We start from the raw sequence: 230,686 nt of genomic DNA on the forward strand, positions 1-230,686 counted from the left end.
GTTGCCCGCGCCGATCGTGCGAACGAACCGGACCGCGTCCGTGATGCGGAACTTCAGGAAGAACTCGATCGACCGCAGCGGGACGTTCTCCTGCGTCGGGCAGGCCATCACCGGGGCGGAGTACGGGATCTCGGTGGCGGTGTCGACCACGAAGTCCACCCTCGACCAGGGATGCCAGAGGTAGTGGCGGCCGGCGTCCAGGGTGCGGGTGACCGCGCCGTAGCGGGTCAGGACACCGTTGGTGCCCTGCTCGATCTCGACGATCGAGGAGCGCCACCACCACAGCGCGCCGATGATCAGGAGCAGGCCGCCGGCCGCGTAGGCGAGCCCGGCGAGTGTGCCGTAGGCGAGGTCCGCCGCGCCGTCGGAGTCCGCCTCGCGCAGCGACAGCATCACGCCCATGAGCAGCGCGAACAGGCCGAGCCACAGGGGCAGCATCCACCACAGCCTGCGCCGGTTGCGGGGGATGATGACCGGGATCAGCGTGCCGGCCTCGCCGCCGCGCAGCAGCTGGGCGATGTCGCTCCAGGGCGCGACCGCCTCGGAGATGACAGACCTGCGGTTCATACGTGCGGTACTCACTGACCGGCCTCCTCGGAGAAGTCGGGAACCTCGGACGCCTTCGCCTGCTCGGCGGTCTCTTGGCCGGTCGAAGAGCCCGTCGGCGCTCCACCCTCGGCCGACGGCACGGTGGGCCGCTCGGCCTGGAGCAGCACCACGATCTCGTCCTCGCGTCCGGCGATACGGTCGCCGATCGCGGCGAGCTGCCCGCGCATGGCAGCCATGTCCGCCTCGCTGAACAGCTCCTCGCCGCGCTCGCCGACCATCTCCCGGGCCAGCTGCAGGAAGTCGACCCCGGCGGCGCCGCTGCCGTCCGCCGAGCCGCCGATGCGGACCAGGCGCGGCAGATGGTCGGCGACCTGCTCAAGGGTGTCGAGGATCTGCTGCTGGTAGCGGTACTCGAGGATCTCGGGAGCCTCGGCCGCGGTGACCGCGCGGATGTCGAGGGCCTGTGCCTCCAGCAGCGCCGCGTTGGCCTTCGCCTCGGACTCGGCCTGTACGTAGCGCTGGCGGGCAAGGGCCTGGGCGCGGTTGGTCTCGCGCTCCACGGCGGTGTCCATCTGGGCCTGGTACTGGGCGATGTCGGCGTGGATCGCGGAGAGCGTCTCGTGGCTGGTCGCCAACTCCTTGCTCAGGTCGCCCTCGTCCTGCTCCTTGCGGAGCATCAGCGCGTACTCGTGCGTGTACGCCTCCTTCGCCATCCGCACCATCTCCGGGGCGGCCAGGTCCATCCGGTAGTTGCGGTCGGACGGCTCCGCATGCGTGATGTTGGCGTTGGTCAGCTCGACCGCGGGCCGGAACTGCTGGTTCAGCTGCTCAAGGAGCCGGCCGGTGTCCTCGCCGACCATGTCGTAGATCCCGGCGGCCTCCTGCTCGTAGATGAGACTGCGGATCGTCTCGCTCACCGCGTTGCTCAGCTTCTCCTCGAAGCCGCGTACCGCACCCAGTGTGTAGACGAACTCGGTCGCGTCGCTGATCCGGAACTGGATGAACAGGTCGATCGAGGCCTTCACGCCGCCCTTGGTCGGCGCCTCGCGCACCGGCGCGTTGAACGGGTACTCGCGGGTGGTGTTGAGGATGTACGAGACCCGCTTCCACGGGCTGATCAGGATCACCCGGCCGGGGCCGACGACCTTCTCCAGCTTCCCGAAGCGCGTGATCAGCGCCTGGCAGCCGTCCGGGACCATCACCATGCCCTGCCGCCACCACACGAAGGCGACCGCGACCACGGAGATGACCCAGTAGTGCAGCCCGAAGAGCGGGTTGGTCAGCGGGGAGTCGTCCACCGTCGACACGACCGCGGTGCCCACCGCGCCCAGGACGAGCAGCGACAACACCGGGAGCATGCTCAGGAACGAGCGGCCCTTCGGGAGCACCATCGGGCAGATCGCATGGACCTGGTCGCCGCCCTCACGCTGCTGCTCGCTCTGGTTGAGCGCCTCGCCGGCCTCGTCGAGAGAGACGGTCTTCTGCGCCATGACCGTGGCGATGGAGCCGCCCTGTTCCCTCGCGGCCGGAAAGTCGGCGGGGTCCATGCCCTCTTCCTCCGGCGCGTACGACTCCTCGTCGGCGTCGTCCCGCCCCTGGCCGGCCTGTCCCCGGCTCTGCGGTCGGCCGGCCGACCGCCCCGTGCGCCGCCGGACTTCCTCCTCGGCCGCCTGCCGGGGACCGGCACCGGAGGCCACCGCTGAGGCCACCCTCCGTAGGCTCTGCGCATTCGCTCGTGCCATCGTTCCCCCTTTTTCCTTACTCTTCTCGTGCTCGTATTACCGGCCTGGCCCGTATTACTGGCTGGGTGCCCTGTACGCCTTGTGCGCTCTCTTGATCGTGTTCCTGGTTCCAGTCATCCCACACCACAGGCGGCGGGAACAGGACGGCTCCGTCGATCGTGACCATACTGATGAGTATCGTGATGGCGCTGATGGAGAAGGGGCTCTGAAACCGACCCCTGACCGCTCCCGGGCCGACCCTGAAACCGTGGTGAAGCCGGTCGGCCACCTAGCGTGCTCCTCCGCCGACCAAAAACCTCGGTCACAACAGGTGTGACTGAGCGGCTCAGTCGGCCCGTTTCGCCAAGTGGAACGCTCAATCGCCGAGAAGGTCGGAAGCGCCGTTTCGGAGCCTCCCCTATCTGGGCGTGACGATGGTCAATGGTCATGTCCCGTGTAGTGGTGTAGCCGGGTCGAGTTGGTCGATGTCCTGGGGGTAGATCTTGTCCATGCTGCCTTCGGGGAGGTAGCGGCGGGGGCCGCTGCGGGTGGGCGAAACCGTCCGGCACCTCCGCCCGAACGGCTGCCCGGCCCCGCTCAGCTCTTCCGCTCACCCAGGACACAGAATTCGTTGCCCTCCGGGTCGAGGAGGGTCACCCAGTGCTGCTCGTCCTGCACGGTGTCGGCGCGCCGGGCACCGAGGGAGAGCAGCCGGGCGACCTCGGCCTCCTGGTCGTCGGGGCGGAAGTCGGGGTGGAGCCGGTTCTTCGACGTCTTGCCCTCGGGGACAGGCACGAAGAGCAGCCCCGGCATCTGGTCCGGCTCAGGCCGGATCTCGATGATCTCCTCGGATTCGTCGACCACTACCCAGCCGAGAGCCTCGGCCCACCAGCGCCCGAGGGCGATGGGGTCGGAGGAGTCGACGATGATCTGTTCCCATTCGAGTGCCATGGGCGTGAGCATAAACAGGGGACCTTTCCGGCTTTGGTCTCCCGCAGATCGGCCTCGGCCATCTCGGTCATGAAGCGGGTGGAGCCGCAGATCACGACGATACACGGGAGGCTCAGCTGCTTCTTCACCACCAGGAGGAACCAGTGTCATACCCGCCACCGCTCACCCCCGAGGAGAGGCTCGCCGACGCGTGGGTGGTGTCCCCTGGAGTGGTGTAGCAGCGATCACTTCTCGCGACTTGCTGCTTCGGCTGGCTGCCAGGGCTGGGGGTGACTGCCGTCTTCGGCGATTCTCGGCGTCAACGATCAAGATCAAGTACCGCCCACTCGGAGGGTCGCACACACAGCGTCACCGAGATCAAGATCCGCCAACTAGCGTGCTCATCCGCCAGCTAAAAGTCTCGGTCGCATCAGTCTCAACAGGACAGGGCCGCGCACGGAGCGCAGGATTGCATAAACGTGCAGCGAAACGTATAGTCATGCCATCCAAGAGGAGGGTTCCATGGCGGTACGCGTGGCGGTGGCGGGAGCGAGTGGTTACGCGGGTGGCGAAGTGCTGCGCCTGCTGCTCGCGCACCCCGAGGTCGAGATCGGTGCACTGACCGGCAACTCCAACGCGGGCCAGCGCCTCGGCGGGCTGCAGCCGCATCTGCTGCCGTTGGCCGGCCGGGTGCTCCAGGAGACGACCGCGGAGGTTCTCGCCGGGCATGATGTCGTGTTCCTCGCGCTGCCGCACGGGCAGTCCGCCGCCGTGGCCGAGCAGCTCGGGCCGGACGTGCTCGTGGTCGATATGGGCGCCGACTTCCGGCTCAAGAACCCGGCGGACTGGGAGCGGTTCTACGGCTCGCCCCACGCCGGGGCCTGGCCCTACGGCCTCCCCGAACTGCCGGGTGCCCGCGCCGCGCTGGAGGGGTCCAAGCGCATCGCGGTACCCGGTTGCTACCCCACGGCCGTGACACTCGCCCTCTTCCCGGCGTACGCGGCGGGCCTCGCCGAGAACGAGGCCGTGATCGTCGCCGCCTCCGGCACGTCCGGCGCGGGCAAGGCGCCCAAGCCGCACCTGCTGGGCAGCGAGGTGATGGGGTCGATGACCCCGTACGGCGTCGGCGGCGGCCACCGGCACACGCCCGAGATGATGCAGAACCTCGGCGGCGTCGCCGGCGAGCCCGTCTCCGTGTCCTTCACCCCGACTCTCGCGCCGATGCCCCGCGGCATCCTCGCCACGTGCAGCGCCAAGGCCGGGCCCGGCGTCACCGCCGACTCCGTGCGTGCCGCGTACGACAAGGCCTTCGCCGACGAGCCGTTCGTCCATCTGCTCCCCGAGGGGCAGTGGCCGACGACGGCCTCCGTCCACGGTTCCAACGCCGTGCACGTGCAGGTCGCCCACGACGAGGCCGCAGGCCGGATCATCGCGATCAGCGCCATCGACAACCTCACCAAGGGCACCGCGGGCGGCGCCCTCCAGAGCATGAACATCGCCCTCGGACTCGACGAGACTACGGGGCTTTCCACGATCGGAGTCGCACCGTGAGCGTCACGGCAGCCAAGGGGTTCACCGCGGCGGGCATCGCCGCGGGAATCAAGGAGAACGGCAACCCGGACCTGGCCCTCGTGGTCAACAACGGGCCCAGCCTCGCCGCCGCGGGCGTCTTCACCTCCAACCGTGTGAAGGCCGCGCCGGTGCTCTGGTCCGAGCAGGTCCTCAAGGGCGGCCTCGTCTCGGCCGTCGTCCTCAACTCCGGTGGCGCCAACGCCTGTACGGGCCCGAAGGGCTTCCAGGACACCCACGCCACCGCCGAGAAGGCCGCCGGCACCCTGGGGCTCGACGCCGGCGAGGTCGCCGTCGCCTCCACCGGCCTCATCGGCGTACTGCTCCCCATGGACAAGCTGCTGCCGGGCATCGAGACGGTCGCCGCGCAGCTCTCCGAGCACGGCGGCGAGAAGGCCGCCATCGCCATCAAGACCACCGACACCGTGCACAAGACCTCCGTGGCCGAGGGCGACGGCTGGACCGTCGGCGGGATGGCCAAGGGCGCGGGCATGCTCGCCCCCGGCCTCGCCACCATGCTCGTCGTGCTCACCACCGACGCCGACCTCGACAGTGAGACGCTCGACAAGGCCCTCCGGGCGGCCACCAGGGTCACCTTCGACCGGGTCGACTCCGACGGCTGCATGTCCACCAACGACACCGTGCTGCTGCTCTCCTCCGGAGCCTCCGGCATCACCCCGGGTTACGAGGAGTTCGCCGAGGCCGTACGCAAGGTGTGCGACGACCTCGGACAGCAGCTCGTCCGGGACGCCGAGGGCGCCGGCAAGGACATCAGGATCGAGGTCGTGGGCGCCGCGACCGAGGCCGACGCCGTCGAGGTGGGCCGCTCCATCGCCCGCAACAACCTCCTCAAGTGCGCCATCCACGGCGAGGACCCCAACTGGGGGCGGGTGCTGTCCGCCATCGGCACCACGAAGGCCGCCTTCGAGGCGGACCGGCTCAACGTCGCCATCAACGGCGTCTGGGTCTGCAGGAACGGCGGTGTCGGCGAGGACCGCGACAACGTCGACATGCGCTACCGCGAGGTGCACATCGTCGCCGACCTCGCCGCCGGGTCCGAGACCGCCACCATCTGGACCAACGACCTCACCGCCGAGTACGTCCACGAGAACAGCGCCTACTCCTCATGAGCACCACGCGGAAGCACACGGCCCTCCCGAAGGCCAGGATCCTCATCGAAGCGCTCCCCTGGCTGACCCGCCACCACGGCAAGACGGTCGTCATCAAGTTCGGTGGCAACGCCATGATCGACGAGGAACTGAAGTCCGCCTTCGCCCAGGACGTCGTCTTCCTGCGGCAGGCCGGCCTCAACGTCGTCGTCGTGCACGGCGGGGGCCCGCAGATCAGCGCGGCCCTCGACAGGCACGGCATCGTCAGCGAGTTCAAGGCCGGCCTGCGCGTCACCACCGAGGACGCCATGGACGTCGTGCGCATGGTGCTCGCCGGACAGGTACAGCGCGAGCTGGTCGGGCTGCTCAACCAGCACGGACCGCTCGCCGTCGGCCTCACCGGCGAGGACGCGCACACCATCACCGCCACCAAGCACCAGCCCGAGATCGACGGCGAACCGGTCGACATCGGACGGGTGGGCGAGATCACCGCGATCGACACGGGTGCGATCGAGGCCCTGCTCGCCGACGGCCGCATCCCGGTCGTCTCGTCGATCGCCCGTAGCCAGGACGACGGACATGTCTACAACGTCAATGCTGATACGGCGGCTGCGGCACTCGCTGCTGCTCTGGGCGCCGAAACCCTCATGGTTCTCACGGACGTCGAGGGCCTCTACGAGGACTGGCCCCACAGCGACGAGGTGATCAGCCGCCTCACCGCTTCCCAACTGGAGAAGCTGTTGCCGGAGTTGTCCTCGGGCATGGTGCCGAAGATGCGGGGCTGTCTGCACGCAGTCCGGGGCGGCGTCCAGACCGCCCGCGTCATCGACGGCCGGGTCCAGCACTCGATCCTGCTGGAGATCTTCACCGACGAGGGCATCGGCACGATGGTCGTGCCGGACGCCGAGCAACAGGGGGATGCCGAATGACCACCAACACCGAGCTCACCGAGCGGTGGCAGGGCTCGCTCATGAACAACTACGGCACCCCGCTGCTGCCCCTCGTCCGCGGCGAGGGCAGCCGGGTCTGGGACGCCGACGGCAACGCCTACCTCGACCTCGTGGGCGGCATCGCGACCAACGCCCTCGGCCACGCCCACCCGGCGGTCGTCGAGGCCGTGACCCGCCAGATCGGCTCCCTCGGCCACGTCTCCAACTTCTTCATGGCCGAGCCGACCGTGGCCCTCGCCGAGCGCCTGCTCCAGCTCTTCGACCGGGAGGGCCGGGTCTTCTTCTGCAACTCCGGCGCCGAGGCCAACGAGGCGGCCTTCAAGATCGGCCGCCTCACCGGGCGGACCCACGTGGTGGCCACCGAGGGCGCCTTCCACGGGCGGACCATGGGTGCTCTCGCCCTCACCGGACAGCCCGGCAAGCGGGAGCCGTTCCTGCCGCTGCCCGGCGATGTCACGCACGTGCCGTTCGGCGACGCGCGGGCGCTGGCCGCCGCGGTCACCGAGGAGACGGCGCTCGTCGTCATCGAGCCCATCCAGGGCGAGCTCGGAGTCGTCGTCCCGCCCGCCGGCTACCTCAAGGCCGCCCGCGCCATCACCGCCGCGACCGGGGCGCTCCTCGTCCTCGACGAGGTGCAGACCGGCATCGGCAGGACCGGGAACTGGTTCGAGTACCAGGCCCACGAGGGCGTCCTGCCGGACATCGTCACCCTCGCCAAACAACTCGGCGGCGGGCTGCCGCTCGGCGCGACCGTCGCCTTCGGGCGGGCCGCCGAACTGCTCCAGCCGGGCCATCACGGGACGACGTTCGGCGGCAACCCCGTCGCCTGCGCGGCCGGACTCGCCGTCCTCGACACCCTCGCGAACGAGGGGCTGCTGGAGAACGTCAAGCGGCAGAGCGAGAAGCTGCGGAACGGAATCGAGGCTCTGGGCCACTCATTGATCGATTCCGTCCGAGGCGCGGGTCTCCTCCTGGGTATCGTGCTCACGGAGCCGCTCGCGCCCGAGGTGCGCGCGGCGGCTCAGGAGGCCGGTTTCCTGGTGAACGCGCCCGCCCCCGACGTCGTCCGGCTGATGCCGCCGCTGAATCTCGGCGACGAGGAGGTTGCCGTGTTCCTGGAGGCGCTGCCCGGCATCCTCGACGCAGCGAACGGGGACGGACGATCCGGAGAATGAGACGACGATGAGCCAGGCGCAGGAGCACGACCAGGCGGGGCCTGCCGTGCCGCAGACCCGCACCGCACGCCACCGCCGGATCGTGGACATCCTCAACCGGCAACCCGTACGGTCGCAGAGCCAGTTGGCGAAGCTGCTGTCCGACGACGGGCTGAGCGTCACGCAGGCGACGCTCAGCCGGGACCTGGACGAGCTGAACGCGGTGAAGATCCGCAACACCGACGGCGACCTGATCTACGCGGTGCCGAGTGAGGGGGGTTTCCGTACCCCTCGGGCTCCGCTGGGCGAGTCGGCGAAGGAGGAGCGGATGCGGCGGCTCTCCGCCGAGCTGCTGATCTCCGCGGAGGCCTCGGCGAATCTGGTGGTGCTGCGTACGCCGCCGGGGGCGGCCCAGTTCCTGGCCTCGGCCATCGACCAGGCGGAACTGCACGACATCCTGGGGACCATCGCGGGTGACGACACGCTGCTGTTGATCAGCCGGGATCCCGTGGGCGGGCAGGCGTTGGCGGATCATCTGCTGCGGTTGGCTCAGAACGGCCACTGATCGGCTCAGAACGGTCACTGAAGGTGGTGCTGCGCGGGGGACGCCGACAGCGGATGGTACGTGCCCGGTCGCGCGCTTCCCCGCGCCCCTGACGGATCCCGGCTCAGCCGAGTCTGGCGGCGAGCCCTCCGGTGCATCGCACCTCGTCGCCCGCCGTGATCAGCAGGGCCTCGGTGTCCTCCAGGGATTCCAGCCACGCCAGGCCCTCCCTCGAACCCATCGCGAAGGCCGCAGTCGCCCAGCAGTCGGCCCAGGTCAGGCGGGGGGCCACCACCGTCACGGCGACCAGGTCCGTCACGGCGGACTTGCCGGTGCGGGGGTCGACGATGTGGGCGCCGCGTTCGGCGGTACCGGACGTGGCCACGGCGAGGCGGTCGGCGCCGGCGGCGGTGACGACGGCGGCGAGGCCGCCGGGCCGGAGGGGGTCGGCCACGCCGACGCGCCACGGCCGGTCCGGCCCCGGGACGCCACAGAGCTGGACGTCGCCGCCGCCGTTGACGCTCACCCCGGCCGCCCCGGCCTCGACCAGCCGCAGGGCGGCCCGTTCGGTGGCCCAGCCCTTCACCAGGCCGGTCGGGTCGAAGAGACCCTCGTAGGTGGCGCTGAACCAGCCGTCGCTGAGCCGCTCCGCCTCGGCGCACAGTGCGAGCACTTCGGCGACCTCGGGATCGCACTCCTCGATGGTCAGCTCGGCGCGGGCGAGCCGGGAGATCTGGCTGTCCTCGCGGTAGGTGCTGAACACCTCGTCGACGGCGTGGAGTCCGGCCACCGCCTCGTCGAGAGCGGCCCTGACCGCCGTGGGCTCGCCTCCCCGGATGTCGAAGGAGAAGACGGTGCCCATGGTCTCTTCGGCGTGCCGCAGCTGGGAGGGCGCGACGGACCCGGTGGGTTCGGCCACCGGGTCAGCCTGCCTGGTCCAGCGCGGACTGGAGGGACTGCCGGTAGCCGCCGCTGGTGTACGTGGCGCCCGAGACAGCATCGATGTCGGCGCTCCCTGCCGCGACGGCGTTCTTGTTGAGCTGGGGGATGGCGTTGCCGCTGATCTGGGTGCTGCGTCCGCCACTGGGGGACTGCAGTGCCTCGGCGTCGGTGATCCGGCCGCCGTTGACGGTGATGCGGACCTGGACCGGGCCGTAGTCCGTCTGCACCGCGGTGCCCGTGAGCACCTGGGTGCCCGTCGCCTGCCCGGCCCCGGCGTCGCCGCCCGTGTCCTGGGCGTTGCCGCCGCCCGCCTCGACCTCGGTGCCCGAGCCCTGCGCACTGCCGACCTGGTCGAGGGCGGACTGCAGGGACTGCTTGTACCCGGTGCTGGTGTAGGTGGCGCCCGAGACCGCGTCGATCTCGGCGCTGCCGGTGGCCATGGCCGCCTGGTTGAGCTTGGGCACCGAGTCGCCGGTGATCTGGGTGCTGCGTCCGCCGCTCGGCGCCTGCACGGCCTCGGCGTTGGTGATTTTGCCGCCGCTGACCGTGATCCGGACCTGGACCGGGCCGTAGTCGGTCTGCACGGCGGTGCCCGTGAGGCTCTGCGCGCCGGCCGCCGCGCCCTGACCGCCCTGTGCCGAAGGAGCGCCCGCCGTCTGCTGCGGCGCCGCTCCGGCCTGTACCGATCCGGCCGGGTCCGAGGCGGGCTTCAGCGACAGCAGCAGCACGATGCCGGACACGGTGGCGGCGGTGGCGAGCAGGGTCCGCCGTATGGGATGGCTCTTCTTCATCGCTCCAACAGCTCCTGTGTGACGTGTGAAGTCTCATGGGCTCGCCGACGCGAGCCTGGTGGTCGAAAGCCCCGTGGGGCGAGCCCATGGGCAGGGGTGCGGTGGGTGGTGCGCGAACGTCGGGCGGGCCACGATGCGGTCGGGCCCGTCCCTCACATCTCGAACGACTCGTGGTGGATACGGCGGGTCGGGACGCCCGCGCCGCGCAGCGCCTCGTACACGCCCTGGGCGAAGCCGGGCGGACCGCACAGGAAGACGTCGTGGCGCTCGATGTCCGGGATCTTGCGGCGCAGGGAGTCCGGTGAGATGTCGGGGCGCTCGCCCTCCGGGCTGTTCACCGCGTACATCAGCCGCGCCCCGCGCTCCTGCGCGATCTGCGCCAGCTCGTCCCACAGGGCCAGGTCCTGGGTGCTGTTGGCCCGGTAGAGCAGAGTCAGGTCACCGGCCGCGCCGGGCAGCGTCTCGAACAGGGCCCGCATCGGTGTGATGCCTACACCGCCGGCCACCAGCAGCACCTTGCCCCGGCTGCGCTTGCCGGCCGTCAGCGCCCCGTACGGGCCCTCCGCCCACACCCTGGTGCCGGGCTCCAGATCGCGCAGCGCCGAGCTGTGGTCGCCGATCGCCTTGACCGTGATACGCAGCATGTTGGGGCGGGGCGCCGCCGACAGCGAGTACGGGTGCGAGCTGAACCGCATGCCCGGCGCGAGGAACCGCCAGCGGAAGAACTGCCCGGCCTCCGCCCCCATCCGGTGCAGTCTGCGCCCGCTCATCAGCACCGAGACGATGCCGGGCGACTCCTCGATGACGGCCTCGACCCGCAGCCGGTGCCGCAGGTTCAGCCGGATCGGCGTGAAGATCCGGTACCACACCACCAGCGCGGTCACCGACCCGTACAGCACGTACCAGCCGGTCTTCGCGGCGGGCGTGACGGCGAACTCGTTGCCGGTGGAGATCTGGTGCCAGAACGTCAGGAACGTCGCCGCGTACGTCAGCAGATGCGTGTGGTACCAGACGTCGTACGGGATCCGCTTGCGCACCGGGCCGATCGAGATGAGCCCGATGAACACCAGCAGACCGGTGCCGATGGCGGCCTTGCCCATGTCCGGCAGCTGATTGATCGAGTCGATCGTCTGCTGGAGGATGGCGGTGTGGGTGAGGCCGGCCTGGAGGGCGTACCCGTACATCGTGAGGACGACGTGCGCGACGACCAGGCAGAGCGTGTAGCGGCCGGTCATCGCGTGCCAGCGGGCCACCCGGTCGGAGCCGACCCGGCGCTCCAGCGCGGGCACGCGGGCCATCTGCAGCACCACCAGCGCCATCAGGTATCCGCCGAGCAGACCCGTGATCCGGCCGGCGTTGACGAGCTTGCTGCCCTGGTCGGCGATGGACGGAGTGTTGTCCCACCACAGCCACACCACCGCCGCCGCGCCCGCCCAGAACGCGATCAGCAACGGGACTGCGGGAGAACGACGAGGGCGGATGCGACGCAACGTCTGGCGGCGCGCGGCGCGACCTCCGGCGATCGTGGACACGGTTCCTCCGTGGTGGGCTGGACCCTTGGCCCACACATACGTGCAGCGAGTGCCGTGTGTTCAGCCGCCCGCACAACTGACGCTTCAGCCGTCGGCGGGCGGCAGTGGCAGCGGTAGCGGCAGCCCGGGGAGGCCGTCCAGGCTGGTTCCGACGTACTCCTTGGAGCTGAAGTACGCGCTGAGCGAGGCGTCGTCCTCGCGCGCGAAACGCCGGCCGTGCAGTTCGCGGTCCTCCTCGTACGCCATGGACGGCACGGCGAAGCCGCAGCTGTCGCGGATGCGTTCGGCTCTGACCACGATGATCGCCCGCAGGCCGTGCGGGGCCGGGTCGATGCCGGGGAAGCGGGCGAGGAGATCCGTGAAGCGCGGGTCGTCACGGAAGACGGCCTCGCCCTTGCCGTGCACGCGCACGATGGTGGGCGGGCCCTGGAAGGCGCACCACATCAGGGTGATCCGGCCGTTCTCACGCAGATGCGCGATCGTCTCCGCGGTGGACCCGGCGAAGTCCAGGTACGCGACGGTCAGTTCGTCGAGGATCGCGAACGAGCCCTTGAGGCCCTTGGGGGAGACGTTGACCGTGCCCTCGGCGGACAGCGGCGCGGACGCGGTGAAGAAGAGGGGCTGGGCCTCGATGAACGTACGCAGGCGGCCGTCGATGCGCTCGTAGGTCTTTCCCATGTCCAGCGATTATCGACGGTAATGCTTCGGCTGTCTAAGGAATTGATCGATTGCCCGAGGTGGTCGGACTCTGCCCGAGGGGCCGACCGCGGAGACGGCTGTTCCGGGTGGATCACCATCGCTGGGATCCACCCGGAACCAGGCTTCCGTGCCGCCCCGGTCGGCCGCGCGGGCCGGCCACGGCCCCTGTCACCCGCAAGGAGCGCAGGTGGTCACTGGCCGGGCGGGCCGGTCCCCGTGACGGCCGAGCGGACTACTGGTTGAGCTGGCAGGGGGCGAGGGCTTCGAGGCCCTCGGGCTTGGCGGCGGCGCGGCCGATGGCGGTCTCGATGCGGTTGAGCGCGGCGACGCGCTTGTCCTCCAGCGGGCCGAGGATGGCGTTCTGGACGAAGTTGGGGCCGCCCTGGCCGACGGTGTCGATCAGGCGCTGGTTGGCCTCCTGGATCTGCGTCTGCAGCTGGGAGAGGTTGCGGTCGACCTCGGCCTGTGCGGAGGCCGGGATCGCCGGGAGGCTGCCCTCGACCGCCGGGCAGGAGATGGCGCCGGGCGAGGCGTTCGCCGCGGCGTCCTGGTTGTTGTTGCCGGCGCCTTCCCCGGCGAGGGCGGAACCGGCGATGACCGCTCCGGACAGCACGACCGCGGCGGCGCCGCCGATGATCCCTACGCGACGCTTGTTGTACTTCGGAAGAGCCCTGGACATGCGGATGCCTCACTCGGGTCGGGGTGGTCGGTGTGAACAAACGCGGCGCCTGCGTTCGGTGAGAGTTACGGGCAAGCGGTTTCGTTTGTTCAAACCTCTCTCGGCCTCTCCCGAACTTCTCCCAGATTGACGATTCATGCATAACTCTGCATACTCATGCATGAATCGGTACGGCGTGAGGAGAACCCGGTGACCGAGTGCGTCGCACCGGCCTACTCGGGCGGTCTTGACACCTCCGTCACCATCGGCCGGATCGCCGAGGAGATTCACGGCCGATGCGACCCGGCCCAAGGCGTATAAAGGTCCGCGTCCACATCCACACCCTCTCTAGGAGCAACGCGAGTGAGCAGCAACAGCGGTGACGTACGGCTCTGGGGCGGCCGTTTCGCCGACGGTCCCGCCGAGGCCCTGGCGAAGCTGTCCGCGTCCGTCCACTTCGACTGGCGGCTCGCGCCGTACGACATCGCGGGCTCCCGCGCCCACGCGCGCGTGCTGCGCAAGGCGGGCCTGCTCACGGACGACGAGCTCACGGACATGCTGGCCGGCCTGGACCGGCTGGAGGCGGACGTCGCGGACGGCTCCTTCGTCGGCACCATCGCCGACGAGGACGTGCACACGGCCCTGGAGCGCGGTCTCCTGGAGCGCCTCGGCCCCGACCTGGGTGGCAAGCTGCGCGCCGGCCGGTCCCGCAACGACCAGGTCGCGACCCTCTTCCGGATGTACCTGCGCGACCACGCCCGCACGATCGGCGGCCTGATCGCAGATCTCCAGGACGCGCTGATCGGTCTCGCGGAGGCCCACCCGGACGTGGCGATGCCCGGCCGCACCCACCTCCAGCACGCCCAGCCGGTCCTCTTCGCCCACCACGTCCTCGCCCACGTGCAGTCCCTCTCCCGGGACGCGGAACGCCTGCGCCAGTGGGACGAGCGCACGGCCGTCTCCCCGTACGGCTCGGGCGCCCTCGCGGGCAGCAGCCTCGGCCTGGACCCGGAGGCGGTGGCCAAGGACCTCGGCTTCGAGCACGGCAGTTCCGCGAACTCCATCGACGGCACGGCGTCCCGCGACTTCGTCGCCGAGTTCGCCTTCATCACCGCGATGATCGGCGTGAACCTCTCCCGGATCGCCGAGGAGGTCATCATCTGGAACACGAAGGAGTTCTCCTTCGTCACCCTCCACGACGCGTTCTCCACAGGCTCGTCGATCATGCCGCAGAAGAAGAACCCGGACATCGCGGAGCTGGCGCGCGGCAAGAGCGGCCGTCTGATCGGCAACCTGACGGGCCTGCTGGCGACGCTGAAGGCCCTCCCGCTGGCCTACAACCGCGACCTCCAGGAGGACAAGGAGCCGGTCTTCGACTCCATCGACCAGCTGGAAGTCCTGCTGCCCGCCTTCACCGGCATGATGGCCACCCTCACCGTCCACCGCGAGCGCATGGAGGAACTGGCCCCCGCCGGCTTCTCCCTGGCCACCGACATCGCCGAGTGGCTCGTCAAGCAGGGTGTCCCCTTCCGCGTCGCCCACGAGGTCGCCGGCGAGTGCGTCAAGGCCGCCGAGGCCGAGAACAAGGAGCTGAACGACCTGACGGACGACCAGTTCGCCAAGATCTCGGCCCACCTGACCCCGGAGGTCCGCTCGGTCTTGAACGTTCCGGGCGCCCTGGCCTCCCGCGACGGTCGCGGAGGAACGGCCCCGAGCGCGGTGGCCACCCAGCTCGCGGAGATCAAGGCGGACGTGGCGGCCCAGCACGAGTGGGCGACGGCCAAGGGCAACAAGTAAGGAAAACCCCCGGTGTCCTCAGGGGCGCGGGGAACCGCCGACAAGCTCCAACGCACCCCCACCCGCCGGAGCACAGCAGGAACCGAGCTCTCAGGCGGGCCAGGGGGTGAAGGGGCCCAGCCCCTGGTGACGGGGAGGGGTGGTCGCGGCGGGGCGAGGAACTCCCGGGTGCCCACCGCGCCGCACAACGAAGGTCATCGCGGGTTACGTTGGTCGCAAGCCCCAAAGGAGCCGACCGAACGGAGCCCGCGATGCCCTTCGCCCGACTGGCCGCAGCGACAACCCCCACCTGCCACATCGGACTCGGCCTCGCCGCAGTCGCCCGCCCCGGTTACATCAACCTCGGCCGTGACGGCGACCTTCCCGACGACCGCACCGTCGACGCCCTCCGCGCCCGCACCCACGAACTCCTCGACGCCGCCTACGCCCAGGGCGTCCGCTACTTCGACGCGGCCCGCTCCTACGGCCTCTCGGAGCAGTTCCTCGCCGACTGGCTGACCGCCCACCCGCACCTCGACGACATCGTCGTCGGCAGCAAATGGGGCTACACCTACACGGCCGGCTGGACCACCGACGCCGAGAAGCACGAGGTCAAGGACCACAGCCTCCCGACGTACGAGCGCCAGCGCGCCGAGAGCGCCGAACTGCTCGGTGACCGGCTCGACCTCTACCAGATCCATTCGGTGACCCCGGACAGTGCGGCCCTCACCGACAAGGAACTCCACGCCAGGCTGGCGGAGGCCGCCGCCCAGGGCGTCACCGTCGGCTTCTCCACCAGCGGCCCCGCGCAGGCCGAGGCCATCCGGACCGCCCTCGCCGTGACGGTCGACGGCGAACCGCTCTTCCGTACCGTCCAGTCGACGTACAACGCCCTGGAGACCTCCGTCGCCCCCGCCCTCGCCGAGGCGTACGACGCGGGGCTCACCGTGATCGTCAAGGAGGGCATGGCCAACGGCCGCCTGGCCGGCGCGCACGCCCCGGACGTCCTGAAGGCGGTGGCCGAGGAGACGGGTCTCGACTGTGACGCGGTCGCCCTGGCGCTGATCCTGCGGCAGCCGTGGGCCGGTGTCGTCCTCTCCGGCGCCGCCACCACCAACCAGCTCGCCTCCAACCTGCACGGGGCGGTCGTCGACCTCGACGACGAGCAGGTGACCCGTCTCGCGGACCTCGTCGAGGACCCGCAGACGTACTGGGCGAAGCGCGGGCAGCTTCCCTGGCACTGACTGGAACCCTGCCGAGGGACCATGCGTGAGACGGCCATGCCGGCGATGAGACGAGAATGTCTCGGCCGGCAGCCTCGGCGACCGGGTCGGTCGCAAGAAGCTGCCTGGGCGGCGCGGTGGAACCGGCGGCAGTCATGCCGGCGGACACGGCAGAGGCCACACGCGCGTCGGCCCGCGCGTCATTCGTCGACGGCCTCACCATCGCCGCGGGCGCGGCAGCCCTGCCGGCCACCGCGGCAGCGGCATGGTTCGTGCTCCGCGGCCGACAGTAGGACAGCCGCCCCCGAGGGGACGCGGGGCGGGATCGACATGGGGCTCCGCCGCGTGGGCGCGACAAGCCGTTCCACGGACCCGCAGCCGACGAACGACCGATGTCCCCGGCGCTCCCGGCGGAACTACGCCGCTTCCTTCGCCTTGGACGCGTACATGTCCACGTACTCCTGCCCGGAAAGCCGCATGACCTCGGTCATCACGGAATCGGTCACCGCCCGCAGCACATACCGGTCCCGGTCCATCCCCTCGTACCGGGAGAACTCCATCGCCTCACCGAACCGCACGGTGACCCGGTGCGGCCGGGGCAGCCCCGCACCTCCCGGCTGGATCTTGTCCGTCCCGATCATCGCGAACGGCACCACCGGCGCCCCCGTCATCAGCGTCAGCCGGGCGATCCCCGTCCGCCCCCGGTACAGCCGGCCGTCGGGCGACCGCGTCCCCTCCGGGTAGATCCCGAAGACCTTGCCCTCGTCCAGGATCCGCCGCCCGGTCATCAGCGCGGCGACCCCGCCCCGGCCGCCGTCGCGGTCGACGGGAATCATGCCGACGCCGGTGAAGAACCAGGCCATCAGGCGGCCTTTGATCCCCTTGCCGGTGACGTACTCGTCCTTGCCGATGAAGAAGACCTGACGGTCGCAGACCAGCGGCAGGATCATCGAGTCGATGAAGGTCAGGTGGTTGCCCGCGAGGATGACCGGACCGCCTCCCGGGATGTGCTCCGCGCCCTCCACCCGTGGGCGGAACATCAGGCGCATGATCGGTCCGAGCACTGCCTTGATGAGCACGAAGCGGGACAACGAGCCCTCCTATGTCAAGGGTTCCGGTACAAGTCTGTGCAGGTGAGGACAATACTCCCGGCCCCCAGGGTGGCGCACATCGGGTTGACCGAGTCGATACCTGCTGTTGACGCGCCTTCACCTGCGGTGACGCACTGATGTCGAGCTGTCACCGCCCGCGACATGTGACGGACATCGCGTCACCGGACCGAAACTCCGTCACCTTCCGCCTCTCGTACGACACGGCGTGTCTTCCGCCTGTTCGGTCCCAGGTCTCCCGACGGTCACCTCAGGACACCTACGATCGTCCCGCTTTGACAGGTGCAGGGCATCGCAGTGGGAGGAGCCTCATGGGTACGCAGGAGTCGCGGCAGTCGCAGGACTGGCAGGAGCAGGCACGGGCAACGGGCCGACGGGCGCTGCTCGGGGCCGCGGTGCTCGGAGCGGGCGGAGCGGTCCTCGGAATGCCGGGCGCGGCGAGAGCGGACGAGGAGAAGGGGGGCGGTGACTCGGGCGGTGGATACCGGAGCCTGCCGGTGCCCACGGTCATCGCGCACCGAGGTGCCAGCGGGTACCGCCCGGAGCACACCCTCGGCTCGTACCAGCTCGCCCTCGACATGGGCGCTCACGTCATCGAACAGGACCTCGTGCCCACCAAGGACGGTCACCTGGTGTGCCGTCACGAGAACGACATCACCGGCACGACCGACGTCGCGGCGCACCCGGAGTTCGCCGCCCGCAGGGCCACGAAGGTCGTCGACGGGGTCTCCTACACCGGTTGGTTCACCGAGGACTTCACCCTCGCCGAGCTGAAGACCCTGCGCGCCAAGGAGCGCATCCCGGGCAACCGGCAGGAGAACACGCTCTACGACGGTCGCTGGCAGATCCCCTCCTTCGAGGAGGTGCTGCGCTGGGCCGACAGGGAGGGCCGGAAGCGCGGTCGGCGCATCTGGCTGCACGTCGAGACCAAGCACCCCACCTACTTCCGCAAGCTGGGCCTGGGGCTGGAGGAGCCGCTCGCAAGGCTGCTCCGCAAGTACAACCGTCACAAGAAGAACTCGCCCACCTTCCTGCAGTCGTTCGAGCCGAGCAGCATGGAACGGATGAGCCGACTGGTCGGCACGCCGCGCGTGGTGCTGCTGTGGACGCCCGACGACCGGCCGTACGACTTCGTCGAGGCGGGGGACCCGCGCACCGTCGCCGATCTGATCACGCCCGAGGGGCTGGCCTGGATCGCCTCCTACGCCCAGGGGATCGGCCCGCTGCTCGACCTCGTCATCCCGAAGGACGCGAGCGGCAACCTCACCACGCCGACCACCCTCGTCGCCGACGCGCACGCCAAGGGCCTGATCCTGCACCCCTACACCCTGCGCAACGAGAACACCTTCCTGCCCGCCGACTTCCGCAAGGGCACGGACCCCAACGCCTACGGCGACGCCTTCGGCGCGTTGGCGGTGTATTTCGCGACCGGCATCGACGGCATCTTCACCGACAACCCGGACACGGGCCTGCTGGCCCACGCGGACTTCGTCAACGACTGAGCTCCGTGCCCCGGTTGGGGTGACTCCCCGCCGCCCCGGCAACCCCCTGCCGGGGCGGCGGCGTCCCGGGGCATATGACACACGACATGCTCGCCACCCTCCGGCCCCTGCTGGTCGCGGAAGTGTCGGCCGAGGCCTCCGCGGCCGGTGCGGAGGCGGGGGACCTGGAGCAGGCGGTCTGGCTGCGCCTGCTGGAACGGCTCGACACCGACGGCCCGCCCGCCGACCCCGAGGGCTGGCTGCGCAGCGCCGTCCGTTTCGAGGCCCGCCTCAGCCGCCGCACGGCCCGACTCGAACGGCCGTACGTCGCCGAGCCCGCCGACGAGCACGCCCCCGGCCCCGAACAGCAGGCACTCACGGCCGCCCGCCGTCGCGCGCTGCACGCGGCGGTACGCCGGCTGCCCGGCCGCTGCCCCCGGTTGCTCGCGGCCCTGCTGTCCCCGCAGGACCTCACGTATCGTGAGATCGCGGGCGAGTTGGGCATCTCACAGGGCAGCCTCGGTCCGGAACGTTCCAGATGCCTGGGATGTCTTCGGCGATTGCTGGCCGCGGAGGTTGCGGCACGCGAACCGAGGGGATAGGAGTCAGGGACATCGGGTGAGCAGGTGAGCGGGAGGCGTGCACACATGGGCATGAGCGTGACCATCTCCGTGGCGACCGGGCAGGACGCCGACCAGATCTTCAGGCTGAGATACCTGTGTTTCCAGAGCGAGGCGGCGCTGTACGGCAACTACCGCATCGATCCGCTCGTCCAGAGCCTCGACTCCGTCCGCGCTGAGGTCGCCTCGGACTGCGTGTTCGTGGCCCGACTGGGTGACGAGGTGGTCGGCTCCGTCCACGGCACCCTCCTCGACGACGGCACCGCCTCCATCGGCAAACTCTGCGTCCACCCCCGCCTCCAGGGCCACGGCATCGGCGCGAGGCTGCTCCGCGCGGCCGAATCCGCCCTGGCCGGGGAGCGCGGCGCCACCAGGTTCCGCCTCAGTGCCGGCCGGCGCAGCGAGGGCAACCTCCGGCTGTACCGCCGAGTCGGCTACGAGACCGTCGGCACCAGCCAGGGCCAGGACGGCGTTCCGATGGTGGTCCTGGAGAAGCCGGCGGGAGCGTACGCGGCGACGGCATAGAAGGCGGCCCGGAAGGGGTGCGGGGCAGAGTCCGATCGCGGCTCCGCCGCATGGGCGCGACCGGCCGTGCGGCGAACGTGCGTGCCAGGGTTCGGGCGCCGGACCGGAGGGCACCCGGCAGGCTCTCAGGCGGCCTGCCCCCGCCGCGCACCCGTCCGCAGCCAGTACATCGCGGTGATCGGAAGAATGACGGGAATGAAGAGGTACCCGATCCCGTAGTCCGACCACACGGTCTTGTCGGGGAACGCCGACGGCTCGACCAGCGTCCAGGTCCCGACGACCAGTACGCCGGCCAGTTCGACCGCACAGCAGATCCGTGCCGCCTTCCGGGCGAACTCCCCGCCACGCACCAACGAGTACGTGATGAAGCCGTACACAACACCCGCCACCGCCGACAGCGCATAGGCGAGCGGCGCGTGTGCGAACTCGGTCGAGATCTGCACGATCGACCGCGACACCGCCCCGACGACCATCACGCCGTACAACCACACGAGCAACATCCCCGGCCCGCTGATGAGCCGTGCCCGCTCGGTCTCCGGTTCCTCCCGCACGGCGGACACGTCAGCCTCCCCAGATGTCGTAGAGCCGCACCTGCAGTACGGCGAGCACCACACCGCCCGCCGCGACGGTCACGCTGCCCCAGCGTGTCCGCTCCGCCAGCGACATGAACCCGGTCGCCGGGACGCAGGCGAACGCCCCGAGGAGGTACGACACGAAGATCGTGGTCCCCTGCTCCGGCTTCGCCCCGCGCGCCAAGTGCACGATCCCGACGACCAGTTGCACGAGGGCCAGCACCGACACCACGGCCATGCCGATGAAGTGCCAGTCCTTGGTCGGCTGATCGCGGTACGCGGCCCAGCAGCACCAGGCGGCGAGCAGAAGCGCGGCGACGGCGGTCGTCACCGTCAGGGGAACAAGCATGCCGCGACCCTATTACGGCCCAAAAGCCCCGCCGCGCCCGGCCCCGCGCGGTGAAACCCGTCGACGGCCCATCGTGGCTTGACGGCCGCGGCAGATGCCCGCCAGGTGGACGCTACCTGTCCTGACCTGGGGGTACGCCGCCGGAAATCGTCCGGCATGCGGACAGTCGTCACTCGCCCGAGTCGGCGACGGAAACATCGAGGACAAGTGGAGCGACGGCTCGGTCGTCCCGTCCTTCTGAGCCGACGGCACGTATACGGCGTATCGCCACGCACGGGGTCCACTCGCTCACCGCGGGTGGGCCTCGTGGTGCGATTCAGTGCTTTCATGCTGCATGCTGGGCAGTTCATCAGACTCTCAAAGGTTTCGAATGTTACGGAGCGGCGCATGACGAGCACCTTCCCCGACATCTCCATCAGCACGGAGCGGTTGGTTCTGCGCCCGTTCGACGAGGGCGACGTCCAGGCGCTCACCGAGATGATGAACGACGAGCAGGTGATGGCCTGGACCGATGTCCCGCAGCCCTTCACCGAACACGGTGCCCGCACCTGGATCACGGAGTACGTGCCCACTGAACGCACCTCCGGGCGCGGCCTCGACCTCGCCGTCACCGAGTTCCTCACCCAGCGTCTGGTCGGCGTCATCCAGTTGACCAAGACCAACTGGCACGTCCGGTCCGCCGAACTGTCGTACGTCGTCGCGCCCTGGGCGCGCGGCGAGGGCTACGCCTCCGAAGCCGCCCTCGCGACCGCCCAATGGCTGTTCCGCGAGCAGAAGTTCGAGCGCATCGAGCTGCGCACCGCCGCCGACAACACCGCCTCGCAGCAGGTCGCGCAGAAGATCGGCTGTATCAGCGAGGGTGTGCTGCGCAACGCCTGCATAGCGCGCAGCCGTACCGCCGAGGACAGCTGGACCGAGGTCCGCACGGACTTCATCGTCTGGAGCCTCCTCCCGGAGGACATCGAGGGCGTCGGCGAGGAACTGGCCGACAGCAGTGGTTTCGGCTCCTACTCGGACTGGAACTGAACAACCCACGGGCACGCGCACGGCCGCCGCCCGGCCGCCGGGTCCCACCGTGCCACCAGGTACTCTCACGGGACCCCCGTGCGGGCACTCCCGACGACCTGCGAAGACCCCCTGGAGACTGACGACGATGGCCGACCGGGTCACGGTGATCGGCTGGGACGGCTCCCCCTGACCGCCGCGGCGCGCTCCGCTCTCGCCGCCGCCACGCTGGTCGCGGGCGCGGCCCACCATCTGGCCCTGCCCGAGGTGCCCCCGGCCGCCGAACGCATCCGGCTCGGCAGCGTCTCCCTCGCCGCCCGCCGCATCGCCGCCCACCGAGGCACGGCCGTCGTGTTCGCCGACGGCGACCCGGGCTTCTTCGGAGTCGTCCGCACCCTGCGCGGCCCCGAGTTCGGCCTGGAGGTCGAGGTCGTCCCCGGTGTCTCCTCCGTGGCCGCCGCCTTCGCCCGCGCCGGAATGCCCTGGGACGACGCCCAGGTGGTCGTCGCCCACCGCCGCACGCTGCGCCGCGCGGTGAACGTCTGCCGCGCCCACACCAAGGTCGCCGTCCTCACCTCGCCCGGCGCCGGACCCGCCGAACTCGGCCTGCTGCTCGACGGAGTTCACCGCACCTTCGTGATCTGCGAGGAGCTCGGCACCGAACGCGAACGCGTCACCGTCGTCACCTCCGACAAGGCCGTCGACCACACCTGGCGCGACCCCAACCTCGTCATCGTCATCGGCGGGCCCGTCACCGCGGCCGAGGGTGGCGGCTGGTTCGCAGGCCGCGCCCCCGGCGCCGGCCCACGCGGCTGGACCCTGCCCGCCGGCGTCTACGGCGGCGCCATGGGCGAGGGTGAGGCCGAAGTGCTGCGCTCCTCCCAACTGGCCCGCCTGGGACCGCGCGTGGGCGATCTGGTCTGGGACATCGGCTCCGGCAGCGGCGCCTTCGCCACCGAGGCCGCCCGCTGCGGCGCCGCCGTCATCGCCGTCGACCGCGACCCCGAGGCCTGCGGCCGTACGACCCTCGCCGCCCGCCGCTTCGGCGTCCAGCTCCAGGTCGTCCACGGCACGGCCCCGCACATCATGGAGAACCTCCCCGAACCCGACGTCGTACGCGTCGGCGGTGGGGGAGCGGCGGTGGTCTCCGCCGTCGCCGACCGCCGCCCCCGGAGCATCGTCACCCACGCCCTGACCCGCCCCGCCGCCGAGCGCGTCGGACGGGACCTGACCGAGCACGGATACGACGTCCGGTGCGAGTTCGTCCAGTCCGTCGAACTCGACACAAGAGCCTGGACGGAACGGCAACGGAGCGTTGCGTTCCTGCTCAGCGGGACATTGCCCGAACGTTCCCCGTGATCCGGTCGTCGTACCGGCGCGGTAGGCTGGCCGATCGTTGTACCGCACTTCGGCACCCGGCACTTCGTCGGTCAATGTCCGGAAACCGTGCCCGTTTTGAGGGCGTGTGTGGTACGGCGGAACCGGGGGACGCGCAACGTGGCGCAGTCCACAGCGGACCGTCGCGGATCAACCTGTCGCGACGGCGGGACGACCGGGACAATGGCCAGTCAATGGCTTTGTCGACATGCAGGCGGTCGTCACGTGCCGCTGGGCACGCACGCTCGTTCTCCACAGTGGGGCGGTAGGTGCGCCGTTCCCGGGCCAGCTGGCATGGAGGCACTAATTGATGGGCGAGGGGTACGCATGACCGACACCGGCCAGGTCCCGGGCGAGGGGCAGCCGGAGAGCGCAGGCATGGTGGAGCAGCCGGGCGTCCCTGCGCCGGGTGCGTACACCTACCTCTCCGAGACCACCACCGAGGACGAAGACCTCCTCCTGCCGGGCGCCCAGGGCGCGTGGGGCAACGAAATGCCGCCGCCCGCCCCCGAGCCCGTCGTCCAGGTCGTCCACGAGCCCGGCCCGCACGAGATGTCGGGCAGGGACAGCGGCTCGCTCGACCTCGGCGCCGTCCGCGCCCCCGTCGCGACGCCCGTCCCGCAGCCTCCGGTGGCGCGCCGACCGCTGCACCTCGGCCCGCCCACCCCCGACGCCTCCGCCAGTCCGGTCCGTTCCCTGGCCGACCGGGGTCCGGCGGGCGCCCCCGTCCCGCCCGGCGCCGTACGCCGGCCCGGCCCGACCGCCACCGGCCCCGAGTACCTCGACGTGCCCCCGCAGGCCGCGACGCCCTGGGCCGACGCATCCGCTCCGGTCGCGCCCGGAGTGGTTGCCGGGGCTGCGACCGCAGAAACGGTCGTTCCGCAGGAGGAGCAGGCTTCCGTGGCCGTGGCGCAGGCGCCGCCCGCCGAGGACGTGGCGCAGGGAGAGCAGGAGGCCCTGGCCGCCGAGGCCCTGTACCAGGCCCAGGACGCCGCCTACGCCCTGGCCCAGGAGGCCGCAGCCGCCCAGTTCCGGACCCCGGACGCCGTCGGGGCACCGGTCGCCGCTCAGCCGCAGACTCCGCAGGCGGTCGAGGTTCCGGCTGCTGCCCGGCCTGAGAACTCGGAGCCTGCTCAGGCTCCGGCTGCTGTTCGGCCGCAGGGTCCGGAGGCCGTCCACGCCTCGGCCGCCGGTCAGCAGCAGGGCCCGGTGACCGCTGAGGCCCCGTCCGTCACTCAGCCCCAGGTCCCGGAGGCGGCCGTGGCGCCATCCGCGCCCGAGGCCGCCGAGGTCCCGCCAGTGGCGGCGGCCCCGCAGGCCGAGGGCCCGCAGACCCCCGAGCCGGTGGGCACGGCCCTCGTGGATGCCGTGCCGGCGGCCCAGGCGCCGGAGGCCACGCCGTTCTCCCCGGCTGCCCAGGACTCCGACCCGGTCCAGCCCCAGGTGGCCGCCGAGGCTCAGGACGTCGCCCAGGTTCCGCAGGAGCCCGAGGAGGGTGCCGAGCCCCTCGACGCGTACGTACCGGCCCGGCCCGCCGACGCGGACGCGCCGCCGGAGGCCGACGCCGCGACGCCGGTGCCCGCGCAGGACGAGCAGGCCCCGGCCGACGCGCCGACGGCTGCGGTGGACGCCCCCCAGGCCGCTGCCCCCGAGGAGGGTGCGCCGACCGCCGTGCCGGAGCGGCAGTCCGCCACCGATGTGCCGGACCCGCAGACCGCGACCGCCGAGCCGGACCAGGAGAACGCCCCCGTGGCCCCGGACGAGCAGGCCGCGAGCGTCGCACCGGACGACGCCGCGCAGGATCCCGGGCTCGCCCAGGACCCGCAGCAGCCGGCGGAGGCGTCGGCCGTCGAGGAACCGCAGCCGACGGCGGCCGAAGTGACAGAGGTCCAGATGTCCGAGGCGGCCCAGCCGGTGGTGGCCCCGGCGCCTCGGCCGGAGGCCGTCGCCGAGGAGGCGCGGCCCCTCGATCCGCCGCAGCCGGAGCCGCAGCCCGCCGTACAGGGCCCGCAGACCACCGAGCCGGTCGCGGAGGACACCCCGGTCGAGGTCGACCAGGCGGACCAGCCGGCGCAGGTCGCCGAGACCGTCCCGCAGTCCGTGCAGCCGCCCGCGCCCGAAGCCGAGGCCCAGGCCACGGAGGTGAACACAGCCGACCGGACGGACGAGGCCCCGGACGCCGAGGAGCCCGCCCCCGCCGAACAGCCGGCCGGGGAAGCTCCCGCCGAGCCCGCTGCCGAGGACCCCGCTGCCATGGACCCCGTAACCGTGGACCCCGCTGTCGCCGAGGCGCCGAACCCCGTGGCCTCCCAGATCGACGCGCCCCAGGGCGCCGTCGTCCAACCCCAGGCCGAGCCCGCCCCCGATGCTCCAGCGCCGGCCGGCTCCCAGGAGCCCGAGCCCCAGGCCGATGCCGAGGCCGCGCAGCCGCTGGGCCAGTTCGTGCCCGTGGAGGTCTCCGTGCCGACCACTCCGCACCTGGCCCCTGCCCCGCCCCAGGGGATGGTGGTCCCGCCGCCCCCCGTCGACGACCGGCCGACGCCCGTCGCCGCCGAGTTCCCGGCGGCCGAGGGGCAGACGGCGGACGCCCCGGAGCCACAGCCGGAGGCGACGGAGCCCGTGGCCACGGTCCCCGCGCCCCGGGACTCCGAGACCGAGACGACCGTCGTACCGCAGCCGCTCGCCGCGGCCGACGCGGAGCCCGACGTCGCCCAGAACGCGGACGACCTGGACACCAGGGCCGCCGACCGGGAGAACCAGGAAGACCAGACGGACAGCGAAGCGGCAGCCGCGGCGGCAGCAGCCGAAGAGAGCGCGGCCCGGGTGGAGGAAACACCCGAAGACGTACAAGAAGAAGCACGTCGGCCCATCGGCCCGGCCGCGCCCGCCTACGACGACGCCGAACGCGAGGCCGTCCTCAAGGTCATGCGCGAGCGCCGCGACATCCGCAACGGCTTCCGCGGCGACCCGATCCCGCACGACGTGCTGCTCCGCGTCCTGGAGGCCGCCCACACGGCACCCTCCGTCGGCCACTCGCAGCCCTGGGACTTCGTCGTCATCCGCTCGGCCGAGACACGACGCACGATGCACGAGCTCGCCCAGCGCCAGCGCGAGGCGTACGCGAAGTCGTTGCCGAAGGGCCGGGCGAAGCAGTTCAAGGAACTGAAGATCGAGGCCATCCTCGGCACCCCGGTGAACATCGTCGTCACCGCCGACCCGACGCGCGGCGGCCGTCACACCCTGGGGCGCCACACGCAGCCGCAGATGGCCCCGTACTCCTCCGCCCTCGCGGTGGAGAACCTGTGGCTCGCGGCCCGCGCCGAGGGCCTCGGTGTCGGCTGGGTCAGCTTCTTCGACGAGCGCGAGATGGTCCGCGCCCTCGGCCTGCCCGGACATCTGGAGGTCGTGGCGTACCTGTGCGTCGGATACGTCGACGAGTTCCCGCAGGAGCCCGAGCTGATGCAGGCGGGCTGGGCCAAGCGCCGCCCGCTGTCCTGGGTCGTCCACGAGGAGACATACGGCCGCCGCGCCCTGCCCGGCGCCGAGCCGCACGACCTGCTCGCCGAGACCGTCGCCGGAATCCGCCCGCTGGACGCCAAGGCGCTCGGCGAGGCATGGGAGCGCCAGAAGCGGATGACGAAGCCGGCGGGCGCGCTCGGCATGCTGGAGATCATCTCCGCCCAGCTGTCCGGTCTCTCCCGCCAGTGCCCGCCGCCGATCCCGGAGCCCGCGGCCGTCGCGATCTTCGCCGGTGACCACGGCGTCCACGCCCAGGGAGTCACCCCCTGGCCGCAGGAGGTGACGGCCCAGATGGTGGCCAACTTCCTCGGCGGGGGAGCGGTCTGCAACGCCTTCGCCACCCAGGTGGGCGCCGAGGTCTGCGTCGTGGACGTCGGTGTGGCGAGCGACCTCCCGGCCACGCCGGGTCTGCTGCCGCGCAAGGTCCGGGCCGGTACGTCCGACATGACCACCGGCCCCGCGATGACCAGTGAGGAAGCCAAGAAGGCCATCGAGGTGGGCATCGAGACGGCCCGTGACCTGGTGGCGGCCGGCAACAAGGCGCTCCTCACGGGCGAGATGGGCATCGCCAACACCACGGCCTCCGCCGCCCTCATCTCCGTCTTCACCGGCGCGGACCCTGCCGAGGTCACCGGCCGGGGCACCGGCATCAACGACGAGACCCTGGCCCGCAAGACCGACGTCGTACGCCGCGCCATCGAGCTCCACCAGCCGGACCCCGCCGACCCCATCGGCGTCCTGGCCGCGATCGGCGGCTTCGAACACGCGGCGATCGTCGGCCTCCTCCTGGGCGGAGCCTCCCTCCGTACACCGGTGATCCTCGACGGCGTCAGCGCCGGCGCCGCCGCCCTGGTGGCCCGCGCCATCGCCCCCGAGGTCCTCGCCGCCTGCATCGCCGGCCACCGCAGTGCCGAACCCGGCCACGTCGCCGCCCTCCAGAAACTCGGTCTCCGCCCCCTCGTCGACCTCGATCTCCGCCTCGGCGAGGGCACGGGCGCCCTGCTCGCCCTCCCGGTGGTCCAGAGCGCGGCAAGGGCGATGCACGAGGTGGCGACGTTCGACTCGGCGGGGGTGACCGAGAAGTAGGGAAGTCGGTGCCGGGTGCCTTCCCGGCTCGGACGAAGCCGGGCTCCGGGCGGTACGCCGCCGGTCTGTGAGCAGTCGTTCCGCAGGGCGGAGCGGGTGGGCACAGACCGGTCACCCGCACCCGGCGACGGCGCTCAGCCCCCACCAACCGCACCGCCCCACCAGCCTGCGCGTAAAATCCGCACGTCAGGGCCGCTCCAAAGCCGCAGCGCGCCCACCGCACCGCCGCCGCAAGAGGAGCCGCCCCCTCATGGCCGAACACCCCGCCTACCCCGTAGGCCTCCGCCTCACCGGCCGCCGAGTGGTCGTCATCGGCGGGGGCCAGGTCGCCCAACGCCGTCTCCCCGCCCTCATCGCGGCCGGTGCCGACATCCTCCTCGTCTCCCCGTCCGCCACCCCCTCCGTGGAGGCGATGGCCGACGCCCGCGAGCTGACCTGGGAGAAGCGCCCCTACACGGAGGGTGACCTGGCCGGGGCCTGGTACGTCCTGATCGCCACCGGCGACCCGGAGGCGAACGCCCGTGCCTCGGCCGAAGCGGAGCGCCACCGCATCTGGTGCGTCCGCTCCGACAACGCCGAGGAAGCCACCGCCTGGACCCCGGCGACCGGCCACAGCGAGGGCGTCACGGTCGCCGTCCTCACCGCCAAGGCCCAGGGCCGCGACCCCCGCCACACCGCCGCCATCCGCGACGCGGTCGTCGAGGGCCTGCGCGACGGCACCCTCGTCGCCCCCCACCACCGCACCCGCACCCCCGGTGTCGCCCTGGTCGGCGGCGGCCCCGGTGACCCGGACCTGATCACCGTCCGAGGCCGCCGCCTCCTCGCCGAGGCCGACGTCGTCATCGCCGACCGTCTCGGCCCACGCGACCTGCTCGCCGAACTCCCCCCGCACGTCGAGGTGATCGACGCGGCGAAGATCCCGTACGGCCGGTTCATGGCGCAGGAAGCGATCAACAACGCACTCATCGAGCACGCCAAGCAGGGCAAGTCGGTCGTCCGGCTCAAGGGCGGCGACCCGTACGTCTTCGGCCGTGGCATGGAGGAACTACACGCGCTCGCCGAGGCCGGCATCCCCTGCACGGTCGTCCCCGGCATCTCCAGCTCGATCTCCGTCCCCGGCGCGGCCGGCATCCCGGTCACCCATCGGGGCGTCGCCCATGAGTTCACTGTGGTCAGCGGCCATGTGGCCCCCGACGACGAGCGTTCGCTGGTCGACTGGCCCTCCCTCGCCCGGCTGACCGGCACGCTCGTGATCCTGATGGGCGTCGACAAGATCGGCCGGATCGCCGAGGCCCTGGTGGCCAACGGCAAATCCCCGGACACCCCGGTCGCCCTGGTCCAGGAGGGCACCACGGCCGCCCAACGCCGGGTCGACGCCACGCTCGCCACCGTCGAGGAGGCCGTGCGTACCCAGGAGGTCAAGCCGCCGGCGGTCATCGTCGTCGGCGCGGTCGTGAGGGTGGGGCCCGCGGCGAGCGCCTGATTCCGGTCGGCGACCCGGCCCACACTCACGTAACCGTGGGTAACCCACCCGCTCCAAGCCGTTGGCACCACACCCAGGACAAGGCAGTATCACCCTGTGGCCGAACTCATCACCGTCGAGGAACCCGCCGACCCGCGCCTGCGCGACTACACCGGCCTGACGGACGTGGAACTGCGCCGCAGGCGCGAACCCGCCGAGGGGCTGTTCATCGCCGAGGGTGAGAAGGTCATCAGACGGGCCAAGGAAGCCGGCTACGAGATGCGCTCGATGCTGCTCTCCGCCAAGTGGGTCGACGTCATGCGCGACGTGATCGACGAAATGCCGGCCCCCGTCTACGCGGTCAGCCCGGAACTCGCCGAGCAGGTCACCGGCTACCACGTCCACCGGGGCGCCCTCGCCTCCATGCAGCGCAAGCCCCTGCCGACGGCGGACCAGCTGCTCGGGGCCGCCCGCCGGGTCGTGATCATGGAGTCGGTCAACGACCACACCAACATCGGCGCGATCTTCCGCTCGGCCGCCGCCCTCGGCATGGACGCCGTCCTGCTCTCCCCGGACTGCGCCGACCCGCTCTACCGGCGCAGCGTCAAGGTCTCCATGGGCGCGGTCTTCTCCGTCCCGTACGCCCGTCTGGACACCTGGCCCAAGGGCCTCGACGCCGTCCGCGACGCCGGCTTCACCCTGCTCGCCCTCACTCCGGACGAGAAGGCGAGGTCTCTCGACGAGGCCGCGCCGCACCGCATGGACCGCGTCGCCCTCATGCTCGGCGCCGAGGGCGACGGTCTCTCCACCAAGGCCCTCATGTCCGCCGACGAATGGGTCCGCATCCCCATGGCCCACGGCGTCGACTCCCTCAACGTGGGCGCGGCGGCGGCCGTCGCCTTCTACGCGGTGGCGACGGGCCGTCCGCAGACCTGAGGGGCGTCGGTGGGAGTGCCGCGCCCCGCCAGAGGCGCGGGCAAACCGCGCGATCGCCCTCCTGCAGCCCGCAGCGCGCAAACGCAGTCCCGAACTCTGTCCTCGGGTCACCCCTCGGTCGCTCTGCTACTCCAGCAACGACCGCTCCTGCCGTACGCCGCCGTTCCGTCCCCCGTCACCGTCGAGCCCACGCGACGGCCCCTGGCACCCCTGCGCCGTAGCGATACCGAGCGCCGCGAGCAGCGTCACCACGACGAACACCACGAGCCGCTGACGCAGCAACCGCGGATTGGCGGGCCGCCGCCCGGCCCCGTTGGTCCGGGACCCCGGACGCCCGGTGCCACTGCGCGGCGCGGGCCGCCTGCCGGAGCCGGTGGTGTTGCGGGACGACGCGGGCCGCGAGCGACCGCCGGTCCGCGCGCCGCCGCCCCCCCGGTCCGGGAGCCACCCCCGGTCCGAGGCGGCGGCGAACCCGGCGCGCCCCGCTGCGATCCGCGCGTGTCCTCCGGCGGCTGTCGCAGGGTGCGCTGCTCGACGTACTGCTCCGCGAGCCGCCCCGAGGGCCGGTCCGGATCCGTGCGCGACGCGGGTTGCCGGACTTCCGCCAGCCCCTGCGCCTCGCGGGCGGCGATCTCCTTGAGCCGCAGCGACAGCTGCAGCGTGCTGGGCCGCTCCTCCGGGTCCTTCGCCAGGCAGGCGCGAACGAGGGGGGCGAGCGCGTCGGGCATCCCGCGCAGCTGCGGCTCCTCGTGCACCACCCGGTAGAGCATGACCTCCGAACTGCCGTGTCCGAAGGGGGAGTCGGAGGTGGCCGCGTAGGCGAGCGTGGCCCCCAGGGAGAAGACGTCCGTGGCCGGCGTCACCGCGGCCCCACGCACCTGTTCGGGCGCGAGGAACCCGGGCGACCCCACGGCCGTACCGACATGGGTCAGCGTCGAGGCCCCCGTCGCCCACGCGATACCGAAGTCGATGATCCGCGGCCCCTTCGGGGACAGCAGGATGTTGGACGGCTTCAGGTCGCGGTGGACGACACCGGCCTCGTGCACGGCCACGAGCCCCTCGGAGAGGGCGGCCCCGACAGCGGCCACATCGGCGGCCGACATGGGCCCTTCCTCGGCGACCTTGTCGTGCAGCGAGGGTCCCGGCACGTACTGCGTGGCGAACCACGGCCGGTCCGTCTCCAGATCGGCGGCGACCAGCCGGGCCGTGCACCCGCCCCTGATCCGCCGCGCGGCCGACACCTCGCGAGCGAAGCGCGATCTGAACTCCTGGTCCTCCGCCAGATCCGGCCGGATCACCTTCAGCGCGACTCGCTGTCCACGCCGGTCGGAGCCCAGATAGACAACGCCCATGCCGCCCGCGCCGAGCCGTCTGTGGATCCTGAACGAGCCGACGACACGCGGGTCCTCGCGCCTCAGGCGCATCATCGCCATGTTCATCCCCGCTGCCCGTTCCGTCCGACGAGCCACAGCTTACGTTTCCACGGCCGGGCGTGCGCAGAGGCCGCGCCCTCGCGACCCGATCGATTGTCGGTGCCGGGTGGGAAACTCGAAGAGCGGTCAGGGAACAGGAGTTCGGGACGGCGTTGGGCTCTCCGCGATCCCAACCATGCGCCACAGAAGGGGGATTGAACCCGTGAAAGGTGACCGTGTGGAGATGGTCGTGGAAGCCGGGGGCACGACGCGCACCTACGAGGTGATCGCGAGCCCGGCCGGCCGTCGGGTGGAGACGGCGGTACGGCGAGGTGCCGTGGAAGTGAGCGAAGTCACCCTCCCCCACGCTCGGCTTCGCTCGCGCGGAGGGACCCCCGTCGGCTAGGTGTGCGGACGGCCAGGTTCGTGGCGAAACCGGCTCCTCGCGCTGGTCGGGCAGCCGGTGCCCCGCGAGGACGGCTCGGAGCGGAGCGCGTAGCAGAAGGGACAGACCGGGCGTCCCCTCCGGGAAGACCCCGAGACCTAGGACCTCGTCTCCACCCTGGGGAGTACGTCCCAGGTGGCCGCTCATCCTCCGGGAGGCCCGCCAATCGGTACGAGGGCATGACGACCCACACCCGCCGCGCGCCTAGATTTGAGTCAAGCGGCGGGTGCGGCACTCGTCCCCCGAGGTCATGCACCCGCCGCTGCCAAAGACAAGCAAGACCGACGAGAACAGCCGGAGGAGGGACCATGGCCTACACGGCACCGCGGACCGGGATCCGCACACGGGAGCGCAGGGCGTTCACCGCCGACCGCCGCGTCGGCCGTCGCCACCCCTTGGTCGCGACCGCGATGGTCCTCCCCCTGGCGGCCCTGCTCGTGTACGCCTTCGGCGGCTGGGAAGCAGTGGTCACACAAGCGTCGTCCGTGGGTGTGATGCTGGGGCGCTGAGAGGCGACCCCAGGCCCGGAAGAGCGGTCCGGGCGGGGACATCCACCCATGAAACCCCGTGGGGACGGGGGTGCGGCGGACGGCAACAAGACGCCCGCGCAGCTGGGGAGCTGCGCGGGCGTTGCGCTTTTGCGCGCCTGAACCGGAATCCCACATGCCCCCAGCCTTGGGCAGTCGTGGCGCCGGGCGGCACGGGTCGGCGCAGCGGTGTCTCGCAACCGCCGTGCAGCGGAACCTCCCACCGGCCCGCACCAGCGGACGGCGCCTGTCTGCGTAGGCTCACGCTCAGCGTCGTACGACTTCCGCAGGGGGACTCATGACCACCACCGCCGACGTACTCCCGGCCCTCAAGGCCAAGGTGCGACGCACGGCCCACCCCGAATCCACCCCCTGCGCCCACCCCGACACGGTCCTCGCGGAACGCGCGGACGGTACGGTCGTCCGCCATGCCGGCACCGTCGCCAAGGCCCACGCCCCCGACACGAACCCCACAGATCTGGCCCTCCGTCTGACCGCCGCCGCCGCCAATCCCGACATTCTTCTGGGCCCGCTCCACCCCGCCCCCACCTCGCTCCACGGCCGCCTTGTCACCTTCTGGCCGTACGGCACCCCGGTCGACCCCGAGACCCCGGAGAAAGCACCGTGGGAGGCGGCGGCCACCCTCCTCGCCCACCTCCACCAGCGGCACCCGCCCCCAGGCTCGCCACCCATGCGGGGCCCCGCCAAGGCGGCCCGGGCGATCGCCCGCCTGAAAGCCGCCGCCCCCGACCACCCCTCCACGGCCCCGGTTCTCCACGCCTGGCACTCCCTCCCCGCCTGGGCCAGGGCCGAGGCCTCCATGCCCGACACGACCACCCTCTGCCACGGCGACCTGCACCTCGGCCAACTGGTCCGCCACCCGACGACCGGCCCCTGGCGGCTGATCGACGTCGACGACCTCGGCGTGGGCGTCCCGGCCTGGGACCTCGCGCGCCCCGCCGCCTGGTACGCCTGCGGCCTCCTGCTGTCCGACGAGTGGACCCGCTTCCTCACCGCGTACCAGCGGGCGGGCGGCCCGGCGGTCCCCGCTCAGGGCGACCCCTGGCCCGTACTGGACGTACCGGCCCGCGCGCTCACGGTGCAGACGGCGGCCCTGGCGATCGCGAAGTCCACGGCGGCCGACCGTCCCCTCGACGAGGTGCAGCAGTCCGTCGTGGACGCGTGTGACCGAATGGGAGGTATCCCGCCGGAGTCGGCGGACGCTTTCCCGACGTAGGGTGCAACCGACCACGGCCGGACGGTGTCTGTCCTGGCGTCGCACGAAGCAGCACCGACCGGCGAGGAGTTGAGCCGAACCATGCACATGCAGTGTCCGAAGTGCCATGCGCCGATGCACACCTACAACCGCAATGGCGTCCAGATCGAGCAGTGCAGCGGCTGTCGCGGGATCTTCCTCGACTACGGCGAGCTGGAGGCCTTGACCCGCATGGAGTCCCAGTGGGGCGGCGGCCCGGCCGTTCCACCGCCGCCGGCCGCCCCGCAGTACCCGTCGGGCGGCGGCCACGCCGCTCCCGCCTGGGGCGCCCCGCACGGCGGCCACCACGGCCACCACGGCCGCCACAACCGAGGCTTCGGACACATGCTGTTCTCCAGCTGAGCCGGCACACGACGAAGCCCCCGGCCGTACGAGACGGCCGGGGGCTCGGTGTGTGTGGACGATACTGGGATTGAACCAGTGACCTCTTCCGTGTCAGGGAAGCGCTCTCCCGCTGAGCTAATCGTCCTCGGGGTCACAGCTCAGGGGCTGTGGATCTTGCGTGCGCGATACTGGGATTGAACCAGTGACCTCTTCCGTGTCAGGGAAGCGCTCTCCCGCTGAGCTAATCGCGCGGGTCGAAGCCTTGGGACTCCAGAAGCCCTGAGGCCTCAGTGGACGATACTGGGATTGAACCAGTGACCTCTTCCGTGTCAGGGAAGCGCTCTCCCGCTGAGCTAATCGTCCTTGGAGGTGGAGACGGGATTTGAACCCGTGTAGACGGCTTTGCAGGCCGTTGCCTCGCCTCTCGGCCACTCCACCAGGAGTGCGGGGGTTCAGGAAGATCCACCGCTTTCCTGCGAGCGGACGACCAGGTTCGAACTGGCGACCTCAACCTTGGCAAGGTTGCGCTCTACCAACTGAGCTACGTCCGCTTGTCGTTTCCGGCCCGCTTCCGCGTGCCGGCGACGAGTTGAACTCTAGCGGATTCCGGGGCCAGCACAAAAACGCGTTTGTGCAGCGTGCTGCGGTGCGTCAAGTCCAGGACCCGGCCGGGCCCGCCCGGTGGGGCACCCGCCCTAGACTCGAGTGCGTGCGCGACCTCCCTCCGCTCGCCCGCTTCGGCGACCTCGTGGCCACCGGCCTCACCGATGTGACCAGCGACGCCGCAGCCCTGGACTCGGCCGGCTTCTGGGTCGTGTGCGCGGACTACGAGGGCGGTCTGGTGTGTGCGCGCTTCCGTGACGTACGCCGCGCGCCGGCGCCCGCTCCGGTGCCGGGAAAGTGGCGCGGGCCGGGCCTCGATGACTGGACGTCGTCCCTCGACCGCGCAACGTACACGGCGGGCGTGCGCCGGATCCGCGAGCACATCGCCGCCGGTGAGGTGTACCAGGCGAACCTCTGCCGGGTGCTGTCCGCGCCCGTCTCGCCGGACGCCGACGTGGACGCACTGACCGCGCTGCTGGCGCGCGGCAATCCGGCACCGTTTGCAGGAACGATTCGCCTCCCGGTGTACGGGGTGGAGATCGCCACCGCGTCCCCCGAGCTCTTCCTGCGCCGCGACGGCCGTGTCGTCGAGTCGGGGCCGATCAAGGGCACCGGACGCACCGAGGCGGACCTCCTGGAGAAGGACCACGCCGAGAACGTGATGATCGTCGACCTGGTCCGCAACGACATCGGGCAGGTCTGCGTCCCCGGCTCCGTGACCGTGCCCGACCTGTGCGTCGTCGAGAAACACCCGGGGCTGGTCCACCTCGTCTCCCTCGTCCACGGCGAACTGCGCGCCGCCGCCGGCTGGCCGGAGCTGCTCGCCGCGGCCTTCCCGCCCGGCTCCGTCACCGGCGCGCCCAAGTCGAGCGCCCTGCGGATCATCGACGCCCTGGAGACCGCGCCGCGCGGCCCGTACTGCGGGGGCATCGGCTGGGTCGACGCCGACCGGGGCACCGCGGAGCTGGCCGTCGGCATCCGTACCTTCTGGATCGACCGGGCGGCGGGCGAGCTCCGCTTCGGCACGGGCGCGGGGATCACCTGGGGGTCGGATCCGGAGGCGGAGTGGCTGGAGACCGAGCTGAAGGCCGCCCGCCTGCTCACGGTAGCGTCGGGAACGTACGAGGCGAGTGGGAGGACCCTTACGTGAAGATCTGGCTCGATGGCGGACTCAAGGACATCGACTCCGCCCGCGTCTCCGTCCTCGACCACGGGCTGACCGTGGGTGACGGCGTCTTCGAGACCGTGAAGGCGGTCGACGGACGGCCGTTCGCGCTCACCCGCCACCTCGACCGGCTGGCCCTCTCGGCACGCGGACTCGGTCTGCCCGTCCCCGACCTCGACGAGGTGCGCCGCGCCTGCTCCGCCGTCCTGGACGCCGACCCGGTGGCCCTCGGCCGACTGCGCGTCACCTACACCGGCGGTGTCTCCCCCCTGGGGTCCGACCGGGGTGACCACGGTCCGACCCTCGTCGTCGCCCTCGGCGAGACCACCCGGCGCGCCGACTCCACCGCCGCGGTCACCGTCCCGTGGACCCGCAACGAGCGCGGTGCCCTCACCGGCCTGAAGACCACCTCGTACGCCGAGAACGTCGTCGCCCTCGCCCGCGCCCGCGAACAGGGCGCGACGGAGGCGCTGTTCGCGAACACGGTCGGACGGCTCTGCGAGGGGACGGGTTCCAACGTCTTCGTCGTCCTCGAGGGTGAGACACACACCCCGCCGGTGGCCTCCGGCTGCCTCGCGGGCATCACCCGCGCGCTCGTCGTCGAGTGGACCGGCGCTCGTGAGACCGACCTGCCCCTGGACGTCCTGGAACGAGCCGACGAGGTCTTCCTGACGTCGAGCCTGCGCGATGTGCAGGCCGTGCACCGTGTCGACGCCCGCGAACTGCCGACCACGCCGGGCCCGGTGACGGCCAAGGCGATGCGGGTCTTCGACGAGCGGTCCGGGAACGATCTGGATCCTTGAAAGTCGCCGATATTGGGCTGACCCGGCGGCCCGGAGCGGGTAGAACACCCGTGATGACCACCACCCTGCGGCCCATCGAGCCGCTTCAGCACGCCGCCGACGGAACGCGTTCGCGCCGCTACCAGGTGTGCGTGAACAGCCGCTCCGTCGGCGAGATACACCTCGGTACGCGCCCCGACCCGGGTTCCTCGGCCGCCCGGATCCTGGATCTGCGGATCGATGAACCGGACCGACGGCGCGGCCGGGCCACGGTGGCCGCACTCGCCGCCGAGGAGGTCGCGCGGGGCTGGGGCTGCCGACGGATCGAGACGTCCGTCCCGGCCGGCGCCGAGCCCGCCCTGCGGCTGACCCAGGCGCTCGGCTACGTCCTGCGCAACCGCAGCATGCGCAAGCCCCTCGACGGCACCCGGCTCGAACTGCCCGCGGGCAGCCGGAGCCGGCCCATGACCGAGGCCGAGTACGGGCCGTGGAAGGAGGCCGGGCTGGAGGGCTACGCACAGGACGTCATCACCTGCGGCGTGCCCGAGGCGGAGGCGTACGCGAAGGCCGCCGACGACTACGAGCGGTGCCTGCCGCAGGGAGTGGCCTCCGAGAACAACCTGTGCAGTGTGCTGGAACATGAGGACACGAGAGTCGGCACCCTGTGGTTGTGGCTGACCGACGACACCGCCTTCGTGTACAACGTGGAGGCGGACGCCGCACACCGGGGCAGGGGGCACGGCCGTACGCTCATGCTCCTGGCGGAGGCCCAGGCGGTGGCGGCCGGGAAGGCCACCATCGCCCTCAACGTCTTCGCGGGAAACTTCCGGGCCGAATGCCTCTACGAGTCGCTCGGCTACCGGACGACCGCCTACCACCTGTCCAAGCCACTGCTCTGACGGCCGCCGGGAGGCGCCCCGGCGGTCAGGTGTCCTGGACCGGCAGCCGGTCGGCGATCTCCTCGATCCGCTCGCGCAGCCCCGCCTGGCTCCTGCCGCCGTCGAGGCGTTCGCCGCCGATGACGTAGGTGGGGGTGCCGCTCACGCCGATCGCCTTGCCCTCGGCCTGGTCGGCGTCGACGATCAGGATGTGCCGGCCGTCGATCAGGGCGGTGTCGAACTCCTCGGCGTCCAGACCCAGTTCACGGGCCACCTCGACCAGGAACGGCTCGCCCGCGCGGCCCAGCTCCTCGACCCGGCCGAGCAGGGCCTCGATGTACGGCCATGCCCGCCCCTGCGCCGCGGCCTCCTCGGCGGCCTGCGCGGCGGCGAAGGCGTGCTTGTTCTTCTCCAGCGGAAAGTGCCGCAGCCGTACGTCGAGCCGGGCGCCGTAGCGGGCCCGCAGCGCCCGGATGTCGTCGAGGGCGCTGCGGCAGTCGGGGCACTGGAGATCGCACCAGACGTCCAGCACGACGGCGGACGGTACGGGGGAGGAGTCGCTCATGGGGGTCAGTCTCCCAGGTCCGCACCGGCCCAGCCGGTGCTCTCCACGGCAGCAGCCGGTCCTCGGAAGCGGGGGCCGACCCCGAGACGACCCGGAGATCTCCCTGAGGTCTCCCCGGACCATGGCATAGCGGACGCGCGGCGGTGCAGGATGGAAGGGACGGACCGAGACCGCCCGACCGAGCACCGCCTGGAGGACCGGATGATTGCCGAGACAGTCTGTGCCGCCGTATCAGCGGCGGGCCTGGGCATCGCCGCGATCACGGCGTACCGGAAGCGCTTCCTCAGGGCGACTCGTATCGCCGCCTATGCGCTCGTGCCGCTCGGCCTGGTGATGACCGGAGTCGTCCAGTGGATGGCCGACACCGCCTTCAGCCCGACCGCGTGGGCCGGCTTCGGTGTGCTCGGCGCCGCCTGGTTGCTGTTCATGACCACCCGTGCCGTGGAGCGGCGCCGCGGAGTCACCGGGAAGGACTCCGCGGCGTCTGGTGCCGGGGCGATAGCCGCGGCGGCCTCGGCGCCCTCGCTCGGCCAGGGCACCCGGCCGGAGGCCCGCCCGGCGACCGCGCCGAAGGCGAGCGCGTCCGGTTCGTCCGGCGCGGACGACTTCAGCGACATCGAGGCGATCCTGAAGAAGCACGGCATCTGATCCGACGGAGTACCGCGTCGGACGCCCGGAGCGCTCACGGAGTGAAACGACACAGAAGGTCGGGCGGCGACGCCGAAGTGATCACGTTCGCTCCGGACGTTGTGGATATTGGCGAACTCTCCGTCATTCCGGGTGGTTTGATCGCGCGGAGGGTGCTCACTGCGTCATCATCGCGGCGAGATGCTGGACACAACACAGAGCGACACCGCCGCCCCGCCACAGGAGCGGCGAGGTTGTCTCTTCGCGCTCTCCCAGCCACCGCTGATGATCTTCCTTGCGGTGATCGGCTGCCTGCTGCTCATGGCGTCACTGCACGACCTGCTGATGCTCTGAGCCGTAAACGGAGCCCCTGACGTCACCCGTCGAGGGCTCCGTCAGTCCCCCGCCTCCGCACTCCGGTCCCAGTCTCCGCCGCACTCGTCGGCGGCGCGTGAGGTCCTCAGCCCGCCGACTCCTTGCGGCGTGCCCGGTAGGCGGCCACGTGCAGGCGGTTTCCGCAGGTGCGGCTGTCGCAGTAGCGGCGCGAGCGGTTGCGGGAGAGGTCGACGAAGGCCCGTCGGCAGTCGGGCGCCTCGCAGCGGCGCAGCCGCTCCTGCTCCCCGGCGACGACGAAGAAGGCGAGCGCCATGCCGCAGTCGGCCGCGAGATGGTCCGCGAGGGACGCGCCGGGCGCGAAGTAGTGCACATGCCAGTCGTAGCCGTCGTGGTCCGTGAGCCGGGGGGTGGTGCCCGCCGCGGCGATCAGATCGTTGATGACCGAGGCGGCCGAGCCCGCGTCGGGGGCCGCGAAGACCTCGGTGAACCGGCCGCGGACCTTGCGCACGGCGGACAGGTCGAACTCCGACAGCACGCCGACATCGCTGACCTCGTGGTTTCGTACGAAGTCGGTGAGCTGCGCGACCGTCGCGAGCCCGTCGGTCGCCGGGTCGCCGTCCGGCGCGGTGTTCACCAGATCCACCACGGTGGCGAAGGCGCACCGGGTGTCGTGGGTGATCAGCACGTTTCGCTCCCTGGCCTGCGAGGGTCGGGCGGGCGCCCGCCGATGCTGGCCGATGGTAATGGCTCGGCGAGGCGGTGGACCGGCACGGACCGGCCTGAAGCACCCCTGACACGACCGGAACGGGCCAGGGCGCCGATTGGTGCCCAGACCTGTTCCGGTCGGTCGCCGTATGGCGACCGACCGGGAACGGCATGGCTGCTGCGGCCCGGACGCGGCATGGCGACGCCGCCGCGCGGAGGTCCGCGGCGACGGCGTCGTCGGGTCGGCCTGAGCCGTATTCGGTTGTCTTGGCCCGCGCCGTCTCCCCGAGTGGACGGCGCCGGGCGGCTCTGTGGGGCCTGGCGCTAGCTTTCCGCCAGGATGTGGGAGAGCTCCTGATCGAGGTCGAAGTGCCGATGTTCCGTGCCGGGCGGCACGGCGGCGTCTGTGCGCTTCAGGAAGGCCTCCAGGGCCCGCGCCGGGGCTTCGAGCAGGGCTTCGCCCTCAGGGGAGCTCAGGGCGATGCACACGACGCCCTGACCGTGGCTGCGGGACGGCCAGACACGGACGTCGCCGGTGCCGGTGGGCCGGTGCAGGCCCTCGGCGAGGAGGTCGCGGGCGAACACCCACTCGACCGTTTCCTCGGCTCCGGTGTGGAAGGTGGCGTGCACGGCATAGGGATCGGCCGTGTCATACCGCAGTCCTGCGGGAACAGGCAGTGAGGACTCGCTCGACACAACGAGGCGCAGGTGCAGCTCGCAGCTGACCGTGGTGTTCATAAGCGCCATGGCCTTTCGCTCAGTGTGCGCTCGGGGATTCGCACGTCGGCGAAATCGACATGCCACCTACGGTGCCGTTGTAAACCCCTCTGGGGGTTTTGCGTCGCTTTTGGTAGCTCATCCGGCGGAGGCCGTCTTCTGTGGGTACGGCCATTCCAGTGACCGGTTTCTCTCCGGTAGGATTTGGCCCTATGGGCACGGGGAGTGACGGAACGGGGAAGGTCGCCGTGGCGACCGACGGAACGAAGAGCGAAGCGAACGTAGCGAACAGTGAGGCCGATGTGGCCGAGCGCGAAGCGGCGCTCGGATCTCGTGCGCCGGAATTCGTCAGGGCGCGGCGGATGCTGCACCTGAGCTGGCAGGTGGCCGTCTTCGTCGTCGGGCTCGCCGTGGTCGTCACCGGCGTGATCATGCTTCCGCTGCCCGGTCCCGGCTGGGTCGTGATCTTCGGCGGCATGGCGATCTGGGCCACCGAATTCGTCTGGGCCCAGCTGGTGCTCCGCTGGACCAAGCGGAAGGTCACCGAGGCCACCCAGCGCGCCCTCGACCCCAAGGTCCGGCGCCGCAACATCATTCTGACGTCGATCGGCCTGGTGATCGTGGCCGTTCTCGGCGGCGTCTACGTGTGGAAGTTCGGCCTGGAGATGCCCTGGAACATCGAGTACCAGTGATCCCGCGAGGGTGGCGCCGTGGATGCCGCATGTGGTCGGAGGCACCCGCTGACATGGGGTAATGTTCACCCTGCGTCCGGGCGATTAGCTCAGTGGGAGAGCGCTTCGTTCACACCGAAGAGGTCACTGGTTCGAACCCAGTATCGCCCACCAGACGATCACGACCCGACCCGCGGAAACGTGGGCCGGGTCGTTTCTGTGTGGGCGCGCGGCATCTTCCAGGCGTCATTCGAGTCCCGCGCCCCCGAAGGCCGGTGGACGACGCGAGGGCCGCCCCGCCGGTCATCGGCACGCCGACGCGGTGCCGTCGACTCCGCATCGCCGTGGTCGGACCCCGACGCTTCCGCGTCTTCGTCTCGGGGGCTCATGCTCCGTCAGCCCGCCATGCCCCGGGGGCGGTTGGGCGAGGGCCGTCGAGCCTCCCCGCCGACCCCCTTCAGTCTCGCCTGTCCGCTGCCCGACGACCCATCTCGCGTTCGACCCGTCGGCCGCAACTCCCGGACCTGGGCTTTCGCTTGATCGGCTGTCAGTCCGCGCTCCCACATGCCCGGCGTGAGAGCGACTCCGCTTCCATCAATTCCTGTCCGAATCATTGACGTCTCCTGAGGGGCTCCGTACCTTGTGGCAGCAAGCGCTTACTTGAAACGATTCATGGCGCGGGACGCAGCGTCGCGGGGAGGCTCAACCATGCAGCAAAACAGGAACGTTGAGAGGCGGACGGTCCTCAAGGCGGCCGGAGCCTCACTGGCCGTCGTGGGTCTGGGGGCGACGGCCACGGCCTGTGGCGGCGACAGCGGTTCGGGGGACGGGACGGTGACGATCCGCTACGCCTGGTGGGGGGCCGAGGACCGGGCGGAGCGCATCAAGAAGACCATCACGCTTTTCGAGAAGAAGTACCCGAAGATCAAGGTCAAGACGGACTTCCAGCCCTACACCGACTTCTGGAAGAAGTTCAACACCCAGGCCTCCGGTGGAAATCCGCCGGACGTGTTCCAGAATGCCATCGGGTTCCTGCGGAAATACGACGCGAAGAACGTGCTGCTCGATCTCAGTGCGCAGGTCGAGGCGGGCAACCTTTCCATGGACGGTTTCCGGGCCGGTCTCGACAAGTTCGGTGAGATCGACGGAAAGCTGCTCGGGGTCCCGGTCGGTTCCAACTCGATGGCTCTGGTGATCGACAAGCCCGTCTACACCAAGTCCGGCGTGCAGCCGGAGCAGGGCTGGACGTGGGACGACTTCGACGCGGCGATGAAGAAGATCCGCGACAAGACGGGGCGCGCCGGTGACACCGGTCCGTACAACGTCATGTACCTCTACGACCTCTATCTGCGTCAGAACGGCAAGGCGTTCTTCACCGAGGACGGGCTCGGCTTCACCGAGTCGGACCTGAAGACCTGGTGGGCGAAGGCCGAGAAGGCGGTCGCGGAGGGGCTCTACGCCGATCCGAAGAAGGTCGCCCAGATCAAGCCCAAGTCGGCGGTCGCCGCGGAACTTTCCGGTGGTGAGTTCACCTGGGACAACTTCACCGTCCGCTACACCTCCGAGGGCAAGAGCGTGTACGGTCTGGCTCCCATTCCGACCACGGACGGCAAGAAGACGGGGCAGTACCTCGGCTCGCTGATGCTCAGCGCGTCCAAGCGCACCCAGCATCCCAAGGAAGTCGCCCAGTTCATCAACTTCATGGTGCACGAGCCCGAGGTCGCCGAGATCATGGGCTACGACCGCGGGGTGCCCGCGACTCAGGCCCAGTACGACGCGTTCAAGCCGAACGACCCGGTCAACAAGGCGATCGCCGAGTACGAGGAGTCCCTCGTCGAGGCCGGAGTCCTGGAGCCCATCACCCCGCACCCGAACGGCGCGGACATCTGCGAGGCCGCATTCCTGCGCATCGGCGAAGAGCTCGGTCTCGGAACGCGCTCGGTGGACGACGCCGTCAAGCAGTTCTTCACCGAGTCGAAGACGGCTCTCGGCAGCTGATGGGAAGCCCCGTGACACACGCCCCTGCGACGGAGGGCCTGCCCAAGGGCGGGCGCTCCGAGCCGCGGCACGGTCCGGCCGGCTCCCCGCGTCCCGCCGCACTCAAGCGGCGGGGCCGCCGGGACAACCTGGCCGGCTATCTCTTCATGTCCCCCTGGATCGCCGGCTTCCTGCTGCTGACAGCGGGCCCGATGGCCGCCTCGCTCTACTTCGCCTTCACCGACTACAACCTGTTCGACGCGCCCCGGTGGATCGGCCTGGACAACTTCTCCGAGATGTTCGCCGATCCACGCTGGCGGCACTCGGTGCGGGTGACGCTGTGGTATGTCGTCGTCGGTACGCCGCTCAAGTTGATCGCGGCTCTCGGTGTGGCGCTGCTGCTGGCTCAGAAGCGGCGCGGGCAGGCCTTCTACCGGGCCGCCTTCTACGCGCCGTCGCTGATCGGGGCCAGTGTCTCCATCGCCATCGTGTGGAAGGCGATCTTCACCGACGACGCGATCGTCGACCGCACGCAGAAGACCTTCGGGATCGACGTCGGCGGCTGGACCGGCGACCCGAACCTGATCATCTACAGCCTGGTGGCGCTCACCGTCTGGCAGTTCGGCGCTCCCATGGTCATCTTCCTCGCCGGCCTCAAGCAGGTCCCGCGCGAGCTGTACGAGGCGGCCGAGGTGGACGGGGCGGGTACGTTCCGGCGGTTCTGGAACATCACCCTGCCGATGATCTCCCCGGTCCTCTTCTTCAACGTCCTGCTGGAGACGATCCACTCCTTCCAGATCTTCAGCTCGGCGTACATCGTGGGCGGCGGCGCCGGAGGCAACGCCTGCGGTCCGGCCGATGGTTCGATGGTCTATACCTGCTATCTGTACGTCCAGGGCTTCGAGAACAGCAGGATGGGTCTGGCCTCCGCGATGGCCTGGCTGCTGCTGGTCGCGGTCGCCCTGGTGACGGCGGTGCTGTTCTGGTCCCAGAAGCGCTGGGTGCACTACGAGGAGGGTGCCCGATGAGCGCACAGGCCACCGAGATCGCCCCGCCCCCGACCGCGAGGTCGGGTGCCCTCCGGCGCAGGCTGCCCGGCTCCCTCGCCTGGCACCTCGGGTCCCTGGTGATCCTCGCGGTGATCCTCTACCCGGTGATCTGGGTCCTCGGCGGCTCGTTCAAGGAGAGCGAGGACATCGTCGGCAGCCTGGACCTCTTCCCGGGCGACCCGATCATCTCGAACTACACGAGCCTCGCCGACGGCATCGCGGGCATCCCGATCTCCACGTTCTTCTTCAACTCGCTCTTCCTGGCCGTCGGTTCGGTGATCGGGATCCTGGTGTCCTGCTCACTGACCGCGTACGCCTTCGCTAAGATCAAGTTCGCCGGCCGGAACCTGCTCTTCACGCTGATGATCGGCACGCTCCTGTTGCCGTACCACGTGCTGCTGATCCCGCAGTACGTGCTGTTCCGCAACATGGAAATGATCAACACGTACACCCCGCTGCTGCTGCCGAAGTACCTGGCCACGGAGGCCTTCTTCGTCTTCCTGATGGTGCAGTTCATGCGGAACCTGCCCAAGGAGCTCGACGAGGCGGCCCGCCTCGACGGCTGTGGGCACTTCCGGATCTACTGGTCGATCGTGCTGCCGCTGTGCCGGCCCGCGCTCATCACCAGCGCCATCTTCACGTTCATCAACGCCTGGAACGACTTCATGGGCCCGCTGATCTATCTGAACGAGCCCGACAAGTACACGGTCTCACTCGGTCTGAAGATGTTCGTGGACCAGGACGCCGTGGCCAACTACGGCGGCATGATCGCGATGTCGCTCGTGGCGCTGCTTCCGGTGCTCGCCTTCTTCCTCGCCTTCCAGCGCTATCTGATCGACGGCATGGCCACCTCCGGTCTGAAGGGCTGAGGTGAACCGACCATGGCCCAGGCCCGTGCCCGTGCGAAGGCCGCCGCAGCACGTGAGGAGTCCCTGCTCGCCGAGCGGTTCGCGCTGTTCGCCGAGTGTCTGCTCACCGGGGTGTGGATCGCGCTCGCCTCGCTGCCGCTGGTGACGTACCCGGCCGCGTTCGCCGCCGGCTCCCGGCATCTGCGCCGCCGTACGGCTCATGAGCGCGGCGGCTGGCGGGAGTTCGTGGCCGACTTCCGGACGGCGGTGCGCGGCGGCTGGCTCGTCGGGCTCGCCGGGTGGGCGGCGTTCGCGGTGGTCTGGGTGGACGTCCAGGCCGTGCGCGCGGGGATTCCGGGCGGGCCGCTGGTCGGCGCCGTCGGGGTCCTCGCACTGATCGGCGCCGTCGTCGCCGGACTGCGCGCGGCGGCGGCCTGGCAGCCCGGCGCCGCCTGGCGGGCCCTGCTCGGCGCGGCCGGACGGCGGACCGTGCTCGACCCCGCCGGATCCTTTCTGCTCGTCGGCGGACTGGCCGTGGTGGCCAGTTCCGCCTGGTTCGTCGCGCCGCTGGCGGTCCCGGTCCTCGGGGCCGTCGCGGCGGCGGCCGTCGCCGTGGAGGAGCGGTACCGGCGCCGCCCCTGACCGAATCCGGCGGTGCTCCCGGCCGTTGGGCGCCGTCGGCCTTGAACGGTGCCCGCCGGCACCGGGTCGGGGTCCGGCGCCGCACTCCCTCTGTCATGCCCCTGACCATCCCGCACGCAAGACTTCCCGTACGGAAAGGAAAGGCCATGTCCCCCATCGACCGCAGGTCCCTTCTCAAGGCGGCCGCCGTCGCCGGAGCCGCCGCGCAGTTCAGTTGGGCGCTAGGCGGTTCGACCGCGCAGGCCGCGCCCAGAGCCGAGACGGACCCGGTGACCCTGGACTGGCTGGAGGACGGCGGACTCGGCGCCGCCCCCGGGTCCACCGTGGGTGTGCCGTGGCCCAAGGGCGCCTACGACAAAGAACAGTCGTTCTCCTTGACCGACGCGGACGGCAAGGACATCCCCGTCCAGTCCTGGCCGATCGGCTACTGGCCGGACGGATCCGTGAAGTGGACCGCGCACGCGGTGGGCGGGGGCGCCGGCGCAGGCAGACTCACCCTCGCCGCCGGCACTCCCGCCGCACCCGCCAAGAAGGTCACCGTCGACGAGCGCGGCGGCACCATCGACGTGTCGACCGGTGTCATCACCGCCAAGATCGGCAAGTCCGGTTCCACGCTCGTGAAGTCCGTGCTGCGCGGCTCCACCGAGATCGCCCACACCGGCCGCCTGGTACTGCTGCGCCAGCCCGAGATCGAGGACGGCGACCAGGGCACGGAGAAGTACGAGCGCTTCGAGAGTGCCATCGGCGACGTCGAGGTCGAGCAGGACGGGCCCGTCCGCGCGGTCGTCCGGATCGACGGCAAACACCGCAAGGGCGGCCGTGGCTGGCTTCCCTTCTCGATCCGCCTCTACTTCTACGCGGGCGCCGAGTCGTTCCGCATGGTGCACACCATCACCTTCGACGGCACCCAGGAGCCCGGAAAGGCAAGCGGCGACTTCATCCGCGGCATCGGCGTCCGCTTCAAGGTGCCGATGCGGGACGCCGCGTACGACCGGCACATCCGCATCGGCGGCGAGGGCACGGGACTGCTGCGCGAGGCGGTCAAGGGCGTCACCGGGCTTCGCCGCGACCCGGGGGCGGCCGTACGGACGGCCCAGTTCGAGGGGAAGAAGCTGCCCGACCCGTCCACCTGGGACCAGCGGGTGACCACCCGGCTCCAGTACATCCCCGAGTGGGGCGACTACACGCTCTCGCAGCTGTCCGCCGACGGGTTCGGTGTCCGCAAGCGGACCAAGAAGGGCCACGGCTGGATCCCGGCCGGCGGTGGCAGGCGGGCGAGCGGCTTCGGGTACGTCGGTGGCGCGTCCGGCGGCTTCGCCTTCGGCCTCAGGGACTTCTGGGAGAAGTTTCCCGCCCAGCTCGACATCCGCGGCGCCCACACCGACACCGCCGAAGTCACCCTCTGGCTCTGGTCGCCCGAGGCGCAGCCCATGGACCTGCGCTTCTACCACGACGGCATGGGCCAGGACACCTACCCCGAGCAGCTCGAAGGCCTCAACATCACCTACGAGGACTACGAGCCCGGCTTCGGTACCCCCTACGGCATCGCCCGCACCAGCGAACTCCTCTTCTGGGCCCACGAGTCCACGCCCAGCGCCGAGGACATGGCCAAGCAGGTCGAGGCCGTCCGCACACCCCCGCAGCTCGTCGCCCCGCCCAAGCAGCTCATCAAGGCAGGTGTCTTCGGGCGGCTCTTCTCCGAGCCGGACCGCTCCACCGCCGCCAAGGCGAAGATCGAGGACCACCTCGACTTCCTCTTCACCTACTACAAGGACCAGGTGGAGATGCGCCGGTGGTACGGCTTCTGGGACTACGGCGACATCATGCACAGCTACGACCCCAGCCGTCACCAGTGGTGCTACGACGTCGGCGGCTACGCCTGGGACAACTCCGAACTCTCGCCGGACCTGTGGCTCTGGTTCGCGTACATGCGCTCCGGGCGCGCCGACATCTTCCGCTTCGCCGAGGCCATGACCCGCCATACCGGCGAGGTCGACGTCTACCACCTCGGCAAATGGGCCGGCCTCGGCACCCGCCACGGCGTCCAGCACTACGCCGACAGTGCCAAGCAACAGCGCATCGCCAACACCACCTACCGCCGCTACTACTACTTCCTCACCGCCGACGAGCGAGTCGGCGACCTCATGCACGCCAACGTCGACTCCGACGAGACGTTCCTCGTCCTCGACCCGATCCGCAAGATCCGCACCGAGCCGTACACGCCTGACCGCAACGCCCTGTCGATCGGCTTCGGCACCGACTGGTCGGGTCTGGTCTCGGCCTGGCTGACCGAGTGGGAGCGGCGCGGGCCCAAGTGGAAGAAGGCGAAGGCGCGCGTCCTGTCCACGATGGAGACGATCGCGGCCCAGCCCAACGGCTTCGTCCAGGGCAACGCGCTCTACGACCTGGACACCGGCAAGTTCGCCGTCCCCACGGAGGCCAAGGTCAGCGTCTCGCACCTGTCGGCGATGTTCGGCCTCGTCGAGCTGAACGCCGAACTCCTCGACCAGATCGAGATGCCCGAGTTCAGGGAGGCGTGGCTCGACTACTGCCGCTACTTCAACGCGACGAAGGCTGAGCAGGCCGCCCGTTACGGCTCCAACTTCGGGAACCTGCTGCTCTTCCAGGGCCACTCGCGGCAGGACGCCTACGCGGCCGTCCAACTGGGAGACGACAAGCTGGCGGCCCGGGCGTGGCGGCAGTTCTACAACAGCGCCGACACCTGGGACTACAAGGAGTCGACCGACTGGTCCACGAAGAAGGTCGAGGGGCCGACGGCGCTGGTGCCGGGCAGCGAGGCGGCGTGGGTGTCGACCAACGCGACGGCACTGTACGGGTTGGCGGCCATTCAGAACCTCGCTCTGGTGGGCGACAAGATGCCGTGACGCTCCGCCGGGGGAGCCGGTGACCTGTCGCCGGAGGGGAACTGCGGCTCCGTCGTGGCCGGTCGGGCCCACGGCGGAGTCGCATGTCGGCACAGCCCCCGCGCCCCTGTCGGGGCGCTCCTCGGGTACCTCAGGAGTGTCACGTCAGTCTTCCGAACGCCTCCCGCACTCGGCGTGCGTCGCGCAGTCGCTGCTCGTAGGTGGCACCCGCCACGAGCAGCGCCAGACCGGCGAGTGCGGGAGGTACCCAGCGAGGCAGGGCGTCCACGACCTGGGCGATGTACGGCGCCAGTTCGTGCACGGCGACCAGGACGAGGGCGGCGCCGCCCAGAATAAGGGGAGCCTGGAGGCGGTGACGAGCGCCCGCGAGGGTGATGACCAGGGCCGCGGCTCCCAGCAGCAGGGGGCGGAGCCAGTGTGCGTCGCCCCAGGCCGCGACGAGGCCCGGGCCGAGTGTGACGGCGAGGCCCGGGCCGTACGCCGTCCATGAGGAGGCCGTCAGGTCCCGGCGCCGGCGTAGGTGGCCGACGATCAGGGCCGGAACGGTCACGGGCAGGGTGTACGCCTCGGGGGAGCCGATCTCCCAGGCCGCCAGCCGTACCCAGGAGGCCAGCACGAAGAGTGCGGCGGCCCCGTAGCCGACGTGGCGCCGGTCAGGTCGTATCGCGACACCCGTGGCGACCACTGCGCAGAGCGCGAGGGTCAGGGCCAGCACGGGCGGATGCGTGGCGGAGAGGGCGATGGCCAGGACGCTTGCCGCGGCGCCGGTCGCCTCGACCGGGATGGTGCTCGGGGAGTCGCCGAGGCGTGCCGCGAGCAGGGCCGCGGTGGCCGGGACGGTGAGGACGAGCAGAGCCGTCTGGTGTGGCTCCCAGCCGGCGGAGGCGCCGATCGCGCAGGTCAGAGCGGTGGCGTACGCGAGGGAGGCGGGCGCGGCGACAGGACCGAGGTCCGTGCGCCACGCCGCCCCGGCGAACAGGACGGTCGAGGCCGCGAGCACGGTGAGGGTCGCCGGCTCGGTGGCGAGGGAGCCGAGGGCGAGGCTCAGGGAGGTGACGAGGGCCAGGAGGGCGCCGGTCAGGGGGAGCGGCGCTTGGAGGCGCTTCGGTGCCGGCGACCGTACGAATCCCGCGAAGCCCAGCGCGGCCACGACCACGAGGCCCCGCACCACCAGCCCGGCCGTGTACGGCAGTTCGAGGACCGCCGGGAGCACCAGGGCCGTCGCCCAGACGAGGACGGAGGCGCCCACCAGGGCCGGGGATCGCCACGAGGCGGCGCGCCCGGTGTACGCCAGCACTCCGGCGACGAGGAAGAGGACCAGGGGCACGGTCTCCGTGTGCGGGGGCCACGGAGCGTCGAGCGTCACCGCCGCGCGGGCGTCCGCCGGCGTACCGGACCAGGCTCGCTCGATCCAGCCGGCCGGGCCCAACAGGGAGATGAGCAGGACAGGCAGGGTGGTGGCCAGGGCGAGGACCTGGACGGCGGCGGAGGCATGGGCGAGGCCTCGGCGTACGGGCTCGGGGGCCCGGGCCCGTACGGCCGCCGACAGGGCGATCCCGCAGAGGAGATAGGCCGGGACCGTCCACACGTCGGGCAGGACCGACCGTGCGATCCCGCCGAGGCCCGCCACCGTGAGGAGCCCTCCGGTCAGCGCGGTGCCGAGGGCCAGGGCCGGCTTCGGAGTGAGCCAGGCGGCCGTCAGGGCGATCGCGGCGGCCAGGGCGAGGAGCGCCGCCGCACGGGCGGCGGCGCTCGGGCCATCGGCGGCCCACGAGAGCCACCCGGCCGCCGACACACCCCAGGCGCCCCAGCCGAACGCGCCGACCACGGCGACGATCCGTACCGGCCTGAGGGAGACCCGGAGCGCGACCGAGGTGTCGGCCGCCGCTGTCACCAGCAGCACGGCCGTGATCGTCTCCACGCTCGCGTCCATCGCGAACGACCAGAGCAGGAGCGGGAGCTGGGCGGCGACCAGGGCGAGGGGGAGGGGCAGGCGGAGCCGAGCACGGGTGATCTCCGGGTCTGTGTCCACCGCCGCCCGGTGCGTCGGCGCACCCAGAACCAGCCCGTACGCCGCCCACACCACCGCCAGCACCGCCGACGCGGTCGCCGCGTACCCCGTGCCGTCCGCCCCGGTGAACACCACCTCGTGCAGGGCGTACGCGTCGAGGACCGTCAGGGCGAGACCGAGGCCGGCCACCGACTCGGCGGTCGAGCGCAGGCCGCGCCGGAGCAGTGGCACAGGGGCGCCGAGCGCGGCCACGGTCACCGCGCCGAGGACCAGGGCCCGGCCGGCGATTCCCAGGTGTCCCCAGCTGACCAGCGTGAACGCGATCGCGGCGACGGCCAGCAGGATACCGCCCAGCACCAGGAGCACGTTCTGGACCCTGGACGCCGTCGCCTCGGGGCGCTGCGGCACGGGCGGCGCGGCGGGCGCGGGGCTCTGCGCGTACAGGGCGTTGACCAGCCAGGCGCGCCGCGCCAGCAGGAAGGCGCGGCGGGCGTCGAGGTGTCGCAACTCGGAGTCGAGGACCCGCAACTCCTCGGCCGGGGACGGAAAGTGCGTCATGCCCCGGAGTGTGGCCGGCGTCACGTCGTACGACATGAGTGCCGGTACTCAGGACGTACTCAGATCGCGCACGGACGGGCTCCGAGTGGGCAGGATCCGACCATGGACTGGTGCCACTACCGCTTCCGCAGCCTCTGGACCCTGGCGGCGTCGCCCGCCGCCGTGTACGACGTGCTCCAGCGCGCCGACGACTACCCGCACTGGTGGCCGCAGGTGCGCGAGGTGATCCGGATCGACGACACCACCGGCACCGTCCGGATCCGCTCTGTTCTGCCGTACGACCTGGGCTTCACCGCCCGCGAGATACGGCGCGACCCGGCGGCCGGAGTCCTGGAGATCGCGATGACCGGTGACATGGACGGCTGGGCCCGCTGGACGCTCACCGCCGACGGGACCGGCACCCTCGCCCGCTACCACCAGGAAGTCGACGTCACCAAGCCCCTGCTGCGCCGGCTCGCCGTACCGGGACGGCCCGTGTTCCGCGCCAACCACGCGCTGATGATGCGGGCGGGCCGGCGCGGACTGCTCACGTACCTCGCGGCCCATGGGCAAGCGGTTTGAACCAGACCCGCCGGGACCTGTATCGTTCACTGCGTTCCCGGGCGATTAGCTCAGTGGGAGAGCGCTTCGTTCACACCGAAGAGGTCACTGGTTCGAACCCAGTATCGCCCACCCGGAAGACACCGGTCCGTCGCTGACGGACCGGTTCTCTTGTGCGCCCACCCGGCCGTCGCCCTCCGCTCACGCAGCCGCCGTCGGCAGCTCCGGACGCAGGGGCCACGCCGGATCCACCTCCTCCTCCGTGCCGCTGCGCGCGAACCACGCCTGGAGGCCCCGCGCCTGCGCCGCGTGCCACACGGCCTGCAGGGTGTGCAGTTCGGCGGGAGACAGGCGCGCGAGCCGGGGCGCGAAACGGCGCCCCACGGCGCGTACGACGTCCATCGCGGCCTGTGCGTCCGCCGCCGCGTCGTGCGCGCCGTCCAGCACGACCTCGTAGCGCGCGCACAGATCGGTGAGTGTGCGACGGCCCTTGCGGTAGCGGTCCAGATGCTTGTCGAGGACCCGTGGATCAAGGACGCGCAACGGCGTCGTCTCGAACCAGTGGTCCAGCGACGAGGCGCGATGCCGCCGCAACTCGCGGTCCAGCAGCGTCAGATCGAACGGCGCGTTCATCACCACCAGCGGACGGCGGCGTACCGCCTGCTCGGCCAGCGCCCTGGCTATCTCCTCCATCACCGGCGCCGGCCAGCGGCCGTCGCGCTGCAACCGCTCCTCCGTCAGCCCGTGCACCGCCGTCGCCGCGGCGGGCACCGGCACACCCGGGTTCACCAGCCACCGGGTCACCCGGGGGCGGGTGCCGGGCGCGTCCTGGACCACGACCGCGGCCGACACGATCCGGTCGGTCTCGACGTCCACACCCGTGGTCTCCGTGTCGAACGCCGCCAAGGGCCCCTCGTACCAACACGTCATGCGTACACAACTCCTCGTTCACCCACGGCAGCTGACGTCCCGTCTTCTGCCCGTTTGGTGATACCCGGGCTGTTTGCTCCGTACGCCGGACGGAGACAACAGAAGTACGGGTCCGTGCAGTTCAGGGGCTCGGCACGGGGAAACACCTGTTGTGGAAGGCTGTTGGTCATGGCCATAGCGCAGCCCGAGCGGGGCGGGCTGCTGCCCGAGCAGACGGCATCGCATCGAGGCTCCCTCGCCACCACCGCCTGCATGGAGACCCTGCAGGTGGGTTACCTGCACGCGGTGGCAGCCGCGGCCGGCTGCTCCCTGTCCCAGCCCTTCCCGGACAACGGCATCGACTGGCACGTCAGCCACGGGTCGCCCGGCCACACCGTCGACGACGAGGTCACCATCAAGGTGCAGCTCAAGGCCACCTACCAGGTCGCGCCGAACCCGCCGGGCCGCTCGTTCTCCTTCACCCTCGACAACGACCACCTGGCGAAGCTGGCCCGCACCCCCGTCTCGGTGCACAAGATCTTGGTCGTGATGATCGTCCCGAGATCGCGGGAGCAGTGGCTGCGGGCCGGCCACGACCGGCTCGACCTGCGCCACTGCTGCTACTGGACCAACCTCGCCGGGCACCCGATCACCGGCCGGCGCCGCACCACCGTCCGCATACCCACCTCGCGCATCTTCGACGACCGAGCGCTCTGCGAGATCATGACGCGGGTCGGAACGGGAGGCAGACCGTGATCCACGGCCCCATCGACGAAGAGGAGTCCGGCCGACGTTCCCACGGTGGGGGCGGGCCGGCCGGGCGTCCCGACGACGAGGACGCGTCCGCTCGGCGCCTCCGCGGTGCGCAGGGGCAGGCTAGTCGTCGCCACGACGAGGACGCGTCCGTTCGGCGCCCCGTGGACGAGCCCGTACGCCCTGTGGGCCGACTCCGGCCCCGCCCCGTCGAGCCCACCTGGACCCAGCCGCCCGACCCCGCCCGCGTCGACCCCGCCGTCCTCGGGGTGTTGCTGCGCCGGCACGGCTGGCAGCGGCGTGGTGGGGCGGCCGGACGGTACGGCCGCTGGACGCCACCGGGGCCGGCGGGGCGGGGCACGAGCCTGCTCGTGCCGGAGAACCGGGCCTTCCCCGACAGCGACGACCTGCTCGGCGAAGCCCTCACCGCCCTGTCCCGGAGCGCCTCGCCCGCCGCGCGTGACGTACTGGTCGCACTCGCCGTGCCCAGCGACGAGATCCGCTGGTGGCGGGACGTGCCGACCGGCCCCGTGGGCACCGCCTCCTGGGCAGTCGAGGACCAACTCCGCTCGGTCGGCCGCCAGATGCTCCTCGCGGCGGCACTGGCCACCCGCGCGCGTGCCGGTTATCACGGTGCCCGCCACCGTCTGCCCGCCGCGGCGTCCCTCGACGGCGTCCTCGTCGGAGCCGCCCCCGGCGGTCGCCGCCTCACCGCCTTCGTCCCCGTGGCCACCGGCCGTCCCCTCGTGCTCCGCCTCCACCAGGCCCTGTACGCCGCCCGTGAGGCCATCGACTACCGGCGCGCCACCGGCGGCATGGACGCCTTCGACGGTGCCGTCGAGGCCGGGGTGAGCCACGAGCTGACCGAGGCCCTCGTCGCCCTCGTGCGCGGTACCGAGGGCGCCCGGATCGCCGTCGGGTGGGCGCCCGCGGCGGGGGTCCCCGAGGGCGGGGCGACACCGGCCGAGCCCGTCGAGTTCTCGCCCGGCGACCTGCCCGTGCTGCGCGAGGCCGGGGCCCGCTATCTGCGCGAGGAGCCGCCCATGCCGGTGCGGATCACCGGCGCCGTGGTGCGGATGCGCCGGTCGACGGCTCGCGGCGAGGGCACGGTACGGCTGCGGGTCATCGCCGGGGCCGAGGTCCCGCACGTCCGCGTGACCCTGGACGAGGAGTCGTACCGGATAGCGGGGCACGCCCATCTCGTCGGCCTGCCCGTGCGGGTGCACGGCAAGCTGGAGAGCCGGGGCGGGTTCCGGCGGCTCACGGACGCGGCCGGTGTCGCGCCCGTGCGGGTCGACGAGGCCGAACGGGACCGGCTGATGAAGTCGCTCCAGGAGAACCTGGACCGCTTCGAGGAGGCACGCGGCGCAGAACGCCGCCGGGGCCGTGCGGGGGAGCCGTAACCGTTTCGCGGAGGGCACCCCCGGCTCGGTACGATTCCTGTCTGCGTACGCGGACGCGTGCGCGTCCACCATCAGGCAGGAGAGTCCGGTGTCAGACGTCCGTGTGATCATCCAACGCGATTCCGAGCGGGAAGAGCGCGTGGTGACGACGGGCACTACGGCCGCCGACCTCTTCACCGGCGAGCGCACCGTCGTCGCCGCCCGCGTGGCCGGTGAGCTGAAGGACCTCGCCTACGAGGTGCGGGACGGCGAGACCGTCGAGGCCGTGCAGATCTCCTCCGAGGACGGCCTCGACATCCTGCGCCACTCCACCGCGCACGTCATGGCCCAGGCCGTGCAGGAACTGTTCCCGGAGGCCAAGCTGGGCATCGGTCCGCCCGTCCGGGACGGGTTCTACTACGACTTCGACGTGGAGAAGCCGTTCACGCCCGATGATCTCAAGGCCATCGAGAAGAAGATGCAGGAGATCCAGAAGCGCGGCCAGCGCTTCTCGCGCCGCGTCGTCACCGACGAGGCGGCCCGCGAGGAACTGGCCGACGAGCCGTACAAGCTGGAGCTGATCGGACTCAAGGGGTCGGCCTCCTCCGACGACGGCGCGGACGTCGAGGTCGGCGCCGGCGAGCTGACGATCTACGACAACCTGGACGCCAAGACCGGTGACCTGTGCTGGAAGGACCTCTGCCGAGGTCCTCATCTGCCCACCACCCGCAACATCCCGGCGTTCAAGCTGATGCGCAACGCCGCCGCGTACTGGCGCGGCAGCGAGAAGAACCCGATGCTCCAGCGCATCTACGGCACGGCCTGGCCCTCCAAGGACGAGCTGAGGGCCCACCTCGACTTCCTCGCCGAGGCCGAGAAGCGTGACCACCGCAAGCTGGGCAACGAACTCGACCTGTTCTCCGTCCCGGACGAGATCGGCTCCGGCCTCGCCGTCTTCCACCCCAAGGGCGGCATCATCCGCCGCGTCATGGAGGACTACTCGCGGCGCCGCCACGAGGAGGAGGGCTACGAGTTCGTCTACACCCCGCACGCCACGAAGGGGAAGCTCTTCGAGGTCTCGGGCCACCTGGACTGGTACGCCGACGGCATGTACCCGCCCATGCAGCTCGACGAGGGCGTGGACTACTACCTCAAGCCCATGAACTGTCCGATGCACAACCTGATCTTCGACGCGCGTGGCCGCTCCTACCGTGAACTGCCGCTGCGCCTCTTCGAGTTCGGGACCGTGTACCGGTACGAGAAGTCCGGCGTCGTGCACGGCCTGACTCGCGCCCGCGGCTTCACCCAGGACGACGCGCACATCTACTGCACTCGCGAGCAGATGGCGGACGAGCTCGACAAGACGCTCACCTTCGTCCTGAACCTGCTGCGCGACTACGGCCTCACGGACTTCTATCTGGAGCTGTCCACCAAGGACCCGGAGAAGTTCGTCGGCTCCGACGAGGCGTGGGAGGAGGCCACGGAAACGCTCCGACAGGTCGCCGAGAAGCAGGGCCTCCCGCTGGTCCCGGACCCGGGCGGCGCCGCCTTCTACGGCCCGAAGATCTCCGTCCAGGCGCGTGACGCGATCGGTCGTACGTGGCAGATGTCGACGGTCCAGCTCGACTTCAACCTGCCCGAGCGCTTCGACCTCGAATACACGGGCCCCGACGGCTCCAAGCAGCGCCCGGTCATGATCCACCGCGCCCTGTTCGGCTCGATCGAGCGGTTCTTCGCGGTGCTCCTGGAGCACTACGCGGGCGCTTTCCCGGCCTGGCTGGCGCCCGTCCAGGCGGTCGGTATCCCGATCGGCGACGCGCATGTGCCGTATCTGGCGGAGTTCGCCAGGAAGGCCAAGGCCGCGGGCCTGCGCGTCGACGTCGACTCCTCCTCCGACCGGATGCAGAAGAAGATCCGCAACGCCCAGAAGGCCAAGGTCCCGTTCATGGTCATCGCGGGCGACGAGGACATGGCGGCCGGCGCCGTATCCTTCCGCTACCGCGACGGCTCCCAGGAGAACGGCATCCCGGTCGACGAGGCCATCGCGAAGATCGTGAAGGTCGTGGAGGACCGCGTCCAGATCTGAGGCGTACGGCGGACATGAGGACGTGAGTGCGCGGGGCGCGTGCTCGAAAGGCCCCCGGGTTCAGTTCCCCGGGGGCCTGCGCTCGTCCTCCCGCGCGAACACCTGGAGCAGCCACGACGAGAACGACCCCGTCACCGCCCCGAGCAGCGCGATACCGCACGCCATCAGACCCACGGCGATCAGCCGTCCCAGCGGGGTCACGGGTGTGACATCCCCGTAGCCGACCGTCGCGAGCGTGGCGCAGGTCCACCACACGGCGTCCCCGAAGGACCGGATCGTCGCCTCCGGGGCCGCGTGTTCCTGCTGGTAGACGGCGAGGGCGCCGGTGAATCCGAGGAGGGCCGCCGACAGCCCCGCGTAGACGGCCACGCGCGCGTGCAGCGCGAGCCGGGGGCGGTCGTGGCGGCGCCGCTGTACGGCGTCGTGGATCTGCACGATGCGCAGGGGACGCAGCAGCGGCAGGAGGAGGACGAGCGTGTCGAGCCGGTGGGCGCGTGCGAATCCCCGGCCCAGTCCGCTGAGCCGCCAGCGCACCGCGTAGTCGAGGACGAAGACCGCCCAGCTCAGCAGCGTCACCACGAGACAGAGGTCCCGCCAGCTCCGGGGAAGACCGTGGGCCAGCACCCGTACCGCGTACGAGGCGAGGAAGAGGACCGAGGCCCCGGCGAGGACGCCTCCGGTACTCCGCTCCCAGTCGTGCGCGCGGCTGTCGTGGTCCATCGGCTCAGCTTGGCCCCGCCCGTCCCGCCCCAGCACCCGGCGACACGCCGCGAACGGGCGAAGCAATATGCTGCACAGCATGACGAGTGAGCCGGAGCAGCAGATCGGAGTGGGAACGCGGGACGCGTTCCAGCGCCTGTGGACGCCCCATCGGATGGCGTACATCCAGGGCGAGAACAAGCCGACCGGCCCCGGCGCCGGCGACGGCTGCCCGTTCTGCTCGATCCCGGCCAAGTCGGATGAGGACGGCCTGCTCATCAGGCGCGCGGAGCACGTGTACGCGGTGCTCAACCTCTACCCGTACAACGGCGGCCACCTCATGGTCGTGCCCTACCGTCATGTCGCCGACTACACCGACCTCACCCGTCCGGAGACGGCCGAGCTGGCCGAGCTGACCAAGCAGTCCATGACCGCCCTGCGCACCGCCTCCGGCGCCCACGGCTTCAACATCGGTATGAATCAGGGCACGGTCGCCGGCGCCGGCATCGCCGCCCACCTCCACCAGCACGTCGTGCCCCGCTGGGGCGGAGACACCAACTTCATGCCGGTGGTCGGCCACACGAAGGTTCTGCCGCAGCTTCTCGCCGACACGAGGGAGATGCTGGCGGAGGCGTGGCCGACGGGGTGATGGTTCGTCTGCGGGTGGGCGAAGGACTTGTCGTGCGGTCAGCCCGCCCCTGAAGGGCGAAGAGCACGGGGCGCGGCCCCCGCTTTCAGGGGCGCGGGGAACTGCGCGAGCAACCACGAAGCAACCGCATCCAAGAACGGCCGACCACCGCCACACACCCCCCGCCCCAGGCCGGCGCGGCGCTCACGCGTCGTAGAGGTCGGCCTTCCGCGGCATCGGGTCCTGCACCGCCCCGCTGAGGAACCCGGCCCGTGAGCCGAACTTCTCGGTGTCGACGCCGTTGTCCTCCAGCACCTTGATGGCGGCGCTGTGGACGACACGCAGCACGGGTGTGGCGGCGCGCAGCGCGTCGTCCGCCATGAAGCGGTGCCGCCACGGCTGGTCCGCCCAGGCGTGCCGCAGGCCGAAGGGCTCCGGCAGGCCCATGGACCCGCCGAGCCAGTTGAGCAGGGGGGATACCAGGTCAGCGGGGCGCGCGCGGAGAGCCGTACGACCTCGTCGGCGTCGACGAGCGGCAGCTTCACCTTGCGGGTCTCCCAGAACCTCAGCGACTTCTGGACTTCCTTCTCCTTGGCCGCCGGCCCGGTCGTGAACAGTCCGTGCACCGGGCCCAGGGCGTGCCCGGTCACCTCGATGCGGAGCGTCTGGTGCAGGACGGTGACCGTGACCAGCATGGTGATGATCAACTGGCCGTCCCAGAGCGTCCACTGGACGCCCAGGTAGTGCCGGTTGCCGCTGCCGAAGTGCTGCTTGTTGCAGATCTCCTGTATGGCGTGGTTCTTGTACTGGTACGCGTCCACGTCGGTGCTCTCGGGCCGGGCCACGGCGTCGGCGCCCTCGCCGATGGGGCTGACGATCCAGTGCTTGATGGAAGGGGCCGTGAAACCACCGGTGTTGAGGGGGGTGCGCTCCAGCATGCGCAGCTGGTCGTGGATGGCGCGTATGACGTCCCAGCTGCGGAAGGGGTGGATCTCCTTCGTGGGGTCGGCCGACACCAGGTCCTCGGCGAGCTGCCAGCTGCCCCAGCGCGTGCCCATGCCGAGGATGCCCTTGGGGCCGGCGTAGAAGACGAGGTTGGAGCGCTGCTCGGCGCTGAGCCGGGCGAGCTCCTTGCGCAGCTGCTCGGCCTTGGTCTCGCCGGGGCTGCCCGGCACGGCCTCGGGGATCTTGGCGCCGATGCCCCCGCCGGACAGCATCCCGGACCAGCGCTCACGCAGGTCGTGGGCGGTACGCTCGCAGATCTGCTTGGCCCAGAACCAGCCGACCACGGGCAGCAGGACGCACGCGCGCGCATACCAGGCCCAGAAGCCGTCGAACGGCATCCTGAGCAGGAAGATCACGGCGAGGGCGCCCACGGCGACCAACAGGGTGGTGCCGAGGGCGCCGGCCCGCTTGTCGTCACGCTTGGCGACCGTCGTGCGGATCTGGAAGACCAACAGCCAGACGAGCAGCCCCGGAAGGAAGAGCAGGCCGCACAGGACCATCACCGCCGAGAGCCAGTTGTCGCGCTCCCGGCGGATGTTGTTCGCCGCCATGCAGTGCTCGACGACGACCTGCGGCTCCATGCCGAAGGACTGGATGAGCGGCTTGCGGCCCGCGCCGACCATCCGGTCCCGCACCGCGAGGGAGAACGCCTCCCCGAGGTTCGGCCGGAAGATGGTCGCCCACTTGCGGCCCGGCTTGACCGTGGACTTGTGCCAGTCGTTGTTGGCCTTGAGGATCTCCGCGATCTCGTTGTCCCGGTAGGCCGCGGACGCCAGGGCGTGCGTCGCCGCGGTCTGGCCCGCGGCGCCCGTCAGCGGCACCTGTGCCCCGGGAGTGAAATCGAATCCGTCCGCCACCGTCGCCGCCCCCATCGCCGCACACTCACTCCTGCGGCTCTTCCCGACTTCCGTGCTCCGCACACCTGTTGATCAGGTCATAGCCCGATCCGGGCCTGATCGAGCCCCAGTTGTCGATCAGGTGATCAGGGTATCCGCCGCCACGGACATCGCGCGGTGCGAAGAGCGGACATTCACGGAACCCACCGGCTGTGAACCGGCGTTGAGTCCCCGCACCCGACGGCGGACGGCCGCGGCCGTCCGCCGTGAGGTCACCGGCACCTTCCGCCGACGCCGAACCGTCAGTTCTGCTTCGCCTGTTCGCTGACCTTTTCGGCCACATGCGAGGGCATCGGCTCATGGCGTGTGTACCGGCGGCCGAAACGCGCGGTGCCGTGGGACAGGGAGCGCAGATCGACGGCGTACCGGTCGATCTCGATCTCCGGCACCTCGGCCCGGACGAGGGTGCGTCCGCCGCCCGCCTGCTCGGTGCCGACGACCCGGCCGCGCCGCCCGGACAGGTCGCTCATCACGGGACCCACGTACGAGTCGCCGACCAGGACCGACACCTCGGCCACCGGCTCCAGGAGGTGGATCTTCGCGTCGGCCGCCGCCTCGCGCAGCGCCAGCGCGCCCGCCGTCTGGAACGCGGCGTCCGAGGAGTCCACCGAGTGCGCCTTGCCGTCCCGCAGGGTGACCCGTACGTCGATGAGCGGATAGCCGGCAGCGACGCCCCTGGCTGCCTGCGCCCGCACACCCTTCTCGACGGACGGGATGAACTGCCTGGGCACGGCACCGCCGACGACCTTGTCCACGAACTCGATGCCCGAGCCGCCGGGCAGCGGCTCCACCTCGATCTCGCAGATCGCGTACTGCCCGTGTCCGCCGGACTGCTTGACATGCCGGCCCCGCCCGGCCGATCTGTCGGCGAACGTCTCCCGTAGGGAGACCTTGTGCGGTACGACGTCGACCTGGACGCCGTACCGGCTGCGCAGCCGCTCCAGCGCCACGTCGGCGTGCGCCTCGCCCAGGCACCAGAGGACCACCTGGTGGGTGTCCTGGTTCTGCTCGAGCCGCATGGTCGGGTCCTCGGCGACCAACCGGGCCAGGCCCTGGGAGAGCTTGTCCTCGTCGGCCTTGCTGTGCGCCTGGATGGCGAGCGGCAGCAGCGGATCGGGCATCTCCCACGGCTCCATGAGCAGCGGGTCGTCCTTGGCCGAAAGCGTGTCCCCGGTCTCCGCGCGGTTCAGCTTCGCCACACACGCCAGGTCGCCCGCGATGCAGTGCGTGAGGGTGCGCTGCTGCTTGCCGAACGGGGTGGACAGGGCGCCGATCCGCTCGTCGACATCGTGGTCCTCGTGCCCTCGGTCGGCGAGGCCGTGCCCGGAGACGTGCACCGTCTCGTCGGGGTGCAGGGTCCCCGAGAAGACCCGGACCAGCGAGATACGGCCCACGTAGGGGTCGCTGGTGGTCTTCACGACCTCGGCGACGAGCGGACCGTGCGGGTCGCAGGACGCCTCGATCTCTCGGGGCCTGCCGTCCGGTGTGGTGACCGAGGGCGTCTCACGCTCCAGGGGAGTGGGGAAGCCGCCGGTGACCAGTTCGAGCAGCTCGACCGTGCCGAGGCCCTGCCGGGCGCCGTCGGCCGCGGGAGCTGCCGCCAGCACGGGGTGGAAGACCCCTCGGGCGACGGCCCGCTCCAGGTCGTCGACGAGGGTCTCGACGTCGATGGCCTCGCCGCCGAGATAGCGGTCCATGAGGGACTCGTCCTCGCTCTCGGCGATGATCCCCTCGATGAGCCGGTCGCGCGCCGCCTCGATCTCGGGCAGCAGCTCGGGGCCGGGCTCGGACTCCTTGCGCTCCCCGGAGGAATAGTCGAACAGCTTCTGCGACAGCAGCCCCGTCAGACCGGTCACGGGCGCGTGCCCGTCCGGACCCTGGGGGCCGTGCAGCGGCAGGTAGAGCGGCAGTACGGCGTCGGGGTCGTCCCCGCCGAACGTCTCCGCGCAGATTCTCGTCATTTCCTCGAAGTCCGCCCGCGCGGCCTCCAGATGCGTGATCACGATCGCCCGCGGCATGCCGACCGCCGCGCACTCCTCCCACACCATGCGGGTCGAGCCGTCGACGCCGTCGGAGGCCGAGACGACGAAAAGGGCCGCGTCCGCCGCTCGCAGACCGGCCCTGAGTTCCCCGACGAAGTCGGCGTATCCGGGGGTGTCCAGAAGATTGATCTTGTACCCGCCCCATGCGACGGGGACGAGGGAGAGCTGCACCGAGCGTTGCTGCCGGTGTTCGATCTCGTCGTAGTCGGAGACGGTGCCGCCGTCCTCCACACGGCCCGCCCGGTTCACCGCTCCCGCCGTCAGCGCGAGAGCCTCCACCAGAGTCGTCTTGCCCGAGCCGGAGTGGCCGACCAGCACCACATTCCGTACGGACGCGGGGTGGTCGGCCGCCGTAGCCCTGCCGGCGGCTCCGGGATGTGCGTTCGCCTTGTCGCCCATGATCCTGCCTCCCGTGCACGGTGAGGTCACTGTGGGCGCGGACATGCGGATCCGCGTGCGGTGTGGCGGCTCCGATGACGCCCGCGGTGTCTTCGAGCTTTGCACTCACGTCACCGTGCGTCCATACGACCAACGCGATCCCTCCTCATGGCCGGCGGACCACGGTGGGCTGGTGCCCGACCGTCGCACCCGCGCGCGCGTGGCTACGATGGGCCAGCCGGTGGCCAGCAGGGGCCGCACGGCGACACCGACCCTCGGGAAGGCCATGCTGAACAAGTACGCGCGTGCATTCTTCACGCGTGTCCTCACACCGTTCGCCGCGTTTCTGATCCGCAGGGGCGTCAGCCCCGACACGGTCACGCTCCTCGGTACCGCCGGAGTGATCGCGGGCGCGTTGGTCTTCTATCCCCGGGGCGAGTTCTTCTGGGGCACGATCGTCATCACGCTCTTCGTGTTCTCCGACCTCGTCGACGGGAACATGGCCCGCCAGATGGGCCGCTCCAGCCGCTGGGGCGCCTTCCTCGACTCCACGCTCGACCGCGTCGCCGACGGCGCGATCTTCGGCGGCTTCGCCCTGTGGTACGCGGGCGGCGGCGACGACAACGTCCTGTGCGCCGTCTCGATCTTCTGTCTGGCGAGTGGTCAGGTGGTCTCGTACACCAAGGCCCGAGGCGAGTCGATCGGCCTGCCCGTAGCGGTCAACGGCCTGGTGGAGCGCGCCGAGCGCCTGGTGATCTCGCTGGTCGCGGCCGGTCTCGCGGGCCTGCACGCGTTCGGCGTGCCCGGCATCGACGTCCTGTTGCCCGTAGCCCTGTGGATCGTCGCCGTCGGCAGCCTCGTCACGCTGATCCAGCGCGTCGTCACCGTCCGGCGCGAGTCCGCCGAGGCGGAGGAGGACGCCTCCGCCCAGGCCGCGCAAGCCCCCCAGGGGACGACCGACGGCGCCCAGAACAGCGAGGCCACCTCGTGAGCGCTCTGCGGGAGCGGCTGACCGACGGGCTGTACGGTCTCGGCTGGAGCACCGTCAAGAAGCTCCCGGAGCCCGTCGCCGTACGCCTCGGCCGGACGATCGCCGACGCCGCCTGGAAGCGGCGCGGCACCCTCGTACGCCGACTGGAGGCCAACTACGCGCGCGTGGTGCCGGACGCGGGCCCCGAGTGCCTCGCCGAGCTGTCCCGCGCGGGCATGCGTTCGTACCTGCGCTACTGGATGGAGTCCTTCCGGCTGCCCGCCTGGAGCGAGGAGCGCATCAGGAGCGGCGTCGCCGTCAAGGACCTCCACCACCTCACCGACGGCCTCGCCTCCGGCCGGGGCGTCGTCCTGGCGCTGCCGCACCTCGCCAACTGGGATCTCGCCGGCGCCTGGCTCACCACCGAGCTGAAGATCCCGTTCACGACGGTCGCCGAACGCCTCAAGCCCGAGACGCTCTACGACCGCTTCGTCGCCTACCGCGAGGGTCTCGGCATGGAGGTCCTGCCGCACAGCGGCGGCTCCGCCTTCGGCACGCTCGCCCGGCGGCTGCGCGGGGGCGGCCTGGTCTGTCTGGTCGCCGACCGCGACCTGTCCGCGTCCGGGGCAGAGGTCGACTTCTTCGGCGAACCGGCTCGTATGCCCGCCGGACCGGCCCTCCTTGCGCAGCACACCGGCGCGCTGCTGCTGCCGGCGACGCTCTGGTACGACGACTCGTCCGTCATGCGGGGACGCGTGCATCCCCCGATCGAGGTACCCGAGACAGGTACCCGGGCCGAGAAGACGTCTGTCATGACACAGGCGCTGGCAGACGCCTTCGCCACCGGCATCGCCGACCACCCGGAGGACTGGCACATGCTCCAGCGCTTGTGGCTCGCGGACCTGGACCCCGCGAAGAGTCCCGAGGACCTCCATCGTCCCCGGAGTCCGGAGCAGGACTCCGGGAAGCGGCGCCGACAGGATTCCGAGAAGGGACGCCCGTGAGGATCGGGATCGTCTGCCCGTATTCCTGGGACGTGCCCGGGGGAGTCCAGTTCCATATCCGCGACCTCGCCGACCACCTCGTCCGCCTCGGCCACGAGGTGTCGGTGCTCGCCCCCGCCGACGACGACACCCCCCTGCCGCCGTACGTCGTCTCCGCCGGCCGTGCGGTCCCCGTGCCCTACAACGGCTCGGTGGCCCGCCTGAACTTCGGCTTCCTGTCGGCGGCCCGGGTACGGCGCTGGCTCCACGACGGCACGTTCGACGTCATCCACATCCACGAGCCGACCTCCCCGTCGCTCGGCCTGCTGGCCTGCTGGGCCGCCCAGGGGCCGATCGTCGCCACCTTCCACACCTCCAACCCGCGCTCCCGGGCGATGATCGCCGCGTATCCGATCCTCCAGCCCGCGCTGGAGAAGATCAGCGCCCGCATCGCGGTGAGCGAGTACGCGCGCCGTACCCTCGTCGAACACCTGGGCGGCGACGCGGTCGTCATCCCGAACGGCGTCGACGTCGAGTTCTTCGCCCGCGCCAAGCCCAACCCCGACTGGCAGGGCGACACTCTCGGCTTCATCGGCCGCATCGACGAACCCCGCAAGGGCCTGCCCGTCCTGATGAAGGCCCTGCCCAGGATCCTCGCCGAGCGCCCCCGCACCCGTCTGCTGGTCGCCGGGCGCGGGGACGAGGAGGAGGCCGTCGAGACCCTGCCCGGGGAGCTGCGCTCCCGCGTGGAGTTCCTCGGCATGGTCAGCGACGAGGACAAGGCCCGCTTCCTGCGCAGCGTCGACGTCTACGTCGCCCCCAACACCGGCGGCGAGAGCTTCGGCATCATCCTCGTCGAGGCCATGTCCGCCGGCGCCCCCGTCCTCGCCTCCGACCTCGACGCCTTCGCCCAGGTCCTCGACCAGGGCGCCGCGGGGGAGCTCTTCGCCAACGAGGACGCGGACGCGCTCGCGGAGGCCGCCGTCCGTCTGCTCGGCGACCCGGCCCGCCGCGCCGAACTCCGTGAACGCGGCAGCGCGCATGTCCGCCGCTTCGACTGGTCGACCGTCGGCGCCGACATCCTCGGCGTCTACGAGACGGTCACGGAAGGCGCGGCTTCGGTGGCGGCGGACGAACGGGCCGGACTACGGGCGCGGTTGGGGCTGGCTCGGGACTGACGGAGCGGCGGTCGGGGGCGCCGGTCGGCGGTGACGGGCCGACAGCTCGGGACGGCTGGGGGATCGCCCGGGTGATCGGGACTGACAGGCCGTTGGCTCCGGGCTGACGGGGCGGTGGCTCGGGTGGCTCCGGGCAGACGGGTCCGTCGGCTTCGAGCCGGCGGCTCGGTCACTGTGGGCCAGGCGGACCGGCCGCTGGGGGGTCGGTTCATGGGCCGACGGGTGTTCTCGCGTCGGCGGTCGTCCTGTTCGGCGCAGGGAAGCCGGTGGTGGCCGCCGACGTGTGCGCTGTGTCCGTCGCGGCTCGTGGGGAGGGCGGGTGCGGGGGTTCCCGATGACGCGGCCCCTCTTCCCCTCTTCCACGCGCGACTCCCGCCGCCGGGAGCCGGCTTCGGGTGCGTCGGGAGGCCGTGGCGAGCAGGGGTAGCCTTGCGGCCCGTGACTTCGACACTCATCTGGATCGCGGTCGTCCTCTTCGCGATCGGCGTGTACCTGAGCTGGACCGCCGGACGCCTCGACCGACTGCACGCGCGCATCGACGCCGCCCGTGCCGCGCTCGACGCGCAGCTGCTGCGCCGCGCCTCGGTCGCCCAGGAACTGGCCACGTCCGGGGTGCTGGACCCGGCCGCCTCGATCGTCCTCTACGAGGCGGCGCACGCGGCCCGCCAGGCGGAGGAGGAGCAGCGCGAGGTCGCCGAGAGCGAGCTGAGCCAGGCGCTGCGGGCCGTGTTCGCGGACCCGCGGCAGGTGGAGGTGGTGCGGGAGGCGCCGGGGGGCGAGGAGGCGGCGAACGAGCTGGGCCAGGCCGTGCGGCGGGTTCCCATGGCCCGCCGATTCCACAACGACGCCGTACGTGCCACCCGTGCTCTCCGGCGCCACCGCAAGGTCCGCTGGTTCCGCCTCGCCGGCCATGCGCCCTTCCCCCTGGCCTTCGAGATGGACGACGAGTCGCCGGCCACGCTGGCGGACCGGGCTGGTGGGTGACGGGGTTCCCAGCGCTCCGGGGATCGGGGGTATGGGCGGGATCGTGGGCGCATGCGGGTGCGGGTGTGACAGGGATCGGGAACGAAAACGATCCACCGGGTCTCCATTGGCCCTTGCAGTGGCCTGTGCCCTCACGTTTCCTCGGTGATTGCAGAAACCCTCTTCCCGAGTGAGGTCTAACCCGTGTCCAGCACGCTCTCCCCCTCCACCACCCAGACCCCCGAGACCGGCACCGCCCGCGTGAAGCGCGGCATGGCCGAGCAGCTCAAGGGCGGTGTGATCATGGACGTCGTCACCCCGGAGCAGGCGAAGATCGCCGAGGACGCGGGCGCGGTCGCGGTCATGGCCCTGGAGCGAGTCCCCGCCGACATCCGCAAGGACGGTGGCGTGGCCCGGATGTCCGACCCGGACATGATCGAGGGCATCATCGAGGCCGTCTCCATCCCCGTCATGGCCAAGTCCCGCATCGGCCACTTCGTCGAGGCCCAGGTCCTGCAGTCCCTCGGCGTCGACTACATCGACGAGTCCGAGGTCCTCACCCCGGCCGACGAGGTCAACCACTCCGACAAGTGGGCCTTCACCACCCCCTTCGTCTGTGGCGCCACCAACCTCGGTGAGGCCCTGCGCCGCACAGCCGAGGGAGCCGCCATGATCCGCTCCAAGGGCGAGGCCGGCACCGGCAACGTCGTCGAGGCGGTCCGCCACCTGCGCCAGATCAAGAACGAGATCGCCAAGCTCCGCGGCTTCGACAACAACGAGCTGTATGCCGCGGCCAAGGAGCTGCGTGCCCCGTACGAGCTGGTCAGGGAGGTCGCCGAGCTGGGCAAGCTCCCGGTGGTGCTGTTCTCCGCCGGCGGCGTGGCCACCCCGGCCGACGCGGCGCTGATGCGCCAGCTCGGCGCCGAGGGCGTCTTCGTCGGCTCCGGCATCTTCAAGTCCGGCGACCCGGCCAAGCGCGCCGCCGCCATCGTGAAGGCCACCACCTTCTACGACGACCCGAAGATCATCGCCGACGCGTCCCGCAACCTCGGCGAGGCCATGGTCGGCATCAACTGCGACACCCTCCCCGAGGCCGAGCGCTACGCCAACCGCGGCTGGTAAGGATCACAGGTAGCCACCCCATGAGCACTCCTGTCATAGGCGTCCTGGCACTCCAGGGCGATGTACGGGAGCACCTCGTCGCCCTGGCCGCGGCCGACGCCGTGGCCAGGGCGGTGCGGCGCCCCGAGGAACTCGCCGAGGTGGACGGCCTCGTCATCCCCGGCGGGGAGTCCACCACCATCTCCAAACTGGCCGTCCTCTTCGGCGTGATGGACCCACTGCGCGCGCGTGTCCGTGACGGCATGCCCGTGTACGGCACCTGCGCCGGCATGATCATGCTCGCCGACAAGATCCTCGACCCGCGCTCGGGCCAGGAGACCATCGGCGGCATCGACATGATCGTGCGCCGCAACGCCTTCGGGCGCCAGAACGAATCCTTCGAGGCGGCGGTCGACGTGAAGGGCGTCGAGGGCGATCCTGTGGAGGGCGTCTTCATCCGAGCGCCCTGGGTCGAGTCCGTGGGCGCCGAGACCGAGGTGCTCGCCGAGCACGGCGGCCACATCGTCGCCGTACGCCAGGGCAACGCCCTCGCCACGTCGTTCCACCCGGAGCTGACGGGCGACCACCGGCTGCACGCGCTGTTCGTCGACATGGTGCACGCCTGCCGGACCGCGGAGTCCTAGTAGGATCTGCGGGGGTCCCCAGTCGTTCATGCCGGGGGAGTTCGTACAGGATGGGTTACGCGAAGGAGACAGGCAGATGTCCGGCCACTCTAAATGGGCCACGACGAAGCACAAGAAGGCCGTGATCGATGCCAAGCGCGGCAAGCTCTTCGCGAAGCTGATCAAGAACATCGAGGTCGCCGCGCGTATGGGCGGGGTGGACCTCGAAGGCAATCCGACGCTGTACGACGCCGTCCAGAAGGCGAAGAAGCAGTCGGTCCCGAACAAGAACATCGACTCCGCGATCAAGCGCGGCGGTGGTCTTGAGGCCGGCGGCGCCGACTACGAGACGATCATGTACGAGGGCTACGGCCCGAACGGTGTCGCGGTGCTCATCGAGTGCCTCACCGACAACCGCAACCGCGCCGCCTCCGACGTCCGGGTCGCCATGACCCGCAACGGCGGCTCCATGGCCGACCCGGGCTCCGTCTCGTACCTCTTCAACCGCAAGGGCGTGGTGATCGTCCCCAAGGGCGAGCTGTCCGAGGACGACGTCCTGGAGGTCGTCCTCGACGCCGGTGCCGAGGAGGTCAACGACCTGGGCGAGTCCTTCGAGGTGCTCAGCGAGGCCACCGACCTGGTCGCGGTCCGCACCTCCCTCCAGGAGGCGGACATCGACTACGACTCCGCCGAGGCCAACTTCGTCCCGACCATGCAGGTCGAGCTGGACGAAGAGGGCGCCAAGAAGATCTTCAAGCTGATCGACGCCCTTGAGGACAGCGACGACGTGCAGAACGTCTTCGCCAACTTCGACGTGAGCGACGACGTCATGGCCAAGGTCGACGCGTAGCGCCGCGGCCGGACGGACGGGCCTCACGGCCGATGGGCTTCAACGGGCCGACGGGACAGACCCGTCGGCCCGTCGCGTTGTCGGCCGTTGTCAGCGGCACCCGATAGCCTGCACAAACAGGTGATCGATGGGAGGGGTGCGCGTGCGCGTACTGGGGGTGGACCCGGGGCTGACCCGTTGCGGTGTCGGGGTCGTCGAAGGCGTCGCCGGCCGACCGCTCACCCTGCTCGGTGTCGGCGTCGTCCGTACGCCCGCGGACGCGGAGTTGGGGAACCGCCTCGTCGCCATCGAGCAGGGCATCGAGCGGTGGCTCGACGAGCACCGCCCCGAATGCGTCGCCGTGGAACGGGTGTTCAGCCAGCACAACGTGCGGACGGTCATGGGCACGGCCCAAGCCAGCGCCGTCGCCATGCTCTGCGCCGCCCGCCGTGGCCTCCCCGTCGCCCTGCACACCCCCAGCGAGGTCAAGGCCGCCGTCACCGGCAGCGGTCGCGCCGACAAGGCACAGGTCGGCGCCATGGTCACCCGCCTGCTCCGGCTCGACGCACCCCCGAAGCCCGCGGACGCCGCCGACGCCCTCGCCCTCGCCATCTGCCACGTCTGGCGGGCCCCCGCACAGAACCGCCTCCAGCAGGCCGTGGCACAGCACGCATCGAAAGGCCGTACGACATGATCGCCTTCGTCACCGGCCCGGTCGCCGCCCTCGCACCCGACTCCGCTGTGGTGGAGGTGGGCGGGATCGGCATCGCGGTCCAGTGCACGCCGAACACGCTCTCCGGGCTCCGCATGGGACAGCAGGCCAAGCTGGCCACCTCCCTGGTGGTCCGCGAGGACTCGCTCACGCTCTACGGCTTCGTGGACGACGACGAGCGCCAGGTGTTCGAGCTGCTGCAGACCGCGAGCGGTGTCGGTCCGCGTCTGGCCCAGGCGATGCTCGCCGTGCACACCCCGGACGCTCTGCGCCGGGCCGTGGCCACCGGTGACGAGAAGGCGCTCGTCGCCGTCCCCGGCATCGGCAAGAAGGGCGCCCAGAAGCTGCTGCTGGAGCTGAAGGACCGCCTGGGCGAGCCCGTCGGCGCTCCCGCGGTCGGCACCGCGGTCACCACCGGCTGGCGCGACCAGCTGCACGCCGCGCTGATCGGCCTCGGGTACGCCACCCGTGAGGCCGACGAGGCGGTCTCGGCCGTGGCCCCCCAGGCCGAGGCCGCCGCGGGCACGCCCCAGGTGGGCCAGTTGCTGAAAGCGGCGCTCCAGAGCCTCAACAGAGCCCGCTGAGCGGTCGGTTGAGGTCCGCGTACGAGACCCTCAATGCGCCCGAGCCCCGTACGGCCTGCACACCCCCAGGGCCCACGACCCACCCGATCCCATCCGACCGCGACCCGCGAGGCACACGCAATGAACTGGGACGACACGACCGACGACACCGCCCCCGAGCGGCTGGTGGGCTCTGTCGCCGACCGTGAGGACCAGGCCGTCGAGGCCGCCCTGCGCCCCAAGGACCTGGACGAGTTCATCGGTCAGGAGAAGGTCCGCGAGCAGCTCGACCTGGTCCTGCGGGCGGCACGCGCGCGTGGGGCGACCGCCGACCACGTCCTGCTCTCCGGCGCCCCGGGCCTCGGCAAGACCACCCTCTCGATGATCATCGCGGCCGAGATGGACGCCCCCATCCGCATCACCTCCGGCCCCGCCATCCAGCACGCCGGCGACCTCGCGGCGATCCTCTCCTCCCTCCAGGAGGGCGAGGTCCTCTTCCTCGACGAGATCCACCGCATGTCCCGGCCCGCCGAGGAGATGCTGTACATGGCGATGGAGGACTTCCGGGTCGACGTGATCGTCGGCAAGGGCCCCGGCGCCACTGCGATCCCCCTCGAACTGCCGCCGTTCACCCTGGTCGGCGCCACCACCCGCGCGGGGCTCCTGCCACCGCCGCTGCGTGACCGCTTCGGATTCACCGCGCACATGGAGTTCTACGAGCCCGCCGAACTGGAGCGCGTCATCCACCGCTCGGCGAACCTGCTCGACGTCGAGATCGACCCGGACGGCGCCTCCGAGATCGCGGGCCGCTCGCGTGGCACGCCCCGCATCGCCAACCGACTGCTGCGCCGCGTACGGGACTACGCGCAGGTCAAGGCCGACGGCATCATCACCCGCGACATCGCGTCGGCGGCCCTCGCCGTGTACGAGGTGGACGCCCGCGGCCTCGACCGTCTCGACCGGGGTGTTCTCGAAGCCCTGCTCAAGCTCTTCGGCGGCGGCCCGGTCGGTCTGTCCACGCTCGCCGTCGCCGTGGGGGAGGAGCGTGAGACCGTCGAGGAGGTCGCCGAGCCCTTCCTCGTCCGTGAGGGCCTGCTCGCCCGCACCCCCCGTGGACGGGTGGCGACCCCCGCCGCGTGGACCCATCTCGGCCTGGTGCCCCCGTCGGCGCCGGGCGGGGGACAGCAGGCCGCTTTCTGACGTCCTGCGGACGCTGTCCGGCCCGGGAGAAGCGCTGCCCCGGGGCCGGACCGTGCGACCGTCGTTCAGGAAACCGACGGTGAGCCCTGGAGTTGCCAGGAGGGGAGGTAACCCTTGCCGTCGTTGTCGACGTCGTAGTCGGCCTTACCGTCCGCGGTCCACCCCCCGGTCAGGCTGGAACTACTGAAGGCACTACCACAGAGGTGCCCGCTCGTGGGGCCGGAGTCCCAGTCGTTGAGCACGCTCTTGAGGTTGCAGGTCCACGTGTCCTTCACCGAGTCATTCCGCTCCAGCCGGACCTGCAGTTTAAAGCCGTCGAAGCGGTTGCCGCCGATGAAGGAGGCGTCCCAGTAGACCTTGGCGTACGCGTAGTGCTGCGTACTGCTGACCCTCTCCACACAGAGCATGACGCGCATCCAGATGTCCGGCTTGTTCGGGAGGGAGATGGTTCTCTCGTTGTGGTCGTAGCCGGTGCACCTGGTGGTTGCGGCTGCGGCGGACGGAACCGATGCCATCGCGGTGGATGCGGAGGCTCCCATGGTGACGGCGGCCGCCAGGAGCGCGCCGGATGCCGCTTTCCAAGCCCTCATGTCCTGCTGCCCTTCGTGAGACGGTCCCGCGGCCGTTCCGCGGGCACCTTGAGAGACAGAGAATGGGCAGCGGAGCGCACCGCGGCACCGGTGCGGGCTCAGGGAGCAGAGACTTGTCCATCGCGTAGAAGGCGTGCTATGCGTATGAACTTCAGGAGAGCCGCGTCACTTTGACGCCGACTCAGGATCGCTCGGCTCCCTGCCGGAAGACCAGCGCGTGGCACGCGCGGCGAACACGGGTGGGCCGCGCCCCGAGAGGCACCCTCCTTCAACCTTCAACAGCCCTTGCCTTGATCAGGTTTCCAGTTGTAACGTGACGTGATGACTACGGGGGTAGTTGAGGCTCAGGGCGTACAAGAGACAGACGTTTCGACAGAGCCGTCCGAAGAGCTGTGCGGATCGTGGCCGTGGCCGGCCGCGCAGGGTGTCGTCGCCCGCGATAGCCCATGGAGCGCGACGTCAAGAGTGGGTGGGCGAATCCCGTTTGCGGGGATCATCGCCGAGTTCGTTCCGTGGAGGGCAATCCCCCCATGTCTGCGTCGCATGCCGGCCCGGCAGGGTCGGTACCGCCACTGACCACGGCGGGTGCAAGAGAACTCTACGGATCCGGGGGATACATAGTGTCGTCGACTGGTCTGAGCGCCGAAGCAATACAGCAGCCAGCAGCCGACGACAGGCGCAGTGTCGAAGCGGTCCGTCCAGTGCCTGATCGGCGAAGGAGTCGGTCATTCGAGGCGCGGAGGGGGCTGACGAGGCCTTCGGCGAGCATCAAGTGGAGCGCGCGCGGTGGGGAGGACCGCTTTCGTGATCTTGCACTTGGTGAACGTTTGACTTTCGGTAATTGTGTATGCGGCGCGTTGGACGTCACCATCGAGACGGAGAGTGCCGGTCACGTGGTCGGGGCCGTGACGCCTCGCATCGACCACTGGAGAGTGGACAATCTCAGCCGCTCCACCGCACTCCTCATAGAGGACTTGGAGGACCCGCAGCAGTTCATCCGGGTGCTGGGCCAAAGGCGCGAGGTAGTGATCCCCTTCGAGTTGGCTCAGGTCGCAGTGGCCAGCCGCGACGACCCGCCGCTGCTCACCGTGTTCGGACCCGAACCCGTGGTGACACCACACGAAGACCACGGTTGCCCCGAGGAGGCGAAGGAGGACGCGGCGCACCGCCTCCTGGATCCGCGAACCCGGTATTTCGCTGTGCTCCGCGCGCTGTGCGAATCACAACACGCTGGTCCCGGACACCCGGTACCGACGTCGGAGACGATCGCGGACAGGCTTGCCGAGTGGGGTGTCCGGCTGACTGCCCGGGCGGTCGACCATCACATCGACTACCTGGTGCAGCGTCTTGGCCTCCGTCCGCTGGCCGGGTCCGTCCAGCGGAGCTGGAAGAAGGAAGTGCTCGTCAGTGTGGCGCTGCGACAAGGACTGCTGGACGTACCGGCCTGAAACGGAGTCCTCCCGGGCCTGGCCGCTGTCCGCGTCGGCCGGACACGACGAGGACAGCGGCCGCGGAGGAACCACGGTGCGGTGCTGTGCGTTGTTCCATCACGGTGGACTCGCTTAGACTCCGCCGATGCCGCTCCTGTCGGCAGCACACATACCCCCAACCATCAGGCCGCTCGCCATCGCGGTCGTGTGAAGGAAGTTCCGACCCGTGAGTCTCGTGACCCTCCTCCCGTTCATCGTGCTCATCGGGGCCATGATCCTGATGACCCGATCGGCCAAGAAGAAGCAGCAGCAGGCCGTCGACATGCGGAACCAGATGCAGCCCGGCTCCGGCGTCCGCACGATCGGGGGCATGTACGCGACCGTCAAGGAGGTCAGCGAGGACACGGTCCTCCTCGACGCCGGGCCGGGCGTCGAGCTGCTGTTCGCGAAGAATTCCATCGGCGCCGTCCTCTCCGACGACGAGTACAACCGCATCGTCCACGGCATCGAGCACGACCTGAAGTCCGACGTCGTCCCGGACGACGCCTCCTCCCTCACCGAGACCGACGAGCCCTCCGACGACGCTTCCGCCGCTTCCGACGACAAGCCCATCGACCTCGGCAAGAAGGACGCGTCCGACGACGCGGCCGACGAGACCGCCGAGGCGAAGGCCGACGAAGCAGAGCCGAAGAAGATCGACGGCGAGTCCGAGGCGAAGTAGTCACGTCCCGGGAGTGCGAGCGAGAACCACCCGCGCCCCGGGCACGTGCCGTTCTCGCCCGGATTCCCGACACCAGTCATGGCCGTCCCCGCGCTGACCCCGCGCACGGCGGCCCGAGAGGGAGTACGAGAAGGTGGCAGCACCGAAGAAGGGCCGGAGCGCCAGCGCCCAGAGCAAGCCTGGGCGCGCGCTGGTCCTCATCCTGATCGCCCTGGTGGCGCTCACCGGGGGAATGTTCGCCTCCGGAGACACCACTCCGCGTCTCGGGATCGACCTCGCCGGTGGTACGAGCATCACACTGACGGCGATCAACGAGCCCGGCCAGCCCAACGCGATCAACAAGACCAACATGGACACCGCGGTCGAGATCATGCACCGCCGTGTCAACGGTCTGGGCGTGTCCGAGGCGGAGGTCCAGACCCAGGGCAATGAGAACATCATTGTCAACATCCCCAAGGGCACGGATTCCGAAGAGGCCCGGGCACAGGTCGGCACCACCGCGAAGCTGTACTTCCGTCCGCTCCTGCAGTGGGAGCCCTCCGGCGCGACGGCCACCCCGAGCGCCTCGCCGAGCACGAGCGACAGCGCCTCACCGAGCCCGTCGGGCTCCGACTCGGCCGCCGACAAGGACACCGACAAGGCGACCTCGCCCGAGTCCGCCGGCCCGTCGGCCGGCGCCACCTCGCAGGGCCGTGCGGTGACCGACGCCCTGAAGGCCGACGCCACCCCCTCCTCCAGCGCCTCCGAGTCCGCCAAGACATCCGACAGCGCCTCGCCCTCCGCGCCCCCGAGCGCGGACGCGGAGGTTCAGGCGCTCCAGGAGGCGTACGCCAAGCTCGACTGCGCCGACCCGGAGCAGCGCTCCGAGGCCGGCAAGGGCAAGAGCACCGAGCCCGTCGTCGCCTGCGGCAAGGAGAACGGCGGCTGGAGCAAGTTCATCCTCGGCCCGGTGGGTGTGGACGGCACCGATGTGACCAAGGCCCAGGCGATCCTCGACACGACCACCGGCACCGGCTGGAAGGTCGTCATGGAGTTCGACTCCGCCGGAGGCAAGAAGTTCACCGAGGTCACCAGGGCGCTGGCCAGCCAGACCTCCCCGCAGAACCAGTTCGCGATCGTCCTGGACGACGAGGTCGTCTCCCACCCCGAGGTCACCCGGGCGATCACCGGCAACAGCGCCGAGATCTCCGGCAGCTTCACCCAGGAAGAGGCCCAGAACCTCGCCAACATGCTGTCGTACGGCGCGCTCCCGCTGACCTTCAAGGAGTCGAGCGTGACCACGGTCAGCCCCGCGCTCGGCGGTGATCAGCTGGAGGCCGGCCTGATCGCCGGTGCGATCGGTCTGGCCCTGGTCGTGATCTACCTGCTCGTCTACTACCGCGGCCTGTCGGTCATCGCCATCGTCTCGCTGCTGGTCTCGGCGCTCCTGACCTACGTGATCATGTCGCTCCTGGGACCGGCCATCGGCTTCGCGCTGAACCTCCCGGCGGTCTGCGGTGCGATCGTCGCGATCGGTATCACGGCGGACTCGTTCATCGTCTACTTCGAACGCGTACGGGACGAGATCCGCGAGGGCCGCTCGCTGCGCCCCGCCGTCGAGCGGGCCTGGCCGCGTGCCCGGCGCACCATCCTGGTCTCCGACTTCGTGTCGTTCCTCTCCGCCGCCGTGCTCTTCGTCGTGAGCGTCGACAAGGTCCAGGGCTTCGCGTTCACGCTCGGCCTCACGACCGTGCTCGACGTGGTGGTCGTCTTCTTCTTCACGAAGCCGCTGCTGACGCTGCTGGCCCGCACGAAGTTCTTCGGGGGCGGCCACAGCTGGTCCGGTCTCGACCCGAAGCGACTGGGCGTCCAGCCGCCGCTGCGCCGCCGCACCCGCCGTCCCGTCCCCGCCGAACCGAAGGAGGCCTGAGATGTCGAAGCTCGGTGACCTCGGAGCCCGTCTCCACCGCGGCGAGGTCGGTTACGACTTCGTCCGCAACCGCAAGCTCTGGTACGGCGTCTCGATCCTGATCACCATCCTGGCCATCGTCGGCCTGGCGGTGCGCGGTCTCAGTATGGGGATCGAGTTCCAGGGCGGCGCCGTCTTCACCACGGAGAAGACGAGCGTCTCGGTCGAGCAGGCCGAGACGTACGCGGAGGAGGCCTCGGGCCACGACGTGATCGTCCAGAAGCTGGGCAACGACACCCTGCGCATCCAGATCTCCCGTGTGGACACGGAGAGGTCCGACCAGATCAAGCAGGATCTCGCCAAGGACCTCAAGGTCGACGCGGACACGATCAACGCCGACCTGATCGGCCCCAGCTGGGGTGACCAGATCGCCAACAAGGCCTGGCAGGGCCTCGTCATCTTCCTGGTTCTCGTGGTGATCTATCTGGCGATCGCCTTCGAGTGGCGTATGGCCATCGCCGCGTTCATCGCCCTGATCCACGACATCACCATCACGGTCGGCGTCTACGCCCTGGTCGGGTTCGAGGTGACACCGGGCACGGTGATCGGTCTGCTGACGATCCTCGGTTACTCGCTCTACGACACGGTCGTCGTCTTCGACAGCCTCAAGGAGCAGACGAAGGACATCACCAAGCAGAACCGCTGGACGTACGCCGAGATCGCCAACCGATCGATCAACAGCACCCTGGTGCGGTCGGTCAACACCACGGTGGTCGCGCTGCTGCCGGTGGCCGGCCTGCTCTTCATCGGTGGCGGTGTCCTCGGCGCGGGCATGCTCAACGACATCTCGCTGTCGCTGTTCGTCGGCCTCGCGGCCGGTGCGTACTCCTCGATCTTCATCGCCACGCCGCTCGTCGCCGACCTCAAGGAGCGCGAGCCGCAGCTGAAGGCCCTCAAGAAGCGCGTACTCGCCAAGCGGGCACAGGCCGAGCAGACCGTGGAGCCGGCCGTCGACGGTTCGTACGGCGACGAGCCGGCGGACGCCACCCCCGCGGTGGTCGGCCCGCGCGCCCAGGCCGGGACCCGCAGCCGCGGCCGGGGCGGGAGGCGGCGATGACGGACATCAAGGAACTCCTGCTCAGCCGTATCCGGGACGTCGCGGACCATCCGGAGCCGGGCGTGATGTTCAAGGACATCACGCCGCTGCTGGCCGACCCGGCGGCGTTCACCGCGCTCACGGACGCGCTGGCGGAGCTGACCGTGCGGCACGGCGCCACGAAGATCGTCGGTCTGGAGGCCCGGGGCTTCATCCTGGGCGCCCCGGCCGCCGTCCGGGCGGGCGTCGGCTTCATCCCCGTACGCAAGGCGGGCAAGCTCCCCGGAGCCACGCTCAGCCAGGCGTACGACCTGGAGTACGGCTCCGCCGAGATCGAGGTGCACGCCGAGGACCTGGTCGCGGGCGACCGTGTCATGGTCATCGACGACGTCCTCGCCACCGGCGGCACCGCCGAGGCCTCCCTCCAGCTGATCCGCCGCGCGGGCGCCCAGGTGGCGGGCGTCGCGGTGCTGATGGAGCTGTCCTTCCTGGCGGGCCGGCAGCGTCTGGAAGCCGCGCTGGCCGGGGCGCCGCTGGAGGCTTTGATCACCCTCTGAGGCACCGCGCACGACCGCACGACGGGCGCTCCGAGAATCCGTTCCCGAGCGCCCGTCGTGCTGTCCCGGAGCGCGGGAGCGCCGGGCGCAGCCCTCCCATCAAGGCCGGGTGCTTCGTCGAGGGCGGACGGAACGGCTGCCGGACGAAGCGGGACCAAAGCACTCCCCGGCAGGTCCGGTACCGGCACCTCCTGTGCCGAGACGCGGCGAGACGTGAGAGACGCGGCGGCGACCGAGGAGATCCGGACCAAGGGCTTCACCACGATCGTGGCGCTGCTCCCTGACATGCGGCGACCGCCCCTCGCACACGCCGCCGCGCACCCCTTGCGCACATCCCGAGGCGGGCCCGGAGGAATCCGGCGCCCGCCTCTCGTGTTTCACTGGTAGACCGCCCTCACATCGGCCTGAAGGCGATCCTGGGGCTCGGGATCGCTACCATGGGGTCTCCGGAGCCTGACCGGGGGACCCGGACCGCGCACGAGGAGCTCTCTTGGCAGACGAGGCCCAGCACCTGACTGCCGCCAAGCCCGAGTCCGCCTCGGGCCCGGCGGCCAAGCCCGCGCAGCACGCGGCGAAGGCGAACCCGGCGAACCCCACGCCGGCCGCGCAGGGACCGGTCGAGCACGCCCAGTCCGCACCCGCCGACAAGGCCGCCGAGCCCTCACGCCCCAAGCCCGCCCCGCCCGAGCACTCCGCGCCCGCGCCCACTCCGGCGCCCCCGGCCCGCCCCGCCGCCCCGGGCCAGCCCGCCCGCTCCGGCTCCTCCAACCGCGTACGCGCCCGGCTCGCCCGGCTCGGCGTGCAGCGCTCCAACCCGTACAACCCGGTCCTGGAGCCGCTGCTGCGGATCGTGCGCGGCAATGACCCGAAGATCGAGACGTCGACGCTCCGCCAGATCGAGAAGGCCTACCAGGTCGCCGAGCGCTGGCACCGGGGCCAGAAGCGCAAGAGCGGCGACCCGTACATCACGCACCCCCTCGCCGTCACCACCATCCTCGCCGAGCTGGGCATGGATCCGGCCACGCTGATGGCCGGGCTGCTGCACGACACGGTCGAGGACACCGAGTACGGCCTGGACCAGCTGCGCCGGGACTTCGGCGACTCCGTCGCCCTCCTCGTCGACGGCGTGACCAAGCTCGACAAGGTCAAGTTCGGCGAGGCCGCCCAGGCCGAGACCGTACGCAAGATGGTCGTCGCCATGGCCAAGGACCCCCGCGTCCTGGTCATCAAGCTCGCCGACCGTCTGCACAACATGCGCACCATGCGCTACCTCAAGCGCGAGAAGCAGGAGAAGAAGGCGCGCGAGACCCTGGAGATCTACGCGCCGCTCGCCCACCGCCTGGGCATGAACACCATCAAGTGGGAGCTGGAGGACCTCGCCTTCGCGATCCTCTATCCCAAGATGTACGACGAGATCGTCCGCCTCGTCGCCGAGCGCGCCCCCAAGCGCGACGAGTACCTCGCCATAGTGACCGACGAGGTGCAGCAGGACCTGCGGGCCGCCCGTATCAAGGCGACCGTCACCGGCCGCCCGAAGCACTACTACAGCGTCTACCAGAAGATGATCGTCCGCGGCCGGGACTTCGCGGAGATCTACGACCTGGTCGGCATACGTGTCCTGGTGGACACCGTCCGCGACTGCTACGCGGCTCTGGGCACCGTCCACGCCCGCTGGAACCCGGTTCCGGGGCGGTTCAAGGACTACATCGCGATGCCCAAGTTCAACATGTACCAGTCGCTGCACACGACGGTCATCGGACCCAACGGCAAGCCGGTCGAACTCCAGATCCGTACGTTCGACATGCACCGCCGCGCCGAGTACGGCATCGCCGCGCACTGGAAGTACAAGCAGGAGGCCGTCGCCGGCACCTCCAAGGTGCGTACGGACGCGCCGAGGAGCACCGGCAAGGACGACCACCTCAACGACATGGCCTGGCTGCGGCAGCTGCTGGACTGGCAGAAGGAGACCGAGGACCCCGGCGAGTTCCTGGAGTCCCTGCGCTTCGACCTCTCCCGCAACGAGGTCTTCGTCTTCACCCCGAAGGGCGACGTCATAGCGCTGCCGGCCAGCGCCACCCCCGTCGACTTCGCGTACGCGGTCCACACCGAGGTCGGCCACCGCACCATAGGCGCCCGGGTCAACGGCCGACTGGTCCCCCTCGAATCCACCCTCGACAACGGCGACCTGGTGGAGGTCTTCACCTCCAAGGCCGTCGGCGCGGGCCCGTCCCGCGACTGGCTCGGCTTCGTGAAGTCGCCGCGCGCCCGCAACAAGATCCGCGCCTGGTTCTCCAAGGAGCGCCGCGACGAGGCCATCGAGCAGGGCAAGGACGCCATCGTCCGCGCGATGCGCAAGCAGAACCTGCCCATCCAGCGCATCCTCACCGGCGACTCACTCGTCACCCTCGCGCACGAGATGCGCTACCCGGACATCTCCGCGCTGTACGCCGCCATAGGCGAGGGCCACGTCTCCGCGCAGAGCGTGGTGCAGAAGCTCGTCCAGGCCCTCGGCGGCGAGGAGGCGGCCACCGACGAGATCGACGAGGCCGTACCGCCCGCCCGCAGCCGTAGCCGCAAGCGGCGCGGCAGCAACGACCCCGGCGTGGTGGTCAAGGGCGTCGAGGACGTCTGGGTCAAGCTCGCCCGCTGCTGTACGCCCGTCCCCGGCGACCCCATCATCGGCTTCGTCACCCGCGGCAGTGGCGTCTCGGTTCACCGCAACGACTGCGTCAACGTCGATTCGCTCTCCCGCGAACCCGAGCGCATCCTCGAAGTCGAGTGGGCACCCACCCAGTCCTCGGTCTTCCTGGTCGCCATACAGGTCGAGGCCCTGGACCGCAGCCGTCTGCTGTCGGACGTCACCCGCGTCCTGTCCGACCAGCATGTCAACATCCTCTCGGCGGCCGTCCAGACCTCCCGGGACCGCGTCGCCACCTCCCGCTTCACCTTCGAGATGGGCGACCCGAAACATTTGGGCCATGTTCTGAAGGCCGTACGCGGCGTGGAAGGCGTCTACGACGTGTACCGGGTGACGTCGGCGCGCAGGCCCTAGCGGACGTCGCAAGGCGGGCGGAAGAGCGTCCGAACCAGGTGAGGGGCTCCCGTACGAACCGTACGGGAGCCCCTCACTCGTGCTGCTTCGGCGTCAGCCGCCGAACTCCTGCAGACCCTTCAGCGCCTGGTCCAGCAGGGCCTGGCGGCCGTCGAGCTCCCGCTGCAGCTTGTCGGCCTTGGCGTTGTTGCCCTGGGCGCGGGCCTGGTCGATCTGGCCCTTCAGCTTGTCCACGGCGGCCTGGAGCTGACCCGTGAGACCGGCGGCACGAGCGCGGGCCTCCGGGTTGGTGCGGCGCCATTCCGTCTCCTCGGCCTCCTGGATGGCCCGCTCGACCGCGTGCATCCGGCCCTCGACCTTCGGGCGGGCGTCACGCGGCACATGGCCGATGGCCTCCCAGCGCTCGTTCAGCGAGCGGAAGGCGGCACGGGCCGCCTTCAGGTCCGTCACCGGCAGGATCTTCTCCGCCTCCCCGGCCAGCTCCTCCTTGAGCTTGAGGTTCTCGGCCTGCTCCGCGTCACGCTCGGCGAACACGGAGCTGCGGGCGGCGAAGAAGACGTCCTGGGCACCCCGGAAGCGGTTCCACAGGTCGTCCTCGTGCTCACGCTGGGCGCGGCCGGCCGCCTTCCAGTCGGCCATCAGCTCGCGGTAGCGCGCCGCCGTGGGACCCCAGTCGGTCGAGTTCGACAGCGCCTCGGCCTCCGCGACCAGCTTCTCCTTGGTCTTGCGGGCGTCCTCGCGCTGCGCGTCGAGCTGCGCGAAATGGGCCTTGCGACGCTTGGAGAACGCCGAGCGGGCGTGCGAGAAGCGGTGCCAGAGCTCGTCGTCGGACTTGCGGTCCAGCCGCGGCAGGCCCTTCCAGGTGTCCACCAGCGCCCGTAGGCGCTCACCGGCGGCCCGCCACTGGTCGGACCGGGCCAGCTCCTCCGCCTCGGTGACCAGGGCCTCCTTGGCGTGCCGCGCCTCGTCGGACTGCTTCGCCCGCTGCTGCTTGCGCTGCTCGCGGCGCTCCTCGACGGTCTCGACGAGCTTGTCCAGCCGCACCTTCAGCGCGTTCAGGTCACCGACCGCGTGGTGCGCGTCCACCTGCTCGCGAATGTGGTCGATCGCGGCCTGGGCGTCCTTCGCGGACAGGTCGGTGGTCTTCACCCGCTTCTCGAGGAGGCCGATCTCGACAACCAGGCCCTCGTACTTGCGCTCGAAGTAGGCCAGCGCCTCCTCGGGGGAGCCGGCCTGCCAGGAACCGACGACCTGCTCGCCGTCGGCCGTACGCACGTACACGGTCCCCGTCTCGTCGACGCGGCCCCACGGGTCGCTGCTCACAGCGCCTCCTCCACATGATGCCTGCGGGGGGCCTGAAGCTCCCCCGGGCATCGTCCACAGTTTCGTCACGGCCAACATAGGCGACCGGCGGGTTGCCTGTCCGCATCCCGCGCGACCGAAATTCCGCTGCCCGTGGTCAGGACTTCTTGACAGTCGCCTCGTTGATGACCACGGTCGCGTTGGGTGCCGTGTTGTACGTCTGCGGGTCCATGGCCTGGGCACCAGCGTCCGCGATCTTCTTCAGGACCTTCATGCCGTCCTCGGAGATCGTGCCGAACGGTGTGTAGTCGGGCGGAAGCTGACTGTCCTGGTAGACGAGGAAGAACTGGCTGCCGCCGGTGTCACGGCCTTCCTTCGTCTGGGCGTTGTACTGGTTGGCCATCGCCACGGTTCCGGCCGGGTACACGCCGCCCTTCAGGCTCGCGTCCTTCAGGTTCTCGTCCGGGATCGTGTACCCGGGACCGCCCATGCCGGTGCCCTGCGGGTCACCGCACTGGAGCACGTAGATGCCCTCCGTGGTGAGCCGGTGGCACTTGGTGTGGTCCAGGTAGCCCTTGTCCACCAGGAAGTTGAACGAGTTGACGGTGCGCGGGGCCTTCGCCGCGTCCATCGTTATACCGATGTCACCGCAGGTCGTCCGCAGGTCCATCGTGTACTTGGCGGTCTTGTCGATGGTGAGCGCGGGCTCCTTCTTGTAGGTGAGCTCCTTCACCTTGCCCTCGGCCGGCTTCTCGCACGGGTCCGGCGCCTTGCTGGGCGAGGCGCTCGGGGTCACCTCCGCGCTCGCGGTGTCCTTCTTGTCGTCGCCCCTGAGGACGTCGGTCGTGTAGAGCGCCACACTGCCCACCAGGATCACGCCGAGGACCGAAGCGATCACGGCGTTGCGGACATGGGCCTTGCGCCGCGCCTGGGTGCGCCGCTGCTGCTGCCGCAAGAACTTCTCCCGGGCGAGCTGACGCCGCCGCTGCTCCTGGCTGACCACGGGGTTTTCTCCTCATGCGTCTCGTACGTCGACGGGTACGCAACGTCTCGTGAGCCGACTGCTTGCGTGTGACCCGTACCGTATATGGGTTCGCTGAGGAAACGGCAGCGCCGGTAGGCTCTGATCCACAGCAACCCACCCTCGTACGACACAAGAAGGACGATCGTGCTCATTGCCGGGTTCCCCGCCGGGGCCTGGGGGACCAACTGTTATCTGGTCGCCCCCGCCGCCGGTGAGGAGTGCGTGATCATCGACCCGGGCCACCAGGCCACCCAGGGAGTCGAGGAGACGCTGAAGAAGCATCGGCTCAAGCCCGTCGCCGTCGTCCTCACCCACGGCCACCTCGACCATGTGGCCTCGGTCGTCCCGGTGTGCGGCGCGCACGACGTACCGGCGTGGATCCACCCCGAGGACCGGTACATGATGAGCGACCCCGAGAAGGCACTCGGCCGTTCCATCGGCATGCCGCTCATGGGCGAGCTGACCGTGGGGGAGCCCGGCGACGTCAGGGAGCTGACCGACGGCGCGAAGCTGGGGCTGGCAGGTCTGGAGCTGTCCGTCGCGCACGCGCCCGGCCATACCAAGGGGTCGGTGACCTTCCGGATGCCGGAGAACCCGGAGATCCCCTCCGTGTTCTTCTCCGGGGATCTGCTCTTCGCCGGCTCCATCGGACGCACCGACCTCCCCGGCGGTGACATGGCCGAGATGCTCGGCTCGCTGGCCCGCGTGTGCCTGCCGCTCGACGACTCGACCGTGGTGCTCTCCGGCCACGGCCCCCAGACGACCATCGGCCAGGAGCGCGCCACCAACCCGTATCTGCGGCAGGTGGCGGCCGGGGGCCACCAAGACCACGGCGCCCCCGGGGCTCCCCGACGAGGAATGTGACAAGACCTTCCGTGAGCACCTTTCAGGCCCCCAAGGGCACGTACGACCTGCTGCCCCCGGACAGCGCCAGGTACCTGGCCGTCCGCGAGGCCATCGCCGCGCCGCTGCGCAACTCCGGCTACGGCTACATCGAGACGCCCGGCTTCGAGAGCGTCGAGCTGTTCGCGCGCGGTGTCGGTGAGTCCACCGACATCGTGACCAAGGAGATGTACGCCTTCGAGACGAAGGGCGGCGACAGGCTGGCCCTGCGTCCCGAAGGCACGGCCTCCGTCCTCCGTGCCGCCCTGGAGGCCAACCTGCACAAGGCGGGCAACCTCCCGGTCAAGCTCTGGTACTCCGGCTCGTACTACCGCTACGAGCGCCCCCAGAAGGGCCGCTACCGGCACTTCTCCCAGGTCGGCGCCGAGGCCATCGGCGCCGAGGACCCGGCACTGGACGCCGAGTTGATCATCCTGGCGGACCAGGCGTACCGCTCGCTGGGCCTGAGCAGCTTCCGGATCCTGCTCAACAGCCTGGGCGACAAGGAGTGCCGCCCGGTGTACCGGACGGCACTCCAGGACTTCCTGCGCGGCCTGGACCTGGACGAGGACACCCTGCGCCGGGCGGAGATCAACCCGCTGCGCGTCCTGGACGACAAACGTGAGTCGGTCCAGAAGCAGCTGGGCAACGCCCCGCTGCTGCGGGACCACCTCTGCGACGCCTGCAAGGCCTATCACGAGGAGGTGCGCGAGCTGCTGACGGCGGCGGGCGTCACCTTCGAGGACGACCTCAAGCTGGTACGCGGCCTGGACTACTACACCCGTACGACCTTCGAGTTCGTCCACGACGGTCTCGGCTCCCAGTCCGCGGTGGGCGGCGGCGGTCGCTACGACGGCCTCTCCGAGATGATCGGCGGCCCCGCGCTGCCGTCCGTCGGCTGGGCCCTCGGCGTCGACCGCACGGTCCTCGCGCTGGAGGCGGAGGGCGTCGAACTCGAACTTCCCGCCACCACCAGCGTGTTCGCCGTCCCTCTCGGCGAGGAGGCCCGTCGCCTGCTCTTCGCCAAGGTCACCGAGTTGCGCAAGGTGGGCATCGCGGCCGACTTCTCGTACGGCGGGAAGGGCCTGAAGGGTGCGATGAAGAACGCCGACCGGAGCGGTGCGCGCTACACCGTCGTGGCCGGTGAGCGGGATCTCGCCGAAGGCATCGTGCAGCTCAAGGACATGGAGTCCGGCGAGCAGGCCGCCATCGGCGTGAACGAGATCGTGGCCGAACTGGAGGCCCGGCTGGGCTGAGTCGAACCGTTGTCGCACCCGTCGCCCGATCCGGGCCGCGGGGGCGACTTTTACGTCCGGTGAACGGTGTGCGCGCGAGTGTGTACGGCACAATGACCGTGCCCCCGGCGGCCCCTTCGACGCTATGGAAACGACGTGATGAGCAAGACGACAGTCAAGGACGTCTCCGCGACCGTGCGGGAGCACACCGATGCCGTCCCCCGCACGGTGGGCGGCGGTCGTGCCTTCGCGTTCATGCTGATGGTCACCGGCGCGGCCGGCCTGCTCGCCGCCTGGGTCATCACGATCGACAAGTTCAAGATCCTTGAGGCCAAGGTCGCGGGAACGACCTTCACGCCCGGCTGCAGTCTGAATCCGATCATCTCCTGCGGCAGCGTCATGGAGAGCAAGCAGGCGTCCGTCTTCGGCTTCCCCAACCCGATGCTCGGGCTCGTCGCCTACGGCATCGTCATCTGCGTCGGCATGAGCCTGCTCGCCCACGCCCGCTTCCCGCGCTGGTACTGGCTGACCTTCAACTTCGGCACACTCTTCGGCGTGGCCTTCTGCACCTGGCTGCAGTTCCAGTCCCTGTACCGGATCAGCGCGCTGTGCCTGTGGTGCTCCCTGGCCTGGGTCGCGACGATCATCATGTTCTGGTACGTGACCTCGTTCAACGTCCGCAACGACTTCCTGCCCGCTCCGGGTTGGCTGAAGCGGTTCCTCGGCGAGTTCACCTGGGTCCTGCCGGTCACGCACATCGGCATCATCGGCATGCTGATCCTGACCCGCTGGGGTGCCGACCTCTGGGCCTGACCCCGGTCGGGAACGGCAGTGTCGGACCTCTGCCGTAGGCTCCGGAGGTGTGGAGACCGATCTGTTCACCGCCGCCGCAGAAGAACGCCAGGAGAAGGACCCGGCCGCCAGCCCCCTGGCCGTACGGATGCGCCCGCGCACCCTCGACGAGGTCGTGGGCCAGCAGCATCTGCTGAAGCCCGGCTCACCCCTGCGCAGACTGGTCGGCGAGTCCGGCGGCGGCCCGGCCGGCCCCTCCTCGGTGATCCTCTGGGGCCCGCCCGGCACGGGCAAGACGACCCTGGCGTACGTCGTCTCCAAGGCCACCAACAAGCGCTTCGTGGAGCTCTCCGCCATCACCGCCGGCGTCAAGGAGGTCCGCGCGGTCATCGAGGGGGCCCGCCGGGCCACCGGCGGCTTCGGCAAGGAGACCGTCCTCTTCCTCGACGAGATCCACCGCTTCAGCAAGGCCCAGCAGGACTCCCTGCTCCCGGCCGTCGAGAACCGCTGGGTCACCCTCATCGCGGCGACCACGGAGAACCCGTACTTCTCGGTGATCTCCCCCCTGCTCTCCCGCTCCCTGCTCCTCACCCTCGAACCCCTCACCGACGACGACCTGCGCGGCCTGCTCAGGCGCGCGCTGAGCGACGAGCGCGGTCTCAAGGGCGCCGTCACCCTCCCCGAGGACACCGAGGCCCACCTCCTGCGGATCGCCGGCGGCGACGCCCGCCGCGCCCTCACCGCCCTGGAGGCCGCGGCCGGTGCCGCCCTCGACAAGAGGGAGCGGGAGATCGGCCTGACGACCCTCGAAGAGACCGTCGACCGCGCCGCCGTGAAGTATGACCGCGACGGCGACCAGCACTACGACGTGGCCAGCGCACTCATCAAGTCCATCCGCGGCTCGGACGTGGACGCCGCGCTGCACTACCTGGCCCGGATGATCGAGGCCGGCGAGGACCCCCGCTTCATCGCCCGCCGACTGATGATCTCCGCCAGCGAGGACATCGGCCTCGCCGATCCCAACGCACTGCCCACAGCCGTCGCCGCCGCCCAGGCCGTCGCGATGATCGGCTTCCCCGAGGCCGCACTCACCCTCAGTCACGCCACCATCGCCCTCGCCCTGGCCCCGAAGTCGAACTCCGCGACGACGGCCATCGGCGCAGCCATGGAGGACGTACGGAAGGGGCTGGCCGGGCCCGTGCCGCCGCACCTGCGGGACGGGCACTACAAGGGCGCGGCCAAGCTCGGGCACGCCCAGGGGTATGTGTACCCGCACGACCTGCCCGAGGGAATCGCCGCCCAGCAGTACGCCCCGGACGCGATCAACGAGCGGGAGTACTACACACCGACCAGGCACGGAGCCGAGGCCCGGTACGCCGACGCGGTGGAGTGGACCAGGAAACATCTCGGTCGGAAGCAGTCCTGAACCCCCTGTAGACTCCTCCACAGTGCTGCGTCCCGTGTCCGGCCCCGGTCGGCGCCTCAGGCGGGACATCCAGCCGGATCTTTCGATCCAGGAGCGTCGCGCACCGTCGTAGGTGTCGCGGGCCGCCCACCACCACCCGGGTTTCCGGGACCGGTCGGTGGGCCGTTCGTGTGCTGCACGTATGTGCCCAGACCAGGGGAACGGCTGCCCGGCAAGTCCCTCGCGGACCTGACGGGAATCCCCCGGCTGCGGATGCGACCTCCCGTAACCCTGAGGCAGCCGATAAGGAAAAGGAAAAGAAGTGGCGAACCAGCCCCGCCCCAAGGTCAAGAAGTCGCGTGCCCTCGGCATCGCGCTGACCCCGAAGGCCGTCAAGTACTTCGAGGCCCGTCCCTACCCGCCGGGCGAGCACGGCCGTGGCCGCAAGCAGAACTCGGACTACAAGGTCCGCCTGCTGGAGAAGCAGCGTCTGCGTGCGCAGTACGACGTGTCCGAGCGCCAGCTCGTCCGCGCCTACGAGCGTGCCTCCAAGGTCCAGGGCAAGACCGGTGAGGCCCTGATCATCGAGCTCGAGCGCCGTCTCGACGCGCTGGTCCTGCGTTCGGGCATCGCCCGCACGATCTACCAGGCCCGCCAGATGGTCGTCCACGGCCACATCGAGGTCAACGGCCACAAGGTCGACAAGCCGTCCTTCCGTGTCAAGCCGGACGACGTCGTCATGGTCCGTGAGCGCAGCCGTCAGAAGCCGCTGTTCGAGGTCGCCCGCGAGGGTGGCTTCGCCGCGGACGGTGAGACCCCGCGCTACCTGCAGGTGAACCTCAAGGCCCTGGCGTTCCGCCTGGACCGCGAGCCCAACCGCAAGGAAGTCCCGGTCATCTGCGACGAGCAGCTCGTCGTCGAGTACTACGCCCGTTGATCCGTCCTCGACGGACGTAGTCGCTCACCGCGCGTCAGCCCGTCGTCTCCCCGCCCTCAGAGGCGGGCGGGGCGGCGGGCTCTCGCCTTACTGCGGTGCGTCTTAATGCGGTACGGAGTGGCAGCCCCGGCGCGATAGGCTCGGGACACGACTTTTCGACGTTCAGGCATGTTCCAGGGAGCGGGTGGCACACAGTGTCCGGTGGAGAGGTGGCCGGGATCCTGGTGGCCGTCTTCTGGGCGATCCTGGTATCCTTCCTCGCCGTCGCGCTGGCGAGGCTGGCCCAGACGCTCAAGGCGACCACCAGACTCGTCGCGGACGTGACCGACCAGGCCGTCCCCCTCCTCTCCGACGCGTCCACCGCCGTCCGCTCCGCGCAGACCCAGATCGACCGGGTCGACGCCATCGCGTCCGACGTCCAGGAGGTCACGTCGAACGCCTCGGCGCTCTCCACGACCGTCGCGTCCACCTTCGGCGGCCCCCTCGTCAAGGTCGCTGCCTTCGGCTACGGCGTACGCCGGGCCATCGGTGGCCGCCGGGAGGGCGAGTCCGCCAAGGAGCAGCGACGTACGGTGATCGTGGGCCGTACGGTTCCGGGCGCGCGCTGGAGCAGGCGGAACACCCGAAAGAAGGACTGACCGAGCGATGTTCCGCCGTACGTTCTGGTTCACCACCGGTGTCGCCGCCGGAGTCTGGGCGACCACCAAGGTCAACCGCAAGCTCAAGCAGCTCACCCCCGAGCACCTCGCCACCCAGGCGGCGAACAAGGCCGTCGAGGCGGGGCACCGGCTCAAGGACCGGGCGGTCGGGTTCGCGCTCGACGTCCGCGACAACATGGCCCAACGCGAGGCCGAGTTGGGTGAGGCACTCGGCATCGAGGCCAACCCCGACCGGTATCCGGAGCTTCCGGCCGCGAGGCGGGCCGTCGCGATCGAGAACAGCAACACCCCGAAGTACAGCAGGAATCCGAGGTACGTCGAGAGCTCGTCGTACCCGTACAACCGGAATGAGGACCACTGATGGAGTCGGCTGAAATCCGCCGCCGCTGGTTGAGCTTCTTCGAGGAGCGCGGTCACACCGTCGTCCCTTCGGCGTCGCTCATCGCGGACGACCCGACTCTGCTCCTGGTCAATGCGGGCATGGTCCCGTTCAAGCCGTACTTCCTCGGTGAGGTCAAGCCCTCTTTCGCCCGCGCCACCAGCGTGCAGAAGTGCGTTCGTACGCCGGACATCGAAGAGGTCGGCAAGACCACCCGGCACGGCACGTTCTTCCAGATGTGCGGCAACTTCTCCTTTGGCGACTACTTCAAGGAAGGCGCCATCAAGCACGCCTGGGAGCTGCTCACCAGCCCCCAGGGCAAGGGCGGTTACGGCCTGGAGCCGGAGAAGCTCTGGATCACCGTCTACAAGGAGGACGACGAGGCCGAGCGCATCTGGCACGAACGGATCGGCGTGCCCAAGGAGCGCATCCAGCGCCTCGGCATGAGGGACAACTACTGGTCCATGGGCGTCCCCGGCCCATGCGGCCCCTGCTCCGAGATCAACTACGACCGCGGTCCCGAGTTCGGCGTCGAGGGCGGCCCGGCCGTCAACGACGAGCGGTACGTGGAGATCTGGAACCTGGTCTTCATGCAGTACGAGCGCGGCGAGGGCACCTCCAAGGAGGACTTCGAGATCCTCGGCGAGCTGCCCAGTAAGAACATCGACACGGGCCTCGGCCTGGAGCGCCTCGCCATGATCCTGCAGGGCGTGCAGAACATGTACGAGATCGACACCTCGATGGCCGTCATCAACAAGGCCACCGAACTCACCGGTGTCTCGTACGGCGACGCCAAGGACTCCGACGTCTCCCTGCGCGTGGTCACCGACCACATCCGCACCGCCGTGATGCTCATCGGCGACGGCGTGAGCCCCGGCAACGAGGGCCGGGGCTACGTCCTGCGCCGCATCATGCGCCGCGCCATCCGCAACATGCGGCTGCTCGGCGCCACCGGCCCGGTCGTCAAGGACCTCATCGACGTCGTCATCGACATGATGGGCCGGCAGTACCCCGAACTCATCACCGACCGTGAGCGCATCGAGAAGGTCGCCCTCGCCGAGGAGAACGCCTTCCTCAAGACGCTGAAGGCCGGCACGAACATCCTCGACACGGCCATCACCGAGACCAAGGCCGGCGGCGGCGGGCAGCTCCCCGGCGACAAGGCCTTCCTGCTCCACGACACCTGGGGCTTCCCGATCGACCTCACTCTGGAGATGGCCGCCGAACAGGGCCTCTCCGTGGACGAGGACGGCTTCCGACGCCTGATGAAGGAGCAGCGGGACAAGGCCAAGGCCGACGCCCGCGCCAAGAAGACCGGCCACGCCGACCTCGGTGCCTACCGCGAGATCGCCGACACCGCCGGCGAGACCGAGTTCATCGGCTACGCGGACACCGAGGGCGAGTCCACGATCGTCGGTATCCTCGTCGACGGTCTGTCCTCGCCCGCCGCCACCGAGGGCGACGAGGTCGAGGTCGTCCTCGACCGCACCCCGTTCTACGCTGAGGGCGGCGGCCAGATCGGCGACACCGGCCGGATCAAGGCCGACTCCGGTGCCGTCATCGAGGTCCGCGACTGCCAGAAGCCGGTCCCGGGCGTGTACGTCCACAAGGGCGTCGTCCAGGTCGGTGAAGTGACGGTCGGCGCCAAGGCCCACGCCTCGATCGACGGCCGCCGTCGCACGGCCATCGCCCGCGCCCACTCGGCCACGCACCTCACCCACCAGGCCCTGCGCGACGCCCTCGGCCCGACGGCCGCCCAGGCCGGCTCCGAGAACCAGCCGGGCCGCTTCCGCTTCGACTTCGGCTCCCCGTCCGCCGTTCCGACGGCCGTGATGACCGACGTCGAGCAGAAGATCAACGAAGTGCTCGCCCGCGACCTGGACGTACACGCCGAGGTCATGGGCATCGACGAGGCCAGGAAGCAGGGCGCCATCGCCGAGTTCGGCGAGAAGTACGGCGAGCGCGTCCGTGTCGTCACCATCGGCGACTTCTCCAAGGAGCTGTGCGGCGGCACGCACGTCCACACCACCGCCCAGTTGGGCCTGGTGAAGCTTCTCGGCGAGTCCTCGATCGGCTCCGGTGTGCGCCGTATCGAGGCCCTGGTCGGTGTCGACGCCTACCACTTCCTCGCCCGTGAGCACACGGTCGTCGCCCAGCTGCAGGAGCTGATCAAGGGCCGACCGGAGGAGCTTCCGGAGAAGGTTTCGGCCATGCTCGGCAAGCTGAAGGACGCCGAGAAGGAGATCGAGAAGTTCCGCGCCGAGAAGGTGCTCCAGGCCGCCGCCGGTCTCGCCGAGTCCGCCAAGGACGTACGCGGCGTTGCTCTGGTGACCGGTCAGGTCCCGGACGGCACGACCGCCGACGACCTCCGCAGGCTGGTGCTCGACGTGCGCGGACGCATCCAGGGCGGCCGGGCCGCCGTGGTCGCCCTCTTCACCACGGTGAACGGCAAGCCGCTGACGGTCATCGCCACCAACGAGGCCGCCCGCGAGCGCGGTCTGAAAGCCGGCGACCTGGTCCGTACGGCCGCCAAGACCCTCGGTGGCGGCGGTGGCGGCAAGCCGGATGTCGCCCAGGGCGGTGGCCAGAATCCGTCAGCCATCGGCGAGGCCGTGGACGCGGTCGAGCGCCTGGTCGCCGAGACGGCCAAGTGAGTACGACCGGTCACATGAGCGAAGACGACGGCCCGGTCATGCGCCGCGGCCGTCGGCTCGCCGTCGACGTCGGGGACGCCCGGATCGGGGTCGCCTCGTGCGACCCCGACGGGATCCTCGCCACCCCGGTCGAAACGGTCCCCGGCCGCGATGCTCCGGCGGCTCAGCGGCGATTGAGACAACTGGTCGACGAGTACGTACCTATAGAGGTAATCGTCGGACTTCCGCGCTCCCTCAAAGGGGGCGAGGGACCGGCCGCGGTCAAGGTCCGGGGTTTCGCCCAGGAGTTGGCCCGCATGATCGCGCCCGTTCCGGTCAGACTCGTCGACGAGAGGATGACCACGGTGACGGCCGGTCAGGGACTGCGTGCCTCGGGTGTGAAATCCAAGAAGGGCAGGTCGGTCATTGACCAGGCGGCAGCCGTGATCATCCTGCAACAGGCGCTGGAATCCGAACGAGTGTCAGGTAAAGCTCCGGGCGAGGGCGTCGAAGTGGTCATCTGATCGCGATACGGTAACGTTCCGCGCGATGTGGTGGCCTTCGAACAGCCACCGCACAAAAAGAGGCGGGGACGAAAGCCGAGCCACCGGCCCCGCGTGACCGCCGCCTCGCGGCTCTAGGGGATCGATGACTGAGTATGGCCGGGGCCCAGGCTCCGAACCGTGGCATCCGGACGACCCGTTGTACGGGGACGGCGGATGGGACGGACAGCAGGCCCAGGAGGGCCGGCAGTCCCCTTACGGCGGCCAGCCGCAGCAGCACTACCCGGAGCACCAGCAGTACCAGCAGCAGTACGACAACGGTAACGGCGGCTGGGGCAACGGCCAGCAGGATGCCTACAGCCAGGCACAGCAGCAGTACCAGCAGGAGTACGGGGACCCCGGGCGGCACTACCCCGGCCAGAACCAGCAGTACCCCGGCCATGACCAGCAGCAGTACGACCAGGTCAACGGCGGCTGGAGCAACGGAACGCACCCGCACCCGCAGGGCTCTTACGCGGCCGATCCGGCCGACCCCTACGGAGGCCGACCCATGGCGTACGGCGGTCAGGAGCCCGACTTCTACGGCACGCCCGACGCGTATCCGCCGCCGGAGCCGCCGTCGCGCCGCCGCGCGGAACCGGCCCCCGCACCCGAGCCCGATCCACAGCAGCAGGCCGACGATCGGACCGACTGGGATCCGGGGCCGGACCAGGGCGAGCACGCGTTCTTCGCGGGCGGCGGCGATGACGAGGATGACGACGAGGCGGAGGACCGCGGAGGACGCGGCTACCGGAAGGGCCGCGGCGGCAAGTCCAAGAAGCCGGGCAAGGGCGGAAAGAAGCGCCGCAGCGGTTGCGCCTGCCTGGTGGTCGTCACGGTTTTCGGCGGCGGGTTCGCCGGTGTCACCTATTACGGTTACCAGTTCTACCAGAGCCGCTTTGCCGAGGTTCCCGACTATGCGGGTGACGGTACGAACGAGACCGTGACGATCAAGGTCGACAAGGGTGAATATGGGTCGGTCATCGGGCAGAAGCTGAAGGCGGCCGGGGTCGTCAAGAGCGTCGACGCCTTCACGGTCGCATTGGCGCAGAAATCCGAGGCCGACCAGATTCAGGCGGGCGTTTATCTCCTCAAGAAGGAGATGTCCGCCGAAAGCGCCATCGCCCTCATGCTCAATCCCAAGAGCCAGAACAGCTTCACTGTCATCGAAGGCGAGCGGAACAACAGGGTCTACGCCAGGATCGACGCGAAATTGGGGATCAAGAAGGGCACGACCAAGGACGTCGCCGAGAAGGAGTGGTCGAACCTCGGTCTTCCCGACTGGGCCAACGACAGCGACGAGATCAAGGATCCGCTGGAAGGATTCCTCTACCCGTCCACCTATCCGGTCGCCAAGGACATGAAGCCCAAGGACGTCCTGAAGGAAATGGTCACCCTCTCCAAGGCGAAGTACGAGGCATTCGACCTGGAGGGCAAGGCCGATGATCTGAAGCTGGAGAATCCACTTCAGGTGCTCACCGTGGCATCCCTCGTCCAGGCCGAGGGGAAGTACAAGAAGGACTTCGAGAAGGTCGCCCGGGTCGTCTACAACCGGCTCGACAAGAACAACACCGAGACGTACGGCCTGCTCGACTTCGACTCGACGGTGAATTACCTGCGTGGTGAATCCAAGCTGGCGACGGGTTCGGTCGACTCGCTGCGACAGATCGACGACCCGTACAACACGTACAAGATCAAGGGTCTGCCCCCCGGGCCGATCGGCAATCCGGGTGAGGTGGCCATCAGGTCGGCACTCACCCCGGCCAAGGGCGACTGGTACTACTTCGTGTCGATCAACGAGGACGAGACGCTTTTCGCCGTGACCAACGAAGAGCACAACCGGAACCGCGAGAAGTACCAGGAAGCGCAGAACGGATAGATGAGCCGCACCGACAGCAAGCGCCGGGCCGCCGTGCTCGGTTCGCCGATCGCCCACTCGCTCTCCCCGGTGCTGCACCGGGCCGCGTACGCCGAACTGGGGCTCGCCGACTGGTCGTACGACCGTTTCGAGGTCGACGAGAAGGCGCTCCCCGGGTTCGTCGAGCAACTGGGACCGGAGTGGGCGGGGCTGTCGCTCACCATGCCGCTCAAGCGGGCCGTCATTCCGCTGCTGGACGACATCAGCGACACGGCGACCTCCGTCGAGGCGGTCAACACGCTGGTGTTCACGGAAGACGGACGGCGGCTCGGCGACAACACCGACATCCCCGGGATGGTCGCCGCCCTGCGGGAGCGGGGGATCGAGCAGGTGGAGTCCGCCGCGATCCTCGGCGCCGGAGCCACCGCGTCGTCCGCGCTGGCCGCGCTCGCCCGCATCTGCACCGGTGAGGTCGTGGCGTACGTACGCAGCGAGGCCCGCGCCGCCGAGATGCGGCAGTGGGGCGAGCGGCTGGACATCGTGGTGCGCACGGCGGACTGGGCGGACGCCGAGCGCGGGCTCAGTGCTCCGCTGGTCATCGCCACGACACCGGCCGGGGCGACGGACGCGCTGTCCAGGGCGGTGCTCGAACGCCCGACGACGCTGTTCGACGTGCTGTACGACCCCTGGCCGACAGCGCTGGCCGCCCGCTGGTCCGCGTTCGGCGGCGCGGTCGTCAGCGGCCTCGACCTGCTCGTGCACCAGGCCGTCCTGCAGGTCGAGCAGATGACGGGATGCAGGACGGCCCCGGTCGCGGCGATGCGACAGGCGGGGGAGCGGGCACTGGCCGATCGCGGATAGGCACGCGGAACGGCACCTGGCACCAGCCGGGCCGGCCCTGACCTCAAGGGCGTCGGAGGCGGGGCCGGGTGTCCCAGGTCCGGGGCCGCGCCCATCCTCGCTGTCGCCACCAAGAAGTCCCCTGGGACGACGTGCCGTCCGAGTTGCTGTTCACCCGGCTCGCCCGGCGGTTCCAACTCCGTCCGATCGCTCTACGACCCGGTGCGCCACACGACGGCGCGACCTGCGCCGTCGACGTCCACAAGGCCTGCGCCAGCCGGCTCGACGGCGCAGCCGTCCGGCCCTGTGCGGTGCGGTCACCATCGACGAGATCGCGAAGGTCTGACTCGTGCCACGTACGTCCGCATCCGCGAGGCGATCAGGAGGGCACCGGGGGAGACGGCGTGACACCACGAGGGTGGAGTTCGGTTTCGTCCCGTCCGCCTGATGGACCTGGGGCCGGGGCGTCGCCCCGGACGTGGGAGGATCGGGGGTGGCGGACCGGGGCCGCGCACCCGGTGGCCGTCGCCGTACGCGAGGACGCGCGTACACCAAGGCAGCAGGCAGTACCAGGGCGCGAGCACTGAGGAGCACCGTTGAGCAGGTTGCGTTGGCTGACCGCGGGGGAGTCCCACGGTCCCGCACTTGTCGCGACGCTGGAGGGCCTTCCCGCCGGCGTGCCGATCACCACGGAGATGGTGGGGGACCACCTGGCCCGTCGCCGCCTGGGGTACGGACGCGGTGCGCGGATGAAGTTCGAGCGGGACGAGGTCACGTTCCTCGGTGGTGTGCGGCACGGGCTGACCATGGGCTCGCCGGTGGCGGTCATGGTCGGGAACACGGAGTGGCCGAAGTGGGAGCAGGTCATGGCGGCCGACCCGGTAGACCCGGAGATCCTGGCCGGGCTGGCCCGCAACGCGCCCCTGACCCGCCCCAGGCCCGGCCACGCCGACCTGGCGGGCATGCAGAAGTACGGCTTCGACGAGGCCCGGCCGGTCCTGGAGCGCGCCTCCGCCCGGGAGACCGCGGCCCGTGTCGCTCTCGGGGCCGTCGCCCGGTCGTACCTGAAGGAGACGGCCGGGATCGAGATCGTCAGCCACGTCGTCGAACTGGCCGCCGCGAAGGCCCCGCAGGGCGTGTACCCGACCCCGGCCGACGTCGAGAAGCTGGACGCGGACCCGGTGCGCTGTCTGGACGCGGACGCGTCGAAGGCGATGGTCGCGGAGATCGACCAGGCCCACAAGGACGGCGACACCCTCGGCGGTGTGGTGGAGGTGCTGGCGTACGGGGTGCCGGTGGGCCTGGGCTCGCATGTGCACTGGGACCGCAAGCTGGACGCCCGCCTCGCGGGTGCGCTGATGGGCATCCAGGCGATCAAGGGCGTGGAGATCGGTGACGGTTTCGAGCTGGCGCGGGTGCCGGGCTCCAAGGCGCACGACGAGATCGTGAACACGCCCGAGGGCATCCGACGGGTCTCCGGCCGCTCCGGTGGCACCGAGGGCGGTCTGACCACGGGTGAGCTGCTGCGGGTGCGGGCGGCGATGAAGCCGATCGCGACCGTGCCGCGCGCGCTGCAGACCGTGGACGTCACCACCGGCGAGGCCGCCCAGGCCCACCACCAGCGCTCCGACGTCTCCGCGGTGCCGGCTGCCGGCATCGTCGCCGAGGCGATGGTGGCCCTGGTGCTGGCGGACGCGGTGGCGGAGAAGTTCGGCGGCGACAGCGTCACCGAGACGGCCCGCAACGTCCGTTCCTACCTCGACCACCTCGCGATCCGGTGAGCCCGGTGCCTGTGGTCGTCCTCGTCGGCCCGATGGGCGTCGGCAAGTCCACCGTCGGACGGATGCTCGCCGAGCGGCTCGGCGTCGGCTACCGCGACACCGACGACGACATCGTGGCCGAGCAGGGCCGGGAGATCGCGGACATCTTCGTCGACGAGGGTGAGCCGGCCTTCCGCGCCATCGAGAAGCAGGCCGTGCGCACGGCACTGGCCGGACACGACGGTGTCCTGGCCCTCGGCGGGGGCGCGATCCTCGACGCCGACACCCGCACCCTGCTCACCGGAGAGCGCGTCGTCTACCTCTCGATGGACGTCGAGGAGGCGGTCAGGCGCACCGGACTGAACGTCGCCCGCCCGCTGCTCGCCGTCAATCCGCGCAAGCAGTGGCGGGAGCTGATGGAGGCCCGGCGCAGCCTGTACGAGGAGGTCGCCACGGCCGTCGTGGCGACCGACGGCCGTACGCCCGAGGAAGTCACCCGAGCAGCCCTGGACGCACTGGAGTTGAAGGAAGCGTGAGCGAGACAGTCACCCGTATCCAGGTCGGCGGCACGGCGGGTACCGAACCGTACGAGGTCCTGGTCGGACGTCAACTCCTCGGCGAGCTGGGTGGGTTGGTCGGCGACCGGGTCCGGCGGGTCGCGGTGATCCACCCCGAGGCGCTGGACGACACCGGTGAGGCGCTGCGAGCCGACCTCGCCGAGCAGGGCTTCGAGGCCGTCGCCATCCAGGTGCCCAACGCGGAGGAGGCCAAGACCGCCGAGGTCGCCGCCTACTGCTGGAAGGCGCTGGGCCAGTCCGGGTTCACCCGCACCGACGTCATCGTCGGTGTCGGCGGCGGCGCCACCACGGACCTCGCCGGGTTCGTGGCGGCGACCTGGCTGCGCGGGGTCCGCTGGATCGCCGTCCCCACCACCGTCCTCGCCATGGTCGACGCGGCCGTCGGCGGCAAGACCGGCATCAACACCGCCGAGGGCAAGAACCTGGTGGGCTCCTTCCACCCGCCGGCCGGGGTGCTGTGCGACCTGGCCGCGCTGGACTCGCTGCCGGTCAACGACTACGTCTCCGGACTCGCCGAGATCATCAAGGCCGGTTTCATCGCCGACCCGGTGATCCTTGACCTGATCGAGGCCGACCCGCAGGCCGCCCGCACACCTGCCGGCCCTCACACCTCCGAGCTGATCGAGCGTTCGATCCGGGTCAAGGCCGAGGTCGTCTCCGGTGACCTGAAGGAGTCCGGGCGCCGCGAGATCCTCAACTACGGGCACACCCTCGCCCACGCGATCGAGAAGAACGAGCGCTACAAGTGGCGTCATGGCGCGGCCGTGTCCGTCGGCATGCACTTCGCCGCCGAACTGGGCCGCCTGGCGGGCCGGTTGGACGACGCGACCGCCGACCGTCACCGCACGGTGCTCGAATCCGTCGGACTGCCGCTGCACTACCGCCACGACCAGTGGCCCAAGCTGCTGGAGACGATGAAGGTCGACAAGAAGTCCCGGGGCGACCTGCTCCGCTTCATCGTCCTGGACGGCCTGGCCAAGCCCACCGTCCTGGAGGGACCCGACCCGGCGGTACTCCTCGCCGCCTACGGCGAAGTGGGCCAGTAGCGCCCGCTCGGGCACCTCTTGCCCGGTTCGCCTTGTGTCCATGGCCACTTGGGCACTTCGGGCTGCCCCCGGCCGTTCACCAAACGGCGGACGGGGGCGGTACCGTTCGGTGAGGGCGGGGTCGGAAGGCCCCGCCTGTCAGTGTCGATGTGACTGTACGAGACGGAGTGGCACCGGATGCAGCACGCAGTGGGAGCTCCGCTGCCGCCGCCCCATCGGCCGGGGCAGGACCAGGCGGCCCCGTGGTCGCCGACCGCGAACCACCAGGGACACCCGGCCCCCCGTCACCCCCCGGGACCGCCGGGAGGGAACCACCCCGTACCCCCGGGCACGCCCGTGCCGCCGAACCCGCCCGCGGCCCCGCCCGCACCGGCCGCGCCCCCCGGATCGGCGCCTCCGTCCGCCCCGTCCGCACCGTCCGCCCCGTCCGCGCCGGGTTTCGTCGGCGGTCCCGGGTATCCGCACGCCTCGGTTCCACAGCAGCCCGGCGTACCGAGGGACGCGACCGGACATGTGCCCCTGCCACCGGGCGGCCCCGTCACCATGCCGAGCCCGCCGCCCGCCACGGGCGCGCCGGACGTCACGACCACCACGCTCGCGGTCCTGCTCATCGGGCCCGCCGGAGCCGGCAAGACCAGCGTCGCCAAGTACTGGGCGGATCACCGCCGGGTGCCCACCGCGCACATCAGCCTGGACGACGTACGCGAATGGGTGCGCTCCGGCTTCGCGGACCCGCAGTCCGGCTGGAACGACAACTCCGAGGCGCAGTATCGCCTCGCCCGCCGCACCTGCGGCTTCGCCGCCCGGAACTTCCTGGCCAACGGCATCTCCTGCATCCTCGACGACGCCGTCTTCCCGGACCGCCCGGTCGTCGGCCTCGGCGGCTGGAAGCGGCACGTCGGCCCCGGCCTGCTGCCGGTCGTCCTCCTGCCGGGCCTGGAGATTGTCCTGGAACGCAACGCCGAGCGCTCGGGCAACCGCCGCCTCACCGACGAGGAGGTGGCCCGCATCCACGGCCGAATGGCGGGCTGGTACGGCTCGGGACTGCCGATCATCGACAACTCCCAGCTCGACGTACCGGCCACGGCCCGAGTGCTGGACGAGGTCCTGGCACGGTCGATCGCCAGTCCGCCGAAGTGGTAGTGGCGTGGGACAGCAGCCGTCCCTGGTGAACGCGGTCCACTGAGCCGACCTGAAAGGGGCGCGGGGGACAGGCCGGCCAGCCCCACCCACCCGCAGACGCCAGACAACCTCCACCGGCACCCCTCGCCCCCGCCGGGGCCGCCCCGTTACCTTTTTCGTGGCCCCGCAATGGGGCGCCTGGCCCCCGGGCCCGGTATGGCTGTGTGCCCCCTGTCGTGCGGATGACCTGGGGGGTGTTGCCGCCGGGCTTCGGGGCACCGCTTGACCGCTGATGAGGGGCCTGACGACCGCCTGGTCCGGCGCAATGCCGGGCCGCTTCACGGGCGGCATGTCTGCGTAACGTGGTTGCCGGCGTGTGGTGCCGCAGGGACGGCCGGGAGTCTGAGGAGACGAGTGGCGAGGGGCACGTGCACATGGTCGACACGACCGCGATAGATCTCTTCCTCGGCCTGGACCTGGGCAAGGAGTTCCACCATGCCCACGGCCGGACGGGGGACGGCAGAACCGTGCACGACAAGCGGCTGCCCAACACCGAGCCGAAACTGCTGGAGCTGTTCACCAGGCTGGTGGCGAAGTTCGGCACTGTCCTGGTGATCGTGGACCAGGTCGCCAACATCGGTGCGCTGCCGCTGACGGTGGCCCGCGCGGCGGGCTGCCGGGTGGCCTACCTGCCCGGCTTGTCGATGCGGCGGGCCGCCGATCTGCACCCGGGCGAGGCCAAGACCGACGCCCGCGACGCTTACGTGATCGCTGAGACCGCCCGCACCATGCCGCACACCCTGCGGGCGGTGGACCGCGACGACGAGGTGCTGGCCGAGCTGACCATGCTCACCGGCTACGACAACGACCTGGCCGGCGAGGTCAACCGCACCACCAACCGGCTGCGCGGCCTGCTCTCCCAGATCCACCCCTCCCTCGAACGTGTCCTCGGCCCCCGCCTGGCCTACCCCTACATCCAGGCCCTCCTTCAGCGACACGGCTCCCCGGCGAGACTGAGGAAACTGGGCCGGGCCCGCTGCGAGGCCCTGCTCAAGGTGCACGGTTCGCGCAAGGCCCACCACCTGACCGCAGAGATCTTCGACGCACTCGCCGAGCAGACCCTGGTCGTTCCGGGCACCGAGGCATCCGCGCTGATCGTGCCGGGACTCGCCGCCCAGCTCGCCGCCGCCCACAGCCAGCGCCGCCAGGCCGAGCAGGAGATCGCCGCCCTGCTGGAGGCCCTCCCTCTTTTCCACCTCCTGACCTCCCTGCCCGGCCTGGGCGTCAGGACCACAGCGGCCGTGATCGTCGCGATCGGTGACGGCACCGGCTTCCCCACCGCCGGGCACCTCGCCTCCTACGCCGGGCTCGCGCCCGCCACGAAGTCCTCGGGCACCTCCATCCGCGGCGAGCACGCACCCCAACGCGGCAACCGGCTCCTCAAACGCGCCCTGTTCCAGGCCGCGTTCGCCGCGATCGGCTGCAAAGCCGACCCGTCCTCCCGGATCTACTACGACCGTCAACGCGCACGCGGCAAGACCCACACCCAGGCGATCCTCCGCCTGGCCCGCCAGCGCGTGAACGTCATCCACGCGATGATCCGCACCGGGGCCCTCTACGAAACACGCACCCCGGGCAACGTCGACCTTGCCGCCTGACGACTCCACCGCCCCTGCCCTCCAGGCCCCATCACGCCCGCGCACCGGCACGGCCACCGGGCTGCCGGCCACCGGGCTGCCCATCAGCCACCCGATCCGCCGGGAACATCCCGCTTCGCGGGACGTTCCCGAAAACCAGGATCACCCCCTACAAGCCGACCCCACCGGGGTTGACGAAACAGATAGGGGCCCCCCCACTCGGCCTCACTCAACCGGCGCCTGACCTGCGGAGCTCATACGCTCGAACCATGTCAGAGGTGTATGCGGCCCGCCGGGCCCGGCTGAGGGCCCACTGCAGCGCGAGCGGCAGCGCCACCGCGCTCGTGACCCGCCCGGCCAACGTCCGCTATCTCGCGGGTGCGGCCCCCCACGGTGCCGTCCTGCTGCTGGGCAAGAGCGAGGACGTGCTCTTCTGCGGCGCACCCCCGAGCGGCGAGGTGGGCGAGGGCCGGCCAGACGAGGCTGTACGCGTCCAGGTGCTGCCGCGCCCCGGTGGTGACCCGGCGGTCGCGGCGGCCGACCTGGCCACGGCCCTGGGCATCGAGTCCCTCGCCGTCGAGGACCACCACCTCACCATGGCCCGGCACCGGGCGATCCGCTCGGTCGCGCCCAGGCTGCGGCTCGCCGATCTCGGCTGCGCGGTCGAGCAGCTGAGAGTGATCAAGGACGAGGAGGAGATCTCCTGTCTGCGGATCGGCGCGGAGATCGCCGACCAGGCCCTGGGCGAGCTGCTCGAATCCATCCTCGTCGGCCGGACCGAGCGCCATCTCGCCCTGGAACTGGAGCGCCGCCTCGTCGACCACGGCGCCGACGGCCCCGCCTTCGCCACCTCCGTCGCCACCGGCCCCCACTCCGGCCGCCCCCGCCACCTTCCCACCGACCGCCGGGTCGAGGAGGGCGACTTCCTCTCCGTGTGCCTCGGCGCCACCTACCGCGGCTACCGCTGCGAAATCGGCCGTACGTTCGTCATCGGCACCTCGCCCGCCGACTGGCAGATCGAGCTGTACGACGTGGTCTTCGCAGCCCAGCGCGCCGGACGGGAGGCGCTGGCACCCGGCGCGGCCTACCGTGCCGTGGACCGGGCGGCCCGCCAGGTGCTGGACTCCGCGGGGTACGGTGAGGGCCTGCCGGTGATGATGGGGCACGGGGTCGGACTCGAAATCGACGAGGACCCGCAGTTGGCCCCCGCGGCCATGGGTAAACTGGACGCTTGTGTGCCGGTCACCGTCGAACCGGGGGTCCACCTCCCGGGCCGGGGCGGTGTCCGGATCGATGACACGCTCGTCGTACGCCCCGAGGCGGACGGCGGACCCGAGCTACTCACCATCACGACCAAGGAGCTGCTCGCGCTCTAGCTCATCAGCTGTGCGCGTGGCCCGGGGTCGTCCACGTCAGTCCAGGAGATTCCGCAACCGTGGCTTCCACGAACGACCTCAAGAACGGCCTGGTACTCAAGCTCGAAGGCGGCCAGCTCTGGTCCGTCGTCGAGTTCCAGCACGTCAAGCCCGGCAAGGGCCCGGCCTTCGTGCGCACCAAGCTCAAGAACGTGCTCTCCGGCAAGGTCGTCGACAAGACGTTCAACGCCGGTGTCAAGGTCGAGACGGCCACTGTCGACAAGCGCGACATGCAGTTCTCCTACATGGACGGCGAGTACTTCGTCTTCATGGACATGGAGACCTACGACCAGCTGATGGTCGACCGCAAGGCCGTCGGCGACGCCGCCAACTTCCTGATCGAGGGCTTCACGGCCACCGTCGCGCAGCACGAGGGCGAGGTGCTCTTCGTCGAGCTGCCGGCCGCCGTCGAGCTCGTCATCCAGGAGACCGAGCCGGGCGTCCAGGGCGACCGCTCCACCGGTGGCACCAAGCCCGCCACCCTGGAGACCGGCCACCAGATCCAGGTGCCGCTCTTCATCACCACCGGCGAGAAGATCAAGGTCGACACCCGCACGAGCGACTACCTCGGCCGGGTGAACAGCTAACCGTGGCTGCCCGTAACACGGCCCGCAAGCGTGCCTTCCAGATCCTCTTCGAGGGTGACCAGCGCGGAGTCGACGTCCTGACCGTCCTCGCGGACTGGGTCCGGCACTCCCGGTCCGACACCCGGCAGCCGCCGGTCAGCGAGTACACGATGCAGCTGGTCGAGGGGTACGCGGAGCACGCCAGACGGATCGACGAGCTGATCGCGCAGTACTCCGTGGGCTGGACCCTCGACCGGATGCCGGTCGTGGACCGCAACATCCTGCGGCTCGGTGCGCACGAGCTGATCTGGGTCGACGAGACTCCGGACGCGGTGGTGCTGGACGAGATGGTGCAGTTGGCCAAGGAGTTCTCCACAGACGACTCGCCGTCGTTCGTGAACGGTCTGCTCGGCCGCCTGAAGGACCTCAAGCCTTCGCTTCGCAGGGAAGCCGAGTAGGGACGAGCAGGAAGCGCCGTAGGGGGCTGTAGAAGGTGGTGCTGTGCGATGCCGACCGAGGGTGGTCCGGGGTTGTTCACGCAGTTCCCCGCGCCCCTGAGAAGCAAAAGAAGAAAGCCGTCGGGGTGACCGGAACCATGTGTGGTTCCGGTCACCCCGGCGGCACGTTTCTGCTGAGCCCCGCCCGGGGGTCAGTTCTCCTCGTGGGAGACCGCGCGGCGCGCGTCGGCGTCGAGGACGCCCCAGCTGATCAGCTGCTCGGTGAGAACCGAGGGGGACTGGTCGTAGATGACGGCGAGGGTGCGCAGGTCGTCCTGGCGGATCGAGAGCACCTTGCCGTTGTAGTCACCGCGCTGGGACTGGATCGTCGCCGCGTAACGCTGCAGAGGGCCCGCCTTCTCCGCCGGCACGTGGGCCAGGCGCTCAAGATCGAGTACCAGCTTCGGCGGCGGCTCGGCGGCGCCACCAGGGGTCGTACCAGGAAGCAGCTCCTGCACGGGGACCCCGTAGAAATCCGCCAGCTCCGCGAGGCGCTGCACGGTGACGGCGCGGTCGCCGCGTTCGTACGAACCGACCACGACCGCCTTCCAGCGTCCCTGGGACTTCTCCTCGACACCGTGGAGGGAGAGGCCCTGCTGGGTGCGGATGGCCCGGAGCTTGGCCCCGAGCTGTTTGGCGTATTCGCTGGACATATGGCTCCCCGGACGAAGGCTGGTGACTCACTGTGAGGTTACGCAGCGTGACTCTGCCCCGTCAAGCCGAATGGTCCGGACCGGCTCTTCCGCGGTAGCCGTGATCGGTTGCGCCAAGGGGGTGATCAGGGGCGTTGTCCGGGCCTGCTAGTCTTGACGGCGCAATTCCGACGTCCTTTAAGGTCCGTCCCGTGAGGCGGAGAAGGAGGTCCGTTTCATATGGACACGCAGGACAATCCGCAACAGGATCCGCAGCCCAACGACGCGCGCGCCGTGCTAGAGGGCCCCGACATCGCGCGGATGTTGACCCGTATCGCGCACGAGATCATCGAACGCGCCAAGGGCGCCGACGACGTGGTGCTCCTCGGCATCCCGACCCGGGGTGTGTATCTCGCCCAGCGGCTCGCCGCCAAGCTGGCGGAGATCACCGACCGCAAGATCCCGGTCGGCTCGCTCGACATCACCATGTACCGCGACGACCTGCGCATGCACCCGCCGCGTGCGCTGGCCCGCACCGAGATCCCCGGTGAAGGCGTCGACGGCCGCCTGGTCGTCCTCGTCGACGACGTGCTCTTCTCCGGCCGGACGATCCGTGCGGCGCTCGACGCGCTGAACGACATCGGCCGCCCGCGCGCCGTCCAGCTCGCCGTCCTCGTCGACCGAGGCCACCGCGAACTGCCCATCCGCGCCGACTACGTCGGCAAGAACCTCCCCACGTCGTTGCGGGAGACGGTCAAGGTCCAGCTCGCCGAGGAGGACGGTCGCGACACCGTGCTGCTCGGTGCGAAGCGGACCGCCCAGCAGTAGCACCCGCGTGCGGGCGGCCCTTCGCCGTACGCCGCCCCGCGGTGCCCCTGACTGCCCGGAATCTCCCGAACTGCTTTACGGAGCCTGACAGATGCAGCGTCATCTCATCTCGGCCGCCGACCTCACCCGCGACGACGCCGTCCTGATCCTCGACACCGCCGAGGAGATGGCCCGGGTCGCCGACCGGCCGATCAAGAAACTACCGACCCTGCGCGGCCGTACCGTCGTCAACCTCTTCTTCGAGGACTCCACCCGCACCCGGATCTCTTTCGAGGCCGCCGAGAAACGCCTCTCCGCCGACGTCATCAACTTCTCCGCCAAGGGGTCGTCGGTGTCGAAGGGCGAGTCCCTCAAGGACACCGCCCAGACCCTCGAAGCCATGGGCGTCGACGCCGTCGTCATCCGGCACGGCGCCTCCGGAGCCCCGTACCGCCTGGCCACCTCCGGATGGATCGACGCCGCCGTCATCAACGCCGGCGACGGCACCCACCAGCACCCCACCCAGGCCCTGCTCGACGCCTTCACCATGCGCCGCCGCCTCGTCGGCCGGGACGCCGGGCTCGGCCAGGACCTGTCCGGCAAGCGCATCACGATCGTCGGGGACGTCCTGCACAGCCGCGTGGCCCGCTCCAACGTCGACCTGCTGCACACCCTCGGCGCCGAGGTCACCCTCGTCGCCCCGCCCACCCTCGTCCCGGTCGGCGTCGGCACCTGGCCCTGCGAGATCTCGTACGACCTCGACAGCACGCTCGCCAAGTCCGACGCTGTGATGATGCTGCGCGTGCAGCGCGAGCGGATGAACGCCGCGTTCTTCCCGACCGAGCGCGAGTACTCGCGGCGTTACGGCCTCGACGGCGACCGCATGGCGCGGATGCCCGAGCACGCCATCGTGATGCACCCCGGCCCGATGGTCCGCGGCATGGAGATCACGGCCGAGGTCGCCGACTCCGACCGCTGCACCGTCGTCGAGCAGGTCGCCAACGGCGTCTCCACCCGCATGGCCGTGCTCTACCTGCTTCTGGGCGGCAACGAGCCCGCTGTTGCCCACACCCGCACCACCGAGGAGAAGTAAGACGATGAGCAAGACCCTGATCCGTGGTGCCAAGGTGCTGGGCGGCGAACCGCAGGACGTCCTGATCGACGGCGGGACCATCGCCGCCACCGCCCGGCAGGGCGAAATCGACTGGAGCGGTCTCGGTCTGTCCGACGAGGGCGCCGAGGTCGTCGAAGCCGCCGGCAAGGTGCTCCTGCCGGGGCTCGTCGACCTGCACACCCATCTGCGGGAGCCCGGCCGCGAGGACTCCGAGACCGTACTGACCGGCACGCGCGCGGCGGCCTCCGGCGGCTACACGGCCGTCTTCGCCATGGCCAACACCTTCCCCGTCGCCGACTCCGCCGGCGTGGTCGAACAGGTCTACCGGCTCGGCCGGGAGCACGGCTACTGCGACGTCCAGCCCGTCGGGGCCGTCACCGTCGGCCTGGAGGGCAGGAAGCTCGCCGAGCTGGGCGCCATGCACGAGTCGGCCGCCGGGGTCACCGTCTTCTCGGACGACGGCAAGTGCGTGGACGACGCGGTGATCATGCGCCGGGCCCTGGAGTACGTGAAGGCCTTCGGCGGGGTGGTCGCCCAGCACGCCCAGGAGCCCCGGCTGACCGAGGGCGCCCAGATGAACGAGGGCGTCGTCTCGGCCCAGCTGGGCCTCGGCGGCTGGCCCGCGGTGGCGGAGGAATCGATCATCGCCCGGGATGTCCTGCTCGCCGAGCACGTGGGCTCCCGCGTCCACATCTGCCACCTGTCGACCGCCGGGTCCGTCGAGATCGTCCGCTGGGCCAAGTCCCGGGGCATCGACGTCACCGCCGAGGTCACCCCGCACCACCTCCTCCTCACCGACGAGCTGGTGCGGACGTACAACCCGGTCTACAAGGTCAATCCGCCGCTGCGCACCGAGCGCGACGTGCTGGCCCTGCGCCAGGCCCTCGCGGACGGCACGATCGACATCGTCGCCACCGACCACGCCCCGCACCCGCACGAGGACAAGGACTGCGAGTGGGCCGCCGCAGCCATGGGCATGGTCGGCCTGGAGACCGCCTTGTCCGTGGTCCAGGAGACGATGGTCGCCACCGGGCTGCTCGACTGGGCGGGCGTCGCGGACCGCATGTCCGTCAAACCGGCCAAGATCGGCCGGGCGGCCGGGCATGGACGTCCCGTCTCGGCAGGTGAGCCCGCCAACCTCACCCTCGTCGACACGGCATACCGTGGGTCGGTGGATCCCGCGGGCTTCGCCTCGCGCAGCCGCAACACCCCCTACGAGGGCCGCGAGCTGCCGGGCCGTGTCACGCACACGTGGCTGCGGGGCAAGGCCACGCTCGTCGACGGGAAGCTCACGTGACACCTGTAATTCTGCTGGCCGCGGAGAAGGAATCGGCCGAGGTCACCGACTGGGCCGCACGCATCGGCTGGGTCGTCGGACTCGCCCTCTTCGTCGCGCTCGTCTACTGGCTGATGCGCGAGGGCTGGAAGTGGCGCGGCACGCTCCAGAGCGACCTGCCCGCCCTGTACAGCGCGCCGGACGAGCCCGGTGAGGCGAAACTGAGCATGAGCGGCCGCTACCACGGCTCCACCACCGCCGGACAGTGGCTCGACCGCATCGTGGCGCACGGCCTGGGCACCCGTAGTCGCGTCGAGCTGACGCTGACGGACACGGGCCTGGACGTCGTACGCCCGGGAGCGACGGACTTCTTCGTCCCCGTCGAGGCCCTGCGTGAGGCCCGACTGGAGAAGGGCATCGCCGGCAAGGTCCTCACCGAGGGCGGGCTGCTGGTCGTCACCTGGGAGCACGGCGGCAAGCCGCTCGACTCCGGGTTCCGCTCCGACCGCGCGGCCGAGCACAACGAGTGGGTCGAGACCCTGAACCAGATGATCGACAAGACGGAAACGGAAGGCGCACGATGACGACCTCCACCCGGGGAGCCACCAGGGTTCCCGCCGTACTCGTCCTGGAGGACGGCCGGATCTTCCGCGGCCGTGCCTACGGGGCCGTGGGGGCGACCTTCGGCGAGGCCGTGTTCTCCACCGGCATGACCGGCTACCAGGAGACCCTCACCGACCCGTCGTACCACCGCCAGGTCGTCGTCATGACCGCCCCGCACGTCGGTAACACGGGCGTCAACGACGAGGACCCCGAGTCCAAGAAGATCTGGGTCTCGGGCTACGTCGTCCGCGACCCCGCGCGGGTGCCCTCCAACTGGCGCTCCCGGCGCTCGCTGGACGAGGAACTGGCCCGGCATGGCGTCGTCGGCATCAGCGGCATCGACACCCGGGCCCTCACCCGCCATCTGCGCGAGCGCGGCGCCATGCGCGTCGGCATCTTCTCCGGCAACGCGCTGCCCGACGAGGGCACCATGCTCACCGAGGTCCGCCAGGCCCCCGAGATGAAGGGCGCGAACCTCTCCGCGGAGGTCGCCACCAGGGAGACGTACGTCGTCCCGGCGATCGGCACGAGGAAGTTCACCGTCGCCGCCGTCGACCTCGGCATCAAGGGCATGACCCCGCACCGCATGGCCGAGCGCGGCATCGAGGTGCACGTGCTCCCGGCCACGGCGACGGTCGAGGACATCTACGCCGTGAACCCCGACGGCGTGTTCTTCTCCAACGGCCCGGGAGACCCGGCCACCGCCGACCACCCCGTCGCCCTCATGCAGGCGGTTCTGGAGCGCGGCACCCCGCTCTTCGGCATCTGCTTCGGCAACCAGATCCTGGGCCGCGCCCTCGGCTTCGGCACCTACAAGCTGAAGTACGGCCACCGGGGCATCAACCAGCCGGTGCAGGACCGTACGACCGGCAAGGTCGAGGTCACCGCGCACAACCACGGCTTCGCCGTGGACGCCCCGCTCGACAAGGTCTCCGAGACCCCCTACGGCCGCGCCGAGGTCTCCCACGTCTGCCTCAACGACAACGTGGTGGAGGGGCTCCAACTCCTCGACCGGCCGGCCTTCAGCGTCCAGTACCACCCCGAAGCGGCCGCGGGCCCGCACGACGCCGCCTACCTGTTCGACCGCTTCACGTCTTTGATGAACACAGTCCTGATGGAGGGCCAGCGTGCCTAAGCGCACCGATATCCAGTCCGTCCTGGTCATCGGCTCCGGCCCGATCGTCATCGGCCAGGCCGCCGAGTTCGACTACTCCGGCACCCAGGCGTGCCGCATCCTGCGCGCCGAGGGCCTGCGGGTCATCCTCGTGAACTCCAACCCGGCGACGATCATGACCGACCCGGAGATCGCCGACGCCACCTACGTCGAGCCGATCACCCCGGAGTTCGTCGAGAAGATCATCGCCAAGGAGCGCCCGGACGCGCTCCTGCCGACTCTCGGCGGCCAGACGGCCCTCAACACGGCCATCTCGCTGCACGAGGCGGGGACCCTGGAGAAGTACGGCGTCGAGCTGATCGGCGCCAACGTCGAGGCCATCAACAAGGGCGAGGACCGCGACCTCTTCAAGGAGGTCGTCGAGGCCGTCCGCGCGAAGATCGGGCACGGCGAGTCCGCCCGGTCGGTGATCTGCCACTCCATGGACGACGTGCTGGGAGGTGTCGAGACGCTCGGCGGCTACCCGGTCGTCGTCCGTCCCTCCTTCACCATGGGCGGCGCCGGCTCCGGCTTCGCGCACGACGAGGAGGAGCTGCGCCGCATCGCGGGCCAGGGCCTCACGCTCTCCCCGACCACCGAGGTGCTCCTGGAGGAGTCCATCCTCGGCTGGAAGGAGTACGAGCTGGAGCTGATGCGCGACAAGAACGACAACGTCGTGGTCGTCTGCTCCATCGAGAACTTCGACCCCATGGGCGTCCACACCGGTGACTCGATCACGGTCGCGCCCGCGATGACCCTCACCGACCGCGAGTACCAGACCCTGCGCGACATCGGCATCGCCGTGATCCGCGAGGTCGGCGTCGACACCGGCGGCTGCAACATCCAGTTCGCGGTGAACCCCGTCGACGGCCGTGTCATCGTCATCGAGATGAACCCGCGGGTGTCGCGGTCCTCGGCCCTCGCCTCCAAGGCGACGGGCTTCCCGATCGCCAAGATCGCTGCGAAACTCGCCGTCGGCTACACGCTCGACGAGATCCCGAACGACATCACCGAGCAGACCCCGGCCTCCTTCGAGCCGACGCTCGACTACGTCGTCGTGAAGGCCCCGCGTTTCGCCTTCGAGAAGTTCCCCTCCGCCGACTCGTCCCTGACCACGACCATGAAGTCGGTCGGCGAGGCCATGGCGATCGGCCGCAACTTCACCGAGGCGCTGCAGAAGGCGCTGCGGTCGCTGGAGAAGAAGGGCAGCCAGTTCACGTTCGTCGGCGAGCCCGGTGAGAAGGATCTCCTTCTGTCGGAGGCGGTGCGGCCCACCGACGGCCGTATCAACACCGTCATGCAGGCCATCCGCGCGGGCGCCACGCCCGAGGAGGTCTTCGAGGCCTCGAAGATCGACCCCTGGTTCGTCGACCAGCTGTTCCTGATCAAGGAGATCGCGGACGACCTGGCTCAGGCCGACAAGCTTGATCCGGATCTTCTGGCGGAGGCCAAGCGGCACGGCTTCTCCGACCAGCAGATCGCCGAGATCCGCGGGCTGCGCGAGGACGTCGTGCGCGAGGTCCGGCACGCGCTGGGCGTGCGCCCGGTGTACAAGACGGTCGACACCTGCGCCGCCGAGTTCGCCGCGAAGACGCCGTACTTCTACTCGTCCTACGACGAGGAGACCGAGGTGGCGTCGCGGGAGAAGCCGGCCGTGATCATCCTCGGCTCCGGCCCGAACCGCATCGGCCAGGGCATCGAGTTCGACTACTCCTGCGTCCATGCCTCCTTCGCGCTCAGCGACGCGGGCTACGAGACCGTGATGGTCAACTGCAACCCCGAGACCGTCTCCACGGACTACGACACCTCCGACCGCCTGTACTTCGAGCCGCTGACGCTGGAAGACGTGCTGGAGATCGTCCACGCCGAGTCGCTGGCCGGCCCGATCGCGGGCGTCGTCGTCCAACTCGGCGGCCAGACCCCGCTGGGCCTGTCGCAGGCGCTCAAGGACAACGGCGTACCCGTGGTCGGCACCTCCCCGGAGGCCATCCACGCGGCCGAGGACCGCGGCGCCTTCGGACAGGTCCTCGCCGAGGCGGGCCTCCCGGCGCCGAAGCACGGCACGGCGACCACCTTCGCGGGCGCCAAGGCCATCGCCGACGAGATCGGCTACCCGGTACTCGTCCGCCCGTCGTACGTCCTCGGCGGGCGCGGCATGGAGATCGTGTACGACGAGGCGCGCCTGGAGTCGTACATCGCCGAGTCGACCGAGATCAGTCCCTCGCGGCCGGTGCTCGTCGACCGCTTCCTCGACGACGCGATCGAGATCGACGTCGACGCCCTGTACGACGGCCACGAGCTGTACCTCGGCGGTGTGATGGAGCACATCGAGGAGGCCGGCATCCACTCCGGCGACTCGGCGTGCGCGCTACCCCCCATCACCCTCGGCGGCTTCGACATCAAGCGCCTGCGGACCTCCACGGAGGCCATCGCCAAGGGCGTCGGGGTGCGCGGCCTGATCAACATCCAGTTCGCGATGGCCGGGGACATCCTCTACGTGCTCGAAGCCAACCCGCGCGCCTCGCGCACCGTCCCCTTCACCTCGAAGGCGACCGCGGTGCCGCTGGCCAAGGCCGCCGCCCGGATCTCGCTCGGCGCGACCATCGCCGAGCTGCGGGCGGAGGGGCTGCTCCCTGCGAAGGGTGACGGGGGTGAGCTGCCGCTCGACGCGCCGATCTCCGTAAAGGAGGCCGTCATGCCGTGGTCGCGCTTCCGCGACATCCACGGGCGCGGAGTCGACACGGTCCTCGGCCCGGAGATGCGCTCCACCGGCGAGGTCATGGGCATCGACTCGGTCTTCGGCACGGCATACGCCAAGTCGCAGGCCGGCGCGTACGGGCCGCTGCCCACCAAGGGCCGCGCGTTCATCTCGGTCGCCAACCGCGACAAGCGCTCGATGATCTTCCCGGCGCGTGAACTCGTCGCCCACGGCTTCGAACTGCTCGCCACGTCCGGCACGGCGGAGGTCCTCAAGCGCAACGGCATAAACGCCACCGTCGTCCGCAAGCAGTCCGAGGGCACCGGCCCGAACGGCGAGAAGACCATCGTCCAGCTCATCCACGACGGCGAGGTCGACCTCATCGTCAACACCCCGTACGGCACCGGCGGGCGCCTCGACGGCTACGACATCCGTACGGCCGCCGTGGCCCGGTCCGTGCCGTGTCTGACTACGGTCCAGGCGCTCGCCGCGGCCGTCCAGGGCATCGACGCGCTCAACCACGGCGACGTGGGGGTGCGCTCACTCCAGGAACACGCCGAACACCTGACCGCGGCCCGCGACTAGCAGCCCTGAGGGGGACACCGGAAACGGTGTCCCCCTCTTCGTGAGGACACCGAACATGTACAAGCTCTTCTTCCGTTTGGTCTTCCAACGGATGGACCCCGAGCAAGCCCACCACCTGGCCTTCCGGTGGATCCGGCTGGCCGTCAGGATTCCCGTGCTGCGGACGTTCGTCGCCGCCGCCCTCGCGCCCCGGTACGAGGAACTGCGCACCGAGGCGTTCGGTCTGCGCATGCACGGCCCGTTCGGGCTGGCCGCCGGCTTCGACAAGAACGCCGTCGCGATCGACGGGATGTCGATGCTCGGCTTCGACCACGTCGAGATCGGCACGGTGACGGGGGAGGCCCAGCCCGGCAACCCCAGGAAGCGCCTGTTCCGCCTGGTCGCCGACCGCGCGCTGATCAACCGCATGGGCTTCAACAACGAGGGCTCGCTGGCCGTCGCGGCCCGTCTGGCCTCCCGCACGCCCGTTTTCAGAACCGTCGTGGGCGTCAACATCGGCAAGACCAAGGTCGTCCCGGAGGACGAGGCCGCCGGCGACTACGTGAGGTCCACCGAGCGCCTCGCCCCGTACGCCGACTATCTGGTCGTCAACGTCTCCTCGCCCAACACGCCCGGTCTGCGCAACCTCCAGGCCACCGAGGCGCTGCGCCCCCTGCTGACCGCCGTCCGGGAGGCCGCCGACCGCACGGTCCGCACGCGCCGGGTGCCGCTCCTGGTGAAGATCGCGCCGGACCTCGCCGACGAGGACATCGACGCCGTCGCCGATCTCGCCGTGGAACTCGGCCTGGACGGGATCATCGCCACGAACACCACCATCGCGCGCGAGGGGCTCGGTCTGACATCCGAACCCTCTCTCGTGAAGGAGACGGGCGGTCTGTCCGGCGCCCCGGTCAAGGCCCGCTCCCTCGCGGTCCTGCGACGCCTTTACGCGCGCGTGGGCGACCGGATCACCCTGGTGGGCGTGGGCGGCATCGAGGACGCCGAGGACGCCTGGCATCGCGTCCTGGCCGGCGCCACCCTGGTCCAGGGCTACAGCGCCATCGTCTACGAGGGTCCCTTCTGGGCGCGTGCCGTCCACAAGGGCCTCGCCGCCCGCCTGCGCGCCAGCCCGTACGCCACCCTTGCCGACGCGGTCGGCGCCGACGTGAGGAAGACGGTATGACGGAGCCCTTCGGCGCGCGGCTGCGCCGTGCCATGGACGAGCGCGGCCCGCTGTGCGTCGGCATCGACCCGCACGCCTCCCTGCTCACCGACTGGGGCCTGAGCGACGACGTCGCGGGCCTGGAGCGCTTCAGCCGCACGGTGGTCGAGGCGCTGGCCGACCGGGTGGCCGTCCTCAAGCCGCAGAGCGCGTTCTTCGAGCGCTTCGGGTCCCGTGGCATCGCCGTACTGGAGAGGTCCGTCCAGGAGGCGCGTACGGCAGGCGCGCTGGTCGTCATGGACGCCAAGCGCGGAGACATCGGCTCCACCATGGCCGCGTACGCCGAGACCTTCCTGCGCAAGGACGCGCCCCTGTTCTCGGACGCGCTCACCGTGTCGCCGTATCTGGGCTACGGATCCCTGAAGCCGGCCGTGGAACTGGCGCGCGAGAGCGGCGCCGGGCTGTTCGTGCTGGCGCTGACCTCCAACCCGGAGGGCGGCGAGGTGCAGCACGCCGTACGCGGCGACGGACGGAACGTCGGCGCGACGATGCTCGCCCATCTCGCGGCGGAGAACGCGGGGCAGGAGCCCTTGGGTTCCTTCGGAGCCGTCGTCGGCGCCACGCTCGGCGACCTTTCCTCGTACGATCTGAACATCAACGGACCTCTCCTCGCGCCGGGAATCGGCGCGCAGGGGGCCGCTCCGGCCGGTCTTCCAGCGGTCTTCGGGGCGGCCGTGCGCCATGTGGTCCCGAACGTCAGCCGAGGTGTTCTCCGTCACGGTCCCGACGTCGTCGCGCTGCGTGACGCCTCGGATCGTTTCGCGGACGAGATCCGGGCCGCGGTGGCCGCGGCCTGAGACCTCCGATGAGTGCTCCGACGGCACCCGCCGGGAAGCTCGAGTCTGAATACATTCTCAAATAGGGGGCAATATGCGACTTATGTCCGACTCCATGAAGGCTGACCAGGACTTTTCCGCTGTTCTCGCTGACTCTGGCGGAGTTGGCCGCTAGTCTCCGACGAGTGGGGGCACCCCCACACCCTCAAGGTAGTGGGGGAGAACGGGCAGGCGTGTTGCTCGTGGCTCCTCAGGTGTGGGGCGACTAGGTTCCTCACCGGTCCGTATCCGACAGTTCGACATCCGAGGTGACGTAGGCGTGGCTCTTCCGCCCCTTACCCCTGAACAGCGCGCAGCCGCGCTCGAAAAGGCCGCCGCGGCTCGCCGGGAGCGGGCCGAGGTCAAGAATCGACTCAAGCACTCCGGCGCCTCCCTGCACGAGGTCATCAAGCAGGGCCAGGAGAACGACGTCATCGGCAAGATGAAGGTCTCCGCCCTTCTTGAGTCCCTGCCGGGCGTGGGCAAGGTCCGCGCCAAGCAGATCATGGAGCGACTCGGCATCTCCGAGAGCCGTCGTGTACGCGGCCTCGGTTCCAACCAGATCGCTTCCCTGGAGCGTGAGTTCGGCAGCACCGGTTCCTGATCCCGGTACTCCGGGCAGGAAGTCCCGGGCAGCCCGGGATTGCTGGAATAATCGCTGCATGAGTGAACGTCCGCGGCTGACCGTGCTCTCCGGCCCCTCCGGGGTCGGCAAGAGCACGGTCGTCGTCCATATGCGCAAGGCACACCCCGAGGTCTGGCTGTCGGTGTCGGCGACGACCCGCAGGCCGCGCCCTGGTGAGCAGCACGGAGTCCACTACTTCTTCGTCACCGACGATGAGATGGACAAGCTGATCGCCAACGGCGAGCTGCTGGAGTGGGCCGAGTTCGCCGGCAACCGCTACGGCACTCCACGGGCCGCCGTGCTCGAACGCCTGGAGCGGGGCGAACCGGTCCTGCTGGAGATCGACCTCCAGGGTGCGCGGCAGGTCCGCGAGACCATGCCCGACGCCCAGCTGGTGTTCCTGGCTCCTCCCTGCTGGGACGAGCTGGTGCGCAGGCTCACCGGGCGGGGCACCGAACCGCCCGAGGTGATCGGGCGTCGCCTGGAGGCGGCCAAGATCGAGCTGGCGGCCGAGCCGGAGTTCGACCTGACCTTGGTCAACACCTCCGTCGAGGATGTGGCGCGGGAGCTGCTAGCCTTGATGGACGTTGTGTGATCGTGACGGCTCGCGCTCATCGAGCGGGCCGGTCACACCACCAGAATCTTTCCCATCCATCGGAAGGTAGAGCGTGTCCTCTTCCATCTCCGCGCCCGAGGGCATCATCAACCCGCCGATCGACGAGCTCCTCGAGGCCACCGACTCGAAGTACAGCCTCGTGATCTACGCGGCCAAGCGTGCCCGCCAGATCAACGCGTACTACTCGCAGCTCGGCGAAGGTCTCCTTGAATACGTCGGTCCGCTCGTGGACACCCACGTGCACGAGAAGCCGCTCTCGATCGCCCTGCGCGAGATCAACGCGGGTCTGCTGACGTCCGAGGCCGTCGAGGGCCCCGCATAAGTCGTATGTGCAGATCGCAGTAGGTTTTTCCACAGGCCCGGCAGCGCGACTGCCGGGCCTGTGGTGTGTCATGGAGTCGTACGTTTCCGAGTGCGGGGAGGCACAGTGGGCAAGCCGAAGGTCGTTCTGGGGGTCAGCGGCGGCATCGCCGCCTACAAGGCGTGCGAGCTGCTGCGTCGGCTGACCGAGTCCGGGCACGACGTCCGGGTCGTGCCGACCGACTCCGCGCTCCACTTCGTCGGCGCCGCCACCTGGTCCGCGCTCTCCGGCAACCCGGTCTCCACCGAGGTCTGGGAGAGCGTCCACGAGGTGCCACACGTCCGCATCGGCCAGGAGGCCGACCTGGTGGTCGTGGCCCCGGCGACCGCCGACATGCTGGCCAGGGCCGCCCACGGTCTCGCCGACGACCTCCTCACGAACACCCTCCTCACGGCCCGCTGTCCGGTCGTCTTCGCCCCCGCCATGCACACCGAGATGTGGGAGCACCCGGCCACCCAGGAGAACGTGGCCACGCTCCGCCGCCGGGGCGCCCTCGTCATCGACCCCGCCGTGGGCCGGCTGACCGGCGCCGACACCGGCAGGGGCCGGCTGCCCGACCCCGGGGAGATCTTCGAGGTCTGCCGCCGGGTCCTGGCCCGGGGCGTCACCGAGCCGGACCTCGTCGGCCGCCATGTCGTCGTGACCGCCGGCGGCACCCGCGAACCCCTCGACCCGGTCCGCTTCCTCGGCAACCGCTCCTCCGGCAAGCAGGGGTACGCCCTGGCCCGCACGGCTGCCGCGCGGGGCGCCCGGGTCACGCTGATCGAGGCCAGCACCGGGCTGCCGGATCCGGCGGGCGTGGACGTCGTACGGGTCGGCACAGCCGTCCAGTTGCGTGAGGCGGTGCTCAAGGCGGCGCCAGACGCGGATGTCGTGGTGATGGCGGCGGCGGTGGCGGACTTCCGCCCTGGGACGTACGTCACCGGCAAGATCAAGAAGAAGGACGGTCAGGAACCCGAGCCCATCGTCCTCATACGCAATCCGGACATCCTGGCGGAGATCTCGGCCGACCGCCCGCGCCTGGGGCAGGTGGTCGTCGGCTTCGCCGCCGAGACCGACGACGTCCTCGCCAACGGCCGCGCCAAGCTGGCACGCAAGGGGTGCGACCTGCTGGTGGTGAACGAGGTGGGGGAGCGCAAGACCTTCGGCTCCGAGGAGAACGAGGCCGTGGTGCTGGGGGCGGACGGGAGCGAAACCCCGGTGCCCCACGGCCCCAAGGAAGCACTGGCCGAAACGGTGTGGGACCTCGTTGCGAGCCGACTCGACTGACTGTTCCGTTCGCGCCACGCCCCCCGCGAACCACGCACATTGGGGCGTGGCGCCTCTGGCGAACTCCGACGGCCATTGGGCAGAATGCAGGTGCCGCAGGTCACAGAGCTCCCGAGAGGCGAGACAGGTGGGCCGGTGGCTGAGCCCGACCGATAAACTGTTCTCGGACGACGCCGGGCGCAGCCCCCGAGCCCGTCCGCCAATGATCAGCCAGCAGCCGCTGCAACCCCAGGGAGCGTTGTGTCCCGTCGTCTGTTCACCTCGGAGTCCGTGACCGAGGGCCACCCCGACAAGATCGCCGATCAGATCAGCGATGCCATTCTCGATGCGCTCCTGCGCGAGGACCCCATGTCCCGCGTCGCAGTGGAGACGCTCATCACGACCGGCCTGGTGCACGTGGCCGGAGAGGTCACGACCAAGGCGTACGCGCCGATCGCCCAGCTGGTGCGCGACACGATCCTGGACATCGGCTACGACTCGTCGAAGAAGGGCTTCGACGGAGCGTCCTGCGGTGTGTCGGTGTCGATCGGCTCGCAGTCGCCGGACATCGCGCAGGGTGTCGACACGGCGTACGAGTCCCGGGTGGAGGGGGCGTCCCAGAGGCAACGGGGTGACGAGCTGGACCGTCAGGGCGCGGGTGACCAGGGTCTGATGTTCGGATACGCGACGGACGAGACGCCGACGCTGATGCCGCTGCCGATCTTCCTGGCCCACCGCCTGTCGAAGCGCCTGTCCGAGGTCCGCAAGAACGGCACGATCCCCTACCTGCGTCCCGACGGAAAGACCCAGGTCACCATCGAGTACGACGGCGACAAGGCGGTCCGCCTGGACACGGTCGTCGTCTCCTCCCAGCACGCGAGTGACATCGATCTGGAGTCGCTGCTCGCGCCCGACATCCGCGAGTTCGTGGTGGAGCCGGAGCTCAAGGCCCTTCTGGACGACGGCATCAAGCTGGACACCGAGGACTACCGTCTCCTGGTCAACCCGACCGGCCGTTTCGAGATCGGCGGCCCGATGGGCGACGCCGGCCTGACCGGCCGCAAGATCATCATCGACACGTACGGCGGCATGGCCCGCCACGGCGGCGGCGCCTTCTCCGGCAAGGACCCCTCAAAGGTGGACCGCTCCGCCGCGTACGCGATGCGCTGGGTCGCCAAGAACGTCGTCGCCGCGGGCCTCGCCTCCCGCTGCGAGGTCCAGGTCGCCTACGCCATCGGCAAGGCCGAGCCCGTCGGTCTCTTCGTCGAGACGTTCGGCACCGCCCAGGTCGACACCGACCGGATCGAGCAGGCCATCGACGAGGTCTTCGACCTCCGCCCGGCTGCCATCATCCGCGACCTCGACCTCCTCCGCCCCATTTACGGCCAGACTGCCGCGTACGGCCACTTCGGCCGCGAACTCCCCGAATTCACCTGGGAGCGCACGGATCGCGTCGACGCGCTGCGCGAGGCGGCGGGGCTGTAAGGCCCGCGGCTCTTCGGTTGTCCGGCGAGGCCCGGTGTCCCCTGGGGGCGCCGGGCCTCGCCGCGTTCATCGCCTCCCCGGAGATCCGGCGTGAAGGCGACGGATGCGCGAGTGCGGAGCGTCGTCGGTTGTCAGTGGGGTTTGGTAAGAATGCAGGCGTGAGCGGCGAGGACGGGACGAAGGACGGCGGCGCGGCGGGGGACGCGGGGCCGGAGCAGCTCGCGCTCGTTCGGGAGGCGGTCAGGAAGGCCGAGGTGCCGCGGGCGAAGCCGCGGACCTGGCGGGGGGCGCCGCTGGCGAAGGAGTTGCCCGTCGCTCGGGTGCTGGTCGACAAGGGTGTGCTGCATCTCGATCGGTACTTCGACTATGCCGTGCCGGAGGAGTTGGACGCTGTTGCCCAGCCCGGGGTCCGGGTTCGGGTGCGGTTCGGGGCCGGGGGGCGGAATGTCAGGCAAGGGCGGCGGGAGGGAGGCTCGCTGATCGACGGGTTTCTCGTCGAGCGGGTCGCCGCATCGGACTACGCCGGGCCGTTGGCCGCGCTCGCGCAGGTCGTGTCGCCGGAGCCGGTGCTGGGGCCCGCGCTGCTGGGCCTGGCGCGGGCCGTGGCGGACCGGTATGCGGGGAGTCTCGCGGACGTGGTGCAGTTGGCCGTGCCGCCCCGGCACGGTCGGGCGGAGGCCGTGCGGACGGATGGGCCGCCGGAGCCTCCGGTCGCACCCGAGCCCGGGTCCTGGCTGCGGTACGGGCGGGGTGCGGAGTTTGTGCGGGCGCTGGCCGACGGGGGTGCGCCTCGGGCCGTGTGGACCGCGTTGCCGGGGCCGGAGTGGGCCGAGGAGATCGGGCGGGCCGTGCAGGCGACACTGGCTTCGGGGCGAGGGGCGCTCGTCGTCGTACCGGCCGGGCGGCCCGCCGCTCGGGTCGACGAGGCACTCAGGGAGCTGCTGGGGGAGGGACGGCACGCGCTGCTGACCGCCGAGGCGGGGCAGGAGCGGCGGTACCGGGAGTGGCTGTCCGTGCGGCGCGGGGCCGTGCGGGCCGTGGTCGGGACCCGGGCGGCGATGTTCGCCCCGGTGCGAGAGCTCGGACTGGTAGTCATCTGGGACGACGGCGACACCGGCCACAGTGATGACAACGCCCCTTTCCCGCATGTGCGGGAGGTGCTGGAGCTGCGGGCCTCCCGGGACAGGTGCGCCTTCCTGCTGGGGAGTTGGAGTTGTACCGTCGAGGCCGCCCAGCTCGTCCAGAGCGGATGGGCCGCGCCGATCGTCGCCGGGAGAGAGCAGGTACGGGCCGCCGCGCCCCTGGTGCGGACCGTGGGGGACGGAGAGCTCGCGCGGGACGAGGCGGCTCGGGCGGCGCGGTTGCCGAGCCTTGCCTGGCAGGTCGCGAGAGACGGGCTGCGGGACGGGCCCGTGCTCGTGCAGGTGCCCCGGCGGGGATATGTGCCCCGGATGGCCTGTGCGCGGTGCAGGGAGCCCGCACGCTGCCGGCACTGCGCGGGGCCGTTGGAGGCGCAGGACGGCGCCGGGGCCCTGCTGTGCGGGTGGTGCGGGCGCGAGGAGGCCGGCTGGCACTGCCCGGAGTGCGGGGGCTACCGGCTGCGGGCCCAGGTCGTGGGGGCACGGCGGACCGCCGAGGAACTGGGGCGGGCCTTTCCGGCCGTGCCCGTACGGACCTCCGGGCGGGAGCACGTGCTGGACACCGTGCCGGGGACGCCCGCGCTGGTCGTGAGTACGCCGGGGGCCGAGCCGGTCGCCGAGGGCGGGTACGCGGCTGCCCTGCTGCTCGACGGGTGGGCCATGCTCGGACGGCCCGATCTGCGGGCCGGCGAGGACGCGTTGCGGCGCTGGATCGGTGCTGCCGCGCTCGTACGGAACCAGGGGGCCGGCGGCACGGTTGTCGTGGTGGCGGAGCCGACCCTGCGGCCCGTGCAGGCGCTCGTGCGGTGGGATCCGGTCGGGCACGCGGTGCGGGAACTCGCGGAGCGGGCGGAGCTGGGGTTTCCGCCGGTGTCGCGGATGGCCGCCGTGTCCGGGACGCCCCAGGCCGTGGCCGAGTTCCTGAGCGCGGTCGAACTGCCGCCTGATGCCGAGGTCTTGGGGCCCGTCCACGTGGCTGCGCCGGGAGCCGGGGGTGGCGCACCCGCGGCTGTGGGGAGGGCGCGACAGGTGGGGGCGCCGCCGACGGAGGAGCAGTGGGAGCGGGCGCTCGTTCGGGTGCCGCCGGGGAGCGGGGCGGCGTTGGCCGGTGCGTTGAAGAGGGCGCAGGCGGCGCGGATGGCACGTGGGGGGAGCGAGGGGGCACGGGTGTGGATTCGGGTGGATCCACTGGACATCGGGTGAGGACGCGGCGGGTTCGTCATCGGCGACGGACGGGCGCTCTTGGCTGCGGGTGCCGGGTGCGTCTGGCTGCGGACACCAGATGGCCTTCGTACGTGGGGGCTGTCTCCACGAGCAGGTCTCTGCCTCCCGGTCGGACACCGGGAGGCAGACGGGGCGGGGCCGGTCAGCCGTTGCGCGGGCCCGGGAAGGCCGTGGGCCTCACCTCATCACGGAGGGTGGGGCTGCCCGCTGTCGGCTGGGTCGGCATGTGCGCGGGCATCGGGGCCGACATCGAGCGGGCCGCGGGGACCGTGGGGATGCCGGAACCGACGTTGACGGCACGGGAGCCCTCGGGGTCTCCCGTGCGCTCCGCCTCCGCGGCGGCCTGGGCGGCGGCGCGGCGGGCGCCGTAACGGCGGTGTACGGCCTGTTTGGTGACCCCGAGGGCCGAGCCCACCGCGTCCCACGAGAAGCCGAGTGAGCGGTCGAAGTCCACGGCGGCCGTGACCAGGGTCTCGACACTGTCCCGCAACTCCTGGGCGAGGCGGACGGTCGGGGCGGGGGCGCGTCCGTAGACGACGAAGCCCGTGGAGGGGCCGGAGCGGCGCGGGCGGTAGACGTTGCCCAACTGGGCGGTGAGGGTGCGCAGTGCGTCCACCTGCCGGCGGACCCGCTCGATGTCCCGCACCAGCAAGTGCAGGCTGGCCCGAGCCTGGGCGTCGTGGGTTGCGTGGTCGGCCATGAACAAGCCTCTCGAACCGGCGTTGAAGATAAGGGATGTGCCGCGATTGCGGCCCGTGGTGTCAACTCTTTCTTGACCAACGCGAATTCGCTCCGCTGGTAACGGGGTGGGGGCGCGGGGGCATATGCGCGGAGCGCGTGGGGGAGGGTGCGCCCCCGCTGCCGCTGGGCTCTGACGGCGCCTCCCACCCGCGCACCGTCCGTTGCCCCTTGTCGCCGTCGCCGTCGCCGTCGCCGTCGCCGTCGCCGTCGCCGTCGCCGTCGCCGTCGCCGTCGCCGTCGCCGTCGCCGTCGCCGTCGGCGGCTGCGGCTGTGGCTGCTGAGCGTGTGTTACGGAGTGCGGGCTGTGGGCAGCGGGCTTGCGTCGCGGGGTCGGCCGGCGGCCGTGTCGTGAAGGTGTGGACCATAGACTGAGGTGTCGGTCCGTGCCATAGGCGTGGGTGTAAGAACTTCTTTCCGAGAGGCCGTCAGTCATCCATGAAGCTTGTCTTCGCTGGTACCCCAGAGGTCGCTGTCCCTGCGCTGGACGCGTTGATCGCGTCGGGGAGGCATGAGGTGGCCGCTGTCGTGACGCGGCCGGACGCGCCGGCGGGGCGGGGGCGGCGGCTGGTCGCGAGCCCCGTGGCGCAGCGGGCGGAGGAGGCGGGAATCGAGGTGCTGAAGCCGAACCGGCCGCGGGACGAGGCGTTTCTCGCGCGGCTCCGGGAGATCGCGCCCGACTGCTGTCCGGTCGTCGCGTACGGAGCCCTGCTGCCGCGGGTCGCCCTCGATGTGCCCGCCCACGGGTGGGTCAACCTGCACTTCTCCCTGCTGCCCGCCTGGCGGGGCGCAGCCCCCGTGCAGCACTCGATCATGGCGGGGGACGAGATCACCGGGGCCTCCACGTTCCTCATCGAGGAGGGGCTCGACTCCGGGCCCGTCTACGGGACGGTCACGGAGGAGATCCGGCCGACGGACACGAGCGGTGATCTGCTGACCCGGCTCGCCTTCGCGGGGGCTGGGCTGCTCGCCGCCACGATGGACGGGATCGAGGACGGGACGCTGAAGGCCGTGCCGCAGCCCGCCGACGGGATCACCCCGGCGCCGAAGATCACCGTGGAGGACGCCCGGATCGACTGGGCCACGCCCGCGCTGCGCGTCGACCGGGTGGTGCGCGGGTGCACGCCCGCGCCGGGGGCCTGGACCACGTTCCGCGACGAGCGGCTGAAGCTCATCCAGGTCGTGCCGGTGCCCGAGCGGACCGATCTCGCCCCTGGCGCGCTCGACGTCGGCAAGAACAACGTGTACGTGGGCACCGGGTCGTACGCCGTGGAACTGCTCTGGGTGCAGGCACAGGGCAAGAAGCCGATGCGGGCGGCCGACTGGGCACGCGGAGTGCGCATCGCCTCCGGCGAGCTCGTCGGAGACTGAGGCCGGGCGGTCGGCCGGGTCGGCCCAGCAGGCAGGGTCGCACCCGAGAGGCCCCCGAGGCCCCCGACAGTCCCGAGCGGCCCAACAGTCCCGAGCGGCTCAACAGTTCCGAGTGGGCCTGGCGGGCCCGAGCTGCCCGGTCCGCCCAACAGGTCCCCAGCCAGCCGACAGACCCAGGCACCCGGCAGATCCAGATCTCCGGGCCGCCGCAGGCCCAGGTGCCCGGCGCCCGGCGGCTCGCCTGCGCGGCGTACGCTGGGCATGGCATCTCATCCCGTATCCGGAGCACCTTTTCGTGAGTGAGCAGTCCCGTCGTCCGCGTAAGCCGGCCAAGCCGTACCGTCGCCCCCAGAAGGACCCCGTCCGCATGCTCGCCTTCGAGGCGTTGCGGGCCGTGGACGAACGGGACGCGTACGCGAACCTCGTTCTGCCGCCGCTGCTGCGCAGGGCGCGGGAGAGGGAGGGGCCCGACACGTTCGACGGGCGGGACGCGGCGCTGGCGACCGAGCTGGTGTACGGGACCTTGCGGCGGCAGGGGACGTACGACGCCGTCATCGCGGAGTGCGTGGACCGGCCGTTGCGTGAGGTCGACCCGCCGGTGCTGGATGTGCTGAGCCTCGGCGTGCATCAGTTGCTGGGGACGCGGATTCCCACCCATGCCGCCGTCTCCGCCTCCGTCGATCTCGCGCGGGTCGTGCTCGGGGACGGGCGGGCCAAGTTCGTGAACGCCGTGTTGCGCAAGGTCGCGCAGCACGACCTCGCCGGGTGGCTGGAGCGGGCCGCGCCGCCCTACGACGACGATCCGGAGGATCACCTCGCCGTCGTGCACTCGCATCCCCGCTGGGTCGTCTCCGCCCTGTGGGACTCCCTCGGCGGCGGGCGCGCCGGCATCGAGGAACTGCTGGAGGCCGACAACGAACGGCCCGAGGTGACGCTGGTCGCCCGGCCCGGACGGTCCACCACCGAGGAACTGCTCGTGGAGGAGTCCGCGGTGCCGGGGCGCTGGTCGCCGTACGCCGTGCGGCTCTCGGAAGGCGGTGAGCCGGGCGCCGTCGACGCCGTACGCGAAGGCCGTGCGGGTGTCCAGGACGAGGGCAGCCAGCTCGTGGCGCTCGCTCTCGCCCATGCCCCGGTGGAGGGGCCCGACAGGGCGTGGCTCGACGGGTGTGCCGGGCCCGGCGGCAAGGCCGCGCTGCTCGCCGCCCTCGCCGCCGAGCGCGGGGCCGTGCTGCTCGCCTCCGAGAAGCAGCCGCACCGCGCGGGACTGGTCGCGAAGGCGCTGGACGGCAACCCCGGGCCGTATCAGGTGATCGCGGCGGACGGCACCCGTCCGCCCTGGCGGCCGGGTGCGTTCGATCGGGTGCTGATGGACGTGCCCTGTACGGGGCTGGGGGCCCTGCGGCGGCGGCCCGAGGCCCGTTGGCGGCGGCGTCCCGAGGACCTGGAGAGGTTCGCCCCGCTCCAGCGCGCGCTGCTGCGGACCGCGCTGGAGTCCGTACGGGTCGGCGGTGTCGTCGGCTACGCGACCTGCTCGCCGCACCTTGCCGAGACCCGCGCGGTCGTCGACGACGTGCTCAAGCAGTACGGCGGCGCGGCCGGCCTCATCGACGCGCGGCCCCTGCTGGAAGGAGTACCGGCGCTGGGCGAGGGGCCCGACGTACAGCTGTGGCCGCATCTGCACGGGACGGACGCCATGTATCTGGCCCTCATTCGCCGGGTCGCATAGCCCGCCGGCCGTCCGCCCCGGGCAGGCCCTCAGCCCTGGCATGGCCCTGTGCTTCCGGCCCCGCGGCACTCCCCACGGGTTCCTCCGGCGGCTGTGTGCCCCCGTCCTCGTGGGCCAGCCGGTGTGGCCACCACACCTTCGGGCCGACGTCCAGGAACAGGGCGGTGACCAGGACGGAGCGTACGACGAAGGTGTCGAGGAGGACGCCCAGGGCGACGGCGAAGCCGATCTCGGCGAAGGCGACCAGGGGGAGGGTGCCGAGGGCGGCGAAGGTGCCGGCCAGGACCAGGCCGGCCGAGGTGATGACCGCGCCCGTGGTTGCCAGGCCCGTCACCACTCCCTTGCGGGTGCCCTGGTGTGTGGCCTCCTCGCGGATACGGGTGGTCAGGAAGATGTTGTAGTCGATGCCCAGGGCGACCAGGAACACGAAGACGAACAGCGGGAAGTCCGTCGACTCGCCCGCGTAGTCGAACAGATACCGGAAGGCGAGCGCGCTGATGCCCAGCGCTGCGGCGAAGGACAGGATCACCGTCGCGATCAGCAGGAGGGGGGCGATCAGGGCGCGGAGCAGGGCACAGAGGATCAGCAGGACCACGACCAGCACCAACGGGATGACCAGCATGTTGTCGCGGGTCGTCGCCTTGTCCATGTCCAGCAGGGCCGCCGTACCGCCGCCCACCTGGGCGTCGGCGCCGGGCACGTCGTGGACGGCGTCGCGGACCCGCTCCACGGTCTGCTTCGCGGCCTCGCTGTCGGCGGGGTCGGACAGGGTGGCCTCGAAGAGGACCTTGCCTTCGTGGACCGGTTCGGTGCCGGGAGGGCGGCCGAGGGAGTCTGCTACGACGCCGTCCGTCTCGGCGACCACGCGGCCCACATCCTGGGCCTGCCCCTGGTTGCTGATGATCACGAGGGGGTCGCCGCTGCCCGCCGGGAAGTAGCGCGCGGAGACCTCCTGGCCGACGACGGAGTCCCGTGTGCCGGTGAAGGCGTCCGCGTTGCCGATGCCCTCCGCGCGCAACTGGATCAGGCCCAGCGAGCACAGGGCGAGGGCGGCGGCCGTGGCGACCCAGACCATCCGGGGGCGGCGGGCGAAACGGCGGCCCATACGGGCCCACACACCACGCTCGGTGGGGTCGGCGTCGCCCAGGTGCGGGATCACCGGCCAGAAGATCCAGCGGCTGAAGATCACCAGCAGGGCGGGGAACAGGGTCGTCATCGCGAGGAGGGCGACCGCGACGCCGATCGCCGCCACCGGGCCCAGCCCCCTTGTCGAGTTCATCTCGGCGGCCAGCAGCACCAGCATGCTCAGGACGACCGTGGCGCCGGACGCGAGTACCGCCGGGCCCGCGCGGTGCAGGGCCAGGGCCATCGCCTCGTGACGGTCCTCGTGACGGCGCAGTTCCTCGCGGTAGCGGGCCACGAGCAGCAGGGCGTAGTCGGTGCCCGCGCCGAAGACGAGGACGGTGAGGATGCCCGCGCTCTGGCCGTTCACGGTCAGGCCGGCGTGCTCCGCCAGCAGATAGATCAGTGCCTGGGCCGTGGACAGGGCGGCGATGACCGTGAGCAGCGGCACAAGGAGCAGTGTCGGACTGCGGTAGGTCAGCAGAAGCATCACGATGACGACGGTCATCGCCGCCAACAGCAGCGTGGAGTCGATGCCCTCGAACGCCTCCGAGAAGTCGGCGGACATACCGCCCGGACCCGTGATGTGCACGGCGAGCCCGTCGCCGCCCTCCCCGACGTACTCCCGGATCGAGTCGACCGCCGGCGCGATCCGTTCCCAGCCCTTCTCGTCCATCGCGATCGGCACATGGACCTGAGCGGCCCGGGGGTCGGACTCACGGTCGTAGAGGGGGCCGCGGGTCTCGGCGCCGAAGATGCCGTGGTCGCGCAGTTCCCTGAGCTCCCGTACGTCCGCCTCGATCCGCGACCGGTCCTCGGCCGTGAGGCCGCTCTCGCGGGCGTAGACGACCACCGCCGGGATCTGCTCCGGCCGGAAACCCTCGGAGATCTCCAGGACCTGCGTGGACTCGGCCGAGCCCGGCAGCCAGGAGGCCGCGTCGTTGTCCTGGGCGTCGGTCAGCTTCGACGCGAACGGCGCGGTCAGCAAGAGCACCACCAGCCACAGCACCAGCACGGCCCACTTGGTCCGCCGCCCGCACACAAGGTGCCCGATGCCCCGGTCCCCGTTCATGAACACCCCCGCGACGGCTCCCCACGAGGGGCGCGGGGAGTCGCACGCTCAGCCGAGGACGGCCCGCGGCCGAAGTGCCACCCTTCCTCCCGCCCGGTACCGATGCCCGCAACCCCCGCAGGGCATGGCAGGCTTGCTCCATGGCCGCGCAGATCAACCCAAGCATCCTTTCCGCCGACTTCGCCCGTCTCGCCGACGAGGCGAAGGCGGCCGAAGGGGCCGACTGGCTCCATGTCGACGTGATGGACAACCATTTCGTCCCGAACCTCACGCTAGGTGTGCCGGTCGTGGAGTCCCTGGCCCGTGCGACTCGGACGCCGCTGGACTGCCATCTGATGATCGAGGCCCCTGATCGATGGGCGCCCCAGTACGTGGAAGCGGGTGCCGGTTCCGTCACCTTCCACGCCGAGGCCGCCGCCGCGCCCGTGCGGCTCGCCCGCGAGATCCGGGCCAAGGGGGCCAGGGCCTCCATGGCGCTCAAGCCCGCGACGCCGATCGAACCGTACGAGGACCTGCTGCCCGAACTCGACATGGTGCTGATCATGACGGTCGAACCGGGCTTCGGAGGCCAGGCATTTCTCGACATCATGCTCCCCAAGATCCGCCGGACCCGCGAGTTGATCAGCAAGCACGGCCTCGACCTGTGGCTTCAGGTCGACGGCGGCGTCGCCGCGTCCACCATCGAGCGCTGCGCCGAGGCGGGCGCCGACGTCTTCGTCGCCGGTTCCGCGGTGTACGGGGCGGACGATCCGGCCGAGGCGGTGCGTGCGCTGCGGGCCCAGGCGGAGTCCGCGACGGCGACGGCCGGCTGGGCCTGCGGCCACTGAATCACGGAGGTGCTGCCGTGCGAACGCCGAGGCGAGCGGGGGCGGGGCGTGCGACCACGGGGCCAAGGGAACGTGAACGGTGTTCCGTCAGGCTGATCGAAAACGTCGGATCTGCAAGGATGAACGGCGTATCCATGTGTGAAGAGCAGTGAAGGAGATGGCTGTGTCGGGTATGTCGGCGGGCCGGTCAGCCATGCGGATGGGACCCGCTGAGCTGGTGCAGGCGGCGGCCATGGCTCGTCGCTTCTATCTGGAGGGCAAGTCCAAGATCCAGATCGCCGAGGAGTTCGGCGTGAGCCGCTTCAAGGTGGCCCGTGTCCTGGAGACCGCTCTCGAACGGGATCTCGTACGCATCGAGATCCGCGTCCCGGCCGAGCTGGACGCCGAGCGCTCCGACGCGCTCCGCGCCCGCTACGGCCTCAGGCACGCCGTCGTCGTGGAGTCCCCGGCCGACGCCGAGGAGTCCCCCGACCCGGAGAACCTCGGCGAGGTCGCCGCGGACCTGCTCGGCGAACTGGTCGACGAGGGCGATGTCCTCGGCCTCGCCTGGGGGCGCTCCACCATCCACATGGCGGCGGCCCTGGACCGGCTGCCCCCTGTACTGTGGTGCAGCTGACGGGCGTGTACGACGCCGGGACCGCCGAGCGCGGTTCGGTCGAGGCGGTACGGCGTGCCGCGCAGGTGTCAGGCGGTGACGCCCACCCCATCTACGCGCCGATGCTGCTGCCGGACGCGGCCACCGCGGCGGCGCTGCGCAACCAGACCGGGATCGCCCGGGCCTTCGAGTACTTCGACAAGGTCACGGTCGCCTGTGTCTCCATCGGCTCCTGGGAGGCGGGGATCTCGACGGTGCACGACATGCTCAGCGACGAGGAGCGCGGCCACTACGCCTCCCTCGGTGTCGCCGCCGAGATGTCCGCGCACCTCTTCGACGCCGAGGGCCACCGGGTCGGGCGGGACCTCGGCGAGCGGTGCATCACGGTCAAGGCCGACCAGCTCCGCCGCATCCCCGAGGTCGTCGCGATCGCGGGCGGGCAGCGCAAGGCGGCCGCGATCGACGCCGTGCTGCGATCGGGGCTGGTGACCAGCCTCGTCACCGACACCTCGGCGGCGGACTCCCTGCTGACGGCGGGGCAGACACCGCGGCCGGCCCGTAACCGGACGGACCCGGACAGGACCTGACGGCGCCTCTGACGCGGGTGGGGCGGACCGTGGCGGCACCGACGAGGTGGTGCCACGGTCCGCCCGTCGCGTTGTCACGGGGAGGAGGGCGGGATGTACTACACCGATGATCACCACGACCGGTTCAGCGCGGTCCTCCGAAGAAGGCGGTACGGAGATGAAGGCGGTACGGAGATGAGTGACAGCACGCTCGCCGAGGCGCTGGCCGTCGGCGGCTGGGTGCACATCGAGCTGGACCTGGGCGGCGTCGTGGACAAGCCCGCCTTCATGGACCGCTGCGCCCGCGCCCTCGACCTGCCCGAACACTTCGGCCGCAACTGGGACGCCCTCGCCGACTTCCTCACCGACCTGTCGTGGGCGCCGCCCGCGCGGGGACGGCTGCTCGTGGTCACCGACTGGCGGGAGTACGCGGGAGCCGAGCCGAACGACTGGAGCATCGCCCAGGAGGTCTTCGCCGAGGCCGCGGACCACTGGAAGCGCACCGCGAGCGAGCTGAAGGTGGTCCTGGCGCTGGGCGGGGCCGCATAGGACCCGGGCGCCGGGACCGGCCGCGCGACGGTTCGCTCCTCGGAGGATCCTCCGAGGCCGCCGAAGGGTCCTCTGGATGATCCGTCGGGGCCGCCCACATTCGCCGACATGGGACAATGAAGTACGTGCTCTTCCCCCTGGCGGTCCTGTCAGGGGGTCACCTCTGATCGACTGGGATGTGCGGCACGTGCGTTTCCTCAATGACATCCAGCCCGCGTACGACCTGACGTACGACGACGTATTCATGGTCCCGAGCCGCAGCGCCGTCGGGTCGCGGCAGGGCGTGGACCTGACCTCCCCGGACGGCACGGGCACCACCATCCCGCTCGTCGTCGCCAACATGACCGCCGTCGCCGGCCGTCGCATGGCCGAGACGGTCGCCCGGCGCGGCGGCCTCGTGGTCATCCCGCAGGACATCCCGCTCGAGGTCGTCACCGACGTCATCTCCTGGGTGAAGAGCCGCCACCACGTCCTCGACACCCCGATCGTGCTCAACCCGCACCAGACGGTCGCCGACGCGCTGGCTCTGCTGCCGAAGCGGGCGCACAACGCGGGCGTCGTCGTGGACGCGGAGCTGCGGCCCGTCGGTGTCGTCACGGACCAGGACCTCACCGGCGTCGACCGCTTCACCCAACTCGAAGTCGTCATGTCCCGGGACCTGTTGCTCCTGGACGCCGACATCGACCCGCGCGAGGCCTTCAACCGGCTCGACGCGGCCAACCGCCGGTACGCGCCCGCCGTCGACCGGGACGGCCGCCTCGCCGGCATCCTCACCCGCAAGGGAGCCCTGCGCGCCACGCTCTACACCCCGGCTGTCGACGCGAACGGCAGGCTCCGCGTCGCCGCCGCCGTCGGCATCAACGGCGACTTCGTGGGCAAGGCCGAGCAACTGCTCGACGCGGGCATCGACGCACTGGTCATCGACACCGCGCACGGCCACCAGGAGTCGATGATCGACGCGATCAAGCTGGTGCGCGACCTCGATCCCCGAGTACCGATCGTGGCGGGCAACATCGTCGCCGCGGAGGGCGTCCGGGATCTGATCGAGGCGGGCGCGGACATCGTCAAGGTCGGTGTCGGGCCCGGCGCGATGTGTACGACCCGCATGATGACCGGCGTCGGACGGCCGCAGTTCTCGGCCGTTCTGGAGTGCGCGGCCGAGGCGAAGAAGTACGGCAAGCACGTGTGGGCCGACGGTGGGGTGCGCCACCCCCGTGATGTGGCCATGGCGTTGGCGGCGGGCGCGTCGAACGTGATGATCGGATCCTGGTTCGCGGGGACGTACGAGTCGCCGGGGGACCTTCAGCAGGACGCCAGTGGGCGGCTCTACAAGGAGTCGTTCGGGATGGCCTCCGCGCGGGCCGTGCGCAACCGCACGAGCGAGGAGTCGGCGTACGACCGGGCGCGCAAGGCGCTGTTCGAGGAGGGCATCTCCACGTCCCGGATGTTCCTCGATCCGGCCAGGCCGGGGGTCGAGGATCTGATCGACTCGGTCATCGCGGGGGTACGGTCGTCGTGCACGTATGCCGGGGCCGGCTCTCTGGAGGAGTTCGCCGCGCGGGCCGTGGTGGGTGTGCAGAGTGCGGCCGGGTATGCGGAGGGCAAGCCGTTGCACGCGAGTTGGGGTTAGGGCCCGCAGAGGAACAACATGCGGGCGAGTAGCGCACTGACCTGCGAAGTCAAGTTCAGGGCCAGTAAGTCAACTCTCTGCACGCCTTCAGGGCGCCTTCGAAACCGGTGGACGCGACAGTCCGCACGGGCCGTGCGATGAACCTACGCCTCTGTTCGATGTACGCAACGATCTTGCGAGAGTGCTCGCCGCCGCCGTTTCGCTCGGTCAGCTCGCCGACCCGGCGGGCATCGGTACCTCGTTCGCGTTCGCGCTGGTCAACGTGGCCGTCGTGATGCTGAGCGGACCCGGTCGGACATGCCGTGGACCTTTCGGGTGCCGTTGTCGCCGGTGCTGCCCGCGCTGGTCCTCGGGTTCTGTGTCCGGACGATGGGCAGCCTCGAAACCGTCGCCTGGGCCGTCTTCGGGGTCTGGATGGCCGTCGGGCTCGTGTTCTACTTCAGCTACGGCCGTCGCCGCTCCCGTCTCGCGACTCCTTCGACTCCAGAGAAGTGACCCACCCGCAGTGCTGAACGATCTCGACGAACGCATCGTGCACGCCCTCGCCGAGGATGCCCGCCGCTCCTACTCCGACATCGGCCAACTCGTCGGGCTCTCCGCGCCGGCGGTGAAACGGCGGGTGGACCGACTGCGGGCGGCCGGGGCGATCACCGGATTCACCGTTCGGGTGGACCCTGCCGCGCTCGGGTGGGAGACCGAGGGGTTCGTCGAGATCTACTGCCGGCGCAACACCTCGCCGGAGACGATCCAGCGGGGGCTGGAGCGGTACCAGGAGGTCGTCGCGGCGTCCACGGTCACGGGGGAGGCCGACGCGGTGGTGCAGGTGTTCGCCTCGGACATGCGGCACTTCGAGCGGGTGCTGGAACGGATCGCCGGAGAGCCGTTCGTCGAACGGACGAAGTCCGTGCTGGTGTTGTCGCCCTTGCTGCGGCGGTTTTCTTCGGGGGCGCCTGCCTGACAGTCCGGCGCGGTCGGTTCATCGGCGGGTGCGGGTGCGGGTGCGGGTGTTCGGGTGCCTGTGCGGGTTCGTAGGGGTTGACGTGCGGTTCTCCGTGCCTCTTTTCCGGCCGACGGGCGAAAGGTCGCCCCGCTCGCCTACCATCGGTGCCATGACCTGGCGACATTGACCCACCAGCCGTGCCTCCCGAGGGCCGCCTCGGACGCCGTATCCCCGACGTCCGAATCGCCCCTGCGGGAAGGCCTCATGACTCTCTCACCTGCTTGTGTGCCCGGCGCCGGAGACACCGGAAGCATCGGTGTCCGGCGGCTGACGGCCACGTTGTACGGCTACGCGTTCCTCGACGACTTCGTTCTGCTCTACCCGGTGTACGCACTGCTGTTCAGCGACACCGGACTGTCGATCTGGCAGCTCTCCTCGCTGTTCGCCCTGTGGTCCATCACCGGGATCCTGCTGGAGGTCCCCTCCGGCGCCTGGGCCGACACCGTCTCCCGACGGCTGCTGCTGTGGCTGGGTCCGCTGCTCACCGCAGTCGGCTTCGCCCTGTGGGTGATCGTCCCGTCCTACTGGGCCTTCGCCCTCGGCTTCGTCCTCTGGGGTGTGCGCGGCGCGATCGGCTCCGGTGCGCTGGAAGCGCTCGTCTACGACGAACTGGACCGGCTCGGCGCGGCCGACCGGTACGCGCGTGTCATCGGCCGGGCCCAGGCGGCCGGGATGGTCGCCGTGATGGCCGCGATGGGGCTGGCCGGGCCGGTGCTCAAGCTCGGCGGATACCCGGCCGTGGGCGCGGCGAGTGTGCTGGTGTGCGTGCTCACCTCGGTGGTGGCGACCCGGTTCCCCGAGCACCGGACGTCGGTGTCGGGCGGGGATGACCGGGCCTCCACGCTCATCACCCTGCGGGCCGGGCTCGCCGAGGTCCGCCGGGACCGGTCGGTGCGCGCGGCACTGCTCCTGGTGCCGGCCGTCGGCGCGGTCTGGGGCGCGCTCGACGAGTACACGCCGCTACTGGTCCGGGACACCGGTGTGGCCGAGCAGACGGTTCCGTATCTGCTGCTGGTGATCTGGGTGGGGCCGACGATCGCCAGCCTGCTGACCGGGCCGGGGGAGCGGCTGGGGGCGACCGGGCTCGGGGTGGTGCTCGCGGGATCGGCGTTCGCGCTGGCCGTGGGCGCGCTGCTGGGCACACCGGCCGGCATCGGGCTCGTGGCGGTCGCCTTCGGTGGCTTCCAACTGGTCGATGTCCTTGCCGGCGCGCGGCTCCAGGACCGGATCGAGGGGGCTCGTCGGGCGACTCTGACCTCCGTCGCGAGCATGGGGACGGAACTGGCCACGGTGGGGGTGTTCGCCGCGTACGCCGTGCTCGGCGCGTCCTTCGCGTCGCATGGGGTCGCGTTCGCCGTTCTCGCGGTGCCGTATCTGGTGACGGCGCTCGTGTTGGCGCGGAGGGACGCCTAGGCGTATGGCCCTGGGGAGTGGGGAAGGGGCGTCGGGCTGTGGTCGGCTGCGGGTTCGGTGCGGCTGGTCGTGCGGTTGCCCGCGCCCCTGGGGGCGCTGCCGAGGTGGGCGCGCAATGAATCTCCGTCCGTCTCCTTCCGCACGCAACGATTCGCCCGATGGTGCGCAACGGCTTCCGCTTGTCCGCCTCCGCGCGCCGACCGTACGGTCTATCCGGCCCCCGAACACCCCTTTGTCCCGGTGAGGAACACGCATGCGTACCGCCCTGTTGCAGAGCTCCGGCCGGCCCGGCTCGGTCGTCGCGAACCTCACGATGCTCGACGAGGCCGCGGAGCGGGCCGCCGCGGCCGGGGCGGGGCTGGTGGTGGCGCCGGAGATGTTCCTGACGGGGTATGCGATCGGCGATGACACCGAGCGGCTCGCCGAGGCGGCCGACGGTGACTCGGCCGACGCGGTCGCCGAGATCGCGGTGCGGCACGGGGTCGCGATCGCGTACGGCTATCCGGAGCGAGACGGTGAAGCGGTCTACAACTCGGCGCAGTTGGTCTCCGCCGACGGCGTCCGGCTGGCCGACTACCGCAAGACCCATCTCTTCGGCTGCTTCGAACGTGACCACTTCACGGCGGGTGAGCGGTCCGTCGTCCAGGCCGACCTGGGCGGGCTCCGCGTCGGCATCATGATCTGCTACGACGTGGAGTTCCCGGAGAACGTCCGGGCCCACGCCCTCGCCGGCACCGACCTGCTGGTGGTGCCGACGGCCCAGACGCATCCGTTCCAGTTCGTCGCCGAGTCGATGATCCCGGTGCGGGCCTTCGAGAACCAGATGTACGTCGCATACGTCAACCGGGTCGGCCGGGAAGGGGAGTTCGAGTTCGTCGGGCTCTCCACACTGGCCGGACCCGACGGGGTCGCGCGCACCCGCGCCGGACGCGACGAGGAACTCGTCCTCGCCGACGTCGACCCCGTCCTCCTGGCGGCCTCACGCGAGGCGAACCCGTATCTGGAGGACCGCCGCCCCGGTCTCTACGGGGCTCTCGTCTGAGACCGCCTCCCGAACCCCTCTCGTCGTTCTTGTCGCAAGGAGCCCGTACCCCATGACGTCCACCGTGCCCAACGCCATCGAGCACGCAGACGAGCAGCAGCCGCCGATCACCATGTTCGGCCCGGACTTCCCGTACGCCTACGACGACTTTCTGGCCCACCCGGCGGGTCTGGGCCGGGTACCGGCGACCGAGCACGGCACCGAGGTCGCGGTCATCGGCGGCGGGCTGTCCGGGATCGTGTCGGCGTACGAGCTGATGAAGATGGGGCTGAAGCCGGTCGTGTACGAGGCCGACCGGATCGGTGGGCGGCTGCGGACGGTGGGGTTCGAGGGCTGCGACGCGTCGCTCACCGCGGAGATGGGCGCGATGCGCTTCCCGCCGTCCTCCACGGCGCTCCAGCACTACATCGACCTGGTGGGGCTGGAGACCCGGCCCTTCCCCAACCCGCTCGCCGAGGCGACACCTTCGACCGTCGTCGACCTCAAGGGCGAGTCGCACTACGCCGAGTCGATCGACGATCTGCCGCAGGTGTACCGGGACGTCGCCGCCGCCTGGAACGCCTGCCTCGAAGCGGGCGCCGACTTCTCCGGCATGAACCGGGCGCTGCGCGAGCGCGACGTCCCGCGCATCCGGGAGATCTGGGCGAAGCTCGTCGAGAGGCTCGACAACCAGACCTTCTACGGCTTTCTCTGCGAATCCGAGGCCTTCAGGTCCTTCCGGCACCGCGAGATCTTCGGCCAGGTCGGTTTCGGCACGGGCGGCTGGGACACCGACTTCCCGAACTCCATCCTGGAGATCCTGCGGGTCGTGTACACCGAGGCCGACGACCACCACCGCGGCATCGTCGGCGGCAGCCAGCAGCTTCCGCTGCGGCTCTGGGAGCGCGAGCCGGAGAAGATCGTGCACTGGCCGTACGGGACGTCCCTGGCGTCCCTGCACAGGAACGGCGAGCCGCGCCCGGCCGTGACCCGGCTGCACCGCACGTCGGGCAACCGGATCACGGTGACGGACGCGAACGGCGACATCCGTACGTACCAGGCGGCGATCTTCACCGCCCAGTCCTGGATGCTGCTGTCGAAGATCGCGTGTGACGACTCGCTCTTCCCGATCGACCACTGGACGGCCGTCGAGCGCACCCACTACATGGAGTCCAGCAAGCTCTTCGTCCCCGTCGACCGGCCCTTCTGGCGGGACAAGGCCGTCGACGACAGGGGGAACCCGACCGGCCGGGACGTCATGTCGATGACGCTCACCGACCGTATGACGCGCGGGACCTACCTCCTCGACGACGGTCCGGACAGGCCCGCCGTCATCTGCCTCTCCTACACCTGGTGCGACGACAGCCTCAAGTGGCTGCCGCTGTCCGCGAGCGAGCGGATGGAGGTCATGCTGAAGTCGCTCGGCGAGATCTATCCGAACGTCGACGTCCGCAGCCACATCATCGGCAGTCCGGTGACCGTCTCCTGGGAGAACGAGCCCTACTTCATGGGCGCGTTCAAGGCCAACCTGCCCGGCCACTACCGCTACCAGCGGCGTCTGTTCACGCACTTCATGCAGGACCGGCTGCCCGAGGACAAACGGGGCATCTTCCTCGCCGGCGACGACATCTCCTGGACGGCCGGCTGGGCCGAGGGTGCGATCCAGACCGCCCTGAACGCGGTCTGGGGGGTCATGCACCAGTTCGGCGGCGCGACCGACGCCACCAACCCCGGGCCCGGGGACGTCTACGACGAGATCACGCCGGTGGAACTCCCGGAGGACTAGGGCCTGGTGGCGGGACCCGGACTCCGGAGGAGTGCTGAGACCGCGCGGGCTGGTCGGGTCAGTCCGGCAGCGGCGTCAGCAGCATGCGGCCCGCCAGGCCCACCGCCGCGTCGAGGCGGTGGCCGAACTCCTCGGCGAGATCGGGGAGTCCACGCAGCGCCCACAGCGCGCGGGCGGTCGACCAGGTGGCCTCCCGCGCCCGCTCCAGGCTCCACGCGCCGAGCAGGTGGGTGAGCGGATCGGCGATCTGGAGGAGATCGGGGCCCGGCATCAACTCCTCGCGGATACGCTCCTCCAGCGACACGAGGACATCGCCCACATGCTCGAACTCGTCCTCCAGCTCGACGGGTTCGCAGCCGAGCGTACGACAGGTGTCCACGACGGCCAGCGCCAGATCGTGCCCGATGTGCGCGTTGATGCCGGACAGGGCGAACTGCAGCGGTCGTACGCCGGGATGGTGCCGGAACTGCAGCAACGGCCGCCAGCAGGCGGGCGCACGGTCTCCCTCGGCGACCCGCAGATACCGCTCGGCGAAGAGCACGTCAAGGGTGATCGCGGCCTCCGCGTCCGGGAAGCAGCCGGCGTCGAGCCGTCGGTCGATGGCCTCGGTGACGGCGAGGTAGACGCGGTTGAAGACCGCCACGCCGTCCCGCTCGGGCAGGGCGGCGTCGAGGGCGCGCATGCGGGAGACGACTGTGTCCACAGAGCCCACGGAATTGGTGAAATGTTCCAACTGCGCCATAAGCGGCAGGGTCCCAGGCCCAGGCGGACACCGGTGCCGCCGTGCCCGGCGCTTCCCCGGAACGGGGTAACGCGGGTGCGGCGGGAAGTACGGAAGCCGGCCCAGCGTGGTCCGGGGAACAGGGGGGTCACCACGTGTCGGACTTACGCGCCCAACGCCTGGCCGCTACCTCTGGGTGAAACTCCCGGGCGAGTCCGACGGCTGCCGGGGGAGAGCGGTGGCCTTCTCAGGGGGTACGCGTACGAACTGGCGCGCGGGTGAGGGGCGGACCGGACGGCTTCCGGCGGGAGCCGTCACCGCGCTGACGTACGCGTGCCGGAACCCGCGTCTTCGTTCGGCTGGAGTCGGGCACCCAGCGGCCGGCCTCGCGTGGCCGACCGCCTCAAGGCTTCGGGCTCGGAACCGCCGTGTCCCGGCGGTCGACCCGAGGGCGGTCCCGGTCGCCGGTGCGCAGTACGCCCGCGAAGACGACCAGCCCGCACGACAGCACCGTCACCAGGCCGAACGACACGACCAGGCTGGTCAGTTGCGCCAGACCGCCGATCGCGCTCGGCGCGACCAGCCCCGAGGTGTAGGTGATCGTCGCGACGCCCGCGATGGCCTGGCTGGGGTTCGGCCCGCTGCGGCCGGCGGCGGCGAAGCAGAGGGGGACGACGACCGCGATGCCCAGACCCATCAACGCGAAGCCGCCCATCGCGACCGCCGGATGGTTCGCGACGACGATGAGCAGACCGCCGAGTGCGGCGAGGACACCGCCCGCCCGTACGGTGCGGACCGCGCCGAAACGGTCGACCACCGCGTCGCCCGCGATCCGGGCCACCGCCATGGTCAGCATGAAGCCGGTGGTGCACGCCGCCGCGAGCCCGGCCGAGGTCTCCAACTGGTCCCGCAGATAGACCGCCGACCAGTCCAGGGCCGCCCCCTCCGCGAACACCGCGCAGAACCCGACCGCGCCGATCAGCAGCGCCGGCTTCGGCGGCAGCGCGAACCGGGGCGGCGGTTCCTCGTCCTCGGTGGGCCGGAGGTCCAGCACCCACTGACAGGCGACCAGACCGAGGACGGTGAGCGCGCCCGCCGCCAGCGCGTGGTGCAGGCGGGCGTCCGAGCCGAGGTGCGCGGCGAGTGTGCCCGCCGCCGCGCCGACGAGGGCGCCCGCACTCCACATGCCGTGCAGACCCGACATGATCGACTTTCCGAGGCGGTTCTCGACCTCCACGCCGAGCGCGTTCATCGCGACGTCCGCCATGCCGGCCGTCGCGCCGTACACGAACAGCGCGAGGCAGAGCGTCCACAGGTTCGGCGCGAGAGCCGGCAGGATCAGCGCGATCGTCCACAGTGAGATCAGCCCGCGCAGCGCCGTGCGGGCGCCGAAGTGGTGGCTGACCCGGCCCGCGAGCGGCATCGCCAGGGATGCGCCGATCGCCGGGAAGGCGAGCGCGAGGCCCAGCTGACCCGCGCTGACCTGCGCGTGGTCCTGGATCCACGGCACGCGGGTCGCGAACGAGCCGGTCACGGCACCATGCACGGCGAACACGGCCGCCACGGCGTACCGAGCCCGCCTCACCTCGCGCTGCTCGAAGCCCACGGCGCTCATCCTCCGCCCTCCCTGACTCCTCGGTGTCCCCGGATTCTCCTGGGATCCGTGCTCTCGGCGCCCGGGGCTTCCCAGCGCCGCAGTAAACTATCAGGAAGCTTGCCTGATAGGTAGGGTGCAGTCGCCGGAGGGTCACGGGCCGTACGGCGTCGCCGATCTGGGAGGATCCCGGCATGCCCGCATCACCCAGCACCGCCCGGGCCATCAACGACCGGCTCGCCCTGCGGCTGCTGCAACAGGAAGGGCCACTGACGGCAGGGCGGTTGAAGCAGCTCACCGGTCTGTCCCGGCCCACGGTCGCCGACCTCGTGGAGCGCCTCACGGCCGCGGGGCTGATCGAGGTCGTGGGGGAGTCGGGGGAGCAGCGGCGTGGGCCCAACGCCCGTCTCTACGGCATCGTCGCCGACCGGGCGCATCTCGCCGCCCTCGATGTGCGTACCGAGGGCGTCACGGTGGTCGTCGCCGACCTGCTCGGTACGGAGCTGGCGCGGGCGTCCGTCCCGATCGCGGACGGCACGGGCACGGGACCGGCGGTGGAGCAGGCGGTCACGCTGATGGAGCGCGCCGCGAAGGAGGCGGGCGCCGACCGGCTGCACACCGTGGTGATCGGCGCGCCCGGTCTGATCGACCCGGCCACGGGCGAGCTCCGCGACTCCATCGGCCTGCCCGAATGGCACCGCCGCCTGGTCGCCGCCCTCGTGGAACGCCTTCCCGCCCGTGTCCTCGTCGAGAACGAGACCAACCTCGCCGCGCTCACCGAACAACGCGACGGTGCCGCCCGCGACCGCGACACCTTCGTCCTCCTCTGGCTCGGCCTCGGCACCGGCGCCGCCGTCGTCCTCGACGGTCGCCTGCGCCGCGGCGCCTCCGGCGGCACCGGCGAGATCGGCTTCCTCCCGGTCCCGGGCACACCGACGCTCCCCTCGACCACCGACTGCGACGGCGGCTTCCACTCCCTCGGCGGCGCGACCGCAGTGGCCGCACTGGCCGCCGCCCACGGCGTCGCGGCCGACACCACGGGCACCGAGCCCCATGCGGCAACGTTGGTACGGGTGGCTGCGGCGAGGATTTCGACGGACGTGACAGACGGGCCGGGCCCCCCGCCGAGTGGGAGTGACCTCTCGACGGGTCCGGCGGAGGCCGGGAGTCGTCGAGAGGGGGCGCCGAGCCCATGGGCGGGGGTCGGGCGTCGTCCTGCGGCTGCCGAGGGTTCGTCCGTGGAGGCGGCGGCTCCTTCCGCGGGAGCCCCGGGCTCATCGGCGGAGCCCGCGAGTCGTCCTGCGGACGCGGTGGGCCCGCCGCTTGAGGCGACGGGTTCCTCGGTCGAGACCGGGAGTGGTTCAGCGCATGGTGTAGGCGGTTCGGTGCTGGTGGTGGGCTCGTCGGTGGACGTGGGGGGTCGTTCGGCGGGTGCCGTGTGCCCATCGGGGGAGGATGAGGGCCGCCCTTCGGACGGCGCAGGGAGTCGTTCGGTGTCGGCGGCGAGGCCATCAGACGATGGCGCGTGCCGTTCGGTACCGGAGGCGAGTTCGTCGGCGGATGCCGGAAGCCGTTCGTCGCCCGTGGCGCCCCCTTTGCCGCCCGGGCCCGGCCCCTCCACGGCGCCCGGCCCCTCCTCAGCCGGCCCTCACGCCCGCTTCCTCGACGCCCTGGCCGACCGCCTCGCCATAGGTGTCGCCTCCGTCGTCGCCGTCCTTGACCCCGGCTGTGTGGTGCTCGGCGGTGAGGTCGGGCAGGCCGGTGGGGACGCCTTGGCGGCGCGGGTGGCGGCGCGGCTGGCGGCCATGTCACCGCTGCCGACCGAGGTGCGGTCCAGCGGTCTCGGCGGGGCCGCCGTACTGCGGGGCGCGTTGCTCATGGCCCGGGAGGCGGCTCAGGACGAGCTGTTCGCGCCGGACGGCGCGGTGAGCAGGACACCGCGCCGTCGCTGACGGCACGGTGTCACAGAGCGCCGACCCTGCCATGTGGCCCGCTCAGTGCGTCTTCCCGTCCCCGAACCGCTCCGCCAGGTGCTCCCAGAACGTTCCCCTTCCCACGGCCGCCCCGGCGTGAGGTGTCCCCCGCTCCGGAAGCCCTGGTACGCCTTGCCGAACAGAGGCACGTTCAGCAGACGGCGTAGACGGCCGGTGGCCGTCAGGTAGGCGCGGGCCAGGTCGGGGAAGGCCAGGATCTCGGGGCCGCCCATGTCGTCGACGCGTCCGTCACGGCCAGTTCCGCAAGACGGTCGGCGACCTCGGCGACGGCGACGGGCTGGTCGCCGGTGCCAGGGAACTGACCCTTGGTCAGGGGCATCGGAATCCCCTCGGCGTCCGCTGAGGATGTCCAGGGGCGGGGCTTGTGAGCCACCCCACAGCCTTCACCCGCATGGGTGCCGATCAGGCGTGGCACACTGGCCATGTACCAGAAGCAGCGCACTCCGGGGTCGGTGAAAGTCCGAACCGGCGGTTATAGTCCGCGACCCGGCCGCTTCCAGCGGCCGGTTGATCAGGTGAAATTCCTGGACCGACGGTTAAAGTCCGGATGGGAGGCAGTGCGCGGCGGGCGGGCATGCGTGCGCGCCGCCGTCTGTTTTCGGTCTGCCCCGCCAGGGGTGGGCCTTCACACGGCGTCGCTCCCCGTGTCGCGGTCCGTTCATGTCTGTCGTCTCGACAGCCCCGGAGTCCGTGCCCCACAGAGGCAGGAGGACCCGGGAAGTGTTCACCGGAATCGTCGAAGAGCTGGGTGAGGTCACCGCCGTCGAGAACCTCGGCGACTCCTCCCGCTTCCGCCTGCGCGGCCCCGCCGTCACACAGGGCGCGCGCCACGGCGACTCCATCGCCGTCAACGGCGTCTGTCTCACGGTCGTGGAGCACGAGGACGACTGGTTCACCGCCGACGTCATGGCGGAGACCCTCGAACGCTCCAGCCTCGGCGCCCTCACCGTCGGCTCCCGCGTCAACCTCGAACGCCCCATGGCCGTCGGCGAGCGCCTCGGCGGGCACATCGTGCAGGGCCATGTCGACGGCACGGGCAAGGTCGTCGAGCGCAAGCCGTCCGACAACTGGGAGATCGTGAAGATCTCGCTCCCCGCGGATCTCACCCGGTACGTCGTCGAGAAGGGCTCCATCACCGTCGACGGCATCAGCCTCACCGTCGTCGACGCCGGCCCCGACTACTTCACCGTCAGCCTCATCCCGACCACCCTCGACCTGACTACGCTCGGCCGCAAGCAGCCCGGCGACCCGGTCAACCTCGAAGTCGACGTCATCGCCAAGTACGTCGAGCGGCTGCTGGGCACCCAGGGGACGGCGCGGTGAACTCGCTGAACTCGGTGGCCTTCACGGCCTTCGGCCAGCAGATCCTCTGGTCGGACATGATCGGCAACATCCTCGGCCTGATCGCCCTCGCCCTCGGCGCGATCCGCTCCCTGTGGAACTGGCCCGTGCAGTTCCTCTCCGGCCTCATCCTCTTCGGCGCCTTCGTCGGCCACCTGACCGGCAGCGCCGGCAAGCAGGTCATCGTCATGGCCGTCGCCGCGTACGGCTGGTGGCAGTGGAACCGTACGAAGGGACAGACGGCGGACGGCGCCATCGCCCCAAGGTTCGCCACCTGGCGCGAGCGCGGCTGCCTGATCGCCGGCGCCGTGCTCGGCACCCTCGCCGTCGGCGGCCTCTTCACCGCTTACCCGAGCCTGTCCTGGGACCCCTGGCCGGACGCCTACATCTTCACCGGCACCGTCGTCGCCATGTACGCCCAGGCGCGCGGCATGGTCGAGTTCTGGTTCGCCTGGCTGCTGGTCGACCTCGTGGGCGTACCGCTCAACTTCGCCAACGGCTACGCGTTCTCCGGTTTCGTCTACATCGTCTACGGCGTGCTCGTCCTGTGGGGCATGCGCGACTGGTGGCTGCGCACCCGCAAGCCCGCCCCGGAAGGAGCCCCGGCATGACCACGGCACCGATCCTCTACAGCACCGACGACATCGAGGACCTCGCACTCGACCCCGTCGAACAGGCCATCGCCGACATCGCGGCGGGCCGCCCGGTCGTGGTCGTCGACGACGAGGACCGGGAGAACGAGGGCGACCTCGTCGTCGCCGCCGAGAAGGCCACCCCCGAGATCGTCGCCTTCATGATGAGTGAGTGCCGGGGCATGATCTGCGCCCCCATGGAGGGCGACGAGCTGGACCGGCTCGAACTGCCGCAGATGGTGCAGCAGAACACCGAGTCGATGCGCACGGCCTTCACCGTGACCGTGGACGCCGCCCCCCGGCACGGCGTCACCACCGGCATCTCCGCCTCCGACCGTGCCACCACGCTCCAACTCCTGGCGAGCGGCACGGCCGAGCCGGGCGACTTCGTCCGCCCCGGCCACATCTTCCCGCTGCGTGCCAGGTCCGGCGGGGTGCTCGTGCGCGACGGCCATACCGAGGCCGCCGTCGATCTGGCCCGCCTCGCGGGGCTGCGGCCGGCCGGCGCCATCGTCGAGATCGCCGGTGAGGACGGCCGCATGCTGCGTCTGCCCGAGCTGATCCCGTTCGCCCGCAAGCACGGCCTGACGATCATCTCCATCGAGGACCTGATCGCCTACCGCCGCAGCTCCGAGCCCACGGTCAAGCGCGAGGCGAAGACCCAACTCCCCACCGTGTTCGGCGACTTCACGGCATACGGCTATCGCTCCACCGTCGACGGCGTCGAGCACGTCGCCCTCGTCCACGGCGAGCTCGGCGAGGGTGAGGACGTCCTCGTCCGCGTCCACTCCGAATGCCTCACCGGCGACGTCTTCCACTCCCTGCGCTGCGACTGCGGCCCCCAGTTGGAGACCTCACTCGAACGCATCGCCACCGAGGGCCGGGGCGTCGTGGTCTATCTGCGCGGCCACGAGGGACGCGGCATCGGACTGCTGTCCAAGCTGCGCGCGTACGAACTCCAGGAGCGAGGCCGCGACACCCTCGACGCCAACCTGGAGCTGGGCCTGCCCGCCGACGCCCGGGACTACGCCGCCGGCGCCCAGATCCTCCTGGACCTCGGCGTCCGCAGCCTCCGGCTGATGACGAACAACCCCGAGAAGACCGACGCCCTCGTCCGGCACGGCCTCACGGTCACCGACCGCGAGCCGATGCCCGTCCGCGCGGGCGAGCACAACCTCCGCTATCTGCGCACCAAGCGTGACCGCATGGGCCACGACCTGCCCTGGCTGGACCCGACGACCGTGTCCGCCACCTGCGGCGACCAGTGAGACGACAGTAAGACCAGCGAGAACGAGTTTCAGGAACCAAGGAGCAACGTGAGCGGCAAGGGCGCACCCGAACTGTCCGTACGCAACTGCGGCGACCTGCGCGTCGCGGTCATCGCGGCCCAGTGGCACGAGAAGGTGATGGACGGCCTCGTAGAAGGCGCCCTGCGCGCCCTGCGCGACCTGGGCATCGACGAGCCGACACTGCTGCGGGTACCCGGCAGCTGGGAACTCCCCGTCGTCGCCAAGGTCCTCGCCGGGCGCGGCTACGACGCGATCGTCGCCCTCGGCGTCGTCGTCCGCGGCGGCACCCCCCACTTCGAGTATGTGTGCCAGGGAGTCACCCAGGGCCTCACCCAGGTCTCCGTCGACACCGGCGTCCCCGTCGGCTTCGGCGTGCTGACCTGTGACACCGAGGAGCAGGCCCTGGACCGCGCGGGTATCGAGGGCTCCAACGAGGACAAGGGCCACGAGGCGGTGACGGCCGCGGTGGCGACCGCGGCCACCCTCCGCTCAGTATCCGAACCCTGGCGGTAAGGCCGAGCGGAAACCACGTAGGCTGAGCACCACCATGTCCAAGAAGACGTTCGAGGAGCTGTACACCGAGCTCCAGCACAAGGCTGCCAACGGCGACCCCGCCACTTCCCGTACCGCGGAGCTGGTCGAGAAGGGCGTCCATGCCATCGGCAAGAAGGTCGTCGAAGAGGCCGCCGAGGTATGGATGGCCGCCGAGTACGAGGGCAAGGAAGCCGCCGCCGAGGAGATCTCGCAGCTGCTGTACCACGTCCAGGTGATGATGGTCGCCCGCGGCATCTCACTGGACGACGTGTACGCCCACCTCTGAGCCGTACCGCCGTAACACCGCACACACTCCGCCCGAACGAAGGAAGCTCGCCTCATGCTGCGCATCGCCGTCCCCAACAAGGGTTCCCTGTCCGGCCCTGCGGGGGAGATGCTGCATGAGGCCGGCTACCAGCAGCGTCGGGAGTCCAAGGAACTGCGGATCGTCGACCCGCAGAACGAGGTCGAGTTCTTCTACCTCCGCCCCCGTGACATCGCCATCTACGTCTCCTCCGGCCGCCTCGACATCGGCATCACCGGCCGCGACCTCCTCTTCGACTCCGGCGCCAACGCCGAGGAGATCCTGGCGCTCGGCTTCGCCCGCTCCACCTTCCGGTTCGCCGGCAAGCCGGGCACGGCGAACGGCGTCGCGGACCTGAAGGGCATGACGGTCGCCACCTCGTACGAGGGAATCGTCGCGGGGCACCTCGCCGACAACGGCATCGACGCCTCCGTCGTCCACCTCGACGGCGCCGTCGAGACCGCCATCGAGCTGGGTGTCGCCGAGGTCATCGCCGACGTCGTCGAGACCGGCACCTCGCTGCGCAACGCCGGTCTGGAGGTCTTCGGCGACCCGATCATGAAGTCCGAGGCCATCGTCGTCCGCCGCGTCGGCGCCGACACCACCACGGAGAACGAGCCCAAGGTGCAGCAGTTCCTGCGCCGCCTCCAGGGCGTCCTCGTGGCCCGGACCTACGTGATGATGGACTACGACTGTCGCGTCGAGCAGTTGGAGAAGGCCGTCGCGCTCACGCCGGGCCTGGAGTCGCCGACCGTCTCGCCGCTGCACAACGAGGGCTGGGTCGCCGTCCGGGCCATGGTCCCGGCCAAGGAGGCCCAGCGGATCATGGACGACCTGTACGACATCGGTGCCCGGGCCATCCTGACCACCGCCATCCACGCCTGCCGCCTCTGACGGCCTGGGAGTAGTACGCCATGCCGGACCAGCCCTCCTTGCCCGCTCTCCCGGTCACTTTTCGGCCGGGCCGCACCCGGGCCGTGCTGCTGACCGCAGCCGGCGCGATCTTCGTGGTCATCACGGTGGTCGCGCTGCTGCTGCCGACGCTCGGTCCGGGGGAGCGACTCAGCTTCGTGTTCACGGCGGCCCTGCTCGCCGGGGTGCTGTGCCTGCTGTCCCGGCCCAAGGTGGTCGCCGACGAGTCCGGCGTCACCGTCGTCAACATCGCCGGGAGGCGGCAGCTGGGCTGGGCGCAGATCGTGCAGGTCAACCTGCGTGTCGGTGACCCCTGGGTCTTCCTCGACCTCACCGACGGCACCAGCCTGCCCGCGCTCGGCATCCAGCCGGGCATCGCCAAGCAGCGCGCCGTCGAGGACGCCCGCGCCCTGCGTGCGTTGGTGGAGGCCCGGTCGGTCGGCGAGCCCGAGCAGGGCCAGGGCTGAGCCGGGCCGGGGCCGGGGACGACCCCGAGCAAGATCAGGGCCGACTCAGGGCCGTCGCCCCTGCCGCACCGGCCCATGTCTTGATTAATCTGGTCGCGGAGGCGTTTTCGTCGCGCCTCCGCCTCTGCTGTTCCACCCCGGAAGGCGGAGGCTCCCTGCTATTCGAGGAGTGACTCCTTCCAGCGATGGACGGATCGTCCTGTAGTACCTGCGCCGCCCCCTCCCGGCATATCGAGGCGGCGGCATGACCATCCCCCTGCTGCTCCTCGCAGCCGCGTTCCTCCTGATCCTCGCCAACGGCTTCTTCGTGGCAGCCGAGTTCGGCCTCGTGACGGTCGAGCGGGCCGAGGCCGAGAAGGCCGCGGCCGAGGGCGACCGCCGGGCCCACAAGGTGGTGGGCGCGCTCAAGGAACTCTCCTTCCAGCTCTCCGGCACCCAGCTCGGCATCACCATCACCTCCCTCGTGGTCGGCATGCTCGCCCAACCGGCGCTCGCGGAGATACTCCACGGCCCGTTCACCGCCGTCGGCATACCCGAGGGCGCGGTGCCCGGCGTCGCCGTGGTCGTCGGCATGCTGCTGGCCTCCGCCGTGCAGATGGTGATCGGCGAACTGGTGCCCAAGAACTGGGCGGTGTCCAGGCCGATGCAGGTGGCCCGCTTCGTGGCGGGCCCTCAACACGTCTTCTCCCGTCTCTTCCGCCCGGTCATCGCCGGCCTGAACGCGGTCGCCAACCACCTGGTCCGCGCCTTCGGCGTCGAACCCACCGACGAGCTGGCCTCCGCCCGCACCCCCGGCGAACTGGTCTCCCTGGCACGCCACTCCGCCCAGGCCGGCGCACTGGAACAGGACACGGCCGACCTCTTCGTACGGACCCTCTCCCTGGGCGAACTGACCGCGGAGAACGTGATGACGCCGCGCGTGAAGGTCAGCGCTCTGCAGTCGTCGGCGACCGCCGAGGACGTGGTCAACCTGACCCGGGCCACCGGTCTGTCCCGCTTCCCCGTCTACCGGGAGCGGATCGACGAGATCGTCGGCATGGCCCACCTCAAGGACGCCCTCGCGATCCCGGCCCACGACCGGCTGCACACCCCGGTCGGCCGCATCGCCAAGTCCCCGCTGCTCGTCCCGGAGACGCTGCCCGTGCAGCCGCTCCTGGCCCTGCTGCGCAACGAGCAGCCCATCGCCGTCGTCGTCGACGAGTACGGCGGCACGGCCGGGGTCGTGACCCTGGAGGACATCGTCGAGGAACTGGTTGGCGAGGTGCGCGACGAGCACGACGGACACGACCTGCCCGAACTCGCCGCCGCCCCGCACGAGGACGGCCGCCCCGCCTGGGACGTCGACGGCAGCTGCCGCGTCGACGTGCTCCAGCGCATAGGCCTCGACGTGCCGGAGGGCCCGTACGAGACGGTCGCCGGGCTCGTCGCCGACCTGCTCGGCCGTATCCCGGTACCGGGGGACAAGGCGTCACTGCCCGGCTGGCGGCTGGCGGTACGACAGGTCGGGCACTACCGCGCCGAGCGCGTACGACTGGCACGGACCGCGGACGCCACGGCCTCCCCCACCGTGGTGGAGGCGGCCCGATGAGCGTGCTCCAACTCCTGTTCGCGCTGCTCCTCGTGCTCGCCAACGGCTTCTTCGTCGGCGCCGAGTTCGCCCTGGTATCCGTCCGCCGCAGCCAGATCGAACCACTCGGCACCGCGCGGGCCCGGCAGGTCCTCCACGGCCTGGAGAACCTGCCACAGATGATGGCGGCGGCCCAGTTCGGCATCACCGTCTGCTCGCTGACGCTCGGCGCGGTGGCCGAGCCGACGGTGGCGAAGCTGCTGGAACCGGTGTTCGAGGCGATCCACCTGCCGCACGGCGTCATCCACCCGCTCGGGTATGTGATCGCGCTGGCCGTGGTGGTCTTCCTGCACCTCGTCGTCGGCGAGATGCTGCCGAAGAACCTGGCGATGGCGGCGCCGGAGAGGACGGCGCTGTGGCTGAGCCCCGCGCTGGTGGCCTTCGCCCGTCTCTGCAAGCCGGTGACGGTGGGCCTCGGTGCCTGCGCCCGGGTGATTTTGAAGCTCTTCCGCGTCGAGCCCAAGGACGAGGTCGAGGCGGTCTTCACCAGTGTCCAACTGGGCCGGCTGGTCGAGGACTCGGGCCAGGCCGGGCTGCTCGACCCCGAGGAGCAGGAACGTCTGGAGGACGCGCTGGAGCTGGGCTCCCGCCCGGTGACGGACGTGCTGCTGAAGCGCGACCTGCTGGTGACGGTGGGCCCCTCGGTGACCCCCGCCCAGGTCGTGGCGCTGACCGTCCGCACGGGGTACTCCCGCTTCCCGGTCGTCGCGGAGAACGGCGCCTTCATGGGCCGCTACCTCCATGTCAAGGACGTCCTCGACCTGGAGGACTCCGACCGCGCCGTCCCCCAGTACATCTGGCGCCCCATGACCACCCTCCGCTCCGAACTCCCCCTCGACGACGCGCTGACCGTCATGCGCCGCGCCGCCACGCATCTGGCCCAGGTGGCCGACGCCTCCGGCAAGGTCCTGGGCCTCGCCGCCCTGGAGGACGTCCTGGAGCTGCTCGTCGGCGAGGTCCGCGACCCGGCCCACCGGGTGGCTCCGCCGGTGCGACTGACGGAGCCGAGGGGCAGTGAGACCCCGGAGGAGGTTCTGGCCGGCTGACTCAGCCCAGGACCCCGAGTCTTGAGCGGGGTGGACGGGGCGGGACGGGTAGGGGTGGCGGGGCGAGAATTCTCGGCCCGCCACCTGCCTCACCGAGCCGAAGGATCCTGCGGCCCCCGCCCTGACAGCACCTCCCCGTACGCCTGCATCAGATCCGGCAGCCGAAGCGTCGAAAGATCGTCCCGCGTCGGAATCGACGGATACCCCGACAGCCGCAGATCCCGGTACGCACAGCTCTTCTCGTACAGCGTCCGCAGAAACCGACCGTTGCCGAGTTCGTCGATCCACCCCTGATCGACGACGTGACCGGAGATGGACCGCAGCTCGTCGAGGGCTTCCTCGTCCCACGCGTCCCCGTTCTCGGCGGCGAGCACCTCGCCGATGGAGGTCAGCTCCAAGGGCCGGTAGGAGGGGAAATCGACCCGCGTCGTGAAGCGCGAGGAGAGACCGGGGTTCGCGGCCAGCAGCCGGTCCATGCCCTCCGGATAGCCCGCGAGGATCACCACCAGATGGTCCCGGTTGTCCTCGGCCCGCTTCAGCAGCACCTGCAACGCCTCGTCGCCGTACGCATCGCCCTTTCCGTAGCCGGAGTTGGACAGCGAGTACGCCTCGTCCACGAACAGCACGCCACCGATCGCCGAGTCGATCAGCTCGTTGGCCTTCACGGCGGTCTGGCCGAGGTACTCGCCCACCAGATCCGCGCGCTGCGCCTCGACGAGGTGTTCGCCGCCCAACAGCCCGAGCGCGTAGAAGACACGGCCCAGTATTCGCGCCACGGTCGTCTTCCCGGTCCCGGACGGCCCGGAGAAGACGAAGTGGCGCTTCGGCGGCTGCACCGGCAGCCCCTGCCCCGCCCGCAGACGCGCCATGTTCAGCTGCGCGGACAACGCCTTGACCTGCCGCTTCACCGGCTCCAGTCCGACCATCCGCTCCAGTTCCGCGAGCGCCTCCTCCAGCAGCTCCGGATCCGTCGGCCCGGTCGGCAGGGACACCGGCTCCACCGGCACCACGGACTTCTCCCGCACGAAGGTGTCGCCGGCCTCGGGTGGCAGCCCGCCCGGCGGCGGCAGACCGGGATCGGAGACCTTCACGTCCCGTCCGTCGGTGTCGAAGAACGGCTCCAGCCCTTCGCCGTCGAGCACGTCCTGCCCGGTCCCGGTGAGCGCGATCGCCGCGAAGTCGGTCCCGTCGTCGTACCCGTCCCCCTCGGCGATCGCCGTCAGCCGCGCGGAGGTGTCCATGAACGCGGGGTCGACCCGGTGCACGGCCCGGTAGAGCGGTAGCGCGGCGGCGCTGCGCCCCGTGCCCTCGTGGGCCCGGGCCAGCCAGTACCGCAGCTCCTTGCGCTGCGGCTGCTCGCTGCGGCAGCGCATCAGCGCGGCGGAGAGCAGCGGTTCGGCCTGCCCGTACGTCTCCAGGCGGACCCGGGCCATCCCGCCGAACAGGCCCGCCTCGATGCCCAGCAGCGGATCGTCGAGCAGCGGATCGGTGTGCCGGACCAGCTGCTCCCAGTCCTTGACCAGGTAGGCGCGGCAGGCGTGCAGGAAGCGCACCTGGTGGTCCGCGTCGACCGGTGGCAGCCCCGCGAGCGCCCGGTCCAGCTCGGGCACATGGCGCCCGTCCAGCCAGTGCGAGGCGTGCGCGAGGAGCAGATCACGCGGGCTCTCCAGCACCGGCTGAACCCACCAGCCGAGCCAGTACCAGGAGTTGAGGGTTCGCCGGTGGCGGGCGCGCTGCTCCCCGAAGCGCTCCCGGTGCCGGAACATCCTCAGCAGCGCGGTCGTCGTGTCCACCCGCAGCGCGTGCAGTCCCAGCCAGCCGTCGGCCATGCCGGGATCCATCCGCACCGCGGCGCGGAACTCCTCCTCCGCCTGCGGATAGGCGCCCATGGTGTAGGCGTCCACGCCTCGCAGCCAGGCGAGGTCGGCCGGGGCCTCGGGGCCCCGCGAGCCGAAGTCCATCACGTCCCCCACAAACCGTGCCCCCGTTGGAAACCGAACGGGCCGGTGCCCGTCGGCAGCCTTCATCGAACCGCTGTGCCGCGGACGGGAGTTGCGCCGGTGCGCTGCTGCAGCCGTCCGAAGGTCGCACCTTGGGCATCGTACCCGCGGGTCGGTCGCCCTTCGAAGGGTGCCGCAGCCCTCGTCTGACGAGGTGGGAGCAGACGGGGCGCATCGCGGACGGTGACCGAGGGTGAAGGAAACGTGCCTCACGGCGTCCAGAAGAGCGGCAGAGGACGGAACGAAGCCCCCGGTCACGGGGGAACAACCGGGGGCTTCGCGTATGAGGGCGGCTTTCGAATGGCCGCACATTCAGAACGTAAATCCTGTACGACCCCTCGGTCAAGCCGAGTTGAGGCACTCAGGGAACTTCCGGGGCCACAGCCTTCACAAGTTCACCACACTGCGGGTGGGTCGTCACCCTGGGTGAGGTGTGGCCCGTATCCGGGGTGGCCAGTCGGCCCCGTGAGCACCTCGTACCCCCTGCTTCCCGGCCGAATCAGAAGATCGGCGAACGGCCGCGAGGGGTCCTCGGCGAAGTGGCGCCGTTCCGCCCGGACCCACTGGACCCAGAACTCGCTCTGCTCCGCCCCGTCCCGCGCCCGCCCACGCGCCCAGGCCTCCTCCTCCGGCAACTCCATCCACGCCAGCCGCGCCAGATACGGGCGCAGCGCGCGGCGGCCCGCGCCCACGCCCTCGACCACGATCACGGGCGCACACGGCAGCACGCGCACAGGACCGAAGCCGCGCGCCCGCCAGTCGTACGGGGCGTAGCGCGCGTTCTCGCCGCGCCGCAGCGGCTCGATCACCTGGTCCAGCAGCCGCTCCGTCCACGCGAACAGTTCCTCGTGCGTGGCGATGTCGTCGAGGTGCAGTGCCGGCGCACCACCGAGCGTGTCGGCCAGCAGCCCGGCGAACGTGCTCTTCCCGGAGCCCGCGTGCCCGTCGACCCCGACCAGCCGGACCGGTCCGCAGGAAGGCGGCAGCCGCCGGAGCCCGGCCGCGAGGGCGTCGACGGCGGGATTCGCGGGGGTGGGAGAGGCGCGCATACGTGGATTGAACACCGTGCCGGGCGGCCCCCGGAGCGTGCCGGTGGATTCGACCGATGTCGCCTGGCGTGGCGAGGCGCGAGGTGCTGGCAGAAGCCCTCTCCCGGCGTCCATAGTTGGCGAACAGCCGTGCGTCTGAACCGCTCCTTCCGGACCGCTGGGGGTCAACCACAGATGACGAGCCTTTCCGAGCCGTCTCGCAGGACCGTCCTGGCCGCAGCCGTCGCCACCACCGCCGCGGCCGGAGGAGAGACGGGCCGGGCGGCGGCCATCCCGTCGAACGGCCGGGGGAAGCCCCCGCCCGCCCCACGCAGGCACCGCAGCGCCTCGTGGACAACCACGCCTGGACCTCGTACACCGACTGGTACGCCGGCCGCGCCGAAGGCGCCCGGGCGAAGCCGGGGGAGCGGCCGGGGCTGGTGATCGGCGCGCCGGCCGGCACCACCGACTACACCGACCCGCACACCGGGCGGACGGCCGCCTGGGAGTACGCGACCTGGACCTCCCCGGTCCACCGGCTCGCCGTGCCCGCCACCGAGGTCGTCGCGTCCTGGAACGCGCACACCCCCGACGGCACCTGGCTCCAGGTCGAGCTGAAGGGCACGTACTCCGACGGCACGGACACGCCCTGGTACGTGCTGGCCCGGTGGGCGGCCGGCGACCAGGACATCAGACGGACATCCGTCGACGGCCAGAAGGACGGAAAGAGCAGCGTCTGGACCGACGTCTTCGCGATCGACGACCCGGCCACGGGGCTGCGCCTGGTCTCGTACCGGCTGCGCCTGACCCTCCACCGCACGCCCGGCACCCGGCTCACCCCCACGGTGTGGCGGCTCGGCGTGATGGGTTCCGACGTCCCCGACCGCTTCACCGTCCCGGCCTCCCCCCGGGGCTCGTCCGGGAGCTGGACGTGCCGCGCTACTCGCAGGAGACCCACAAGGGCCGGTACCCCGAGTACGACAACGGCGGCGAGGCCTGGTGCAGCCCCACCTCCTCGCAGATGATCATCGAGTACTGGGGGCGGAGGCCGAGCGCCGCGGACCTGGCCTGGGTCGACCCGCGGTACGCGGACCCGCAGGTGTGCCATGCCGCCCGGTTCACCTATGACTACCAGTACGAGGGCTGCGGCAACTGGCCCTTCAACGCCGCGTACGCCGCCACGTACAAGGACCTCCAGGGCGTGGTGACCCGTCTGGGCTCGCTCGCCGACCTGGAGCAGCTGATCGCGGCGGGCATCCCGGTGATCACCTCACAGTCGTTCCTCGCCGAGGAGCTCACGGGGGCCGGCTACGGCACGTCCGGGCATCTGATGACGGTCATCGGCTTCTCCGCCGACGGCGACGTCATCGCCAACGACCCGAACTCGCCGACCGACGAGGCGGTGCGCCGGATCTACCGGCGGCGCGAGTGGGCGAACATCTGGCTGCGGACCAAGCGGTACGACGCGGCCGGCAAGGTCGTCTCCGGCGCCGGAGGCGTCTGCTACCTGTATTTCCCGGCCCGGCCCACACGCCGCCATCGTGCGGCGCTCGCGGCGGTGGGTGTGCGCTGACGGACGAGTCGGCGCGGCGCGGCCCCGGGAGATTGGGGCCGTGCCGCACGTGTGACCAAGGTCTCGGCCGTGAACCGCCCATGCGGTGGCAAGGTGGACGGAACGGTGGGGGAGCCCACCGCCCATCGATCACACCAGCGAGCTGCCATGACCGCGACCTCCGCCACCGCCACCCGAGTCCGTACCCGCACCGGCGGCCCCCAGGACGACGGGCCGAAGATCGTCGAGCACGCGATGGGCTGGGTCCTCGTCGTGGTCGTCGCGATGCTGGTGACCCAGCTGGGTCTGCTGTGACCTGATCCGCTGCTCGATTCTGTCGATCAGAGTCGAACAAGCTGGTGGTGAGGGTCTGCCATACTGCGGTTGTCCCGTCGGCAGTTGGAGACCAGGACCGGAATTGCACAGTAGTCAACAGCGTGGTGTCGAACCGCCGCGGGCCCGCGGCACCGACCGCTCGTTGGCGCGCCGCGCCGAACTCATCTCCATCGGACGGAAGTTGTTCGCCGACACGTCGTACGACGCGTTGTCCATGGACGACATCGCGCGGCAGGCGCACGTGGCCAAGGGGCTGATCTACTACTACTTCACGTCCAAGCGCGGCTACTACCTCGCGATCGTCGAGGACTCGGTGGCCGATCTGATCGCGTTCGCGGCGAGAGGTATCCAACTGCCGCCCGTGGAGCGGGTGTACCGCACCATGGACTGCTATCTGCGCTACGCCGAGGACAATCAGGCTGCCTACCGCACGATCGTCAGCGGCGGCGTCGGCTTCGACGCCCAGGTGCACGCCATCCGGGACGGCGTCCGTGAGGCGATCGTCGCCGCCATCGCCGAGGGTGCGTACGGCAGGACCGACATCGCCCCGGTGGCCCGCATGGGCCTCTTCGGCTGGGTGTGCGCGGTCGAGGGTGCCACTCTCGACTGGGTGGGCCGCCCGGATCTGTCCCGCGACACCATGTGCGAGCTGCTGGTCAAGATGCTGGGCGGCACGATGCGTGCCATCGAGGAGGTCGAGCCGGCCTGCCGTGCGCCGGAGCCCGCCCACCGGGACACCTGAACGCCGAGGCGACGCCCGTCGGCGTACGAGGGAGGTGGGGGGCCGCCGACCGACCCCCACTCCAAGTCCCCCGTCGCAGTGGCTACTTGATCGCCCTGGTCGGTTCACCGTTCGCGGTGTCGCCGCTCAACTCCCAGAAGAAGGTGCCGCCGAGCCCCTGCGCGTCCTTGTAGGACATCTTCCTCTTGATGGTCCGCGGGGTGTCGTAACTCCACCAGTCCTCACCGCACTTGGCGTACGCGGTGCCGTCGGCCGTCCCGTTGGCCGGGCAGGTCCTCTTGAGCACCTTGTAGTCCTCGTAGCCCGCCTCGTACGTGCCCGCAGCCGGGCCGGTCGCCGTGCCGCCGGGTGTCGACCGGGTGACCCCGGTCCAGCCGCGCCCGTGGAAGCCGACGCCGAGCAGCAGCTTGCCGGAGGGGATGCCGAGGCTCTTCAGCTTGTCGATGGTGGCGGCGGTGTGGAACGCCCTGTTCGTGATGCCACAGGTGGCGGCGCCGAGCGTCCCGGCGGGGAAGCGGGAGCTGTGCGGTCTGAGCATCGCGACTCCGGAGGAGGGGGGCGTGGCGGGGAGGGTGCTGCCGGGGCCTGTGCCGATTGGCATGAAAGTGGTGACGCGGTGCCCGGGGGAGACCGTAGAGGACTAGACCACTAGGGTCAATGGTTCGGACCAATCCGGGCGTGGCGTGGCGTGCCGTCGAATGTGTCCTAATGAACGGTCGTTAACTGGTGACTCGCTGCTCCGGATCGGGCATACTCCAAGCGCCACCGCCGCTGATCAGGGGCTTCCGTGATCCGGAGGAGGATCATCGGCCGTGGCAGGTGAGACCCGGCGGCACCACTTCATCCCCGGTGCGTGTCCGCCGCAGTGCCCGACAGGGAGGAGAGCGTCGCCATGCCCGACCGCGCGCCGCAGCCGGTGGACCGTCAACTGCCCACGGAAGAGGCCCGGGATCTGATCTCGCTCGTCCGCGAGATCGCGCAGCGGGAGATCGCCCCGCACGCGGCCGAGGAGGAGGACGCCGGCCGCTTCCCTCGCGCACTCTTCACCCTGCTCTCCGAGTCAGGACTGCTGAGCCTGCCGTACGACGCGGAACACGGCGGTGGCGGCCAGCCGTACGAGGTCTATCTGCAGGCCCTGGAAGAGCTCGCCATGGCCCGCCTCACCGTCGGCCTCGGCGTGAGTGTCCACACCCTCGCCTGCCACGCCCTCGCCAACTACGGCACCAAGGAGCAGCAGGTCGAGCACCTGCCGGCGATGCTCGGCGGCGGGCTGCTCGGCGCGTACTGCCTCTCGGAGCCGTCGTCCGGCTCGGACGCCGCCTCCCTGCGCACCAGGGCAGTGCGGGACGGCGACGACTGGGTGATCACCGGCACCAAGGCCTGGATCACCCATGGAGGCATCGCCGACTTCTACACGGTCATGGCCCGTACGGGCGGCGAGGGCTCCCGCGGCATCACGGCCTTCCTGGTGCCCGGTGACGCCGAGGGGCTGAGTGCCGCGGCGCCCGAGAAGAAGATGGGCATGAAGGGGTCGCCCACCGTACAGCTCCACTTCGACGGCGTACGCGTCTCCGGCGACCGGCGCATCGGCGAGGAGGGCCAGGGCTTCGCGATCGCCCTGTCCGCGCTCGACTCCGGGCGGCTCGGCATCGCGGCCTGCGCCATCGGCGTGGCCCAGGCGGCCCTGGACGAGGCGGTCGCCTACGCCATCGGGCGGCAGCAGTTCGGGCGGCCGATCTCCGACTTCCAGGGACTGCGCTTCATGCTCGCGGACATGGCGACCCGGATAGAGGCGGGCCGGGCGCTCTACCTCTCCGCCGCCCGGCTGCGCGACGCGGGCAGGCCCTTCTCCAAGCAGGCGGCCATGGCGAAGCTGCTGTGCACCGACACGGCGATGAAGGTCACCACCGACGCCGTACAGGTCCTCGGGGGGTACGGCTACACGGCGGACTTCCCCACCGAGCGGTACATGCGCGAGGCAAAGGTGCTCCAGATCGTCGAGGGCACCAATCAGATCCAGCGGATGGTCATCGCCCGTCACCTCGCGGGCCCCGCGTCACGCTGAACGAACTGGTCCCACGGAACGTGGCGGCCATGCCGAGCGGGTCGTACGCGCCGAAGGCCTCGCGCTCGTCGTACTGGCCGGGGCTGCTCGGGGGCGTCGCCAGCCGGACCCACTCCGGATCATGGCGCCCTGGCAGCATGCGGCCCCGGTCGGCCCACGTGCGCATCAGGGCCCGGTAGATGGGCGGGTCCTGCGACGGAACCGAACCGCGGGACCTCTGGGAAACCGATTCTGCCGATGCGGGAACGAAGATGTGGCGCTGACTCCCGGTCACCGAATGCGTAGGCGTCATACCGGGTCAACGTGAGGGTCACCGAAGCGGTCACCGCTTCGGTGAATCGTGCCTGAGTTCGCGTCGGGCTCGAACGGTGCGACGCGGATCCCGTCTGCCGTCTGTCCGTCGGACACACGGAACCCGTACCATGGCAGCCTGCGGGACGCCATGGTACGGGGCGACTACGGAGAACGGTTCCCCGGATACGGGGGCGTCGGCGAGAGCCCACCGCCGCGACGGGCCGAAACGGCCCTGGAATCAAGCGGCCTGACGCCGCATCACCGGCACGCGCATCGGTCGCGAACCCGGGCCGCCGACGTGCGAGAAGGGCTGCGTCCGCCAGTCGAGGCCCTGAGGGAGCGTCAGCAGAAGGGCGGTGTCCTGCTCCTGCGGTTCCATGGACGCGTCCGCGGGCCGGGCGTCGCCGGCCGGGCGGCCCGTTCCGGCGCAGACCGTGAGCCCGAACGGGTTCCACGGCGAGACGACCAGCGCGTGCTCCGGCAGCCGGTCCTCGTCGGACAGCAGGGCGATGGGCTGGGCGCAGTCCGGGCAGATCACCCGGTACATCTCGAAGGTGTCGTACGCGTCGAACTCGTCGTCCGGTTCGACGCCCTCCGGCTCGGGCTCGACGACCGGCTGGAGACGCTTGGGCGCGGTACGACCAGGGCGCTGAAGACTCTGCATGGGATTCTCCCCCTCGGACTGGGCCGTGAAGGCACTGTGGCCTCGACCACAGCAAGCACTTCCCGCCCCGCCTCGGCGGTAATCACGAGATCATCACGAAGCCCGTTCGAGTGCTGTGGTCTTCGTCACATGCCGCTCGCAGATGCCCAGTGCGGCGAAGCGGTCACCCGTACGGCGCGCGGCCGGCTCTCAGCCACATCACGAACCGGGCATGACCTGCGTCGCTCAGGTATCGGGGGAGATCAGCCGCCCTGTAGGTTCTTGCCTCATGGAGGAGCTGGACCGACAAATCGTGCAGCTGCTCGTCGCGGACGGGCGGATGAGCTACACCGACCTGGGCAAGGCCACGGGCCTGTCCACGTCGGCCGTGCATCAGCGCGTGCGCCGACTTGAGCAGCGTGGCGTCATCCGGGGCTATGCCGCGGTCGTCGACCCGGAGGCCGTCGGGCTGCCGATGACCGCGTTCATCTCGGTCAAACCCTTCGACCCCAGCGCCCCCGACGACATCGCCGAACGCCTCGCAGACGTCCCGGAGATCGAGGCCTGTCACAGCGTCGCCGGCGACGAGAACTACATCCTCAAGGTCCGTGTGGCGACACCGCACGAGCTGGAGGAACTGCTGGCCCGCCTCCGCTCCCTCGCGGGGGTGTCCACGCGCACGACGGTGGTCCTGTCGACGCCCTACGAGGCCAGGCCGCCGAGAATCTGACAGATGCCGGCGCTGCGGTGACCGCCCACCGCTGTGCCGGGCCGCCCGGAAAGCGTGGCCCAGGTGCGGCGCGGCACCCGGCACACGCGAAACTGTCCCCATGAGTGATCGCACCGCCTCGTCGCGAACCGTGCTGCTGCGCGGTGGAGAAGTCCACAGCCCCGCCGACCCGTTCGCCACCGCGATGGTCGTGGAGCACGGACAGATCGCCTGGGTCGGCTCCGAGGGCGCCGCCGACGCCTTCGTGAGCGGCGTCGACGAGGTGATCGACCTCGAAGGAGCCCTGGTGACACCGGCGTTCACCGACGCCCATGTGCACACCACGGCTACCGGCCTCGCCCTCACCGGCCTGGACCTCTCCACGGCCCCATCCCGGGAGGCCGCCCTCGTTCTCGTACGGGAATTCGCAGCCGCCCGCCCGGCCGACCGAGTCCTCCTCGGCCACGGCTGGGACGCCGCCCGCTGGCCCGACGGCCGCCCGCCGACCCGCGCCCAGCTCGACGAGGCCACCGGCAACCGACCGCTCTACCTCAGCCGGATCGACGTCCACTCGGCGGTCGTCACCACGGCCCTGCTCGACCTGGTGCCCGGCGCCGACGGCTTCGAGGACGGCCCGCTCACCGGCGACGCCCACCACGCCGCACGCGCCACCGCGCTCGGCGCCATCACCCCGGCCCAGCGCGCTGAGGCCCAGCGGGCCGCCCTCGCCCGGGCCGCCTCGCTGGGTGTCGGCTCGGTCCACGAGTGCGCGGGCCCGGAGATCTCCTCCGAGGACGACTTCACCGAGCTGCTGCGACTCGCGGCCGAGGAGCCCGGCCCCCGCGTCGTCGGCTACTGGGCCGAGCGGGGCGAAGAGGGCGTGGCGAAGGCGCGCGCCCTGGGGGCGGTCGGCGCCGCGGGCGATCTCTTCGTCGACGGCGCGCTCGGCTCCCACACGGCCTGCCTGCACGAGCCGTACGCCGACGCCTCGCACACCGGTACGGCGTACCTGGACGCGGCGGCCGTCGCCGCCCATGTCGTCGCGTGCACCGAGGCGGGCCTCCAGGCGGGCTTCCACGCCATCGGGGACGCCGCGGTGGCCTCGGTGGTCGAGGGGATGCGTACGGCCGCCGAGAAGGTCGGCCCGGCCCGTGTGCGGGCCGCCCGGCACCGCGTCGAACACGCCGAGATGCTCACCCCCGAAACCGTCGCCGCCTTCGCCGAACTAGGCCTCACCGCCTCCGTCCAGCCGGCCTTCGACGCGCTCTGGGGCGGCGAGGAGGGCATGTACGCCCGGCGGCTGGGCGCCGGCCGTGCCCGTACCCTCAACCCGTTCGCGGCCCTCCTGCGCGCCGGCGTACCGCTGGCGTTCGGTTCCGACAGCCCGGTCACACCCCTCGACCCATGGGGTACCGTCCGCGCGGCGGCCTTCCATCGCACGCCGGAGCACCAGGTGTCCGTGCGTGCCGCGTTCACGGCGCACACGCGGGGCGGCTGGCGGGCGATCGGCCGGGACGACGCGGGAATCCTCGTACCGGGGGCGCCGGCGGACTACGCGGTGTGGCGGACCGGCGACCTCGTCGTCCAGGCCCCCGACGACCGCGTCGCCCGCTGGTCCACCGACCCGCGCTCCGGCACCCCCGGCCTGCCCGATCTGAGCCCCGGCACCGACCTGCCCGTCTGCCTGAGGACCGTGGTGGGCGGACGAACGGTTTTCGTACGGCCGGGTGAGTGATCTCCTGCGGCGGCGCCGAGCCGAGCATGACCCGCGGGCGCGCCACGCGACCTGCGGCTCCTCCCCGCCGACCAGGCGCGTAAGGGAAACTCCGCAGGTCAAACGGCAGTTGACAGCTCACCGTCGGGGACGGGTAGGTTCGGCCGGGTCCACCATCGGACGTCCGACCGGGGAGCTTCCGCGCGGTCGTCGGAGCGCCGCTGGGTCAGGGGCGGTGTGCCGCACCGGCGCACCACCACTGGCAGCCAGGCCCAGGGTCCGCGCTCCGGCGGGGGAACGTTCCGGCCCGGTCGGGTAGGTGCGACCCGGGTGGGGCCCGGACGCTCAGTAGACAACGGCTTCAGGTCGACCCGCAGCCAGCGGGTCCCAGGTCGGCCCGAAGGGCGCCGGGCCCCCATCCGTCGGCCTACGGCGGTGCAGGCTACTCAGAGCGCGCTCCCGCACACCCCTTGTCGATCGGTGCTCCGCTGGACACGAGCCGACACTCCATCGCAGGCCGTGGCCATTATGGTGGTCCCCTGCGTACGGACTTGAAGGGGCAGCAGTGAACGACGGCGACGGGACCCTCGCGGCGGCAGGCCAGGAGAGGCGGTTCGGCCCGCTCGGCACGGCCTTGGTGATCATCCCCACCTACAACGAGGTGGAGAACATCAAGGCCATCGTCGGCCGGGTGCGGAAGGCGGTTCCCGATGCGCACGTCCTGGTGGCCGACGACAACAGCCCGGACGGCACCGGCAAGCTCGCCGACGAACTGGCCGTCGAGGACGACCAGGTCCAGGTGCTGCACCGCAAGGGCAAGGAAGGGCTCGGCGCCGCGTATCTCGCGGGCTTCCGCTGGGGCATGGACAACGGTTACGGCGTACTGATCGAGATGGACGCCGACGGCTCCCACCAGCCCGAGGAGCTGCCCCGGCTGCTGACCGCCCTCAAGGGTGCCGACCTCGTGCTCGGCTCCCGCTGGGTGCCGGGCGGTCGCGTGGTGAACTGGCCCAAGTCCCGCGAGTTCATCTCGCGCGGCGGCAGCCTCTACTCCCGCGTCCTGCTCGACGTCCCGGTCCGTGACGTCACCGGCGGCTACCGCGCCTTCCGCCGCGAGACCCTCGAAGGCCTCGGCCTCGACGAGGTCGCCTCCCAGGGCTACTGCTTCCAGGTCGATCTCGCCCGCCGCGCGGTCAGGGCGGGCTACCACGTCGTCGAGGTGCCCATCACCTTCGTCGAGCGTGAGCTGGGCGACTCCAAGATGAGCCGGGACATCCTCGTCGAGGCGCTGTGGCGGGTCACGGCGTGGGGCGTGGGGGAGCGGGTCGGCAAGGTTCTGGGACGGGACGGTAAGCCCACCGGGCCGGACACGCGGGGCAGCTGAGGGCCGACGGAGGTGTCGTGGCCGGCGATTTGCCGGCGCCCGGGAGCCCTCGGGACGGAAGCCCAGCCTTTCCTGATCATGCCCTTATCCCGTGCTGAGCTGAGGCCAGGCACACTGGGAGCATGACGACTGGTGCTCCGACCCCGACGTCCCCCTCCCGGCCCCGACGCTCACGGCTGCGCACGTTTCTGCCGTTGGGTGTCGCGGCGTGGCTGGTGCTGGAGATCTGGCTGCTCACGGTGGTCGCGAGCGCGGCTGGTGGCCTGACGGTCTTCCTGCTTCTGCTCGCCGGATTCCTCGTCGGCTCCGCAGTGGTCAAGCGGGCCGGGCGGCGGGCGTTCCGCGCGCTGACCGAGACACTGCGACAGCAGCAGGGTGGTACGGCCGAAGCCGGGGCCGGCAAGAGTGAGGGCAACGGCTTTCTGATGCTGGGCGGACTGCTGCTGATGCTGCCGGGGCTGGTCTCGGACGCGGTGGGGCTGGTGCTCTTGATTCCGCCGGTTCAGAAGGCGCTGGGGCGTTATGCGGAGCGGACCTTCGAGCGGAAGATCCGTGAGGCGAGTGCCGGGGCCTTCGGTGATGCCTTCCAGCAATCGCGTGTCCATCGGCCCGACGGCAAGGTCGTACAGGGTGAGGTGATCCGTGACGATGCGGGTTCCGGTAACGATGCGGGTTCCGGAGACGCCCCGCCGCAGGGGCCGTATCCGCCGCTGAACCGTTGAGGGGCGTTTTCCCGCCCCCGCCCCCCTGCCCGGGCTGCCGCCCCTTCGACCCCGCACGCCGCCCAGCTCGCGGGATCAGGGGTCAGTCGGCGGGCGCGGGTTGAGTGTGGCCGGCCGCGCAGTTCCCCGCGTCCCTTACTTAAAAGCCCTTGCGCACCCGACCCTCTCTTGGCCCACGCACCAAAGACCGCGGGCGCCGTACATGTGCGTACGGCGCCCGCGGTCATCGGTTGCGCTGGTGTGTCAACCCGACCCCCGAAAGGGGCGGGTCACGCGGACTTGCGGCTGTCTCGCGGATGTACCGCGATGTTCATCGCGCCGGAGCGGAGGACCGCCAGGCGCTCTTCGAGGACCTCTTCGAGTTCCTCACGGGTGCGCCGCTCCATCAGCATGTCCCAATGTGTACGAGCGGGCTTGGCCTTCTTTTCCTCAGGGCCGTCGCCGTCCACCAGGAGTGCCTGGGCCCCGCAGACCTTGCACTCCCACTCCGGCGGGATCTCCGCCTCGACCGAGAAGGGCATCTCGAAGCGGTGCCCTTTCTCGCATGCGTACTCCACGGCCTGGCGCGGAGCCAAGTCGATGCCGCGGTCCGTCTCGTAGCTGGTCACCACGAGGCGCGTGCCGCGAAGAGCTCGCTCACTCATGAATCGTGCCTCCCGGGCTTGTCGCCCACAGGACAGGTGTCGCTGTCGTCGTCATCCGGTCAACGTCCGGTCGGCGGTAAAGATTCCCGTTCCGTGTCCCGTTCCGGGTCATGCGTCGCCGTCGTAGCCGCCCTTGTTGTACCCACCAGCGCCCGGTTTGTCACATCTGACAGCAGATGTCACCCAGCGTTTCGGCATCTTTGACGCGCAGTAACGGTACGCCTGGCAGGCCAAACGCGTACACTACAGCCCTTTCGCTCCCGGCGCTAAATCCTTTCGGGTACGGGATTGCCCGCGTCTCTGATCGCCCGGCGCACCGGAACCCTCGCGAGCAGGGCGAATCCCAGGATGAAGAAGGCGACCAGGGAGATGATCGCGTACCGATAACTTCCGGTCAGCTGGTACGTCAGACCGAACAGCAGCGGGCCCAGCCAGCTCATGCCGCGATCGCTCATCTCGTACGCGGAGAAGTACTCGGCCTCCTTGCCGGGCGGTACGAGGTGGGAGAAGAGGGACCGGGAGAGGGCCTGGCTGCCGCCGAGGACCAGGCCGATCCCGGAGGCGAGGACGAAGAACCAGACGGGGGCGCCGGCCGGGAGGAAGTAGCCGGCCGCGAGAATCAGGGTCCAGGCGATCAGGGACCCGAGGATCGTGCGTTTGGCGCCGTAGCGGCGGGACAGCCGGCCCATGCCCAGGGCGCCGCCCACCGCCAGGATCTGGACCAGCAGGACCGCCACGATGAGCGTCGACTGCTCCAGGCCGAGTTCCTCGGAGCCGTACACCGAGGCCTGGGAGATCACTGTCTGGATGCCGTCGTTGTAGACGAGGTAGGCCAGGAGGAAGCCGAGGGTCAGCGGGTGGCGGCGCATGTCGCGGACGGTCGCCGCGAGCTGGCGCAGGCCGGGGGCCATCGCCCCCTTGGTCTCCGTCTCGCCCGCCGGGCCGCGGCGGTCGCGCAGGCGGCGCAGCGGTATGAGGGTGAAGGCGCCCCACCACAGGCCGGCCGAGGCCAGGCAGATGCGGACGGCCATGCCTTCGGAGACGCCGAAGGTGTCGTGGGCGGTGAAGAGGATCAGGTTCGCGACCAGGACCAGGGAGCCCGCCGCGTACCCGAAGGCCCAGCCTCGGGAGGAGACGGCGTCGCGTTCCTCGGGGCGTGCTATCTGGGGCAGGTAGGAGTTGTAGAGCATCATCGCGACGGACTGCGAGGCGTTGGCCGCGATCAGCAGGAGACCGCCGAGCAGGTATCGGTCGCCGTCCAGGAAGAACATGCCCGCGGTCGCGGCGGCCCCCAGGTAGGCGGCTGTGGCCAGGAAGGGTTTCTTGCGGCCCGTGCGGTCGGCGGCGGCTCCCACCAGGGGCATGATCACGACGGCGAGGATCACCGACAGGGACACCGAGTAGGCGAAGAACGAGCCGGCGCGGACCGGGATGCCCAGGGGGTGCACGTAACCGTCCGCGTCGGCGGCCGACTTGGCGACCTCGGTCAGATAGGGGCCGAGGAACACGGTCAGGACGCTGGTCGAATAGACGGAGCAGGCCCAGTCGTAGAAGTACCAGCCCCGCTGTTCGCGCCGTCTGCCCGCGGCCTCGTCGGCCTCGTCGGTCCGCACGGTGTCGGTGCTCACCCGTGCCCCTCGCTTCCCCGTGAAGGAGCCGCGCGAGGGGGTCAGGCCCAGGTCCCCCGGTCCTCAAGCACCTCGCGCAGCGTGTCGATGTGATCGGTCATGATGCCATCGACGCCCAGGTCCAGAAGCCGGTGCATACGTTGCGGTTCGTTCACGGTCCACACATGGACGTGCAGCCCGCGGGCGTGGGCGTCGCGCACGAACCGGTGATCGACCACGGGCACCCCGGACCGCGACTCCGGCACCTGCGCGGCGACCGCCGAGCGGCGCAGCGCGGTCGGGACGCCCCAGGAGCGCAGCCGCAGCCCCAGGACACCGCCCGTGCCGTACGAGGTGGCCAACCGGGGCCCGGCCAGGCGCTGGGCGCGGGCGACCCGGCGTTCGGAGAACGAGCCGACGCAGACGCGGTCCCAGGAGTCTGTGCGGGCGACCAGGTCGAGGAGGGGGCGCAGTGCGGGCTCCGCCTTGACGTCGACGTTCCAGCGGACCTCGGGGAAGGTTTCGAGGAGCTCCTCGAAGAGGGGGACGGATTCGACGCCGGCCACGCGTGCGTGCCGGATGTCCTGCCACGGCAGATCCGCTATCCGGCCCGACCCGTCGGTCATCCGGTCCAGGGTCGCGTCGTGGAAGGCGACGAGCCTGCCGTCGAGCGTGGCGTGCACATCGGTCTCGATGTAGCGGTAGCCCGCCTCCACCGCCCGCCGGAACTGGGCCATGGTGTTCTCCAGGCCGTCTGCCGCCCCGCCCCGGTGGGCGAAGGCGATCGGGCCCGGATGGTCGAGGTAGGGGTGGCGTATGCGGGCGGTCACCCCGGCAGTATGGCCCGCTCCGACGGAGGAGCGGCAACGACCGTGCTGCCGCCGGATGCCGTGGGCACGGCGAACACGCGTAGGAAGAGCTGGGCGAGCGGGCCGATGGAGAGGGCGTAGAGGAGGGTGCCCGCGCCGACCGTGCCGCCGAGGGCGAAGCCGGTCGCCAGGACCGCCACCTCCACGACCGTCCGCATCAGCCGAACCGAGCGGCCGGTGCGCAGGTGCAGTCCCGTCATCAGGCCGTCACGCGGGCCAGGGCCGAAGCGGGCCGCGATGTACAGGCCGGTCGCCGCGCCGTTGAGCACGATCCCGGCGACGAGGAGCGGGATCCGTACGGCCATGGTGTGCGCCCCGGGCACCAGGGCCAGGGTCGCGTCCATCGCGATGCCGACCACGAAGACGTTGGAGACCGTGCCGAGGCCCGGGCGCTGGCGCAGCGGGATCCACAGGAGCAGCACCACCGCGCCCACGCCGATCGACACCACGCCGATGGTCATCCCCGTCAGCTCCGCCAGGCCCTGGTGCAGGACGTTCCAGGGCTCCAGGCCGAGGCCCGCCTCCACGAGGAGCGCGGAGCTGGCGCCGTAGAGCGCGAGGCCGGTGTACAGCTGGATCAGCCGTCGGCCGAGAGGGCGCCGTGGCGGCTGTTGCGGCGCCTGCTGCGATTGCTGTGACTCCTGCTGCGATCCATGCTGCGACTCGTGCTGCGCGGGCAAGACGTCCCCCCGGGTGGTGTCGGTGGCCTGACGCATGCCACTCTGTGGCTTGGAAAGACAAGTCATCCATGGCCAATTTGGGAAAGGTGGACTGGAATCATGGCGCAGTGGACTTCGGCGGTCGGCGCGGCGCAGCTGGCGCGGCTGCTCACCTCGCAAGCGGAGCGCCCCGCCGGCCCCGGTACACGCCGCCCGCCCGCCTACCGGGCGCTCGCCGACGGGATCCGGTTGCTGGTGCTGGAGGGGCGGGTGCCCGTGGCCGCCCGGCTGCCCGCCGAGCGCGAACTGGCGCTGTCCCTCTCCGTCAGCCGTACGACGGTCGCCGCGGCGTACGAGGCGCTGCGCACCGAGGGGTTCCTGGAATCCCGGCGGGGGGCCGGCAGTTGGACCGCCGTACCGGCCGGGAAGCCGCTTCCCGCGCGCGGGCTGGAACCACTGCCGCCCGAGGCGCTCGGCTCGATGATCGACCTGGGGTGCGCGGCCCTGCCCGCGCCCGAGCCCTGGCTCACCCGGGCCGTGCAGGGCGCGCTGGAGGAACTGCCTCCCTACGCCCACACCCACGGCGACTATCCGGCCGGGCTGCCGGCGCTGCGCGCCATGCTCGCCGAGCGCTACACCGCGCGCGGGATCCCGACCATGCCCGAGCAGATCATGGTGACGACGGGGGCCATGGGTGCCATGGACGCCATCTGCCATCTCTTCGCGGGGCGCGGTGAGCGGATCGCGGTGGAGTCACCGTCGTACGCCAACATCCTGCAGCTGATGCGGGAGGCGGGGGCCCGGCTGGTGCCGGTCGCCATGGCCGACGGGCTCGCCGGGTGGGACATGGACCGCTGGCGGCAGGTGCTGCGGGACGCGGCGCCGCGCCTCGCGTACGTCGTCGCCGACTTCCACAACCCGACCGGCGCGCTCGCCGACGAGAATCGGCGGCGGGGGCTCGTCGACGCGGCACGCGCCGCCGGGACCGTGCTCGTCGTCGACGAGACCATGGCCGAGCTGCACCTCGACGCGGATGTGGAGATGCCACGACCCGTCTGCGCGTTCGACCCCGCGGGGTCCACGGTCATCACGGTCGGCTCCGCCAGTAAGGCGTTCTGGGCGGGCATGCGGATCGGATGGGTGCGTGCGGCGCCCGAGGTGATCCGGAGTCTTGTCGCCGCGCGGGCGTACGCGGATCTGGGAACGCCGGTGTTGGAGCAGTTGGCCGTGAACTGGCTGATGAGCACGGGCGGGTGGGCGCAGGCCGTGGAGATTCGGCGGGGGCAGGCGAGGGAGAACCGGGACGCGCTGGTCGCCGCGGTGCGTCGGGAGTTGCCGGACTGGGAGTTCTCGGAGCCTCGGGGTGGGCTGACCCTGTGGGTCCGTACGGGAGGGCTGTCCGGGTCGCGGCTCGCCGAGCTGGGGGAGCGGGTGGGGGTGCGGGTGCCGTCGGGGCCTCGCTTCGGGGTCGACGGGGCGTTCGAGGGGTATGTACGGCTGCCGTTCACCGTGGGGGGCGCGGTCGCCGAGGAGGCGGCCGTGCGGCTGGGTGCGGCGGCGCGGTTGGTGCGGAGTGGGGCGCCGGGGGCGGGCGAGGGGCCGCGGACGTCCGTGGCGTGAGTGCTCGCCGGGTGGGGCGCTCGGCGGCCTCGGCCGGGCGCACCTGCGCGTGGCTCAGCTCTCGGCCACCGCTGCCTTCGTCGTGACGGGGTCGGAGGGGGGCGTCAGGGGCGGGAGCAGGTCCAGGACCGCCTGGCGGTGCGGCTCGGCGGTGTTGTCGTCGTAGGGGTCCGGGGTGGCGGGGACCTGGAGGCGGAGTGCGGGCGAGGGGCCCAGGCGGGCGTAGCCGCGACCTGGGGCGACGTCCGTGATGGGGGTGGTGGGAGGTGGGGCGCCCAGGACCGTTTCCAGCTGCTCGGGGGTGGCCGGGCCCAGGACCACGCGCGCGCGGGTGTGCTGGCGTACCGCGTCCGTGAGGGTGTCCAGGTGGTCGAACTGTTCGGTGACCACCACGGTGACGTTCGCGGCGCGGCCGTGGCGGAGGGGGACCTGGAGGAGGGACTGCGGGTCGCGCTGGCCGTCGGTGGCGGCGAGGTGGGTCAGGACGCTCGGGCGGTCGAGGAGGAGCCAGAGAGGGCGGCGGGTGTCGTCCGGGGCGGGACAGCCCGCCTGACGGGCGCGGTTCGTGGCGATCAGCCGGCGTTCCGTCTCCTGCGAGGCCCACTCCAGGCTCGCCAGGGCTCCGGAGAGACCGCACTCCACGGCCAGGACCCCGTCGCGGCCGGTGAGGCACGCGTACTCGCCGCTGCCGCCGCCCTCGACGATGACGACATCGCCGTACTGGAGGGCCTGCAGGGCGATCGAGCGGAGGAGGGTCGTCGTGCCGCTGCCCGGCTCGCCCACGGCCAGCAGGTGCGGTTCGGTGGTGCGGACGCCGGTGCGCCAGACGACCGGGGGGACGTCGCGCTGCTCCGCTGCGCAGGAGACGGGGAGGGTGCGCTGGACGTGGGTGGCGTCGGTGAAGCCGAGGACCGTCTCGCCCGGCACCGTCACGAAGCGCTGGGCGACGATGTCGGTGGCGAGGGGGGCGAGCACGGTCACGGTCAGCTCGTTGCCCTCCTCGTCCCAGACGAAGCGGTACTCGCGGCCCCGGCCCGCCTTGGCGTGCAGCAGTTGCTCGATGCGCGCGCGGGCCTCGGCCTCGCCGTCGGTGAAGTACGCCGGGTAGCGGACCAGCAGATGGCAGACGCGGCCCGTGCCGTCGAACGCGTAGGTGGGGAAGGCCTTGTCCCAGGCGCCGCCGTGCGTATAGAGGGGCTCGGGGTCCTCGGCGGCCGAGAAGTACGGGACGAGGGCCTCGTAGAGGGACCGCAGACGCCGGCTCTGGGACTCGTCCGGGCCGTCGGCCTGCCGGGCGGCGTGGTCGCGGCCCGCCCAGGCCGCCGCCGCCATCAGGGTGATGACGGCGAGCAGCGGGCCGTACGGCACCAGCGTCACGACCAGGACGACCGAGGCCGCCAGGAAGAGCAGCGACCCGCGCCGGTCCTTCGGGGTCTCGGCCCACTTGTGCCGCCCGGCGGCGGTCAGCCGCCCCAGACCACGGGTGATCGTGATCAGTGGGTGGAGGACGTCGGTGGCGCCGTCGGCCGCCGTCCGGACCAGCTCCCGGCCTCTGGTGAGGTGCGCGCTGCCGCTGCTCAGGATGCGGGGGAGGGGGGCCCGGGCCACGGCTGTCTCCTGGGGGTGCGTGCGGACGGGGACGGGATCAGAACTTGATCCCACCGAGGAGGCTCGCGAGGCTCTCGCCGCCCGCCGTGATGCTCGGGGCGATGCCCGTACTGGCGAGGTAGAAGCCGAACAGGGTGACGACGATGGCGTGCGAGGCCTTGAGTCCGTCCTTGCGGAAGAACAGGAAGACGATCACGCCGAGCAGAACGACACCTGAGATGTTCAAAATCATTGGGGCTCTCCTGGTTGATGGGGACAGTCACCATGAGTTCTTCCAAGGTCACAGCATGTATCCATACGATAAAAGGTGCAAGTGGATGAAAATCTACTGATTTCGACCGGGTGGTCGAACCATCGTTGAGCTGTTCGAGCTGGGCTGTTGCGCCCGGCGGGACTCGATGTGATCTTTGCCTCGGCTCCGTCCGCTCATGTGCGCGAGGAGTCAGTACCCTGGCGATTCACCCGTACGGTGGCGCTGCTCGCCGTCGTACGCTCCTGATGCACACTGCTCCTGGCTCGAAGCGCGTATGTGAGAGGTGGTCCCGGTGATGAGCGAAGCCCTCGACCCCGAGGTCGTGGAGCTGGCGACCAAGATCTTCGATCTGGCACGGCGGGGCGAGACCGAGGCGCTCGTGGCGTACGTCGACGCGGGTGTTCCGGCCAACCTCACCAACGACCGAGGCGACTCGCTCGTGATGCTCGCCGCGTACCACGGTCACGCCGACGCGGTACAGGCCCTCCTGGCCCGCGGCGGTGAGGCCGACCGCGTCAACGACCGAGGCCAGACTCCCCTCGCCGGGGCGGTTTTCAAGGGCGAGGAGAGAGTTGTCCGGGTCCTTCTGGACGGCGGGGCCGACCCGCTCGCGGGCACTCCGAACGCGGTCGACACGGCGCGGATGTTCGCCAGGACCGAACTGCTCGAATTGTTCGCCGCGCACTGATTCATATGGTTCTGACCAGGTAAGACACGAAAGACGGGGGAGGCGGTACAGGGCCGCCGGATATTTCGGTCGCGGTAGGAAGAACCGCCGGGTCATCATGACCTCGTGATTCACGGACATGATGGCTGGGCAGCTCTTGCCGCACCGCGTGGGCCGTGACGCGGCCCGCATGGGCCACCGACGAGAGGCAGAGGAAGATGGTCTACAGCAAGCTAGAGACGGCGGGCGCCCCGACGTGTTGTCACGCGGCCAGGTAGTGCACGATCCCCGGTTGCGTCGACGCTTGATGTGAGGCTGTTTCCCATGTTCGAACCGGTCATAGCGCCCAGCGGTACGCTGCTCGGCCTGCTGCAGCGGGGCCGCGGCGACGGCACCCTGCACGCGCTCACCGCCCCGCGTGCCGAGGCGCTCGCGGCACTGAACCAGTGCGTGCTGAGCGACCCCCGCCACGACTGGCAGGTGGAGAACCGCTCCCTGTACTACGCCCGCCTCTACCTCGACCTCAGCGGCGAGCTCGACGAGATCGAGCGGCACCTCTTCGATGCCGAGGACGTGCTGGACACCGACGAGTCCCGCACCGGACTCGCCCTCGCGGTCCTCGGGCACCTCGCCTCGTACGGCAGGCGGGACGCGCTCGAACTGCTGCGCAGGTACGCCGCCGTGGGCACCAGCTGGGCCTGGGCCCTGGACGAGCTGGCCCTCAGGGACGACGACGAAGGGCTGCGTGCCCTCGCCGAACCCGTCCTGGCCCGCTTCACCACCGATCCGGAGGGCGAGGCCGAACTCGCCGCCGCGGTCCGGGACGCCTTCGAACCCCGGCCCTGGCGGCTGTGGGCCGACGATCCCCGCGAAGCGATCGCCACCCGTGTGCGTGCCGCGCAAGAGACGGGCTGCTTCGACCGCTGGCAGCGCCAGATGCGGCCGAGCGGGCCCCGGCCGGGGTGGAGCGTCAAGGCCGTGTTCGAGTGGGCCCAGCAGGGCATCGAACGCGGAGCCCTCCTCCATGTGCCGGCCGCCCGATGTCTCACGGCCGTCGCCGGACCGGAGGACCGACCGGAGATTCTCCGGGCCGCCCGATCCGGTGACGACGGTGCCCGCTGTACCGCCCTGCGCTACCTCGCCGACGGGAACGATCCCCGCGCCCTCGACCTGATCGAGGGCGCCGTGACCGACGGAACGACGATGGTCGTGGAGGCCGCCGTCGACGCCTTCGAACGGATGCGCAACATGGCCGCCGTCGACCTGGCGCGCGGCTGGGTCCACCGGCCCGACGCCCTGGGCGCCGCCGCCGGACGCATGCTCGCCTGTCTGGGCGGAGCCAGGGACAGCGACCTGGTGCTGGGCGCGCTGCGCGAGGCCGTACGCGGCGAAGGGCCCGACGCGCAGACCCTGTGGACCCTCGTCGACGGCGCCGGCCGCCTGGGCATCGCCTGCGCCGCACCCGTCCTGCGCCATGTCTACCGCGAGACCGCCTCCTCCCACCTCCGTGGCCGCGCCGCCCGCGCGCTCGCCGCCACCGACCCCTCCTTCCCGGCCGGCTTCGCCGTCGAATGCCTCTGGGACTGCGAGGAGACCACCCGCGAGATCGCCGCCCGGCACGCCGAGACGGGAGACACGCGCGTGGTCGACCAACTCCGCCGACTGGCCGCCGACCCGGCCGAGGAGGCCGAGGTCCAGACCGCCGTACGCAGCCGAATCGGTCCCGACATGCCCGCGATGTGAACACCGGGTGACTCGAACGCCAGGAGCGCATGGACACGGCCTGACCTGGACATGTGTGCCCGGAGGTGGCGTGAGGCGGCCCCAGACGAGCAGGTGGCTCGACACCGCTGGTCAGTAGCTATGCCGCACGGCGATGAACCGCACCGGTGTGCCCGGCCTGGCCTGCGCCGCGCCGGACAGGTCCGCCGGGTGGACCACCGCGATCACCGGATAGCCCCCGGTGGTCGGGTGGTCGGCCAGGAAGACGACCGGGCGGCCGTCCGGCGGCATCTGGACGGCGCCCAGCACCATTCCCTCACTGGGCAGTTCACCCGCCCGGGAACGCGCGAGGGCGGGCCCCTCCGTGCGCAGCCCGATGCGGTTGCTCGCGGAGGAGACGGCGTACGGGTGCGTGGTGAGGGTGCGCAGTGCCGCGTCCGTGAACCAGTCGTCGCGGGGGCCCAGGGTGATCCGCAGAACGAGTTCCGAGGGGGGCGCCGGGTGCGGAACGACGTCCACGTGCGCGTGCGCCCGCCCCGGACGGCCGAGCGGGAGCACGATGCCGTCGGTCAACGGCGGTGGCCCGAGGCCCGACAGCAGGTCGGTGGAGCGGCTGCCGAGCACCGGCTCCACCACCACGCCGCCGGAGAGGGCGAGATAGCTCCGCACGCCGGAGAGGGCCGCCCCGATGTCCAGCAGTGCCCCTCCGGGGACCCGTACGGGCGCTCCCCAGGCCACCGGGCGGCCGTCCACGGTGACGGGGCACGGGGCGCCCCCGACGGCCACGGTGACCGTCGAACAGGGCCGGACGGAGCAGCCGCTGAGAGTGGTCTCCAGGACGGCTGCCGCCGGGGAGTTGCCCACCAGACGGTTTGCCACTACGGCTGCGGGTGCGTCCAGGGCGCCCGAGCGAGGCACACCGAGGTGGGCGTGGCCGGGGCGGCCCCGGTCCTGGACGGTGGTGAGAGCGCCGGCCCGGACGACGGTGAGGGAACGGTCGGTCACGGCGCCGCCACCGGCACGAAGCGGACCCGGGTGCCCGGCGCCAGCAACGCGGCCGGCACGCGCGCGGGGTCCCACAGCACGGCGTCCGTCGTACCGATCAGCTGCCAGCCGCCGGGCGAGGAGCGCGGGTACACGCCCGTGTACGGGCCGGCCAGGGCGACCGACCCGGCCGGCACGGCCGTGCGCGGTGTCGTCCGGCGCGGTACCTCGCGGGGCAGCCCGGTGAGGTAGCCGAAGCCGGGCGCGAAGCCGCAGAACGCCACGCGGAACTCGGCCGACGCGTGGATACGGGCCACCTCGGCCTCGTCGACATCCCAGTGGGCGGCCACGTCCGGCAGGTCGGGGCCGTCGTACCGGACACGGATCTCCACGACGTCCTCCGCGCGCACCGGGACGGGCGGCACCTCCCAGGAGGCGAGGCGGTCGGCGAGGCGGGACGGGTCGTCGAGACCGTCCAGGAGGACCGTACGGGCGGCGGGGACGATCTCGGCCGTCGCCAGGTCGCCCGCCGCCCGCCGGCGCAGCAGCTCGGCGTGCAGGGCCTCGGCCTCCTCGCCGGTGCCCACCTCGATCAGCAGCGCGTGGTCCCCGACCGGCAGTGCCCTCATACGAACGCCTCCACACGGATCCCCGAGGCCGCCAGCCCGGCCCGCACCCGCCGGGCCAGCTCCACCGCCCCCGGCGTGTCCCCGTGCAGGCACAGGGAGCGGGCGCGGACGGCGATGCGCTGCCCGGAGTGGGCGGCGACCGTGCCGGTGCGCGCCAGGCCGACGGACCGCTCGACCACGGCGTTTGCGTCCGTGATCACGGCGCCCTCCTGACCGCGCGGCACCAGGGTGCCCCGGTCGGTGTAGGCGCGGTCCGCGAACGCCTCGGTGACAGTGGGCAGTCCGGCCCTCTCGGCCGCCTTGAGGAAGCGCGAGCCGGGCAGGCCGAGGACGGGCAGCGTGGCATCGGCGAGGAGCACTCCGTCGACCACCGCCGCCGCCTGTTCCTCGTCGTGCACGACACGGTTGTAGAGCGCACCGTGCGGCTTCACGTACGCCACGCGCGTGCCCGCCGCGCGCGCGAAGACCTCCAGGGCGCCGATCTGGTACGCCACCTCGGCCGCCAGTTCGTCGGGCGGTACGTCCATCGCGCGCCGCCCGAAGCCCGCCAGGTCGCGGTACGAGACCTGCGCCCCGACCCGTACACCGCGCTCGGCCGCCAGCTCGCAGACCCGCCGCATGGTGGCCGCGTCCCCGGCGTGGAAACCGCAGGCCACGTTGGCGCTGGTGACGACGGACAGCAACTGCTCGTCGTCGGTCAGCCGCCAGCGGCCGAAGCCCTCGCCGAGGTCGGCGTTGAGATCGATGGCGCTCATACGTCCCATTCTGCTGGTCGTGCCGCTGGTCGGGTCCCCCGGATGCGCCGGTCAGACCACGCGGTACTGCTCGTCCCTGCGTCTGTCAGGAACATCTGGCCCGGTGCGTGAGTGATGGCGAACGGCGGACGTGAGGCCATCGCCGCGGCCTGGAGTGTCACCCGCAGGCCCAGAACACCGCGATGTCGTCCGGCTCGGCGTCCACCGGGTCGCCGATGTCCGGGCGGGACAGGTCCGCGATGCCGAGGTCCGCCACCTCACCGCGGTGCACCGGCCCGCCGTGCACGGCCGGAGGCAGAGCGGATGCTGGCGGAGCATCTCGACGACTCGCTCAAGGGCCTGGTGGAGAACTACGGGCGAAGGGTGAGGGACAGCACCCCGTATAGGGCGCGGGGAACCGCGTGATCGGCGACGGACGACCCGCGCCCGCGGGGTGCCCCGCTCTCGCCCGGCCCGCCCGGCGGAGCGCGATGTCAGACCCAGCGCCTAGTCTGTGCAGCGTGAGTTCACCCGCATCGACGGACAGCGTTCCGCCCCAGTTCAGCGCGGGGTCGCGCCCCGCGCCGGGCCCGGCCGCCGACGAGGGGCTGGCGCGGCGGCTGCGCGCGCTCGCCTGCACCGCGCCGCTGCACGACCTGGACGCGCGCAAGGCGAATCTCGCCGGCGAGTACTCGGTGTACGGCATGGCCGAGGTCGCCCTCGCCGCCATCGACCTCGTCACACTGAACATGGACTTCGACACGGGCGCGGACCACGACCAGGTCGTCGCCCGCCTCATCCCGCGCATCGCCGCCCAGGCCCCGCGGCGGCCCGTCGAGGAGCACGAGCGGGTCGCCCGCTGGGTCCTGGAGAACCTGATCAACGTCGGCAGCGTCGACCGGGGCTTCCGGGCGGTGTACGGGACATTCGCGTCCGACGGCACCTATGTCCGCCGCGACTACGACTTCAAGCTGATCGAGGAGGTCCCCGGCTACGGGGGCGGTGTCTGCCTCCGGACGACCGACGAGGCCGTCAACGTCCTCGTGGGCGCCCTCGACACCGACGTCACCAGCGCCCAGATCGCAGCCGAGGTCAAGCTGGAGGTGCTGATCAGCCGGGGCCGGCTCGCCGACGCCCAGCTCGCCGCCGAGCAGGCCCGGTACCGGACCGTGCAGTACTCGGAGACTCTTCGGAAGGCGTTGGACGCCACCCGGCGCAATGTCCGAGCGGTCGACTGGCTCCAGACCGTGCCCGACATGATCGCCGAGGCGCTCGATCACGTCGCCGACCGCTACCGCCACGAGAACGCGATCCTCACGAACATCCGCAAGGCCCGTGACGAGTCCGAGGAGCCCGAGCACAAGCGGCGCGCGGCAGAACTGGTCGACATCGTCAAGGACTGCATCCGGCGGCACACACAGCTCCAGTCCCGGCTGCTGGAGGCCGGGCCGCTGTTCCGCGCGGAGCAGGACCGGCAAGCCTTCGCCACACCGATGACGACCTCGGGGATCGACCTCTACGGGCATCTGGTCGCGCCCTTGCTGCCGCTGCCCGTGGAGCAGGCCCGGCGGGTGACCGACGCGTTCTTCGCTCGTGGGACGGGGTTGCGTACGCCGGGGTCCGTGCGGGTGGGGGATCTCGTCGATCTCCTGTTCACGCCGCCGGTGGAGCGGGAGCATCTCGGGGCGGAGATGCCGGAGCCGGACCTGATCGCCACACCGGACGACAGCCGGTTCAGCGAGGAACAGTTGGCCGCGGCGAAGGAGCTGCTGGATCTGCCCGCCGACGCGCCACGGCGGTTGTCGGGGCTGTTGGCGCAGGCGCGGCTTCGGGACGCCGAACTGCCCTATCTGGTCGCGCTGCTGGCCGTGCACGCGGCCAGCCCGCCGGTCGGTACGGCCTATCGGCAGGGGGAGAAGAAGCTGCTTTTCGCTGTCGATGACGGGACGGAGCTCGACGATCCCGAGTTCGGTGGGGCGGACCTGATCGTGGGGATGGCCTTGTTGGACGCGGCCGGGATGGCGGCGGACCGGGAGGCGGCGTGAACGCTCCCCCGGGAGAGCCCGGAAACCACCGGTCGTGTGTCGGGCGCGGGTTGTCCGTGGCTGGTCGCGCCCACGCGGCGGAGCCGCAGATGTCGCAGGGCCGCGCCCCCTACCTTGCTGCCCCGCCCTCTTGTCGTGAAATCAAGGAGTTCCTGCCGTGAGCGAGCATGTCGAGTGGAGTGAGCCCGAAGTGGCTGCTCCGGTGGCTGCCCCTCTCACTCCCGCCGACGCCGCCGATGCCGCTCGGCTCGTTGCCTTCGGGCTTCAGCCCAAGGTGCAGCCTGCCCGGGATCAGGAGTACGGAGAGCTGTTGCGGCGGTATCGGGAGGACCCGGCGTTCGCTCGGCTCGCCGATGCCGTGGCAACCGGGCTCGGGCTGGTCGTGCTGGAGGTGTCGCCGAGGGCGGGGATGGCGGTGACGGCGGCCGAGGACTCCGTGTTCGCCGTGCGGATGGGGGACTACGCGCGGCGGACGTCGGCGGACTCGGTGGACCGGTTCCTGCACGGTCTGGCACATCTCGCGGTCGCCGCGATGGCGTTTCCGAGGCCGGAGGACCTCGCGGACGACGGGTACATCGGGCGGGTGTCGGTCAACGGGGTCGACGCCTTCGTGCGTCAGGCCTGCCGCCGGCTGGAGGAGCGGGCCGAGGAGCAGGGCGAGAACACCGACCCGGTGAGCGACGCGCCGGGGCTGGAGTCGGCCTGGCGGATCTGGGCCAGACGCAGTTCCACCGGGGCCACCAAGGACGCGCGCCGACTGGCGGGGTCGACCACCGGCATCATCGCCAAGGCGGTGGGCTTCCTGACCGACTCCGGGTTCCTGCAGCGCACGGGGGACGACAACGGCGGTACGTATCGGACCACCGCGCGTTATCAACTCCAGGTACGCGACATGGCGGGCAGTGCCGCGATGGCCGAGCTGCTGGAACTGGGCATCGTGCCCGTCACCGACGGCACGGCCACGCTGCTGCCCGCCGAGGACACCGACGATCTGGAGCTGGTGGCCGACGCAGGGTTGCCGTTCCACTCCTGATTCCCGCCCGCTCACGATGCCCGTCCCTCGTTGACCCCCGACCTCACGCACCACCGACCGCACCACCGTCACGACCGCGAAAGTCCGCCGCCATGTACGAGCTGTCCCGGGTCCGCCTCTACTCCATCGGGCCGGCCGGTGCGCGTTACGCCGACACCGTGCTGGACCTGAGGGGTGTGGGCGAGCACGTGCCCGACCCCGCGCCGCAGCAGGCGGAGTTCTTCGAGGAGGAACCGACCGGGCCACCGCGCCGGCCGGCCCCGGCGGGCGTGCTCTTCCTGGAGAACGGCGGCGGCAAGTCGGTCCTGCTCAAGCTGATCTTCTCGGTGATGCTGCCGGGCCACCGGAACACCCTGGGCGGTGCCAGCTCGGGCGTACTGCGGAAGTTCCTGCTGGCGGACGACTGCGGGCATGTCGCGCTGGAGTGGCAGCACACGCTGACCGGCGAGTGCGTCGTGGTCGGCAAGGCGAGCGAGTGGCGGGGACGGCAGGTCTCCAACGACCCCCGGAAGTTCGCCGAGGCCTGGTACTCCTTCCGTCCCGGGCCTGGGCTGAGCCTGGACAACCTTCCCGTCGCCGAGTCCACCGCCGTACGGCCCCCCGTGGAGGGCTCGTCGGGGGCGCAGGGGCGGCGGCGCACCATGAAGGGTTTCAGGGACGCCATCACCGAGGCGGGCAAGGCGTATCCGCATCTCGAAGTGCACTGGGAGGAGATCCACGACCGCTGGAACGAGCATCTGACGGACCTCGGTCTCGACCCCGAACTCTTCCGCTACCAACGGGAGATGAACGCCGACGAGGGTGAGGCCGCCGGACTGTTCGCGGTGAAGAAGGACTCCGACTTCACCGATCTGCTGCTGCGGGCCGTCACCGACACGCGCGACACGGACGGGCTCGCCGACCTGGTCGGCGGGTTCGGTGACAAGCTCGGCCGTCGTGCCGAGTTGATCGCCGAGCGGGACTTCACGGCCGGATCGGTGGATCTGCTCGGGCGGATCGTCGAGGCCGCCGAGGCGCGGTCGCGGGCCCGGGACATCCACGCCGGCGCCGAGCGGCGCACCCGCACCCTGGCCCGGCGGCTGTCGGCCAGGGCCGCGCTGGAGCGGGTCCGGGGCGCCGACCTCGCCCAGCGCGTCACCGCCGCCGCGTACACGGTCACTCACGCCGAGGCCGTCCGCGACCGCAGCTCCCTGATCGCGGCCGAACTGGCCTACCGGCACGCCTCGTTGGCGCTGGCCGCCGCCGAGAGGTCCGCCGCAGCGCAGAAGCGGGAGCTGGCCGACGCGCGCACGCTGCACTCCGCCTGGCAGGCCGCCGAGGCCGTGCTCCGGCACCGGGCCGCCGCCGACCGGGTCGCCCGGGTGGCCGCCGCGATCCAGGAGGCCGAGCGGGACGCTGCCCCGGCGCTCGCCGCCCGCGCGAAGGCCGCCATCGACCTCGTAGGCGCCCTGCACGCCGCCGCCGGGGGCGCCGAGAACCTGGCGAACGAGGGCGAGGAGCGGTCGGCCGCCCTGCAGGAGGCCGGCGAGGCCGCCCACCGGGACGCGACCGCCGCCGCCACCGAGGCGCAGCGCGCCCGCAGCGAGATCGGGCACCTGAGGCAGCGGCTGAGCGAGGTCGAACAGGAGACCGCCGAGGCCGTCCGCGCGGGCTGGCTCGACGACAGCGCGCCCGACGCCGACCCGGCCCGGGCCGCCCTCGCCGCCAGCGACGCCGAGAAGACGGCCGTCGCCGCCTGGGACACCGCCCGCGACGCCTCGCGCCGCGCCTCCGAGCACGCCCGGGAGGCGGCCTCCGCCGAGTCCCGCGCGGAGCTGACGGCCGCCCGCGCGGCGGACGCGGCCGTCGCCGCCGAGCGCGCCTACGACGGCGAGCGGCGCACGGCGGAGGCCCTGGCGGGGGAGGAGCGGCTGGCGGAGCTGCTCAGCCTGCCCGGCGCCGCCGGCCAGGGGCGGGCCGGGGTCCCCGCGCCCCGCCGGGGCGGTGCGACCGCTGCCGGCACGGGGCATGCCACCGACGCGGCGGACGGCTCCCGCACGGTGTCCGGTGCCGCCGATGCCATCCGTGGCTCCGCCGAAGGCCCCCTCGCCCCCGAGGAACTGGACCGCTTCGCCGACGAACTGCGCGACCTGCTCGACGACAACGTGTCCTCCGCCGAGCGCCACCTCTTCGAGCTGCGCACCGCCGCGGCCGACGACTCCCGTATTCTGGGTGCCCTCGGCGACGGCGGGCTGCTGCCGCCGGGACCGGACGTCCTGGCGACCGTCGAGTTCCTCGGCGAGCACGGCATCCCCGCCCTCCCCGGTTGGCGGTACCTCGCCCAGGCCGTGGACCCCGCCGACCACGCGCGCGTGCTGGCCGCCCGCCCGGAGCTGGTCGACGGCGTGATCATCACCGACCCGGACTCGCATGCCCGGGCCCGCGAGGCGCTGAGCGACGCGGCACTGCTCCCGAGGTCCGCCGTGGCCGTCGGTACGGCGTCGGCCCTGCTGGCACCGACCCCGCCCGTGGACTCCGGCGACGGCCCCTCTCCCGACGTCTTCCTCGTACCGCCGAACCCGGCCATGCACGACGAGCACGCCGCCGACGAGGAGCGGCAGGCGCTGCGCGCGCGGGCCACCGAGCGGGACGAGGAGATCCGGGAGCTGGCGGCGCGGCTCGCCAAGGACCGGGAGCTCGCCGCGCGGCTCGCCTCGTGGCGCACCGGGTGCCCGGCCGGGCGGCTCACCGAGCTGTCCTCGGCCGCCCGGGAGACGCGGGCGTTCGCCGAGGAGGCCGAGGCGGAGCTGGCGGAGGCGCGGACCGTGCGCGCCGAGGCCGAGGAAGCGGCGGCCGGGGCGGCCCACGTACGGGACGGGCGGCAGGAGGCCGCGCAGAAGGCCCGCCGTGCCGCCGACGCCCTCGCCGGACTCGCCTTCCGGCTGCGCGAGCGCGCCGGCTGGCAGGTCAAGCTCCGCGAACTCGCCGACGAGGCCGCCGAGTCCGAGGCCCGCGCCCAGGCCTGCCTGGAGCGGGCCCGCGCCGCCGACGAGGACCGCCGCGCCACCCAACGCGGCGCCGACGACGCCCGTCGTACGGCGCGCGCGCTGCGCGCCGAGCGCGCGGAGATCGCGGGCGCCCCCGACGACGTACCGGAGACGGACTCCGACGCGCCGAGACAGCCCCTCGCCGCGCTCCGCGAGGCGTACCGAGCCGCCTCCCAGGTGTACGAGAAGGTCGGCGTCGGCGCCGATCTGCGCGCCGAGCAGGCGCGGGCCGAGAGCGACGAGAGCGCCGCGATCGCCGACCTGGACCGGTTGACCAACAAGGTCCGCAACCGCGCCGAGCAGCTTCTGCAGTCGCCCGACGGCTCCGACGGGCCCTCACGGCAGGCCGCCGCCGCCCGCGCCGAGGAACTCGTCCAGCTCCTCGAAACCCGGATGTCCACCGCGAGCGAACAGCTCGGCAGACTGCGCGGCGAGGCCGAGCGGCACGCCCCCGACGAGGGCGGGGCCCACACCGAGCTGCCCGAGGAGCTGGTCCCGCGCGACGCCGACCACGCCCAGGCCCTGCTGCGCACCGCCACCGCCGAACTCGCGTCCCGCACCGAGGCGTTGAGCCAGGCCCGCGAGGCCCACGCCGAGCTGCTGGAGTCCCACCGCGCCGCCGAGGACGCGGCCGTGGGCTTCGAGGAGACCGCCGCCCTGCTCCGCGACCTCCTCCGTGACCACTCCACGGACGACGACCAGGAGGAGCCCGAACCCTACCCCGGCGGTATCGAGGAGGCGCGTGGGTCCGCCGGCGAGACGCGCCGCTTGCTGCGCGGCTGCGCCGCCGACCTCTCCGCCGCCGAGGGCGCCGTACGCGAGGCATGCGACGTCCTCGTGCGGCACGCCAACTCCACCCGCTACGAGCAGGTCCGCACGCCCGCCCGCCAGCAGATCCGCGAACTGCCCGCCTCGTCCCTGCCCGAGCACGCCCAGAAGTGGGCGGACGCCTTCGCACCCCGCCTCCGGGTCCTCACGGACGAGCTGGCGCAGCTGGAACGCAACCGGGACTCGATCGTCGACCGGCTGCGGGGCCTCGTCGAGTCGGCGCTCGCCACCCTCCGGTCCGCCCAGCGGCTGTCCAGGCTGCCCGAGGGGCTGGGGGAGTGGTCCGGGCAGGAGTTCCTGCGCATCCGCTTCGACGAACCCGACCAGGCCACCCTCACCGAGCGACTCGGTGAGGTCGTCGACGAGGCGACCCGCGCGGCGGTGAAGAAGAACTCCGACATGCGCCGTGACGGCATGTCCCTGCTGCTCCGGGGCGTGAGCGCCGCGCTCCAGCCCAAGGGCGTCGCCGTCGAGATCCTCAAGCCGGACGCGGTCCTGCGAGCCGAGCGCGTGCCCGTCGGCCAGATGGGTGACGTCTTCTCCGGCGGTCAGCTCCTCACCGCCGCCATCGCCCTCTACTGCACGATGGCCGCTCTGCGCAGCAACGACCGAGGACGGGACAGACACCGCCACGCCGGCACACTGTTCCTCGACAACCCCATCGGCCGCGCCAACGCGACCTACCTGCTGGAGCTCCAGCGGGCGGTGTCGGACGCCCTGGGCGTGCAACTCCTCTACACCACCGGCCTGTTCGACACCACGGCACTGGCGGAGTTCCCCCTCGTCATCCGCCTGCGCAATGACGCCGACCTACGAGCGGGCCTGAAGTACATCAGCGTCGAGGAACACCTCCGCCCGGGACTGCCGCAGCAGCCCCGGGCGGGGGAGGCGGTGCACACCGAGATCACCGCGACACGCATGTTCAAACGGCCCGCACCGCCAGGGCAGTGACCGTGCGTCAGGTGTTCACGCGAACCAGCCCTGTGGCGCGGGGCTGGTGTTGCGCCAGACGTGCTTCGGCTCCTGGTACTCGGCGAGCCCGGCGGGGCCGAGTTCCCGTCCCGTACCGGACTGCTTGAAGCCGCCCCACTCGGCCTGCGGGACATAGGGGTGGTAGTCGTTGATCCAGACGGTGCCCAGCCGCAGCCGGGACGCGACGCGTGCGGCCTTGGCCTCGTCGGTGGTCCACATCCCGCCCGCGAGACCGTAGATCGTGTCGTTGGCGAGCCGTACGGCCTCGTCCTCGTCGGTGAAGCGTTCCACGGTGAGGACCGGCCCGAAGGACTCCTCCTGGACGACGGACATGCCGGCGGCACACTCGTCGAGCACGGTCGGCAGGTAGTAGAAGCCCTCGTCGAGCCCTTCGGGGCGCGCCCCGCCGCACCGCAACACGGCGCCCTCCGCCAGTCCCTGGGCGACGTACGCCTCGACCTTGGCGAGGTGCTCCGCCGAGATCAGCGGACCGGTCTGGGCCCGTTCGTCGAACGGACCGCCGAGCCGGATCTCCCGGGCCCGGCGTACGACCTCGTCGACGAACCGGTCGTGCAGCGAGTCCTCCACCAGCAGTCGTGCCCCCGCCGAGCACACCTGCCCCGAGTGCAGGAACACCGCCGTCAGCGCCATGTCGACCGCCGTGTCGAAGTCGGCGTCCGCGAAGACGATGTTGGGGTTCTTGCCGCCGAGTTCGAGGGCGACCTTCTTCACGGTCGCGGCGGCGGCGGCCATGAGGCGACGGCCGGTCTGCAGGCCGCCGGTGAAGGAGACCAGGTCCACGTCCGGGTGGTCGGCGAGGGGGGCGCCCGCCTCCGGGCCGGCGCCCAGTACCAGGTTGGCGACGCCCGGGGCAGGCCAGCCTCCTCGAGCAGCCGCATGAGATGGATCGCGGTGTGCGGGGTCAGCTCGCTCGGCTTCAGGACGAAGGTGTTCCCGGTCGCCAGCGCCGGGGCGACCTTCCACGCCGTCTGCAGCAGCGGGTAGTTCCACGGTGTGATCAGCGCGCAGACGCCGACCGGCTCGTACACCACCCGGCTGTCCACGCCCGCGGTGCCGGTGTCGATCACGCGGCCCGTCTCGGCCGCGGCCGTACGGCCGAAGTAGCGGAAGCAGTTGACGATGTCGTCGATGTCGTACTCGCTCTCGACGAGCCGCTTGCCGGTGTCGAGGGACTCGGCGCGGGCGAGCGCCGCCTTGTCGCGGGCGAGCAGGTCCGCGACGCGCAGCAGCAGGTCACCGCGCTCGGCCGCCGGGGTACGGGGCCAGGGGCCCTCGTCGAAGGCGCGGCGCGCGGCCGCGATCGCCTCCACCGTGTCCTTGCCGCCCGCCTCGTCGACGACCGCGACCAGGCTGCCGTCGGCGGGGCAGCGGATCTCGCGGGTCCGCTCGTCGAGAGCGGCGGTCCAGGCGCCGCCGATGAACAGGTCCGGCATGCTGCTTACTTCCTTTGCTGCGTACTGCGCTGGGGGTGTGGAGTGGGGGACGGTGCCGTCCAGCGGGTGTCACCGCGCCCGCCGGACGGCACCGTCGAGTGCCGTTACTTCGGCAGCCAGCCCTCAACGGTGTCCTTGTTGGCCTCGACCCACTTCTTGGCGGCCTCCTGCGAGGACAGCTTGTCCTGCGTGATCATCTTGGCGACCTTGTTCTGGTCCTCGGCGGTCCACTTGAAGTTCTTCAGGAACTCGGCCGCCTTGCCGCCGTCCTTGGCGAAATCGGCGTTCAGCCACTTCTGGAGCGGCGTGTTGGGGTAGGCACAGGCGACCTTCTTCGGGTCGGCGTCGCAGCCCTCCTTGAATTCGGGCAGCTTCACCTCCACCAGTTCCACCTGGGCGTTCAGCCACTGCGGGGTCCACCAGTAGGTGAGGAAGGGCTTCTCGGCCTTGTAGTTCTGCTGGATCTGGGTGATCTGGGCGGCTTCGGAGCCCGCGTAGACCGTCTTCAGGTCCAGATCGAGGTTCTTGATGATGGCGTCGTCGAAGGTGACGTAGTCCGGGGAACCCTCCAGGAGCTGGCCCTTGCCGCCGCTCTCGGAGGTCTTCAGCTCGTCGGCGTACTTGTTGAGGTTCTTGTAGTCGGTGACGTCGGGGTGCTCGTCGGCCCAGTACTTGGGGACGAACCACCCGATGTGACCGGTGACGCCGAGGTCGCCACCGGCGACGACCGTCTTGGACTTCTCGACGTACTGCTTCTCCTGCTCGGGGTGGCCCCAGTCCTCCAGGATGGCGTCGATCGTGCCCTTGCTGAGTGCGTCCCAGGCGATGACCTCGCCCATCTGCTTGGTGTTGACCTTGTAGTCGAGCTCGTTCTCCAGCACGTAGGCCGCGACCGCCACGTTCGCCTCCGCTCCCACCCAGGAGGGTTTGGTGAGGGTGATCGTGTCGCTGCTGCCGGCGCTGCTCGACTTGCCGGTTTCGGCCGCTCCGCAGCCCGCGACGGCGGTGAGGCCGAGACCGGCCGTGAGGGCGACGGCGGTACGGAGGACGCGGCGGCGCTGTCTGGTGTTCACGAGGGGCACGAGGGAACTTCCTTAGATTTCGGTACAGGATTGCGTCGATGCGGCGCTGTACGGCGGACTGGGCTCAGGGGGAGTGCTTGCGGGTGGCCGTGGGCTGGGTGATCCGGTCCAGCAGGAGGCCGAGGCAGACGATCGCCGCGCCCGCGACCAGGCCGACGCCGAGGTCTCCGCGGGACAGGCCGTACACGACGTCGTAGCCGAGCGCGCCGCCGCCGACGAGACCGCCGACGATGACGACGGCCAGCACCAGGACCACGCCCTGGTTGAGGGCGAGCAGCAACGCGGGCCGGGCCAGCGGCAGTTGCACCTGGCGCAGCTGCTGCCAACCGGTGGCGCCCAGCGAGCGGGCAGCCTCCAGCGCGGCAGGGTCGGTCTTCTTCAGTCCCTGGGTGGTGATGCGCACCACGGCGGGCAGGGCGTAGGCCACGGCCGCGGTGATGGCGGCGGCGCGGCCGACCCCGAACAGGGCGACGACCGGGATGAGGTAGACGAACTGCGGCAGGGTCTGGAGCACGTCCAGCACGGGCCGCAGGGTGCTCTCCACCCAGCTCACCCGGGCGGCGAGGACACCGATGGCGACGCCCAGCACGAGGGTGAGCGCGAGGGCGCCGAGGACCTGCGACAGCGTGTCGAGGGTCGCGGGCCAGACACCGAGCACACCGGTCGCGGCCAGGGCCAGTACGGCGGTGAGCGCGGTGCGCCAGGTGCCGACGAGCAGGGCGAGCGCGGCGGCGACCAGCAGCAGCGACCACCAGGGGGCGTTCAGGAGCAGATCGCGCAGCGGGTTGAGCAGCCAGTCCGTGAAGTTGGACGCCCACACCTTCGTGCCGCCGAGAAGCGGCACTCCCGCCTGGACGTTGTCGACGAACCACGCCTGGAAGCCGTTGACGGGGCCGGAGATGTCGACCGTCCACGCCTCGGGCCAGGCCGTCGCACCGGCGATCTTGCCGGCCACGACCGCGAGTACGGTTCCGAAGGCGGCCACACCCCAGGCGGCCCGGCCGTGCAGGAGCCGGGGTCCGTCCGTGACGGGCGGCGCGCCGAGCTGTTCGCCGGCGGCCTCGGTCGTCCGGTCCAGCCAGACGGCGATCAGCACGATCGGGATGCCGGCGGTGAGGGCGGCGCCGACATCGACGGTGGACAGCGCCGAGTACACCTCGTCGCCGAGGCCGCCGGCGCCGATCACCGAGGCGATGACGACCATCGACAGCGCCATCATGATCGTCTGGTTGAGGCCCAGCAGGAGCTCCTTGCGGGCCAGGGGCAGCCGCGCGGTGAGCAACTGCTGCCTGCGGCCCGCGCCCAGTGACGCCGAGGCCTCCAGTACCGACGGGTCGGCGCCGCGCAGACCCAGCGCGGTGAGCCGGGCCATGGGCGGCGCGGCGTAGATCACGGTGGCCAGCAGGGCGGCGGGAGACCCGGTGCCGAAGACCAGCACGAAGGGCAGCAGGTAGGCGAAGGCCGGCAGCACCTGCATGGTGTCCAGGACCGGCCTGAGACCCCGGTCGAACCGGTCGGAGAGGCCGGCGGCCAGGCCCAGCAGGAAACCGACGAGCGCGGAGACGGCGACCGCCACGACCATGAGGGCCAGCGTCAGCATCGCCGGGTCCCACATGCCGAGCAGCCCGCAGCCGACGAACGCGGCCAGCGTGATCCCGGCGACCTTCAGGCCGGCCCGGCCGGCACCTCCGGCACGCCAGGCGAGCAGCACGGCGGCGGCGGTGACGCCCGGCCAGCCGAGTGTGTCGAGCAGCGAGTAGACCCCGTCGACGGCGTCGACCGAGGTGTTGCTGAGGTGCAGCAGGAAATACAGGAAGACGGGGCTGGTGTCGCGGTTGTCGATGATCCACTGACTGAAGTCGTCCAGCGGACCGGAGACGTCGACGCCCAGTTGGTTCGGCCAGGTGCCGGCTCCCCACAGCACCGCCGCGAGCGGCACCAGCACGACGGCGAGCGCGGCGAGTCCCGCCAGCCGCCGGCGTACGGGGTGCATCACCGTGAGTCGCCGCAGCAGCAGCGAGCGGGTGCCGGGTCCGGGCTCGCCGCCCGGCGGGGAGCTGACTTTCTCCGGGTCCTGGGATTTCGCGGGGCTGAGCGTGCTCATGCGTCGCTCACCGCCTCGCCGCCGCCGGACACGAGGTCCCGCACGGAGGGGCAGGACCCTCCGCACTCCCCGAACCGGGCAGGTGTCGCGGAGGTACCCGCGGGGGCAGGTGTGGTGTGACTCATGCGGCGGTCCCCGCCTTCGCCTCGTCCGGGGCGTCGATCCCGGCGACCACGGCGAGCAGCCGCTCGTGGTCGACGACGCCGAGCAGCCTGCTCCCGTCCATCACCCGGGCCGGGGCGCCACCGCGTGCGACGGCCTCGATGGCGGTGGCGACGGTGCACGCCGGAGTGACCTCGGGCCCGTTGTCCGCCTCGCCCTCGCGCGCGGGGCGCATCGCCCTGCGGGCGGTGATGACCTGCTCGCGCGGCACGTCGCGCACGAAGTCCCGCACATAGTCGTCGGCGGGGGCGGCGACGATCTCCTCCGGGGTGCCGCACTGCACGATCCTGCCGTCGCGCATCAGCGCGATGCGGTCGCCGAGCTTCAGCGCCTCCTGGAGGTCGTGCGTGATGAAGAGCATGGTGCGGCCCTCCTCACGGTGCAGGCGGATGACCTCCTCCTGCATGTCGCGCCGGATCAGCGGGTCGAGCGCGCTGAACGGCTCGTCGAACAGCAGCACCTCGGGGTCGACCGCGAGGGCGCGGGCCAGGCCCACGCGCTGCTGCTGGCCACCGGAGAGCTGGGTGGGGCGGCGGTGCTCCATGCCCGCGAGGCCGACCTTGGCGACCATCTTCATGGCCTGGGCGCGGCGGTCGAGCTTGCCGACACCCTGGATCTCCAGCCCGTAGGCCACGTTGTCGAGCACGGAGCGGTGCGGCAGCAGCCCGAAGTGCTGGAAGACCATGGCCGCCCGGTGGCGGCGCAGTTCGCGCAGCCGGTTGCGGTCCATGGCGAGCACGTCCTCGCCATCGATCTCCAAGCCGCCGGAGGTCGGTTCGATGAGCCGGGTCAGACATCGGACCAGCGTGGACTTGCCGGAGCCCGACAGGCCCATGACGACGAACACCTCGCCCTTGCGCACGTCGAAGGAGACGTCACGCACGGCGACCGTGCACCCGGTGCGGCGGCGGAGCTCGTCGGCCGGGAGGTCCGCCAGTTCGCTGCCGGGGACGCGTTCGGCCTTCGGACCGAAGACCTTCCAGAGCTTGTGCACTGAGAAGACGGGGGCGTCGCCGCCGGTCTCGTCCTGTGGGGTCTTTTCGGTGAGGGTGGTGGACATCAGGCATCGTCTCCCGTGGTCGGCCGGGTGAGCAGGTCTGCGCATTTCTCGCCCACCATCAGGACGCCGATCATCGGGTTGACGGCGGTGATGGTCGGAAAGACGGAGGCGTCGGCGATACGGACGCCGCCCAGGCCGCGCACGGTCAGATCGGGGCCGACCACGGCGAGCGGGTCGTCGACGGCACCGATCCGGCAGGTGCCGGCCGGGTGGTACACGGTGTGGGCCACCTTGCGCGCGTACTCGCTCAGCTCCTCGTCGCCGGTCACCTCCGGCCCGGGGCAGACCTCCCGCTTCAGCCAGGAGGCGAGTGGCTCGGTCTTGGCGATCTCGCGGGCGATGCGGATGCCGTCGACGAGGGTCCGGCCGTCGTAGTCGTCCTCGTCCGTGAAGTACCGGAAGTCCAAAGCCGGTTTGACGGACGGGTCGGCGCTGGTGAGGTAGAGCCGGCCGCGGCTACGGGGCTTGGGGATGTTGGGTGTCATCGACACTCCGTACGGCGGCTTCTCGTAGCCCAGCCGCTCCGGATTGTCGGTGAACGGGATCTGGTAGAAGTGGAACATCAGGTCGGGGCCGGGTGATTCGGGGTCCCGTCGCACGAACAGACCGGCGTCGGAGTCCATCGCGGAGTTCTCCGGCAGGGGCCCGTGGGTCTCCCACACGATCACCGACTCGGGGTGGTCGAGCAGGTTCTCGCCGATGCCCGGCAGATCGTGCACCACCGGGATCCCGAGGGCCTCCAGGTCCTGCTTGGGGCCGACGCCCGAGTGCAGCAGCAGCCGCGGGGTGTCGACGGCACCCGCACAGAGGACCACCTCGCGCGCGGCGCGGACGGTCTTCTCCGTGCCGTCGGCCGCGCGCACCCGCACACCCGAGACCCGGTCACCGTCGATGTCCAGGCCGAACGCCCACGTCTCCAGCATCAGCCGGAGGTTGGGCCGGTCCAGGAAGGGGTGCAGGTACGCCACCGAGGCGGAGGACCTCTTGTTGTCCGCCGGATGATAGGCGAGGTCGAAGAAGCCCACGCCCTCGTGGAAGGGCTCGTCGTTGAAGCCCTCCACACGCGGCACTCCGGTGGCCCGCTGCGCCGCGTCCACGAAGTCACGGGCGATGGCGTTCCGGTCCTTCTCGTCCACGGCGACGATGTTGTTCAGCAACCGGTCGTAGTGCGCGTCCATGGCAGGGGCGTCCCAGCCCTCGGCGCCCGCCTCGACCCACTCCGCCCAGTCCGAGGGCAGCGGCTTGAAACTGATCAGGGTGTTGTGGGAGGAACAGCCGCCGAGAACGCGGGCCCGGCTGTGCCGGATGTGGGAGTTTCCGCGTGGCTGGGGCGTCGTCGGATAGTCGTAGTCCAGTTCGCCGCCGAGCAGGCCGAGCCAGCGCCTCAGGGTGAGCACGTCGGACCGGTCCACGTCGGACGGGCCACCTTCGATGACGGCGACACTCACCTCCGCATCCTCGGTGAGACGCGATGCGACGACCGATCCGGCCGTGCCGCCGCCCACGACCACGTAGTCGTATGTCTCCTGGTCGGACATGAGGTCCCAGCTCCTTGTCGTGCGTACCGGGCGTGTCCCGGTCGCTCATGCCCGATCAGACTGTTTGACCTGACATGAGGTGGAGCACATGCCCCGATCACTTTGAGCCATTCATATAATCTGCCCGATGTGGTGTGCTTCACATGGTCGCGGCGCTCTTCTGGGATGAGAGCCCCGTCGCGTGGATGTGAAGTGGTGTCCGTCACGCAGGTGTGCTGCCGCCCTCGCCGAGTTGCCGCATCAGTCACTCGTGAAAGACCCCGATGTGATGCGCGGTCGGCACCGGCACGCCACCGTCGCGGTACGCACGCGATGCCATCGCTGGCTGTGTACGTTCGCATGCCTCGAAGTCCTGAATGTTAACCCGGTGGAACAGTTCCACCGACTTCGTCACATTCGCCCCGGGACGCCACGACCTCCGGCGTGTACAGCCGGTCGCCCTCCACGACCATGGGGTCCGCGGCGAGCGGGAACGTGCGGTGCGGGATGACGTGGTCCGGTACGAGGCTGATGAACACCGTCGGCTTCACCGTGATGCCGTAGTAACGGCGGTCCTGGGTTCCTCGACCGCCCTGGCCCCTCGTGCGGGCCGGACGCGAACCGGCCCGCACGAAGAGGAGAGGGAACCGACGGCCAGCGAGGTCGAGCCGGCGACCGGCTGACGAGCCGGGCGGAGTGACGAGCCGTACTCCACAGCGACCCGTCCGGCCGTGCTACGGGTGCGACAGCCGCCCCGCGCCACCCCGCCGGCGTATCCGCTCCCGTGTACGCTCCGCCGCCCGTGTCTCACGGCGGGCCCGGCGCCGCTCACGCCGCAGCAAGCGCGCCGTGCTGCTGGGGGCCGAGACCACGCCGTTGCGCTGGTTCCACACCTGCCGGGTCACCCAGACGTCGAGGGCGCCCCAGGTCGCCGCGATCGTGCTCGCCACGCTGCTCAGCACCATGGGGAACGCCAGCCAGGAGCCGGCCAGGGTGCACAGGACGGCCACCATCGCCTGGATCAGTGTCACCGCGATGATGAGGACCGCGCGCACCGCCGCCGTCCGCACCGGGTCGGGCAGCCGTCGCCTGCGCGACGGCTCCTCGATCCACAACGGCCGGTGACGCACCCGCTCCTCGTCACCCCGCGCGGACGGCTTCCGTTCCTTCACCGCGACCCGCGCACCCGTCAGGAGGCCGCACTCCGGCGCCTTCGCGCCCCCCGACGTCACCTCGGGCGCCACCGCACCGTCCCCGGGCGCTGCGCGCCGCTCCGCCGTGCCCATCAACTCGTCACTCCCCACCGCCGGTGGACCAATTGACACCGGATCCTGAGACCCGCCCCCCACTGGTGCCCGACTTCCTCCGGATTACGCCGCCTGAGAGCGGCATGCGGGATCTGCGGCCCATTCCGCCCCCAATTCCCGTACAGAAAGACGATTGAGGTACGCCGAAGATTCCCGCCGACCGAAGAAATCCGGCCAACTGGCTGTCTTCATCGGCGGGATGCGATGGGTTCACGCGCCTGACAGGGGGAGGCAATCTCCCCCAATCGACGGACAACTCCCCCTGTCTGGTTCGCCGTGGGTGAGGAGTGCGTCCGACCTGCTCTTCGGGATACGGGTGTGTCGGTAGTAGGCTCACGCCGTTTGTTGACGCACATGTGTGCCCCCGGGGTCGGGCGGGGGCCGAGCTGGGGGAGGCCATGCGCTTTCGCGGGAAATCGATCCGCCGGAAGATCGTGGCGCTGCTGCTCGTGCCCCTGGTGGCTCTGACCGGTGTCTGGGCGTTCGCCATGGTGCTGACGGGCCGTGAGGCGAGCGATCTCTTCAGGGCGGCGGACGTCGTCGAGGAGATCGGCTTCCCCACCGAGGACACCATCCGTGTGCTCCAGCAGGAACGCCGCCAGACCCTCGTCTATCTCGCCGATCCGCGGGCCTCCGGGGCGGTCACGGCCCTCGAACGCAGCTGGTCCGCCACCGACGCCGCCGTCGACGAGTTCCGTGCGCACGCCCTGGACTCCGAGCTGCGGGAGGAGATGGGTGAGGCCACCTCGCGGCGGCTCACGGCGATCGTGGACGCCCTCGACGGCCTGCCGTCCCTGCGCACGAGCGTCGGGGACGGCACCGTCACCGTCCCCGAGGCCCTCGGCCACTACAACGACCTCGTCGACCCCTGCTTCACCCTGGTGTCCAACCTCCCCGCCCTCGACAGCGTCGAGATGGACAAGCAGGGCCGCGCCCTGATCAACGTCATGCGCGCCCGCGAACTCCTCTCCCGCGAGGACGCCCTGCTCAGCTCCGTGCTCGTCGCGGACAAGATCACCCGGGACGAGATCCGCGACGTCTCCGACCTCGTCGCCCAGCGCACCCTGATGTACGAGATCAGCCTGCCGCAGCTGCCCGCCCCCGAGCGGGAACGCTTCAGGAGCTACTGGAAGAACGCGAGCACCGCGCCCCTGCGCTCGGCCGAAGAGGCCGTCGTCGCCTCCGGCCCCGGCAAGCCCAGCGGCGTCACCGCCAAGAGCTGGGACGCCGCGGTGGAACCGGTGCTCTCCGACCTCCGCGACCTCGGCATCGAGGCGGGCGACCGCTATCAGGAGCGTGTCCAGCCCCTGGCAACGAGCGTCATCCTCAGGGCCGCCGTCTCCGGCGTCCTCGGCCTCTTCGCCCTGCTCGTCTCGCTCTTCATGTCCGTGCGCATCGGCCGCGTCCTCATCCGCGACCTGCGCAGGCTCCGCCAGGAGGCCCACGAGACCGCCGGAGTGCGGCTGCCCAGTGTGATGCGCCGGCTCGCCGCGGGCGAACAGGTCGACGTGGAGACCGAAGTACCGCACCTGGAGTACGACAAGAACGAGATCGGCGAGGTCAGCCAGGCGCTCAACACCCTGCAACGGGCCGCCGTCGAAGCCGCCGTCAAGCAGTCCGAACTCCGCAGCGGCATCTCCGAGGTCTTCGTCAACCTCGCCCGCCGCAGCCAGGTCCTGCTCCACAAGCAGCTCACCCTCCTCGACACGATGGAGCGCCGGACCGAGGACACCGACGAGCTCGCCGACCTGTTCCGCCTCGACCACCTGACGACCCGTATGCGCCGGCACGCCGAGGGCCTGGTCATCCTCTCCGGCGCAGCCCCGTCCCGGCAGTGGCGCAAGCCGATCCAGCTCATGGACGTCGTCCGCGCGGCCGTCGCCGAGGTCGAGGACTACGAGCGCATCGAGGTCCGACGGCTGCCCCGGGTCGCCGTGACGGGCCCCGCCGTCGCCGACCTCACCCACCTCGTGGCCGAACTCCTGGAGAACGCCACGGTGTTCTCGCCCCCGCACACCGCCGTGCAGGTGCTCGGCGAGCGCGTCGCCAACGGCTTCACCCTGGAGATCCACGACCGAGGTCTCGGTATGTCCGCCGAGGCGCTCCTCGACGCCAACCTGAAGCTCGCCGAGACCCCCGACTTCGAGCTCTCCGACACCGACCGGCTCGGTCTCTTCGTGGTCAGCCGGCTCGCCCAGCGGCAGAAGGTCCGCGTCTCCCTCCAGCCGTCGCCGTACGGAGGTACGACGGCCGTGGTCTTCATCCCCGACGCCCTGCTCACCGACGACGTCCCCGACACCAACGGCATCGGCTTCCGCCTCGACCGTGCCCACCCCACCCGGGAGGCCGAGCTGGAGCAGGAGCGCAACGCGGCGCTCTCCCAGGTCCCGGTACGGCTCCCCGGGCTCTCCGCCGCCATCCTGGACGGCCCGGTGGAGCTGGAGGCACCGGTCGACCTGGAGACCCTGGACGGCTTTCCCGGCACCCGCGACGGGAACGGCGGCCGGGGCGGGCTGTTCCGGCCGCGCCGCACCCTCACCGGCGTCGCCGACGAACAGCAGCAGCCGGCGGCCGACGGCGAAGGGCAGCAGATCCCCCTCAGCGACCCGGACCCGACGGTCGGCCCCGTACCGCTGCCGCAGCGCCGGACCCCGCATCTCGTCAGCTCGCACGGCCGTTCCGTGACCGGGTCCAGGCCCCGGTCAGCGGACGACGAGGCTGCCGAAGGCCGCGCGGCGGGCACGGACCCTCTTGACGACACCCGCCCGTTCACCGCGCTGCGCGGCGACCGTGCCGAACCGCCGGCCGACCCCGCAGCCGACCGCACCGGACCCGCGCTCTTCCCGGGCGCGCACCGCGCCGGGGCCCAGCAGCTCGGCGGGCCCGAGGCCCCCGACCTGCCCCAGCGCCGACGCACGGGCCTGCCCGGTGGGACGGCCCCGACGACCTCGCAGTACGGCACTGATGAGACCGCCCCGCGCACGGACACGGCGAGCGACCAGGCAGAATCAGCTGCGAGCCCGCTGCCACGTCGCGTCCGACAGGCCAGCCTCGCACCGCAGTTGAAGGCGGGCCCGGAGAGGCGTGCCCAACGCGGGGGGTCCCACCCCGAGCGGAGCCCGGAGCCCGCCGAACGCGACGCCGACGAAGTACGCAGCCGCATGGCCTCGCTCCAACGGGGTTGGCGGCGCGGCCGCGAGGAGAACGCCGAGGGCGATGACGCCCAGGACGTCTCAGCACCACGAGGAACGACTAAGGGGGACGGTCGATGACCGCACCGAAGGCCGAAGGGCCCACCGCGACCGGCACGTCCGGGGAGCTGAACTGGCTCCTGGACGATCTGGTGGAGCGCGTCGCCAGCATCCGCAAGGCGCTCGTGCTCTCCAGTGACGGACTGCCCACGGGCGTCTCCGCGGACCTCACCAGAGAGGACAGCGAGCACCTGGCCGCCGTCTCCTCCGGCTTCCACAGCCTCGCCAAGGGCGTCGGCCGGCACTTCGAGGCGGGCAGCGTGCGCCAGACCGTCGTCGAACTCGACGAGGCCTTCCTCTTCGTCACGGCTGCCGGCGACGGCAGCTGCCTCGCCGTCCTCGCGGACGCCGACGCGGACATCGGCCAGGTCGCCTACGAGATGACCCTCCTGGTCAAGCGGGTCGGCGTGCACCTGGGCTCCGCCCCGCGCACCGATGCGCCCACGGGCGGGTAGTGGGATGGCATGAGCCGAGACGGTCAGGGAAGAAGCCACTGGTTCGACGACGAGGCCGGACCAGTGGTCCGTCCGTACGCGATGACGCGCGGCCGGACCAACCACGCGATCCAGCACCGCCTCGACCTGATCGCCGTGGTCCTCACGGAGCCGCACGTCGGCGACCCGGAGGAGGACCACTCCCTCTCCCCTGAGCACGTCCGTATCGTCGTACTCTGCCGCGACAACCCTCAGTCGGTCGCCGAACTCGCCGCCGACCTGGACCTGCCGGTCGGAGTGGTCCGCGTTCTCGTGGGAGATCTCGTGGACGAGGAACTCGTCCATGTGACACGTCCCGTGCCGCCGGCCGAGCTGGTGGACGAGAGCATTCTGCGCGACGTGATCAACGGCCTCCGGGCGCTCTGAGCAGCGTGGAGCGGAGCGGACACGTGACAGACAACCATCAGCAGGAGAAGAGACCGATGATCCTCGGGCGCTCTGAGCGCGGCAAACCTCCGGTCGAGCCCGTCACGCTCAAGATCCTCGTGGCCGGCGGCTTCGGTGTGGGCAAGACGACCTGCGTCGGCGCGGTCAGCGAGATCAAGCCGCTGCGCACCGAGGAGGTGCTCACCGAGGCGGGCCGCCCGGTCGACGACACGAGCGGTGTGGAGAACAAGACGACCACCACCGTCGCCATGGACTTCGGACGCATCACCCTGCGTGAGGACCTGGTCCTGTACCTGTTCGGCACCCCCGGCCAGGACCGCTTCTGGTTCCTCTGGGACGAACTCGCCTCCGGTGCCCTCGGCGCCGTGGTGCTCGCCGACACCCGCCGTCTGGAGGACTGTTTCGCCGCCGTCGACTACTTCGAGCGGCGCTCCATCCCCTTCGTGATCGGCGTCAACTGCTTCGAAGACGCCGCGCGTTACCCGGCCGAGACCGTCCGCCAGGCGCTCGACCTCGACCCCGGGGTGCCGGTCGTCCTGTGTGACGCGCGCCAGCGGGACTCGGTCAAGGACGTGCTCGTCGCCGTCGTCCGGCACGCGATGGCGTACGCGGCGGAGCACCGCCAGAGCGTCGGCACCTGAGGCACGGCCCGTACCCCGGTCCCGGGGTCGACCCGCGCGCGTCGGCCCCGCACTCAGTTCATGTCGTCCACGTGCCAGCCCAAGCTCTTCTCCACCGCCTTGCGCCAGTTGTGATACTCGCGGTCACGCACGGAGGCCTCCATGGCCGGCGTCCACTCGACGTCCTTCTGCCAGTGCGACTTCAACTCGTCGAGGTCGTTCCACACCCCGGTCGCGAGCCCGGCCGCGTACGCGGCGCCCAGGCAGGTCGTCTCGGAGACCTTCGGCCGGATCACCGGCACGTCCAGAACGTCCGCCTGATGCTGCATCAGCAGGCTGTTTCCCGTCATGCCGCCGTCGACCTTCAGGGTCGTGATGTGCACCCCGGAGTCCTGGAACATGGCGTCCACGACCTCACGCGTCTGCCAGCTCGTCGCCTCCAGCACCGCGCGCGCGAGATGCGCCCTCGTGACGTACCGCGTCAGCCCGGTGACCACACCGCGCGCGTCGGAGCGCCAGTAGGGGGCGAACAGGCCGGAGAAGGCGGGCACGATGTACGCCCCGCCGTTGTCGTCGACACTCGCCGCCAGGGGCTCGATCTCGTCGGCGGTACGGATGATGCCGAGCTGGTCGCGGAACCACTGCACCAGAGCGCCCGTGATCGCGATCGAGCCCTCCAGGCAGTACACCGGCGCCTCACCGCCGATCTTGTACCCCATGGTCGTCAGCAGCCCGCTCTTCGACGGCACGGGCCGGTTCCCGGTGTTGAGTAGCAGGAAGCTGCCGGTGCCGTAGGTGTTCTTCGCGGCGCCCACGTCGTAGCAGGCCTGCCCGAACACCGCCGCCTGCTGATCGCCCAGCGCCGACGCGACGGGGACGCCCGCGAGGTGGCCCACGGCGGTGCCGTACACCTCGGCGGAGGACCTGATCTCCGGAAGAATCGCCTCCGGGACGTTCATCGCCGAGAGGATCGAGGCGTCCCACTGGAGGCTCTCCAGGTTCATCAGCATGGTGCGCCCGGCGTTGGTGACATCGGTGACGTGCTGTCCGCCGTCCGTGCCGCCGGTCAGGTTCCAGATCAGCCAGGAGTCGATCGTGCCGAAGGCGATCTCGCCGCGCTCGGCACGGGCCCTGAGCCCTGGCACGTTGTCGAGCAGCCAGGTGGCCTTCGGGCCGGAGAAGTAGCTGGCCAGCGGCAGACCGGTCTGCTCACGGAAACGATCCTGCCCGTCCGGGCCGCCCAGTTCGGTGCAGAGCGCCGAGGTACGGGTGTCCTGCCAGACGATCGCATTGTGCACGGGCTTGCCCGTGGCGCGGTCCCACAGGACCGTCGTCTCGCGCTGGTTGGTGATGCCGAGCGCGCTGATCTGGTCCGCCCGCAGGCCCGCCCTGGCGATCGCCCCGGCGACCACCGCCTGCACCTTCGACCAGATCTCGGTGGCGTCGTGCTCCACCCAGCCAGGCTTGGGGAAGATCTGGCGGTGCTCCCGCTGGTCGACGGCGACGATCGCGCCGCCCTGGTCGAAGATCATGCAGCGGCTGGAAGTGGTGCCCTGGTCGATGGCGGCGACGTACTTCTGGGCGTTGTCCGGCATGACATCCCCTCACGTCTTACGTCGGTTGCGTCAGAAGGCTGCGGTGTAGATGAGGCCCGCGAGGGCTCCGCCGGCCAGCGGGCCGACGACCGGGATCCAGGCGTAACCCCAGTCGGACGTGCCCTTGTTCGGGATCGGCAGGAAGGTGTGCACGATGCGAGGCCCGAGGTCACGGGCCGGGTTGATCGCGTAGCCGGTGGGCCCGCCGAGGGAGAGACCGATACCGACGACCAGGAACGCCACCAGCAGGACCGAGATGCCGGAGCCGTAGATCCCGGCCTGTTCACCGGGGATCTGGCCGAGGCCTATGCCCGTGTTCCGCCCGAAGGCCAGGATCGGCAGCACCAGGGCGATCGTCGCGATGATCTCCGTGATCAGGTTGGCGACCGGGTTCCGGATCTCCGGGATGGTGGAGAAGACGCCGAGGGTCGGTGTCGGCTCGTTCGCCGTGCCCTCCGTGGTGCCCTCCTTGCGGACGTTCGCCTGGAACTGCGCGAGATAGACGAGGTAGGCGAGGACCGCGCCGAGCATCGCGCCGACCATCTGGCCGAGCAGATACACCCAGACCTTGCCCCATGCCCCGCTGTCGACCGCGATCCCGAGTGTCACCGCCGGGTTGAGGTGCCCGCCGGACAGGGGAGCGGCGGTGTAGGCGCCCGCCATCACGCCGAAACCCCAACCGAACGCGATGACGATCCAGCCCGATGCCCTCGCCTTCGAGAACCTGAGAGTGACGGCGGCGCACACACCGGCGCCGAACAGAATCAGGATCGCCGTACCGATGACTTCGCCGACGAGTATGTCTCCGTTGCTCATGGCGGCTCCTAGGCCCCGGCCCGGGGTGATGGACCCGGACCTCCCGTGCAGGGTGCGTTTCCCATGGCTACGTCGGCCGAAGGCGGGGAAATGTCCCGCGCCCCGCCCGGCGTTTGTGACGAGCGTGTCGTCGCAGCCGAATCGCCCCTGGGAGATGGTCCGTTACGCGGGCGGGGAGCCCGAGCGGCGCAGTGCACAAAGATGCCCGAATGCGGCGATGCCGACCGACACGGGAAGTGTTCACCGACGCCCTGGGGGCGTCAAGAACACGGACGGCATCGGTTGGGGGCGGCCACGGAGCGTCCACGCCCGCGCGGTACCGGACAGGGCGCCGCGCGGGCGCCGAGCCGGGCCGGGTGCCGCGTCCGATCCTGCCCGAGGATCACCGGACCGCGATCACCGCCGACCCGTGCCCGAAAAGTCCCTGATTCGCGCTGATCCCGACCTTGGCCCCCGCGACCTGACGGTCCGTCGCCGCACCCCGCAACTGCCACACCAGCTCGCACACCTGGGCGATCGCCTGCGCCGGAACCGCCTCACCGAACGAGGCCAACCCCCCGCTGACGTTCACCGGCATGTGCCCGTCGAGCGCCGTCACACCGTCCCGCAGCAGCTTCGCGGCCTCGCCCTCGCCGCAGAGCCCCAGATCCTCGTACCACTGCAACTCCAGCGCCGTGGACAGGTCGTAGACCTCGGCGAGGGAGAGGTCCTCGGGCCCGATGCCCGCCTCCTCGTACGCGGCCCGCCCGATCGATGCCCGGAAACTCTCATCCGGCGGTGCCACCGCGACCGCCGAGTCCGTCGCGATGTCCGGCAGATCGAGCACCGTGTTGGGATAGCGGGGCGTCACCGTGGACACCGCCCGTATGCGTACGGGTTCGGCCACGCCGTGCCGCCGCGCGAACTCCATGGTGGACAGCACCAGCGCCGCCCCTCCGTCCGAGGTCGCACAGATGTCCAGAAGCCGCAGCGGATCGGCGACGACGGCCGAGGCCGCGACCTCCTCGGCGGTGACCCGCCCGCGGTACCGCGCGTACGGATTGAGAGCCCCCACCGCGCTGTTCTTCACCTTGACCCGCGCGAAATCCTCCGGCGTGTCCCCGTGCACCGCCATCCGCCGTCGCGCGTACAGCCCGAAGTACGTCGGATTGGTCGCCCCGAGGACCCGGAACCGCAGCCAGTCGGGATCGTCGGCCCGATCCCCGCCGGCGGGCCGGAAGAACCCCTTCGGAGCCGAGTCCGCGCCCACGACGAGCACCACGTCCGCGAGTCCGGCGAGGATCTGGGCCCGCGCGGCGCCAACCGCCTGCGCCCCGGACGCGCAGGCCGCGTACACACTCGTGACCCGGGCCCCCTGCCACCCCAGCGCCTTCGCGAAGGTCGCCCCGGCCACGTATCCCGGATAGCCGCCACGCACCGTGTCCGCGCCGACGATCGAGCCGACGTCCCGCCAATCGACCCCCGCGTCGGCCAGCGCGGCCCGTGCGGCCACCGTCCCGTACTCGACGAAACTCCTTCCCCACTTGCCCCACGGGTGCATGCCCGCGCCCAGCACCGCCACCTCGCCCGTCATGCCGTCACCCCCGTCGGCCGCCAGTGCCACGTCGTCCAGGTCGTCTTCGCGTCCGCGTTCAGCACGCCGGGGACGACCTCCACCTCCATGCCCACCGCCAGGTCGGCGACGGTGACCCCGGGAACCGCCTGTCCCAGCACCACAAGACGTTCCGCGGCCAGTTCCACAGCGATCAACGCGTACGGCCGCCAAGGAAGTTCCGGATCGGACACGTAGGGTGACGGAGGCCGGTACCGGCCATCGGTGTACGACCAGACACGGCCCCGCCGCGACAGCGGTACCTCGGGCAGAGCGCCCCCGGGACAGCCCGGGTTGCGGCAGCGGACGTCCTCACGCGGGAAGAACACCGAGGCGCACGCCGAACAGCGCGTGCCGAGCAGACGGAACCCCTCGCCCTCCCCGGTGAACCAGCCGGTGACCACGGGTGCGCGACTTCGCGACAAAACGCCTCCCCGCAAAGGAATCTGATGACTCGTCAGAAGTTTGCCACGGGGGGCTCGAATTGGGCAGCTCCCGGGAGAACCAGGAAGCCTCGACCGGCGTCGGACTATCAGGAGGAGCGGCCGGGGCCCACGGGGGTGGTTCCGGCCGTTCCTCACCCCTTCCGCACACGTGGCGACGCGGTGCATCAAGCCGCCCGGCACAAGACGATCAGCAGATGATCGGATACAGTCCGCCGCGTGTCCGCAAATCAACACCCAACAGCCAACTCCGCACCGGAATCGCATTGTTCGAGCTGCGGAGCGCCCTACGGAGAGGGCGTCTCCGGCTGGCCCCGCACCTGCGCGGCCTGTCACACCGTGGCCTACCGCAATCCGCTTCCCGTGGCGGTGGCCCTCCAGCCCGTGTACGACACCAAGGGCACGGCCCTCGTCGTGATCACACGGACCATCGCCCCCGCGCGCGGGGGCGTCGCCCTGCCCGGCGGTTTCATCGACCATCGGGAGGACTGGCGGCACGCCGTCGTCCGTGAGCTCAAGGAGGAGACGGGCATCTGCGCCGCCGACCGCGACGTACGACTCGCCGACGCCATGAGCTCACCCGGCGGCCACCTGCTCCTGTTCGGGCTGCTCCCGGAGCGCCCGGCCGCCCATCTGCCGCCGCCCGCCGCCACGGACGAGACGGAGGGCTGGCACCTGCTGCACCGCCCCACCGAACTCGCCTTCCCTCTGCACACCCTGGCCGTAAAGGCGTTCTTCGACGGCCGCTACGTCTGACCGGAAGCCTCCTCCGAGCCGAAGCCAGGCTCACTCCCGGTCGAGCCCGCGCACCCGCACGGGATACGAAGGCTCGACCGGGCCCTCGTCCCCGTCCCGCTCCACGACCACACGCCGCCCCTCCCAGTGCGCCGTGTACCGCTCGACCTCCGGCTCGTCCCAGCCGTCGCCCGCGTCCGGCACGACGAGCCCGCCTCCCGTCCGCCCGCGCGCGGGTGCCCACACCTCCAGCTCCAGGCCGCCCTCGGCACCCTGGACCGGCAACACGGCACCCGCGCGCGCGAGTACCGGGATACGTGACACAGGCGCCTCCAGCAGGGCCTGTCCCGGCCCCTCGTACGCCCGCCCGGTCACCGTGTCGTACCACCGGCCCCGCGGCAACCGCACCGCCCGACGGTCCGCGCCCGGGTCCAGCACCGGCGCCACCAGCAGACAGTCACCCAGCAGGAAAGCGTCCTCGCAGTCCCGCAGGGCCCGGTCCTCGGGCATGCCCCACCACAGCGGACGCACATAGGGCGCTCCCGTACGGCGCGCCAGATGGGCCAACGTCACGAAGTACGGCAGCAGCCGTCGCCGCTCGACGAGCGCCACGCGCGCGTGTTCGACGACCTCGCCCCCGAACTCCCACGGCTCCCGCCGCCCCGCCCGCAGACTCGCGTGCGTACGGAACAGCGGCAGATACGCCCCCAGCTGGAACCACCGCAGATACAGCTCCGGCGACGGAATCCCGTCGAACCCGCCCACGTCCGGACCCGAGTACGGCACCCCGCACAGCCCGAGCCCCAACACCAGCGACAACGACGCCCGCAGCCCGGGCCAGCCCGTCGCCACGTCCCCCGACCACGTTCCCCCGTAACGCTGCATACCCGCCCACCCGGACCGCGAGAAGACGAACGGCCGCTCCTCGGGCGCCAGCTCGCGCAGTCCCTCGTACCCGGCGCGGGCCATGCACAGCGCGTACACGTTGTGCGCCTCGCGGTGATCACCGCCCCGGCCCTCCAGATCGTGCCGCACCGACCGGGGCAGCGTGTTCTCCCCGAACGCCGTGAACGACGTCGGCTCGTTCATGTCGTGCCAGAACCCGGCGAACCCCTGCGCCAGACGCTCCCCGTAGAGACGGCCCCACCACGCGCGCGCACGCGCACGCGTGAAGTCCGGAAACACCGACTCCCCGGGCCACACCAGACCCTCCACGACCTGCCCGGAGGCGTCCCGCACGAACACGTCCTCGGCCGTACCGCTGTCGTACACCGCGTTGCCCGGCGCCGCCTCGACCGCCGCGTCGACGATCGACACCAGCCGGATCCCGTCGCGGCGCAGCTCGTCGGCGAGATCCGGGAGCTTCGGAAAGTTCTCCGCGTCGACCGTGAACACCCGATGGGCGTCGTAGTGGTCGATGTCCAAGTGGAGCGCGTCGAGCGGCAGACCGTGCTCCCGGTAGCCGGCGACGATCCGCCGCACCTCCCGCTCGCTGCCGAAGCCCCACCTCGCGTGATGATGCCCGAGCGCCCACGCGGGCGGTAGCGCCGGAGCCCCCGTGAGCGCGGCCCACGCGTGCAGCACGCGCGGGGGAGTGCCCACCATCACCCAGCAGCGCAGCGGGCCTCCGTCCATCCGCAGTTCCGACGTCCCGGCCCGGTCGTGCCCCGACCCCGCGCCCTCCTCGCCTTCGCACAGCGTCACCGTGCCGTCCCACGTGGTGTCGTGGAACACCAGATGCGTGGCCGCGTCCGCCACCACCAGCTGCACCGGCATCGTGATGTACAACGGGTCGTCGCCGGGCGCGAACGGACGACCGGGATCCGTGTTCCACAGCCGATACGTTCCGCCACGCAGCCGGGGCCCGGCCGCCCGCCCGCCCAGACCGAAGAACCGCGCGTCGGCCGCCACCTCGGAGCGCTGCACCCACCGCGCCTCGCCCCCGCCGACCGGCTCCCACCACCGCGGCGGCAGATCACGCCGCAGAGTCACCCCACCGGGCGTACGCACCTCGACCGCTCCGTGCCGCGACACGACGACCGTCACCCGCTCGGCCACGACCCGCCAGCCGCCGTCCTTGTCCGGCTCCAGGACGGCCCGCGGATCCGGTTCCGGGCACCGGCCCGCGAGCGCGTACGACGGCTCCGGCCCAGCCCCGTCCCAGCCCCAGAAGACGGCTCCGTTCACATCGACGGTCACCCGCAGCTCGGACCGGCTGAACCGGACGACCCCGCCGCCGGGCCCCCGCTCCACGTCCCGCACCAGCCCCGGCACCCGTGCCCGCTCGGCGCCCCGCGCCGGCAGCCCGGCGGCGTCGGCACGCCTCCTGCGCCACCCGGCCCGCACGGTGCGCAGCCCCTGAGCCGTCCCCGCGGAACCGACCGACTTCACCCAACGCACCAGGTCACGACCGTTCATGCCGCTCACCATGCCATCGACCGGCGGGTTCGTGTGGGTCGTTCAACTTCCGTTCACCCGTGGTGGCGGGACATCTTCACGTCGCCGGCCATCGCGGCGCACCCTGGTGCGGAAGTCGATCACATGGCATCGTCCGTGTCAGCCGCGTACGCGCACACCCCCGCCCGTGCGCGCACCACGCACACGACGCGCAGTCCGGGAGCCGACCCATGACCTCAGCGAACCTCACGCCGCTCTGGCAGCCCGACCCAGAGCGCATCGCCCGCGCCCAGATCACCGCATTCCAGTCCTGGGCGGCCGAGCACCACGGAGCTCCGGCCGACGGCGGATACCCGGCCCTGCACCGCTGGTCCGTCGACGAGCTCGCGACGTTCTGGAAGGCCGTGACCGAGTGGTTCGACGTACGGTTCTCGACCCCTTACGCCCGCGTGCTCGGCGATCACGCGATGCCCGGCGCCGAGTGGTTTCCCGGAGCGACCCTCAACTACGCCGAACACGCCCTCCGCGCGGCAGACGCCCGCGCCGACGAACCCGCCCTGCTCCACGTCGACGAGACCCACGAACCCCACCCGGTGACCTGGTCCGAGCTGCGTCGCCAGGTCGGCTCCCTCGCCTCCGAACTCCGCGCCCTCGGCGTACGTCCGGGCGACCGCGTCAGCGCCTACCTCCCGAACATCCCCCAGGCCGTCGTCGCCCTCCTCGCCACCGCAGCCGTCGGCGCCGTCTGGACCTCCTGCGCCCCGGACTTCGGCGCCCGCAGCGTCCTCGACCGCTTCCAACAGGTCGAACCGGTCGTCCTGTTCACCGTCGACGGCTACCGCTACGGCGGCAAGGAGCACGACCGCCGCGACACCGTCGCCGAACTCCGCCGTGAACTGCCCACCCTGCGCGCCGTCGTACACGTCCCCGTCCTCGGCACCGAGGCTCCAGAGGGCGCCCTGGAGTGGTCGGCCCTGACCTGCGCAGACGTCGCGCCCACCTTCGAACAGGTCCCGTTCGACCACCCCCTGTGGGTGCTCTACTCCTCGGGCACGACCGGCCTGCCCAAGGCCATCGTGCAGTCCCAGGGCGGCATCCTGGTCGAACACCTCAAACAACTCGGCCTGCACTGCGACCTCGGCCCCCAGGACCGCTTCTTCTGGTACACCTCCACCGGCTGGATGATGTGGAACTTCCTCGTCTCCGGCCTCCTCACCGGCACCACCGTCGTCCTCTACGACGGCAGCCCCGGCCATCCCGACACCGGTGCCCAGTGGCGCGTCGCCGAACGCACCGGAGCGACCCTCTTCGGCACCTCCGCCGCCTACGTCATGGCCTGCCGCAAGGCCGGCGTCCACCCCGGCCGCGACTACGACCTCTCCCGCGTCCAGTGCGTCGGCACGACGGGCTCACCGCTCCCGCCCGACGGCTTCCGCTGGCTCCACGACGAGGTCCGCGAGGACCTCTGGATCGCCTCCGTCAGCGGCGGCACCGACGTGTGCTCCTGCTTCGCGGGGGCCGTCCCCACCCTCCCGGTCCACATCGGCGAACTCCAGGCCCCCGGCCTCGGCACCGACCTCCAGTCCTGGGGCCCCAGCGGCACACCGCTCATCGACGAGGTCGGCGAACTCGTCGTCACCAACCCCATGCCGTCCATGCCGGTCCACTTCTGGAACGACCCCGACGGCACCCGCTACCACGACAGCTACTTCGACACCTACCCCGGCGTATGGCGCCACGGGGACTGGATCACCGTCACCTCCCGGGGCTCCGTCGTGATCCACGGCCGCTCCGACTCCACGCTCAACCGCCAGGGCGTCCGCATGGGCTCGGCCGACATCTACGAAGCCGTCGAACGCCTCCCTGAGATCAAGGAATCCCTCGTCATCGGCATCGAACAGCCCGACGGCGGCTACTGGATGCCCCTCTTCGTCCAACTCGCCCCGGGAGTCGCCCTCGACGAGGCCCTCCTGAACCGCGTCAAACAGACCATCCGCGAACAGCTCTCACCACGCCACGTCCCCGATGAGGTCATCGAAGTCCCCGGGGTCCCGCACACCCTCACCGGCAAACGCATCGAGGTCCCTGTCAAACGCCTCTTCCAGGGCACCCCCTTGGAAAAAGCGGTCAACCCCGGCTCCATCGACAACCTCGACCTCCTGCGCTTCTACGAGAACCTGGCCGGTAAACGAGCCTGACCCCGCGGAGCGACCGGCGTTGTCAGTGGCTCCGATTACTGTGAGTGATCATAGATCGGCTGCTCGCACAGGGGGAAACATGGCAGACACCAGCCAGCAGAGCATGCGCCGGGTCCTGCGTCGCGAAGTCGCGGGCATCATCGGCCTGCTCGCCGACGCACACGACTTCACCGCGATGCGGCGCTACCGCAGCTTCACCTTCGACGACCACACGACCTACCTCCGACAGGTCGAAGCCCTGCTGAGGACACTCGCCGCGCAGGGCAACCACACCACGGTCGCCCTCTTCGACCCCGAGGAGTACGCCGAGTTCTGCGCCGGCACCGGCCTCGAACCGGACACCCCGTCCAGCCGCACCCGCTTCACCGCCGAACTCGCGACCACAGGCGCCGTCGTCCCGTACGAGGGACAACCCCTCACCGAGCTCGTCCCCGAACTGATCGACGCAGCCGTCCGCCTCGCCACCTGGGAGTACGCCACCATGCTCCTTGCCCAGATCGGCGACTGCGCCTCCTGCGGCGAGGACATCGGACGCGCGGCCTTCTCCCGCGCCATGCAGCTGCTCAGGCGCATCCTCGACACCGCCGGGCCGGGCCGACGCCACCTCGTCTGCAGCGTCTCGGCCACACCCCAAGCCTTGGTCGCCGTCCTCCACGCCGACCAGAGCGCCGACGGAGCAACCGAACTCGACGAGTCCGAAGCCCTGGAGTTCGCCACGGTTCTGGCCGTCGGCATCGCCACCCGAAGTCCCTGCGGACTCGTCATGCGCACTACCGCCCCCGACGCGACCGACCGTGTCTACGGCTGGCGCCTGCGCGGCGAAGGCCTCGACTCCCTCACGGCAGGAGAGGTCTTCGACGCCTACTGCACGGACATGGAGTCCGGAAACCTCGTCTCCCCGGAGTCCGGCGTCGACTACTGCACGCCACCCGACCTCGGCGTCGACCACGGTGGCCCGGCCACGGACGGACACAGCCACTGAACGGACGAGGGGCGCCCACCCACAGGTGAGCGCCCCTCGACACCGCCCGATCCCCGCGACGCTACTCGCCCGACAGCACCGCCTGCGCCGCGCCGCGTGCCTCCTCGGCCGTGTCCGCCGCACGCGCGGCAGCCGCGGCACGCTCGCACTGCGCCAGCGTGTACTTCGCCAGAGCCGCCCGCACATACGGTATCGACGCCGCACCCATGGAAAGGGAGGTCACACCCAGACCGGTCAGCACACACGCGAGCAGCGGGTCCGAAGCCGCCTCACCGCACACACCACAGCTCTTGCCCTCGGCCTTCGCCGCCTCGGCGGACAGCGCGACCAGGTCGAGCAGCGCGGGCTGCCACGGGTCCTGCAGCCGGGACACCGCACCCACCTGCCGGTCGGCCGCGAACGTGTACTGCGCGAGGTCGTTCGTCCCCAGCGACAGGAACTCGACCTCCTGCAGGATCGACCGTGCCCGCAGCGCCGCCGACGGGATCTCCACCATTGCGCCGAACTCGGCCCGCAGCCCCGCCTCACGGCACGCGTCGGCGAACGCCTTGGCATCCGTGCGGTCCGCGACCATCGGCGCCATGACCTCAAGGTAGACCGGCAGACCCTCGGAGGCCTTCGCTAGCGCCGTCAGCTGCGTCCGCAGCACCTCGGGGTGGTCGAGCAGCGTCCGCAGCCCGCGCACACCGAGCGCCGGGTTCGGCTCATCGGCAGGCGTCAGGAAATCCAGCGGCTTGTCGGCGCCGGCGTCAAGCACTCGCACGACCACACGCCCCTCGGGGAAGGCCTCCAGCACCTTCCGGTACGCCTCGACCTGCTTCTCCTCCGACGGCGCCGCCTTGCTGTCGTCCAGGAAGAGGAACTCGGTACGGAACAGACCGACACCCTCGGCCCCGACCTCCACGGCCGCCGGCACATCAGCGGGACCACCCACGTTGGCCAGCAGCGGCACCTTGTGCCCGTCGGAGGTCGCCCCCGGCCCGCTCGACGCGGCCAGCGCTGCCTTGCGCGCCGCCGCGGCGGCCTCCAGCTCGGCCTTCTTCTCCGCCGTCGGGTTCACGAAGATCTCACCGGTGCTGCCGTCCACGGCGATCACCGTGCCCTCAACCAGTTCCCCGGCCCCCGGCAGCGCGACCACGGCCGGCACCCCGAGCGCCCGCGCCAGAATCGCGCTGTGACTGGTCGGCCCACCCTCCTCGGTGACAAATCCGAGGACGAGCGTCGGGTCGAGCAGCGCCGTGTCCGCAGGCGCCAGGTCACGCGCGATGAGCACGTACGGCTCGTCACTGTCCGGCACACCCGGCATGGGAACCCCGAGCAGCCGGGCGACGATACGATTCCGCACGTCGTCGAGGTCGGCCACCCGGCCCGCGAGGTACTCGCCGGCCCCCGCCAGCAGAGCGCGGTACGCGGCGAACGCGTCGTAGACCGCACGCTCCGCCGTGCTCCCCACGGCGATACGTCGCTCCACGTCCGCCATCAACTCGGGGTCCTGGGCCATGAGGGCCTGGGCCTCCAGCACGGCCTGGGCCTCACCCCCGGCCAGGTTGCCGCGTGCCATCAGATCGGCGGCCACCGCGTCCACGGCCTTGCGGGCGCGCCCCTGTTCGCGCTCCGCGTCCTCCGCCGGGATCTGCTTGGCGGGCGGCTCCAGAACCGCCGTTCCCATGTGCCGAACCTCGCCGATCGCCACACCGTGGCTCACACCGACGCCTCGCAGCGTTGTCTCCATCTCACCTGTCTCCGATAGTGCGGCGGGTCCCGCCGCCGCGGTGGTTGTGGAACTTGCGGTCCGGTACGGCCCCGGCGTCACCGCCAACCGAAGAGCGCGTCGCCCGCCTTCACATCGCCGTCCTCGCGGAGACCGGAGAGCGAATCGGCTGTGGCCTCCAGTGCCACGACGGGGCAGACCGGGGACTTGCCCGTGGCCTCGACGGCTGCGGGGTTCCAGCGCACCACGGCCTGCCCGCGCCGTACGGTGTCGCCCTTGCTGACGAGCAGCTCGAAGCCGTCGCCGTTGAGCTGCACGGTGTCGATACCGAGATGCGTCAGTACCCCGTGCCCCTCACCGTCGACCACGACGAACGCGTGCGGGTGCAGAGAGACGATGACCCCGTCCACGGGGGCGACAGCTTCCCCTGCCTCACGCACGGGGTCGATCGCCGTGCCGGGACCGACCATCGCGCCCGAGAAGACCGGGTCCGGTACGGCGGCCATTCCGATGGCCCGTCCCGCAAGAGGGGACGTCACGGTGGTCATGGGACCCTCCCAGGGGTGGAGATTCATATGGCCGCCACTGCCTGTCCCAGACGGCACACTGCGGAGCAGCGTATGTCATATGAACTGCCGGTTCCGCATGAGACGTACGGGTTGGCAGCCGTCGGGCGGCACGTCATCGATTTGCACGCGCTCGCGGGACCGCTGTACAGTCGTCACCCTGCTCGAGGCCGAGCGGCGCAACTGAGCGCCTTGGTCCAGCAGCACCCAACTTGTCAGATCCTATCTCGGGTCCGCTTCGGTATGCCTACGGAAGCATGGTCAGAGAGTCGGAAAAACACTGATAGAGTGGGAAACGTAAGACCGAAGGGAAGCGCCCGAAGGAAAGCCTGAGCCGGTTGGTTTGGGTGAGTACAAAGGAAGCGTCCGTTCCTTGAGAACTCAACAGCGTGCCAAAAATCAACGCCAGATATGTTGATACCCCGTTCCTGGCCGGTTTCGGTCGGGGCGAGGTTCCTTTGAAACAAACACAGCGAGGACGCTGTGAACGGTCGGGCTTATTCCGCCTGACTGTTCCGCTCTCGTGGTGTTGCACCCGATTACGGGTACACATTCACGGAGAGTTTGATCCTGGCTCAGGACGAACGCTGGCGGCGTGCTTAACACATGCAAGTCGAACGATGAACCACTTCGGTGGGGATTAGTGGCGAACGGGTGAGTAACACGTGGGCAATCTGCCCTTCACTCTGGGACAAGCCCTGGAAACGGGGTCTAATACCGGATACGACACCGGGAGGCATCTCCTCGGTGTGGAAAGCTCCGGCGGTGAAGGATGAGCCCGCGGCCTATCAGCTTGTTGGTGAGGTAATGGCTCACCAAGGCGACGACGGGTAGCCGGCCTGAGAGGGCGACCGGCCACACTGGGACTGAGACACGGCCCAGACTCCTACGGGAGGCAGCAGTGGGGAATATTGCACAATGGGCGAAAGCCTGATGCAGCGACGCCGCGTGAGGGATGACGGCCTTCGGGTTGTAAACCTCTTTCAGCAGGGAAGAAGCGCAAGTGACGGTACCTGCAGAAGAAGCGCCGGCTAACTACGTGCCAGCAGCCGCGGTAATACGTAGGGCGCGAGCGTTGTCCGGAATTATTGGGCGTAAAGAGCTCGTAGGCGGTCTGTCGCGTCGGATGTGAAAGCCCGGGGCTTAACCCCGGGTCTGCATTCGATACGGGCAGACTAGAGTGTGGTAGGGGAGATCGGAATTCCTGGTGTAGCGGTGAAATGCGCAGATATCAGGAGGAACACCGGTGGCGAAGGCGGATCTCTGGGCCATTACTGACGCTGAGGAGCGAAAGCGTGGGGAGCGAACAGGATTAGATACCCTGGTAGTCCACGCCGTAAACGGTGGGAACTAGGTGTTGGCGACATTCCACGTCGTCGGTGCCGCAGCTAACGCATTAAGTTCCCCGCCTGGGGAGTACGGCCGCAAGGCTAAAACTCAAAGGAATTGACGGGGGCCCGCACAAGCAGCGGAGCATGTGGCTTAATTCGACGCAACGCGAAGAACCTTACCAAGGCTTGACATACACCGGAAACGGCCAGAGATGGTCGCCCCCTTGTGGTCGGTGTACAGGTGGTGCATGGCTGTCGTCAGCTCGTGTCGTGAGATGTTGGGTTAAGTCCCGCAACGAGCGCAACCCTTGTTCTGTGTTGCCAGCATGCCTTTCGGGGTGATGGGGACTCACAGGAGACTGCCGGGGTCAACTCGGAGGAAGGTGGGGACGACGTCAAGTCATCATGCCCCTTATGTCTTGGGCTGCACACGTGCTACAATGGCAGGTACAATGAGCTGCGAGGCCGTAAGGCGGAGCGAATCTCAAAAAGCCTGTCTCAGTTCGGATTGGGGTCTGCAACTCGACCCCATGAAGTCGGAGTTGCTAGTAATCGCAGATCAGCAGTGCTGCGGTGAATACGTTCCCGGGCCTTGTACACACCGCCCGTCACGTCACGAAAGTCGGTAACACCCGAAGCCGGTGGCCCAACCCCCTTGTGGGGAGGGAGCTGTCGAAGGTGGGACTGGCGATTGGGACGAAGTCGTAACAAGGTAGCCGTACCGGAAGGTGCGGCTGGATCACCTCCTTTCTAAGGAGCACTTCTTACCGGCTTCGGCTGGTCAGAGGCCAGGACATCAGCGAACGTCTGATGCTGGTTGCTCATGGGTGGAACGTTGATTATTCGGCACGGTTCAGTATGGGTGAGAGCGTTAGTACTGCTTCGGCGTGGAACGCGAAGCTCATCGACTGATCGTGTCGGGCACGCTGTTGGGTGTCTGAGGGTATGGCCGTATGGCTGCCTTCAGTGCCGGCCCCAGTGCACTCGGACCGCTCTGGTTCGGGGTGATGGGTGGTTGGTCGTTGTTTGAGAACTGCACAGTGGACGCGAGCATCTGTGGCCAAGTTTTTAAGGGCGCACGGTGGATGCCTTGGCACCAGGAACCGATGAAGGACGTGGGAGGCCACGATAGGCCCCGGGGAGTCGTCAACCAGGCTTTGATCCGGGGGTGTCCGAATGGGGAAACCCGGCAGTCGTCATGGGCTGTCACCCTTGCCTGAACACATAGGGCAAGTGGAGGGAACGCGGGGAAGTGAAACATCTCAGTACCCGCAGGAAGAGAAAACAACCGTGATTCCGGGAGTAGTGGCGAGCGAAACTGGATGAGGCCAAACCGTATGCGTGTGAGACCCGGCAGGGGTTGCGTATACGGGGTTGTGGGATCTCTCTTTCACAGTCTGCCGGCTGTGAGACGAGTGAGAAACCGTTGATGTAGGCGAAGGACATGCGAAAGGTCCGGCGTAGAGGGTAAGACCCCCGTAGCTGAAACATGAACGGCTCGTTTGAGAGACACCCAAGTAGCACGGGGCCCGAGAAATCCCGTGTGAATCTGGCGGGACCACCCGTTAAGCCTAAATATTCCCTGGTGACCGATAGCGGATAGTACCGTGAGGGAATGGTGAAAAGTACCGCGGGAGCGGAGTGAAATAGTACCTGAAACCGTGTGCCTACAAGCCGTGGGAGCGTCGGACAAGCACGTGTGCTTGTCTCGTGACTGCGTGCCTTTTGAAGAATGAGCCTGCGAGTTTGCGGTGTGTTGCGAGGTTAACCCGAGTGGGGTAGCCGTAGCGAAAGCGAGTCCGAACAGGGCGTTTCAGTAGCACGCTCAAGACCCGAAGCGGAGTGATCTAGCCATGGGCAGGTTGAAGCGGCTGTAAGAGGTCGTGGAGGACCGAACCCACCAGGGTTGAAAACCTGGGGGATGACCTGTGGTTAGGGGTGAAAGGCCAATCAAACTCCGTGATAGCTGGTTCTCCCCGAAATGCATTTAGGTGCAGCGTCGTGTGTTTCTTGCCGGAGGTAGAGCACTGGATAGGCGATGGGCCCTACCGGGTTACTGACCTTAGCCAAACTCCGAATGCCGGTAAGTGAGAGCGCGGCAGTGAGACTGTGGGGGATAAGCTCCATGGTCGAGAGGGAAACAGCCCAGAGCATCGACTAAGGCCCCTAAGCGTACGCTAAGTGGGAAAGGATGTGGAGTCGCAGAGACAACCAGGAGGTTGGCTTAGAAGCAGCCACCCTTGAAAGAGTGCGTAATAGCTCACTGGTCTAGTGATTCCGCGCCGACAATGTAGCGGGGCTCAAGCGTACCGCCGAAGTCGTGTCATTGCAGCATGTACGCCCAACGGCGGCTGTGATGGGTAGGGGAGCGTCGTGTGCCGGGTGAAGCAGCCGCGGAAGCGAGTTGTGGACGGTTCACGAGTGAGAATGCAGGCATGAGTAGCGATACAAACGTGAGAAACGTTTGCGCCGATTGACTAAGGGTTCCTGGGTCAAGCTGATCTGCCCAGGGTAAGTCGGGACCTAAGGCGAGGCCGACAGGCGTAGTCGATGGATAACCGGTTGATATTCCGGTACCCGCTGTGAAGCGTCAAACATTGAACCAGGCGATGCTAAGTCCGTGAAGCCGTCCCGGAGCCTTCGGGCAAAGGGGAGTGGTGGAGCCGACGGACCAGACCTGCAGTAGGTGAGTGATGGGGTGACGCAGGAAGGTAGTCCATCCCGGGCGGTGGTTGTCCCGGGGTAAGGGTGTAGGCCGTGCGACAGGTAAATCCGTCGTACATGTGGCTGAGACCTGATGCCGAGCCGATTGTGGTGAAGTGGATGATCCTATGCTGTCGAGAAAAGCCTCTAGCGAGTTTCATGGCGGCCCGTACCCTAAACCGACTCAGGTGGTCAGGTAGAGAATACCGAGGCGTTCGGGTGAACTATGGTTAAGGAACTCGGCAAAATGCCCCCGTAACTTCGGGAGAAGGGGGGCCATCACTGGTGAGAGGACTTGCTCCTCGAGCTGGGGGTGGCCGCAGAGACCAGCGAGAAGCGACTGTTTACTAAAAACACAGGTCCGTGCGAAGCCGTAAGGCGATGTATACGGACTGACGCCTGCCCGGTGCTGGAACGTTAAGGGGACCGGTTAGCTCACTTTCGGGTGGGCGAAGCTGAGAACTTAAGCGCCAGTAAACGGCGGTGGTAACTATAACCATCCTAAGGTAGCGAAATTCCTTGTCGGGTAAGTTCCGACCTGCACGAATGGCGTAACGACTTCTCGACTGTCTCAACCATAGGCCCGGTGAAATTGCACTACGAGTAAAGATGCTCGTTTCGCGCAGCAGGACGGAAAGACCCCGGGACCTTTACTACAGTTTGATATTGGTGTTCGGTTCGGCTTGTGTAGGATAGCTGGGAGACTTTGAAGCAGCCACGCCAGTGGTTGTGGAGTCGTCGTTGAAATACCAGTCTGGTCGTGCTGGATGTCTAACCCGGGTCCGTGATCCGGATCGGGGACAGTGTCTGATGGGTAGTTTAACTGGGGCGGTTGCCTCCCAAAGAGTAACGGAGGCGCCCAAAGGTTCCCTCAGCCTGGTTGGTAATCAGGTGGTGAGTGTAAGTGCACAAGGGAGCTTGACTGTGAGACCGACGGGTCGAGCAGGGACGAAAGTCGGGACTAGTGATCCGGCGGTGGCTTGTGGAAGCGCCGTCGCTCAACGGATAAAAGGTACCCCGGGGATAACAGGCTGATCTTCCCCAAGAGTCCATATCGACGGGATGGTTTGGCACCTCGATGTCGGCTCGTCGCATCCTGGGGCTGGAGTCGGTCCCAAGGGTTGGGCTGTTCGCCCATTAAAGCGGTACGCGAGCTGGGTTTAGAACGTCGTGAGACAGTTCGGTCCCTATCCGCTGTGCGCGTAGGAGTCTTGAGAAGGGCTGTCCCTAGTACGAGAGGACCGGGACGGACGAACCTCTGGTGTGCCAGTTGTCCTGCCAAGGGCATGGCTGGTTGGCTACGTTCGGGAGGGATAACCGCTGAAAGCATCTAAGCGGGAAGCCTGCTTCGAGATGAGGACTCCCACCCCCTCTGAGGGGTTAAGGCTCCCAGTAGACGACTGGGTTGATAGGCCGGATGTGGAAGCCCAGTAATGGGTGAAGCTGACCGGTACTAATAGGCCGAGGGCTTGTCCTCAGTTGCTCGCGTCCACTGTGTTGGTTCTGAAACCACGAACAACCCCGCCATGGTCACGGCGGTGCGGTTGACTGTTTCATAGTGTTTCGGTGGTCATAGCGTGAGGGAAACGCCCGGTTACATTCCGAACCCGGAAGCTAAGCCTTACAGCGCCGATGGTACTGCAGGGGGGACCCTGTGGGAGAGTAGGACGCCGCCGAACTCCTTTTAGAGCTCTGGCTCTTGGGCGCGATGCCCAAGAGCCAGAGCTTTTTGCGTTGAGGTAGGGTCAGGGGGCATCGTTCGCTCATTTCCCACAGGAGGCTCCCGGGTGGACGTCCAGGAGACCCGGGTCCAGACGGACCGGGTCCTCACCATCCCGAACATCCTCAGCATGGCGCGGCTCGTTGGCGTGCCCGTCTTCCTGTGGCTGATTCTCTGGCCCGAGTTCGGCGGCCCCAAGGCCGACGGCTGGGCGCTCCTGGTGCTCGCTCTCAGCGGCGTCAGTGACTATCTGGACGGCAAGCTGGCGCGGCGCTGGAACCAGATCAGCAGCCTTGGCCGGCTCCTCGATCCCGCGGCCGACAGACTGTACATTCTGTCGACCTTGGTGGGCCTCACCTGGCGCGAGATTCTGCCATTCTGGTTGACCGCTGCACTGCTCTTGCGAGAGCTGGTTCTGCTGGCGATGGTGGGCATCCTGCGGCGGCACGGCTATCCGCCGCCGCAGGTGAACTTCCTGGGGAAGGCGGCTACCTTCAACTTGATGTGTGCCTTCCCGTTGCTGCTGCTCAGTGACGGAAGTGGATGGATCTCGTCACTCGCTGCCATTTTCGGATGGGCGTTCGCCGGATGGGGTACAACTCTGTACTGGTGGGCAGGGATCCTCTACGTGGTTCAGGTCCGCCGACTCGTCAGTGCGGACGCCATGGCCGATTGAGCCCGCCAGATTGAGCGGCGGTAGTGGCTCGATGGCCCGCGTTGGAAAAGCGCGGGACAATCTGGACGGGTGAAGTCGGCCAGACCGTCGTCTCTTCAAGGAGGACGCTTCCGACATGAAGGCCGTCGTGATGGCCGGAGGTGAAGGCACACGCCTTCGCCCCATGACCTCGAGCATGCCCAAGCCGCTCCTGCCCGTGGCGAACCGCCCGATCATGGAGCACGTGCTGAGGCTGCTCAAAAGGCATGGGCTCAATGAGACCGTCGTTACTGTCCAGTTCCTGGCGTCACTCGTCAAGAACTACTTCGGCGACGGCGAGGAGCTCGGGATGGAGCTCACCTATGCCAATGAGGAGAAGCCACTCGGTACCGCCGGGAGCGTCAAGAACGCCGAGGAAGCGCTGAAGGACGATGCGTTCCTCGTCATCTCCGGCGATGCCCTCACGGACTTCGACCTCACGGAGCTCATCAATTTCCACAAGGAAAAGGGTGCGCTCGTCACCGTGTGTCTGACACGGGTGCCGAACCCGCTGGAATTCGGTATCACCATCGTGGACGAGGAAGGTAAGGTCGAGCGGTTCCTGGAGAAGCCGACGTGGGGACAGGTCTTCTCCGACACGGTGAACACGGGCATCTATGTGATGGAGCCCGAGGTCTTCGACTACGTCGAGGCCGATGTACCCGTCGACTGGTCCGGTGACGTCTTCCCGCAGCTGATGAAGGAGGGCAAGCCGGTCTACGGCTATGTCGCCGAAGGCTACTGGGAGGACGTCGGCACCCACGAGAGCTATGTGAAGGCTCAGGCCGACGTCCTGGAAGGCAAGGTCGACGTCGAACTCGACGGCTTCGAACTCTCCCCGGGCGTGTGGATTGCCGAAGGTGCCGAGGTGCATCCTGACGCCGTGCTGCGTGGTCCGCTGTACATCGGGGACTACGCCAAGGTCGAGGCCGGTGTCGAGATCCGTGAGCACACCGTCGTGGGCTCGAACGTCGTGGTGAAGAGCGGGGCCTTCCTCCACAAGGCCGTGGTCCACGACAACGTCTACATCGGGCAGCACAGCAATCTGCGCGGATGTGTGGTCGGCAAGAACACCGACATCATGCGGGCCGCGCGGATCGAGGACGGAGCGGTGATCGGCGACGAGTGCCTCGTCGGCGAAGAATCGATCATCCAGGGGAACGTGCGCGTCTATCCCTTCAAGACGATCGAGGCCGGCGCCTTCGTCAACACGTCGGTGATCTGGGAGTCCCGAGGGCAGGCGCATCTGTTCGGCGCCCGCGGCGTGTCCGGCATCCTGAACGTGGAGATCACCCCCGAGCTGGCCGTGAGGCTCGCGGGAGCGTACGCCACGACGCTCAAGAAGGGCTCCACGGTCACCACGGCCCGCGACCACTCCCGAGGCGCCCGTGCGCTGAAGCGGGCGGTCATCTCGGCGCTCCAGGCCAGCGCCATCGACGTACGGGATCTGGAGAACGTACCGCTGCCGGTCGCACGGCAGCAGACCGCGCGGGGGAGTGCCGGCGGGATCATGATCCGGACGACGCCCGGGGTTCCGGACTCGGTCGACATCATGTTCTTCGACGGGCAGGGTGCCGACCTGTCGCAGGCCAGTCAGCGGAAGCTGGACCGGGTGTTCGCGCGGCAGGAGTACCGGCGCGCGTTCCCGGGGGAGATCGGGGACCTGCATTTTCCGGCCAGTGTCTTCGACTCGTACACCGGATCGTTGCTGCGGAACGTCGACACGACGGGGATCGCCGAGTCGGGGCTCAAGGTCGTCGTGGACGCCTCCAATGGCAGCGCGGGGCTCGTGCTGCCGAGTCTCCTCGGCAAGTTGGGCGTCGACTCGTTGACGATCAACCCCGGTCTCGACGAGTCGCGGCCGACGGAAACGGGCGACATGCGGCGCTCAGGACTGGTGCGGCTGGGCGAGATCGTGGCCTCCTCGCGGGCCGCGTTCGGTGTGCGCTTCGACCCTGTCGGTGAACGGCTGTCGCTCGTCGACGAGAAGGGGCGGATCGTCGAGGACGACCGGGCCCTGCTGGTGATGCTCGACCTGGTGGCCGCGGAGCGGCGCAGCGGGCGGGTGGCGCTGCCGGTGACCACCACGAGGATCGCCGAGCAGGTCGCGGCATACCACGGCACTCAGGTCGAGTGGACGACCACTTCGCCGGACGACCTCACACGGGTCGGCGGTGACGAGACGACCATCTTCGGCGGTGACGGCCGCGGTGGTTTCATCGTGCCGGAGTTCAGCAGCGTGTTCGACGGGACCGCGGCCTTCGTACGGCTCATCGGTCTGGTGGCGCGGACGCAGCTCACCCTCAGCCAGATCGACGCGCGGATTCCCCGGGCGCATGTCCTCAAGCGGGACCTCGCCACTCCGTGGGCGGTCAAGGGGCTGGTGATGCGCCGGGTCGTGGAGGCGGCCGGGGAGCGCTTCGTCGACACGACCGACGGTGTGCGGGTGGTGGAGACCGACGGGCGGTGGGTGATGGTCCTGCCGGACCCGGCCGAGGCCGTCACCCATCTGTGGGCCGAAGGGCCGGACGACGCCTCCGCGCAGGCCCTGCTCGACGAGTGGTCCGCGGTCGTGGACAGCGCCGGCCGCTGAACCACCCCGCACGCGCGCATGCCGGACAGGCCCCAACGGGGCCTGTCCGGCATGCCGGTGGGGCCATTCGGTGGTAGTGGTCGCGACGTGCGACGATGTGCGGCATGCCGCAGCAGCCCCCCGTTCGGAGCACTGCCTCGCGCCCGGCGCGTCCGGACGCCTCCATGTCGCTGCTCACCAACGTCATGGACCACAGCCTCGACGACGGGTACGCGCAAGCCGCCGCCCGCAAGAAGGCCGCAGGCACCACCGGCATGCCGAAGACACTACGGGCCAAGCTGGGCCTCGCGGTCGGTCTCGTGTTCGCCGCCCTGGTGGTGACGGTGGGCGCGGCGCAGGCGCGGATAAGCGCTCCCGTGGTCGCCAAGGAGCGCGAGGAGCTCATCGACCGCATCCAGGAGGAGACCGCTGTCGCGAACGAGCTCGAAGGCTCCGTGGACCACCTCCGTGAGGAGGTGAGCGCACGGCAGCGGAAGGCTCTCAAGGACGACGGCGGCAGCGACGCGAACGATCTCGTGGGAGTTTTGGCGGGCGCCGTCGCGGTGCACGGCCCCGGCCTGAAGCTCGTCGTCAACGACTCCAAGGGCGCCGGCCAGGGCGGTGACGGCGACCCCCGTGAGGCGTCCGGGTTCTCGGACACCGGCCGGGTGCGTGACCGGGACATGCAGCGGGTCGTCAACGGGCTGTGGCAGTCGGGTGCCGAGGCCATCTCGATCAACGGGCAGCGGCTCACCGCGCTGTCGGCGATCCGGGCCGCGGGCGACGCGATACTGGTCGACAACAAGCCGCTGGCACCGCCCTACACGGTCCTCGCCGTGGGCGACGGGCAGCGGCTGAGCACCAGGTTCCAGAACAGCCCCGACGGGTTGTACCTGCATGCTCTCCAGGAGAACTTCGGCATCCGGACGGGCATCTCCGTCGAGGACGACATCAAGGTGCCGGCCGCGCCGAGCGTGATCGTACGAACCGCAGTACCCAGCACAGAGAAGGGCACATCGTGATCGCCGTACTGGGCCTCGTCCTCGGAGTCGTGGCCGGACTGTTGGTCCGGCCCGAGGTACCGGCGGTGGTCGAGCCGTACCTTCCCATCGCCGTGGTGGCGGCCCTGGACGCCGTCTTCGGTGGTCTGCGGGCGATGCTGGACGGCATCTTCGACGACAAGGTCTTCGTCGTGTCTTTCCTGTCGAACGTGGTCGTGGCCGCCCTGATCGTCTTCCTCGGCGACAAGTTGGGCGTCGGCGCGCAACTGTCCACGGGCGTCGTGGTCGTCCTTGGCATCCGCATCTTCTCCAATGCCGCGGCGATCCGCCGGCACGTGTTCCGGGCGTGAGGCCGATGAACGAGCGCGAAGAGACGCCGGAACCGAAGCTGGGTCAGGGCGGGGGACAGGAGGACACACCGACGGCACGGCTGCGCCGCGAACTCCCCCAGGAGGTGCCCTCCGAGGCCGCCGAGGAGCCCGGTGAGGCCCGGCCGGGGGAGAGGAACCAGCTGACCGGGCGGCAGCGGCTGGCCCAGGGGCTGTGGCCGCCGCGCTTCACCCGTGCCCAACTCATCGTCGCTCTCCTGCTGTTCGGCCTCGGCTTCGGGCTGGCCATCCAGGTGGCCTCCAACAACGACGACAGCGTGCTGCGGGGAGCACGCCAGGAAGACCTCGTACGCATCCTCGATGAACTGGATGACCGTACTCAGCGTCTGGAGGAGGAAAAGCAGGGTCTGGAGGATCAGCGCACCGAACTGGAGAACAGCTCGGACCAGGCCGAGGAGGCACGCAGGCAGACGGTGGAGAAGGAGAGGCAACTCGGCATTCTGGCGGGCACGGTGGCGGCGCAGGGACCCGGCATCACACTGACGATCAACGACACGAAGGGGACGGTCGAGGCGGACATGTTGCTCGACGCGATCCAGGAGCTGCGCGCGGCCGGCGCGGAGGCGATCCAGGTGAACGGCGTGCGGGTCGTCGCCGGCACCTATCTGACCGATTCCGGCGGGGGAATCAGCGTCGACGGGAACAAGATCACCCAGCCCTTTCGTTTCAAGGTCATCGGCAACCCGCAGGACCTCGAGCCCGCACTGAACATCCCCGGAGGCGTGGTGCAGAGACTGGAGAAGGAGCAGGCCACCGTGACCGTGCGGCGGGCGGAGAAGATCGTCGTGGACGCCTTGCGAGCGGCGAAGCGGCCTGACTACGCTCGGTCGTCCTCCCAGTGAACCGCGGGTGCATGGGGGCCGTCCGGCGAGGGCATGAGGTTGCGGGGGGTCGGCGCACCGAACGGGTGGTGCGTGGTGGAAACTGTCTGGTGGATACGGACGTTGTGAGGTTGTCCGGCTCGGCCGGTGTGTTCAGTCAGGGTTCGTCCTGCCCCACGGGCGGGTCTGTTTCGGTCAAGGGGAATCGCCCGTGAAGTTGTTTGCGAAGTTGTTCGGCAAGAGCGCGCGAGAGGACAGCGACAATGCGACCTCCCGCCATCGCGCGCAGCCTTCGGAAGCGGAGGGGCAGGGCGGTGAGCGCCCGCTGTTCCGGGACCAGGTCGCTGGTCCGGGAGGTGGCATTTCCGGAGGTCAGGGCGCGCCGTCTGTTGACCCTGCCCAGTCCGGCCGCATAGGTTTCGGGGAACCGTCAACCTCAAGTACGGGTGGAGAATTTACTTCCGACCCGTACGCGTCCCACGCCCCGGAGGGGCAGCCGCGGCAGGAGGATCCGTCGATGTCGGCCCTGGTGTGTACGAGGTGCGGTAACCGCAACGCGGAAAACAGCCGCTTCTGCTCGAACTGCGGTGCTCCGCTGCGGGCCGGCACGGCGGCCGAGCGTCCGTCCGAGACGACCTCCACGATCTCCATCTCCGGCCTTGAGGCCTATGACTCCGAGGTCACCGGCCAGACCCAGCTGCCGGCGCTCTCCCCCGAGGCTCAGGCCGCCGTGGACGCGCTGCCGCTCGGCTCGGCGCTCCTGGTCGTGCGTCGTGGTCCGAACGCTGGCAGTCGCTTCCTGCTGGACAGTGATCTGACCACGGCGGGCCGTCACCCGCAGAGCGACATCTTCCTGGACGACGTGACCGTGTCGCGTCGCCACGTGGAGTTCCGTCGCGGCCAGGACGGCTCGTTCACGGTCGCCGACGTCGGCAGCCTGAACGGGACGTACGTCAACCGTGAGCGGATCGACCAGGTCGCCCTGCACAACGGCGACGAAGTGCAGATCGGCAAGTACCGGCTGGTCTTCTACGCGAGCCAGCGAGGCTACTGACCCTCCCCCGGACTCCGTCCGGGGGAGGCCCCGAGGGAAGGTCCATGCTTCGAACAACGAGCGGTGGTGCCGACCACGGCGCCACCGCCGCGGACAGTGGCCTGATGAGCATCGGAGCGGTGCTGAACGCGCTGCGCGAGGAGTTCCCCGAAGTCACGATCTCCAAGATCCGTTTCCTGGAGTCGGAGGGGCTCGTCGAGCCACAGCGGGCCCCCTCGGGGTATCGCAAGTTCAGTGCCGACGACGTCGAGCGCCTCGGGCACGTCCTCAGGATGCAGCGGGACCACTACCTGCCGCTCAAGGTGATCCGTGAGTATCTGGAGGCGCTGGAACGGGGCGAGGACGTCCGTCTGCCGGCGGTGGGGCGCCAGCGTGACGCCGGTGACGGAGAGCGGCTGAGTGAACTCTTCGGGGAGCCCGAGGAGCCGACGGCCGCCCGGATCGGACGCACCGAACTTGTCGCCGGCGCCGGGATCGACGAGGAGCAGCTGGCCGAGTGGGAGTCGTACGGGCTCGTGACCCCGCTGCCGGACGGGTCGTACGACGCCGAGGCCCTCACTGTCGCCACGCTTGTGGTGGAACTGGGGCGGTTCGGTATCGAGCCCCGGCATCTGAGGGTGATGCGGGCAGCAGCCGACCGTGAGGCCGGACTCGTCGATCAGGTCGTGGCGCCTCTGCGCCGCCACCGCAATCCGCAGACCAGGGCGCATGCGGAGGACCGTACGAGGGAGCTGGCGGGGCTCACGGTCAAGCTGCACGCCACGCTCGTGCAGAGCGCGCTGGGGGTACGGCTCCGCTGAGGCGCGGTGTTCGCCTGTGGCGGATCGGCCGACCGATCTGTGCCCGACTACCCAAACATCCCGAGCACGGCCTAGGGTTGCTGTGTGAACGAGCTCGATGTCGTAGGTGTCCGGGTGGAAATGCCCTCCAACCAACCGATCGTGCTCCTGCGCGAAGTGGGAGGCGACCGTTACCTCCCCATCTGGATCGGGCCGGGGGAGGCGACGGCGATCGCTTTCGCCCAGCAGGGCATGGCGCCCGCGCGACCGCTGACCCATGACCTGTTCAAGGACGTGCTGGAGGCCGTCGGCCAGGAGCTCACGGAAGTGCGCATCACCGACCTGCGTGAGGGCGTGTTCTACGCGGAGCTGGTGTTCGCCAGCGGAGTCGAGGTGAGTGCCCGCCCCTCCGACGCCATAGCGCTGGCGCTGCGTACCGGGACGCCGATCTTCGGCAGTGACGGGGTGCTCGACGATGCGGGCATCGCGATCCCGGACGAGCAGGAGGACGAGGTGGAGAAGTTCCGCGAGTTCCTCGATCAGATCTCGCCCGAGGACTTCGGTACCAACAGCCAGTGAGGCCAAGGTCGCCGTCGCACGGCCGTTGTGCGCCGCGGCCGGGGCCGTGGCCCTGAGGCGGCCAGCGGGTGTGCGGGGCCGAGGAGGGCGCGGATCGGCGGTCTCTTCGGTTGTGGCTGGGCGCGGGGCGGCGAATTCGAGTCCTCGGCACTTGCCAAGGATCAGTGCGTTGTCAGACGGTTCCGGTCGAGCGCATTCGGCTAGCCTTTCCCCGCGGGAGGGCACGGGAAACCACTCTCAGGGTGATTATCACTCGGCGTGGCGAGTGCGGCGGTCGTTGACGCACCCCTGGTGGCTGCCTACCGTCGAGAAGGCAGGTCAAGGACGGAGGTCGGCGTGAGAAGCAGCGGCGACGGTACGGCTGGGGGTGCCCCCGGACGCAGGCTGGGGCAGAACGGCGGCCCGTACCCGCTTCACGACAGCGCGGCCGGTCATGTCCCGCAGCGGCCCATGGCAGTGCAGGACAGCGCGGCGGCCGAGTCCGAGCCGCACGAGAACGTCGGCTATCGCGGACCCACCGCGTGTGCCGCCGCAGGCATCACCTACCGGCAGCTCGACTACTGGGCCCGCACCGGCCTCGTGGAGCCGAGCGTGCGGCCTGCCCATGGCTCCGGGACACAGCGCCTCTACAGCTTCCGGGACGTTGTCGTCCTGAAGATCGTGAAACGGTTCCTCGACACGGGAGTGTCGCTGCAGAACATCCGCACCGCCGTTCAGCACCTGCGGGAGCGGGGCTTCAGCGATCTGGAGCGGATGACGCTGATGAGCGACGGGGCGACAGTCTACGAGTGCACCTCGCCCGACGAGGTCCACGCTCTCCTCCAAGGCGGCCAGGGGATTTTCGGGATCGCCGTTGGGGTGGTCTGGCGTGACGTGGAAAGCGCTCTCTCGCAGCTGCACGGAGAGCGGGTCGACACGGGAGAGACGCTGATGGGCAGCAATCCGGCGGACGAGCTGGCGCGGCGGCGCAACCGCGCAGTCTGAGGATCTCGGCCGTACAGGGGCATTGTCAGTGGCGTAGGGCAGCATCGGAGATGTGAGAACCGCGCCCACGATCCTGCATCTCGACATGGATGCCTTCTACGCCTCGGCGGAGCAGGCATCCAAGCCGAGTCTGCGCGGGAAGGCCGTGATCGTGGGCGGGCTCGGGCCACGAGGGGTGGTCGCGACCGCCTCGTACGAGGCGCGGGTCTTCGGGGTGCATTCGGCGATGCCCATGGCGCAGGCGCGCCGACTCGCGCCGAATGCCGCGTACCTCACGCCGCGCTTCACGTTCTACCGGACGATCAGCGATCAGGTCATGGGGTTGCTGCGCGCGCTGTCACCGCTGGTGGAGCCGTTGAGCCTGGACGAGGCGTTCGTGGACCTGGAGGCCGGGGGAGCGGCCTGGGACGACGAGTCGGCGCGGCTGGCGGGGGCGCGGTTGCGTGTGGACATACGGGCGGTGACCGGGCTGACGGGGTCCGTGGGGCTCGCGGCCTCCAAGATGATCGCGAAGATCGCGTCCGAGCAGGCCAAGCCGGATGGTCTCGTGCTGATCGAGCCCGGTTCGGAACGGGCGTTGTTGGGGCCGATGTCCGTGCGGATCCTGCCGGGGGTGGGTCCGGCGACCGGGGACCATCTGCGGCGGTCCGGGATCACCACGGTCGAGGAGATCGTGGAGGCGGGAGAGGACGAGGTCGTACGGCTGCTGGGGAAGGCACACGGGCACGGGCTGTACGCGATGGCGCTGGCGCGTGACGACCGGGCGGTGATGGCCGAGCGGGACACGAAGTCGGTGTCGGTGGAGGACACGTATGACGTGGACATCCATGACCGGGTGCGGGTCCGGATGGAGGTGCAGCGGCTGGCGGACCGGTGCGTGCGGCGGCTGAGGGGAGCCGGGCTGTCGGGGCGCACGATCGTGCTGAAGGTGCGGCGGTACGACTTTTCGACGCTGACCCGGTCCGAGACGCTGCGGGGACCTACGGACGACCCGGCCGTCGTGCGGGAGGCCGCAGCGCGGTTGCTGGGGAGCGTGGACACGACGGGTGGGGTGCGGTTGCTCGGAGTGGGGGTCAGCGGGCTCGCCGACTACACGCAGGAGGACCTGTTCGCCCAAGCGGCGGGGGAGTCGGATCTTGCGGAGGAGGAAGCGACGGCCGTGGCTGCTCAGGCGCCCGTGGCGGAGGAGAGCGCGGGTGGCGAGCGGCAGTGGAGAGCCGGTCATGACGTGAGGCATGTCGAGTACGGGCACGGGTGGGTGCAGGGCAGTGGACTCGGGCGGGTGACCGTACGGTTCGAGACGCCCGACGATGTGGAGCCCGGGTGGGTGCGGACGTTCAGGACGGACGATCCCGGGCTGGAACCGGCCGAGCCCCTGTCGCTGCGAGGTGGGGTGAGGGGCTGAGGCCGCTGGGGGGCGTCGCCGGTCGCCGTTGTGGTCGAGCTGCGTTGTGCGGGAGTGACGGAGAGCGGCGAGGCGGGGCGGCGGCCGACCACGCGAAGGACGACAGGGTCGGTCGCGAGCGGACGGGAGAGCGGGCGAGAGGGACCGAAGGGGGCGTGAGGACGCCGAGGCGAAGATCGTGGCGAGGTGGGGACGAGAGTGCCGGGGCGAAGGCAGCCGGAGCGAGGGGCGCGGCGAAGGAGTGATGGGGGTGGTCCTCGGTCGGCGGGGCGCAGGTCGGGTGTGGGTGAGAGGGCCGCGGGGTTCGGCGCGGGCGTCAGGGGTCGTCGTGGCCTGCTATGTGGCCGAAGTCGTGGTCCGGCGGGAGCGGTGGGGCAATGTCGAGGCCGTAGTGGTGGTAGAGCTGGAGTTCTTGTTCCGGGGAGAGGTGGCGGCCCACGCCGAAGTCGGGGGCGTCCTTGATGAGGGCGCGGTCGAAGGGGACGCGGAGGGAGCCTTCGACGAGTTCGCTGGGCTCCAGGGGGACGAACGCGTCGCGGCCGAAGAGACCCATGCGTATCGCGGCCCACTCGGGGAGGCCGGTCGCGTCGTCGAGATAGACCTCGTCGACGGTGCCGATCTTGGTGCCCTTGCGGTCGAACGCCTTGCGGCCGATCAGGTTGCGGGGATCGATGTCGGTCTGCACGGGCCCTCCAAGTGGTCGGAGAGGGGTCGCGAATCATCTCTCACCACTACGAAAAGGCACTTTCGAGAAGGCGGCCACTCGAAGACTCGTGCGTCGACCGCGCTGATACGCTGGCAGCGGCTGCTGACCCCGTGCGGGAGAGTCCTCCGGACACCATCCGGAGGCGCCGAAGGAGCAAATCCTCCCCGGAATCTCTCAGGCCCACGTACCGCACGGACGAGGTCACTCTGGAAAGCAGGGCGGGTGTCACGGCTTCCGCTCTCACCGACGGTGAAAACCGGGCCGTACCTGGACCGGTGAAGCTCTCAGGTCGAGATGACAGAGGGGGAGGCCGTACGGGCACCCGCGCCGTGGTGCCCCTCGAAGGTCGTGTCAGACCAGGAGGCCTCCGCAATGACCGCCCATCGCACTCCGCTCTCCGAACTCGAACAGGGAATCCCCTTCGAGCGGCGCCACATCGGCCCGGACATCGAGGCCCGGGCCAAGATGCTCGCCCACCTCGGATACGGCTCGCTCGACGAGCTGACAGCCGCCGCCGTCCCGGACGTGATCAAGAACGCCGAGGCGCTGGACCTGCCGGGCGCGCGCACCGAGGCCGAGGTTCTCGCCGAGCTGCGTTCGCTCGCCGATCGCAATCAGGTTCTCGGCTCGATGATCGGCCTCGGGTACCACGGGACGTTCACACCGCCCGTGATCCTGCGGAATGTCATGGAGAATCCGGCCTGGTACACGGCCTATACGCCGTATCAGCCGGAGATCTCCCAGGGGCGGCTCGAGGCGCTGCTCAACTTCCAGACGGTGGTCGCCGATCTCACCGGGCTGCCCACCTCAGGGGCCTCGCTGCTCGACGAGGGCACCGCCGCCGCCGAGGCCATGGCGTTGTCGCGGCGCATGGGGAAGAACAAGAAGGGGCTCTTCCTCGTCGACGCGGACGCGCTGCCGCAGACGATCGCCGTGATCGAGACCCGTGCCGAGCCGACCGGGGTCGAGGTCGTCGTCGCCGACCTCAGCGCCGGGATCCCGTCCGACATCGCCGAGCGCGAGATCAACGGTGTGCTGCTGCAGTACCCGGGCGCCTCCGGTGCCGTACGCGATCTCAAGCCGGTCATCGAGCAGGCGCACGAGCTCGGGGCGCTCGTCACCGTCGCCGCCGATCTGCTCGCCCTCACGCTGCTGGTCTCGCCCGGTGAGCTGGGCGCCGACATCGCGGTGGGGACCACCCAGCGGTTCGGTGTGCCGATGGGCTTCGGTGGGCCGCACGCGGGCTACATGGCCGTGCGGGAGAAGTTCGCGCGCAGTCTGCCCGGGCGGCTCGTAGGGGTTTCCGTGGACGCGGACGGGCACAAGGCGTACCGGCTCGCCCTGCAGACGCGGGAGCAGCACATCCGCCGGGAGAAGGCGACCAGCAACATCTGTACGGCCCAGGTGCTGCTCGCCGTGATGGCAGGCATGTACGCCGTGTACCACGGGCCGGAGGGGCTGCGGACCATCGCCCGGCGTACGCATCGGTACGCCTCGGTACTCGCCGCGGGGCTCGCGGCGGGCGGGGTCGAGGTCGTGCACGGGGCGTACTTCGACACGCTCACCGTGCGGGTACCGGGGCGGGCCGCGGAGGTCGTGGCCGCCGCTCGGGAACATGGCGTGAACCTGCACCTCGTGAACGCAGACCTGGTGTCGATCTCCTGCGACGAGACCACGACGCGGGCTCGGCTGGGCGCCGTGTGGACCGCGTGCGGGGTGGAGGGGGACGTCGAGGCGCTCGACGCCGCCGCTGCGGACACGCTGCCTCAGGCGCTGCTGCGCTCCGACGAGTATCTGACGCACCCCGTGTTCCACGAGTACCGCTCCGAGACAGCGATGCTGCGCTACCTGCGCCGTCTCGCCGACCGGGACTACGCGCTGGACCGGGGCATGATCCCGCTGGGCTCGTGCACGATGAAGCTCAACGCGACCACCGAGATGGAGCCGGTGACCTGGCCCGAGTTCGGGCAGCTGCACCCGTTCGCGCCCGCCGGGCAGGTGCAGGGGTACCTCACGCTCATTCGTGAGCTGGAGGAGCGGCTGGCGGAGGCCACCGGGTACGACAAGGTGTCGTTGCAGCCGAACGCGGGCTCGCAGGGGGAACTGGCCGGGCTGCTCGCCGTACGCGGGTACCACCGGGCCCAGGGGGACGAGCAGCGGACCGTGTGCCTCATCCCGTCCTCCGCGCACGGCACCAACGCCGCGAGCGCCGTCATGGCGGGCATGAAGGTCGTCGTCGTGAAGACCGCCGAGGACGGCGAGATCGAGGTCGAGGATCTGCGGGCCAAGATCGAGCAGTACCGCGACGAGCTGGCCGTCCTGATGATCACGTACCCCTCGACGCACGGTGTGTTCGAGGAGCACGTGGCCGACATCTGCGCGCAGGTGCACGACGCGGGCGGTCAGGTGTACGTCGACGGCGCCAACCTCAACGCGCTGGTGGGCCTCGCCAAGCCGGGCCGCTTCGGCGGTGACGTCTCGCACCTGAATCTGCACAAGACGTTCTGCATCCCGCATGGTGGCGGAGGGCCGGGCGTCGGTCCGGTGGCGGTGCGTGAGCACCTGGCGCCGTATCTGCCGAACCACCCGATGCAGCCGGCGGCCGGGCCCGAGACGGGCGTGGGTCCGATCTCGGCGGCGCCGTGGGGTTCCGCGGGCATCCTGCCGATCTCGTGGGCGTACGTCCGGCTCATGGGCGGTGAGGGGCTCAAGCGGGCCACTCAGGTGGCCGTGCTCAGTGCCAACTACATCGCCAAGCGGTTGGAATCGCACTACCCGGTGCTCTACACCGGCCCGGCCGGGCTCGTCGCGCACGAGTGCATCATCGACCTGCGACCGCTGACCAAGTCGACCGGGGTGAGCGTCGACGACATCGCCAAGCGGCTGATCGACTACGGCTTCCACGCGCCGACGATGTCGTTCCCGGTGGCCGGGACGCTGATGATCGAGCCGACCGAGTCGGAGGATCTCAGGGAGCTGGACCGGTTCTGCGACGCGATGATCGCGATTCGCGCCGAGATCGAGAAGGTCGGCTCGGGCGAGTGGCCCGTGGACGACAACCCACTGCGGAACGCGCCGCACACCGCGTCCGCGCTCGGCGGTGAGTGGGAGCACGCGTACACGCGCGAGGAGGCCGTCTTCCCGGCCGAGGGCTCGCCCGCCGACAAGTACTGGCCGCCGGTGCGCCGGATCGACCAGGCCTTCGGCGACCGGAACCTGGTCTGCTCCTGCCCGCCACCGGACGCCTACGAAGAGTAGTCGCGCGCGGACACGCGTCGGGGCCGGTGCGGAGAGTGGTTCTCCGGCCGGCCCCTCCTCTGTCCGGGCGGGCGCCCTGTGCGGGGATGTTTGCCCTGTGTGCACGTATGTGCGGCTCAGGCGGCCGTCATCACCGTGTCGGTGCCCAGCGGGCGGTGCGGTGCGATGATCCGGCCGTCGGGCAGGAGCTCACCGGTGTCCTCGAAGAGCAGAACGCCGTTGCAGAGCAGGCTCCATCCCTGCTCCGGGTGGTGCGCCATGAGTCGGGCGCCCTCCCGGTCGGCGGATTCGGCGGTCGGGCACAGTGGCTGGTGCTGGCACATGGTTGTGGGGATCTTCCGCTCTGGCGTGTGGTCTGAGATGGCTGTGTTGTCTGTCCCGCGGCTTGAAGCCTCGTTCATGGCCGCCCCCCGTTGTGATAAATCGGTCCGGTCCCAGTGTTGCCCCCCGGGCGTCAATCCGCAGGGAATTCGCAGCACCGCTTCTCACAGGTTGATGACGCGTCACCCGTGCGGGCGGTTCATCCCAACTGCACTGTCCCTTCGGGTGGTTCTGCGTGGTCGGATGGGGCTAGTCCGGTGGTGAGAGGGCGTGTGAATAGCTCGTACGAGCGTGTTGGTGCCCGAAAGAGCGGGAATTGCGGACAGTGAGAAAGCACGTGCCCGCTGCCGACATATCGGCAGCGGGCACAGGCGGTGCCGATGACGAGGCGGCCCCGGACTCAGGCCGGCGATCCCAGCAGCGGTGCGGGCGTCAACCGGGTGGTCAGCACCGGAAGGAGATCGGCGGCCCGGTGCGGGCGGTGGGCCGCGATCCCGGGCGGCGCGGGTGCCAGCGGGACCAGCAGGTCGGCCGGTGCCGGATCGCCGGTGGCCCCGTCGGCGGTGGGGTCGGCGTGCAGCCAGAGCGTGAGCATGTACAGCTCGGGCACCGACAGCAGCCGTGGCTGGTAGGGCTGCTGCATGACCTCGGCCTGGCGCAGCGCACGCTCGGTGGAGGTGATGTACGGGCCCTCGAAGAAGTGCGAGAACGCCCATCCGTCGGGCGTCAGCCGGGTCTCGGCGGCTGCCGCGGCGCGGCCGCCGCAGCGGATCAGGAATCGCCATCCGGTGAGCCGGGCGGTGCCCGTGCCCTCGGGGGTGATCCGGTCGAGGACGTGGACGGGCAGGGGAAGCTCGGGTGTGGCGGGGCCCTGGGCGTTCTTCAGGGAAGGGGTTCGCGCCTCGTGGACGGCGGTGGGAGAACCGAGTGCCATGAGGACGGTGCGCAGGGCGGGCGCTGGAGCCGGGGGGACATGCAGCGGCATGGTGGGTCGCCTCTCCGGTAGACAGGCATGGTGGCGCGAGGGCGGGGGCGGACGGCGCTGTCAGCTCTCGGGGATCGGAGAGACGGGTGCCCGGGGTCCGGGTGCGTGGGTAGGGTCCGCCGCGCGTGACGTGACGGCAGGACCGAGGACCGCGAGTGCCGGCTCTCAGCCTCGTTTGCGGAGTTTATACGACACGTGTTCAGATGAGGTTTCGGCTAGCTGTCCCGGATATGAAGAGCAAGGCGGTATCCGGTCGCCGTAACGGGGGAGTCATCTCGCTATCTCGCGGA

At 70.5% G+C, this 230,686-nt stretch carries 186 protein-coding genes, 7 tRNA genes, 3 rRNA genes, 14 pseudogenes and 2 riboswitches (1 of these 212 only partly in view); of the genes and pseudogenes, 144 read left to right on the forward strand and 66 right to left on the reverse strand.

Annotation, left to right across the window (positions count from 1 at the left end):
- The 3 genes from WBG99_RS29705 to WBG99_RS29715 form a co-directional block, all read right to left on the reverse strand.
- Positions 1-582 carry the 5' portion of an SPFH domain-containing protein gene (locus tag WBG99_RS29705; RefSeq protein ID WP_338899240.1) on the reverse strand. Its footprint begins 744 nt before the window's first position, so the window shows 582 of its 1,326 coding nt (coding positions 1-582); the start codon lies at positions 580-582; its stop codon lies off the left edge, out of view.
- Positions 579-2,291, reverse strand: a complete 1,713-nt coding sequence (locus tag WBG99_RS29710) for an SPFH domain-containing protein (protein WP_338899241.1) — start codon at positions 2,289-2,291, stop codon at positions 579-581. Before WBG99_RS29710 ends, WBG99_RS29705 begins: the two co-directional genes overlap by 4 nt.
- 576 nt (positions 2,292-2,867) lie before the next feature.
- The gene (locus tag WBG99_RS29715; RefSeq protein ID WP_261680111.1) at positions 2,868-3,221 is read right to left on the reverse strand and encodes a VOC family protein; all 354 of its coding nucleotides are present in this window, start codon (positions 3,219-3,221) and stop codon (positions 2,868-2,870) included.
- A 501-nt stretch (positions 3,222-3,722) separates the two neighbouring features.
- Between WBG99_RS29715 and argC the strand changes: the two genes are divergently transcribed.
- Genes argC through WBG99_RS29740 form a run of 5 tightly spaced genes read left to right on the forward strand, consistent with a single transcriptional unit; the run spans position 3,723 to position 8,547 of the window.
- On the forward strand, positions 3,723-4,751 hold the full coding sequence (argC, locus tag WBG99_RS29720) for an N-acetyl-gamma-glutamyl-phosphate reductase (RefSeq protein WP_338899242.1): 1,029 nt from the start codon (positions 3,723-3,725) through the stop codon (positions 4,749-4,751).
- Positions 4,748-5,899: a bifunctional glutamate N-acetyltransferase/amino-acid acetyltransferase ArgJ gene (argJ, locus tag WBG99_RS29725; protein ID WP_338899243.1), complete on the forward strand. Its 1,152-nt coding sequence runs from the start codon at positions 4,748-4,750 to the stop codon at positions 5,897-5,899. The genes argC and argJ overlap by 4 nt, the downstream gene beginning before the upstream one ends.
- Positions 5,896-6,807 carry an acetylglutamate kinase gene (gene argB / locus WBG99_RS29730; protein ID WP_338899244.1) on the forward strand — a complete coding sequence of 304 codons (912 nt, stop codon included), beginning with the start codon at positions 5,896-5,898 and terminating at the stop codon, positions 6,805-6,807. The genes argJ and argB overlap by 4 nt, the downstream gene beginning before the upstream one ends.
- Positions 6,804-8,003, forward strand: coding sequence for an acetylornithine transaminase (locus tag WBG99_RS29735; protein ID WP_338899245.1), 1,200 nt, complete (start codon positions 6,804-6,806; stop codon positions 8,001-8,003). Before argB ends, WBG99_RS29735 begins: the two co-directional genes overlap by 4 nt.
- A 7-nt stretch (positions 8,004-8,010) precedes the next feature.
- Positions 8,011-8,547 carry an arginine repressor gene (locus WBG99_RS29740; protein WP_033532332.1) on the forward strand — a complete coding sequence of 179 codons (537 nt, stop codon included), beginning with the start codon at positions 8,011-8,013 and terminating at the stop codon, positions 8,545-8,547.
- 103 nt (positions 8,548-8,650) lie between these two features.
- On the opposite strand, the gene WBG99_RS29745 is transcribed toward WBG99_RS29740, so the two are convergent.
- The 5 genes from WBG99_RS29745 to WBG99_RS29765 all read right to left on the reverse strand — a co-directional run bounded on the left by WBG99_RS29745 (position 8,651) and on the right by WBG99_RS29765 (position 13,169).
- Complete coding sequence (locus WBG99_RS29745; RefSeq protein ID WP_338899246.1) at positions 8,651-9,445, reverse strand: FAD:protein FMN transferase; 795 nt, start codon at positions 9,443-9,445, stop codon at positions 8,651-8,653.
- Between the two features lie 4 nt (positions 9,446-9,449).
- Positions 9,450-10,259 carry an FMN-binding protein gene (locus tag WBG99_RS29750; RefSeq protein ID WP_338899247.1) on the reverse strand — a complete coding sequence of 270 codons (810 nt, stop codon included), beginning with the start codon at positions 10,257-10,259 and terminating at the stop codon, positions 9,450-9,452.
- Positions 10,260-10,411: 152 nt separating this feature from the next.
- Positions 10,412-11,791 (reverse strand): ferredoxin reductase family protein, encoded by a 1,380-nt coding sequence (locus WBG99_RS29755; RefSeq protein WP_338899248.1) that lies wholly within the window; start codon positions 11,789-11,791, stop codon positions 10,412-10,414.
- An 84-nt stretch (positions 11,792-11,875) separates the two neighbouring features.
- Positions 11,876-12,469, reverse strand: coding sequence for a pyridoxamine 5'-phosphate oxidase family protein (locus WBG99_RS29760; RefSeq protein ID WP_338899249.1), 594 nt, complete (start codon positions 12,467-12,469; stop codon positions 11,876-11,878).
- 253 nt (positions 12,470-12,722) lie between these two features.
- Entirely contained in the window at positions 12,723-13,169 is a 447-nt protein-coding gene (locus WBG99_RS29765) for a hypothetical protein (RefSeq protein ID WP_338899250.1), read from the reverse strand.
- Between the two features lie 156 nt (positions 13,170-13,325).
- Here WBG99_RS29765 and WBG99_RS29770 point away from each other — a divergent pair, with 156 nt between their 5' ends.
- From WBG99_RS29770 to WBG99_RS29780, 3 genes are all read left to right on the forward strand, one after another.
- Positions 13,326-13,469: a hypothetical protein gene (locus WBG99_RS29770; RefSeq protein WP_338899251.1), complete on the forward strand. Its 144-nt coding sequence runs from the start codon at positions 13,326-13,328 to the stop codon at positions 13,467-13,469.
- Between the two features lie 42 nt (positions 13,470-13,511).
- Positions 13,512-14,945, forward strand: a complete 1,434-nt coding sequence (gene argH / locus WBG99_RS29775) for an argininosuccinate lyase (protein ID WP_338899252.1) — start codon at positions 13,512-13,514, stop codon at positions 14,943-14,945.
- Positions 14,946-15,196: 251 nt separating this feature from the next.
- Complete coding sequence (locus WBG99_RS29780) at positions 15,197-16,168, forward strand: aldo/keto reductase (protein ID WP_338899253.1); 972 nt, start codon at positions 15,197-15,199, stop codon at positions 16,166-16,168.
- 395 nt (positions 16,169-16,563) lie between these two features.
- Here the strand turns inward: WBG99_RS29780 and WBG99_RS29785 are convergent, their stop codons facing one another.
- The gene (locus tag WBG99_RS29785; protein WP_338899254.1) at positions 16,564-17,238 is read right to left on the reverse strand and encodes a lysophospholipid acyltransferase family protein; all 675 of its coding nucleotides are present in this window, start codon (positions 17,236-17,238) and stop codon (positions 16,564-16,566) included.
- Between the two features lie 329 nt (positions 17,239-17,567).
- Here WBG99_RS29785 and WBG99_RS29790 point away from each other — a divergent pair, with 329 nt between their 5' ends.
- The 3 genes from WBG99_RS29790 to WBG99_RS29800 all read left to right on the forward strand — a co-directional run bounded on the left by WBG99_RS29790 (position 17,568) and on the right by WBG99_RS29800 (position 19,882).
- Positions 17,568-18,758: a glycerophosphodiester phosphodiesterase gene (locus tag WBG99_RS29790; protein WP_338899255.1), complete on the forward strand. Its 1,191-nt coding sequence runs from the start codon at positions 17,568-17,570 to the stop codon at positions 18,756-18,758.
- Between the two features lie 74 nt (positions 18,759-18,832).
- Positions 18,833-19,339, forward strand: a complete 507-nt coding sequence (locus WBG99_RS29795; RefSeq protein WP_338899256.1) for a sigma-70 family RNA polymerase sigma factor — start codon at positions 18,833-18,835, stop codon at positions 19,337-19,339.
- Positions 19,340-19,384: 45 nt separating this feature from the next.
- On the forward strand, positions 19,385-19,882 hold the full coding sequence (locus WBG99_RS29800; protein WP_338899257.1) for a GNAT family N-acetyltransferase: 498 nt from the start codon (positions 19,385-19,387) through the stop codon (positions 19,880-19,882).
- A gap of 125 nt (positions 19,883-20,007) precedes the next feature.
- On the opposite strand, the gene WBG99_RS29805 is transcribed toward WBG99_RS29800, so the two are convergent.
- Both WBG99_RS29805 and WBG99_RS29810 read right to left on the reverse strand, forming a co-directional pair.
- Positions 20,008-20,382, reverse strand: coding sequence for a hypothetical protein (locus tag WBG99_RS29805; RefSeq protein WP_338900526.1), 375 nt, complete (start codon positions 20,380-20,382; stop codon positions 20,008-20,010).
- 61 nt (positions 20,383-20,443) lie between these two features.
- Positions 20,444-20,803 (reverse strand): hypothetical protein, encoded by a 360-nt coding sequence (locus tag WBG99_RS29810; protein ID WP_338899258.1) that lies wholly within the window; start codon positions 20,801-20,803, stop codon positions 20,444-20,446.
- Between the two features lie 387 nt (positions 20,804-21,190).
- On the opposite strand from WBG99_RS29810, the gene WBG99_RS29815 reads away from it, so the two are divergent.
- The 5 genes and pseudogenes from WBG99_RS29815 to WBG99_RS29835 all read left to right on the forward strand — a co-directional run bounded on the left by WBG99_RS29815 (position 21,191) and on the right by WBG99_RS29835 (position 30,188).
- A complete protein-coding gene (locus tag WBG99_RS29815; protein WP_338899259.1) occupies positions 21,191-21,829 on the forward strand; it encodes a GNAT family N-acetyltransferase in 639 nt (212 codons plus the stop codon).
- Positions 21,830-21,956: 127 nt separating this feature from the next.
- A pseudogene (cbiE, locus tag WBG99_RS29820) lies at positions 21,957-23,167 on the forward strand (precorrin-6y C5,15-methyltransferase (decarboxylating) subunit CbiE).
- Between the two features lie 345 nt (positions 23,168-23,512).
- Positions 23,513-27,790, forward strand: a complete 4,278-nt coding sequence (gene cobT, locus WBG99_RS29825) for a nicotinate-nucleotide--dimethylbenzimidazole phosphoribosyltransferase (protein ID WP_338899260.1) — start codon at positions 23,513-23,515, stop codon at positions 27,788-27,790.
- A gap of 250 nt (positions 27,791-28,040) precedes the next feature.
- Positions 28,041-29,273 carry a uroporphyrinogen-III C-methyltransferase gene (gene cobA / locus WBG99_RS29830; RefSeq protein ID WP_338899261.1) on the forward strand — a complete coding sequence of 411 codons (1,233 nt, stop codon included), beginning with the start codon at positions 28,041-28,043 and terminating at the stop codon, positions 29,271-29,273.
- Between the two features lie 96 nt (positions 29,274-29,369).
- Positions 29,370-30,188, forward strand: coding sequence for an RNA methyltransferase (locus tag WBG99_RS29835; protein ID WP_338899262.1), 819 nt, complete (start codon positions 29,370-29,372; stop codon positions 30,186-30,188).
- A gap of 126 nt (positions 30,189-30,314) precedes the next feature.
- Here WBG99_RS29835 and WBG99_RS29840 read toward each other — a convergent pair.
- Positions 30,315-31,627 (reverse strand): annotated as a pseudogene (locus WBG99_RS29840) (serine/threonine-protein kinase).
- A gap of 196 nt (positions 31,628-31,823) precedes the next feature.
- Between WBG99_RS29840 and WBG99_RS29845 the strand changes: the two are divergent.
- The 4 genes and pseudogenes from WBG99_RS29845 (at position 31,824) to WBG99_RS29860 (ending at position 34,190) form a co-directional block, all read left to right on the forward strand.
- Positions 31,824-32,099: pseudogene (locus tag WBG99_RS29845) on the forward strand (hypothetical protein).
- A gap of 254 nt (positions 32,100-32,353) precedes the next feature.
- Positions 32,354-32,554: a hypothetical protein gene (locus tag WBG99_RS29850; RefSeq protein ID WP_338899264.1), complete on the forward strand. Its 201-nt coding sequence runs from the start codon at positions 32,354-32,356 to the stop codon at positions 32,552-32,554.
- Positions 32,555-32,870: 316 nt separating this feature from the next.
- Positions 32,871-33,809: an aminoglycoside phosphotransferase family protein gene (locus tag WBG99_RS29855; RefSeq protein ID WP_338899265.1), complete on the forward strand. Its 939-nt coding sequence runs from the start codon at positions 32,871-32,873 to the stop codon at positions 33,807-33,809.
- Between the two features lie 87 nt (positions 33,810-33,896).
- Positions 33,897-34,190, forward strand: a complete 294-nt coding sequence (locus tag WBG99_RS29860) for a zf-TFIIB domain-containing protein (RefSeq protein WP_338900527.1) — start codon at positions 33,897-33,899, stop codon at positions 34,188-34,190.
- A gap of 55 nt (positions 34,191-34,245) precedes the next feature.
- On the opposite strand, the gene WBG99_RS29865 is transcribed toward WBG99_RS29860, so the two are convergent.
- From WBG99_RS29865 to WBG99_RS29885, 5 genes are all read right to left on the reverse strand, one after another.
- Positions 34,246-34,317, reverse strand: a tRNA-Val gene (locus WBG99_RS29865).
- A 34-nt stretch (positions 34,318-34,351) separates the two neighbouring features.
- Positions 34,352-34,423, reverse strand: a tRNA-Val gene (locus WBG99_RS29870).
- A gap of 40 nt (positions 34,424-34,463) precedes the next feature.
- Positions 34,464-34,535: transfer RNA gene (locus tag WBG99_RS29875), tRNA-Val, on the reverse strand.
- Between the two features lies 1 nt (position 34,536).
- A tRNA-Cys gene (locus WBG99_RS29880) sits at positions 34,537-34,610 on the reverse strand.
- Positions 34,611-34,650: 40 nt separating this feature from the next.
- Positions 34,651-34,723 (reverse strand) — tRNA-Gly (locus WBG99_RS29885).
- A 158-nt stretch (positions 34,724-34,881) separates the two neighbouring features.
- On the opposite strand from WBG99_RS29885, the gene WBG99_RS29890 reads away from it, so the two are divergent.
- The 3 genes from WBG99_RS29890 to WBG99_RS29900 are packed head-to-tail and all read left to right on the forward strand — an operon-like array spanning position 34,882 to position 37,621.
- Positions 34,882-35,925: a chorismate-binding protein gene (locus WBG99_RS29890; RefSeq protein WP_338899266.1), complete on the forward strand. Its 1,044-nt coding sequence runs from the start codon at positions 34,882-34,884 to the stop codon at positions 35,923-35,925.
- The gene (locus WBG99_RS29895) at positions 35,922-36,743 is read left to right on the forward strand and encodes an aminodeoxychorismate lyase (protein ID WP_338899267.1); all 822 of its coding nucleotides are present in this window, start codon (positions 35,922-35,924) and stop codon (positions 36,741-36,743) included. Before WBG99_RS29890 ends, WBG99_RS29895 begins: the two co-directional genes overlap by 4 nt.
- Before the next feature lie 53 nt (positions 36,744-36,796).
- A complete protein-coding gene (locus tag WBG99_RS29900; RefSeq protein ID WP_338899268.1) occupies positions 36,797-37,621 on the forward strand; it encodes a GNAT family N-acetyltransferase in 825 nt (274 codons plus the stop codon).
- 25 nt (positions 37,622-37,646) lie between these two features.
- Here WBG99_RS29900 and WBG99_RS29905 read toward each other — a convergent pair whose 3' ends face one another.
- The gene (locus WBG99_RS29905; protein WP_338899270.1) at positions 37,647-38,165 is read right to left on the reverse strand and encodes a DsbA family protein; all 519 of its coding nucleotides are present in this window, start codon (positions 38,163-38,165) and stop codon (positions 37,647-37,649) included.
- A 201-nt stretch (positions 38,166-38,366) separates the two neighbouring features.
- On the opposite strand from WBG99_RS29905, the gene WBG99_RS29910 reads away from it, so the two are divergent.
- The gene (locus WBG99_RS29910) at positions 38,367-38,813 is read left to right on the forward strand and encodes a hypothetical protein (protein ID WP_338899272.1); all 447 of its coding nucleotides are present in this window, start codon (positions 38,367-38,369) and stop codon (positions 38,811-38,813) included.
- A gap of 180 nt (positions 38,814-38,993) precedes the next feature.
- On the forward strand, positions 38,994-39,146 hold the full coding sequence (locus tag WBG99_RS29915) for a hypothetical protein (RefSeq protein WP_338899274.1): 153 nt from the start codon (positions 38,994-38,996) through the stop codon (positions 39,144-39,146).
- A 106-nt stretch (positions 39,147-39,252) separates the two neighbouring features.
- Here WBG99_RS29915 and WBG99_RS29920 read toward each other — a convergent pair whose 3' ends face one another.
- Positions 39,253-39,813 carry a CGNR zinc finger domain-containing protein gene (locus tag WBG99_RS29920; RefSeq protein WP_338899275.1) on the reverse strand — a complete coding sequence of 187 codons (561 nt, stop codon included), beginning with the start codon at positions 39,811-39,813 and terminating at the stop codon, positions 39,253-39,255.
- A gap of 344 nt (positions 39,814-40,157) precedes the next feature.
- Positions 40,158-40,571: an SsgA family sporulation/cell division regulator gene (locus WBG99_RS29925; RefSeq protein ID WP_205383713.1), complete on the reverse strand. Its 414-nt coding sequence runs from the start codon at positions 40,569-40,571 to the stop codon at positions 40,158-40,160.
- Positions 40,572-40,762: 191 nt separating this feature from the next.
- Here WBG99_RS29925 and WBG99_RS29930 point away from each other — a divergent pair, with 191 nt between their 5' ends.
- The 7 genes from WBG99_RS29930 to WBG99_RS29960 all read left to right on the forward strand — a co-directional run bounded on the left by WBG99_RS29930 (position 40,763) and on the right by WBG99_RS29960 (position 48,622).
- Positions 40,763-41,242 carry a TIGR02611 family protein gene (locus tag WBG99_RS29930; protein WP_338899277.1) on the forward strand — a complete coding sequence of 160 codons (480 nt, stop codon included), beginning with the start codon at positions 40,763-40,765 and terminating at the stop codon, positions 41,240-41,242.
- A gap of 78 nt (positions 41,243-41,320) precedes the next feature.
- A tRNA-Val gene (locus WBG99_RS29935) sits at positions 41,321-41,395 on the forward strand.
- A 534-nt stretch (positions 41,396-41,929) separates the two neighbouring features.
- Entirely contained in the window at positions 41,930-43,219 is a 1,290-nt protein-coding gene (locus WBG99_RS29940) for an extracellular solute-binding protein (protein WP_338899278.1), read from the forward strand.
- The gene (locus tag WBG99_RS29945; protein WP_338899279.1) at positions 43,219-44,226 is read left to right on the forward strand and encodes a sugar ABC transporter permease; all 1,008 of its coding nucleotides are present in this window, start codon (positions 43,219-43,221) and stop codon (positions 44,224-44,226) included. The genes WBG99_RS29940 and WBG99_RS29945 overlap by 1 nt, the downstream gene beginning before the upstream one ends.
- Positions 44,223-45,116, forward strand: coding sequence for a carbohydrate ABC transporter permease (locus tag WBG99_RS29950; RefSeq protein WP_338899280.1), 894 nt, complete (start codon positions 44,223-44,225; stop codon positions 45,114-45,116). Before WBG99_RS29945 ends, WBG99_RS29950 begins: the two co-directional genes overlap by 4 nt.
- Positions 45,117-45,128: 12 nt before the next feature.
- The gene (locus WBG99_RS29955) at positions 45,129-45,737 is read left to right on the forward strand and encodes a hypothetical protein (RefSeq protein ID WP_338899281.1); all 609 of its coding nucleotides are present in this window, start codon (positions 45,129-45,131) and stop codon (positions 45,735-45,737) included.
- Between the two features lie 146 nt (positions 45,738-45,883).
- Complete coding sequence (locus WBG99_RS29960) at positions 45,884-48,622, forward strand: Tat pathway signal sequence domain protein (RefSeq protein ID WP_338899282.1); 2,739 nt, start codon at positions 45,884-45,886, stop codon at positions 48,620-48,622.
- A 139-nt stretch (positions 48,623-48,761) separates the two neighbouring features.
- Here the strand turns inward: WBG99_RS29960 and WBG99_RS29965 are convergent, their stop codons facing one another.
- Positions 48,762-51,227: a hypothetical protein gene (locus tag WBG99_RS29965; protein ID WP_338899283.1), complete on the reverse strand. Its 2,466-nt coding sequence runs from the start codon at positions 51,225-51,227 to the stop codon at positions 48,762-48,764.
- 66 nt (positions 51,228-51,293) lie between these two features.
- Between WBG99_RS29965 and WBG99_RS29970 the strand changes: the two genes are divergently transcribed.
- Positions 51,294-51,752: an SRPBCC family protein gene (locus tag WBG99_RS29970; protein ID WP_338899284.1), complete on the forward strand. Its 459-nt coding sequence runs from the start codon at positions 51,294-51,296 to the stop codon at positions 51,750-51,752.
- A 39-nt stretch (positions 51,753-51,791) separates the two neighbouring features.
- Positions 51,792-51,863: transfer RNA gene (locus tag WBG99_RS29975), tRNA-Val, on the forward strand.
- A gap of 69 nt (positions 51,864-51,932) precedes the next feature.
- Here the strand turns inward: WBG99_RS29975 and WBG99_RS29980 are convergent.
- Positions 51,933-52,661, reverse strand: coding sequence for a 3'-5' exonuclease (locus tag WBG99_RS29980; RefSeq protein WP_338899285.1), 729 nt, complete (start codon positions 52,659-52,661; stop codon positions 51,933-51,935).
- Between the two features lie 168 nt (positions 52,662-52,829).
- Here WBG99_RS29980 and WBG99_RS29985 point away from each other — a divergent pair, with 168 nt between their 5' ends.
- From WBG99_RS29985 to thrS, 3 genes are all read left to right on the forward strand, one after another.
- Positions 52,830-53,396 carry a DUF4365 domain-containing protein gene (locus WBG99_RS29985; RefSeq protein ID WP_338899286.1) on the forward strand — a complete coding sequence of 189 codons (567 nt, stop codon included), beginning with the start codon at positions 52,830-52,832 and terminating at the stop codon, positions 53,394-53,396.
- 182 nt (positions 53,397-53,578) lie between these two features.
- Entirely contained in the window at positions 53,579-54,796 is a 1,218-nt protein-coding gene (locus tag WBG99_RS29990; RefSeq protein ID WP_338899287.1) for a hypothetical protein, read from the forward strand.
- A gap of 88 nt (positions 54,797-54,884) precedes the next feature.
- Positions 54,885-56,861, forward strand: coding sequence for a threonine--tRNA ligase (gene thrS / locus WBG99_RS29995; RefSeq protein ID WP_338899288.1), 1,977 nt, complete (start codon positions 54,885-54,887; stop codon positions 56,859-56,861).
- A gap of 60 nt (positions 56,862-56,921) precedes the next feature.
- On the opposite strand, the gene WBG99_RS30000 is transcribed toward thrS, so the two are convergent.
- Positions 56,922-57,581, reverse strand: coding sequence for an ion channel (locus WBG99_RS30000; protein ID WP_338899289.1), 660 nt, complete (start codon positions 57,579-57,581; stop codon positions 56,922-56,924).
- Positions 57,582-57,648: 67 nt separating this feature from the next.
- Here WBG99_RS30000 and WBG99_RS30005 point away from each other — a divergent pair, with 67 nt between their 5' ends.
- Complete coding sequence (locus WBG99_RS30005; protein WP_338899290.1) at positions 57,649-58,209, forward strand: HIT domain-containing protein; 561 nt, start codon at positions 57,649-57,651, stop codon at positions 58,207-58,209.
- Positions 58,210-58,392: 183 nt separating this feature from the next.
- Here the strand turns inward: WBG99_RS30005 and WBG99_RS30010 are convergent.
- Positions 58,393-60,065 (reverse strand): annotated as a pseudogene (locus WBG99_RS30010) (hypothetical protein).
- Positions 60,066-60,331: 266 nt separating this feature from the next.
- Positions 60,332-62,530, reverse strand: a complete 2,199-nt coding sequence (locus WBG99_RS30015) for an elongation factor G-like protein EF-G2 (protein ID WP_338899291.1) — start codon at positions 62,528-62,530, stop codon at positions 60,332-60,334.
- Positions 62,531-62,738: 208 nt separating this feature from the next.
- Here WBG99_RS30015 and WBG99_RS30020 point away from each other — a divergent pair, with 208 nt between their 5' ends.
- From WBG99_RS30020 to ruvB, 10 genes are all read left to right on the forward strand, one after another.
- The gene (locus WBG99_RS30020) at positions 62,739-63,500 is read left to right on the forward strand and encodes a CDP-alcohol phosphatidyltransferase family protein (RefSeq protein ID WP_338900528.1); all 762 of its coding nucleotides are present in this window, start codon (positions 62,739-62,741) and stop codon (positions 63,498-63,500) included.
- Positions 63,497-64,483 (forward strand): phosphatidylinositol mannoside acyltransferase, encoded by a 987-nt coding sequence (locus tag WBG99_RS30025; protein WP_338899292.1) that lies wholly within the window; start codon positions 63,497-63,499, stop codon positions 64,481-64,483. Before WBG99_RS30020 ends, WBG99_RS30025 begins: the two co-directional genes overlap by 4 nt.
- On the forward strand, positions 64,480-65,640 hold the full coding sequence (locus tag WBG99_RS30030) for a glycosyltransferase family 4 protein (RefSeq protein WP_338899293.1): 1,161 nt from the start codon (positions 64,480-64,482) through the stop codon (positions 65,638-65,640). The genes WBG99_RS30025 and WBG99_RS30030 overlap by 4 nt, the downstream gene beginning before the upstream one ends.
- A gap of 438 nt (positions 65,641-66,078) precedes the next feature.
- Complete coding sequence (locus WBG99_RS30035) at positions 66,079-66,624, forward strand: hypothetical protein (RefSeq protein WP_338899294.1); 546 nt, start codon at positions 66,079-66,081, stop codon at positions 66,622-66,624.
- A gap of 183 nt (positions 66,625-66,807) precedes the next feature.
- Entirely contained in the window at positions 66,808-67,725 is a 918-nt protein-coding gene (gene pdxS / locus WBG99_RS30040; RefSeq protein ID WP_338899295.1) for a pyridoxal 5'-phosphate synthase lyase subunit PdxS, read from the forward strand.
- A gap of 20 nt (positions 67,726-67,745) precedes the next feature.
- Positions 67,746-68,348, forward strand: coding sequence for a pyridoxal 5'-phosphate synthase glutaminase subunit PdxT (pdxT, locus tag WBG99_RS30045; RefSeq protein WP_338899296.1), 603 nt, complete (start codon positions 67,746-67,748; stop codon positions 68,346-68,348).
- A 76-nt stretch (positions 68,349-68,424) separates the two neighbouring features.
- Positions 68,425-69,177 carry a YebC/PmpR family DNA-binding transcriptional regulator gene (locus tag WBG99_RS30050; RefSeq protein ID WP_338899297.1) on the forward strand — a complete coding sequence of 251 codons (753 nt, stop codon included), beginning with the start codon at positions 68,425-68,427 and terminating at the stop codon, positions 69,175-69,177.
- A 142-nt stretch (positions 69,178-69,319) separates the two neighbouring features.
- Entirely contained in the window at positions 69,320-69,850 is a 531-nt protein-coding gene (gene ruvC, locus WBG99_RS30055; RefSeq protein WP_338899299.1) for a crossover junction endodeoxyribonuclease RuvC, read from the forward strand.
- A complete protein-coding gene (gene ruvA / locus WBG99_RS30060; protein WP_338899300.1) occupies positions 69,847-70,452 on the forward strand; it encodes a Holliday junction branch migration protein RuvA in 606 nt (201 codons plus the stop codon). Before ruvC ends, ruvA begins: the two co-directional genes overlap by 4 nt.
- A gap of 120 nt (positions 70,453-70,572) precedes the next feature.
- Complete coding sequence (gene ruvB, locus WBG99_RS30065; protein ID WP_338899302.1) at positions 70,573-71,631, forward strand: Holliday junction branch migration DNA helicase RuvB; 1,059 nt, start codon at positions 70,573-70,575, stop codon at positions 71,629-71,631.
- 65 nt (positions 71,632-71,696) lie between these two features.
- Here the strand turns inward: ruvB and WBG99_RS30070 are convergent, their stop codons facing one another.
- The gene (locus WBG99_RS30070; RefSeq protein ID WP_338899304.1) at positions 71,697-72,221 is read right to left on the reverse strand and encodes a hypothetical protein; all 525 of its coding nucleotides are present in this window, start codon (positions 72,219-72,221) and stop codon (positions 71,697-71,699) included.
- Positions 72,222-73,153: 932 nt separating this feature from the next.
- On the opposite strand from WBG99_RS30070, the gene WBG99_RS30075 reads away from it, so the two are divergent.
- The 6 genes from WBG99_RS30075 to WBG99_RS30100 all read left to right on the forward strand — a co-directional run bounded on the left by WBG99_RS30075 (position 73,154) and on the right by WBG99_RS30100 (position 80,965).
- A complete protein-coding gene (locus tag WBG99_RS30075) occupies positions 73,154-73,669 on the forward strand; it encodes a hypothetical protein (protein WP_338899305.1) in 516 nt (171 codons plus the stop codon).
- A 208-nt stretch (positions 73,670-73,877) separates the two neighbouring features.
- The gene (gene yajC / locus WBG99_RS30080; RefSeq protein WP_338899306.1) at positions 73,878-74,372 is read left to right on the forward strand and encodes a preprotein translocase subunit YajC; all 495 of its coding nucleotides are present in this window, start codon (positions 73,878-73,880) and stop codon (positions 74,370-74,372) included.
- 133 nt (positions 74,373-74,505) lie between these two features.
- Entirely contained in the window at positions 74,506-76,281 is a 1,776-nt protein-coding gene (secD, locus tag WBG99_RS30085) for a protein translocase subunit SecD (RefSeq protein ID WP_338899307.1), read from the forward strand.
- Position 76,282: 1 nt separating this feature from the next.
- On the forward strand, positions 76,283-77,377 hold the full coding sequence (secF, locus tag WBG99_RS30090; RefSeq protein ID WP_338899308.1) for a protein translocase subunit SecF: 1,095 nt from the start codon (positions 76,283-76,285) through the stop codon (positions 77,375-77,377).
- Positions 77,374-77,913: an adenine phosphoribosyltransferase gene (locus WBG99_RS30095; RefSeq protein ID WP_338899309.1), complete on the forward strand. Its 540-nt coding sequence runs from the start codon at positions 77,374-77,376 to the stop codon at positions 77,911-77,913. The genes secF and WBG99_RS30095 overlap by 4 nt, the downstream gene beginning before the upstream one ends.
- Positions 77,914-78,403: 490 nt before the next feature.
- The gene (locus tag WBG99_RS30100; protein WP_338899310.1) at positions 78,404-80,965 is read left to right on the forward strand and encodes a RelA/SpoT family protein; all 2,562 of its coding nucleotides are present in this window, start codon (positions 78,404-78,406) and stop codon (positions 80,963-80,965) included.
- Positions 80,966-81,058: 93 nt separating this feature from the next.
- On the opposite strand, the gene WBG99_RS30105 is transcribed toward WBG99_RS30100, so the two are convergent.
- Together WBG99_RS30105 and WBG99_RS30110 are read right to left on the reverse strand one after the other, a co-directional pair.
- Positions 81,059-82,288 carry a DUF349 domain-containing protein gene (locus WBG99_RS30105; RefSeq protein ID WP_338899311.1) on the reverse strand — a complete coding sequence of 410 codons (1,230 nt, stop codon included), beginning with the start codon at positions 82,286-82,288 and terminating at the stop codon, positions 81,059-81,061.
- Between the two features lie 136 nt (positions 82,289-82,424).
- Entirely contained in the window at positions 82,425-83,270 is an 846-nt protein-coding gene (locus WBG99_RS30110; RefSeq protein ID WP_338899312.1) for a peptidylprolyl isomerase, read from the reverse strand.
- 165 nt (positions 83,271-83,435) lie between these two features.
- Here WBG99_RS30110 and WBG99_RS30115 point away from each other — a divergent pair, with 165 nt between their 5' ends.
- From WBG99_RS30115 to nusB, 19 genes are all read left to right on the forward strand, one after another.
- The gene (locus WBG99_RS30115) at positions 83,436-84,155 is read left to right on the forward strand and encodes an MBL fold metallo-hydrolase (protein ID WP_338899313.1); all 720 of its coding nucleotides are present in this window, start codon (positions 83,436-83,438) and stop codon (positions 84,153-84,155) included.
- Between the two features lie 11 nt (positions 84,156-84,166).
- Positions 84,167-85,429, forward strand: coding sequence for a histidine--tRNA ligase (hisS, locus tag WBG99_RS30120; RefSeq protein ID WP_338899314.1), 1,263 nt, complete (start codon positions 84,167-84,169; stop codon positions 85,427-85,429).
- Positions 85,430-85,567: 138 nt separating this feature from the next.
- Positions 85,568-86,221 (forward strand): vitamin K epoxide reductase family protein, encoded by a 654-nt coding sequence (locus tag WBG99_RS30125; protein WP_338899315.1) that lies wholly within the window; start codon positions 85,568-85,570, stop codon positions 86,219-86,221.
- A gap of 49 nt (positions 86,222-86,270) precedes the next feature.
- The gene (locus WBG99_RS30130) at positions 86,271-87,626 is read left to right on the forward strand and encodes a replication-associated recombination protein A (protein ID WP_338899316.1); all 1,356 of its coding nucleotides are present in this window, start codon (positions 86,271-86,273) and stop codon (positions 87,624-87,626) included.
- 301 nt (positions 87,627-87,927) lie between these two features.
- Entirely contained in the window at positions 87,928-88,542 is a 615-nt protein-coding gene (rpsD, locus tag WBG99_RS30135) for a 30S ribosomal protein S4 (protein ID WP_338899317.1), read from the forward strand.
- 194 nt (positions 88,543-88,736) lie between these two features.
- Positions 88,737-89,180, forward strand: a complete 444-nt coding sequence (locus WBG99_RS30140; protein WP_338899318.1) for a DUF948 domain-containing protein — start codon at positions 88,737-88,739, stop codon at positions 89,178-89,180.
- Positions 89,181-89,187: 7 nt separating this feature from the next.
- Entirely contained in the window at positions 89,188-89,562 is a 375-nt protein-coding gene (locus tag WBG99_RS30145) for a hypothetical protein (RefSeq protein ID WP_338899319.1), read from the forward strand.
- The gene (gene alaS, locus WBG99_RS30150; protein ID WP_338899320.1) at positions 89,562-92,234 is read left to right on the forward strand and encodes an alanine--tRNA ligase; all 2,673 of its coding nucleotides are present in this window, start codon (positions 89,562-89,564) and stop codon (positions 92,232-92,234) included. Before WBG99_RS30145 ends, alaS begins: the two co-directional genes overlap by 1 nt.
- Before the next feature lie 14 nt (positions 92,235-92,248).
- The gene (ruvX, locus tag WBG99_RS30155; RefSeq protein WP_338899321.1) at positions 92,249-92,737 is read left to right on the forward strand and encodes a Holliday junction resolvase RuvX; all 489 of its coding nucleotides are present in this window, start codon (positions 92,249-92,251) and stop codon (positions 92,735-92,737) included.
- Between the two features lie 124 nt (positions 92,738-92,861).
- Positions 92,862-94,634, forward strand: coding sequence for an endolytic transglycosylase MltG (gene mltG / locus WBG99_RS30160; protein WP_338899323.1), 1,773 nt, complete (start codon positions 92,862-92,864; stop codon positions 94,632-94,634).
- Complete coding sequence (locus tag WBG99_RS30165; RefSeq protein WP_338899324.1) at positions 94,635-95,474, forward strand: shikimate dehydrogenase; 840 nt, start codon at positions 94,635-94,637, stop codon at positions 95,472-95,474. It abuts the gene before it with no gap.
- Between the two features lie 575 nt (positions 95,475-96,049).
- Complete coding sequence (gene aroC / locus WBG99_RS30170; protein WP_338899325.1) at positions 96,050-97,234, forward strand: chorismate synthase; 1,185 nt, start codon at positions 96,050-96,052, stop codon at positions 97,232-97,234.
- Positions 97,231-97,749: a shikimate kinase gene (locus WBG99_RS30175; RefSeq protein ID WP_338899327.1), complete on the forward strand. Its 519-nt coding sequence runs from the start codon at positions 97,231-97,233 to the stop codon at positions 97,747-97,749. Before aroC ends, WBG99_RS30175 begins: the two co-directional genes overlap by 4 nt.
- Positions 97,746-98,837, forward strand: coding sequence for a 3-dehydroquinate synthase (aroB, locus tag WBG99_RS30180; RefSeq protein WP_338899328.1), 1,092 nt, complete (start codon positions 97,746-97,748; stop codon positions 98,835-98,837). The genes WBG99_RS30175 and aroB overlap by 4 nt, the downstream gene beginning before the upstream one ends.
- A gap of 177 nt (positions 98,838-99,014) precedes the next feature.
- Positions 99,015-99,980, forward strand: coding sequence for a Pro-rich N-terminal domain-containing protein (locus WBG99_RS30185; protein ID WP_338899329.1), 966 nt, complete (start codon positions 99,015-99,017; stop codon positions 99,978-99,980).
- A gap of 413 nt (positions 99,981-100,393) precedes the next feature.
- Positions 100,394-101,617, forward strand: coding sequence for an IS110 family transposase (locus WBG99_RS30190; RefSeq protein WP_338899330.1), 1,224 nt, complete (start codon positions 100,394-100,396; stop codon positions 101,615-101,617).
- 248 nt (positions 101,618-101,865) lie between these two features.
- Entirely contained in the window at positions 101,866-102,972 is a 1,107-nt protein-coding gene (locus tag WBG99_RS30195) for an aminopeptidase P family protein (RefSeq protein WP_338899332.1), read from the forward strand.
- 59 nt (positions 102,973-103,031) lie between these two features.
- Complete coding sequence (gene efp, locus WBG99_RS30200; protein ID WP_033532566.1) at positions 103,032-103,598, forward strand: elongation factor P; 567 nt, start codon at positions 103,032-103,034, stop codon at positions 103,596-103,598.
- Positions 103,599-103,600: 2 nt separating this feature from the next.
- Complete coding sequence (gene nusB, locus WBG99_RS30205) at positions 103,601-104,035, forward strand: transcription antitermination factor NusB (RefSeq protein WP_338899335.1); 435 nt, start codon at positions 103,601-103,603, stop codon at positions 104,033-104,035.
- A 191-nt stretch (positions 104,036-104,226) separates the two neighbouring features.
- Here nusB and bldD read toward each other — a convergent pair whose 3' ends face one another.
- Positions 104,227-104,727, reverse strand: a complete 501-nt coding sequence (gene bldD, locus WBG99_RS30210; protein WP_019059743.1) for a transcriptional regulator BldD — start codon at positions 104,725-104,727, stop codon at positions 104,227-104,229.
- A 219-nt stretch (positions 104,728-104,946) separates the two neighbouring features.
- On the opposite strand from bldD, the gene pyrR reads away from it, so the two are divergent.
- The 14 genes from pyrR (at position 104,947) to WBG99_RS30280 (ending at position 121,635) form a co-directional block, all read left to right on the forward strand.
- Positions 104,947-105,534 (forward strand): bifunctional pyr operon transcriptional regulator/uracil phosphoribosyltransferase PyrR, encoded by a 588-nt coding sequence (gene pyrR, locus WBG99_RS30215; protein WP_338899338.1) that lies wholly within the window; start codon positions 104,947-104,949, stop codon positions 105,532-105,534.
- 91 nt (positions 105,535-105,625) lie between these two features.
- Positions 105,626-106,606, forward strand: coding sequence for an aspartate carbamoyltransferase catalytic subunit (locus tag WBG99_RS30220; protein WP_338899339.1), 981 nt, complete (start codon positions 105,626-105,628; stop codon positions 106,604-106,606).
- A 4-nt stretch (positions 106,607-106,610) separates the two neighbouring features.
- On the forward strand, positions 106,611-107,924 hold the full coding sequence (locus WBG99_RS30225) for a dihydroorotase (protein WP_338899341.1): 1,314 nt from the start codon (positions 106,611-106,613) through the stop codon (positions 107,922-107,924).
- Entirely contained in the window at positions 107,921-108,487 is a 567-nt protein-coding gene (locus WBG99_RS30230; RefSeq protein WP_338899342.1) for a hypothetical protein, read from the forward strand. Before WBG99_RS30225 ends, WBG99_RS30230 begins: the two co-directional genes overlap by 4 nt.
- Positions 108,484-109,641: a glutamine-hydrolyzing carbamoyl-phosphate synthase small subunit gene (gene carA / locus WBG99_RS30235; protein WP_338899343.1), complete on the forward strand. Its 1,158-nt coding sequence runs from the start codon at positions 108,484-108,486 to the stop codon at positions 109,639-109,641. The genes WBG99_RS30230 and carA overlap by 4 nt, the downstream gene beginning before the upstream one ends.
- Positions 109,634-112,942 (forward strand): carbamoyl-phosphate synthase large subunit, encoded by a 3,309-nt coding sequence (carB, locus tag WBG99_RS30240; protein ID WP_338899344.1) that lies wholly within the window; start codon positions 109,634-109,636, stop codon positions 112,940-112,942. The genes carA and carB overlap by 8 nt, the downstream gene beginning before the upstream one ends.
- A gap of 55 nt (positions 112,943-112,997) precedes the next feature.
- Entirely contained in the window at positions 112,998-114,104 is a 1,107-nt protein-coding gene (locus WBG99_RS30245; RefSeq protein ID WP_338899346.1) for a quinone-dependent dihydroorotate dehydrogenase, read from the forward strand.
- Positions 114,101-114,940: an orotidine-5'-phosphate decarboxylase gene (gene pyrF, locus WBG99_RS30250; RefSeq protein ID WP_338899347.1), complete on the forward strand. Its 840-nt coding sequence runs from the start codon at positions 114,101-114,103 to the stop codon at positions 114,938-114,940. The genes WBG99_RS30245 and pyrF overlap by 4 nt, the downstream gene beginning before the upstream one ends.
- A 298-nt stretch (positions 114,941-115,238) precedes the next feature.
- Positions 115,239-115,562 (forward strand): integration host factor, encoded by a 324-nt coding sequence (locus WBG99_RS30255; RefSeq protein WP_003977346.1) that lies wholly within the window; start codon positions 115,239-115,241, stop codon positions 115,560-115,562.
- A 58-nt stretch (positions 115,563-115,620) separates the two neighbouring features.
- Positions 115,621-116,178 (forward strand): guanylate kinase, encoded by a 558-nt coding sequence (gene gmk, locus WBG99_RS30260; RefSeq protein ID WP_338899348.1) that lies wholly within the window; start codon positions 115,621-115,623, stop codon positions 116,176-116,178.
- A gap of 73 nt (positions 116,179-116,251) precedes the next feature.
- On the forward strand, positions 116,252-116,521 hold the full coding sequence (gene rpoZ / locus WBG99_RS30265) for a DNA-directed RNA polymerase subunit omega (protein WP_005485492.1): 270 nt from the start codon (positions 116,252-116,254) through the stop codon (positions 116,519-116,521).
- A 105-nt stretch (positions 116,522-116,626) separates the two neighbouring features.
- Positions 116,627-117,829: a bifunctional phosphopantothenoylcysteine decarboxylase/phosphopantothenate--cysteine ligase CoaBC gene (gene coaBC, locus WBG99_RS30270; RefSeq protein WP_338899349.1), complete on the forward strand. Its 1,203-nt coding sequence runs from the start codon at positions 116,627-116,629 to the stop codon at positions 117,827-117,829.
- Between the two features lie 240 nt (positions 117,830-118,069).
- Positions 118,070-119,293 carry a methionine adenosyltransferase gene (gene metK / locus WBG99_RS30275; protein WP_338899351.1) on the forward strand — a complete coding sequence of 408 codons (1,224 nt, stop codon included), beginning with the start codon at positions 118,070-118,072 and terminating at the stop codon, positions 119,291-119,293.
- A 158-nt stretch (positions 119,294-119,451) separates the two neighbouring features.
- Positions 119,452-121,635, forward strand: coding sequence for a primosomal protein N' (locus WBG99_RS30280; protein WP_338899352.1), 2,184 nt, complete (start codon positions 119,452-119,454; stop codon positions 121,633-121,635).
- A 163-nt stretch (positions 121,636-121,798) separates the two neighbouring features.
- Here the strand turns inward: WBG99_RS30280 and WBG99_RS30285 are convergent, their stop codons facing one another.
- On the reverse strand, positions 121,799-122,356 hold the full coding sequence (locus tag WBG99_RS30285) for a hypothetical protein (protein ID WP_338899354.1): 558 nt from the start codon (positions 122,354-122,356) through the stop codon (positions 121,799-121,801).
- A 476-nt stretch (positions 122,357-122,832) separates the two neighbouring features.
- Between WBG99_RS30285 and fmt the strand changes: the two genes are divergently transcribed.
- On the forward strand, positions 122,833-123,765 hold the full coding sequence (gene fmt / locus WBG99_RS30290; RefSeq protein ID WP_338899356.1) for a methionyl-tRNA formyltransferase: 933 nt from the start codon (positions 122,833-122,835) through the stop codon (positions 123,763-123,765).
- Positions 123,766-124,060: 295 nt separating this feature from the next.
- Positions 124,061-125,491: a transcription antitermination factor NusB gene (locus WBG99_RS30295; protein WP_338899358.1), complete on the forward strand. Its 1,431-nt coding sequence runs from the start codon at positions 124,061-124,063 to the stop codon at positions 125,489-125,491.
- Here the strand turns inward: WBG99_RS30295 and WBG99_RS30300 are convergent.
- Positions 125,472-127,685 (reverse strand): MMPL family transporter, encoded by a 2,214-nt coding sequence (locus tag WBG99_RS30300; RefSeq protein ID WP_338899359.1) that lies wholly within the window; start codon positions 127,683-127,685, stop codon positions 125,472-125,474. The genes WBG99_RS30295 and WBG99_RS30300 overlap by 20 nt on opposite strands.
- Positions 127,686-127,825: 140 nt before the next feature.
- Between WBG99_RS30300 and rpe the strand changes: the two genes are divergently transcribed.
- From rpe to WBG99_RS30345, 9 genes and pseudogenes are all read left to right on the forward strand, one after another.
- Positions 127,826-128,512: a ribulose-phosphate 3-epimerase gene (gene rpe, locus WBG99_RS30305; protein ID WP_338899361.1), complete on the forward strand. Its 687-nt coding sequence runs from the start codon at positions 127,826-127,828 to the stop codon at positions 128,510-128,512.
- Positions 128,513-128,684: 172 nt separating this feature from the next.
- Positions 128,685-129,694: pseudogene (locus WBG99_RS30310) on the forward strand (sugar-binding domain-containing protein).
- Positions 129,695-129,868: 174 nt separating this feature from the next.
- The gene (locus WBG99_RS30315) at positions 129,869-130,222 is read left to right on the forward strand and encodes a barstar family protein (protein ID WP_338899362.1); all 354 of its coding nucleotides are present in this window, start codon (positions 129,869-129,871) and stop codon (positions 130,220-130,222) included.
- A gap of 187 nt (positions 130,223-130,409) precedes the next feature.
- Positions 130,410-131,852 carry a GuaB1 family IMP dehydrogenase-related protein gene (locus tag WBG99_RS30320; protein ID WP_338899364.1) on the forward strand — a complete coding sequence of 481 codons (1,443 nt, stop codon included), beginning with the start codon at positions 130,410-130,412 and terminating at the stop codon, positions 131,850-131,852.
- 181 nt (positions 131,853-132,033) lie between these two features.
- Positions 132,034-132,347 (forward strand): annotated as a pseudogene (locus WBG99_RS30325) (amino acid permease C-terminal domain-containing protein); the annotation flags it as partial.
- Between the two features lie 10 nt (positions 132,348-132,357).
- The gene (locus WBG99_RS30330) at positions 132,358-132,810 is read left to right on the forward strand and encodes an Lrp/AsnC family transcriptional regulator (protein WP_338899365.1); all 453 of its coding nucleotides are present in this window, start codon (positions 132,358-132,360) and stop codon (positions 132,808-132,810) included.
- A gap of 246 nt (positions 132,811-133,056) precedes the next feature.
- On the forward strand, positions 133,057-134,265 hold the full coding sequence (locus WBG99_RS30335; RefSeq protein WP_338899367.1) for an MFS transporter: 1,209 nt from the start codon (positions 133,057-133,059) through the stop codon (positions 134,263-134,265).
- A 253-nt stretch (positions 134,266-134,518) separates the two neighbouring features.
- A complete protein-coding gene (locus tag WBG99_RS30340) occupies positions 134,519-135,307 on the forward strand; it encodes a carbon-nitrogen hydrolase family protein (RefSeq protein ID WP_338899369.1) in 789 nt (262 codons plus the stop codon).
- 52 nt (positions 135,308-135,359) lie between these two features.
- Positions 135,360-137,072, forward strand: a complete 1,713-nt coding sequence (locus WBG99_RS30345) for an NAD(P)/FAD-dependent oxidoreductase (RefSeq protein WP_338899371.1) — start codon at positions 135,360-135,362, stop codon at positions 137,070-137,072.
- Positions 137,073-137,130: 58 nt separating this feature from the next.
- Here the strand turns inward: WBG99_RS30345 and WBG99_RS30350 are convergent, their stop codons facing one another.
- Both WBG99_RS30350 and WBG99_RS30355 read right to left on the reverse strand, forming a co-directional pair.
- Positions 137,131-137,814: a DUF5995 family protein gene (locus tag WBG99_RS30350; protein WP_338899373.1), complete on the reverse strand. Its 684-nt coding sequence runs from the start codon at positions 137,812-137,814 to the stop codon at positions 137,131-137,133.
- Between the two features lie 382 nt (positions 137,815-138,196).
- Positions 138,197-139,408: an MFS transporter gene (locus tag WBG99_RS30355; RefSeq protein WP_338899375.1), complete on the reverse strand. Its 1,212-nt coding sequence runs from the start codon at positions 139,406-139,408 to the stop codon at positions 138,197-138,199.
- Between the two features lie 173 nt (positions 139,409-139,581).
- Between WBG99_RS30355 and WBG99_RS30360 the strand changes: the two are divergent.
- Both WBG99_RS30360 and WBG99_RS30365 read left to right on the forward strand, forming a co-directional pair.
- Positions 139,582-140,466: pseudogene (locus WBG99_RS30360) on the forward strand (ROK family transcriptional regulator); the annotation flags it as partial.
- Between the two features lie 573 nt (positions 140,467-141,039).
- A pseudogene (locus WBG99_RS30365) lies at positions 141,040-141,339 on the forward strand (ROK family protein); the annotation flags it as partial.
- 42 nt (positions 141,340-141,381) lie between these two features.
- On the opposite strand, the pseudogene WBG99_RS30370 reads toward WBG99_RS30365, so the two are convergent.
- Positions 141,382-141,664, reverse strand: a pseudogene (locus WBG99_RS30370) (nucleoside-diphosphate sugar epimerase); the annotation flags it as partial.
- Between the two features lie 151 nt (positions 141,665-141,815).
- Positions 141,816-141,946: riboswitch (FMN riboswitch) on the forward strand.
- A gap of 155 nt (positions 141,947-142,101) precedes the next feature.
- Here WBG99_RS30370 and WBG99_RS30375 point away from each other — a divergent pair.
- The 9 genes from WBG99_RS30375 to WBG99_RS30415 all read left to right on the forward strand — a co-directional run bounded on the left by WBG99_RS30375 (position 142,102) and on the right by WBG99_RS30415 (position 149,533).
- Complete coding sequence (locus WBG99_RS30375; protein WP_338899377.1) at positions 142,102-142,704, forward strand: riboflavin synthase; 603 nt, start codon at positions 142,102-142,104, stop codon at positions 142,702-142,704.
- Positions 142,701-143,333: a nicotinamide mononucleotide transporter family protein gene (locus WBG99_RS30380; RefSeq protein ID WP_338899379.1), complete on the forward strand. Its 633-nt coding sequence runs from the start codon at positions 142,701-142,703 to the stop codon at positions 143,331-143,333. Before WBG99_RS30375 ends, WBG99_RS30380 begins: the two co-directional genes overlap by 4 nt.
- The gene (locus WBG99_RS30385) at positions 143,330-144,622 is read left to right on the forward strand and encodes a bifunctional 3,4-dihydroxy-2-butanone-4-phosphate synthase/GTP cyclohydrolase II (RefSeq protein ID WP_338899380.1); all 1,293 of its coding nucleotides are present in this window, start codon (positions 143,330-143,332) and stop codon (positions 144,620-144,622) included. Before WBG99_RS30380 ends, WBG99_RS30385 begins: the two co-directional genes overlap by 4 nt.
- Positions 144,623-144,670: 48 nt before the next feature.
- Entirely contained in the window at positions 144,671-145,156 is a 486-nt protein-coding gene (gene ribH / locus WBG99_RS30390) for a 6,7-dimethyl-8-ribityllumazine synthase (RefSeq protein ID WP_338899381.1), read from the forward strand.
- A gap of 34 nt (positions 145,157-145,190) precedes the next feature.
- Positions 145,191-145,463: a phosphoribosyl-ATP diphosphatase gene (locus tag WBG99_RS30395; RefSeq protein ID WP_338899382.1), complete on the forward strand. Its 273-nt coding sequence runs from the start codon at positions 145,191-145,193 to the stop codon at positions 145,461-145,463.
- A 54-nt stretch (positions 145,464-145,517) separates the two neighbouring features.
- Positions 145,518-146,375 carry an ATP phosphoribosyltransferase gene (hisG, locus tag WBG99_RS30400; RefSeq protein WP_338899383.1) on the forward strand — a complete coding sequence of 286 codons (858 nt, stop codon included), beginning with the start codon at positions 145,518-145,520 and terminating at the stop codon, positions 146,373-146,375.
- Positions 146,376-146,395: 20 nt separating this feature from the next.
- Positions 146,396-146,860 carry a PH domain-containing protein gene (locus tag WBG99_RS30405; protein WP_338899384.1) on the forward strand — a complete coding sequence of 155 codons (465 nt, stop codon included), beginning with the start codon at positions 146,396-146,398 and terminating at the stop codon, positions 146,858-146,860.
- Between the two features lie 244 nt (positions 146,861-147,104).
- Entirely contained in the window at positions 147,105-148,448 is a 1,344-nt protein-coding gene (locus WBG99_RS30410; protein WP_338899386.1) for a hemolysin family protein, read from the forward strand.
- The gene (locus tag WBG99_RS30415; RefSeq protein ID WP_338899387.1) at positions 148,445-149,533 is read left to right on the forward strand and encodes a hemolysin family protein; all 1,089 of its coding nucleotides are present in this window, start codon (positions 148,445-148,447) and stop codon (positions 149,531-149,533) included. The genes WBG99_RS30410 and WBG99_RS30415 overlap by 4 nt, the downstream gene beginning before the upstream one ends.
- Positions 149,534-149,622: 89 nt before the next feature.
- On the opposite strand, the gene WBG99_RS30420 is transcribed toward WBG99_RS30415, so the two are convergent.
- On the reverse strand, positions 149,623-151,494 hold the full coding sequence (locus tag WBG99_RS30420) for an AAA family ATPase (RefSeq protein WP_338899388.1): 1,872 nt from the start codon (positions 151,492-151,494) through the stop codon (positions 149,623-149,625).
- Between the two features lie 434 nt (positions 151,495-151,928).
- The gene (locus WBG99_RS30425) at positions 151,929-152,582 is read right to left on the reverse strand and encodes a hypothetical protein (RefSeq protein WP_338899389.1); all 654 of its coding nucleotides are present in this window, start codon (positions 152,580-152,582) and stop codon (positions 151,929-151,931) included.
- 174 nt (positions 152,583-152,756) lie between these two features.
- On the opposite strand from WBG99_RS30425, the pseudogene WBG99_RS30430 reads away from it, so the two are divergent.
- From WBG99_RS30430 to WBG99_RS30440, 3 genes and pseudogenes are all read left to right on the forward strand, one after another.
- Positions 152,757-154,134: pseudogene (locus WBG99_RS30430) on the forward strand (peptidase C39 family protein).
- Positions 154,135-154,281: 147 nt separating this feature from the next.
- Positions 154,282-154,428, forward strand: coding sequence for an SCO1431 family membrane protein (locus WBG99_RS30435; protein WP_338899390.1), 147 nt, complete (start codon positions 154,282-154,284; stop codon positions 154,426-154,428).
- A 103-nt stretch (positions 154,429-154,531) separates the two neighbouring features.
- Positions 154,532-155,191, forward strand: a complete 660-nt coding sequence (locus WBG99_RS30440) for a TetR/AcrR family transcriptional regulator (protein ID WP_338899391.1) — start codon at positions 154,532-154,534, stop codon at positions 155,189-155,191.
- Between the two features lie 82 nt (positions 155,192-155,273).
- On the opposite strand, the pseudogene WBG99_RS30445 reads toward WBG99_RS30440, so the two are convergent.
- A pseudogene (locus WBG99_RS30445) lies at positions 155,274-155,654 on the reverse strand (glycoside hydrolase family 18 protein); the annotation flags it as partial.
- A 429-nt stretch (positions 155,655-156,083) separates the two neighbouring features.
- Between WBG99_RS30445 and WBG99_RS30450 the strand changes: the two are divergent.
- Positions 156,084-157,256 (forward strand): acyl-CoA dehydrogenase family protein, encoded by a 1,173-nt coding sequence (locus WBG99_RS30450; RefSeq protein ID WP_338900529.1) that lies wholly within the window; start codon positions 156,084-156,086, stop codon positions 157,254-157,256.
- On the opposite strand, the gene WBG99_RS30455 is transcribed toward WBG99_RS30450, so the two are convergent.
- Together WBG99_RS30455 and WBG99_RS30460 are read right to left on the reverse strand one after the other, a co-directional pair.
- Entirely contained in the window at positions 157,219-157,548 is a 330-nt protein-coding gene (locus WBG99_RS30455) for a hypothetical protein (RefSeq protein ID WP_338899392.1), read from the reverse strand. The two genes, WBG99_RS30450 and WBG99_RS30455, sit on opposite strands and share 38 nt — an antisense overlap.
- A 240-nt stretch (positions 157,549-157,788) precedes the next feature.
- Positions 157,789-158,214 carry a hypothetical protein gene (locus tag WBG99_RS30460; RefSeq protein WP_338899393.1) on the reverse strand — a complete coding sequence of 142 codons (426 nt, stop codon included), beginning with the start codon at positions 158,212-158,214 and terminating at the stop codon, positions 157,789-157,791.
- Positions 158,215-158,482: 268 nt separating this feature from the next.
- Here WBG99_RS30460 and WBG99_RS30465 point away from each other — a divergent pair, with 268 nt between their 5' ends.
- From WBG99_RS30465 to fxsA, 4 genes are all read left to right on the forward strand, one after another.
- Positions 158,483-158,923 (forward strand): Lrp/AsnC family transcriptional regulator, encoded by a 441-nt coding sequence (locus WBG99_RS30465; protein ID WP_338899395.1) that lies wholly within the window; start codon positions 158,483-158,485, stop codon positions 158,921-158,923.
- A gap of 100 nt (positions 158,924-159,023) precedes the next feature.
- Positions 159,024-160,637 (forward strand): amidohydrolase, encoded by a 1,614-nt coding sequence (locus WBG99_RS30470; protein WP_338899396.1) that lies wholly within the window; start codon positions 159,024-159,026, stop codon positions 160,635-160,637.
- Between the two features lie 544 nt (positions 160,638-161,181).
- Positions 161,182-162,000: a polyprenol monophosphomannose synthase gene (locus WBG99_RS30475; protein WP_338899398.1), complete on the forward strand. Its 819-nt coding sequence runs from the start codon at positions 161,182-161,184 to the stop codon at positions 161,998-162,000.
- 122 nt (positions 162,001-162,122) lie between these two features.
- A complete protein-coding gene (gene fxsA, locus WBG99_RS30480; protein WP_338899399.1) occupies positions 162,123-162,722 on the forward strand; it encodes an FxsA family membrane protein in 600 nt (199 codons plus the stop codon).
- Between the two features lie 269 nt (positions 162,723-162,991).
- Here fxsA and WBG99_RS30485 read toward each other — a convergent pair whose 3' ends face one another.
- The 4 genes from WBG99_RS30485 to WBG99_RS30500 all read right to left on the reverse strand — a co-directional run bounded on the left by WBG99_RS30485 (position 162,992) and on the right by WBG99_RS30500 (position 166,558).
- Positions 162,992-163,366, reverse strand: a complete 375-nt coding sequence (locus WBG99_RS30485) for an RNA polymerase-binding protein RbpA (protein ID WP_003977404.1) — start codon at positions 163,364-163,366, stop codon at positions 162,992-162,994.
- A gap of 266 nt (positions 163,367-163,632) precedes the next feature.
- Positions 163,633-164,994 (reverse strand): MFS transporter, encoded by a 1,362-nt coding sequence (locus WBG99_RS30490; RefSeq protein ID WP_338899400.1) that lies wholly within the window; start codon positions 164,992-164,994, stop codon positions 163,633-163,635.
- 41 nt (positions 164,995-165,035) lie between these two features.
- On the reverse strand, positions 165,036-165,803 hold the full coding sequence (locus WBG99_RS30495) for a glycerophosphodiester phosphodiesterase (RefSeq protein ID WP_338899401.1): 768 nt from the start codon (positions 165,801-165,803) through the stop codon (positions 165,036-165,038).
- Positions 165,800-166,558, reverse strand: a complete 759-nt coding sequence (locus WBG99_RS30500; protein ID WP_338899402.1) for a hypothetical protein — start codon at positions 166,556-166,558, stop codon at positions 165,800-165,802. The genes WBG99_RS30495 and WBG99_RS30500 overlap by 4 nt, the downstream gene beginning before the upstream one ends.
- A 63-nt stretch (positions 166,559-166,621) precedes the next feature.
- Between WBG99_RS30500 and WBG99_RS30505 the strand changes: the two genes are divergently transcribed.
- Complete coding sequence (locus tag WBG99_RS30505; protein WP_338899403.1) at positions 166,622-168,121, forward strand: PLP-dependent aminotransferase family protein; 1,500 nt, start codon at positions 166,622-166,624, stop codon at positions 168,119-168,121.
- Positions 168,122-168,175: 54 nt separating this feature from the next.
- On the opposite strand, the gene WBG99_RS30510 is transcribed toward WBG99_RS30505, so the two are convergent.
- Both WBG99_RS30510 and WBG99_RS30515 read right to left on the reverse strand, forming a co-directional pair.
- Positions 168,176-169,729, reverse strand: a complete 1,554-nt coding sequence (locus tag WBG99_RS30510; protein ID WP_338899405.1) for an ATP-binding protein — start codon at positions 169,727-169,729, stop codon at positions 168,176-168,178.
- Between the two features lie 37 nt (positions 169,730-169,766).
- On the reverse strand, positions 169,767-169,961 hold the full coding sequence (locus WBG99_RS30515; protein WP_055540730.1) for a hypothetical protein: 195 nt from the start codon (positions 169,959-169,961) through the stop codon (positions 169,767-169,769).
- A 316-nt stretch (positions 169,962-170,277) separates the two neighbouring features.
- On the opposite strand from WBG99_RS30515, the gene WBG99_RS30520 reads away from it, so the two are divergent.
- Together WBG99_RS30520 and WBG99_RS30525 are read left to right on the forward strand one after the other, a co-directional pair.
- Positions 170,278-170,670 (forward strand): ankyrin repeat domain-containing protein, encoded by a 393-nt coding sequence (locus WBG99_RS30520; RefSeq protein ID WP_338899407.1) that lies wholly within the window; start codon positions 170,278-170,280, stop codon positions 170,668-170,670.
- Between the two features lie 303 nt (positions 170,671-170,973).
- Entirely contained in the window at positions 170,974-172,392 is a 1,419-nt protein-coding gene (locus WBG99_RS30525) for a HEAT repeat domain-containing protein (protein WP_338899408.1), read from the forward strand.
- A gap of 111 nt (positions 172,393-172,503) precedes the next feature.
- Here the strand turns inward: WBG99_RS30525 and WBG99_RS30530 are convergent, their stop codons facing one another.
- From WBG99_RS30530 to WBG99_RS30545, 4 genes and pseudogenes are all read right to left on the reverse strand, one after another.
- Entirely contained in the window at positions 172,504-173,376 is an 873-nt protein-coding gene (locus WBG99_RS30530) for a biotin-dependent carboxyltransferase family protein (RefSeq protein WP_338899409.1), read from the reverse strand.
- Positions 173,373-173,984, reverse strand: coding sequence for an allophanate hydrolase subunit 1 (locus WBG99_RS30535; protein WP_338899411.1), 612 nt, complete (start codon positions 173,982-173,984; stop codon positions 173,373-173,375). Before WBG99_RS30535 ends, WBG99_RS30530 begins: the two co-directional genes overlap by 4 nt.
- The gene (locus tag WBG99_RS30540; protein WP_338899412.1) at positions 173,981-174,739 is read right to left on the reverse strand and encodes a 5-oxoprolinase subunit PxpA; all 759 of its coding nucleotides are present in this window, start codon (positions 174,737-174,739) and stop codon (positions 173,981-173,983) included. Before WBG99_RS30540 ends, WBG99_RS30535 begins: the two co-directional genes overlap by 4 nt.
- A 51-nt stretch (positions 174,740-174,790) precedes the next feature.
- A pseudogene (locus tag WBG99_RS30545) lies at positions 174,791-175,043 on the reverse strand (DUF1445 domain-containing protein); the annotation flags it as partial.
- 196 nt (positions 175,044-175,239) lie between these two features.
- On the opposite strand from WBG99_RS30545, the gene WBG99_RS30550 reads away from it, so the two are divergent.
- From WBG99_RS30550 to WBG99_RS30560, 3 genes are all read left to right on the forward strand, one after another.
- A complete protein-coding gene (locus WBG99_RS30550; RefSeq protein WP_338899413.1) occupies positions 175,240-176,763 on the forward strand; it encodes a hypothetical protein in 1,524 nt (507 codons plus the stop codon).
- A gap of 157 nt (positions 176,764-176,920) precedes the next feature.
- Entirely contained in the window at positions 176,921-177,796 is an 876-nt protein-coding gene (locus tag WBG99_RS30555) for a hypothetical protein (RefSeq protein WP_338899414.1), read from the forward strand.
- 92 nt (positions 177,797-177,888) lie between these two features.
- Positions 177,889-182,601, forward strand: a complete 4,713-nt coding sequence (locus WBG99_RS30560; protein ID WP_338899415.1) for a hypothetical protein — start codon at positions 177,889-177,891, stop codon at positions 182,599-182,601.
- A gap of 15 nt (positions 182,602-182,616) precedes the next feature.
- On the opposite strand, the pseudogene WBG99_RS30565 reads toward WBG99_RS30560, so the two are convergent.
- From WBG99_RS30565 to WBG99_RS30595, 7 genes and pseudogenes are all read right to left on the reverse strand, one after another.
- Positions 182,617-184,076, reverse strand: a pseudogene (locus WBG99_RS30565) (aldehyde dehydrogenase family protein).
- Positions 184,077-184,180: 104 nt separating this feature from the next.
- Positions 184,181-185,158 carry an ABC transporter substrate-binding protein gene (locus WBG99_RS30570; protein ID WP_338899416.1) on the reverse strand — a complete coding sequence of 326 codons (978 nt, stop codon included), beginning with the start codon at positions 185,156-185,158 and terminating at the stop codon, positions 184,181-184,183.
- A 64-nt stretch (positions 185,159-185,222) separates the two neighbouring features.
- Complete coding sequence (locus WBG99_RS30575) at positions 185,223-187,151, reverse strand: ABC transporter permease subunit (protein WP_338900530.1); 1,929 nt, start codon at positions 187,149-187,151, stop codon at positions 185,223-185,225.
- A gap of 232 nt (positions 187,152-187,383) precedes the next feature.
- A complete protein-coding gene (locus WBG99_RS30580; protein WP_338899417.1) occupies positions 187,384-188,484 on the reverse strand; it encodes a glycine betaine/L-proline ABC transporter ATP-binding protein in 1,101 nt (366 codons plus the stop codon).
- The gene (locus tag WBG99_RS30585; protein ID WP_338899418.1) at positions 188,484-190,022 is read right to left on the reverse strand and encodes a GMC oxidoreductase; all 1,539 of its coding nucleotides are present in this window, start codon (positions 190,020-190,022) and stop codon (positions 188,484-188,486) included. Before WBG99_RS30585 ends, WBG99_RS30580 begins: the two co-directional genes overlap by 1 nt.
- Before the next feature lie 244 nt (positions 190,023-190,266).
- Positions 190,267-190,579 (reverse strand): annotated as a pseudogene (locus WBG99_RS30590) (SRPBCC family protein); the annotation flags it as partial.
- Positions 190,580-190,735: 156 nt separating this feature from the next.
- Positions 190,736-191,287 carry a hypothetical protein gene (locus WBG99_RS30595; protein WP_338900531.1) on the reverse strand — a complete coding sequence of 184 codons (552 nt, stop codon included), beginning with the start codon at positions 191,285-191,287 and terminating at the stop codon, positions 190,736-190,738.
- Positions 191,288-191,706: 419 nt separating this feature from the next.
- Here WBG99_RS30595 and WBG99_RS30600 point away from each other — a divergent pair, with 419 nt between their 5' ends.
- Genes WBG99_RS30600 through WBG99_RS30615 form a run of 4 tightly spaced genes read left to right on the forward strand, consistent with a single transcriptional unit; the run spans position 191,707 to position 196,081 of the window.
- Positions 191,707-194,580, forward strand: coding sequence for a nitrate- and nitrite sensing domain-containing protein (locus WBG99_RS30600; protein WP_338899420.1), 2,874 nt, complete (start codon positions 191,707-191,709; stop codon positions 194,578-194,580).
- A complete protein-coding gene (locus WBG99_RS30605; RefSeq protein ID WP_338899421.1) occupies positions 194,577-195,014 on the forward strand; it encodes a roadblock/LC7 domain-containing protein in 438 nt (145 codons plus the stop codon). The genes WBG99_RS30600 and WBG99_RS30605 overlap by 4 nt, the downstream gene beginning before the upstream one ends.
- 9 nt (positions 195,015-195,023) lie before the next feature.
- Positions 195,024-195,419 carry a DUF742 domain-containing protein gene (locus tag WBG99_RS30610; RefSeq protein WP_338899422.1) on the forward strand — a complete coding sequence of 132 codons (396 nt, stop codon included), beginning with the start codon at positions 195,024-195,026 and terminating at the stop codon, positions 195,417-195,419.
- 56 nt (positions 195,420-195,475) lie between these two features.
- Positions 195,476-196,081 (forward strand): ATP/GTP-binding protein, encoded by a 606-nt coding sequence (locus tag WBG99_RS30615; protein WP_338900532.1) that lies wholly within the window; start codon positions 195,476-195,478, stop codon positions 196,079-196,081.
- A 53-nt stretch (positions 196,082-196,134) separates the two neighbouring features.
- Here the strand turns inward: WBG99_RS30615 and glpK are convergent, their stop codons facing one another.
- The 4 genes from glpK to WBG99_RS30635 form a co-directional block, all read right to left on the reverse strand.
- A complete protein-coding gene (gene glpK, locus WBG99_RS30620; protein ID WP_338899423.1) occupies positions 196,135-197,655 on the reverse strand; it encodes a glycerol kinase GlpK in 1,521 nt (506 codons plus the stop codon).
- Positions 197,656-197,685: 30 nt separating this feature from the next.
- Complete coding sequence (locus tag WBG99_RS30625) at positions 197,686-198,471, reverse strand: MIP/aquaporin family protein (protein ID WP_338899424.1); 786 nt, start codon at positions 198,469-198,471, stop codon at positions 197,686-197,688.
- Between the two features lie 382 nt (positions 198,472-198,853).
- Positions 198,854-200,044 (reverse strand): lipid-transfer protein, encoded by a 1,191-nt coding sequence (locus tag WBG99_RS30630; RefSeq protein WP_338900533.1) that lies wholly within the window; start codon positions 200,042-200,044, stop codon positions 198,854-198,856.
- On the reverse strand, positions 200,041-200,466 hold the full coding sequence (locus WBG99_RS30635; protein ID WP_338900534.1) for a zinc ribbon domain-containing protein: 426 nt from the start codon (positions 200,464-200,466) through the stop codon (positions 200,041-200,043). The genes WBG99_RS30630 and WBG99_RS30635 overlap by 4 nt, the downstream gene beginning before the upstream one ends.
- A 258-nt stretch (positions 200,467-200,724) precedes the next feature.
- On the opposite strand from WBG99_RS30635, the gene WBG99_RS30640 reads away from it, so the two are divergent.
- The gene (locus WBG99_RS30640; RefSeq protein WP_338899425.1) at positions 200,725-201,261 is read left to right on the forward strand and encodes an NUDIX domain-containing protein; all 537 of its coding nucleotides are present in this window, start codon (positions 200,725-200,727) and stop codon (positions 201,259-201,261) included.
- A 30-nt stretch (positions 201,262-201,291) separates the two neighbouring features.
- Here WBG99_RS30640 and WBG99_RS30645 read toward each other — a convergent pair whose 3' ends face one another.
- Positions 201,292-203,658 carry a TIM-barrel domain-containing protein gene (locus WBG99_RS30645; RefSeq protein WP_338899426.1) on the reverse strand — a complete coding sequence of 789 codons (2,367 nt, stop codon included), beginning with the start codon at positions 203,656-203,658 and terminating at the stop codon, positions 201,292-201,294.
- Between the two features lie 209 nt (positions 203,659-203,867).
- On the opposite strand from WBG99_RS30645, the gene WBG99_RS30650 reads away from it, so the two are divergent.
- Together WBG99_RS30650 and WBG99_RS30655 are read left to right on the forward strand one after the other, a co-directional pair.
- A complete protein-coding gene (locus WBG99_RS30650; protein WP_338899427.1) occupies positions 203,868-205,835 on the forward strand; it encodes an acetoacetate--CoA ligase in 1,968 nt (655 codons plus the stop codon).
- Between the two features lie 79 nt (positions 205,836-205,914).
- Positions 205,915-206,817: a hypothetical protein gene (locus WBG99_RS30655; RefSeq protein ID WP_338899428.1), complete on the forward strand. Its 903-nt coding sequence runs from the start codon at positions 205,915-205,917 to the stop codon at positions 206,815-206,817.
- 61 nt (positions 206,818-206,878) lie between these two features.
- On the opposite strand, the gene ptsP is transcribed toward WBG99_RS30655, so the two are convergent.
- Positions 206,879-208,549: a phosphoenolpyruvate--protein phosphotransferase gene (ptsP, locus tag WBG99_RS30660; protein ID WP_338899429.1), complete on the reverse strand. Its 1,671-nt coding sequence runs from the start codon at positions 208,547-208,549 to the stop codon at positions 206,879-206,881.
- Between the two features lie 77 nt (positions 208,550-208,626).
- A complete protein-coding gene (locus WBG99_RS30665; protein ID WP_338899430.1) occupies positions 208,627-209,076 on the reverse strand; it encodes a PTS glucose transporter subunit IIA in 450 nt (149 codons plus the stop codon).
- Positions 209,077-209,646: 570 nt separating this feature from the next.
- Here WBG99_RS30665 and WBG99_RS30670 point away from each other — a divergent pair.
- The 13 genes from WBG99_RS30670 to WBG99_RS30730 all read left to right on the forward strand — a co-directional run bounded on the left by WBG99_RS30670 (position 209,647) and on the right by WBG99_RS30730 (position 225,126).
- A 16S ribosomal RNA gene (locus tag WBG99_RS30670) occupies positions 209,647-211,175 on the forward strand.
- Between the two features lie 308 nt (positions 211,176-211,483).
- Positions 211,484-214,605: ribosomal RNA gene (locus tag WBG99_RS30675) — 23S ribosomal RNA — on the forward strand.
- Positions 214,606-214,690: 85 nt separating this feature from the next.
- A 5S ribosomal RNA gene (gene rrf, locus WBG99_RS30680) occupies positions 214,691-214,807 on the forward strand.
- Together the 16S, 23S and 5S rRNA genes form the textbook arrangement of a ribosomal RNA operon.
- Before the next feature lie 108 nt (positions 214,808-214,915).
- Positions 214,916-215,524: a CDP-alcohol phosphatidyltransferase family protein gene (locus tag WBG99_RS30685; RefSeq protein WP_338899432.1), complete on the forward strand. Its 609-nt coding sequence runs from the start codon at positions 214,916-214,918 to the stop codon at positions 215,522-215,524.
- 115 nt (positions 215,525-215,639) lie between these two features.
- Complete coding sequence (locus WBG99_RS30690) at positions 215,640-218,135, forward strand: mannose-1-phosphate guanyltransferase (protein ID WP_338899433.1); 2,496 nt, start codon at positions 215,640-215,642, stop codon at positions 218,133-218,135.
- 95 nt (positions 218,136-218,230) lie between these two features.
- On the forward strand, positions 218,231-219,136 hold the full coding sequence (locus WBG99_RS30695; protein ID WP_338899434.1) for a DUF881 domain-containing protein: 906 nt from the start codon (positions 218,231-218,233) through the stop codon (positions 219,134-219,136).
- Positions 219,133-219,465, forward strand: coding sequence for a small basic family protein (locus WBG99_RS30700; protein ID WP_009343209.1), 333 nt, complete (start codon positions 219,133-219,135; stop codon positions 219,463-219,465). Before WBG99_RS30695 ends, WBG99_RS30700 begins: the two co-directional genes overlap by 4 nt.
- Positions 219,466-219,470: 5 nt before the next feature.
- Positions 219,471-220,346 carry a DUF881 domain-containing protein gene (locus tag WBG99_RS30705; protein WP_338899437.1) on the forward strand — a complete coding sequence of 292 codons (876 nt, stop codon included), beginning with the start codon at positions 219,471-219,473 and terminating at the stop codon, positions 220,344-220,346.
- 82 nt (positions 220,347-220,428) lie between these two features.
- Positions 220,429-221,379 (forward strand): FHA domain-containing protein, encoded by a 951-nt coding sequence (locus WBG99_RS30710; RefSeq protein ID WP_338900535.1) that lies wholly within the window; start codon positions 220,429-220,431, stop codon positions 221,377-221,379.
- Between the two features lie 44 nt (positions 221,380-221,423).
- The gene (locus WBG99_RS30715) at positions 221,424-222,179 is read left to right on the forward strand and encodes a MerR family transcriptional regulator (RefSeq protein WP_338899438.1); all 756 of its coding nucleotides are present in this window, start codon (positions 221,424-221,426) and stop codon (positions 222,177-222,179) included.
- An 84-nt stretch (positions 222,180-222,263) separates the two neighbouring features.
- On the forward strand, positions 222,264-222,737 hold the full coding sequence (locus WBG99_RS30720) for a bifunctional nuclease family protein (protein WP_005475662.1): 474 nt from the start codon (positions 222,264-222,266) through the stop codon (positions 222,735-222,737).
- Between the two features lie 336 nt (positions 222,738-223,073).
- A complete protein-coding gene (locus tag WBG99_RS30725) occupies positions 223,074-223,721 on the forward strand; it encodes a MerR family transcriptional regulator (protein WP_338899439.1) in 648 nt (215 codons plus the stop codon).
- 52 nt (positions 223,722-223,773) lie between these two features.
- On the forward strand, positions 223,774-225,126 hold the full coding sequence (locus tag WBG99_RS30730; RefSeq protein WP_338899440.1) for a DNA polymerase IV: 1,353 nt from the start codon (positions 223,774-223,776) through the stop codon (positions 225,124-225,126).
- Between the two features lie 316 nt (positions 225,127-225,442).
- On the opposite strand, the gene WBG99_RS30735 is transcribed toward WBG99_RS30730, so the two are convergent.
- Positions 225,443-225,811, reverse strand: a complete 369-nt coding sequence (locus WBG99_RS30735) for a PRC-barrel domain-containing protein (RefSeq protein ID WP_338899441.1) — start codon at positions 225,809-225,811, stop codon at positions 225,443-225,445.
- A gap of 124 nt (positions 225,812-225,935) precedes the next feature.
- A riboswitch (glycine riboswitch) is annotated at positions 225,936-226,032 on the forward strand.
- A 172-nt stretch (positions 226,033-226,204) separates the two neighbouring features.
- Here WBG99_RS30735 and gcvP point away from each other — a divergent pair.
- Positions 226,205-229,090 (forward strand): aminomethyl-transferring glycine dehydrogenase, encoded by a 2,886-nt coding sequence (gcvP, locus tag WBG99_RS30740; protein WP_338899442.1) that lies wholly within the window; start codon positions 226,205-226,207, stop codon positions 229,088-229,090.
- A gap of 116 nt (positions 229,091-229,206) precedes the next feature.
- Here gcvP and WBG99_RS30745 read toward each other — a convergent pair whose 3' ends face one another.
- Together WBG99_RS30745 and WBG99_RS30750 are read right to left on the reverse strand one after the other, a co-directional pair.
- The gene (locus WBG99_RS30745) at positions 229,207-229,413 is read right to left on the reverse strand and encodes a DUF5999 family protein (RefSeq protein ID WP_338899443.1); all 207 of its coding nucleotides are present in this window, start codon (positions 229,411-229,413) and stop codon (positions 229,207-229,209) included.
- Between the two features lie 398 nt (positions 229,414-229,811).
- Positions 229,812-230,396 (reverse strand): hypothetical protein, encoded by a 585-nt coding sequence (locus WBG99_RS30750; protein WP_338899444.1) that lies wholly within the window; start codon positions 230,394-230,396, stop codon positions 229,812-229,814.
- Positions 230,397-230,686 lie beyond the last annotated feature (290 nt).

The organism is Streptomyces sp. TG1A-60, from assembly GCF_037201975.1.
In the GTDB taxonomy this organism is placed as follows: domain Bacteria; phylum Actinomycetota; class Actinomycetes; order Streptomycetales; family Streptomycetaceae; genus Streptomyces.

Bases quoted from the DNA above. Each gene is read 5' to 3' on its own strand.
- WBG99_RS29900 (WP_338899268.1), top strand. From the start codon at position 36,797: ATGACCACCACCCTGCGGCCCATCGAGCCGCTTCAGCACGCCGCCGAC.
- WBG99_RS29805 (WP_338900526.1), bottom strand. From the start codon at position 20,382: ATGTTGCTCGTGTGGTTGTACGGCGTGATGGTCGTCGGGGCGGTGTCG.
- WBG99_RS29945 (WP_338899279.1), top strand. From the start codon at position 43,219: ATGGGAAGCCCCGTGACACACGCCCCTGCGACGGAGGGCCTGCCCAAG.
- WBG99_RS30605 (WP_338899421.1), top strand. From the start codon at position 194,577: ATGACCGCACCGAAGGCCGAAGGGCCCACCGCGACCGGCACGTCCGGG.
- WBG99_RS29770 (WP_338899251.1), top strand. From the start codon at position 13,326: ATGCATGAATCGGTACGGCGTGAGGAGAACCCGGTGACCGAGTGCGTC.
- WBG99_RS29740 (WP_033532332.1), top strand. From the start codon at position 8,011: ATGAGCCAGGCGCAGGAGCACGACCAGGCGGGGCCTGCCGTGCCGCAG.
- argB (WP_338899244.1), top strand. From the start codon at position 5,896: ATGAGCACCACGCGGAAGCACACGGCCCTCCCGAAGGCCAGGATCCTC.
- WBG99_RS30645 (WP_338899426.1), bottom strand. From the start codon at position 203,658: ATGAACGGTCGTGACCTGGTGCGTTGGGTGAAGTCGGTCGGTTCCGCG.
- WBG99_RS29780 (WP_338899253.1), top strand. From the start codon at position 15,197: ATGCCCTTCGCCCGACTGGCCGCAGCGACAACCCCCACCTGCCACATC.
- WBG99_RS30610 (WP_338899422.1), top strand. From the start codon at position 195,024: ATGAGCCGAGACGGTCAGGGAAGAAGCCACTGGTTCGACGACGAGGCC.
- WBG99_RS30005 (WP_338899290.1), top strand. From the start codon at position 57,649: ATGCTGCACAGCATGACGAGTGAGCCGGAGCAGCAGATCGGAGTGGGA.
- WBG99_RS29815 (WP_338899259.1), top strand. From the start codon at position 21,191: ATGACGAGCACCTTCCCCGACATCTCCATCAGCACGGAGCGGTTGGTT.
- WBG99_RS30580 (WP_338899417.1), bottom strand. From the start codon at position 188,484: ATGTCCACCACCCTCACCGAAAAGACCCCACAGGACGAGACCGGCGGC.
- WBG99_RS30335 (WP_338899367.1), top strand. From the start codon at position 133,057: ATGACTCTCTCACCTGCTTGTGTGCCCGGCGCCGGAGACACCGGAAGC.
- WBG99_RS29955 (WP_338899281.1), top strand. From the start codon at position 45,129: ATGGCCCAGGCCCGTGCCCGTGCGAAGGCCGCCGCAGCACGTGAGGAG.
- carA (WP_338899343.1), top strand. From the start codon at position 108,484: ATGACGACCTCCACCCGGGGAGCCACCAGGGTTCCCGCCGTACTCGTC.
- pyrF (WP_338899347.1), top strand. From the start codon at position 114,101: ATGACGGAGCCCTTCGGCGCGCGGCTGCGCCGTGCCATGGACGAGCGC.
- WBG99_RS30650 (WP_338899427.1), top strand. From the start codon at position 203,868: ATGACCTCAGCGAACCTCACGCCGCTCTGGCAGCCCGACCCAGAGCGC.
- WBG99_RS29910 (WP_338899272.1), top strand. From the start codon at position 38,367: ATGATTGCCGAGACAGTCTGTGCCGCCGTATCAGCGGCGGGCCTGGGC.
- WBG99_RS29930 (WP_338899277.1), top strand. From the start codon at position 40,763: ATGGGCACGGGGAGTGACGGAACGGGGAAGGTCGCCGTGGCGACCGAC.
- argC (WP_338899242.1), top strand. From the start codon at position 3,723: ATGGCGGTACGCGTGGCGGTGGCGGGAGCGAGTGGTTACGCGGGTGGC.
- WBG99_RS30470 (WP_338899396.1), top strand. From the start codon at position 159,024: ATGAGTGATCGCACCGCCTCGTCGCGAACCGTGCTGCTGCGCGGTGGA.
- WBG99_RS30520 (WP_338899407.1), top strand. From the start codon at position 170,278: ATGAGCGAAGCCCTCGACCCCGAGGTCGTGGAGCTGGCGACCAAGATC.
- WBG99_RS30315 (WP_338899362.1), top strand. From the start codon at position 129,869: ATGAGTGACAGCACGCTCGCCGAGGCGCTGGCCGTCGGCGGCTGGGTG.
- WBG99_RS30705 (WP_338899437.1), top strand. From the start codon at position 219,471: ATGAACGAGCGCGAAGAGACGCCGGAACCGAAGCTGGGTCAGGGCGGG.
- WBG99_RS30185 (WP_338899329.1), top strand. From the start codon at position 99,015: ATGCAGCACGCAGTGGGAGCTCCGCTGCCGCCGCCCCATCGGCCGGGG.
- ptsP (WP_338899429.1), bottom strand. From the start codon at position 208,549: ATGGAGACAACGCTGCGAGGCGTCGGTGTGAGCCACGGTGTGGCGATC.
- WBG99_RS30500 (WP_338899402.1), bottom strand. From the start codon at position 166,558: ATGCGTCAGGCCACCGACACCACCCGGGGGGACGTCTTGCCCGCGCAG.
- fxsA (WP_338899399.1), top strand. From the start codon at position 162,123: ATGACGACTGGTGCTCCGACCCCGACGTCCCCCTCCCGGCCCCGACGC.
- WBG99_RS29980 (WP_338899285.1), bottom strand. From the start codon at position 52,661: ATGACGTGTTGGTACGAGGGGCCCTTGGCGGCGTTCGACACGGAGACC.
- WBG99_RS30435 (WP_338899390.1), top strand. From the start codon at position 154,282: ATGACCGCGACCTCCGCCACCGCCACCCGAGTCCGTACCCGCACCGGC.
- gmk (WP_338899348.1), top strand. From the start codon at position 115,621: ATGAGTGAACGTCCGCGGCTGACCGTGCTCTCCGGCCCCTCCGGGGTC.
- WBG99_RS30745 (WP_338899443.1), bottom strand. From the start codon at position 229,413: ATGTGCCAGCACCAGCCACTGTGCCCGACCGCCGAATCCGCCGACCGG.
- WBG99_RS30285 (WP_338899354.1), bottom strand. From the start codon at position 122,356: ATGGCCGACCACGCAACCCACGACGCCCAGGCTCGGGCCAGCCTGCAC.
- fmt (WP_338899356.1), top strand. From the start codon at position 122,833: ATGAAGCTTGTCTTCGCTGGTACCCCAGAGGTCGCTGTCCCTGCGCTG.
- WBG99_RS30425 (WP_338899389.1), bottom strand. From the start codon at position 152,582: ATGCGCGCCTCTCCCACCCCCGCGAATCCCGCCGTCGACGCCCTCGCG.
- WBG99_RS29855 (WP_338899265.1), top strand. From the start codon at position 32,871: ATGACCACCACCGCCGACGTACTCCCGGCCCTCAAGGCCAAGGTGCGA.
- WBG99_RS30000 (WP_338899289.1), bottom strand. From the start codon at position 57,581: ATGGACCACGACAGCCGCGCGCACGACTGGGAGCGGAGTACCGGAGGC.
- WBG99_RS30525 (WP_338899408.1), top strand. From the start codon at position 170,974: ATGTTCGAACCGGTCATAGCGCCCAGCGGTACGCTGCTCGGCCTGCTG.
- WBG99_RS30540 (WP_338899412.1), bottom strand. From the start codon at position 174,739: ATGAGCGCCATCGATCTCAACGCCGACCTCGGCGAGGGCTTCGGCCGC.
- bldD (WP_019059743.1), bottom strand. From the start codon at position 104,727: ATGTCCAGCGAATACGCCAAACAGCTCGGGGCCAAGCTCCGGGCCATC.
- gcvP (WP_338899442.1), top strand. From the start codon at position 226,205: ATGACCGCCCATCGCACTCCGCTCTCCGAACTCGAACAGGGAATCCCC.
- WBG99_RS29765 (WP_338899250.1), bottom strand. From the start codon at position 13,169: ATGTCCAGGGCTCTTCCGAAGTACAACAAGCGTCGCGTAGGGATCATC.
- WBG99_RS30505 (WP_338899403.1), top strand. From the start codon at position 166,622: ATGGCGCAGTGGACTTCGGCGGTCGGCGCGGCGCAGCTGGCGCGGCTG.
- rpe (WP_338899361.1), top strand. From the start codon at position 127,826: ATGGCCGCGCAGATCAACCCAAGCATCCTTTCCGCCGACTTCGCCCGT.
- WBG99_RS30095 (WP_338899309.1), top strand. From the start codon at position 77,374: ATGACGGACATCAAGGAACTCCTGCTCAGCCGTATCCGGGACGTCGCG.
- WBG99_RS30585 (WP_338899418.1), bottom strand. From the start codon at position 190,022: ATGTCCGACCAGGAGACATACGACTACGTGGTCGTGGGCGGCGGCACG.
- WBG99_RS29795 (WP_338899256.1), top strand. From the start codon at position 18,833: ATGACACACGACATGCTCGCCACCCTCCGGCCCCTGCTGGTCGCGGAA.
- WBG99_RS30190 (WP_338899330.1), top strand. From the start codon at position 100,394: ATGGTCGACACGACCGCGATAGATCTCTTCCTCGGCCTGGACCTGGGC.
- WBG99_RS30595 (WP_338900531.1), bottom strand. From the start codon at position 191,287: ATGGGCACGGCGGAGCGGCGCGCAGCGCCCGGGGACGGTGCGGTGGCG.
- WBG99_RS29810 (WP_338899258.1), bottom strand. From the start codon at position 20,803: ATGCTTGTTCCCCTGACGGTGACGACCGCCGTCGCCGCGCTTCTGCTC.
- WBG99_RS30625 (WP_338899424.1), bottom strand. From the start codon at position 198,471: ATGAGCAACGGAGACATACTCGTCGGCGAAGTCATCGGTACGGCGATC.
- WBG99_RS29960 (WP_338899282.1), top strand. From the start codon at position 45,884: ATGTCCCCCATCGACCGCAGGTCCCTTCTCAAGGCGGCCGCCGTCGCC.
- WBG99_RS30450 (WP_338900529.1), top strand. From the start codon at position 156,084: ATGCCCGACCGCGCGCCGCAGCCGGTGGACCGTCAACTGCCCACGGAA.
- WBG99_RS30220 (WP_338899339.1), top strand. From the start codon at position 105,626: ATGCAGCGTCATCTCATCTCGGCCGCCGACCTCACCCGCGACGACGCC.
- WBG99_RS30020 (WP_338900528.1), top strand. From the start codon at position 62,739: ATGGGCCAGCCGGTGGCCAGCAGGGGCCGCACGGCGACACCGACCCTC.
- WBG99_RS30575 (WP_338900530.1), bottom strand. From the start codon at position 187,151: ATGCACCCCGTACGCCGGCGGCTGGCGGGACTCGCCGCGCTCGCCGTC.
- WBG99_RS30750 (WP_338899444.1), bottom strand. From the start codon at position 230,396: ATGCCGCTGCATGTCCCCCCGGCTCCAGCGCCCGCCCTGCGCACCGTC.
- WBG99_RS29715 (WP_261680111.1), bottom strand. From the start codon at position 3,221: ATGGCACTCGAATGGGAACAGATCATCGTCGACTCCTCCGACCCCATC.
- WBG99_RS29915 (WP_338899274.1), top strand. From the start codon at position 38,994: ATGCTGGACACAACACAGAGCGACACCGCCGCCCCGCCACAGGAGCGG.
- alaS (WP_338899320.1), top strand. From the start codon at position 89,562: ATGGAGTCGGCTGAAATCCGCCGCCGCTGGTTGAGCTTCTTCGAGGAG.
- WBG99_RS30630 (WP_338900533.1), bottom strand. From the start codon at position 200,044: ATGACGGGCGAGGTGGCGGTGCTGGGCGCGGGCATGCACCCGTGGGGC.
- WBG99_RS30410 (WP_338899386.1), top strand. From the start codon at position 147,105: ATGACCATCCCCCTGCTGCTCCTCGCAGCCGCGTTCCTCCTGATCCTC.
- WBG99_RS30350 (WP_338899373.1), bottom strand. From the start codon at position 137,814: ATGGCGCAGTTGGAACATTTCACCAATTCCGTGGGCTCTGTGGACACA.
- WBG99_RS30050 (WP_338899297.1), top strand. From the start codon at position 68,425: ATGTCCGGCCACTCTAAATGGGCCACGACGAAGCACAAGAAGGCCGTG.
- ruvX (WP_338899321.1), top strand. From the start codon at position 92,249: ATGAGCGAAGACGACGGCCCGGTCATGCGCCGCGGCCGTCGGCTCGCC.
- WBG99_RS30415 (WP_338899387.1), top strand. From the start codon at position 148,445: ATGAGCGTGCTCCAACTCCTGTTCGCGCTGCTCCTCGTGCTCGCCAAC.
- WBG99_RS30340 (WP_338899369.1), top strand. From the start codon at position 134,519: ATGCGTACCGCCCTGTTGCAGAGCTCCGGCCGGCCCGGCTCGGTCGTC.
- WBG99_RS29710 (WP_338899241.1), bottom strand. From the start codon at position 2,291: ATGGCACGAGCGAATGCGCAGAGCCTACGGAGGGTGGCCTCAGCGGTG.
- WBG99_RS30695 (WP_338899434.1), top strand. From the start codon at position 218,231: ATGTGCGGCATGCCGCAGCAGCCCCCCGTTCGGAGCACTGCCTCGCGC.
- WBG99_RS29800 (WP_338899257.1), top strand. From the start codon at position 19,385: ATGGGCATGAGCGTGACCATCTCCGTGGCGACCGGGCAGGACGCCGAC.
- pdxT (WP_338899296.1), top strand. From the start codon at position 67,746: ATGAGCACTCCTGTCATAGGCGTCCTGGCACTCCAGGGCGATGTACGG.
- WBG99_RS30245 (WP_338899346.1), top strand. From the start codon at position 112,998: ATGTACAAGCTCTTCTTCCGTTTGGTCTTCCAACGGATGGACCCCGAG.
- WBG99_RS30070 (WP_338899304.1), bottom strand. From the start codon at position 72,221: ATGAGGGCTTGGAAAGCGGCATCCGGCGCGCTCCTGGCGGCCGCCGTC.
- ruvA (WP_338899300.1), top strand. From the start codon at position 69,847: ATGATCGCCTTCGTCACCGGCCCGGTCGCCGCCCTCGCACCCGACTCC.
- glpK (WP_338899423.1), bottom strand. From the start codon at position 197,655: ATGCCGGACAACGCCCAGAAGTACGTCGCCGCCATCGACCAGGGCACC.
- WBG99_RS30300 (WP_338899359.1), bottom strand. From the start codon at position 127,685: ATGAACGGGGACCGGGGCATCGGGCACCTTGTGTGCGGGCGGCGGACC.
- WBG99_RS30395 (WP_338899382.1), top strand. From the start codon at position 145,191: ATGTCCAAGAAGACGTTCGAGGAGCTGTACACCGAGCTCCAGCACAAG.
- WBG99_RS30600 (WP_338899420.1), top strand. From the start codon at position 191,707: ATGCGCTTTCGCGGGAAATCGATCCGCCGGAAGATCGTGGCGCTGCTG.
- WBG99_RS29790 (WP_338899255.1), top strand. From the start codon at position 17,568: ATGGGTACGCAGGAGTCGCGGCAGTCGCAGGACTGGCAGGAGCAGGCA.
- WBG99_RS29850 (WP_338899264.1), top strand. From the start codon at position 32,354: ATGGCCTACACGGCACCGCGGACCGGGATCCGCACACGGGAGCGCAGG.
- WBG99_RS30145 (WP_338899319.1), top strand. From the start codon at position 89,188: ATGTTCCGCCGTACGTTCTGGTTCACCACCGGTGTCGCCGCCGGAGTC.
- WBG99_RS30460 (WP_338899393.1), bottom strand. From the start codon at position 158,214: ATGCAGAGTCTTCAGCGCCCTGGTCGTACCGCGCCCAAGCGTCTCCAG.
- WBG99_RS29985 (WP_338899286.1), top strand. From the start codon at position 52,830: ATGGCCATAGCGCAGCCCGAGCGGGGCGGGCTGCTGCCCGAGCAGACG.
- WBG99_RS30655 (WP_338899428.1), top strand. From the start codon at position 205,915: ATGGCAGACACCAGCCAGCAGAGCATGCGCCGGGTCCTGCGTCGCGAA.
- WBG99_RS30195 (WP_338899332.1), top strand. From the start codon at position 101,866: ATGTCAGAGGTGTATGCGGCCCGCCGGGCCCGGCTGAGGGCCCACTGC.
- WBG99_RS30715 (WP_338899438.1), top strand. From the start codon at position 221,424: ATGCTTCGAACAACGAGCGGTGGTGCCGACCACGGCGCCACCGCCGCG.
- pyrR (WP_338899338.1), top strand. From the start codon at position 104,947: ATGGACACGCAGGACAATCCGCAACAGGATCCGCAGCCCAACGACGCG.
- WBG99_RS30225 (WP_338899341.1), top strand. From the start codon at position 106,611: ATGAGCAAGACCCTGATCCGTGGTGCCAAGGTGCTGGGCGGCGAACCG.
- WBG99_RS30345 (WP_338899371.1), top strand. From the start codon at position 135,360: ATGACGTCCACCGTGCCCAACGCCATCGAGCACGCAGACGAGCAGCAG.
- WBG99_RS29940 (WP_338899278.1), top strand. From the start codon at position 41,930: ATGCAGCAAAACAGGAACGTTGAGAGGCGGACGGTCCTCAAGGCGGCC.
- WBG99_RS29970 (WP_338899284.1), top strand. From the start codon at position 51,294: ATGGACTGGTGCCACTACCGCTTCCGCAGCCTCTGGACCCTGGCGGCG.
- hisG (WP_338899383.1), top strand. From the start codon at position 145,518: ATGCTGCGCATCGCCGTCCCCAACAAGGGTTCCCTGTCCGGCCCTGCG.
- cobT (WP_338899260.1), top strand. From the start codon at position 23,513: ATGACCGACACCGGCCAGGTCCCGGGCGAGGGGCAGCCGGAGAGCGCA.
- mltG (WP_338899323.1), top strand. From the start codon at position 92,862: ATGACTGAGTATGGCCGGGGCCCAGGCTCCGAACCGTGGCATCCGGAC.
- WBG99_RS30690 (WP_338899433.1), top strand. From the start codon at position 215,640: ATGAAGGCCGTCGTGATGGCCGGAGGTGAAGGCACACGCCTTCGCCCC.
- WBG99_RS30405 (WP_338899384.1), top strand. From the start codon at position 146,396: ATGCCGGACCAGCCCTCCTTGCCCGCTCTCCCGGTCACTTTTCGGCCG.
- WBG99_RS29925 (WP_205383713.1), bottom strand. From the start codon at position 40,571: ATGAACACCACGGTCAGCTGCGAGCTGCACCTGCGCCTCGTTGTGTCG.
- ruvB (WP_338899302.1), top strand. From the start codon at position 70,573: ATGAACTGGGACGACACGACCGACGACACCGCCCCCGAGCGGCTGGTG.
- WBG99_RS29750 (WP_338899247.1), bottom strand. From the start codon at position 10,259: ATGAAGAAGAGCCATCCCATACGGCGGACCCTGCTCGCCACCGCCGCC.
- WBG99_RS30015 (WP_338899291.1), bottom strand. From the start codon at position 62,530: ATGGGCGACAAGGCGAACGCACATCCCGGAGCCGCCGGCAGGGCTACG.
- WBG99_RS30515 (WP_055540730.1), bottom strand. From the start codon at position 169,961: ATGATTTTGAACATCTCAGGTGTCGTTCTGCTCGGCGTGATCGTCTTC.
- WBG99_RS30420 (WP_338899388.1), bottom strand. From the start codon at position 151,494: ATGGACTTCGGCTCGCGGGGCCCCGAGGCCCCGGCCGACCTCGCCTGG.
- WBG99_RS30355 (WP_338899375.1), bottom strand. From the start codon at position 139,408: ATGAGCGCCGTGGGCTTCGAGCAGCGCGAGGTGAGGCGGGCTCGGTAC.
- WBG99_RS30385 (WP_338899380.1), top strand. From the start codon at position 143,330: ATGACCACGGCACCGATCCTCTACAGCACCGACGACATCGAGGACCTC.
- WBG99_RS30560 (WP_338899415.1), top strand. From the start codon at position 177,889: ATGTACGAGCTGTCCCGGGTCCGCCTCTACTCCATCGGGCCGGCCGGT.
- WBG99_RS29965 (WP_338899283.1), bottom strand. From the start codon at position 51,227: ATGTCGTACGACGTGACGCCGGCCACACTCCGGGGCATGACGCACTTT.
- WBG99_RS29735 (WP_338899245.1), top strand. From the start codon at position 6,804: ATGACCACCAACACCGAGCTCACCGAGCGGTGGCAGGGCTCGCTCATG.
- WBG99_RS29950 (WP_338899280.1), top strand. From the start codon at position 44,223: ATGAGCGCACAGGCCACCGAGATCGCCCCGCCCCCGACCGCGAGGTCG.
- WBG99_RS30455 (WP_338899392.1), bottom strand. From the start codon at position 157,548: ATGACGCCTACGCATTCGGTGACCGGGAGTCAGCGCCACATCTTCGTT.
- WBG99_RS30465 (WP_338899395.1), top strand. From the start codon at position 158,483: ATGGAGGAGCTGGACCGACAAATCGTGCAGCTGCTCGTCGCGGACGGG.
- WBG99_RS30535 (WP_338899411.1), bottom strand. From the start codon at position 173,984: ATGAGGGCACTGCCGGTCGGGGACCACGCGCTGCTGATCGAGGTGGGC.
- WBG99_RS30125 (WP_338899315.1), top strand. From the start codon at position 85,568: ATGAGCAAGACGACAGTCAAGGACGTCTCCGCGACCGTGCGGGAGCAC.
- WBG99_RS30485 (WP_003977404.1), bottom strand. From the start codon at position 163,366: ATGAGTGAGCGAGCTCTTCGCGGCACGCGCCTCGTGGTGACCAGCTAC.
- cobA (WP_338899261.1), top strand. From the start codon at position 28,041: ATGGCCGAACACCCCGCCTACCCCGTAGGCCTCCGCCTCACCGGCCGC.
- WBG99_RS29860 (WP_338900527.1), top strand. From the start codon at position 33,897: ATGCAGTGTCCGAAGTGCCATGCGCCGATGCACACCTACAACCGCAAT.
- WBG99_RS29760 (WP_338899249.1), bottom strand. From the start codon at position 12,469: ATGGGAAAGACCTACGAGCGCATCGACGGCCGCCTGCGTACGTTCATC.
- WBG99_RS30165 (WP_338899324.1), top strand. From the start codon at position 94,635: ATGAGCCGCACCGACAGCAAGCGCCGGGCCGCCGTGCTCGGTTCGCCG.
- WBG99_RS30665 (WP_338899430.1), bottom strand. From the start codon at position 209,076: ATGACCACCGTGACGTCCCCTCTTGCGGGACGGGCCATCGGAATGGCC.
- secF (WP_338899308.1), top strand. From the start codon at position 76,283: ATGTCGAAGCTCGGTGACCTCGGAGCCCGTCTCCACCGCGGCGAGGTC.
- WBG99_RS29905 (WP_338899270.1), bottom strand. From the start codon at position 38,165: ATGAGCGACTCCTCCCCCGTACCGTCCGCCGTCGTGCTGGACGTCTGG.
- WBG99_RS30615 (WP_338900532.1), top strand. From the start codon at position 195,476: ATGATCCTCGGGCGCTCTGAGCGCGGCAAACCTCCGGTCGAGCCCGTC.